The organism is Pseudomonas helleri (genome assembly GCF_001043025.1).
Taxonomy (GTDB): domain Bacteria; phylum Pseudomonadota; class Gammaproteobacteria; order Pseudomonadales; family Pseudomonadaceae; genus Aquipseudomonas; species Aquipseudomonas helleri.
Window position 1 is genome coordinate 230,687 of record NZ_JYLD01000001.1, and the last position, 230,686, is coordinate 461,372.

A 230,686-nucleotide genomic window follows, 5' to 3' on the forward strand; every position below is an offset into this window, starting at 1 on the left:
ATTGTCGGCGCTGGCGTCGCTGGCCTCTGGCTCAATGCCCGCCTGCGTCGTCAGGGTTTTTCCACGGTGCTGGTTGAAAACCATTCGCTGGGTGGCGCACAGACCCTGAAGTCTCAGGGCATTATTCATGGCGGCGCCAAATACGCGCTGCACGGCGCGCTGACCGGCGCTTCCGAAGCCATTGCCGATATGCCGCGCCGCTGGCGCGAGGCCCTTGCCGGTGACGGCGAGTTGGACTTGAGCGGCGTGCGCCTGCTCTCCGAAGCCCATTACCTGTGGTCCCCCGGCACGTTGGCAGGCAACCTGACCAGCTTTTTTGCGAGCAAGGCCGTGCGCGGCCGGGTTGATCAGGTCAAGGGCGATCAATTGCCGCCTGCCCTGCAAAACCCGCGTTTCAAGGGCAAGGTGTATCGCTTGGCCGAGCTGGTGGTGGATGTGCCCAGCCTGGTCGAGCGCCTGGCCGAACTGGCCGGTGACAGCCTGCTGGCAGGGCAAAAGGTCGAGCCGCTGTTTGAGAATGAGCGCCTGATCGGCCTGCGGGTCGACGGCCTGGATATCCTCGCGCAACGCATCGTGCTCAGCGCCGGGCAAGGCAATGCCGAGCTGCTGGCCAGCCTTGAAATCAACGTCCCTGCCCAGCAACTGCGCCCGCTGCACATGGTGATGGTTAAAGGCCCGAGCCTTAAACCGCTGTATGCCCATTGCCTGGGCGGTGGCCCCAAGCCGCGCATCACCGTGACCACTCACCCGGCCGCCAACGGCGAATGGGTCTGGTATGTGGGCGGTGACATTGCCGAAGCCGAGGGCGTGGCCCGCACCCCGGACGAACAAATCGCCGCCGCCAAAAAAGAGCTGACCAGCCTGCTGCCATGGGTCGATCTGAGCCAGGCGCAATGGGCCACCCTGCGGGTCGACCGCGCTGAACCGGCGCAGTCGGGTCTGGTCCGCCCGGATAACGCGTTCCTCGCCGATACGGGCCGTTTGCTGGTGGGCTGGCCGACCAAGCTGGCGCTGGCGCCGGACTTCTCGGACCGGGTCATCCACGCGCTTGAGCAAGACGGGATCAAACCCGGCAATGTGCCTGCGCTGCCTGACTTCCCTCGCCCGCCACTGGGCAAAACCGCTTGGGAGCAACTGCTGCCATGAGCCAGGCGACCCTGCACGATTTTCTGCGCCCGCTGGGCAGCACCGGCCTGCACGTGTCGCCGCTGGGCCTTGGCACCGTCAAGCTGGGCCGCGACCAAGGGGTGAAGTACCCCAACGGTTTTCAGATCCCGGATGACCAGGAAGCCAAGATGCTGCTCAAGCTGAGCCGCGACCTGGGCATCAACCTGATCGACACCGCGCCCGCCTATGGGCGCAGTGAAGAACGCTTGGGCCCGCTGCTGCGCGGCCAGCGCCAGGACTGGGTGATTGTCAGCAAGGTCGGCGAAGAGTTCGACAACGGTGAGTCACGCCACGACTTCAGCGCCAAACACACCCGCCGCTCGGTTGAACGCAGCCTGCAACGTCTGAAAACGGATTTTATCGACCTGGTGCTGGTGCACTCGGACGGCAACGACCTCGCGATCCTCAACGACAGCAAGGTGTACGCCACCCTCGCCGAGCTGAAGCGCGAGGGCAAGATCCGTGGTTTCGGCTTTTCCGGCAAAACCGTCAAAGGCGGCCTCAAGGCCTTGGAAAACGGCGACTGCGCCATGGTCACCTACAACCTCAATGAGCAAGCCGAGAAGCCGGTAATCGACTACGCCGCTGCCCATGGCAAAGCCATTCTGGTGAAAAAGGCCCTGGCCAGCGGCCATGTGTGCCTCAAACCCGGCATCGACCCGGTGCGCGCCAGCTTCGAACTGGTGTTTGGCCATCACGGGGTTACCAGTGCTATTGTCGGCACTATCAATCCGCTGCACTTGGCCCATAACGTGGCAATGGTTGCGCAGGTTCTGCGTAACGCCTAAAGCCGCCGATTCGGCCGACCCCGACGCAAGAAGGAGCCGACATGCCGCGAATGCTCATCCGCAAGAACCCCAGCGACTTCAAAACCCTGCCGTTGCTTGTCGAAGCCACGGCAGAAGGCTTGAGTTACCAAAGTGTCGGCATGCCGCTCAACTTCGCGCAAACCCTGAGCAAACGCCGCCCGGTCAGCGTTGCCGACACCGAACGCTTCACGCTGGAGTTGGCCAACCTCGGCGTGTCGGTGCGTTTGACCTTGCATTGGCAGGGCCGCGATTACTGGGTGCTGGTGCGCCAGCGCCGTCAGGACCGGGGTGACGTAGTGCTCAAGCTGATCTCCGGCTACGTACCGGCCCATGAGGTCAACTTGCCGTTGCACACGGCGGTTCAGGAAGTGGCCGAAGAATGCCTGCTGGAAACCCCAGAAGGCTGGCTCAGCGGGCGTTTCAACGACATCTGGCTGCCAGCGCCCTACGCCAGCGCGCTGCATTACCGTGAAGCGCTGTCGTTTCGTCTGACGCCGTTTTCCGGTGCGGCGCGCCCGGTGCGCTGCGCCAACCAGCCGCTGCTTGAGCGCCCGCGGGCGTATGTGCACTTGCCCACCGCCTCCTTACAACTGATTTACGACCTGCGCCTTGAAGTGCCCAAAGAAGCCAAGTCACTGAGCCTGTTTCATGTTGATGAGCGGCTGGAGGGGGACCAACTGGTCGCCCGCCTCAACCGCAAGCGTCCGGACCTGTACCTGATGCCGCTGACCGACGGCCAGCCGTGCGCCGAGCTGTACACCTTGCACAAGGATCAACTGAAACCGGCCAGCACCCGGGGCGTGTACCTGGCAGAAAGTTTTGCGCCGCAAGAGGGCTGGGTGGTGAGCGAAGAACGCATTCGCTGGAAAGACTGGCTCAAGCAGCAAGGTTTGAGCGCACCTGACAAGGAGTCGCGACTCAAACGCCTGACGGGCAAGGCGCGACAGATGTTCAGGAAGGTCGTAAAGGCCGGATAGCCCAACACGCCTGTAGGAGCGAGCTTGCCTCGCGATCTTTTGATCTTGAAAGATCGCGAGGCAAGCTCGCTCCTACAGAGGATTGCGTTGTTACTGGCCGCGAATTTTCTCGACGATGGCCGTGGTCGAGCTGTTTTCTACCAGCCCCAGCACTTTCACTGTCCCGCCATACGCGCTCACGATGTCAGCACCGACCACTTGGTCGATCCCGTAATCGCCGCCTTTAACCAGTACATCCGGCTTGACTTGGGCCAGCAGGTTTTCCGGAGTGCCTTCAGGGAAGCTGATCACCCAGTCCACCGCGCCCAGACCCGCCAGTACCGCCATGCGCCGGTCAACGCTGTTGATCGGGCGACCCGGGCCTTTGAGGCGGCTCACGGAGGCGTCGTCGTTTACGGCAACGATCAAACGATCACCTTGCGCCCGCGCCTGCTCCAGATAGGTCACATGCCCGGCGTGCAGAATGTCGAAGCACCCATTGGTGAAAACGATTTTCTCGTTGTGCGCCCGCGCATCGTCGATGGCCAGCAGCAGTTGCTCGAGGCTCAGCACGCCACGCTCGGAGCCTTCCGAACGCTGGATGGCGCGACGCAGTTCCGGAGCGCTGATGGCCGCCGTACCCAGCTTGCCCACCACAATACCCGCCGCCAGATTGGCCAGGGCCACGGCGTGGGGCAACTCTTCACCGGCAGCAATGGCAGCCGCCAGGGTCGAGATAACCGTGTCACCGGCACCGGTCACGTCAAACACTTCACGGGCGCGTGCCGGCAAGTGCATGGCGGCAAAGCCCGGACGCAACAAGGTCATGCCGTGCTCGCCACGAGTGACCAGCAAGGCACCCAGCTCCAGATCGGCCATCAGCTTGGCGCCTTTGGCCACCAGGTCGGCCTCGTCGATGCAACCACCGACGATGGTTTCGAACTCGCTGAGGTTCGGCGTGATCAGGCTCGCACCCCGATAAATCGAGAAGTCTTTGCCTTTAGGATCAGCCAGCACCGGGATACCCCGGGCACGGGCGGCCTGGATGAGTACCTGGTGGTTTTTCAACGCGCCTTTGCCGTAGTCAGACAGCACCAGCACTTTAATACCGTCGAGCAGGCGCTCGACTTCAGCGCCCAACGCCAGGGCGTCAGTCGCAAACGGTTCTTCAAAGTCGATACGCAGCAGTTGCTGGTGACGGCTCATGACCCGCAGTTTAACGATGGTCGGCTGGTGCTCAATGCGCTGGAACAAGGCGCGAACGCCTGCGCCTTCAAGGCTGTTGGCCAGGCTGTCGGCAGCTTCATCGTTGCCGGTGACGCCGACCAGCGAGGCCGGTGCGCCCAGGGCAGCAATGTTCAAGGCAACGTTGGCAGCACCACCCGGACGGTCTTCAATTTGCTCGACCTTGACCACCGGCACGGGCGCCTCAGGGGAAATCCGTGAGGTTCCGCCATGCCAGTAACGGTCGAGCATGACATCGCCTACCACCAAGACAGGGGCTTGATCGAATCGCGGCATGGACAACTTCATGGAGGACCCACATACAAAATGAACAGGGGCGCGATATTAACACAGGGTGAACGCAGGTCAGTTCACGGTGTTAATCGCAGGGAAAATGCGCCGACGGGAGCAGGCGTGCCTGCCCCCGTCGGTGTTCAGGTGATGTCGCCAGACGCCAGCGGCGCATCCAGGCCCATCGAGTGCAGACGGGCGTAATAGCCGTTCTGCGCCAACAACTCGCCGTGAGTACCGCGCTCGACGATCTGGCCCTGATCCATCACCAGGATCAAGTCCGCTTTTTCGATGGTCGAAAGGCGGTGCGCAATCACCAGCGTGGTACGCCCTTGCATCACGTGGTCCAGTGCCGCCTGAATATGGCGCTCAGACTCGGTATCGAGTGCTGAGGTGGCCTCATCGAGGATCAACAGTGGCGAATTTTTGAGCAAGGCGCGGGCAATCGCCAGACGCTGACGCTGACCACCCGACAACAGCACGCCGTTCTCACCCACCGGCGTGTCCAGACCTTTGGGCAACTGCTCGATAAAGTCCATCGCGTAGGCATCACGCGCGGCCTTTTCGATGTCGGCCCGTGGCGCACCGGCCAGGTCGCCGTAGGCAATGTTGTTGGCCACGGTGTCGCTGAACAGGGTCACGTTCTGGGTCACTTGCGCGATATGACGGCGCAGGTTGAGCAAGCGATAGTCTTCGACCTCCACGCCATCGAGCAGGATCTCACCCGAGGTGTGGTGATAGAAACGCGGGATCAGGTTGGCCAGCGTTGACTTGCCGCTGCCCGAACGCCCGACCAGTGCCACCATCTGCCCCGGCTCAGCCGTGAACGACACGTCTTTAAGCACCTGGCGCTCTGTGTCGGGGTAGGTGAAGTTGAGGTTGCGCACCTCAAGACGGCCACTGACGTGGTCCAGCTCAACGGTGCCGGTGTCGACTTCCGGTTTTTCGTCCAGTTGCTCAAAGATGCTTTCAGCACCGGCAACACCCTTCTGGATGGTCGAGCTGACTTCAGACAACTGACGGATCGGCTTGGGCAGCAGGCCGGCCAGGGTGATGTAAGCGATCATGTCGCCCGCCGAGGCATCGCCGCGCATGTACAGCACCAGAAACATCAGAACGCCCATGGCGATGTAAATGACCAATTGCAGCATCGGGGTGTAGATCGCCCCGGTGCGGGTCATGCGCAGTTGCTTGTCGGTGTTGCTCTGGCTGGCCTTGAGGAAACGCTCGCGCTCGTACTTTTCGCCGCCAAAGCTGCGAACCACACGGTAACCCTGGATGGTTTCGGACGCCACGTGGGTCACGTCGCCCATCGCCACCTGGATTTTCTTGCTTTGCTTGCGGAATTTTTTGCTGGCCGAACTCACCATGACCGCAATCAGCGGCAGGATCGCCACCATCACCAGCGTCAGACGCCAGTTCATCCACAGCAACGACGCAAACAGGAACACCACGGTCATGCCTTCACGAATCACCACCTTGATTGCATCGGTGGCAGCACCGGTGACCATGGTGACGTTGAAGGTGATGCGCGAGATCAAATGCCCCGAGTTGTGCTTGTCGAAATAGCGGTTAGGCAACACCAGCAGGTTGTTGAACAGCTGCACCCGCAGGTCGTGCACCAAGCCCAGCGAAACCTTGGCCAGGAAGTAGTTACCCAGGAAAGAGCCCAGCCCTTGCCAGGCCGCGATCAATACGATCAACAGCGGCACGGTCTGCAGCAGGCGCATGTCACGCAGGTAAGGCACGTTCGGAAACAGCACGGCATCCGGATTGGACAAGCCGTCAACGAAATACTTGAGGATGTAACCCAGCATGGGTTGAGTCGAAGCGAAGATAAGGAAGCCAACGATACTCAGCAGGAAAAGGCCGATGTAGGGCTTCACATAACTCAAGAGCCGGAAGTAGATTTTCAGGCTTGAACTCTGTCCTTCTTCGGACGGTGAATCACTCATCGTAGAGCTCACTGATTAAGGAAAACGCGAAATTTTATCACAGGCTTCACCCTGCGCCGTCTTGAACGACAAAAGAGTCGCCACGGCAATGGGCAGCCAGGTGATAAACCATTCGGCACGCGGGGTATCGAGCAAACTGGCCGCGTCAAACTGCATGGCCATTGTCGAAAACACCCACATGCCCACCAATCCCTGGCCCAGTAAAGTCGCGCGAGCGCGCCAGCCATATACCACTACCGAAAACCAGGCGATGCTCCACAGCAGCAAGCCCGGCAAGCCCAAACTGATCGTCACGCTGGTGAACAGGTTGTGCGAATGATCAAACATGATCCCCAGCGCCGGCACACCAAACGGCGCCTCAAGGCCAAGGCCTAGCCATGGGTGCGCCTTGATCATCTGCACGCTGGACATAAACAGCTCGGGCCGATAGGACGAGCCACGCGACATCATCTGCGCCTGCATGCACCAAAACACGATCCCGGCGCCAATCAGCCCGGCCACCGAGATGACCACGGTCTGACGGTTACAACGCCAGATCGGCATGGCCAGCACCGTAACCAATAGCGCCACTGCCGCGCCGCGGCTCTGGGTAAACACCACAAAGGCGCCCAACAACGCCAGTGCGACCCACCACAGGGCTTGCATCCCACGCTCGCGCGGCATCCAGTGCAACATCCAGACACCGGCGATCCCCACTGCATAAGCGCCCAAAATAGGGTGAGCCAGCTCGCCCAGACCTTCCAGGCGGTCCATCAAGGGCCGAGCGTCAATAAAATAGAAACGCACCATGGCGGCGGCTGCCATGACTGCCAGCCCCAGCCCGCCCCATTGCAGCAGGCGTACAACGCGTTCAGGGCGGCCATTGGCCAGAATCGGCCATGACATCACAAACAAGGCGATGTAGAGCAATTGCTTGGCCTGGCTCAGGGGCTGGCCACTCCAGCTCAAGCTGAGCGTGGCCCAGGCGGCCAAACCGATCAGTGCCAGGCACAGCGCTCTTTGCGCGTGCCAGACCTGCGCCAACACCGGGCGTGCAGACCAGGCCACCAGCAGTGTCGGCAGCCAGACAAACACCACCAGGCCCTGTTGATAGATTTTGTTCGTGGGGGCAAATGCAATGGCCAACATGAACCACAGCACGCCGCAGGTCATGAGGGTCTGAGCCCAACGACTTTCGTACATCATCCCGCTCCTAAATCATCTACCCGGCCAACCTGGCATGGTTAAAGCGCCACTTTTTCGGCATCATTGCGTGTCTGACTGCTCGCAAGGGTTCTACGATGCAATGTTCACGGCTTCCACAAGCCGCTTTAAATCAAATGATTGAAGGCGCCAAAATTCTTGAGGCGGACAGTTATGGTGCAAAAGTCTACCTGCTGCAAGACGGGAACATAGTGAAACTGTTTCGTCGCAAGCGTCTTCTGTCGTCCGCCTTGCTACGTCCCTATTCCAAACGTTTTATCGATAACGCGGCCCAACTCGAGAAGCTGGGTATTCCCACCCTCAAGGTGCTGGCGTTTTACCGTCTGGATAAACCCGGCATGACCGCGGTGCTGTATCGCCCGCTGCCCGGTGAAACCCTGCGTCAGATCGCTGAAAAAAACGGTTTTGACTGGTCAGAAAATCTGCCGAAGCTTATCGAGCTGATTCGCAGATTGCACGCGGCCGGTATTTACTTCCGCTCTCTGCACTTGGGCAACATTGTGGTGACCCCTGACAACGCGTGGGGTTTGATTGATGTCGCCGACATGAGTTTTGTGAGGGCGCCCCTGTCCAAAAAGCTGGTTCAGCGCAACCTGCAACACTTTTTGCGCTACATCGAGCGCGAGAGTCTGAGCGATAAATTCCCCGCCCAAGCCCTCAAAGACGCCTTTTTAAAGGCCTGACAACACCGTGGTGCATGCCTGCCTGAAGCGCAGCCAGGCATGTTCCGGGTCAAGGCTTGCGTGCTGGCGCGCAGCCACTTCTGTTGTCGACAGCGCGTCGCTGGCTTCAATCGCCCGTGCCCATGCCGACTCATCGCCGACCGCCACGTAGTTCCCCGCCTCGCCCAACTGCTCGTAAAACACGGGAAGGTCACTGGCCAGTATCGGCACGCCAGCAATGACCGCTTCCTGGACGACCAGCCCCAGGCCTTCTGCCCGCGACGGTATCAGCACCCAGTCAAATGCCCGATACAGGCTGGCCACGTTGTCGACGTAGCCCGGCAGCAAGACCTTACCTTGCAGCCCCAGCGCCTTGACCTGCGCCTCCAGCTCGGCGCGCATGGCGCCTTCACCGATGATGATCAGCAGTCGATCCGGGTGGTTAACGAGGGTTTTGGCAAAGGCGCTGAGCAGGGTGTCAAAGCCCTTGGAGTCCACCAGACGGCCTACAGCACCGAACACTTGATGAGTACCCGCAGGAATGCCCAGTTGCTGGCGCGCCTGGTCACGCGGTAACAATTGCTGCTCGAATGTGTGCGGGTTGAGCATGCTGCTCAGGGTGACCACCGGCAACTTGAGATCGGCCGAAATGGAGTCTGCGAGGGTTTGCGAGACAGCACAGAGTGTCAGTTGCTCGCCCGAGAACTGGCGAAGCAGCCTGACATCTTTGCATTGCAGGCGGGTTGAGCCGTGAAACATCACCACCGCCCGTACGTGCGGCAGTTTGCGCAAGGCAGGCAACAGCACCCGAGCCACGCCCAGCCCATCAATCAGCACCTGCCGGGCGTCATTTTTGAGCAGGACCTTGCGAAAAAAACAATTACGCCAAGGGCGTGATAACGCCCAGATGCCTCGCCCTTTTAAAAAGCGCGACGACAACTTCAAAGCCTCAACCTGCCCAAGCTCGCGCAGGCAAGCCGGGGCAGAGTGCTGTAAAAGCCAGGTTTTAACCGATGTACCCGGTGATGCCTGAGAGAGGATTTGCTGGTGAACCTTGTGTACAGACGCATAAGGAGAACCGCCTGACCACATCACATTAATGATGCTCATCACACGCTTCCTCGCCGTTCAATCATCACCATTCAAACCTGTACCTGCTAACTGATAAGGACGCCTATTAACACGCCCACCAACAACGTAACGAACAACTTGATCCGCTCCCGACGGCCGCGTCGCAGCTTGCGCTGACGCTCTTCAGGCACCTCGACATGGTTGCCAAAGCCTGTGTGCAACACCGCGTCAGCTTCAAGGGCCACCGCTTGCAGATTAAGCTCGGCATAGCGCTTGGACAGCGCTTTTTCGCCACCATGACCGCTATAAGGCGCACACAACAAATATTCTTTGTAACGGCGTAATCCAGGATTCAGCGAAAAGCTCTGCCATTCGGGTTTATCCGACAGCACCGGGTAACACGCGACGCCTGCAATTACCTCGCGCTCACCGTAATGTAGGTAAGGGCTGTGAATCCGCAAGTCGTGTGCGTAGCTGCGCAGCCAGACCTGCAAGATCTCTGGTTTGTTCTCCAGAATCGCTCTTGAGTCTTCGACAAAGCCCGGGCGATAAAACTCCCAATCGTCTTCACAATGAAAAATGTACGGTGTGCTGACCTTAGAGTAGGCCAGATCGATCGAAGCCAACTGCCCAAGTTTCGGTTTGTTGACGAAAACAGTGCAGTGCTCACGCCAATTGGGCGGAATAGCCTCGCGCACGGCCTCATCACCGGAGTCTTCGGTAATAAAGACTTCACGAATGGGCGCGGTATTGAACCGGTCAAAGCTTTCGAGCGTCAGCTTGAGCAAGTCAAGACGGCCGCAGCTGGTCACAACCAGGGTGATGTCACTTTCTTGGCAGAACCGCACGGTTCGCCTCCTCTCATTAAATAGTTTCAGTCCCTTGGGTATCACCACGATGGCACCGGGGGATGTCTCAAATCCCCAGTTTCAATCGCACCCGATCGACCCAGGACAAGGGTGGATGCGGACGTAGTGCCGGTTGCAGCTCTTCAACAATGCGCTGGCCAATTCGACCGAAGCTGTACTGCGACACCGCAAGATCACGACCACGAAGAGCGATATCGGCTGCCAGTTGCGGATCATTACGCAGCTGTTGCAGTTTTTTTTGCAGCTCTGGAATGTCGCGATAAAAAACAATGTTGTGCATGTCGACAAAGCCCAACGCACGGTTTTCGGCTTCACCCTGATCAAACGCCAGCAGCACACAACCGCAGGCCATGGCCTCAAAGTTTTTGATCATGTATTCGCCCATGCCCACGTCCGCGCTGACAAAAAAGCGGATGCGGTTAAGGGTGTCACGGTAGTCATCACCGGACTTGGTGCGCGTCACCACCAGTTGCTCGACGCTGGCCAGCTCGTCGAGCAACGCTTTGCGGCCACTGTAAGCCACGCTGTTGGTGCTGCCAACAAACGCCAACTCAATGTCGCGCTCACGGCCCAAGTCATGCAACAGCGTCTGGTCGTAGCCTTTGGGCACAAATACGGCGTCAAAGCCTTCTTCGCGCAGGCGCTCAGTAACCATAAAACCCGAGGTGATCACCCGGGCCCACGGCAGTTGGCGGTAATGGGCGCTGAATTTACCGGTGTATTTGCACTCGATGTAATTCTGATACGCATCGTGCTCAAGGATCACCAGGTTGGGCACGGTACGGATAAAGCCGACCTGGCGGATTTCTTGTTTAAAACGCAAGAAAAACACAATGCGGTCATAACGCGATACGTCCACTTCACGGCGGAAGTAGCTGCGCAAGTTGCGCTGCTCGTCACTGCTCAGCCAGCGCGTATCGCACTCGCAATGCGCTGCAATGCCGTCATACAAGCGATCCAGAATGGCCCGCTGCTCTTTCTGTACTAGAAATAGAACTCTCATGGGTTTCCTTGCGACGCCTTGAGGCGCCAGAACAGCTCATGCCGTCGAACTGCTTTACGAAAATATTCATTCTCGCCATAAGGCGATGGCCGTCTGCCCGCCAGCAGCGCCTGGATTGACCGGCGCACGCGGCGCTTGAGTGCGGCGCGCGGTTGCAGGTCGTGCATCATGCCCAGCGCCATGGCCTTGTCGCGTTGCTGGGCCAGCGTCAGCGGCAGGCTGCACGGATGCAAGCTGAGCGACGCATCGAACACCGGCGGCAGAGCCACCCCATCACCGCTATTGCCCATGGGCCAGCGGTCATTGTCATGCAAATGGTTGGCGTAGCCCAAAATCGTTGTCGGCTGCCACTCAAGCCCTTGCAGCGCCTCGAACACCGCCGCTTGCGCGCAGATGTGGTCGGGGTGCGGGTCGAGCGAGGGATGCGGCAACACAATCACTTCAGGGCGTGCGCGCAGGATCAAGGCACACAAATCCGCCAGCAGGTTATTCCAGGTCGGTGCGCCATCGCCATCGCCGGGCATCAGAAACGGATTGAGCTGACGAAACAGCCGGATGTCACTTATGTCAGCCTCGCGGGACGGCATCGGCTGATCCGGCGCGGCCTGCATCGCAGGCAGTTGCAAGCAGAAGTAACCCAACTGTGCGCAATGCGCCTCAGGCACACCGGCCCAGCGCGGCACGGCCAGGCTGTCCCATGCCCGCAAGCGGCCCTTGAGGCGCGCGGCTTCGGCGCGATCAAGGCCCATGTGCCGATAATGCTCGGCTTCGATTTCACCGGCCGTCAGGGTGACGATCCATGCCTCTTTGGCCTGGCTGTACAGACCAAACGCCGCAAGCTCCGCATCGTCGGCATGGGGCGCAATGACCATGACCCGCTGCTCGCGGTAATCGGCTTGGCGGAACAGCCACAACCGGGGCTGACCAGATACGCGGCAATGCCGGCCTTTGAGGCGCAACTCGCCACGGGCCAATGCGCCAGCGTGCTCGCTCAGGTTCAAATAGCGCAGCCCGTTGACCCCGCGCTCGAAGGTTTGCTGATCGGGCTGTTCGCCACCCAGCAGTTGAATGCTCGGGTCAATAAAACGCCCCAGTCCGCGGCTGCTGACCTTGATGGCCAGAATCAGGGTTTGATTGCCGGTCACGCTCAACGGCTGATCAAGCACCAGGCGTTCGCCCTCAAGGCGCACGTCAAGACACTCGCCGTCCGGATCGAAGGCGTACTTGTAGTCGTCTTGGGGGGAATAGAACAGATGGTCCGCAAACCAGGCCTCATGGGCCACCCAGCCCAGCACCGCCAATACCGGCGGCAGCCACCAGGCCAGCCAGACACCGCTGACAATCAGCACCAGCAAGCCGATCAGCAAGCCAATTCGTTTATTGCGCCGATGGCGCTTGAGGAGTTGCTGTTTGCGGCTCATGTTTTCTCCTGTAGGAGCGAGCTTGCCTCGCGATCTTTTTAAAAGATCACCCGCAAGCTCGCGCCTACAACGGATCATTTACGTTTTAAACACCGGCACCGGGTTGCACCAACGCTCTTTGTATTCGCGGTCGGCGCGGCCGAACGAGAAACGCAAAGGCTTGTTGACGCTGCGCGCCTGCTCCCAGGCCGATTGGGTATTGAGAAAGCTCAATACGCTACCGGGGCTGAAATCTCGGGTTTGCGGGTCAACGCCGCCGTTGACGTACTCAACGCTGATCCATTGCGGGGATTCAACCCGGTACACCAACTGGATGGCAATAGGCGCGTCGTTAAGGAATATGACCGAACCGATCAACAGCTCACGCAACAGCTCGACCACATCGCACATGCGCTCGGCGCCCGTGGCCACAAAACCCCAGCGGCGCAGGAACAGATCGCAGTAAATGGCCGCCAGTTCAGTGCTGGAAAAGTCCGTCACCGGGCGCACAACACCGCCCGCCTCTTCCAGCAAACGCAGTTCGCGGCGTTGGTTGTAACGGAATTTTTTGGAGAGTTCTTCAGGCGTGCGGGCCATCGCCAGCTGTTCGGTTTGCTGGATCAGCGTACTGAAACGGCCTTCATTGAGCTGCGACAGGTAACGCCCACGGTGACGTAAGGGCACGTTGGCCCCGTCGGCAGCCGGCAGAATGATCTCGGCATTACCGAGGTCAAACAGGCCTTTTTTGCCGTGGCGCTTGAGCACGTCCTTGGACAAAGCCAGGTCGCGGCCCCAGGTCGGAATCGCGGCTTTCACTTCACCGTTTTGCTCCCAGGCCAGGTAGCGCACCGGAATACCCGCCAACTGAGCCAAACGCTCAACCACCATCGGGTGCGTGGCCACGCTGCCACCAAAGCGTTGCCAGGCCTCTGCGTAAACAGACGCGTCAACAACGCTCCAGCCGCGCTCACGCCAGCCCTGGAAATAATTGAGCATCAGGCCCCCGCAGTCAGGTCGGTGACTTGCGGCAACTGCCAGAACCGGTCATGAACGGCCTGATCGCTGAAGCGCTCATGCAGGCGCGCCAGCATCAGGTCAGCACAGGCATGACGCTGCTCATCGGTGAGCACCGACAGATGCTTGATACCCTGAGCCAGATGCTCGACATCGCCCAGCGGGAACAAGATCCCGACGCCTTCCACCACTTCCTTGGCGCCGCCACAGGCCGTGGCCAGCAACGGCACGCCAGCGGCCATGGCCTCAAGCAAGACCATGCCAAACGGTTCGTGATCGGAACTGAGGGCAAATACATCAAACGCACGGAAATAACGCCGTGCATCGGGCACTTGGCCCAAAAACTTCACCTGCTCGGTAACACCGAGTTCACGGGCCAGCTCTTTGAGGTCTTGCTCCAGACGGCCTTTGCCCAGAATCACCAGTTGGCTATCTGCGGGCAGGTCTGCCCGTGCCTGGGCGAAACCCTTGATCAGCGTGGCCTGGTCTTTGTCCGGGTGCAGGCGCCCGACGTTGCCGACAATAAAACCATCGACCGACAACCCCAGCGCTTCACGCGCCTGGGTGCCGGGCAGTTGGCTGGCTTGTACGGCGTCGATATCGATGCGGTTGTACAGCGTGCTGATACGCCCGGTCGGCCACTTGGGCAGGCATTGGCGCATGTCGTCACGCACCGCATCAGACACCCCGAGCAGGCTCAGGCGCTTACGAAACAGGTTAGCGAACAGTTTGCGGCTGCCGCGCTGGTAGTCGCCAAACGCATGATGCACGCCGATCACCGGCAAACCGGTGGCCAACAAGGCGATATAAATCGGCTTGAAGCGGTGGGCGATGCAAAAGCTGAATGCCCGCGAGGCGGCGATTTTACGCAGCTTGGCGATGGCGCCCAGCTTGAGGCCACGAATGGCCTTGGAGCTGAACTCCATAAACAGGACTTCGTCCGAGGCGCAGCCTGCGGCGACCTCTGGGTCGGCCGCCCCGGTCAAAAAGACCGTGGTGACCTTGTACCCGCTGCCGGCAAACAGGCTGGCGTACTGGCGCGCGCAGTCCAGAAACGGCCCGTCATAGCCGTGGCAAAACTGCAGCACATGACGCTCAGTCGAGCGATTCATAACGCTCCGCGCCTTCTTTAACGACCAAGATGTCTTCCATGATCAGGTACTGCAGGTCCGAGCCGAAGAACATGTTCAAGGCGTCGGTCGGAGAGCACACCATCGGCTCACCACGGCGGTTGAGCGAGGTGTTCAGCGACACGCCGTTGCCGGTCAGTACTTCAAGGGCCTTCATCATGTCGTAGTAGCGCGGGTTGTATTCGCGCTTGAGCACCTGGGCACGGGAGGTGCCGTCTTCATGGACAACCTCTGGCACACGGGTTTTCCACTCTTCAGCCACTTCAAAGGTGAAGGTCATGAACGGTGCCGGGTGATCGACCTTGATCATCTGCGGGCCCACGGTGTCGAGCATCGACGGGCAGAAAGGCCTCCAGCGCTCACGGAACTTGATCTGTTCGTTGATGCGGTCAGCTACGCCTTCGCTGCTCGGGCAACCGATGATCGAACGACCGCCCAAGGCACGCGGGCCAAACTCCATGCGGCCCTGGAACCAGGCCACCGGGTTGCCATCGACCATGATCTTGGCGATTTTCTCAGGCGTGCCTTCGATTTTGCGCCAGGCAGGCTTGCCCGGGTGACGGGCACACGCCGCGATCACGTCTTCGTTGCTGTACGCAGGGCCGAGGTAGACGTGTTCCATCTTCTCGACCGGCACGCCGCGCGCGTGGGACACATAGGCCGCAGCACCCACCGCCGTACCGGCATCCCCGGACGCAGGCTGGACGAACAGCTCTTTGACTTCCGGGCGGGCAATGATCTTTTGGTTCAGCTTCACGTTCAACGCGCAGCCGCCCGCAAAAGCAATTTTGCCGGTCTCTTTGAGAATGTCGCCCAGGTAGTAGTCGATCATCTGCAGCGCCAGCTTTTCAAACAGCGCTTGCATGCTCGCGGCGTAGTGGATGTACGGCTCGTCGGCGATGTCGCCTTCGCGCTTGGGGCCCAGCCACTCGATCAGTTTTGGCGAGAAGTAGAAGCCTTTGCCCTTCTCTTTGTAGCGGCGCAGGCCGATAACGTTGGCGTATTCGGTGTTGACCACCAGCTCGCCGTTTTCAAACGAGGCCAGGCGCGAGAAGTCGTATTTGCTGGCGTCGCCATACGGCGCCATGCCCATGACCTTGAACTCGCCGTCGAGCATCTCGAAACCGAGGAACTCGGTGATCGCGCCGTACAGGCCGCCCAGGGAGTCTGGATCGAAGAATTCTTTGATCTTGGTGATCTTGCCGTTTTCGCCATAACCAAAGAAGGTCGTGGCGTACTCGCCTTTACCATCGATACCCAGAATCGCGGTTTTCTCTTTGAAACCCGAGCAGTGGTAGGCGCTGGAGGCGTGGGCCAAGTGGTGCTCAACTGGCTCGATCTTGATTTTTTTCGGATCAAAACCCAGTTGCTGCAGGCAGAACACAATTTTGTTGCGATAGCGCTTGTAGCGACGGTTGCCCATCAGGATCGCATCCAGAGCGCGGTCCGGGGCGTACCAGTAGCGCTTGGCGTAGTGCCAGCGGGCCTTGCCGAACAAGCTGACAGGTGCGAACGGGATCGCCACCACATCAACGTCGGAAGGTTTGATACCCGCTTGCTCTAGGCAGAATTTTGCGGACTCGTAAGGCATGCGGTTCTTTGCATGCTTGTCGCGTACAAAGCGTTCTTCCTCAGCCGCTGCAACCAGCTTGCCGTCAATATAGAGGGCTGCGGAGGGATCATGGCTAAGGGCGCCGGACAGGCCAAGGATCGTCAATGCCACTGGATTAGCCTCTTAAAAATGCAGGCAGGCGGCGGGCGCCTGAAAAAAGGGGTGTACTGCGCGCAACGCGCAGAAACAACTAAAGGGCGGGATTATAGCGTAAAGCGCACGGGAATGACCCAGCGCTATTTGCCACGCCCTGACGCCCGCCTGCCTACCTCAACAAGAGACTGCCCTCGTGGCTTTGCTGAAAAATCGTATAGGGCAACGCAACCGTGTCGACCACCGCACAGGCCAGCACGTCAAAAAAGAAAATCGGCACAAACCCGCTGGGCACACCGCTGGTGGTGTTGGGCGGCGCATTCAGCACGCACAAATCAAACGCTACGCCACTGTAGACACGGGTCACCGAGTCACAGTAGCTACGCTGCTTTTTAAGGTCCCGACGGATGCTCTCATCACTGCCGAACAAGGTCTTGACGGACCCACACCCCAACAAAAAGCAAGGCACGACACACAGCAGCACGAATTTGCAGGCCATCGCATTGGCTCCTGAAGAATGGCCTCGCAACCTAGCACCCGGCTGCGGCTAATCGCAGGTGATGGCTTCCTAAGTTTTCGTATGAACCCTCTTACACCGCTAAACTACCCGCCCTCTGCTAGCCTGATACCCGTCGCCCAGACGGGTCGCGTCACACGGAACCCCGATACCGCCCATGAATTTTTTTGCCCCTGCCCGCTTTGCCCTGTTGCTCCCGGGGCTTTGCCTCGCCCCCGCCAGCTTCGCCGAAACCCTGGAACTGGACCCCAGCGTCATTACCGGTTCGCGCAGCGCCAGCCCCAGTTTTGATCTGCCTTACTCGGTCGACAGCATCAACCAGCAACAGATCAGCGACGGCCAATTGGGCATCAATGCCTCAGAAGTGCTGTCCCGCGTGCCGGGGCTGGTGGTGCAAAACCGGCAGAACTACGCACAGGACCTGCAAATCTCGTCCCGTGGTTTTGGCGCACGCTCGGCGTTTGGCGTGCGCGGCATCAAGCTGATTGCCGACGGCATCCCGGCCAGCACACCGGACGGTCAGGGCCAGGCCGCGACCTTTAACCTCGATACCGCCGAACGCATCGAAGTGCTGCGCGGCCCAGCGGCCACGCTGTACGGCAGCAATGCGGGCGGGGTGATTCAAATGTTCTCCCGCGATGGCGAAGGGCCGCCGCGCATCGGCGCCGAAACCCTGGTGGGCAGCGACGGCATGAGCAAAAACCACCTCACGGCCGAAGGCGCGACAGACGACGTAGGCTTTGTGCTCGATGCCTCACGCATGGACACCGACGGCTACCGCGACCACAGCGCCGCCCGCCGCGACCAGACCTTTGCCAAGCTCAACTTAAAGCCTGACGAAGACAGCAAACTGGCGCTGATTTACAGCAGCCTGGAGCAAAACGGCACCCAAGACCCGCTGGGCCAAACCTGGGCAGCCTACAAAGCCGACCCACGTTCGGTGACACCGGCGGCACTGACCTACAACACCCGTAAAAGCATCGACCACCAACAAGTGGGCCTGAACTACGAGCGCTACTTCGGCGATGCCACCTTGCAGGTCAATGCCTACAACGGCACCCGCAGCGTGATCCAGTACCTGGCGATCCCCAAAGGCACGCCCGGCAACAACCAGGGCGGCGGCGTGGTGCAATTCGACCGCAAGTTCTATGGCGGCAGCCTGCGCTGGCTGCAACCGGTGCACAGCGTGCCCGGCGACCTGACCCTGATTGGCGGGCTGGACTACGACCAGAGCCGGGACAGCCGCCACGGCTACCAAAACTTTGTGGGCGACCAACTGGGCGTGAAAGGCGCGCTGGTGCGCGACGAAATCGACACCGCCCGCAGCCTCGACCCGTACGTGCAGGCCAACTGGGCCATCGACAACTGGACCGTCCAGGCCGGGCTGCGCTACAGCACCATGGAACTGGACGTGCATGATCAATTTTTGAGCAACGGCGACGACAGTGGCACCAAGCGCTACGAAAAAGCCACGCCCTCGATGAGTGTGATGTACGCCTTTACCCCAGAGCTGCATGGTTATGTCAGCGCGGGCAAAGGTTTTGAAACACCGACTCAGGCGGAATTGGCCTACTCGCCAAACGGCAATGGCTTCAACTTTGGCCTCAAACCGTCTGAAAGCACGCAGTACGAAATGGGCTTGAAAGCTCAGCTCGCCAACACGCGCATCAATGCCGCCATCTTCCAGATCACCACCTCCGACGAACTGGTGGTGCTGAGCAATACCGGCGGGCGCACCACCTACCAGAACGCGGGCCGCACCCTGCGTCGCGGCTTCGAGCTGGGGGTCGAAAGCCAGCTTGCCGACGACTGGACCACCACCCTGGCCTACACCCGGCTGCAAGCCACCTATGACCGCGACTTCACCAGCCCCAAAGGCCTCATTGATAAAGGCAACGACCTGCCGGGCGTGCCGCAGACCACTTTGTTTGCCGAAGTGAACTGGAAACCTGCCGACTGGGTCAGCACCGCCATCGAGGGCATGTACCGCAGCAAGGTCTACGTCGAAGACACCAACACGCAAAAAGCCGCACCGGCCTACAGCGTGTTCAACTGGCGCGCGAAGTTTGAGCAAAAGGTTGATCACTGGACCTTCCACCAGACCTTGCGCCTGGACAACCTGCTAGACCGCCAATACGTGGGCTCAGTGATCGTTGCCGACGGCAACAACCGCTTCTACGAAGCCGCACCGGGCCGCTCGTGGTACGCCGGCGCCGGGGCGCAATACAGCTTCTGAGTCGCGCCAAACACCTTGTAGGAGCGAGCTTGCCTCGCGATCTTTTAAACGATCAAAAGATCGCGAGACAAGCTCGCTCCTACAGGGTGGGGTTACACCGCTTTGGGCAAACGCTCATCAATCACGTGATGCAACGCGCTGCTCGCCGGCCAGTTGCGCATAAAGCGCGCGCGGTCGCGGGCGTAGGCCGTGGCGAAGCTGCTTTGCGATGAGTGCTGGCACATGGAGTCCAGATCAATCAAGGCCCAGCGCCCGTCTGCCCAGAACACGTTATGGCCTTTAAGGTCGCCGTGGCTGATGCGCTCGCGAATCAGGTCGGCAAACAACTGATCCAGCGCCTGCAACTCGGCTTCCGGGGCGTCGCCGCTGTCTTGATACGGCGCAAAACGCTCGATGATGTCCGGGCCGGGCAGGTACTCGGTGACCAGATACGCTTTGCCACGCAACCACAAAAAGCGGGTTTCCAGCAGCGCCAGCGGCTTGGGCGTGGCGATGCCGAGAAACAGCAGCCGATTGCCTTCCTGCCATGAATGCCATGCCCGGCTCGGGCGCCAGAAGCGCTTAAGCCAATGGGCAAAGCCTTTGATGTTGTAGCGCTTGACCACCAAGGAGCGGCCCGCCACCTCAACCTTGCCCACGCTGGCCGCGCCGCCGGTTTTGTACAGGTGGCCCTGGTCGAGCAGCGCATCGGCCTTGGCCACTACGGGCAACATCGCCGCTTCTTCTTCGCGGGCAAATGCGCGCAAGGCAAACGCCCCGCTCTGCACGCTGAACAAGGTGCAGTCGCGGCCCACTTTGTTCATGAAGTCGTTGAGGCGCCAGGCGCGGACTTTTTCGACCTGCTTGAGCAGCGCCTCCAGTGGCAAGGCGTGTTCGCCGTTGCTCAGCAGGTAATGCACCAGCAGTTCTTCTATAAACGGCTCAAGGCTTTTCGGCAGTTGGGCAAAGAACACCCCAAGGTTTTCCAGCACTTTTTGCCGTGACAGCGGCTTGCCCGCCTCTTCGACGCAAATACCCGCGCCGTCGATCAAATACAGTTTGCCGTTGCAGCGCAGCAGGTTGTCCAGGTGCAGGTCTTCTTGCCACAGGCCCTTGAGGTGCATCTGCCCGATCGCTTCCAGCGCCTCGGCCAGCACCGCCTGTTGCTCGTCGGCCAACACCGGCAACGCCGCAACTGCATTCCAGGCATCGCCCAGACTTTGCGCGTGCTCAAGAAACTCAAACAGCAGCCAGCCGCCCTCGCCTTCTTGCAGACCGTCAGCCAGCAGTTGCGGCGTGGTCAGGCCTTGCTCAGCTAACAGGCGCACGCCGGTCAGCTCACGCTGAAAGTTGCGCGCCGCCTTGCTGCCGACCATTAATTTGGCCAGCACGGTACGCCCGCGCCACACGCCGGCACCCACGTAGCGCTGCCCCGGCAACACCCGCAGCAGGCTCAACAGCTGCAATTGCGCAGGCCCGGCTGCGTCAGCCAGTTCAATGCTCAGCGGCAAAGACGGCGTGCGCCCGGCCTTTTGCAATTCGGATAAGCGCATCAGCGGCTCTCCTTGTGGCTGCGACGAACATTCAAACGCTCAAACCAGGCATCGACCAAACCGCTCTCGACTGGCTGTTCAAGGTACGCCGCAAGCAGCGTACGCACGTCATCGGCGTTCCAGACCTGAGCCCGGCGCAACAACGGTTCGATGTCTTTGACCCGGTCACGCTGGCCCAGCAGCAAGGGGCGGGTCTTTTCCAGGTCGATCAACTGGGCGCGATAGCCCTCGCCGTCTGCCTGCAAAAAGATGTGTTTAGGGTAGAAACAGCCATGCACCTGACGCGCAGCGTGCAGTTGACGCGCCAACTGACCGCAGGTGCGCAAGATCGCTTGCTGCTGCGCGTGGGTCAATTGCGGCCAGTGTTCGAGCAGAGAATCGAGGTCGTTCCAGCCGTCCAGCGCGCGGGTCATCAGAATGGCCCGACGCTCGCCAGCGACTTTACGCTCACCAAAAAACACCGCTTCCAGCGCCGGAATGCCCAACTGCTGGTAACGCTGAATATTGCGAAACTCGCGGGCAAAGCTCGGCTCGCCCAACGGGCTGTGCAAGGTACGGGTCAGGTAATTGCTCTGGCGCTTGAGGTAAAAGCCCTGGCCTTCGAGGTCCATGCGAAACACCGTGCTCCAGCCGCCACGGCTGGTGTTGGGCTCATCGACCGCGTCCAGTTGCAGGTTCCACAGGGCATCGAAATCCGCCAATCCATTGCGTTCCAGCAAACCCCGTTCGGCTCCTGCCAAAAAATCAGTCATTCCCGGCCCTCAAAAAAACGCACGATATGGCGGACCCGCTCTTTGTCCGCCGCGTTGAGTGTGGTGCGCCCGGTGTATTGGAAATAAAAGCGCAAACGCTGGGTGGCTGTCAGGTGGTACTTGGCCACTTTGTCGAGGCACGCCAGGTCTTTGGTGATCCGGTACTTGAGCCAGAAACCGCGCCAGAAGTCGCCGTTGGGGCAGTCGATCAAGTACAGGCGCGCCTGATCGTCGATCAGCAGGTTGCGCCACTTCAAATCGTTATGGGTAAAGCGATGGTCATGCATGGTCTTGGTGTAGCGCGCCAGTTGGCGGCTGACGCCGTCGACCCAGGCACGGTCCTTGAGCAGCGGGTCGTTGTTGTCCGCCAGCTCCGACAAATCGCGGGTGTTGGGCAGTTCGCGGGTAATCATCGCGCCACGGGCGTAGGCAAAGCCTTTACGCTCCAGGCCCCAGGCCACCACTTCGGCGGTCGGGATGCCCCACTTGGCAAAACGCTTGAGGTTCTGCCATTCGGATTTCACTCGCGGGCGGCCCAGATAGCGGCGTAGTCCTTTGCCCGCGCCGGTGTAGCGCTTGACGTAGTAATTGACGCCATCACGCTCGACGCGGATCACTTGCGACAACGGATCGCGGGTCAGGTGCTCGCCTTGCAGGGCAAACACGGCATCGAGACTGCCAAAATCATGTGCCAACGCGCGGTAAGCGGGTTCCAGAGTCCAACCCGCCATTACAGTGCATCTCCATAGCGCACTTTGCGCTCGTAGAGTTTTTGCGCCTTGCCTTCGAGCCAGGCCAGCAAACGCGCTTCTTCGCGCAGGATCTGGCGCAGCGGCATCTGGAAGTAACCGCGCAAAAAGCGCAGCTTGTCGCGTTGGGTCAGGCCAATGTCCAGCGCCGAAAAGTACAGCGCGGCCAGGTCTTTGTTGCGCCAGCGACGGCTGATCACGGCGCGGGTCTGGGCACGGTGCAGGTCGATGAGCGACAGGCGCAGGTTGTCGGCAGTCACCGGTGTGTCGGTGTGCAGCAAGAAGTGGCAGATGTAGCAATCGCGGTGGTTAACGCCCGCACGGTGCATCATGCCGGTCATGCGCGCCACTTCGGCGATCAGCGCACGTTTAAGCTTGGGCTGGGGCGGCTGCTTGAGCCAATTAAGGCTGAAGTCTTCAAGGCTGACGGTCGGCGCCAGCTCTTCGGTGATGATGAACGAGTGCTGCTGGGCCGGGTTGCTGCCCTTTTCGCCATAGGCCACAGCGGTCATGGTCGGCACACCGACTTCGTGCAAACGCTTGATCGCCCGCCATTCCTGGCCGGCACCGAGCACCGGCAGTTTGGCGGTGAGCAGGTTTTTGAACACTTCCCCCCAACCAATGCCACGGTGGATCTTCACAAAGTAACCGCGCCCGTCGACTTCCGTACGCAAGGTACGGCGGCCGTCCAGTTCGCGGTAAACCTCACCGCTCAACTGCTCGACTTCGGTGAACGCATCGCGCCCAGCCCACAAGCGTTTGAAAGGTTCGGCAAGTATCAGTTTCATCAGTGTTGCTCCGCCAGAATCACATCCGCAGCATGCTGCGGCATGCTATAGAGGTCGGCCGTCTGCGCGTAGGCCAGGCCATTTTGGCTCCAGGCCGCGCGCGCAGCATCGTCGGACAACATGTGGGTCAGATAATCATTGAGTTGCGTCTGTTCGAACGGTTCGTCCAGCACCAGGCCCGCATCGGCGTCGCTGATGTAATGGGCATAGCCGCACACCGCGCTGACCAATACCGGCAAACCCGCCACCAAGGCTTCAAGCAGAACGGTGCCGGTGTTTTCGTTGTAGGCCGGATGGATCAGCACATCAGCGCCCAGCAGGAAGCGCGGGATGTCGCTGCGCCCCTTAAGAAACTGCACGTGCTCGCCCAGCCCCAACGTGGCGCTTTGCAATTGAAAGACCTTGGGGTCGTCCTGACCGATCACCAACAGTTTGGTGCGCTTTTTAAGCTCGGACGGCAACGCCGCGAGGGCTTTGAGGCTGCGGTCGACGCCTTTGGTCTTGAACCCCGAGCCGATTTGCACCAGCAGCAGGTCGTCGTCGGCCAGGTTGAATTCGCGGCGGAACTCGGCGCGAATCTCAGCCGCATTCGGCGGCGCACGACGGTCCAGCGCAATGCCCGGCGGCAGCAAATGAAAACGCTGCAACGGGGTGTCGTAATGCTTGATGAACAGCGGCTGCTGGACTTCAGAAATCATCAGGATTTCAGTCTTGGCGTTCTTGTCGAACACCGCGCGCTCGTATTCAGCAAAGTGCTTGTAGCGCTTGAAGAAGCGGTAGAACGAGTGGCGCAAGTTTTGCGCCTTGTCTTCAAAGCAGCCGTCGGCGGCGTAGTACACGTCCAGGCCGGGCATTTTATTGAAGCCAATCAGACGGTCGACCGGGCGTTTGGCCAGATCGGCCTGCATCCAGGCGAGCATTTTTTCGTTACGGGTGTGGTTGTGGAACGCCTTGACCGGCGCCACCAGCACTTCGAAGCCGGGCGGGATATCGCCTTCCCAGATCATCGTGTACACACGGATCTGGTGCCCACGCTTCTGGCACTCCAGCGCAATGCGCATGAAATCGCGTTGCAGCCCGCCAAACGGGAAGTATTTGTACAGCACAAAAGCCAGTTGCATCAGCGCAGTTCCTCAGCCAGTAACAACGTGCTTAATCGACTTGCGACACGCTCAGGGTTCAGACGAGTGAAGCACAACGGCCACTCGTTTTTCAGATCAAACCGCTGCTGGTCCTGTGCAGTCGGCTGGTAAGTGCATTTTTTCTGCAGGCACGGCGCACACGGAAAATCGCTGGCCAAGTGGATCTGCACCTTGCCGTACGCGCCCGTGAGCCCGGGATTGGTGGGGCCAAACAGGGAAATGGTCGGCACATCCAGTGCCGCCGCCAAATGCCCCAGCCCGGTGTCCACCGCCACGCATGCGCTGGCGTTAGCCAGCACTTTGGCCACGCCTGCAAGGTTCAGCTTGGGCAGGACCACGGCGTTTTTCAGACCGCTGGCAATGCGTTCAGCACGGGCCTTTTCAGCCGGGTTGCCCCACGGCAAGCGCACTTCGAGGCCCAAATGACCCATGCGCACCGTCAAATCGCGCCAGTAGGTTTCGGGCCAGTGTTTGGTGTCCCACGTGGTGCCATGCAAGAACACTGCATAAGGTTTGCTGCGCGGTAATTCAACCAGGCGCTCAACATCGAGGCCGTAATCACCCAGCCCTTTGGGCAGGTCATAGCCCAGCGCGACGGCAAACAATTGGCGCAAACGCTCGACCGCATGCTGCCCACGGGCCACGGCCAGGCGGCGCTGATAAAAGTGGCTGGCCAGCGGCTCACGGGCGGAGTGTTTGTCCAGCCCGGCCACCGGCGCCTTGACGTAGCGGGTCAAAAAAGCACTTTTGACCAGCCCTTGGGCGTCAATCACCAGATCATATTTTTCGGCGCGCAGGGCGTGTTTGAAGCGCTTCCACTCGCCGCTCTTGAGGGTTTCCCAGATATTTTTGCGCCAGCGGCGGATCGCCACCGGGATCACCTTGCCCACGGCCGGGTGCCAAGTCGGGATTTCGGCAAAGCCTTCTTCCACCACCCAGTCAAAGGTGATGCCCGGAATGGCCCGGGCCGCATCGGTCAGCGCCGGCAAGGCATGGATCACATCCCCCAGCGATGAGGTTTTCACCAACAGAACACGCACCTAGTTGACCTCGACCGGGGTGACCTGCAGGCGTTGCAAGGCTTCAATCACCGGCGCCGGCATCAGTTCGCGCAAGCAATTGTAGTGGCCGAAACGGCAGGTGCGCTCAAAGCACGGGCTGCATTCCAGGCCCAGGCGCACCACTTCAACCTGGTCGGCCAACGGCGGGGTAAAGCCCGGCGAGGTCGAACCGTACACCGCCACCAGCGGGCGATTGAGCGCCGCGGCCACGTGCATCAGCCCGGAATCATTGGACACCACGGCGTCTGCGCACGACAGAAGGTCAATGGCTTCGGCCAGTGAGGTTTCACCGCTGAGGTTGACGGACTCTTCGCGAAGGCCCGGAATCAACCGGGCGCGGATGTCTTCACCGACGCTGTGATCGTTTTTCGAGCCAAACAGCCACACTTGCCAGCCTTCGCGGATCTTTTGCTCGGCCACTTTGGCGTAATGCTCGGAAGGCCAGCGTTTGGACTCGCCAAACTCGGCGCCGGGGCACAGCGCCAACACCGGACGGTCCAGTTCCAGACCGAACTTGCTCAGGGCGGCCTCGCGGCTTTGCGGCTCGATTTGCAGATCTGGGCGCGGGTACGGCTTGGGCAGGTCGGCGCCCGGTTCATAGGCCAGCGCCATAAAGCGCTCGATCATTAACGGGTAGCGTTCTTTGTCCAGCGTGCGCACATCATTGAGCAGCCCGTAACGGAATTCGCCGCGCCAGCCGGTGCGCTTGGCAATACCGGCGAAAAACGGCACCAGCGCCGACTTCAACGAGTTAGGCAGCAAAATGGCCTGATCGTATTGGCCCTTGAGGGACTTGCCGATCTTGCGTCGCGTGGCCAGTTCAAGCGCGCCATGGCCGAGCGGAAAGCTCAAGGCCTTGCGAACTTCAGGCATGCGCTCAAGGATGGGCCGGCTCCACTCAGGGGCCAGCACATCGATTTCGCACTGTGGGTGGCGCTTTTTCAGGCACTGGAACAGTGTCTGCGCCATCACCATGTCACCGACCCAGCTGGGCCCAACGATCAAAATATTCATAAGTTTCCATAAACAAGCAAGGGAGGCAGTGGCCTGATGCTCGTCAGCCAGAACACTCAACTGTAGGAGCGAGCTTGCCTCGCGATCTTTTAAAGATCAAAAGATCGCGAGGCAAGCTCGCTCCTACAAAGACCGCGTTCACGTTACTGACGGCTTCAGACGCTTGCCTCCCCGCTGTAATTGCTAGCCGTAGCTTAGCTCAAGCCCAGTTGCGCCCATATACGCCGAACATCGCGTCGCGCTTCCACCAATTGGTCGCCGCTGACCACCCCGGCTTCCTTTTGCAAGGCCTGGCGGTGGGCAACGGCGCGGAAGGCTTTGTACGCCTCACGCAACAGGCTGGCATCGCTGGCGGGCATCAGCCCGGCCTGTTCCAGCCCTTCAAGAATGCGGATGTTATCGGTATAGCGCAGCAGTTCCGGGTGTTCCCTGGACCACGCCAGGGCCGCGTATTGCACCATAAATTCAATATCGACGATACCTCCGGCGTCCTGCTTGAGGTCGAACGGCACCGTGGCCTCGAAGGCATTCTCCCCCGTCCCGGCAGCGGTCAGCCGGGTGCCCAGGTTGTCGCGCATTTTGGCGCGCATCTCGCTGACCTCCTGACGCAGCTTCGGCAAGTCACGCTCGCGGCCCAACACCTGCGCCCGAACAGCTTCAAAGGCCGCGCCGACCTGTTGGCAGCCCACCAGCACCCGCGCCCGCACCAGCGCCTGATGTTCCCAGGTCCAGGCTTCGTTCTGTTGATAGCGCTCAAACGCTCCGAGCGAGCTGACCAACAACCCGGAAGCGCCTGACGGACGCAGGCGCATGTCGACTTCATAGAGCTGGCCGGAGTTGGTTTGGGCAGTGAGCAAATGGATGATCCGCTGGCCCAGCCGGGTGAAGAACTGCGCGCTGTCGATGGGCTTGGCACCGTCGGTTTCGGCGTTGGGGTCGCCGTCATGGATAAACACCAGATCCAGGTCCGAGCCGTGCCCCAGCTCGATCCCGCCGACTTTGCCGTAGCCCACAATAATAAAGCCGGGGTCGCACAGGCTGCCGTCCGCCCGCTGCGGCGTGCCGTACTTGGCCACGGTTTGGCGCCAGGCCAGGGCCAGCACTTGCTCCAGAATCGCCTCGGCCAGCCAGGTCAGGTAATCGCTGACCTTCATCAGCGGCAAGCTACCGGCGATTTCTGAGGCCGCCACCCGCAGGCGGTGCGCCAGCTTGAAGTTACGCAGCGCTTCCATCTGCTGTTCAAGGTCGTCCTCGGGGATGCGCGTGAGTCGCTCGCGCAACTCGGCGGCCAACTCGGGCGCCAACGGTGGCTTGAACAGGCGCCCTTCGTTGAGCAACTCATCAAGCAACAGCGGGAAGCGGGTGATTTGCTCGGCAATCCACGGGCTGGCCGCGCACAAGGTCAGCAGGCGGCGCAGCGCGTCCGGGTTTTCGGTCAGCAACACCAGATAGGCCGAACGGCGGGCCACGGCCTCAACCAGCGGCAATACGCGCTCCAGCACCAGGTCCGGGTTGGCATGCTCCACCGCCTGCGCCAGCAAACGCGGGATAAACGCATCCAGACGCTCACGCCCCAAACGCTGCATGGCGCGCAACTGCGGGCTGGAGCGCAGGTTGGCCAATTGTTTCAAGGCTTTGGGCGCATCGACAAACCCGGCTTCTTCTAGTTGCGCACAGGCTGCTGCGTCGTCCTGGACTTCTTCCCACAACGGCAACCACTCGCCGCCGACGATCAGTTCGCCTTCGTCGAGGTCTTCTTCCTCGTCCGGGTCGGCAATCACCTGACGGAAATGCCAGTCGATACGCCCGCGCCACGCCATCAGTTGCTCATGGAACTGCGCCCACGTGTCAAAGCCCATCATAAAGGCGATACGCGCCTGATCTTGCTCGCCGTCCGGGAGCATTTGCGTCTGGCGGTCGGCAATGGCCTGGATCGCGTGCTCGGTGTAACGCAAAAACTCGTAGCCTTCGCGCAACTCATTGACCACCGCAGCCGGCAGGTAGCCTTGCCCCTCAAGGATGCTCAGTACTTTAAGCAGCGGCCGCTGTTGCAGGCTGAGGTCGCGCCCGCCGTGGATCAACTGGAACGCCTGGGCAATAAACTCGACTTCACGAATGCCGCCCGCGCCCAGCTTGATGTTGTCGGCCATGCCTTTGCGCCGTACTTCTTGCTGGATCAACTGCTTCATGGTGCGCAGCGCTTCGATGGCCGAGAAGTCCAGGTAACGCCGATAGACAAATGGGCGCAGCATCTCCAGCAACTGCGCGCCCATCACTTGATCACCGGCCACCACCCGCGCCTTGATCATCGCGTAGCGTTCCCAGTCGCGGCCCTGGTCCTGGTAATACTGCTCCAGCGCGTTAAAGCTCAGCACCAGCGCGCCCGACGAGCCGTACGGGCGCAGGCGCATGTCAACGCGAAACACAAACCCGTCGACGGTCATCGGGTCCAGCGCCTTGATCAAGCGCTGACCCAGGCGAATAAAGAACTCCTGGTTGTCCAGCGGGCGCTTGGCGCCAACGGTTTCGCCGCCCTCGGGGTAGGCGAAAATCAGGTCGATGTCCGAGGACAGGTTAAGCTCGACGGCGCCGAGCTTGCCCATGCCCAAAATCACCATCGGTTGCGGCTCGCCGCTACGGTGCCCGATGGGCGTGCCGAACTGCTGGCAATGGCGCTCATACAGCCAGCGGTAGGCTTGATCGATGCTCGCATCGGCCATGTCCGACAAATCGCGACAGGTTTCTATCAGGTCGGCCTGGCGGGTCAAATCACGCCAGATAATCCGCACTTGCTGGCGCGTGCGTTGGCGGCGCAGGGCACGACCCAGCTCTTCGTCGGTTTGTGCCTGCTGGGCGGCTTCGGCAATCTGCCCGCACAACTCGCCGGGGGCGAAGCTGCGGTCCAGCTCACCCCAGCTCACCAGTTCCAGCAACATCAAAGGGTCACGTAACACCTGTTCAATAAAGAAGTCGCTCGCCGCACTCACCCGGGCAAAGTCTGACCAGCGTTCAGACGACCATTCGTCGAGTCCCTGCTCGCCTTCCAGACCGGCCACGGCACTGCGCCAGGACTGCTCGGCGCGGCTGGCAAGGGGCAATAAAAGGGAGGGGATTGCGGCAAGCGAGGGAAGGCTCATGGTCTATCCTTGATCGGCGATGGTATTGCCGAGTACGGTGACTGGAAGAAACAGCGGTTAAACCCGACTGTCGAACAAAGGTTATAAATAGCTTAAAAACGTGATTCTTTAGCAAAAAAACATTGTCACAACGGCCAAACACCAAACACAGAACCAACAATATCGATTTATCGCACAACCCAACAGGTGACCTTCGAAGGCTTCCCTGTAGTTTTACTACTGAGTCAAACACTCGAAAGGCTGAAATGAGCAACGATTTGTAGTAAAACTACACGACGCCGGAATCAACCTTCCGGTCATCCAAGAATTTATGTCGTCTGCCCACAAGGCCAGTCGCAAACTCAGGCAACCGATTCTGGAAGCCTTTCCGCCCTGGAGCAAGCCATGCAAGACCTCGATCCCGTCGAAACCCAGGAATGGCTGGACGCCCTGGAATCGGTTCTCGACAAAGAAGGCGAAGACCGTGCTCACTATCTGATGACCCGTATGGGTGAGCTCGCTACTCGCACCGGTTCGCAACTCCCGTACGCCATCACGACTCCATACCGCAACACGATTCCTGTTACCCACGAAGCACGCATGCCTGGCGACCTGTTCATGGAACGCCGCATTCGCTCGCTGGTACGCTGGAACGCCATGGCTATGGTTATGCGCACGAACTTGAAAGATTCTGACCTGGGCGGTCATATCTCCAGCTTCGCTTCCAGCGCAACCCTGTATGACATCGGCTTCAACTACTTCTTCCAGGCCCCGACCGAAGAACACGGCGGCGACCTGATCTACTTCCAGGGTCACACCTCGCCAGGCGTTTACGCCCGTGCGTTCATGGAAGGTCGCATCAGCGAAGAACAAATGAACAACTTCCGCCAGGAAGTCGACGGTCAGGGCCTGTCGTCCTACCCGCACCCTTGGCTGATGCCTGATTTCTGGCAGTTCCCGACGGTATCTATGGGCCTTGGCCCGATCCAGGCGATCTACCAGGCGCGCTTCATGAAGTACCTGGAATCGCGTGGCTACATCCCTGCAGGCAAGCAAAAAGTCTGGTGTTTCCTGGGCGACGGCGAGTGTGACGAGCCGGAATCCCTGGGCGCCATCTCCCTGGCTGGCCGCGAAAACCTCGACAACCTGATCTTCGTCATCAACTGCAACCTGCAGCGCCTCGACGGCCCGGTTCGCGGCAACGGCAAGATCATCCAGGAACTCGAAGGCGTGTTCCGCGGTGCTCAGTGGAACGTGACCAAGGTCATCTGGGGCCGTTTCTGGGACCCACTGCTGGCCAAAGACGTCGACGGCATCCTGCAACGTCGCATGGACGAAGTCATCGACGGCGAGTACCAGAACTACAAAGCCAAAGACGGCGCGTTCGTACGTGAACACTTCTTCAACACGCCAGAACTCAAGGCGATGGTTGCTGACTTGTCCGACGACGAGATCTGGAAACTCAACCGTGGCGGCCACGACCCGTACAAGGTCTACGCGGCGTACCACGAAGCGGTCAACCACAAAGACCAGCCAACCGTCATCTTGGCCAAGACCATCAAGGGTTACGGCACTGGCGCTGGCGAAGCGAAAAACACGGCGCACAACACCAAGAAAGTCGATGTCGACAGCCTGAAGTTGTTCCGTGACCGTTTCGACATCCCGGTCAAAGACGAAGACATCGAGTCCCTGCCATTCTTCAAACCGGAAGAAGGCAGCGCCGAAGCCCGCTACCTGAGCGAGCGTCGCACTGCACTGGGCGGTTTCGTGCCTCAGCGTCGTGCCAAGAGCCTGAGCATTCCGACCCCGCCACTGGACACTCTCAAGGCCATCCTTGACGGTTCCGGCGACCGTGAAATTTCCACCACCATGGCGTTCGTGCGCATCCTCGCACAGCTGGTGAAGGACAAGGACATCGGTCAGCGCATCGTACCGATCATCCCGGACGAAGCCCGTACCTTCGGTATGGAAGGCATGTTCCGTCAGTTGGGCATCTACTCCTCCGTCGGCCAGCTCTACGAGCCAGTCGATAAAGACCAGGTGATGTTCTACAAGGAAGACAAAAAGGGCCAGATCCTCGAAGAAGGCATCAACGAAGCAGGCGCCATGAGCTCCTTCATCGCGGCCGGTACTTCGTACTCGAACCACAACCAGCCAATGCTGCCGTTCTACATCTTCTACTCGATGTTCGGCTTCCAGCGTATTGGCGACCTGGCCTGGGCCGCTGGCGACAGCCGCACCCGTGGCTTCCTGATCGGCGGCACCGCCGGGCGTACCACGCTCAACGGTGAAGGCCTGCAACACGAAGACGGTCACAGCCACATCCTGGCCGCGACCATCCCGAACTGCCGCACCTATGACCCAACCTACGGCTATGAGCTGGCGGTGATCATTCAGGACGGCATGAAGAAGATGACCGAAGAGCAACAGGACGTCTTCTACTACATCACCGTGATGAACGAGTCTTACCAGCAACCTGCCATGCCGGCCGGTGTTGAAGAAGGCATCGTCAAAGGGATGTACCTGCTGGAAGAAGACACCAAGGAAGCGGCTCACCACGTACAACTGATGGGCTCCGGCACCATCCTGCGTGAAGTGCGTGAAGCGGCGAAAATCCTGCGTGAAGAGTTCAACGTCGGCGCTGACGTATGGAGCGTTACCAGCTTCAACGAACTGCGTCGCGACGGCCTGGCCGTTGAGCGTCACAACCGTCTGCACCCTGGCCAGAAGCCACAGCGCACCTTCGTTGAAGAGTGCCTGACTGGCCGTAAAGGTCCGGTCATTGCTTCTACCGACTACATGAAGCTGTTCGCTGAGCAGATTCGTCAGTGGGTACCGGTCAAGGAATTCAAAGTGCTGGGCACTGACGGTTTCGGCCGCAGCGACAGCCGCAAAAAACTGCGTCACTTCTTTGAAGTAGACCGTCACTTCGTGGTGTTGGCAGCCCTGGAAGCCCTGGCTGACCGTGGTGAAATCGAACCTAAGGTGATTGCAGACGCTATCGTCAAGTTCGGTATCAACCCGGAAAAACGCAACCCACTGGACTGCTGAGGAGAATTTTTGTGAGCGAACTCATTCGAGTACCTGACATCGGCAGCGGTGACGGTGAAGTCATCGAACTGTTTGTAAAGGTCGGTGACCGTGTCGAAGCTGATCAGAGCATTCTGACGCTGGAATCGGACAAGGCGAGCATGGAAATCCCTGCGCCTAAAGCCGGTATCGTCAAAAGCCTGAAAGTAAAGCTGGGCGACCGCTTGAAAGAAGGCGACGAACTGCTTGAGCTGGAAGCTGAAGGCGGCGCTGCACCTGCCCCTGAAGCGGCCGCACCGGCGCCGGCAGCGGCGGCTGAAAAGCCAGCGGCTGCCCCTGCCGCCGAGGCCCCTGCGGCACCGGCTGCAGCACCGGCAAGCGAGTCGGTTCAAGACATCCACGTGCCGGACATCGGTTCGTCGGGCAAAGCCAAAATCATCGAGATTCTGGTCAAGGCTGGCGACACCGTTGAGGCTGATCAATCGCTGATCACCCTTGAATCCGACAAGGCCAGCATGGAAATCCCGTCGCCTGCCGCAGGCGTGGTGGAAAGCATTGCCGTCAAGCTGGACGACGAAGTGGGCACTGGCGACTTCATCCTCAAGCTGAAAGTGGCGGGCGCTGCTGCGCCAGCCGCGCCTGCACAAGCGGCGCCAGCTCCGGCGGCCAAAGCTGAAGCACCGGCGGCGGCTCCTGCGCCGGCTGCCAAGGCTGAAGCGGCCCCTGCTCCGGCACCGGCGGCTGCCCCTGCGCCAAGCGGTGCCAAAGTTCACGCCGGCCCTGCCGTGCGTCAACTGGCCCGTGAGTTTGGTGTAGAGCTGAACGCGGTGAGCCCAAGTGGCCCACACGGTCGCGTCTTGAAAGAAGACGTACAGGCTTACGTCAAAACCGCTCTGCAGAAGGCCAAGGAAGCTCCGGCTGCCGGCGCTGCAACTGGCGGCGCAGGCATTCCGCCGATCCCGACAGTCGACTTCAGCCGTTTCGGTGAAGTTGAAGAAGTGGCCATGACCCGCCTGATGCAAATCGGCGCGTCGAGCCTGCACCGCAGCTGGCTGAACATCCCGCACGTGACTCAGTTCGACCAGGCTGACATCACCGAGCTGGAAGCTTTCCGCGTTGCGCAAAAAGCCGTCGCAGAAAAAGCCGGTGTGAAACTGACCGTCCTGCCGCTGCTGCTCAAAGCCTGCGCACACCTGCTCAAGGAACTGCCAGACTTCAACAGCTCGCTGGCGCCAAGCGGCAAAGCGATCATCCGCAAGAAGTATGTACACATCGGCTTCGCCGTAGACACCCCGGACGGCTTGCTGGTGCCGGTGATCAAGAACGTTGATCAGAAGAGCCTGCTGCAACTGGCAGGTGAAGCCGCTGCACTGGCTGCCAAAGCCCGTGACAAGAAGCTCACCGCTGACGACATGCAGGGCGCTTGCTTCACCATTTCCAGCTTGGGTCACATTGGCGGCACCGGCTTCACGCCGATCGTCAACGCACCGGAAGTGGCGATCTTGGGCGTGTCCAAGGCAACCATGCAGCCAGTCTGGGACGGCAAAGCCTTCCAGCCGAAGCTGATGCTGCCACTGTCGCTGTCCTACGATCACCGTGTGATCAACGGCGCTGCAGCTGCACGCTTCACCCAGCGTCTGAGCCAGTTGCTGGGCGACATCCGCACCATCTTGCTGTAAGCCACGTCCCGGCCTTCCTCACCGAAGGCCGGGATAGCGCACTGTTTTCCGAGCGCCACGCTCGTACCTCAACCCCGCCCAATAAGCGGGGCTTTTTTTTGCCTGAACACTCACCAATATCCTCGTAGGAGCTGCCGCAGGCTGCGATCTTTTGACGTTGAAGATCAAAAGATCGCAGCCTGCGGCAGCTCCTACACACAAGCAGGTGCGCGCCAGGTTCTTGATTCTGTAACCAGAAAATTCCCTCACCACACAACACCCCGGCACTACGAAGCCCGCTGATGTTGAGAGGCGAAGATCCCTCTGCCCCCCTCTACGGTTAATGAAAGGACTTAACCGCGGCGACAGGGATCGCCACTTATCAAAAAGGATTTCGACATGGACACACCCACCGTTGGCCCCATAGTGGGCTACACCACCTCAGAGCAAGCGCGCATTTTTATCCGTGGCGCTGCCGATGCTGAAAATGCCGTTTTTGCCGCTGTTCGCTACCGTAAAGCGGGCACGCAGCAATGGTCTGCCGGCCTCTATTCGAAGCTCAGTGGCACTTATGACATGTCTGACACCCTGGTCCTGCGCGGGCTGAGCGCAGACACCCCCTACGAATACCAGGCAGGCTGGTTCAGAACCACTTACCTTGACCACACTCCGGACACCGTCAAACACATAGCGCTGGAATGGCCCTCAACGATCTACCGATTTAAATCTGCCTCCCCCAAACGAAACCGCACGCATCGCTACGTTGTAGGCTCATGCCGCTACCTGCGGCTCACACTAAACACCCCTTCGCGGCCAGAACTGGGCGACAAGATCTTCAAGGCTATCAGCAACCTGAACGCCAGCGCCCCGCTTGATGGCGTGCTGATGATCGGGGATCAGGTGTACGTCGATGACATGAACATCTTCGCCCCCGACCGGGAGTACGCAGACATCTCGCGCAAATACCGGGCAGCGTTTTCACAGCCGCACATCCGCCAGCTCATGGCCAGCACCCCGACGTACATGATCCTCGACGACCATGAGATCGAAGATAACTGGCCTGCAAGTCGCAGCCACCAGGACGACGAGCTCTACAGCAATGCCATTCGCGCCTACGAAACCTTCCAGTGCAGCCACGGCCCCGCCCACGACCTGCTCACAGACGGGTGCATCAACCGCAGCGTAGAGAAATACTGGTACACCTTTGCCGATGGCGACACCGACTGGTTTGTCATGGACTGTCGCACCGAGCGCGTGTTAACCGGCACTGACCGCAGGATGATCGGCGTCGAGCAAGAAAACGCCCTTCACAAATGGGTGAAAAACAGCACCGCCAAAGTGAAGTTCATCGTCAGCAGCGTGATGTTCATGCCCGATCAAAAAAGCCATGGCGATGACGGTTGGAAGTCATTTGCCGCACAACGCTTGCGCCTGCTGGAAGTCATCCGCGCCAACGCCGTTAAAAACGTGATGTTTGTCAGCGGCGACATCCACGGTTCTTTGACCTGCTCACTCACCCACAGCGAAGACCCTGACTTTGTGGTGCACGGCATCGTCTCGTCACCGCTGTGCAATAGCAGGCTGTTACCGTACGCGAAGGCCAGTAATCTGCTGCTCAATACCCCGCTGGCCAGTGATGGGCAAGGCTATTATTCCCCCGCATTGACCAGCGCCATGGTCAGCGAAGATAACTTCGCCTGCCTGACCCTCACCGGGCAGCACTTGCAGGTCGACTTTTATAACCCTAAGGGTCGGGTGCTTGAGTCGGTGACGATTGCATTGAAATAACAGTCATAAAACTGAAACCAGCGATCGCCAGCCTGTTGCATCCTGACGTTGCGGCGCTAACCTTCAAGTGGGTGATGTCAATCATGTTCACTTGTCAGCTCAGTACGCATGATGCAACCTTGCCGCAGACCGCAGGAACAGGGGTTGAGCCCTGATGCCATCCGCAAGTGTGAAGCGAGTACCCCAATGAAAAGCCAATCCGATGCTGCCCTGCGAACGGCAGCCGAGGTCGTGACGCAGTTACCCGTGCCCTCGCGGCTCGGGATGCTGCGTTTCGAGCGGCTTAATGAAGCCAGCTGGGCCTTGCTTTACCTCGACCCAGGCTGCGAGCGCTACGTCGGGTTGCCCGCCACTGAGCTGTGTGCACTGGTCGGCTCGCCCTACGCCAGCCTGATGGAGCCCAAAGCGCGCTATCGCTTACATGACGCGATTGCGCTGCAACTGCGCGCCAGCCCCCACTATGTGGTGCATTACACCCTGCACACGCCTCTGGGGGCGCTGAACCTGATGGAAGTGGGCGAGGCCTACAAGCAACACAACCGCCAGCTGTTGCGCGGTTATGTGCTGGTAGTAGAGGGCACGGTCAGCAGCACCGCGCTGGCCCCGGTCGCAGAGCTGGAAACACAAAACAGCCGGTTGCACATCGCTCTGGAACTCAACCAGCGCGCCCAGCAAGAACAACTGCAACACCTTGAACGTGTGCGCGCCCAACAGGACTTGATCCTGCGTCTGGCCCGCCACCGCTACAGCCAGCACAACTCGCTGCAAGAAGCCGCCGAACTGATCACCCGCAGCGCTTGCGACATTTACCAACTGGACGCTGCCAGCCTGTGGACCCTCGACGGCCACCGCATGCTGCCGATTTCGGCGTTTCAGCGCGAAAGCCAGGCGTATGTGGCGCAAGACGCCATCGACATCAGCCTGTTCCCGGACTACCTCGACGCCCTGCACACCAGCCGCTCCATCGACGCGCAAAACGCCAACCGCGACCCGCGCACCCGGGAACTGGCAGCCTGCCTGAACCGCCACGACACCAACGCCATGCTCGATGCCAGCATTCGCATCGACGGCCAGGTGATTGGCGTGTTGTGCCTTGAACAGACCGGCAAGACGCGGGCCTGGCAAGCCGATGAAATCGCCTTTGCCGGCGAGTTGGCCGACCAGTTCGCGCAAGTCATCAACAACCACAACCGGCGCGCTGCCACTAACGCCCTGCACCTGTTTCAGCGGGCCGTCGAGCAAAGTGCCAATGCCTTTTTGCTGGTCAATTGCGACGGCGTGGTCGAGTACGTCAATCCGAGCTTCACCGCCATCACCCAATACAGCGCCGAAGAAGTCCAGGGCCACAAGCTGTCTGAACTGCTGGCGCTGGAGAACCTCAGCGACCTGCTGTTCGATGCGCACTCAAGCTTGAGCAAGGGTAATAGCTGGCAAGGTGAGTTCAAGAGCCGGCGTAAAAACCTGGAGCCCTACTGGGGTCAGATGTCGATCTCGAAGGTCTATGGCGACAACCGCGAACTGACCCACTACATCGGTATTTACGAAGACATCACCGAGGCCAAGCTGGCGCAACAGCGGATCGAACGCCTGGCCTACACCGACAACCTGACCGGCCTTGGCAACCGCCCGGCGTTTATCCGCAACCTCGATCAGCGGTTCACCCATGACAGCGCTACCAAGGTGTGCCTGTTACTGGTGGACATCGACAACTTCAAGCGGATCAACGACAGCCTCGGCCACCAGACCGGCGACAAGCTCTTGATCAGCCTGGCGCGCCGCCTGCGCAACAGCCTGAACCCCGAAGATAATCTGGCCCGCTTTGCCAGTAACGAATTTGCCGTGCTGCTGGACAACGCCACCCTCGAAATCGGCCAGCAAACCGCCAGCCAGTTGCTGATGACCCTCGACAAACCGATGTTCGTCGATAACCAGTTGATCAGCGTCACCGGCTCTGTCGGCGTGGCCTGCGCGCCCCTGCACGGGCTCGACCCACAGACCTTGATGCGTAACGCCGGGCTGGCGCTGCACAAGGCCAAAGCCAACGGCAAGCATCAGGTGCAGGTGTTCACCGAAACCTTGAACGCCGAGGCCAGCTATAAGCTGTTCGTCGAAAACAACCTGCGCCGCGCCCTGACCCAAAACGAGCTGGATGTGTTCTACCAACCCAAGCTGTGTTTACGCACAGGGCGGTTGCTAGGCATGGAAGCCCTGCTGCGCTGGGATCACCCGGAAAAAGGCATGATCCGCCCCGACCAGTTCATCAGCGTCGCGGAAGAAACCGGGCTGATCATCCCCATTGGCAAGTGGGTCGCGCGCCAGGCCTGCCGCATGAGCAAGCAACTGAGTGCGGCCGGGTTTGGCAACTTGCAGGTGGCGATCAACCTGTCGCCCAAGCAGTTTTCGGACCCGGATCTGGTCGCCTCGATTGCCAGCATCCTCAAGGAAGAACACCTGCCCCCGGCGCTGCTTGAACTGGAACTGACCGAAGGCCTGCTGCTGGAAGCCACAGACGACACCCGCCTGCAACTGGATCAGCTCAAGGAACTAGGCCTGACCCTGGCCATGGACGACTTTGGCACCGGGTACTCCTCACTCAGCTACTTGAAGAAATTCCCGATCGACATCATCAAAATCGACCGCAGCTTTATCAAAGACATCCCCGACAACCAAAACGACATGGAAATCACCTCAGCGGTGATTGCCATGGCCCATAACCTTAAGCTTAAAGTGGTGGCCGAAGGCATCGAGACCGCCGCCCAACTGGCCTTCTTGCGCCGCCACCGCTGCGACGTGGGCCAGGGCTACCTGTTCGACCGGCCGATCCCCGGTGCCGAGCTGCAACGCGCACTTAAACGCTACCCGCGCGGACCGCTGACCTGACAGCGACGCAGCACTCGGGCACACTGCTGTTCTAACTTCCTGCAATCTGACTGAGAGGACATGAAACATGGTCTTGCGCTCGGAAATCCTGGTGAATAAAAACGTGCTACCCACTCAAGAACAAGCCCTGCCGGGCCGCGAAACACCGATGCAACTGCCCGAAACCCACTTCGTCAATGGCAACCCGTTGCTGGGCCCGTTTCTGGACGACGTCGGTTTTGCGATCTTTGGTTTGGGTTGCTTCTGGGGCGCAGAACGCAAGTTCTGGCAAGTACCCGGCGTGGTCAGCACGGTGGTGGGTTACGCCGGAGGCTTTACCCCCAACCCGACCTATGAAGAAGTCTGCTCGGGCCTGACCGGCCACACCGAAGTGGTGCTGGTGGTGTACGACCAAGCAAAAGTGAAATACGAAGACCTGCTGAAAATGTTCTGGGAACTGCACAACCCGACCCAGGGCATGCGCCAGGGCAACGACATCGGCACCCAATACCGCTCGGTGATCTACTGCACCACGCCAGAGCAACTGGCAGCGGCCGAGGCCAGCAAAGCGGCCTACCAGGCTGAATTGACCAAAGCAGGCGTGGGCACCATTACTACCGAAATCGCAGAAGCCCCAACGGTCTACTTCGCCGAGGCGTACCACCAGCAATACCTGGCAAAAAACCCGCAAGGCTACTGCGGCATCGGCGGCACAGGCGTGACCTGCCCTATCTGACCCCACACACCTCCTGTAGGAGCGAGCTTGCCTCGCGATCTTTTGATCTTTAAAAGATCGCGAGGCAATCGAGCGTCGACCGGCTGCTCCTACAAGGTGAGGTGATCGTTACTCAGCGATTATCCATTCCATCTGCCAGCCACCCTGGGTTTGGCCCAGTGTTTTGGCCAGCCATGGCAGCAGTTCGCGCAGTTCTTCTTCCAGACCCCAAGGCGGGTTGGCGATCGCCAGGCCCGAGCCGTTCAGGCTGTTGGGGGTGTCCAGCGGGTGCACAAACAACTCGACCTGCAACAACTTCGGAGCGCCGGAGGCGGCCAGGTCCTGATAAAAACGACGCAGTTGGCGCTTGTCCTTGATCGGGTACCAGATCGCTACAACGGTCTGACGCATGCGGCTGATGGCGTCTTTTAACGACTCCACGCAACGCTGCATTTCGTCGAGCTTTTCAAACGGCGGGTCAATCAGCATCACCGCACGTTTTTCGGCCACGGGCAGCAACGCACGCGGTACGTGCCAGCCTTCGCCCAAGTGCACCGCCACACGACGGTCGCCCTTCATGTTGGCCTTGAGCATCACACCGTCTTCAGGGTGTTTTTCGTTGAGCAACACGCGGTCGTGCGCACGGGTGGTGCGACGTGCCAGTTCAGGCGAACCCGGGTAGTAACGCAATTGCCCGTCCGGGTTCATCTTGTGCAACACCTGCATGTAGTCCGCAGTCATCGCGGGCAGGTCTTTTCTGCCCCACAAGCGTGCGACGCCTTCCAGGTACTCGCCCGTGCGCGTGGCCTGATCGCCTTGAAGGTCATACAAACCCAGCCCGGCGTGGGTATCGAGGTAAGCAAAAGGCTGCTCTTTGCGCGACATCAACGCGATGAGGCGGGTCAAGACGATATGTTTAAGAACGTCGGCGTGGTTACCGGCGTGGAAGGCGTGACGATAGTTCATGGTTGCTCCTGCGCAGGGAGCGAAGTTTACCCTGTGCAGCGAATAACGTCAGGGGTTAAGCCACGCTCCACGCCAGACGGTGCCTTGCTCAAATCGCTCGCGGCACCAATACCAGGTTATGCACGCTGACCTCGCTCGCCACCCAGTCAATCGCGAACTGCTCGCTGGCATCTGCAATCAGTTCGTCCTTGTCCAGCACTTGCACGCGGATTTGATGGGCTTCAACGGGCTCCGGCGACTCATCGTCATCGACGTGAAAGGCGAACGTCCAGGGTGCCGGAATGGCGTAATAGCCGTGCGTTTCGAGCAGCAGGCGCTCTACACCACCCGGCTTGCGGGCGTACACCGAAATAATCCAGTGATAGTGGCTTTGAAATGAGAAGGGCAAGTCCCGAGCGGAGATGTGCCCGAGGAAAATCTTTTTACGCATGGTTGTCATCCTTGATTGAGGCACTCATCAGTGAGCGCTTAACCAAGGTTAATACGTCTGGAGCAGGCCATTTACGCTTCAGAAGAACCCGCTTCACAAATGAGAAACCTCCGGGCAGAACACGCTGTTAATCCCACGCGCAATGCCATGTCTTAAGCGAGCCCCAATAAAAACGGCCCGTTCCATGGGAAACGGGCCGTTGTCTGTTACCCACTAGGTGGGTCGCAACTCACTGAACTCAGTGGTGCAGTTTGAAGTCATTCTCAGCCGCTTCGAAGCGCTCGACCATCTTCTTGCTTGGGCCTTGGCCCATGGCGCTGACCACCAAAATGGCGATGCTGGCGAAGATGAAGCCCGGGATGATTTCGTACAGCCCCAGCAAACTGAAGTGTTTCCAGACGATCACCGTGATGGCCCCGACCAAAATACCGGACAGCGCGCCATTGCGGGTCATACCTTTCCACAGTACCGAGATCAGCACCACCGGGCCAAACGCAGCACCGAAGCCTGCCCACGCATAGCTCACCAGGCCCAGCACGCGGTTGTCCGGGTTAGACGCCAGCATGATGGCAACCACGGCCACCAGCAGCACCATGGCGCGACCGACCCACACCAACTCGGTCTGGGAGGCATTTTTACGCAGGAAGGATTTGTAGAAGTCTTCTGTCAGGGCGCTGGAGCACACCAGCAACTGGCAGCTCAAGGTACTCATCACCGCCGCCAGGATGGCCGACAGCAAGACACCGGCAATCCACGGGTTGAACAGCAGCTTGGCCAGCTCGATAAACACCCGCTCAGGGTTTTCGTTGACCGGGCCCGCCACTTCCGGGTGCGCCGAGAAGTAAGCAATACCGAAGAAGCCGACGGCAACGGTGCCGACCAGGCACAGGATCATCCAGGTCATGGAGATGCGACGTGCGTTGGCGATCGACTTCACCGAATCGGCGGCCATGAAGCGCGCCAGAATGTGCGGCTGGCCAAAGTAGCCCAGGCCCCAGCCCATCAGCGAGATGATGCCAATAAAGGAAGTGCCTTTGAGCATGTCAAAGTTGGCCGGGTCCTTGGCTTCGATCGCAAGGAACGTGGTATCAACGCCACCGGTTGCCAGCAATACGATGATCGGCGTGAGGATCAGCGCAAAAATCATCAGGGTGGCTTGCACAGTGTCTGTCCAGCTCACCGCCAAAAAGCCGCCGACGAAGGTGTAGGCAATAGTCGCCGCAGCACCGGCCCACAGGGCTGTTTCGTACGACATGCCAAAGGTGCTTTCGAACAGACGTGCACCGGCCACCACGCCCGACGCGCAGTAAATGGTGAAGAACACCAGAATCACCACCGCCGAGATAATCCGCAGCAGCCCGCTTTTGTCTTCGAAACGGCTGGCAAAGTAGTCCGGCAAGGTCAGCGCATCACCGTTGTGCTCGGTCTGCACCCGCAGGCGTCCGGCCACAAACAGCCAGTTCAAATACGCACCGACCACCAGGCCGATGGCAATCCAGCTTTCGGACAGGCCGGACATGTAAATGGCACCCGGCAAGCCCATCAGCAGCCAGCCGCTCATGTCAGAGGCGCCAGCGGACAACGCGGTGACCACGCTGCCCAGGCTGCGACCGCCGAGAATGTAGTCCGACAGGTTATTGGTGGAGCGATAAGCCATAAAGCCAATCAGCACCATTGCCGCGATATAGATCACGAACGTGATCAGGGTTGGGTTACTTACACTCATTGCATTAAGCCCTGGCATTGTTTTTATCGTTGACGGCCGCCTGGCCGCACATTCACAAACGTTTTGTCTGAGACGGTTAACCAGGCTGCGCATTTATGACGGACGCTTCTCCAGGAAAATCGTCAGCCGTAGAACCTTGTGGGTTCAAAGGGTCACACCTAAGTCGCGAATGCTATGCAACAACGCAAATCAGGTGCAACCAATTTCTGTCTTGTCAGTTGCACCTTGTCGCGCCTTTCGCTTCTTTTTCGACGCAAAAGCGCCCCGTATCAATCGAAAACCCCACATTCCCTGTAGGAGCGAGCTTGCCTCGCGATCTTTTAAAACATCACCCAATTGCGAGGCAAGCTCGCCCCGACAGGTGAGGAAAAAAATTCTGATGAAACCGGGTTGCACCTAGTTGCACCCAATTCAGCGCAGCGCTAATCTTGCCGCCAGCTGCTGCCGCGCCCATGTGGCACCCATGAGGATAAAAAAATGGCTACCACCACCCTTGGGGTCAAACTCGATGACCCAACCCGCGAGCGCCTGAAGGCTGCCGCGGCCTCGATTGATCGCACGCCACACTGGCTGATCAAACAGGCAATTTTCAATTACCTGGAAAAACTCGAGGGTGGTGCAACCCTGGCGGAGTTGAACGGTGTGCCAGCTGGCACCAGCGATGACGCTGATGACACCAACACCGATCACACCCACCAATGCTTCCTGGAATTTGCCGAAAGCATCTTGCCGCAATCAGTCCTGCGCGCAGCCATTACCTCGGCTTACCGCCGCCCGGAACCCGAAGTGGTGCCGATGCTGTTGGAGCAGGCACGTCTGTCTGCACCGATGGCCGAAGCCACCCAGACCCTGGCCGCCTCGATTGCCGAAAAACTGCGCAATCAAAAGAGCGCCGGTGGCCGTGCCGGTATCGTGCAAGGCCTGCTGCAAGAGTTCTCGCTGTCGTCCCAGGAAGGCGTGGCCCTGATGTGCCTGGCCGAAGCGCTGCTACGCATCCCGGACAAAGGCACCCGTGACGCCCTGATCCGCGACAAAATCAGCACCGGCAATTGGCACCCGCACTTGGGCAACAGCCCGTCGCTGTTCGTCAACGCCGCCACCTGGGGCCTGTTGCTGACCGGCAAACTGGTGTCGACGCACAACGAAGCAGGCCTGACCTCCTCCCTGAGCCGCATCATCGGCAAGAGCGGCGAGCCGATGATCCGCAAGGGCGTCGACATGGCCATGCGCCTGATGGGCGAGCAGTTTGTGACCGGCGAAACCATCGCCGAAGCACTGGCCAACGCCACGCGCTTTGAAGCCAAGGGCTTCCGTTATTCCTACGACATGCTCGGCGAAGCCGCACTGACCGAACATGACGCGCAGAAGTACCTCGCCTCGTACGAACAAGCCATCCACTCGATCGGCAAAGCCTCCAACGGCCGTGGCATTTATGAAGGCCCGGGCATTTCGATCAAGTTGTCGGCCCTGCACCCGCGTTACAGCCGTGCCCAATACGAGCGCGTGATGGACGAGCTGTACCCGCGCCTGCTGTCGCTGACCCTGCTGGCCAAGAAATATGACATCGGCCTCAACATCGACGCCGAAGAAGCTGACCGCCTGGAACTGTCCCTCGACCTGCTCGAGCGCCTGTGCTTTGAGCCAGAGCTGAGCGGCTGGAACGGCATCGGTTTCGTCATCCAGGCTTACCAGAAGCGCTGCCCGTACGTGATCGACTACGTGATCGATCTGGCCCGCCGCAGCCGTCACCGCCTGATGATCCGCCTGGTGAAAGGCGCCTACTGGGACAGCGAAATCAAGCGCGCCCAAGTCGAAGGCCTGGAAGGTTATCCGGTGTACACCCGCAAGGTGTACACCGACGTGTCCTACGTTGCCTGCGCGAAAAAACTGCTGGCCGTCCCCGAAGCGATCTACCCGCAGTTCGCCACGCACAACGCCCACACTTTGTCGGCCATTTACCACATCGCCGGTCAGAACTACTACCCGGGCCAGTACGAGTTCCAATGCCTGCACGGCATGGGTGAACCGCTGTACGAACAAGTTGTAGGCAAGATTTCCGAAGGCAAGCTGAACCGTCCGTGCCGTGTGTACGCTCCGGTCGGCACCCACGAAACCTTGCTGGCTTACCTGGTGCGTCGCCTGCTGGAAAACGGCGCGAACACCTCGTTTGTTAACCGCATTGCCGACCATTCGATCTCGATTCACCAGTTGGTGGCCGACCCTGTCAGCCAGATCGAGCAAATGGCCACGGCCGAAGGCAGCTTCGGCTTGCCGCACCCGCGCATTCCGTTGCCGCGTGACTTGTATGGCAGCGAACGCGCCAACTCCAGCGGCATCGACATGGCCAACGAACACCGTCTGGCATCGTTGTCCTGCGCCCTGCTGGCCACGGCTCACAACGACTGGAAAGCCGCGCCGATGCTCGGTTGCACCTCCAGCACCCAAGTCCCGGCCGCGGTACTCAACCCGGCCGACCTGCGCGATGTGGTCGGCTATGTGCAAGAAGCCACGGTTGAAGACGCAGACAACGCGATCCAGTGCGCGCTGAACGTCGCGCCGATCTGGCAGGCCACCCCGCCGACCGAGCGTGCCGCCATCCTGGAACGCGCCGCCGACCAGATGGAAGCCGAGATCCAGCCGCTGATGGGCCTGCTGGCCCGCGAAGCTGGCAAGACCTACGCCAACGCCATTGCCGAAGTCCGCGAAGCGGTCGACTTCCTGCGCTACTACGCCGTGCAGGCGCGCAATGACCTGACCAACGACGCCCACCGCCCGCTGGGCCCTGTGGTGTGCATCAGCCCATGGAACTTCCCGCTGGCGATTTTCAGTGGCCAAGTAGCCGCAGCGCTGGCCGCCGGTAACCCGGTACTGGCCAAACCTGCCGAACAAACACCGCTGGTGGCCGCTCAGGCCGTGCGCATCCTGCTGGAAGCGGGTATTCCAGAAGGCGTGCTGCAACTGCTGCCAGGCCGTGGCGAAACCGTGGGCGCACGTCTGGTCGGTGACGATCGGGTCAAAGGTGTAATGTTTACTGGCTCTACCGAAGTCGCTCGCCTGCTGCAACGCAACATCGCCGGCCGTCTGGACGCTCAAGGCCGCCCGATCCCGCTGATCGCTGAAACCGGCGGCCAGAACGCCATGATCGTCGACTCCTCGGCCCTGACCGAACAAGTGGTCATCGACGTGGTGTCCTCGGCATTCGACAGCGCCGGTCAGCGCTGCTCGGCACTGCGCGTGCTGTGCTTGCAGGAAGATTCGGCAGACCGCGTCATCGAAATGCTCAAAGGTGCCATGGCCGAATCGCGCATGGGCAACCCGGAGCGCTTGAGCGTGGACATTGGCCCGGTGATTGATGCCGAAGCCAAGGCCGGGATCGAGAAACACATCCAGGGCATGCGCGACAAAGGCCGCAACGTGTTCCAGATGGCCATTGCCGACATCGAAGAATCTAAGCGCGGCACCTTCGTGATGCCGACCCTGATCGAGCTGGAAAGCTTCGACGAACTGGAACGCGAAATCTTCGGCCCGGTTCTGCACGTGGTGCGCTACAAGCGCAAAGACATCGACCAGTTGATCGCCCAGATCAACGCATCGGGCTACGGCCTGACCCTGGGCGTGCATACCCGCATCGACGAAACCATTGCCAAAGTGGTCAACAACGTCAACGCCGGTAACGTTTACGTCAACCGCAACATCGTCGGTGCCGTGGTCGGCGTACAGCCGTTCGGTGGCGAAGGTTTGTCGGGTACCGGCCCGAAAGCCGGTGGCCCGCTGTACCTGTTCCGCCTGCTGTCGACTCGCCCAAGCGATGCCATCGAGCAATCGTTCGCCAAAGTCGACGCCATCAGCGCGCCAGACACCCAAGCCCGCGAAGCGCTGAGCAAGCCGCTCAACGCCCTGCAAACCTGGGCACAAAGCAATCAACAAACGGCGCTGGCCGAGCTGTGCAGCGAATTCGCCGCCCACTCGCAAAGCGGCATCACCCGCCTGCTCAACGGCCCGACCGGCGAACGCAACAGCTACGCCATCTTGCCGCGCGAACACGTGCTGTGCCTGGCCGACACTGAAAGCGACCTGCTGACCCAACTGGCTGGCGTACTGGCCGTGGGCAGCTCGGCGGTACTGCCGGACAGCGATCTGGGCAAAGCCCTGTTTGCCCGTCTGCCAAAAGAGGTGCAAGCGCGCATCAAGCGCGTAGCGGACTGGACCAAGGACGACGTTGTTTTCGACGCGGTCCTGCACCACGGCGACAGCGATCAACTGCGCGAGGTGTGCCAGCACGTGGCCAAACGTGCAGGCGCCATTGTCGGCGTGCAAGGGTTGTCTCAAGGCGAAACCAACATCGCCCTGGAACGCCTGGTGATCGAACGCGCACTGAGCGTCAACACCGCTGCTGCGGGCGGTAACGCGAGCTTGATGACCATCGGTTAAACGCCGAGCTACAAAAAACCGGGCACCTGTGAGGGTGCCCGGTTTTTTTGTGCCCCAAAAACGCCAACGTCACGTGTTGAAGCTGAACCAAACAGCTACTGCGTATCGCCACTCAACAAATTGATCGCCCGCTGAGCCCCCATAAACAGATAGCCGCTAATGGCAATCAAAACAGCCTCGGCCACATAGACGCACACCATGCCCAACGGCCGATCAGGGAAGGTAAACAGCAGCACCGAGAGCATCACCAGCAGCATGATCAATAACGCCCGGCTTTCGGGGTACCAGCGATGAGGTTGCTGCGCTCTGTCCAGAGCGTTTTGGACTTTGTCGAACAGCTCCAGGACAAAAAAAGGCCAGAGCAGGCCGCGTATCACCGGTGTAATCGCAGCGCCGGAGTGGGCTTTGTAAAAGGCCCAGTTGCGGTAAGACCAATAGAACAAGTAACAACCGCATGTCAGTACATACAGCAGCAGGAAGTGCGGAATTGCCACGGTGTACAACGCACCGGGCCTGTCATCAGTCGCAATTGTGGGCTTCATGACGTGTCCATGGCTAAACAGAGCCGTGAGTAGACACAATTTGCCTAACATTAAAATGCAGGCCGGCTCCATTTCTCTTGTAAGAAAAAGCCATTTCCTCCGTCACTCAACAGAGACAAGGCGGCAATGGACTACAGAACACTTCGCAGCACGTGTTTCATCCACGGCCAAGCAACCCTGAAAAGCTTTTTGACAGCGCGCCAATAACGCAGGTTAGAATCGCTGGCACGTAGCCTGCATGGGTACGCCCTGTCTTTTCTGTTTTTTATGGAGTACTGCCTTTGAATGCGACGACCATCAACAGCCTGTTCTTGATCGGCGCGTTGCTGGTAGGCGCAAGTATTCTGGTCAGTTCTTTGTCTTCACGCCTGGGCATCCCGATTCTGGTGATTATCCTGGCCGTGGGCATGGCCGCCGGTGTCGATGGCGGCGGTATTATTTTTGACAACTACCCTACCGCCTATCTGGTGGGCAACCTCGCCCTGGCGGTGATTTTGCTCGACGGCGGCTTGCGCACGCGGGTCTCCAGTTTCCGCGTGGCGTTATGGCCTGCCCTCTCGCTGGCCACCGTGGGGGTGATGATCACCACCGGGCTGACCGGTCTGGTGGCGGCCTGGCTGTTTAACCTCAATTTGATTCAGGGCCTGTTGATCGGCGCGATTGTCGGCTCCACCGATGCCGCGGCGGTGTTCTCGCTGCTGGGCGGCAAAGGCTTGAACGAGCGGGTCTCGGCCAGCCTTGAGATCGAATCCGGGAGCAACGACCCGATGGCGGTGTTCCTCACCGTCACCTTGATCGACATGCTTGCCAGCGGCGAAACCACGCTGCATGCCAGCCTGCTCCTGGATTTGCTGCGCGAGTTCGGCATCGGCGCCATTGTCGGCCTGGCCGGTGGCTGGTTGATGCTGCAAATGGTTAACCGTATCCACTTGGCCAACGGCCTGTACCCGATTCTGGTGATCGCTGGTGGGCTGGTGGTGTTTGCCTTGACCAACGCCCTGCACGGCAGCGGCTTTTTGGCGGTGTACCTGTGCGGTCTGGTGCTGGGCAACAGCCCGATCCGCAGCCGCCACGGCATTTTGCACATGCTTGACGGCATGGCCTGGCTGGCGCAGATCGGCATGTTCCTGGTGCTGGGCTTGCTGGTGACACCACACGACCTGCTGCCTATCGCGGTACCCGCGCTGCTTCTGGCCCTGTGGATGATTCTGTTCGCCCGCCCGCTGTCGGTATTCGTCGGCCTGCTGCCGTTCAAGGCCTTCCACGGGCGCGAAAAAGCCTTTATTTCGTGGGTCGGCCTGCGCGGCGCGGTGCCGATCATTCTGGCGGTGTTCCCGCTTATGGCAGGATTGCCGAACGCACAGCTGTATTTCAACCTCGCCTTCTTTATCGTGCTGGTGTCCCTTTTGGTACAGGGCACGAGCCTGCCGTGGGTCGCCAAGCTGCTCAAGGTCACCGTACCGCCAGACCTCGCGCCTATCTCTCGCTCGGCCCTGGAAGTACACGTGACCAGCGAGTGGGAGCTGTTCGTTTATCGGCTGGACGCACAAAACTGGTGCATCGGCGCGGCCCTGCGCGAACTGAAAATGCCCGAAGGCACGCGTATCGCCGCCTTGTTCCGCGACCAGACGCTGCTCCACCCGTCGGGTAGCACCACGCTGGAAATCGGCGATTTGCTCTGTGTGATCGGCCATGAACACAACTTGCCCGCCCTGGGCAAACTGTTCAGCCAGCCGCCAACTCGCGGGCTGGACCTGCGTTTTTTCGGCGACTTTGTACTCGAAGGCGATGCCCAACTGGGCGCCGTCTCGGCACTTTACGGCCTGAAGCTCGATGGCATCAGCCCGGACACTCCGCTCAGCAGCTTTATTGCGCAAAAAGTCGGCGGCGCGCCGGTTGTCGGCGACCAGGTCGAGTGGAACAACACCATCTGGACCGTCGCGGTCATGGACGGGAACAAGATAGGCAAAGTGGGCGTCAGATTCCCCGAAGGAAGTGCCCCGGGACCGGGGTTGTTCCTCTAAACTCCAAATTTCCTACGCTTGCTTGACCGGATTCTATGCCAACTCTGCGCACGTTCTTCGCAACAGTCCTGCTCGGCCTGAGCCTTTCCGTTGGCCCGGTTTACGCGGGTGACCCGCCTTCGGCCGAGGCCGTGCAGCTCAGCCTGGACAAAATAGCCGACCGCAAGCTACCCGACGCCGACCAGAAAGCCTTGCAGACGGTGCTCGAGCAGACCTTGAGCTTTCTGGCCAACAAAAGCGACTACGAGCAGCGCCTGATCGAGGTTAAAGACCAGCTCCACAGTGCCCCGCGCCAAACCATCGATAACCAGCGCGAACTGGCGCGCCTCAAGGCCAGCAAAGTGGTGCCCATCGAGCAGCGCTACGCCACGCTGTCGGTGCAGCAACTGGAACAAATGCTCGCCGACCGCACCACCGAGCAAGGTGAGCTGCAAAAAGCCCTGGCCAGCGCCAACACCCAGAGCATCGCCGCCCAGACCCGCCCCGAGCGCGCTCAGGCCGAAATCAGCAACAGCCAGACCCGCATTCAGCAGATCGGCAACATCCTCAAAGTCGGCCGCGACAACGGCAAAGTGCTCACCACCGATCAACGCAACCAGCTCAGTGCCGAATCGGCAGCGCTCACCGCGTTGATCGCGCTGCGCCGTCAGGAGCTGGCCGGCAACAGCCAACTGCAAGACCTGAGCGGCAGCCAGCACGACCTGCTGCTGGAAAAAACCACGCGCCAGGATCAGGAAATCCAGGACCTGCAGACCCTGATCAACAAGAAGCGTCTGGCCCAGTCGCAACAGACCGTGACCGAACAATCGATTGAGGCGCAAAAATCTGGTAGCAGCAGCTTGCTGGCCACCGAAAGCGCGACCAACCTGCGGCTCTCCGATTACCTGTTACGCAGCACCGACCGGCTCAACGTGGTCACCCAGCAGAACCTTGAAACCAAGCAGCAGCTGGACAACGTCACCCAAAGTGACCAAGCGCTGGATGAGCAAATCAACGTTCTGCGGGGCAGCTTGCTGCTGTCCAAAATCCTCTACCAGCAGAAACAAGCGCTGCCGCGCCTGCAAAAGATGGACAAGAACCTGGCCGATGAAATCGCCGATATCCGCTTGTACCAATTTGAGATCAACCAACAGCGCGAGCTGATCAGCAACCCGATTGCCTATGTTGATAACTTGCTGTCGACCCAGCCCGCCGACCAGGTGACGCCGCAACTGCGCAAAACTCTGCTCGAACTGGTCAACACCCGCAGCGACCTGTTGGACCGTTTGAACCGCGAACTCAGCTCGCTGCTCAGCGAGTCGATCAACCTGCAACTGAACCAGAAGCAACTGCTCAGCACCGCGCAGGGCCTGCGGGCGACGCTGGATGAGCAGATGTTCTGGATCCCCAGCAACAAGCCGCTAGATCTGGACTGGCTGGAATCGGCCCCGCGCCACCTCAAGCAACAACTCGTCACCCTGCCGTGGGGTTCCAGCGTCACCGAACTGGCAGAAGGCCTGATTCAGCGGCCGCTGCTGTTTTTGCCGTTTGTGCTGGTGATGATCGCCCTGCTGTGGAAGCGCCGCTACCTGTACAACAAGCTCAACGATATCCATAAGGACATTGGCCACTTCAAGCGCGACAGCCAGTGGCACACGCCGCTGGCGATCCTCATCAACATCTTGCTGGCGATGCCGGTTTCACTGGCCCTGGCCCTGTGCGGGTACGCCTTGCAAACCGATGCCCGCGGCATGAACGCCAACACTGGCGCAGCCTTGATGCAAATGGCCGAAGCCTGGCTGGTGTTCTACACCGCCTACCGGATTCTGGCGCCGGGCGGCGTGGCCGAACTGCATTTTCGCTGGGAGAAACCGCTGGTTGCCTTCCTGCAAAACTGGATCCGCAGGCTCGGCCTGGTGGTGCTGGCACTGGTGGCCGTGGTCGCCTTTGCCGAACAGCAACCGGCGGCGCTGGCAGACGACGTGCTGGGCATCCTCGTGGTGTTGACGTGCTACGCCACCATGGCGTGGCTGCTGTGCCGCCTGATTCTCAACGACCAGACCGAGAAAAAAGCCTACCGCGTGCGCAAGCTGCTCGGTTTCGCGTTCGCCCTGCTGCCCCTCGCACTGTTTGTGGCAGTGTGTTTTGGCTACTACTACACCGCGCTCAAACTCAGCGACCGACTTATTAACACCCTGTACCTGCTGATGCTCTGGCTGGTGGTTGAAGCCACCTTTGTGCGCGGCCTCTCGGTCGCGGCACGGCGGCTGGCCTACCAGCGGGCTTTGGCCAAGCGCCAGGCGGCCAAAGAAGCCGGGGAAGGCAACGACGCCATCGTTGAAGAGCCGACACTGGACATCGAACAGGTCAACCAGCAATCGCTGCGCCTGATTCGTCTGGCCTTGCTCGCGGCCTTTATCGGGGTGCTGTATTGGGTCTGGGCCGACTTGATTTCGGTCTTTTCCTACCTCGACAACATCACGCTGTACGAATACACCAGCGGTACCGGCGCCAACATGAGCATGGTGCCCATCAGCATTGGTGACGTGTTGGGCGCGCTGATCATCGTCGGCATCAGCATTGCCCTCGCGCGCAACTTGCCCGGCTTGCTGGAAGTGCTGGTGCTGTCACGGCTAGACCTGGCGCAAGGCAGCGCCTACGCCACCACCACGCTGCTGACCTACGTGATCATCGGCGTCGGCTTTGTCGCCACGCTCTCAACCCTGGGCGTGAGCTGGGACAAGCTGCAATGGCTGGTGGCGGCACTCTCGGTGGGCCTGGGCTTCGGGATGCAGGAGATCTTCGCCAACTTTATCTCCGGCATCATGATCCTCTTCGAGCGCCCGGTGCGCATTGGCGACACCATCACCATCGGCAACCTGTCGGGTACCGTGAGCAAGATCCGCATCCGCGCGACCACCATCACCGACTTCGACCGCAAAGACATCATTGTCCCGAACAAAACCTTTATCACCGGGCAATTGATCAACTGGTCGCTGACCGACACCATCACCCGCGTGACCCTCAAGCTGGGCGTTGATTACGGCTCTGACCTGGACCTGGTCAAGAGCCTGCTGCTCAAGGCCGCGCAAGAAAACCCCCGCGTGCTCAAAGAGCCCGAGCCGCATGTGTATTTCTTGAGCTTCGGGCAAAGCACGCTGGACCACGAACTGCGCATGCACGTGCGTGACCTGGGCGACCGCAACCCGGTGATCGACGAAGTGAACCGCTTTATCAACCGCGAGTTCAAGGCACACAACATCAACATCTCGTTCCAGCAGATGGAGGTGTACCTCAAGAACACCAGCAACCAGGAATACAAACTGGTGCCCATGGACCTGCCAACGCCGGAACAAAAGCCCCTGCCGGGTAAGCCCGACTAACAGGACGCCTAAACGTCTGTAGGAGTGAGCTCGCCTCGCGATCTTTTGATATTTAAAAGATCGCGAGGCAAGCTCGCTCCTACACAGGGTGTTTACCCTCACATTTTGCTGGAGACGGCCATTGAAAGCCCTCGACGAACTGACCTTTGACAACCGTTTCGCCCGCCTGGGTGACGCGTTTTCAACCCACGTGCTGCCCGACCCGCTCGACGCACCACGGCTGGTGGTCGCCAGCGATGCGGCAATGGCCTTGCTCGACCTGGACCCGGCCGTGGCCCACGACCCGGTGTTTGCCCAACTGTTTGGCGGGCATACCTTATGGGCCGATGCCGAGCCACGGGCGATGATCTATTCCGGCCACCAGTTCGGCTCGTACAACCCGCAACTGGGCGATGGCCGCGGGCTGTTGCTGGGCGAAGTCTACAACCAGGCGGGCGAGCATTGGGACCTGCACCTCAAAGGCGCCGGCATGACGCCCTACTCGCGCATGGGCGATGGCCGTGCGGTGCTGCGCTCATCGATCCGCGAGTTTCTCGCCAGCGAAGCCCTGCACGCGCTGGGTATTCCCACCAGTCGCGCCCTTTGCGTGATCGGCTCCGACACCCCGGTGTGGCGTGAAAAACAAGAACGCGGCGCCATGGTGCTGCGCCTGGCGCACAGCCATATCCGCTTCGGGCACTTTGAATACTTTTACTACACCAAACGCCCGGAACAGCTAAAGCAACTGGCCGACCACGTGCTGGCCCTGCACTACCCTGAATGCCTGGAGCAGCCGGAGCCCCATCTGGCGATGTTCCGCGAAATCGTCGAGCGCAACGCTGAACTGATCGCCAAATGGCAGGCCTACGGGTTTTGTCACGGCGTGATGAACACCGACAACATGTCGATCCTGGGCATTACCTTCGACTTCGGCCCGTTCGCCTTCCTCGACGACTTCGACGCGCAGTTCATCTGCAACCATTCCGACCACCAGGGGCGCTACTCCTTCAGCAACCAGGTGCCCATTGGCCAGTGGAACCTCAGCGCCCTGGCCCAGGCACTGACACCGTTTATCAGCGTTGACGCCCTGCGTGAAACATTGGGCTTGTTCTTGCCGCTGTACCAGGCGCACTACCTCGACCTGATGCGCCGCCGCCTGGGCCTGACCACCGCCGAAGACGGTGATCAAAAACTGATCGAAGACCTGTTGCAACGCATGCAAGGCAGCGCCATCGACTACACCCTGTTCTTCCGTCGCCTGGGCGACGAACCGGCAGAACACGCGGTTGCCCGCCTGCGCGACGACTTTATCGACCTCAAGGGCTTTGACGAATGGGCCGCGCAATACCTCGCCCGCGTGGCCCGCGACGGCGAGCCAGACCAACAGCAGCGCCGTGAACGCATGCACGCGGTCAACCCGCTGTACATCCTGCGCAACTACCTGGCACAAAAAGCCATCGACGCTGCCGAGGCCGGTGATTACAGCGAAGTACGGCGCTTGCACAGCGTCCTGACCCAACCGTTCACCGAACAACCGGGCATGCAACCCTACGCCGAACGCCCACCCGAGTGGGGCAAGCACCTAGAGATCAGCTGCTCCTCTTAAAACGCCCACAACCGTGTAGGAGCGAGCTTGTCTCGCGATCTTTTGATCTTAAAAAAGTCGCGAGACATGCACGATTTGATCGAATAACCCTGCACAAGGGCAGAATCAATCCCCAGCAGCGAGTTCCAAATTAAAAAACGCAGGCCCGTCCTTACAAAAGTTAATACCAGCAGCAATAACAATACCGGCAAGTGACATCAAACCGGCCTCTTGCGAACCATAAATAATTAACACAAGAAGGTTATTAGCAAACCATAACAAACAGAACACCAGCATACTCTTGCCGTAATTTGCCTGCCTATCCATGTACTTAGTCATATACGTTTGATCACCCACGCTCGCCTCAAGCCGCACATCACAAGCGGCACAATTAACGCACTGACCTTTCGCCAGATCATAAACACGCTGATGATTAAATTTCTGCTCAGCCGCACACCCAACACACTTAAACGTGAACTCCGCACACTCCTGTAACAGCGGGTCACTTCCTCCTTCGACAGCGGCCATTATTTGCCAACCTTTTATTAGTTATTTATGTTAAAAACGCCACAACCTGCGATAGCGACGTTTCATTTCATGCCGACTAAGCTTTTTTAGTGACACATACACTTAATATTTATTTCTCTCATGTACTTTTGTAGAAATAAATATCAGACATCCGTATTACGCAGGCAAGAAAACTGACCCCATTGGTTCACGCAAAGCCCACAACCAAAAAATGAGGATGGGGAGGAAATGCATACTTATTTTATTAATAATTTATAATCGTTCACGAGCGCTCTGTCTTGCACGTTGATTCGACGGGATCAAGCTGTATAGCGACATCAATAGTGACGGGCGTACTTTTATTTAACGTGTATGAAATCAATAGCCCGACACTGGTCATCAAAACAGAAATTTGTGTATTAACAAACAGGGCAACCATCAGAGAAACTGAAAACCACACTGTCGCAAAAGGAACAATAAATCCTCCGCTACCGCTGAGGCTTTTATGAACGTTTCTCAAATCTGCTTGATCATAGGCCCCCGCTTTAACAGACACCTGACAAAAAGGGCACTTTATAGAGTTATCATTCGCCAATAAAAAAGATTCTTCTAGGCTTATGCTGATCTGCCGTTTACACGCACAACATTTGAAGTCCGCATAGCTAAACTTCAGCAGCTCTGTTTCTGGCTCTTGATCTACTTGCCGGGTCATTATTCAGCCCTGCCCAACTGGATTTTCTGGCTCTAAATCAAGCCGCACAAATGAAACATCCTTCAACGCTGGCACGGCAGATACCAACACTAAAAAGGTGAGAAAAGAGCTCAAAAAGGCCAAGCCGCTGCCCCATTGCAACAGGACCCATATATTGAGCAACGGCAAGCCAATGGTTAAACAACCAAACATTAAAATCCGCCGTCTATTTTTGCTTTTTACCGCAACCAACTTGGCCAGGTCATGCTCTTTGAAAACCAAGCCATGCGAGCATCGTGGGCATGCCACCTTACCGGACTCCATAAAAGCATCTACCTGCTCAGTCGTTAGCTCAAAATCGTTCTTACAGTGCACACAGCGAAAATGGGCTTCCTGAGACATTGCCATTAACAACTCCTTTATTTAGACACGCCAAATTAATCACCAGACTGAATACTCAAGTCCGAGCATCTTCTTTCGAACAGTGAAAGAGGCTTAAATCACAGGCGTAGGAGAATAGAGGGATAGTGTGTGAAGTAATGTCGGCCCTAAGATAAACATACGTAAGATTTTTCGTTTATTTATCGAGTTCTTAATAGCGCCACTCATAGGTATGAGCCCAGCCTTGCACATTCTTTTAGCACTGCGAGAGACGTATTCGTCTGAAGTCAGGGAAGCGGACTACCTTCCAGCCGATTGACCCTCTGTGCGCCAGCCCCTATCCTCGCCGACGTCACGACACATTCGTGATCCGGTTTGACGGTCGGGCTCTTCATAGTGGAACGCATAGTCTAGAAATTCGTTCGCGCACTTTTAGTGGAGTTAACCCATGCCCCTGATCACTCATCAAACCCCTTTCGGCCACAGCCTGACCGGCGATTGCCTGTTCAGCGTTAACGCCGGTATCCCCATCAAACTCGCGCTGGAACTGGCAGCCCAGTTACTCAGCAGCGCCACGGTTCTGTGCGCCGAAAGTCAGGTCGCCAGCCCTCAAACCAGCCACAGCCTGACGTTTGCCAGCTTGCAACTGGTGGAAATGAGCAAAGGCCTGGTGGATGCCACGCTGGACAGCGTATTGCAGGCCGACACCCTCAAATAAACATTTCTACCGGCACTTTAAAGTGATCTGCCAGCCAGCGAATTTGCCGCACGTTGAGCTGACGCTTGCCGCTGAGGATTTCGGATACCACCGACTGCGTGCCCACGCCCGGCAGATCACTCTGGTTCAGCCCATGCTCTTGCATCACTGAGCGCAGCACATCTACACCACTGACCTTGGGCATCGGCCGATGCTCAAGGTCATAGGCTTCGACCCAATCACCGATGATGTCTACCAGGCTCATGAGCGGGTGGCTTTCATCGTCGCCAATGCGGTCGGTCAGTTCATCAAGGGCTTCGACCAACTGGTCGTAATCCGCTTCATTTTTAGGTTTTCGCAACAGTGGCGAAACGAACTGCCAATGCTGGGCAGCCTGTTCGATCAGTGCATTCATTGGGTTACTCCTTCCATTTACCTTTGTCATATTCACGATGATCCAGCACATGACGAATGTAGAGGCGCTGCACCCGATACCGCACTACCGCAATCAGACGCAATTTATTGCCGCCAATATTAAATACATGCAAAGAACCGACTTTGTCAGTCGCAGGGAAAAACGACCTCAACGCAGCGAAATCTTCAGGGTTGAGGACCTTGATCTTGCGATACCACTCATCCAGAGCACTGGCGGAATGTGGCCATTGTTCCTTGGCCTCCCAAATACGTTTCGCAGTAATCACTCGCATGCAATGTCCCTATCGCATCTTGCTATGAAGGGTAAGCCCGCTTTCGCCATATCGCAAAGCGCGATATTCGGCATCTGACCGACGGTGTCTCATCAGGCGGGTTTCAACAGCCTAGATTCAAGGGCTCAAGGCGGCGCAGGCACATTGTGAGCAGATACGTCACAGCCAGTGGCGGGCGGGGGCAACATCTGCTGAACTGCACCTCTACGCGACGTGCTCATTTTTGCAGGAGCGCGCCACAGCAATTTCCGGAGTATTTGAAATGACTGACCCGCTGCTTATCCCCTGCCCTTACTGCAACGGCCTTAACCGCATCCCCGCCGCGCGCGTGGGCGAGCACCCCAAGTGTGGGCGCTGTAAGAATGAGGTGCTGATCGCCAAGCCTTTCGATCTGAAACAAACCGATTACGCCAGCCAGATCAAAGGCGACCTGCCACTGCTGGTGGATGTATGGGCGGACTGGTGTGGGCCGTGCAAGGCCTTTGCGCCGGTGTTTGAACAGGCGGCCAGCCAATTGGTGGGTGTGTGCCGGTTGGCCAAGCTCGACAGCGATGCCAACCAGCAACTGTCAGCGCAACTGGGCATTCGCTCGATTCCGAGCCTGATCCTGTACAAAAACGGCCAGGAAGTCGCCCGTCAAAGCGGCGCCTTCCCGTTGCAACAGCTCAAGGCCTGGCTGCAAAGCCACGGCGTGCGGGCTTAAGCGTTTTGGTCCAGGTAATCGTGTAGCTCAACAAATTGCTGGGTCAGCTTGTGCCGTGGTTCGAAATACACCAGCGGCTGGCTGGCCTGATGCGACTCGCGCATTTTGACTGAGCTGTTGAGGTACACCGGCAGCACGGGCAGGCCTTCGGCAATCAACTCATCGAGCATTTGCTGCGGCAGGCTGGCGCGGGCCTGGAACTGGTTGACCACAATGCCTTCAACCAGCAGGTCTTCGTTGTGGTCCTCTTTCAGCTCTTCAATTTCGCTCAGCAGGCCGTACAACGCCTGACGCGAAAAGCTGTCGCAGTCGAAGGGGATCAATACACGATCGCAGGCGATCAATGCCGATACCGCATAAAAGTTCAACGCAGGCGGTGTGTCGATGTAAATGCGGTCGTAGTCTTCAGCCAAGTCATCCAGCAGCTTTTTGAGCTTGTTGATCTTGTGCTTGGCCTCAAGCTTGGGCTGCAAGTCTGCCAGTTCGGGCGTGGCGGTTATGATGTGCAGGTTGTCGAACGGTGTTTCGTAAATATCGACCCGATTCTTCTTCGACCCCACGCCCGCAGACAGGCTTTGCTTGAAGAACTCGGCGATACCCATCGGGATGTCATCACCTGTCAGCCCGGTGAGGTATTGAGTGGAGTTGGCCTGAGCATCCAGATCGACCAACAGAGTGCGATACCCCTCGCTGGCACTGACGGCCGCCAGGTTACAAGCGATGCTGGACTTGCCCACACCACCTTTTTGGTTGAACACCACGCGACGCATTTCAAAACCTCCGTGTATCAATAAGTGCCCGAGTGTAGATGCCCTGAGAACAACTTCGCTACCTCGCAGAGAAAAGAGCTACAACCAAGGCAGATTTATCCCTATATACGCCGGAACAGACCTCTTTTTTCAAAGTCATACAGGCGCCCATAGTTTAGCGATTACAAAAAGATAGCTATTTCGACCGATAAGCCAAAAAAACTGGCACAAAAATGTAAGCGATATTTGCTACGAACCAACAGCACCGGGATAATGCGGCACTTTGTTACTAGTGCCGCATTGACCGCTGCCTACCTTCGCATCAAGGAAGCCCGCAAGGGCGGGATGAACCTCCAGTGATTAACTTCAATATTGCCGCTTGGCGAGCCTGGGCTCCGGGCCTCGACAGCGTGGCCGATTGGCAGGCCTGGAGCCAGCACCCCCACGTTATCGCCGCCAGCGATGCCAGCCCCGACGTGTCGTTTTTACCGGCCATGCAACGCCGCCGCCTCAGTCGCCTGGCACGCATGGCATTCAGTGTCGGCTGGCCCTTGGCTGAAGGTCATGAGGCGCTGCCACTGGTGTTTGTTTCGCGCCACGGCGAAACCCCGCGCACCTTCGACCTGCTGAACGAGCTCGCAGCCAGGCAGCCCTTGTCACCCACCCAGTTCAGCCTCTCGGTGCACAACGCGGTCATTGGCCTGTGGTCGATCATGCGCGGCGAAACCAGCGAAATGACTGCCCTCGCGGCGGCCGGTGATGGCCTCGAACATGGCCTGATCGAAGCCTGTGCGCTGCTTAATGACGGCGCGCCCGCCGTGCTGCTGGTGATCACTGAAGAACAACCGCCCGAGGCTTACCGGCCCTGGGTTGACGACGTGCCCTTTGCCTATGCAGTGGGCCTGCTGCTGACACCCGGTGAGCAGTGGCACCTGTCGTTGTCCACCCGGCCTGCTGATATCGCCCAAGCCCCGTGGCCTCATGCATTGCAATTGTTACAGCACCTGCTCAGCGGCCAGACGTCGTTTCAACACGCCTGGGAAAACCGGCTCTGGCAGTGGCAACGTACGTAGTGAAAACCGCTAATGCTTACTACTGGCGCCTGCTGGCCACGGCCATCAGCTTCGTGCTGTTCGGGTTTGGGTGCCTGTGCCTGCGACTGGTCATTTTCCCGCTGCTCAGTTGCTTGCCAGGCGACGCCCTGCGCCAGCGCGAGCGCGCGCGTTACACCATCAGCCGACTGTTCTGGCTGTTTATCCGCTTTATGGCCCGCCTGGGCATACTGACCTATGACGTGCAAGGTGCCGAGCGCCTCGGGCGCCCCGGCCAAATGATCATTGCCAACCATCCCTCGCTGATTGATGTGGTGTTTCTGATCGGGCTGGTGCGTAACGCCAATTGCGTGGTCAAGCAAAGCCTTTGGCAGAATCCGTTCACCCGCAGCCCCGTACGCGCCGCGCAATACATCAGCAATGACGGCAGCATTGACATGCTCGACAAGGCCGCAGAGGCCCTGCAACAAGGCCAGACGCTTCTTATCTTCCCGGAGGGTACCCGCACCCCGCCAGGCCAGATGCCGGCCTTTCATCGGGGGGCCGCCGCCATCGCCTTGCGCGGTGCGAAAATCCTCACGCCGGTGGTAATCAAGGTCAGCCCCACCACGCTGACCAAAGCCGAGCCGTGGTACCGCATCCCCAAACGCCGTGTGCACTTCAGTTTTTGTGTCGGGGCCGATATAGATCCAAATGCCTTTGCAGCAGCAGGCCCGCCGCCCAAGGCTTCGCGCCTGCTTAACGACTTCGTGCATGACTACTTTATTAAGGAGCTCGCCACAGATGAGCGATCTACACAGTGAAATCAAACAGCTGATCATCGACGCCCTGGGCCTTGAAGACATCAGCATCAGCGACATTGGCGATGAGCAAACCCTGTTTGGCGAAGGCCTGGGGCTGGACTCGGTCGACGCCCTGGAGCTGGGCCTGGCGATCCAAAAAACCTATGGCATCAAAATAGATGCCGACGCCAAAGATACCCGTGACCACTTTTCCAACGTGACCAGCCTTGCGGCTTTTGTCACAGCCAAACAGGCTGCCTGAGACCGAACCATGCAAACCCGTGAAGACATTTTCAACATCCTGCGCGACGCCATGGTCGAACTCTTCGAACTGGAACCCGAACGCGTCACGCTGGAGGCCAATTTGTATCAGGACCTGGAAATCGACAGCATCGACGCGGTCGACCTGATCGATCACATCAAGCGCAAAACCGGCAAAAAAATTGCCGCCGAAGCCTTCAAATCGGTACGCACTGTCAACGATGTGGTTGAGGCGGTTTACCACTTGGTGCAACCGCACGCATGAGCCGATTGATCGGCCTGAGCCTGCTGCTGGCGGGCCTGCTGTACCCCTTTGCGGTGCATTTCGGCATGGCCCACTTTGCTCCGTGGCAGTTTGCGCTGCTGCTCGGCGGCCTGTGGCTGGCACGGGTATTGACCGGCGAACGACGCCCCGGCAGCCTGTGGATCGCCGGGGTCGCGCTGGTGTTTTGTGCGCTGCTGGCGCTGTTTAACAGCCCGGCCCTGCTGCGCTGGTACCCCGTACTGATCAGCAGCCTGATGCTCAGCCTGTTTGGCGTGAGCCTCAAGTTCGGCCCGCCGATGGTCGAGCGTCTGGCCCGGCTGCGTGAGCCGGTACTCCCCGACAGCGCGATTCGTTATACGCGCCAGGTCACCCAGGTCTGGTGCCTGTTTTTTATGCTCAACGGCCTGATCGCGGCCAGCCTCACACTGTGGGCGCCGCTGAGCTGGTGGACGTTGTACAACGGCTTGATCGCCTACGGGCTGATGGGGCTGCTGTTTGCCATTGAATGGCTGATACGACAAAAGGTAAGAGGCCAGGCATGAAGTGGATAAAACTTGAGCATCTGTTGCTTGAGGGCGATGCCCATCGCACCGTCAGCGTTGAACCAACGCTCACCCATCACACCCTCTGCGCGCAGGCCCTGAGCCTGGCGGGCGGGTTGCAGCAACGCGGCGTGCAACGCATGGCCGTGCACCTGGACGACGCGGGTGAATTGGCCATTGCGCTGCTGGGCGCCTGGCGCGCCGGGGTCAGCGTGTTATTGCCCGCAGACCTGCAAGCCCACACCCGTGAGCGCTGGGCCAGCCACGTCGATCTATGGCTGACCGCCAGCACCGAGCTGCACGCCTTGTATGGCGCCCCATTGGCCCCTGCCGAGCTGGATCTGGACGCGTGCCAGCTAAGCCTGTGCACGTCAGGCTCCAGCGGCGAGCCCAAGCGGATCGACAAAAGCCTGCGGCAAATGGCCAATGAGGTAGAAACCCTCGAGCAATTGTGGGGCCATGAACTGGGCGATGCGTGCATCATCGCCAGCGTGGCCGCGCAGCATATCTACGGGCTGTTGTTCCGCGTGTTGTGGCCGCTGTGTGCGGGCCGGGTTTTTACTCGCCAGCAACTGGCGTTCCCCGAAGACATGCAGCGCGCCAGCCGCGAACACGCGGCATTTGCCTGGGTGGCCAGCCCCGCCCTGCTCAAACGCATGGCCGACAACCTCGACTGGCCGGCCTTGAGCCAGGTGCGCCGGGTGTTCTCTTCGGGCGGCGCATTACCTGCCGAGGCGGCTCATGCGCTGGAGCAGCGCTTGGGCCAATGGCCTACCGAGATTTTTGGCAGCTCAGAAACCGGCGGCATTGCATGGCGCCAGGGTCCAACCTTGTGGCAGCCGTTTGCCGGGGTCCATCTAAGCCAGAGTGAGGACGGCGCACTGCGCATCGCCTCGCCGTACCTGATGGCAGGCCATGTCGAGCAAACGGCCGATGCGGCGCGCATTGAAGCCGACGGGCGCTTTGAACTGCTGGGGCGTCTGGACCGCATCGTCAAACTTGAAGAAAAACGCATCTCGCTGCCCCTGCTGGAACAGGCCTTGAGCACCCACCCATGGGTTGCAGAAGCACGCCTGGGCGTGGTCAATGAAAACCGCGCCTCGCTGGGCGCCTTGCTGGTACTCAGCCACAGCGGGCTGTTTGCCCTGCGTGAACACGGCCGCCGAGCCCTGACCCAAGCCCTGCGCCTGCACCTTGGGCCCTATTGCGAAGCGCTGGCATTGCCGCGCCGCTGGCGGTTGCTGCGGCAAATGCCGCTCACCAGCCAAGGCAAACTGCCGCAAGCGCAGGTCGATGCGTTGCTGCTGGCGCCACGGCCAACGCTGCCTGAAGTACTCAGCCAACACCTCGGCGATGACGGTTGGACACTCAACCTGTCGATCCCGCCTGACCTTGCGTACTTCAGCGGGCACTTCCCCAAAACTCCGGTGCTGCCCGGCGTGGTGCAAGTGGACTGGGCCATCAACCTGGGCCAGCAACTGCTCGACCTGCTGCCCCGCTTTGCCGGGATGGAAGTGCTCAAGTTTCAGCAACTGGTGCGCCCCGGCGATGAAATCGAGTTGACCCTGCGCTTTGATCGCGAACGCAGCAAATTGCATTTTGCCTACCGCAACGCCAACGCCGCCTGCTCCAGTGGCCGTATTGTTTTGGAGGCTGCCAGTGGATAAGTTGATCGGTGAAAGCTGTGGGAGCGGGCTTGCTCGCGATTGCATCAACGCGCCGCTTCAGAAAACCCGCAGCGCCTGTATCGCGAGCAAGCCCGCTCCCACAAAGGCCGACCGTCATGCATAACCCCTGCGCCGTGATCCCGGTGTACAACCATGAAACCGCCGTGCCCGCCGTGGTCGCGGCGTTGCAGGCCGCAGGCTTGCCCTGTGTGCTGGTCGACGACGCCAGCAGCCCCGCGTGCAGCGCCGTGCTCACCGAACTGGCCCGGCACGAGCACATCTACCTGGTGCGCCTGGCCGTCAACCAAGGCAAAGGCGGCGCCGTGATGGCCGGTTTGCGCGAGGCCTCACGCCTGGGCTTTACCCATGCGCTGCAAGTCGATGCCGACGGCCAGCACGACCTCAGCGATGTCACGACCTTTATCCAGGCCTCACAGCACAACCCCGAGGCGCTGATCTGCGGTTACCCGCAATACGACGCCAGCGTGCCCAAAGGCCGCTTGTATGCACGCTACTTGACCCATGTGTGGGTGTGGATCAACAGCCTGTCACTGCGTATTCCCGACTCGATGTGCGGCTTTCGGGTGTACCCGCTGGCGCCGACACTGGCGCTGCTGGACTCGGTCAAGCTGGGCAAACGCATGGACTTCGACCCCGAGATCCTCGTGCGCCTGGCGTGGCGCAATCAGCCGATGCAGTGGCTGGCAACCAAGGTGCATTACCCGCAAGACGGCCTGTCGCACTTTCGCCTGTTCCATGACAACGCCTTGATCTCGGCCATGCACACCAAGCTGTTCTTCGGCATGTTGGTGCGTTTGCCGAGCATTCTATGGAGGCGCTGGCGGGCATGAGCGAGACACCACAGCATTGGGCCGAGCATAAAGAGCGGGGCAATTTTTGGCTGATGAAGCTCACGGCCTTCGGGGTCAAAGTACTCGGCCGCCGCCTGCTGGCCCCCGTGTTGTACGCCATCGTGCTGTACTTTTTTGTCTTCGGCCGCAAAGCCCGACGCAGCATCTGGCACTACCAGCAGCACCTGGCCGACTGGAGCGGGCAGCCCGCCTTGCGCCCCACGCCGTGGCGGGTGTTCGGCCAGTTCATGGCGTTTGCCGACGCGCTGCTCGACAAGCTCGACGTGTGGAACGGCCGCCTTAACACGCAAGACATCGAGATCATCGACCCCGCGCGGCTGCGTGAGCAGATGCGCGCTGAGCGCGGGCAAATGCTGGTGGGCGCTCATTTGGGCAACCTTGAGGTGTGCCGGGCCCTCGCTGAGTTGGGCGAGAAAATCACCCTGAACGTGCTGGTGCACACCCGCCATGCCGAGCACTTCAACCGTTTGCTGGGCAAGGCCGGGGCCACGCATGTGCGGCTGATTCAAGTCAGCGAGCTCAACCCCGGCGTCATGCTGCAATTGAGCCAACGCCTGGAAAACGGCGAGTGGCTGGCCATTGCCGGTGACCGCGTGCCGCTGCATGGCGCCCGCACCGCGCAGGTCAACTTTCTCGGCCACCCGGCGCCCTTCCCGCAAGGCCCGTGGTTGCTGGCCGGGTTACTCAAGTGCCCGGTCAATTTATTGTTTTGCCTGAAACACCAAGGCCGCTATCGGGTGGTTATCGAACCCTTCGCCGAGGCCATTGAATGGCGGCGCAGCGACCGCGAACAGGTGATCGCCGAGTGGGCAGCGCGCTATGCCGAACGGCTGGGGCATTACTGCCTTGAGGCGCCGCAACAATGGTTTAACTTTTACCCTTTCTGGAAAACCGATGACGACGCATCAGCATGAGCCAGTAACCTTCGGCCAAACCCCATTGCGCATTGAAGACGTGCTGGCTCTGGCCAATCGTCAGGTGCCGACCCGTTTGCAAGACGACGCCGAGTACCGCGAACGCATCGCCAAAGGCGCGCGTTTTCTCGATTCATTGCTCGACAAAGAGGGCGTGATTTACGGCGTGACCACCGGCTACGGCGACTCGTGCGTGGTGGCGGTGCCGCTGGAGCATGTCGAAGCGCTGCCGCGTCACCTCTACACCTTCCACGGCTGCGGCCTGGGCAAAATGCTTGATGCCCAGGCCACCCGCGCCGTGCTGGCCGCCCGCTTGCAGTCGCTGTGCCACGGGGTGTCCGGGGTGCGGGTTGAACTGCTGGAGCGCCTGCAAGGGTTTATCGCCCACGACATTTTGCCGCTCATCCCCGAAGAGGGCTCGGTAGGCGCCAGCGGTGACCTGACGCCGCTGTCTTATGTGGCGGCCACCTTGTCGGGCGAGCGCGAGGTCATGTTCAACGGCGAACGCCGCCTGGCGGCTGACGTGCACCGCGAACTGGACTGGACGCCGCTGGTGCTGCGGCCCAAGGAAGCGCTGGCGCTGATGAACGGCACGGCCGTAATGACCGGCCTTGCGTGCCTGGCGTACGCCCGCGCCGATTACCTGCTCAAGCTGGCAACCCGCATCACTGCACTCAACGTGGTGGCGTTGCAAGGTAACCCTGAACACTTCGATGAGCGCCTGTTCGCTGCCAAGCCGCATCCGGGGCAGATGCAAGTGGCGGCATGGTTGCGCCAGGACCTCGCCATCGACGCCCCGACCGCGCCGCTGCATCGCCTGCAAGACCGTTACTCGCTGCGCTGCGCGCCCCATGTGTTGGGTGTGCTGGCTGACAGCCTGAGCTGGCTGCGCGGGTTTATCGAAGTCGAACTCAACAGCGCCAACGACAACCCGATCATCGACGCCGAAGAAGAACGCGTGCTGCACGGCGGGCACTTCTATGGCGGGCACATTGCCTTCGCCATGGACAGCCTCAAAACCCTGGTGGCCAACGTGGCCGATCTGCTTGATCGCCAACTCGCGCTGTTGGTAGACGTACGTTACAACCACGGATTGCCAAGCAACCTCTCGGGCGCCAGCGCCGAACGGGCGATGCTCAACCACGGCTTCAAAGCGGTGCAGATCGGCGCCAGCGCCTGGACCGCCGAAGCCCTGAAAAACACGATGCCGGCCAGCGTCTTCTCGCGCTCAACCGAATGCCACAACCAGGACAAAGTGAGCATGGGCACCATCGCCGCCCGTGACGCCATTCGTGTGCTGGAGCTGACCGAGCAAGTGGCCGCCGCGACCTTGCTGGCTGCCCACCAGGGTGTGTGGCTGCGCAGCCGCGACGCAGACGCCCGCCCGCTACCCACCGCACTGGCCGACATGCACGCTGAACTGGCCAAGGATTTCGCCCCTGTCATTGAAGACCGCGCACTGGAAGCCGAACTGCGCCTGTGCCTGGCCCGTATTGCCCAACAACACTGGAGGCTGCATGCGTAGCAAAGGCGTTTTGCACGTCGACACCGAAGTCCTGGTGCCGTTTTTCGATATCGACACGATGCACGTGGTGTGGCACGGGCATTACGTCAAATACCTCGAAGTCGCCCGCTGCGCCTTGCTCGATCACATCGGGCATAACTACACGCAGATGCTCAACGCGGGCTACGCGTGGCCGGTGATCGACCTGCAACTGCGCTATGTGCGCGGTGCCACTTTCGGCCAACGAATCAACGTGCGTGCCAGCCTGGTGGAATGGGAGAACCGTCTGAAGATCAACTACCTGATCACCGATGCAGCCACCGGCGAACGCCTGACCCGCGCCTGCACGGTGCAGATCGCGGTCAGGATTGCCGACCGGGAAATGCAACTGGCGTCGCCCAAATGCTTGATCGATGCGATTGCGAAGGTGCTGGCATGAAGCTGATTGCTGCTCTGTGTAGTCGCTGCCGCAGGCTGCGATCGAGCCCGAAGGGGTCGCGTTTTTCGGATCTTATCGCAGCCTTCGGCAGCGACTACAAGGCGTACGTAGCCGCTTTGCTGCTCGGATTATCACCCTTGGCCCACGCCTTCGACCTGCAACAACTGAGCGATCAACTGGCCAGGCCGCAGGTGATCCACGGTGATTTCATCCAGGAAAAACACCTGCGCGCGCTACCCAAACCGCTGACCAGCACCGGCACCTTTGTGCTGGCCAAAGATCACGGCCTGTTGTGGCAACTCAACACCCCGCTGAAACAGGACTACCGCATCACCGCCCTCGGCATTGCCCGACGCAATGGCAGCGAGTGGCAAATGCTCCCCGGCAAGAGCGCAGGCGCCGAGCAGAACCGCCTGTTCCTCGCCGTGTTGCAAGGCGACAGCAGCGGGCTTGCGCGTGATTTCGAGCTGCGCCTGCAAGGCCAACCGACGCAGTGGACGCTCACCCTGACCCCGCGCTCGCTGTTGCTCAAGCAGGTGTTCACACAAATCAACATCGACGGCGGCGAGCTGGTGCAACGCATCGAGTTGCAGGAAACCCAAGGCGACAGCACCGTGCTGAAGCTGCAAAACAGCATCAGCCACTTACCCTTGAGCGACGCGGAGCAGCACGACTTTGCGCAGTGAACGCTGGTTGCCCCGGGGCTTTTTGATCCTGCTGCTGGCCGTGCTCGCCCTGGCCGGCTGGCAATGGCGGCATGGCCCGCCGCTGTCGGCCAACCTGATGGAACTGGTGCCCGGCCACACTCCGGACGCACTGCTACAGAGCGCCGAGCAGCGCATGCAAGAACCCCTCAACCGAGAGGTGCTGCTGCTGGTGGGCAGCGCTGATCGCCAGCAAGCCATTAACACCGCTCGCCAGTTGGGCGAGCAGTGGCAGGCCAGCGGGCTGTTTGAAAGGGTCCAGTGGAACCTGCAAGCCGACTTGCCCGCCCTGCGCGAGCAACTGCTGCGCGGGCGCCTGGCAATGCTCGCGCAAGCTGACCGCACACAACTGATCGAACACCCTGATGCCTTTATCCAGCAACGGGTGCAAGCACTGTTCGACCCATTCAGCGGCTTTAGCTTGGTGCCCAGCCAGGACGACTGGCTGGGCCTGACCGGGCGCATCCAGAACAGCCAGCCGCAACGCGGCGCGGTGCAACTGGACATCGGCAGCGGCGCCTTGATCGCTGACGCCGACGGCAACAGTTGGGTATTGCTGCGCGCCCGCACGCAGGGCAATGCCTTTGACATGAAGCTGCCCCTGCAAGTGGCCGCACTGGTTGAGCACAGCCGCGAACAGGCTGCCAGCCAGAACGTGCAGCTGCTCGCCGCCAGTGGCCTGCTCTACGCCGCCAGCGGCCAACAACAAGCCACCCGTGAGATCACCTGGGTGGGCGGCGGGGCCACCTTCGGAATTTTGCTCCTGTTGCTGCTCGCATTCCGCCGCTGGCGCGTGCTGCTGGCCTTTGTTCCAGTGCTGGTGGGCATGCTGTTTGGCGCCGTGGCCTGCGTCGGTTTGTTTGGCAGCCTGCACGTGATGACATTAGTGCTGGGCTCCAGCCTGATCGGCGTGGCCGTCGATTACCCGCTGCATTACCTGTCAAAAAGCTGGAGCCTGAAACCATGGCGCAGTTGGCCTGCCGTGCGCCTGACATTGCCCGGCTTGAGCCTGAGCCTGGCCACCAGTTGCATCGGTTATCTGGCCTTGGCGTTTACCCCGTTTCCCGCGTTGACCCAAATCGCCATCTTCTCGGCCGCAGGCTTGGTCGGGGCGTATCTGAGCGCCGTGTGCCTGCTACCCGCGCTGCTCAACGGTATGACGTTACAGCCCGCGCAATGGCCGTTGCACCTCGCGCAACGCCTGCTGGATGCGCGGGCAGCGCTGTTGAAAAAAGTCCCCACGCCCGCGCTATTGGCCTTGTTGCTGGCCTTTTGTGCAGCGGGCGTGTGGCAACTGACCAGCAAAAACGATATTCGCCAATGGGTCGGTGCGCCGCCTCAACTGACGGCACACGCCCAAGCCATTGCGCGCATTACCGGCTACCAACCGACCAGCCAGTTCTTTTTGGTGCGGGCCGACAATGAGCAGCAACTGCTTGAGCGCCAAACCGTGCTGCGCGAGCGGCTGGATCAACTGGTCAGCACCGGCCAGCTACAAGGCTATTTGGCCCTGGGCCAATTGGTCAGCCTGCCGAGCGAGCAACAATACCTGCGCACGGCCTTGAAGCAACTGCCACAGCACTGGCAACCGCTGCTGGAACTGGGCGTGCCCGAGGCCGCGCTGCAACATGAACTCGCACAGTTAGAAGCGTTGCCCGAGCAAACTATCGACGCCGCGCTCACCGGGCCATTGGCCGAACCGTGGCGCGCGTTGTGGTTGGGCAAACAGGGCAACGGCGTGGCTGCCATGGTCAGCTTGCAAGGCTTGAACAACCCCGACCTGTTGCGCGAACAGGCCCAGGGCCTGCCCGGCGTGCAGTGGGTGGACCGCTTGGGCGACTTGAATGGCGTGTTCGCGGCCACCCAGATCAGCGCGGCAGAACTGAAGCTGTTGTCGTGCGTGTTGATCGTCTTGCTGTTGATCGCGCCCTTTGGCTTAAGCGGCGCGCTGCGCATTGTTGCACTGCCGCTGTTAGCCGCGCTGTGCAGCGTGGCCAGCCTCGGCTGGTTGGGGCAGCCGCTGACCCTGTTCAGCCTGTTCGGGTTATTGCTGGTGACGGCGATCAGCGTCGATTACGCGATTTTGATGCGTGAACACATCGGCGGGGCTGCCGTCAGCCTGCTCGGCACCTTGCTCGCCGCGCTGACCACCTGGCTGTCGTTCGGTTTGCTGGCGGTGTCCAGCACGCCAGCGGTCAGCAACTTCGGGCTGTCGGTGAGCCTCGGCCTGGCCTTCAGCTTTATGCTCGCGCCGTGGGCCGGTCAGCAAACGCCGCACACCCCGCGTTATTCTTCATTGCCACGGAGGCCCCATGAAACCCCTTAGCGATACCTACGTAGAAGAAACCCGGTTCGGGTTTTGGTTTTTGCGCAGCCACACCTGGCAGCACCATGTACTGCGAGTGGCGATCAATGACTTGCGCGGCTTGTTCAGCGAGCCGCCGCCGTCTGCGCCGGTCATCCTGGATGCCGGTTGCGGGCAGGGCAAGTCGTTCCAGTACCTGCAGGCAACCTTCGCCCCCAAGCGTTTGATCGGGCTCGATGCCGACCCGCTGAGCCTTGAGCTGAGCCGCGAAGAGGCCCGCCGCCAAGGATTCGACGTTGAGCTGATCGGCAGCGACTGCGCTGAACTGAACGTGCCCGATGCCAGCGTCGACCTGCTGTTCTGTCACCAGACCTTCCACCACCTGGTGCAACAAGACCGGGCGCTGGCCGAGTTCTATCGCGTGCTCAAGCCGGGCGGTTATTTGCTGTTCGCCGAGTCCACCGAAGCCTACATCGACACCTGGGTGATTCGCTGGCTGTTCCGCCACCCCATGCACGTGCAGAAAAGCGCGGCGCAATACCTGGAAATGATCCGCGACCAAGGCTTTGAATTTGATGCGCAGAACGTCTCTTACCCCTACCTGTGGTGGAGCCGTGCGACTGATTTCGGGCTGTTGGAACGCTTTGGCCTGCGCCCTGCCAAGCCGGTGGGTCAACGGGAAGAAACCTTGGTCAACGTGGTGGCCCGCAAACCGTTGCAAGGCAAAGATCAATGACACGCCGTTATAGCCTGTTCGCAGCCCTTGGCATCTTCATGCTCCTGTTGTTAAGTGGCTGCACCAGCCTGCCCTTGCCCAAACACACGCCCAGCCTGACGCTGCCGATGCAGTTGCATGTCCAGCGTCAGCAGGCCGACCAGCGCCAGGACTGGCTGCTGGTGATTCAGCAAGAGGACGCCGGGCTACGCTGGTCATTGATGGACCCGCTGGGGATCCCGCTGGCACGGCAATTACTGCACAACCAGCACTGGCAAGCAGACGGTTTGCTGCCGCCCAACCCCGAGGCCCGGGAGCTGTTCGCCGCGCTGCTGTTTGCACTCACGCCTGCCGACCAGTTGGCCGACAATTACCCGCAGGCAACCTCCAGCGCTGATCGCCGTACGCTCGACCGCCGCTGGCAGGTGCACTATGTACAACCGCAGGTGTTTAGCATCGATCTGGACAAAGGCGTGCACTACACCCTCAGCCCACTCAACACCGAGACGGCCCCATGACTGCGTACCTGAATGCACTGGGCATCGTTTGTTCACTGGGCCGCGGGCCCAAGGACGTCGCGCAGCACCTGTTTGCCGGTGACTGTTCGGGCATGCAGCAAACAGCCGGCTGGATCCCTGAGCGCCCGGTCGCAGTGGCGCAGGTGCAAGGCGAGTTGCCAGTGATCCCGGCACACCTTGCCCGCCACAACAGCCGCAATAATCGGCTATTGCTTGAGGCGGCATTGCAGATTGGCGATGACATTGAGCAAGCGATCCAGACCTATGGCCGTGACCGCATCGCTGTCGTGCTGGGCACCAGCACCTCGGGCATCGACGAAGCCTGCCATGGCATTGCCCACTACGCGCAGCACCAGCATTTCCCCAGCGATTACGACTACCGCCAGCAAGAGCTGAGTGCACCAGCTGAGTTTCTGGCCGCGTGGCTGAACATCAGCGGGCCGACCTATGTTATTTCGACGGCTTGCACCTCCAGCGCCCGCGCCCTGATGAGCGCCCAGCGCCTGCTGCGCATGAACGTGTGCGACGTGGTGCTGTGCGGCGGCGTCGACAGTTTATGCACGCTGACCCTCAATGGCTTTGCAGCCCTTGAAGCCGTAGCCGATGAGCGTTGCAACCCGTTTTCGGTCAACCGTCGCGGCATCAATATTGGTGAAGGCGCGGCCCTGTTTTTAATGAGCAAACAGGCCAGCGGCGCGCAACCGATCGCCTTGCTGGGCGCAGGCGCCAGCTCGGATGCGCACCATATTTCTGCCCCCGAGCCCAGCGGCCGGGGCGCGGTCAACGCCATGTGCCAGGCTTTGCAGCGTGCAGGGTTGCAGGCCAGCCAGATCGGCTACTTGAACCTGCATGGCACGGCAACCCAGCACAACGACGCCATGGAAAGCCAGGCCGTGGCCCAGGTGTTCCCACACGGTGTACCGTGCTCGTCAACCAAACCCATGACCGGCCACACACTGGGTGCAGCCGGGGCGCTGGAGGCCGCGTTTTGCTGGTTGAGCCTGAGCCAAGGTAACGCCTTGCCCCCGCACCTCTGGGATGGCCAGCCCGACCCGCAGTTGCCCGCGCTGAACTGGGTCACCCCAGGCCTTACCCTGGCCCCCGAACACCCACGCTGCCTGATGAGCAACTCGTTTGCCTTCGGCGGTAATAACGTCAGCCTGATTATCGGAGACGCTCCATGATTGATTGGCCGCTCGCCGAATTACTGCCCCACGCTGGCGACATGATCTTGATCGATCACGTGCTGGCATTTGATGAAGAAACCATTCACACCCGGGTAACTGTCCGCTCTGGCGGCCTGTTTAACCGCGCAGACGGCAGCCTGCCGGCCTGGGTCGGCGTCGAGTTGATGGCGCAAAGCGTGGCCGCCTATGCCGGTTGCCGCGCGCGTCAGGCAGGCAACCCCGTGGCGCTGGGCTTTTTGCTCGGCACCCGCAAGTTTGAATGCAACGTTGAGCACTTCCCGCTCGGCGCCGAGTTACAGATCCACGCCGTGCGCTCGCTCGAAGACGACAACGGCATGGGCGTGTTTGAGTGCCACCTGACCGGCCCACAGATCCACGCCACCGCCCGCCTGAACGTGTTCCGTCCGCCTCAGGCTGAAAACTACCTTGCTCAAGCATCTCAGGAGGCTCGCCATGACTGAGTCCATTTTGGTCACTGGCTCTAGCCGTGGCATTGGTCGTGCCATCGCGTTGCGTCTGGCCCAGGCCGGTTTCGATCTTGTGCTGCACTGTCGCAGTGGGCGCAGCGAAGCCGACAGCGTCATGGCGCACGTGCAAGCACTGGGCCGCAACGCCCGCGTGCTGCAGTTCGACGTATCGGACCGCGCCCAGTGCCGGGCAATACTGGAAGCCGATGTTGAAACCCACGGTGCTTATTACGGCGTGGTGCTCAATGCCGGGCTGACCCGTGACGGCGCGTTTCCGGCCCTCAGCGAAGACGATTGGGACGTGGTGATGCGCACCAACCTCGACGGTTTTTACAACGTCCTGCACCCGGTCATGATGCCCATGATCCGCCGTCGTCAAGCCGGGCGCATTGTGTGCATCACCTCGGTGTCGGGCCTGATCGGCAATCGCGGCCAGGTCAATTACAGCGCCTCCAAAGCCGGGCTGATCGGCGCCGCCAAAGCCCTCGCCATTGAACTGGGCAAGCGCAAAATCACGGTTAACTGTGTGGCGCCGGGCCTGATCGACACCGCCATGCTGGACGAGAATGTGCCCGTTGAAGAACTGATGAAAATGATCCCTGCCCAACGCATGGGCACCCCGGAAGAAGTCGCCGGGGCGGTCAACTTTTTGATGTCGGCCGAAGCGGGCTATATCACCCGCCAGGTGCTGGCCGTCAACGGAGGCTTGTGCTGATGAAGCGCGTCGTCGTTACCGGCATGGCCGGCATCACCTCGTTGGGCAGTGACTGGGCCAGCATCGTGGCCCATTTTGAGGCGGGGCGCAGCGGCATTCGGCGCATGGACGAATGGGACCGCTTTACCGAACTCAACACCCGTTTGGCCGGGCCGATTGATGACTTTGCCGTGCCCCCACACTGGACCCGCAAACAACTGCGCAGCATGGGCCGCGTCTCGCGCCTGGCGGTGGGGGCAGCGGAGCAGGCCTTGCAAGACGCGGGCTTGCTGGGCAACCCGATCATTCAGGACGGGCGCATGGGCGTGGCGTGTGGTTCGTCCACCGGCAGCACGGACGAAATCAAAGCCTTCGGCAATATGTTGCTCAACTCAGTGGCCGAAGGTCTTAACGCCAACAGCTACGTGCGCATGATGCCGCACACCACGGCAGCGAATATCAGCATCTTCTTTGGCCTTACCGGGCGGTTGATCCCGACCTCCAGCGCCTGCACCAGCGGCAGCCAGGGCATTGGTTATGCCTACGAAGCCATCAAGTTCGGCCGCCTGCCGTTGATGCTCGCAGGCGGCGCAGAAGAGTTGTGCCCCACCGAAGCCATGGTGTTTGACGCGCTGTACGCCACCAGCCTTAAAAACGACGCCCCGCACACCAGCCCAAGCCCCTATGACAGTGGCCGCGATGGCCTGGTGATCGGCGAAGGGGGCGGCATGCTGGTGCTTGAAGAGCTGGAGCATGCGCTGGCTCGCGGTGCGCACATCCATGCTGAAATCGTCGGTTTTGGCAGCAACGCAGACGGCCAGCACACCACCCGCCCCGAGATCAGCACCATGCGCCGAGCCATGGAACTGGCGCTGGAAGACGCGGGACTTGCCGCTCAGGCCATCGGCTATGTGAACGGTCACGGCACCGCCACCGAACAAGGCGACATCGCCGAAACCCAGGCCACCCATGACGTGTTTGGCAAACACATGCCCATCAGCTCGCAAAAGAGTTTTTTGGGCCACACTTTGGGGGCCTGTGGCGCGCTGGAGTCGTGGTTCAGCATCGAGATGATGAACCGCGACCGCTACGTGCCCACGCTTAACCTGCACAACGTAGACCCACGCTGCGCTGAACTGGACTACCTGCGCGGCGAAAGTCGCGTGATGCACAACGACTATGTGATGAACAACAATTTTGCCTTCGGCGGCGTCAACACCTCGTTGATTTTTCGCCGCTGGTCATGAGGTCAAGGAGACCCCCTATGCACATCAAAACGTTGGCGGCTGCCACCCTTCTGCTGTCCGCCCTGCCTGCCGTGAGCCAGGCCCGCGACACCACCTTGTACTTGCCGTTTGATCAGGTAGTCACCGAAGCCATCAGCACCGGAAAAATCGACGGCAGCGTCAAGTTTTACCTCGCGGGCAACACGCCGAGCGGCAAAGTCAGCGTACTCAGCCCCGGCGCCGTGACCAACAAAAAGACCAACGCCTTCAACAAAACTGACTACCAGGCGTGTTCCTGGGCGCTGCAATCGGCGTTGATCACCCTGCATGACGCGGCCAAAAAGGCCGGTGCCAACGCCGTGACCGACATCACCAGCTACTACAAACGCAACGAACGCAAAGACCCGAAAACTTACGAATGCCACGCAGGCGCGATCATTGCGGGCGTGGCGCTGAAAGGCGATTTGTCGAAGGTGAATTGAGCGTCTGGGGGCTGGCCCCAAAAACGACAAAGGCGCCTCGCGGCGCCTTATTCACAAACAGACGGGCTTGTCATCGCGCTGTGTCTGTCCGGCTCGGTGATGGCTGGTTGCCCAGGATCCTCCGAGTCTCACAAGCCCCTTTCGGGAACGTGGCGAGTATTGCGCTGAAGGAGGCTTAAGGCAACCTTGAGTACGTCCCGTTGGTCGAATCAAACGCGTGTCACAAGCCGAGAGCGCAGCGGACCGCGGCTTTGATTGCAATAAACTCATCTGTTTCAAGTTGTGAAACCACATAACAACGACGGCCCTGACGGTCTCGCGTTTTTATTCGATCCAGTCGGGCGAGGCTAACGGTCGACAGCATGTCGCATTTTGCCCAGCACATAGGGTTCGCTCCCTGCAAATGACTCTGCAACTCAAGGTGATGCCCCAGCATGGATTGGGGCTCAGTTGTGCTAAGAGGAATAACCGTCACCAACTGTTTATTGGTGCGGTGTTTACGAATAACCACAACAGGCCTGATTTTGACCATTTCAGGTACTTCATGGCCCCTGAAGTCACAAATAAGTACGCTGCCTTCTTTTGGCTGATAAAGGAGGGGCATTGGTTGAACCCGAAGTAAAAGAAACGATTCTGAGCAACTTTGCCTTCAAGGGACCAGGCGAGTTTTATGACCGCGCATGTCTCAATCTCCAGCCTCACCCAGTCACTCGCAGGTCTCGTCTCTTTCCTTTGCAGGACTATTCCTAGAGAATCCCTTGGCCTTGCGCCTGCCTCTTTCGATCGCTAGCCTGCGGTTCGTCATCCCTCATGGATGGCCGGACGTGCAAGTTCGAATAGCAAAAGGTAAATCAAGCGTCACCGCCTAATACCCAGGTTTTATGGCGGTTGTGCGTGGGAGATCGTCAGGTCTGCCGGGTTCCTTTTGCCCCGGTCTTGCACACCCGCGTACGGCTGCCACCCTCTTTGTGTGCAAGCAAACGGGTTCAGCTATTCATTAGCAAAAGGATCTGAACCATGACTCACACACCCGAATACGAACAAAACCTCGAACACACTGACGAGCTGTTGCGGTGCGCGCTTGCGACGGCGTATGCGTCGGCCGATAACCTGCAAGGCCTGAACCGCGACGTGGCGTTGGCGGTGGTGCATTTGATCCATCAGGTCAAAGCGTCTGTGGATAAGTTATTGGCCGGGTAAAAAACGTTCACAGGCTGCGGTCTTTTGATCGTGGCCGTTGTGGAGGGTTTTGCGGCCGCTGCGCAGCCGATCGCAGCCTTCGTACCTCGTCAGCTCCTACAAGATTTGTGTGCGCCACACCACCCTGTAGGAGCGAGCTTGTCTCGCGATCTTTTGATCTTGGTCGCTGCGCTGCCGAGCGCAGCCTTCGTACCTCGTCAGCTCCTACAAGGTTTGTGTGCGCCACACCACTCTGTAGGAGCGAGCTTGCTCGCGATCTTTTGATCTTGGCCCTTGTGGACGGTTTTGCGGCCGTTGCGCTGCCGATCGCAGCCTTCGTACCTCGTCAGCTCCTACAAGATTTGTGTGCGCCACACCACCCTCTAGGAGCGAGCTTGTCTCGCGATCTTTTGATCTTGGTCGCTGCGCTGCCGAGCGCAGCCGTCGGCATGAACCGTGATATGGCGCTAACCGAATCAGGAAGGCCCCATCCGTTCACTTGGAGATGTGTAGTTTTAGTCCCAGCGCCTTGGCTACTTTGAGTATGGTTCCAAACTCCGGGTTACCTTCCCCGGACAGCGCTCGGTACAAGCTTTCTCTTGAAAGACCTGCATCCCGCGCGACTTGGCTCATGCCACGCGCTCTCGCAATGGTGCCAAGGGCTTTGGCAATAAAGGCAGGGTCATCGCCAGCCTCCTCCATGCAAGCTTCCAGGTAATAACCTATATCCTCTTCAGTTTTGAGGAATTCGGCGCTGTCCCAGCGGGTGAACTTTTCGGTCAAAGGGTGTACTCCTTCCAGTCTTTGGCTATCAGTCGCGCTTGTTTGTTTAACCCAAGAAACTCACCCAAAGAATCAGCCCCTAACACTCCCTCTCGTCAGGAAGGCCTTTTTGTTATGTCAGCGATATCCGTTCATTCTTAGGGCTTCACCATTTTGCGTGTCACCAGTTCAGCAAACGCTTTGGCCATCGGCGAGGGGTTGCCTTTGCGTTGCACCAGCCACACGGCGGTGCTGGAGTCGGCGTCGAGCAGGGGCCGGTAGACCACGCCCTTGATGCGCATGTGCTGGAACGACGCGGGCAGTACGGACACGCCCAACCCCGCAGAGACCAAGCCAATGATGGTCATGGCTTCGCCCGCTTCTTGGGCGATGTGCGGGCTGAATCCGGCCTGGCGCGCCAGACTCAGCAGTTGCGCATATAACCCGCTGCCATAACTGCGCGGGAAGAAGACGAACGGCTCGTCAGCCAATGCCCCGATGTAGAGGCCGCTTTCGCTGCCTTCGGCCAGCGGATGTTCAGCCTGGATGACCGCCACCAAAGGCTCGCGGAACAGTTCGACGGCCACCAGCGAGTCCGCCAGCGGAAACGGGCGCATGACGCCGATTTCTATCGACTCTTCTACCAATGCCTCGGCTACGTCGCGGCTGCTCATTTCCAGGAGGTTTAAGTGCACCGCCGGGAAGGCCTGACGAAAGGCAAAAATGGCCTGCGGAATGCTTGAATTGAACGGCGCTGAAGAGGTGAAGCCAATTTTCATTTCACCCAGCTCGCCCAGTTGCGCACGGCGGGCGACGTCGGCGGCTTTATCCACCTGCGCCAGCACTTGGCGCGCTTCGTCAAGAAACAATCGCCCGGCTTCGCTGAGGGCGACCCGACGGTTGGTACGTTCAAACAGCCGCGCCCCCAACTCTTCTTCCAGCGCCTGTATTTGCTGGCTCAGCGGCGGTTGAGAGATGCCCAGCACCTGGGCGGCCCGGCCAAAGTGCAGTTCTTCGGCGACGGCGATGAAATAGCGTAAATGGCGCAGTTCCATGCAAGCTCCATTGAGTCGTTAAACCTATCAAACAGGTCGAATAATATATTGGAAAGAATCGTTAGCTGGCTATATTCTTTTGCCATTGCCGTTTGGCTATACGCGTTATGAGGTCCCCGTGAAAACTGCTGTCGCCCCGCTCGCTCACGAAGTCCCGCCCACGGCGCTGGATGATGTTGTCGCTCAACTCAATGACGTATTTATCGAGAAAGGCACGCCGATGTTTATGCGCACGGTGCTGGCGCTGTTCTCGGGGGGCTTTGCGACGTTTGCCTTGCTGTATTGCGTGCAGCCGATGATGCCGATGCTGTCCCATGAATACGAGATCAACGCCGCGCAAAGCAGTCTGATTTTGTCGGTGGCCACCGGGATGCTGGCTATCGGCCTGTTGGTGACGGGGCCTATTTCTGATGCCATCGGGCGTAAGCCGGTGATGGTCTCGGCGCTGTTCAGCGCGGCGGTGTTCACTGTGCTCAGTGCGTGGATGCCGAGCTGGGAAGGCGTGCTGATTACCCGCGCGCTGGTGGGCTTGTCGCTGAGCGGGCTGGCCGCCGTTGCCATGACCTACTTGAGCGAGGAGATCCACCCGCAGCACATTGGCCTGGCGATGGGGTTGTACATCGGCGGCAATGCGATTGGCGGGATGAGCGGGCGTTTGATCACCGGCGTGTTGATCGACTTTGTCAGCTGGCACACGGCGATGCTGGTGATTGGCGGTCTGGCGTTGGTGCTGGCCATGGTGTTTGTGAAGATCTTGCCGGAGTCGCGTAACTTCCGCCCGCAAACCATGAACCCGCGTAGCCTGTTGAACGGCTTCACCATGCACTTTCGTGACGCCGGTTTGCCGTGGCTGTTTCTCGAAGCGTTTTTGCTGATGGGCAGCTTTGTAACGCTGTTCAACTACATCGGTTATCGCTTGCTGGCTGACCCGTACAACATGAACCAGGCCGTGGTGGGCTTGCTCTCGGTGGTGTACCTGTCGGGCATTTACAGCTCGGCGCAGATTGGCGCACTGGCGGACAAACTGGGCCGTCGCAAGGTGCTGTGGGCGGTGATTGTGCTGATGCTGGCGGGCATTGCGCTGACCCTGTTCGAACCCATCGCACTGGTGATTATCGGCATGCTGTTGTTCACCTTCGGCTTCTTTGGCGCGCACTCGGTGGCCAGCAGCTGGATCGGCCGCCGGGCGACCAAAGCCAAAGGCCAGGCCTCGTCGCTGTACCTGTTTTGCTACTACGCCGGGTCGAGTGTGGCCGGGACCGCCGGGGGCTTTTTCTGGCACTACGCGGGCTGGAACGGCATCGGTGCGTTTATCGGCGCTTTGCTGGTGATTGCCTTGCTGGTGGCGTTGCGTCTGGCCAAGCTGCCCGCGTTGCCGGGTAATACCCACAACGCGTGAACGCGCAGCTGTAATAGTGAGAGCGGATTTATAGGTTGCTGATCTGTAGCTGCACCTGCAGCACCTGAGCGCTTTTTTCCAGGCTCAGGCTCTCGAACTCGGCGCCTTCTTGTTCGACACGGTTAAGCCACGCCAGCACCGCCATGGCATTGCCGCTCAGGCTGATGCGTAACCGTTGGGTGTCCACGTCAAACTGCTGCACCTGAAGCCCCGCGCTCGCGGCGCTTTCGCTGAGGCGGCTGCTCAACGGTTGCGTGTATACCCGGATCGCGCGCGTGGGCAGCGCTCGCTGCACCTCCCCCGCTTGGGCGACACGCTGGGCATACAGCGTTTGCGCCGCCGCCAGCCGTTGCTGCGCGGGCTGCCAAAGCCCATAAAAACCAAACACCATCGACAAGAACACCGCGAGTACACCGCACAGTTGGCGGTCACGGCGTGGCAGTTGCCGCCAGCGCTCACGCACACGGGCTTTCATAAAACGTCCTCCAGGGTGAGTAAAGTTTGCACCCGGTTACCCTGTTGGCTGGCGTTGCCCAAGGTGATCGGCAGTGCACTTTGCAGGCCGCGCTCGCGCAGGTGTTCAAGCTCGGCAAAGCTGTTGGCGGTGATGGTTAAGGTCCAGCCGACCGTGGCGCGCCATTCCATGCGTTGCACGTCCACGCTGCTGGCACCGATCACGTGCTGGGTTAGCTGAAGCAAGCGCGCCATGTGCCCGTTTTGCCGGGCCGCGCCTTGTTGTTGCAGGGCGTTGAGTTGCGCAGACAAATCGACGATGCGGGTGTGCTCCGGGTACAGCGCTTTAAAGCGCTGTTCACTCTGGGCGTAGAGGCTCGCCGCTTCACTCTCAAGGAAGCTGCTGCGCAGGTGGCTCGCCCCCACAGCCATGGCAACAATCAGCAAGGCGGCCACACTGACACCCCGCCACGGCAGCCGCTGCGACGTGCGCCGGTACTCGCCTTGCAGCAGGTTGATGGCGCCAGGCGGTGCGCTAGCAGGATCAAACGTGTGTTCAACCGCCGTACCGAGGGGCCCGTCTTTCAGGGCCTCCAGCGCCTGAGGGGTTAACGCAAGGCGCAGATCCAGCGCGCCGCCCGCCAGCCAGCGCCCGTCCCACCACGCGATGCCCGGTTGCTCGCGGGGCAAGAGGTCGGCATCCACGTACACGCTGACGATGTTCAACCCGAGCGCCTGTAACTGCGCCAAGAGGTGTTTGAAGCGCTGACGCTCAATCACCAGCAACGGATAACGCCGTTGCGCATCCAGGGGGCCGACGGCGATGTGCAGTTCATCAATGTCATCCGCCAGTTGATCTTCAACCGCAAAGGCCAAGGCCTGAACGCTGGGGCGGCGCCTGCCCGGCCAGGGCTCGGTCAGCAGCCAGCTGCACATTTCCATCGGCAGAATCAGCTGCACATCGTGCGCGCCCAGTCGCTCGGCGGCCTCGTTCAGTGAGGTTTCGTGGGCGGTTATTTCGTCGTGCCACAGGTAGACCCGCGTATCGCTGTGCGCGGTGAGATAAAGCCGGCTGTTCATCAAGAAGGTTCGCTGTGTTCAGGGGCTAAAAAGCGCCGCTGGAGAAGGTGCCAGCGGCCGGTTTTGAGGTCGCGGGCCATATCGCTTTCAAGGCGTAAACGGCTTTGCCCCACACGCACGTGGGTGGTGATGCGAAACCAGCGGCTGGCGGTGCCCAGCCCCGCTGCCTGAACCCCCAGGCCGATCAGCGCCGGGGTAAAGGTGAAGTCCTCAACACTGGCATACCCCTGCAACGGGCGCTCGCTCACTAAGCGAGGGGCCATGTCCGGTGTCACGCCTTCGAGGGTGGCGAGCAACGTGACGGAGGCGGTGTTGATGTTGAGTGTGGCGTCCTTGCCCAGCAGGGCGATCCAGGGCTGCATGCGCGTGTACCAGTGGGCATCGACACCCGGCACGCTGCGCAATTGGCTGATGTCGCTCAGGTTCAGGCCGTGCAGTGCGCTGGCGTCGACGGGCGGCAGGTCGAGCCGGGTTTGCAGGCGCAACCAACGCTGTTTCAGCACCTCGTCGACAGCACCTTGAGTGAGCAAGGCGCTGACGTTGAAACGGGCGGCCAGGTCTTCGATGTCGACCTCAATGTGGCCATTGTCGATCAGCCATTCGGGCCGGCCTTTGGCCCAGGCCTGGCCTGCTGCAACGGGCAACTTGGGGTCTGCCAGCAGCGTGTATAAACGCTCTCGCCCCCAGGCTTCCCCAGCAAACGCCGACTGGCGCAATTGCAGTTGATGGAGCTGCTGGGCGCTGCTGTGCAGGGCCAGGCGGTGGCTGCGCAACATGCCGGCAGTCACCAGCAGCGCAAGGCTCATCACCAGCAGCACGGTGAGCAGTGCAATGCCTTGCTGACCCTTGCGCATCATTGGCCCTCCGGCAGTAGCATCACGCGACGAAGCTGTTCAAATCGCCCGGCCGAGAACTGCACTTCAAGGGCTCGCGGTGTTCCCTTGGGGGCCGCTTTGCCGGTGGGCCAATCGGTGCGCCAACCCACGGCCGGGTCGTACAGCCGCCAACGCAGATCGCGCACGTTGGTGAGCAGTTTTTGCTTTTGCAGTTCGCCGCCTTCCAGCCCTTGGCTGTAGCGCCAAAGCTCGCCGTTTTCCAATTTGTAGCTGACGTCTTGCAGTTCGCTGCGCGGCTGGCCCAGCGGGTTGCGCCAGTTGGCGCGGCGCAGATTGAGCTGGCTGGGATACAGCGCCAGCCCCGGCGACGTGGCCGAGGTGTGCAGGTGCAATACATCGCGCTCGATCAGCGCCACGGCGCGCTGCAAGCCGCGCAAGGTTTGCTCGTGGGCGCTGCTGCTGCGTTCGGCGCGCAGCACGCCGTCAAACAGCCGCCAGCAGGCCACCCCAAGCAAGGCAAAAATGGCGATGGCGATCACCAGTTCGAGCAAGGTGAAGCCCGCTTGCGGTTTAGTCATGGTTGCGCGCCAGCCAGTGCGTCACGCTGAGCAATGCCTGATCACTGCCCGCCGGGCTGACGCTCAACTCCACCCGTAACAGGCCCGTGTCGGGTTCGCTGGCGATGTGTTGAAACAGGCGCCACTCGCGTTGGGCAAAACGCTGGTTGAGGGTTTTTGAACCCATGGCCAGGGTCGCGCTTTGCAGGTGCAGCTCGCTCAGATGATTGTCGGCCAACCAGCCCGCCAACAGCCGGGTTTGGACCCGGGCGCTTTGCCCCAAGACGTATTGGCTGGCCGACATGACCGCCGCCGCCAGGGTCGCGAAAATGGCCAGGGCGATCATCACTTCCAGCAAGGTAAAGCCTTTTTCAGTGCGCATCCGTGACCTCGGACGCTTCGAGCAACGGGTTGCCAAGGCCATCGCTGTAGAGGCTCTGCCAGCGCAGCGGCGGGCTCTCAAAGTGCAAGGCAAAGGGGGTGTTTTCATCACTGCTGAGCCACAGCAGTTGCGGGGTGTGTTCACCTGCGCCAAGGCGGTGTACACGCCCCTCCAGCACCAGGGTCAATTGCACACCGGGGGGTAACGTCACTGGTGCTTCGACGGCCTGCCAGATCGCCCCTTGCAGGCGCATCTGTTGGTAGGCTTCGGGCTCCAGTCGCAGGCCGTATTCCTGGCCTTCCAGCACGGCCTTTTCGCGCAGGCCCTGCATCAGGGCGAGCATGACCTGCGCTTCTTGCCGCGCATCGCGGGCGCGTTTGTCGCCTTGGCTGATGTGCACCATTGAGACCAGCACGCCAATCATCACGATCACCACCATCAGTTCGATCAGGGTGAAGCCCAGCGATGAATCGCGCATGCTTCAGTTGCTCCAGTTGCCAATGTCCGTGGCAAAGCCTTCGCCGCCCTGCACACCGTCTGCGCCAAAGGAAAACAGGTCATACCCGGCCGAGTGGGTGCCGGGGTTGAGGTATTGGTACGGCGTGCCCCAAGGGTCGACCGGCAGGCTTTTGAGGTAACCCTGGGGGTTCCAGTTTTTCGCCAGCGGCGTGCCCGTCGGGCGTGTCACCAAGGCCTCAAGGCCTTGCTGGGTCGAGGGGTAGTTGAAGGTGTCGAGGCGGTACATTTCCAGGGCGGTGCTGATGGCCTGGATGTCGGTGTGCGCCGCGGTGACTTTGGCCTGGTCAGGGCGGCTCATGAACTGCGGCACGACAATGGCGCCGAGCACGCCGATGATGACCACCACCACCATGATTTCAATCAGGGTAAAGCCACGTTGAGTTGATGCACGAAGGGTTTTCATCGGTCAATTCACCAGTTGATTGAGGCTAAGGATCGGCAACAAGATGGCCATGACGATCAGCAAAACCACGCCGCCCATCAGCACCAACATGATCGGTTCAAACAAACTCACCACCAGCGCGATGCGCGCCGCGAGGGTTTTTTCCTGCTGTTCGGCGGCCCGCGCCAGCATGCTGTCCAGCTCGCCGGCACGTTCGCCGCTGGCAATCAGGTGCAGCATCATGGGCGGGATGTCGCCGCTGCGTTCCAGACCGCTGGCCAGCGTTGCGCCTTCGCGAACGGTTCGGGCGACATCGAGCATGCGGTGGCGAATGGCGAGGTTGGCGATTACCGTGGCCGAGATTTCCAGGGCATCCACCAACGGCACGGCGCTTTTGCCCAGGATCGACAAGGTGCTGGCAAAACGCGCCGCCTCCATGGCGCGCAGCACCCCGCCGACCATGGGCACATTGAGCAGCAGCGCATGCCAGCGCAGCTTCAAGTCCGGTTGCTGCAACGCCCAACGCGCCGCCCCAAGCGCAGCGAGCACCAGCAGCAGCAACAGCCAGCCGTAGTCACGCAACCCTGTACTCAGGGCAATCATCGCCCGGGTCAGCACGGGCAGCGGCTGGCCACTGTTCACGAAAATCTTGACCACATCTGGCACTACATAGCCCAGCAGAAAGCCGACGATGGCGAACGAGGCAATCAACAGAATCAGCGGGTACACCAGCGCCAGCTGGATCTTCTGGCGCGAGGCATGGCGGGCTTCGGTGTAGTCGGCGAGCTGTTCGAGCACATGGCCCAAATGGCCGCTGCGCTCGCCCGCCGCCACGGTGGCACAAAACAGTTCCGGGAAGGCCCGAGGGAACGCTGACAGCGCCGTCGCCAAGGCATGGCCTTCGGTGACGCGGTTACGCACAGCGAGTAATACGCTGCTGACATGGCGCTTGGCACTCTGCGCCGCCACCGCGCCCAGGGCTTCTTCGAGGGGTAAACCGGCATGGATCAAGGTCGACAGTTGCCGCGTAACAAGGGCCAGATCCGTAACGCCCAGCCGCCCCCGCGAATGCGTCGCACGGTGTGTTCGGGCTTCGCTCAACTGGCTCGGGCGCAAACCGCGCTCGCGCAATAACTGCCGCGCATGCCGGGCATTGTCGGCCTCTTGCTGGCCTCGGCAGTTGCGCCCGTTGGCGTCCTGCGCCCGGTAATCAAAGGTCGGCATGCTCAGTCCTCCAGGGTCACGCGCAGCAGTTCGTCAAAGCTGGTCAGGCCTTCAATCACCAGTCGCTGGCCGTCCTGAAACAAACTGGGGGCGTGCTCGCGCGCCACGCGTATGAGGTCCGGCTCACTGGCCCCTTGATGGATCAGTTCGGCCAGTGCCGGGGTGATGCCGACCAGTTCGTAAATCCCGGTGCGCCCGCGATAACCCTGCTGGCACTGGCGGCAACCCTGCGGCTGGTACAAGGTGACGCCAGCCTGTGGATCGAGCCCCAGGCGCTGGCATTGCTGCGGGTCGGCGCGATACGGGGTTTTGCAGTCGGCACACAGGGTGCGCAACAAGCGCTGGGCCAGCACGCCAACCAGCGAAGACGCCAGCAAGTAGGCATCGACGCCCATGTCGACCAGGCGGGTGACCGCGCCCACTGCGCTGTTGGTGTGCAGGGTCGACAGCACCAGGTGCCCGGTGAGCGAGGCTTGTACGGCGATGTCTGCGGTTTCGTGGTCACGGATTTCGCCGACCATGACCACGTCCGGGTCCTGGCGCAAAATCGCCCGCAAACCACGGGCGAACGTCATGTTGGCCTTGCTGTTGACCGGCGTCTGGCCGATGCCGGGCAGGTGGTATTCCACCGGGTCTTCGACGGTCAGGATGTTGCGGGTCGGCGCGTTGAGGTAGCTGAGCGCGGCATACAGGCTGGTGGTTTTGCCCGAGCCGGTGGGCCCGGTGACCAGAAAAATCCCGTGGGGTCGGGCCAGGATGTGTTCAAAGCGGCTCAGGGTGGCTGCGGGCATGCCCAGGCATTGCAGGTCGAGGCGCCCGGCCTGTTTGTCGAGCAGGCGCATCACCACGCGCTCGCCATGGGCTGAAGGCAAAGTAGAAACGCGTACATCGACTTCATGCCCGGCCAATCGCAGGCTGATGCGGCCGTCTTGCGGCACGCGTTTTTCAGCGATGTCGAGGCGCGCCATGACTTTGATGCGCGATACCAGCAAGTTCGCCAGCTCACGTTTGGGCCGCAGCACTTCGCGCAATTGGCCATCGATGCGCATGCGCACCGACAGGTAATGCTCGAAGGTTTCCAGGTGCACATCCGAGGCTTTTTCGCGCATGGCCTCACGCAGCAGCGCGTTGATCAAACGAATGATCGGTGCATCGCCCTCCTGCTCCAGCAGGTCGGCGGTTTGCGGCACTTGCTCGGCCACGCTCATCAGGTCGAGCTCGCTGTCGAGCCCTTGCGCCACTTGCTCGGCCGCGCTTTGCCCGGCGCTGTAGCTGTGGGTAAGACGCTCGTTGAAGTGTGCATCCGGTACCCGTTGCACTTGCACCTCTACGCCCGCCCGGCGCTGCACTTCGGCCAGCACGGTCAGCGGCGTGTCGCTGCGTATCAGCAGGCTTGCAGGCTGGGTCGAGGTGTCCAGCAGCACCCCGAAACGCCGGGCAAAGCTGTAAGGCAAGCGCACCGGCGGCTGGTTCATGGGCGGGCAGCCTCGGGACGGCGCAGGTCGACGGTATTAGGGTCTTGCAGGTTGCCGTCAAACATCTGGTGCGGGTCGCTGGGCAGCAGCAACGAGTTAGTGTCTTTGGACGACGGCTGGCTGAGGTTTCGCAACGCGTTGTAGCGGTCTTCGCTGATCTCACGAATATCATGTTTGCTGCGCACGATGGTCGGACGCAAAAACACCATCAGGTTGGTTTTGGTGTGGGTGTCTTTGTTCCAGCGAAACAACGCCCCCAAATAAGGAATGTCGCGCAGCAACGGCACGCCGCTGACCTGGGTGCGCACGCTGTCTTTGATCAAGCCGCCGATGACGATGATTTCGCCATCTTCGGCGAGGATGGTGCTTTTCAGGAAGCGCTTGTTGGTGATCAGGTCGGATGAATCCACCCCTTGCAGTGAAGGGGCCAATTCGGAGTTTTCTTGTGCAACCTCTAAACGCAACGAGCTGCCGTCGTTGATGTGCGGCTTGATTTTGAGGCTGATGCCGATGTCTTGGCGGGTCACCGTGGTGAACGGGTTTTGCGAGCTATCGCCCGTGCCCGTGTAGGAGCCGGTCTTGAAGGGCACGTTTTGCCCCACCAGAATCTCGGCTTCCTGATTGTCCAGCGTCAGCAAGCTGGGTGTGGACAGCACGTTGTTGTTGGTGTCACTGGCCAACGCCGAGATCAACGCATTGAAGCGGTCACCGCCCAATTGCAGCACGGCCCCTTCGGGCAGCGCAGGAGCGGGCCCCGAGAGCGCGCCGACCTGAATATTGGTGCCCGGAAAGGTGATACCGCCCTGGGCGCTGCCACTGTTCACCCCCCATTGCACGCCCAGGGTGTTCACAATGTCGCCGGATATTTCGACGATGGCGGCATGGATCAACACTTGCGAGCGCGGCTGATCGAGTTGGCGCACGATGCTTTCCAGGCTTCGCACTTTCGCCGGATCAGCCATGATCACCAACGCATTTTGGCTTTCATCGGCGGCTACCATGACCTCGCTGGCGGAGGTCTTTTGTGTGACGCCAGCCAGCGCGGTGTCTTGTTGCATGCCCTGGGCAACGGTATCGAGCACCTCGGCCAATTGCTTGGCATCACTGTGACGAAGACGAATGACCCGCGAGTTTTCGGACTGCCGGGTCGGCTTTGTGTCCAGCGAATGCGCCAGTTTGCTCAAGCGCTCACGCACCGCCTTGTTGCCCAGAATCACCAGCCGGTTGGCCGACGCATCGGCAATGACCTGGCTGCCCGGCCCTTCCGCTTTTTTGCCCAGCGACTGCTGCATGACCTTGGCCACATCACTGGCCTGCGCATGGCGCAACTCGACCACCGAATAGTCATGGCGCGTGCCGCCATCCAGTTGGCGCACCAGCTCGGCAATACGCCGGGCATTGGAGGCCGTGTCGGTAATGATCAACGCATTGGCCGACGCCGAAGGCCCGACGTACCCGTTGGTCGATACCAAGGGCCGCAGCAGGCCCGCCACGTCAGCCGCGACGCTGGCATTAAGCTCGATGACCTGGGTGACAAAGGCCTGCTCGGAGCCATCCGGGTTGCCCGCGCGGGCTTTGGCCTCGGCAGCGGGAATGATCAATAAACGATCACCTTGGTCGACCACGGCAAAACCGTGGGCATCCAGTACTGCGTAAAACAGCTCGCGCACCCCGGCACGGTCCAGCGGCGCTTCAGACATGACGGTGATACGGCCCTGCACCCGAGGGTCGAGCACAATGGTGGCGCCCAGCACCGATGACATTTCCTGCACGATATCGCGCAGCTCGGCGTCTTTCATTGCCAACTGCCAATACGGCTCATCGGCCAGCACATCGCTTTGCAATAGCGCGGTGCTGAGCACAAGGCTACACAGTAAAAGACGGCCGATGCCGAACACGTTGGGCCTGGTCATGATGCTTCTCTAAGGTTGTTCGGCAAGGGGCCGCAGATAAAGGGAGGTGGCCTGGGCCGGTGTGGCGGGCGTTTGGCTGGCAGGTAACACATGACGACCGGGCGGCTTGAGCAGCAGGCGCTCTTCGCGGTTGTTGCGCCATAGCACCACGTACGAGACCTCGACCCGCCGCAACACGCTGCCCCCCGGTAGCCGTTCACCGACGCGGTAAAAGCGTACTTGCTGGCTGCCCGCCAACAACGCCTGCGACGCGCCATGGCTGGACACAAGGCTGGCGCGCAGCTCCAGCGGTTCGGCGCTGTGTGCCAATGCGCCCTCAGGCGCAAGGCCCAACACGCTGGCGATGGCCTCTGGCTGAAAAGGCTCAAGCGCAGGCGCGGGCGCCGGGCGAGCCGGGGCAATAACCGGCGCGGCCAGTGCCTGGCGGTATAACCACTCTTGCCAGGCTAAGTGCCCGCCATATCCAAAACACGCCCCCCACAGCAGCACCTTCAAGATGAGCGGTAAGTGGCGAGTTATGGCACCCGAAAAATTATTCAAAACCTTTTCATCTGCAAGCCATTAATAAATAAAAAACCACTCACTGTTAAAACGAACCGTGTAGGAGCGAGCTTGCTTCGCGATCTTTTGATTGTTTTAAAAGATCGCGAGACAAGCTCGCTCCTACAGTTGTCGGTGGATAACGATTAAATTAAAAACTTTATCCAGACTTGATCACGTGGAGTTACTTCTCAGTCCACGCCATGTTCCAGCTCGCACCAACGCCCGGTTCAAAACCATTGGCATTTGGGTTGTATTGAATGCAGTAGCCCGAATTCGGGAACGGCTGGCACTCATAGACTTTGTCGTTTTTAGGTTGAAGCACCAACGTGCCCGCTTTGTAACCGGCAATGCCTTCAGGGAACACGAAGTCATATTCCTGAGCACCGCCTTCGCCGGTCAGGTTGATCGACTTGAGGTCCTGGAAGTTCTCACGACCATCCTGGCTGGTCGCAATCAGTTTCAAGGAGTGCTCGCCCGGTGCGCTGGTCACCGCAATGCTGACCGGCGACGTGGTAGCGCTGACGGTTTGCTTGGTGTAGCCCACTTGTTTGTGGGTGGCGTTGAACACCGTGGCTTCCAGCGTGACATTTTTGTTGGTCATCACCGTGAAGCCAACAGTGCCCTTGCCTTTGACCAGCACGTACTCCGGCGCCACATCATGCAGGTGCAGGTAAGCACCCGGGTCTGGCACCATCACGGTCTGCATTTCGTAGCGGGTAACGCCGCTCTCGGCTTTCACGTAAAGGGTGTTTGCGCCTTTGATCGGCTCAATGTCACCGTTTTCATTGCGTACGCCTGCACGTACCAAAGGCTTGTTCGCCGCGTTAACGGTTTCTGCCAATTTGTAGGACCAGTTGGCCGGCTGGCCTTCTTCTGGTTTTTCAATGGTGACGCCGAAGCTGTATTCAGCGCTTTCTGAGCTGCCAGTAAAGGCACGTGCCTTGACCGAATCGCCTGGCTGCAATGCCTGGGTTTGCGAGATCGAACCGACGTTTTTCCAGCCATCCGGGTCTGCGCTCTGCGCGGTGATGTTGACATCCACAACGTCATAAAACGAAGCGGCAGTGTCATCAACCGTCCAGACACCCAGAATAATGTGGTGACCGCTGCGGTCTGTCGGGATCGAGCAGCTGTGTTTGTCTTTGGCCGGGCCTGTACCGCCCGCAGCGCCGTCGATAGGCACGCCGCCACCACCTTCAACCTGGCAGAACGGTGTCAGCTCAAAGCTGTCGCGGGAGATCGGCAGGTTGGGGTTCCAGCCACCTTTGGTGATGAAGTACTGCCAGCGTGTACTTTTATGGGCAGCGGTATAGAACCAGCTGAAGTCGATGGTGTGATCCTTGATTTCAGTCAGGTGCCAGCGGTTGGCCGACTGGGCGTCCAATGCCGCGAAGCTGGCATGGCCACCGCTTGCGATCTTGCCGTCGGCCGGGCCGAACTCAGGGAACCCCTTAGGGGCTTCGCCAACGGTCTGCGGTTCATACTGAGCTGCACCGCAGTCAATGTTCAGCCCTTGCTGACATGCATAAGCCCGCGATGGAGGGGAGTTCATGTAACCGTGAGCAGCTGCCTGTTGAGCCGTAAACAGGGTAGCCATCAGCGTTAAGGATGATGCGCACAGCATCAAATTGCGGGACTTTGACAGTGCAATAGCCATATAAGCCTCATTCTATTTTTTATATAAATGATAAAAATTGCGCTCTCTGTTAAACGCACAACGATATAAACAACGCAATATGACAGAGAGAGCCCTACCACGGGCAACTACAACAAACTAAGAAACTTCCTACGTGACAGCCTGAAAGTTTTAAATAATTCATGGCTGCCCGAAATCAGGGTGGGAAATTTTACTTATTCTGATATTTAAATATGTAGGACTCTTCCTAAATATATATAAGGGAAGTCTGAATTATTTTATTTACACGCATAAAAAAACGCCCGGCATTAACCGGGCGTTTTAGCGAGGGTTACTTCCAACAACTGCACTTACTCGTGGTATTGCCCCGAGAACTCATGCACAGCGCTGATAAACGCACCGGCGTGTTCAGGTTTAACTTCCGGGGTAATGCCGTGGCCCAGGTTAAACACATGGCCCGAACCTTTGCCGTAACTGGCGAGAATGCGTTTGACCTCGGTGCGGATGGCCTCGGGGTTCGCGTACAACACGGTCGGGTCCATGTTGCCTTGCAGGGCCACTTTGTTGCCCACGCGGCGGCGGGCTTCGCCCAGATCGCAGGTCCAGTCCAGGCCCAGCGCATCGGCGCCGGCATCAGCAATGCTTTCCAGCCACAGGCCGCCATTTTTGGTGAACAGGATCACCGGCACTTTGCGACCTTCGTGCTCGCGGATCAGGCCGCTGACGATTTTGCGCATGTAGGCCAGGGAGAACTCTTGATACGCCGCGGACGACAAGTTGCCGCCCCAGGTGTCGAAAATCTGCACCGCTTGCGCGCCCGCGAGGATTTGCCCGTTGAGGTACGAAGTGACCGACTGCGCCAACTTGTCGAGCAGCAAGTGCATGGCCTGCGGCGTGTCGTAGAGCATGGCTTTGGTTTTGCGGAAGTCTTTGGACGAACCGCCTTCGACCATGTAAGTGGCCAGCGTCCACGGGCTGCCCGAGAAACCGATCAATGGCACACGGCCGTTGAGTTCGCGGCGGATGGTGCTGACCGCGTTCATCACGTAGCCGAGGTCTTTTTGCGGATCCGGGATCGGCAAGGCTTCGATATCGGCCAGGGTGCTGACGACCTTTTTGAAGCGCGGGCCTTCGCCGGTTTCAAAATACAGGCCTTGGCCCATGGCATCAGGAATGGTCAGGATGTCGGAAAACAGGATGGCCGCGTCCAGCTGAGGGAAGCGGTCCAGAGGCTGCAGCGTGACTTCACAGGCGAATTCAGCATTCTTGCACAGGCTCATGAAGTCACCGGCCTTGGCGCGGCTGGCACGGTATTCCGGCAAGTAGCGGCCGGCCTGACGCATCATCCAGACAGGCGTTACGTCTACGGGTTGCTTGAGCAAAGCGCGAAGGAAACGGTCATTCTTGAGATCAGTCATGTCTGCATCCGGAAAAAAAGTGGGGGCATTTTCTCAGAGACAGACGCAAAAGGCACGGCAAGAGCCGTGCCTTTTATCTATCGGGGCGATTTGACGCGGGGGTGACGCACTGTTTGCTGTAGGAGCGAGCTTGCCTCGCGATCTTTTAAACGATCAAAAGATCGCGAGGCAAGCTCGCTCCTACAGGATTTTGGTTAGACGCCCAGGTAGTCCATGATCCCTTCTGCCGCGGTGCGGCCTTCGAAGATCGCCGTCACCACCAGGTCAGAACCGCGCACCATGTCGCCACCGGCAAAGATCTTCGGGTGGCTGGTCTGGTGCTTGAACTGCGACTGCTCAGGCGCAATCACGCGGCCCTGGCTGTCAGTGGCGATGTCGAACTGCTCAAACCACGGCGCCGGGCTCGGACGGAAGCCGAACGCAATGATCACGGCGTCTGCCGGGATGATCTCTTCGGAACCCGGAATCGGCTCAGGGCTGCGACGGCCACGGGCGTCCGGCTCGCCGAGACGGGTCTCGACCACTTTCACGCCTTCAACCTTGCCGTCACCGACAATCGCAATCGGTTGACGGTTGTAGAGGAATTTCACGCCTTCTTCTTTGGCGTTTTTAACCTCTTTGCGCGAACCGGGCATGTTGGCTTCGTCACGACGGTACGCACAGGTCACCGACTTGGCGCCCTGGCGGATCGAGGTCCGGTTGCAGTCCATGGCGGTGTCACCACCGCCCAGCACCACGACTTTTTTGCCTTTCATGTCGACGAAATCTTCCGGCGACTTTTCAAAGCCCAGGTTGCGGTTGACGTTGGCGATCAGGAAATCCAGCGCGTCGTGCACGCCCGGCAAGTCTTCACCGGCAAAACCACCTTTCATGTAGGTGTAGGTGCCCATGCCCATAAAGACCGCGTCGTACTCGGCCAGCAGTTCTTCCATGCTGATGTCTTTACCGATTTCGGTATTGAGGCGGAACTCGATACCCATGCCGGTGAAGACTTCGCGGCGATTGCTCAGTACGGTTTTCTCCAGCTTGAACTCCGGGATGCCGAAGGTCAGCAGACCGCCGATTTCCGGGTTCTTGTCGAAGACCACCGGGGTCACCCCGCCACGCACCAGCACGTCAGCGCAGCCCAGACCCGCAGGCCCGGCGCCGATAATGGCAACGCGCTTGCCGGTCGGCACCACTTTGGACATGTCCGGGCGCCAGCCCATGGCGAAGGCGGTGTCGGTGATGTACTTCTCGACCGAACCGATGGTCACCGCGCCAAAACCGTCGTTGAGGGTGCAAGCGCCCTCGCACAGACGGTCTTGCGGGCACACCCGGCCACACACTTCGGGCAGGGTGTTAGTTTGGTGCGACAGTTCAGCGGCGGCGAGGATGTTGCCTTCGGCCACCAGCTTGAGCCAGTTGGGAATGAAGTTATGCACAGGGCATTTCCATTCACAGTACGGGTTACCGCACCCCAGGCAGCGGTGGGCCTGATCGGCCGACTGCTGGGGTTTGAAAGGTTCGTAGATTTCCACGAACTCTTTTTTGCGTTGACGTAACAGTTTCTTCTTCGGATCTTTGCGCCCGACATCGATGAACTGGAAGTCGTTACTCAGACGTTCAGCCATTGTTAAAACCTCATCAAACTCTTCAGGCGCATATCACTGCGGGTTGGCACGGATGCTGGAAAGCAACGTTTTCAAGCTGGCAGCCTTAGGCTTGACCATCCAGAAACGACGCAGGTAATCATCGAGGTTTTCCGCGAGATTACGGCCCCACTCGCTGTTGGTTTCCTCAACGTATTCGTCCAGCACGTGTTGCAGGTGGTTGCGATAGGCTTCCATCGCTTCGCCGCTGATACGCTGGATCTCCACCAACTCGTGGTTCACCTTGTCGACAAACGTGTTGTCCTGATCCAGCACGTAGGCGAAACCGCCGGTCATGCCTGAGCCGAAGTTGTAACCGGTTTTGCCCAATACGCAGACAAAGCCGCCCGTCATGTATTCGCAGCAGTGGTCGCCTGTGCCTTCTACCACGGTGTGGGCACCGGAGTTACGCACCGCGAAACGCTCGCCTGCGGTGCCTGCGGCAAACAGCTTGCCGCCAGTGGCGCCGTACAGGCAGGTGTTGCCGACAATGGCGCTGTCCTGGGTTTTGTAGACGCTGCCCGCAGGCGGCACGATCACCAGCTTGCCGCCGGTCATGCCTTTGCCCACGTAGTCGTTGGCGTCGCCTTGCAGGTAGAGGTTCAAACCACCGGCGTTCCACACACCAAAGCTCTGACCGGCAGTGCCTTTGAAGCGGAACGTGATCGGCGCCTTGGCCATGCCCTGGTTGCCGTGAGCGCGGGCGATTTCACCCGAGATCCGTGCACCAATCGAACGGTCGCAGTTGCAGATGTCGAGGTCGAACTCGGCACCGCTCAGGTCGTTGATCGCCGAACGGGCCATGTCGAGCATTTGCTCGGCCAGCAGGCCTTGGTCGAATGGCGGGTTGCGATCAACCTGGCAGAACTGCGGCTTGTCAGCCGGGATGTGGTCGCTGCCCAACAACGGCGTGAGGTCGAGGTTGTGCTGCTTGGCGGTTTCGCCCGGCAGGATGTCCAGCAGGTCGGTACGCCCGATCAGCTCTTCAAGGCTGCGCACGCCCAGCTTGGCCAGCCACTCGCGGGTTTCTTCAGCCACGTAGGTGAAGAAGTTGACCACCATGTCGACGGTGCCGATGTAGTGGTTTTTACGCAGCGATTCGTTCTGTGTGGCCACACCGGTCGCGCAGTTGTTGAGGTGGCAAATACGCAGGTATTTGCAGCCCAGCGCGATCATTGGCGCGGTGCCGAAGCCGAAGCTTTCAGCGCCCAGGATCGCAGCCTTGATCACGTCGAGGCCGGTTTTCAGGCCGCCGTCGGTCTGCACCCGCACTTTGCCACGCAGGTCGTTGCCGCGCAGGGTCTGGTGGGTTTCCGCCAGGCCCAGTTCCCACGGCGCGCCCGCGTATTTGATCGAGGTCAGCGGCGATGCACCGGTACCGCCGTCGTAGCCGGAGATGGTGATCAGGTCGGCATACGCCTTGGCCACGCCAGCGGCGATGGTGCCTACGCCCGCTTCAGCTACCAGCTTCACCGAGACCAGCGCTTTAGGGTTGACCTGCTTGAGGTCAAAGATCAGCTGCGACAAGTCTTCAATGGAGTAGATGTCGTGGTGCGGCGGTGGCGAAATCAGGGTTACGCCGGGCACGGCATAGCGCAGCTTGGCGATCAGGCCGTTGACCTTGCCGCCTGGCAGTTGCCCGCCCTCACCCGGTTTGGCGCCTTGGGCAACCTTGATTTGCAGCACTTCAGCGTTTACCAGGTATTCCGGCGTGACGCCGAAACGGCCGGTGGCCACTTGTTTGATTTTCGAGCTTTTGATGGTGCCGTAACGCGCCGGGTCTTCGCCGCCTTCACCGGAGTTGGAGCGGGCGCCCAAGCGGTTCATGGCTTCAGCCAGGGCTTCGTGCGCTTCTGGCGACAAGGCGCCGAGCGAGATACCGGCCGAGTCGAAGCGCTTGAGGATCGAGTCCAGCGGTTCGATCTCGTCGATGGCCAATGGCGTGTCGAGGGTTTTGACCTGGAACAGGTCGCGGATCATCGACACCGGGCGTTTGTCGACCAGTGCGGTGTATTCCTTGAACTTGCTGTAGTCACCCTGTTGCACAGCCGCTTGCAGGGTGGCGACCACGTCCGGGTTGTAGGCGTGGTACTCGCCACCGTGTACGTACTTGAGCAGACCGCCTTGCTGGATGGCTTTGCGCGGGCTCCAGGCTTCAGCGGCGAGCAGTTTTTGCTCGGTTTCAAGGTCGACAAAACGCGCGCCCTTGATGCGGCTTGGCACACCACGGAAGCTCAGGTTGCAGACTTCTTCGGACAGGCCAATGGCTTCGAACAGTTGCGCACCGCGGTAGGACGCGATGGTCGAGATGCCCATCTTCGAGAGGATTTTGAGCAGGCCTTTGGTGATGCCTTTACGGTAGTTTTTGAACACTTCGTACAGGTCGCCCAGCACTTCGCCAGTACGGATCAAGTCGCCCAGCACTTCGTAGGCCAGGAACGGGTACACCGCCGAGGCGCCGAAGCCGATCAGCACGGCAAAGTGATGCGGGTCGCGAGCGGTCGCGGTTTCGACCAGGATGTTGCTGTCGCAACGCAGGCCTTTTTCGGTCAGGCGGTGGTGCACAGCGCCCACAGCCAGCGAGGCGTGGACCGGCAGCTTGCCCGGCGCGATATGACGGTCGGTCAATACGATCTGGCTATGGCCAGCGCGCGCGGCTTCTTCGGCCTGGTCGGCGATGTTGCGCACGGCAGCTTCAAGGCCAATCGACTGGTCGTAGTTGAGGTCGATGATCTGACGCTCAAAGCCCGGCAGGTCGAGGTTCATCAGCGAACGCCATTTGGCTGGCGAGATCACAGGCGAACTAAGGATGACGCGCGAGGCGTGCTCTGGCGATTCCTGGAAGATGTTGCGCTCGGCACCGAGGCAGATTTCCAGCGACATGACGATGGCTTCACGCAGCGGGTCGATCGGCGGGTTGGTAACCTGCGCGAACTGCTGGCGGAAGTAGTCGTACGGCGTGCGCACACGCTGGGACAGCACGGCCATTGGCGTGTCGTCACCCATCGAGCCCACGGCTTCGTAGCCTTGTTCGCCCAGTGGGCGCAGCACCTGATCGCGCTCTTCGAACGTGACCTGGTACATCTTCATGTATTGCTTGAGCTGATCGACGTCGTAAAACGCAGACCCGTGGTCGTTGTCTTCAATGGTGGCCTGAATGCGCAGGGCATTCTTGCGCAGCCACTGTTTGTAGGGGTGGCGCGACTTCAAGCGGTTGTCGATGGAGTCGGTGTCCAGCACCTGGCCGGTTTCGGTGTCGACCGCAAGGATTTGCCCAGGGCCAACGCGGCCTTTGGCAATCACGTCTTCAGGCTTGTAGTCCCACACGCCGATTTCGGAGGCGATGGTGATGTAGCCGTTGGTGGTCGTGACCCAGCGCGCCGGGCGCAGGCCGTTACGGTCGAGCAGGCAGACCGCGTAACGACCGTCGGTCATTACCACGCCCGCCGGGCCGTCCCACGGCTCCATGTGCATGGAGTTGTACTCATAGAACGCCCGCAGGTCGGGGTCCATGGTTTCAACGTTCTGCCATGCAGGTGGAATCAACATGCGCACGCCACGGAACAGGTCAATGCCGCCGGTGACCATCAACTCAAGCATGTTGTCCATGCTGGAGGAGTCAGAACCCACGCGGTTAACCAGCGGGCCGAGCTCGTCGAGGTCGCCGATCAGGTCATTGGCAAACTTGGTGCGACGGGCCTGCGCCCAGTTGCGGTTGCCGGTGATGGTGTTGATCTCGCCGTTGTGGGCGAGAAAGCGGAATGGCTGAGCCAGCGGCCATTTCGGCAATGTGTTGGTGGAGAAGCGCTGGTGGAACACGCAGATGGCGGTTTGCAGGCGCTCGTCACTCAGGTCTGGATAGAAGGCGGTCAAGTCCGCCGGCATCATCAGGCCTTTATAGATAATGGTCTTGTGAGAAAAGCTGCAGATGTAGTGATCGGTGTCCGCTGCGTTGGCCACCGAAGAACGGCGACGGGCGCTGAACAGCTTGATCGCCATGTCTTGATCGCTGAGGCCGTCGCCTGCGATGAACACTTGCTCGATTTGTGGCAGACGCTCCAGCGCCAGACGACCCAGCACGCTGGTATCAATCGGGACTTTGCGCCAGCCCACCAATTGCAGGCCCGCCGCGAGGATTTCGCGGTTCATGTGGGCGCGGGCCGCTTCGGCCTTGATCGGGTCCTGGTTAAAAAACACCATGCCGACCGCATATTGCTTGGGCAAATCAGTGCCGAACTGTTCTTTGGCGACTGCACGCAAGAACTGATCGGGCTTTTGAATCAGCAGGCCACAACCGTCACCGGTCTTGCCGTCTGCGTTGATCCCACCGCGGTGGGTCATGCAGGTCAGGGCCTCAATGGCGGTTTGCAATAGGGTATGACTGGGTTCGCCCTGCATATGGGCTATCAGGCCGAAACCACAGTTATCCTTGAATTCATCGGGGTGGTACAGACCTGCTTTCATAGACACTTTCTCACCAGGCTGCCCCAAAAAGGGGCAAATTTCTTTTTAATTCAACCACCTGCTTTCCGCGCTGAACGTACGCCAGCTTAGCGGTAGCAAAAGGGTGGCCATTTTACACACCGTCGCAAAGACCCACAAATTAAGCGGCGATTAACCGTAAATTTATGTCGCATTGATGAAGGTTTAAAGCGATTGCTCGTGCTAGTCAAAACATTTTTGATGTTGACCGCCGCACGGCGCAGACACCACAACGCATGCGACTCGATTAAGTCGCATGCTGGGCGAATATTTTGATGGGTAAGGGTCTGTACGAAATGTTTTCGAGCGTAGGTTAGGCAAGGCGAAAACAGGCGAGGAAGCGGAGTTTACGGGTTGTAAATGAGCATTCCGAGCCTGTTTTCAACGCCGCATAACCGAGCGCAGATACATTTCGTGCAGAGCCTAGAACGGCGACCTGGGTAAAGTCGCCGTCTCATCAGCGAGCTGCTGCCAGTTCTTGTTGGACGCTGGCGACAGTGCGAGGCCAAGGTTTACCAGCCTGCGTCTTCGCTGGCAAGTTCTTGATTGCCGCAGTAGCGGCGGCATGGCTTGGGAAATTACCGTAAGTCACGACGTACAGCGGCTTGCCGTTCAAGGATTTCTTGAAATAACGGGCTTCGCCACCCAACTCTTTGGCGACATTTTGCGCCGACGCTTCAGAGCTGGTGCCCACGATCTGCACGACGTAGTTACTGGCCGGTTGGCTGGCGTACCAGCTACCGCCCGGTGCAGCCTTGGCCACAGTCACCGGCTTCTCTGCGGGTTTGGCGGCAGGCTTGGGAGCCGGGGCCGGAGCGGGCTTGGCGGCTGGCGCAGGTGCAGGTTTGCTCGCTGCCACCGCTGGAGCCGGTGTTGGACGCGGCGCAGGCGCAGGCGCCGGGCCAGACGGTACACCCGCAGGTGGCGCGGTGGTGGTGACGGTTGGCGGGTTGGCCACACCGCCGTCGACCGCAGGCGCACCGCCGTCGTCGCCTTCAGTAATGCCACCGGCTGCTTCCGCCAGCGGGCCACGCATGACCGGTTGCGATTGCCCAACCAGCGGCAACGGCATCGGCTGGGAAGAACCGGCGAAATCAATCGACGGGTTGGCGCCATTTTTCGGCGTGGCCTGACCCAGCGGCAATTGCCCCTGTTCAGCGTTTGGCGCGGTCGGCGTTTTGCCCCGGCCAGGAATCAACACAGCTGCGGCAACCGCCACGACCACAACGGCACCAATGGCCAATACGTGCTTCTTCGGCATTTTGAACCCCATACTTGGACGCTTGACCGCTGAACGGCTGGCAATCATGGCTTCGATCATTGCATCGCGGGCGACCTGATTGATGATGCCAGGCCAGCCTCCAGAGCTCTCATGTATATCTGAGATCTGCTGAGCGCTAAAGAGTTCGATTCCGCGCCCTGCACCTTCAAGGCGCTGAGCCAGATACTCGCGGGTTTCTTCTTCGGTGTAGGGCTGCAATTCGATGACGTGGAAGCGCTCTTCATCACCGCTGAGCTGCTCAAGCCCGGCAATCATCGACGGCTCGCCGAACAGGAACACATGCGGACGGCCTTCAGGCGTACCGGCGGCCAGGCCCAGCAAGGCTTCCTGAGCTGAGTCGTCGAGCTGCTCGGCATCATCGACCAGCAAGTAGACTTCTTGACCGGTGAGGGCCAATTGCACCACTTGCTTGAGGATCGCGTCGACTTCAGGCCGGGCCACGTTCAGGGTTTGTGCCACCTGGCGCAAAATACCCGCCGCATCGCCTGCACCGCGCGCCGATACCACCACGCTCTGTACCGACTGCTTGTTGGTGCTGGCCACCAGTGCCTGGCGCAGCAAGGTCTTGCCGCTGCCTTCAGGGCCGGTCACTACCAGCAGTAACTGGCTGTAACGGGCGAGATGGTGCAATTGCCCCAGCACGGGCTTGCGCTGTGCAGGGAAAAACTTGAAACCCGGCACCCGAGGGGCGAACGGGTCATGGTTCAGCTGGAAGTGACCGAGGAACGCCTCGTCGGCATGCAAACTAGTCATCGGGATCTTATTAACCTTTAAGCTGAGCCAGCGCGCGGTAATCCGCACCCAGCGTGGCTTGTAGAACCTCTTGTGGATAATCGTCGGTCACTGTCGCTTCACCGATGCGACGCAACAGCACCAGGCGCATACGACCGTCGATCACTTTTTTATCAACTGCCATGTGCTGCATGAAATCAGCCGGACTCATTTCAGCAGGCGGCACCACCGGCAAGCCGGCGCGCTCGAACAGGCGAATCCCGCGGTCACGCTCGGCGTCAGTGATCCAGCCCAGACGTGCGGACATTTCCAGCGCCATAACGGTGCCAGTTGCCACCGCTTCGCCGTGCAACCACACGCCATAGCCCATGTGGGTTTCGATCGCGTGGCCAAATGTATGGCCCAGGTTAAGCGTAGCGCGTACACCCGACTCGCGTTCATCAGCGCCCACAACGATGGCCTTGGCCTCGCATGAACGGTAAATCGCTGCAGTCAGGGCCTGTTGATCAAGGCCGCGCAGGGCATCCATGTTGTCTTCAAGCCAGGTCAGGAACGGCTCGTCGCAGATCAGCCCGTACTTGATGACTTCTGCCAGGCCTGCCGACAACTCGCGCTCAGGCAAGGTGTTGAGGGTTTGGGTATCGATCAGCACCAGGTTGGGCTGGTAGAACGCGCCCACCATGTTTTTGCCCAGCGGGTGGTTGATGCCGGTTTTACCGCCGACCGACGAATCGACCTGGGACAGCAAGGTGGTCGGCACCTGAATGAAATCGACGCCGCGCTGGTAGCACGCCGCCGCAAAACCGGCCATGTCCCCCACTACGCCGCCGCCCAGGGCGACCACGGTGGTGCGACGGTCATGACGGGCGGTCAGCAGGCCATCAAAGATCAGTTGCAGGGTTTCCCAGTTTTTGTGCGCTTCGCCATCCGGCAGGATGATCGGCACCACAGAATACTGCGCGAGGCTGCGCGTCAGACGCTCGAGGTAGAGTGGCGCAACGGTTTCATTGGTCACAATCGCCACTTGGCGGCCAGCGATGTGCGGGGCCAGCAACTCGGGCTGATCCAACAAACCTTCGCCAATGTGAATTGGGTAACTACGCTCGCCTAGATCAACCTTCAGTGTCTGCATGAAACCCCGTGCCTTGTTTCGCAATTATCAAGTGATGGCATGCCGCTGCGCGGTCATGGTCGGCGCCGAGGATAACGCATTTCGTGGCGCACTTTAACGGGGAGGCAGCTGCCCCAGCCGCTCGAGAATATCCAGAACCACCATTCGTGGCGGCCGCTCATCGGTTTCTACCACCAGGTCGGCGATTTCTCGATAAAGCGGGTCACGCATGGCCAGCAAATCGCGCAGGGTTTTCTCGGGGTTGGCGGTGCGCAGCAAGGGCCGATTGCGATCGCGCGCGGTGCGGGCAACCTGCTGTTCAACCGATGCATGCAAATACACCACGCGCCCGCCCGCCCACAACGCCTTGCGGTTTTCGGGGCGCATCACGGCACCGCCGCCGGTCGCTAACACCACGCCATCGGCCTCGCACAGCTCGGCGATCATGGCCGACTCGCGATCACGAAAGCCTGGCTCGCCTTCTTTATCGAAGATCCACGGGATATTGGCACCGGTGCGCACTTCAATTTCCTTATCGGAATCTTTAAATGGCAGGTGCAGCTCTTTGGCCAGCAAACGTCCGATGGTGCTTTTACCAGCCCCCATGGGCCCAACAAGAATCAAATTTCGCACAGAATCAATGACTCACAGCAATCGCCTGGTTGCTCATAATACGCGGAGTAAGGAACACCAGCAGCTCGGATTTTTTTTCCAGCACAACGTCTTTACGGAAAAGTCGGCCAACATACGGCAGATCGCCTAAAAATGGCACTTTATCTACCACATTGCTTTGAGTATTTGAGAAAACACCGCCGATTACGATGGTTTCGCCATTTTTGACCAGCACCTTGGCGTTGACCTCGTTCTTTTTGATCGGCGGCACGTCATTGACCATGTTCATGTAATCCGGCTCGTCCTTGGTCACCACCACGTCCATGATGACGCTGTTGTCCGGCGTGATTTGCGGGGTCACCTCCAGCGACAGGGAGGCTTCCTTGAACGACACCGAGGTAGCGCCGCTGGCACTGGACTCTTGGTATGGAATTTCGGTGCCTTTAAGGATTTTGGCGGTCTCCTTGTCGGACGTGACCACTTTGGGTTGAGAGATGATTTCGCCATTGCCGGTTTTTTCCATGGCGCTCAATTCAAGATCCAGCAAGACGTTATTGCTGATAAAGGCGATGCCCAAGCCCGAGGTATTGCCCCTGACGCCCATGTCGACAAAGGGCGCACTCATCTCGCCCGCCCCGGCGCCCGTGCCGCCGACACTCCAGTTGCCACCCGCATTCAAGGTGCCACCCCAGCGCACCCCCAGATGGCGTTCAAAATCCACCCCGGCCTCAACAATACGCGCTTCGATCATGACCTGACGAACCGGCACGTCCAGTTGCGCCACGATGCGCCGCAGTTCGGCCAACTGCTCGTCCGATTGCAGCGCGATGATGTTATTGGTGCGCTCATCGACGGTGATTGAACCTCGCGGGCCCATGCCGTCCTGGCCGTGGGTAACGGACTGGAACAGCTTGGCGATGTCACTGGCCTTAGCGTAATTGACCTGCACCAATTCGCGTCGCAACGGCGCCAGCTCAGCCCGGTGGTTGTGCGCCTCCAATTCGTGCCGCTCACGGGCGGCGATTTCTTCAGCAGGGGCTATCAACAGCACATTGCCTTCGAGGCGCTTGCCAAGGTCTTTGCTGGCCAGCACCAGGTCCAGCGCCTGATCCCACGGCACCTCCTGCAAATTGAGGGTAATGCTGCCTTGCACCGCATCACTGACCACCAGATTGAACCGGGTAAATTCGGCCAATAACTGCAACACCGTGCGCACTTCAATGGCCTGAAAATTCAGCGAGACCTTTTCCCCGACATACACCGGGGGCGGTGCCACGACAGGGGGTTTTACTGACAACGGGGGTTGATGCTGGGCGATGGCCAGCGCTGCCTGCGAATTCAGCGCACTCCATAGCGCCAGTGCACAGACCGGGAAAATCCTTTTCATGGTGTTTATCCGTTAAGACTGCTGCTTTAAAGGGATGCTCAGGGACCTTTCCAGCCAACCGCCCTGACCATCTGAAATCACTTCAAACACTTCAACATGTGCGCGATTGATCGAGGCAACCTGCCCGTTATTGCGCCCCAGGTAGTCACCAACCCTTAAACGGTGCACCAACCCATTAGCGCGCAACAGGGCGTTGTCCCCGTGCTCATTGGAAAACGTGCCGACCATCTCGAAGTGCTCAAGGGCCAGCCCCTCCAGAAAATGCCGGGGGCGGTCGTTGTCCAGGTCTTCGGCCACCAGCAAGCTGGGCTGCCAACGCCCTGTTCCGCCGTCAAGTTGCGCCTGAAAAGGGCTGCGCAACCCCGCCGCTGCATACGCCACCACAGCAGGAGGCTCGACACGCGGTACAGCCGCCATAACGGCGACCGGGCCCGCCGGCACTGCCTTTAAAGAGGCTTGCAGTTGCGCAAGGTTGTGCGCGTGATCGCAGCCCGTCAGGCCCGCCAGACAGCAGGCACCGAGTAGCCGAAAGCCAACACTCATAGGATCTATCCTTGATCGTAGGTGCGGTAGGTCTTGGCCAGCAGCGTCATGCGCAACTGGCCGTCGTTTGTCTCATTGAGTGGGGTGAGGGTAAAGTCATGCAGGGTGACAATGCGCGGCAGGCCCGCCAACTGGCTGACGAAATGCCCCAGGTCGTGGTAGCCGCCAATCAGCACCAGCTTTAACGGCAGTTCGGCGTAGAACGGTTGCAACACCTCGGGCGACCACTGAATGTGCTCGATCTGCAAACCGCTGGTCTGGCCGAGACGAGACATGTCGTCCAGCAGGCCGGGCACTTGGGCCTGAGCAGGCAGTTGCTTTAAGACGTCGCTGAACGCCGCTTCCAGCTCATGCATCGACAGCAACTGGGCTTCCAGGCTCGCGACTTGAGCAGCCCTGGCAACAAATTCGCTGTGCAGCGCCGCTTCGGCATCACGCTGCTGGGCAAGCTGTTTAATCGGCGACCGCAGCATCAGCCCGTAGCCCATCACCAGCACTGCACTCACTAACAACAGTGCAACCAAGGCCTTGAGCTTTAGCGGACCATTACTGACACGCTCAACGCTCAGGTCTCGCAAATCAAAATGGCTCAAGCGCGCCAGCCACTGAGCAACCATCAGAACTGGGCGCCGGTATGGGCATGCCGCGTTTGGCGCACACTCATTTGGAACAAGCGCTGCGGCCCTTCGCTTGGACTGGAACCTGCCTGCACGTCGATCAGCACCGGCGCTTCAAGCCAATGCGAGGCGTCCAGATTGCGCATCAGCTCGGCAACGAGGCTGTTGGACTGCGCAACCCCGGTGATCACAAGGGTCTGGTCAGACATTTTTACGTCGGTGAAAAACACGCCCTTGGGCAAGCTGCGCGCCAACTGCTCCAAAATGATCCCGCTGTCAGACCGGTTGCCCTGTAGCGTTTCGATGGTCTGCATGCGCTCAAGCAATTGCTCGCGGCGCACTTTCAACTGGTCGATCTGCTCGGCACGACCATCCAGTTGCACCATCGAGCTTCTGATCAAGTCGTTGCGCGCCAGCTGCCGTTCAACGGCCCGGTCAATAAAGTGGTCGATCACAAACAACCCGCCTACCGCCACCGCTGACAGCGCGATCAGTACGACTACAAAACGCTTACGTCGTTTTTCTCGCAACAGGGTGCGCCACGGCAGTAAGTTGATGCTCGCCATTAATCAAACCCCCTCAAGGCCAGACCGCAGGCAGTCAACAACATCGGGGCATCGCAACGCAAGGCTTGAGGTGTAACCAAAGGGCTAATGGTCATTTGCGAAAACGGGTTGGCAACGTGCACGGGCAGCCCGAGGTGGGCCTCAAACCAGGCACTCAGGGCGCTGCCGGCGCCGATTGGCCCCGCCAACCAAAGCGATTGCACGGCAGGCGCTACAGCTGATTCGGCGTATTGCTCAAGACCACGCTTTACCTGCTCCAGCGCGCCCGGATTAAATGCGCCCTCTTCAAGCGTATCGGCGCCAAACAACAGCTCCCGGGCGTAAAGGACCTGCCCTTGGTGCACGACACTGAGCAGCGTGGTGTGGCCCGCAACGTCAATGACAGCCACGGTGACCGGCAACTGCGCCTCAGCGACCGTCGGTGTTGCGCCTTCAATCGCCCGCGCCAGCGCATGGGCCTGAACCGCGACCACCCGCGCCTTGAGCCCGGCCTGGCTCAGCACCGCCTCGTACCACGCCAAGGTGTGCTGGCGGCACGTCACCAGCAGCACGTGCAGCTGTTCGGGATTGTTCAGTGAAGGCCCCAGCACGTCGAAATCCAGGGCGGCTTCGTCCAGGGCATACGGAATGTATTGCTCGGCCTCTAGCCGCACATAAAGCTCCAGCTCGTCGTCGCTGAGCCCGGCGTCCACCTCAAGGTGTTTACAGATGACGTGCGTGTCCGGCAGCGCCACCACCGCCTCGCTCGCCGACACCGAAGCGGCACCCAGCGCCTTGAGCAGCACCTGGGCGACACTTTTCGGCTCGGCGCTGGTCTGATCGTCCATAAGCGTGGCGGGCAGCGGTTCAACCGCATAGGCCTCCAGCTGGAAGGGGCCGTTTGAACGGCTCAATTCGACAATTTTTATCGTGTGCGAGCCAATGTCGACACCCACATACCGCTGGCGGGCTTTACAAAAATATCCGGGCACTGTGATTTTCCCTAATGCATTCCGTGACTTACGGAGGGTAAAAAATGAGATCCGTTCATAACCCGTTCTGACATGCGGCCCATGACGCTGGCAGCCGAAAAATGCTTATAATGCCGGGCGTTTTTTTCCGCATCGTCGACCCGGCGCAGCATGCGCACTACCCTGACGTGCAAACCCATTTCTTAATCTGGAAATCCAAAAGCCTTGATTCGTCTGCTGAAGTTTTTCGGGTGGTCTTTCGTTGCCGTGGTCTGCGGGCTTTTGCTCGTGCTCAGCGGCGCGTTTCTCTATCTTAGTCCTGGCTTGCCGTCCGTAGAGTCGTTGAGAAGCATCCAGTTGCAGATTCCTTTGCGGGTCTACACCAGCGACGGGAAATTGATTGCAGAGTTTGGCGAAATGCGCCGTTCTCCGATCAAGTTCGCCGACATTCCGCCCAATTTCATCAATGCACTGCTCTCGGCAGAAGATGACAACTTCGCCAATCATTACGGGGTTGATCCGAGCAGCTTGATGCGTGCCGCCAGCCAGCTGGTAAAAAGCGGACACATACAATCGGGTGGCAGCACCATCACGATGCAGGTAGCGAAGAACTATTTCCTCACCAGTGAGCGGAGCTTTTCACGCAAAACCAACGAAATCCTGCTGGCCCTGGAAATCGAACGCGAGCTGACCAAGGACGAGATCCTTGAGCTGTACGTGAACAAGATTTACCTGGGTAACCGCGCTTACGGCATCGAGTCTGCTGCGCAGGTTTACTACGGCAAGTCGATCCGTGACCTGAGCCTGGCGCAGATGGCCATGATTGCCGGTCTGCCAAAAGCCCCTTCGCGCTTCAACCCGCTGGCCAACCCGGTGCGCAGTAAAGAACGCCGCGACTGGATTTTGGGCCGCATGTACAAGCTGGGCAAAATCGACCAGGCCAGTTATGAAGCCGCGATTGCCGAGCCGGTGAACGCCAGCTACCACGTGCCAACGCCAGAAGTGAACGCGCCTTACATCGCTGAAATGGCCCGCGCCGAAATGGTCGGCCGTTATGGCAGCGAGGCCTACACCGAAGGTTATCGCGTCACCACGACCGTCCCGAGCGACCTGCAAGAGCTGGCCAACAAGTCGGTTGAAGACGGCTTGATGGTCTACGACCAGCGCCACGGCTATCGCGGCCCCGAAGCACGCTTTGCCGGCAAATCCCCGTCGGCCTGGGCTCAGGAGCTGACCAAGCAGCGCACTATCAGCGGGCTTGAGCCGGCCATCGTGACCCAGGTCGACAAAGACGGCCTGCAAGTGCTGACCCGTAACGGCGAGGCTCACGTCCCGTGGGACAGCATGAAATGGGCGCGCAAGTTCATTAACACCAACAGCATGGGCCCCATGCCCAAGCAGCCTTCGGATGTGGCGCAAGTTGGCGATTTGATTCGCCTGCAACCGCAAGCCAACGGCACCTACAAGTTCAGCCAGGTCCCTGACGTGCAAGGCGCGCTGGTATCCCTTGACCCGGACAACGGCGCCATTCGTGCACTGGTGGGTGGTTTTGCCTTCGAGCAAAGCAACTATAACCGTGCCACCCAGGCCAAACGCCAACCGGGCTCCAGCTTCAAACCGTTCATTTACAGCGCCGCCCTGGATAACGGCTACACCGCAGCCACCTTGGTAAACGACGCACCGATCGTGTTTGTCGATGAGTACCTGGACAAGGTCTGGCGCCCGAAGAACGACACCAACACCTTCCTCGGCCCGATCCCGCTGCGTGAAGCGCTGTACAAGTCGCGCAACCTTGTGTCGATCCGCACCCTGCAAAGCCTGGGTGTCGACCGCACCATCGACTACATCAGCAAGTTCGGCTTCAACAAGCAGGACCTGCCGCGCAATCTGTCGCTGGCCTTGGGTACTGCTACCCTGACGCCAATGGAAATCGCTACCGGCTGGAGCACCTTTGCCAACGGCGGTTACAAAATCACGCCGTACCTGATCGACAAGATTGAAAGCCGCAACGGCGAAACCCTGTTCGTGGCCAACCCGCCAAGCGTTCCGAAAAACGCCAGCAAAGACGTGCCTGCAGAGGCCGCCGCGCTGACCATTGACACCATCAACGCCGCGCCCGGCCTGCCCACCGCAGAAACCCAGGCCGTCGCTGAGCGTATCGTGGACGGGCGCACCACTTACATCCTCACCAGCATGCTGCAGGACGTGATCAAACGCGGCACTGGCCGCCGCGCCCTGGCGCTGGGCCGTACTGATCTGGCAGGCAAAACCGGTACCACCAACGAGTCCAAAGACGCATGGTTCTCGGGCTACAACGCCGATTACGTGACCACCGTATGGACCGGTTTCGACCAACCCGTGAGCCTTGGCCGTCGCGAGTACGGCGGCACCGTGGCCCTGCCGATCTGGATGAGCTACATGGGCGGCGCGCTCAAAGGCAAGCCTGCTCACACCCAGGCCGAACCGGAAGGCATCCTCAGCCTGCGCATCGACCCGGCCAGCGGCCGCATTGCCTCACCGGGCACACCGGGCGCCTACTTCGAACTGTTTAAAAGCGAAGACACACCGCCGACCAACAGCGAACTGGGCAGCACCCCGGCACCGGGCAGCCCGCTGCCAGCAGAAGACGGGGCGCCAATAGATCTCTTCTGACGAAGAGAGCGCCAAGGGGGTTAGCTGCAAACGGCAAGTTTGAAGCCGCTTGCAGCTAACCCCCTTTTGTTTAGGGCTGCTGAACACAGTCGCCATACACTTCAGCCACACTTGGCACCTTGAACCTCAAGCTGTACAAGCGCTGGCGGGTGATGTGGAGCCGGCTCAGCTCACGCATCAACAGGTTGATCATGCGTTCTTGCTCATGCGGGTTCGCATACACCTCACTCACCACGGCCTGATAACGGCTACGCAGTTGCTGGCCAATATGCTCAAACGCCAGATCAACCGCCCTCACTTCAGTTTCTGTCACTTCGGGCTCACGAGCTTCTAGTGCGGCTTGTGAGCGCTGCAATGCAGCCCAACTGCTCGCCACATAGCTGTCTACGCCCAACGACTCCCCAAGGCCGATCCCAACCATCCCGCCGCACTCGGGCCTGTCACGCACCTTCTCAAACACCAAAAGACTCAGCGCATGCTGGGTCACGATATCGCTTGTGGGTGCCCACATCAGGTGCGCACTCTCCTGCCCGGACGCCAGCGGCATGAAGTGGCACAAGGCTCCGTGATGCTGGTACAGCTCGCCGGTCAGCGCACTGAGACCCGCCACAAACACCCCCAGCTCAGGCGGCGTATGGTTAAAGCTCTGCGCGGCGTGCCCGTGATACGTCGACAGCCGGGTGTTCATCCAGCTGCCCGGCAGGCTGGGCAACGGGTCGTGATGGTGGACCATGCGGTAATGCGTCAGCGACTGTGCCGCTCGAACAAAGGTCGCGTCGCCCGCACGGGGGGCGCCGTAGGTATAAAGCTGCACGTCACGATGGCGCAGCATCTGCCCCAGAATCAGCGCGATGGCGCCACTTACGCCGTGCCCGCACATCAACACTTTATGCCCGTCGAAGCCGTTATCCAGGCACGTACTCACGCGCTCATAGAGGCGCTTGGCAGCATGGTAAAAGCCCCGATGCACGCGGCCTGCCCCTTCTGCAAAGGGCACCGGCTCAAGATCGCCATCCTCCAAAAAGGCCGCCACCGGGCGCGGATCGCGAACGGCGATCAGCAACAGTTCAGGGTTATGGGCCATAAACAGCTGGTCGCAGGCCCCCGGCACCGGCTGAAAACGCTGTGAATACGCTACGTTCTGGTACAGCGGACGATAGCCATGACGCTCAGACGCGGCAGCCTCCAGGATGCCGCCGCCGTGCGCGGCCACCAAGGCCATTTGGTAGCGGTTCAGGGCACATTGCTGGCCTGCGCCCGACAACATGAGGCTTTGAGCACGCAATACTCCGTTGATTGCTCCGCGCCCTGTCGCGTCCAGGCCATCGTGGTGACGCTGGCCCTGTTCATCGGTCAATTGAAGACAGGTATTCAGGAGATCAGGCACTGGTGTCTGCATATCAGAAGGCGTCTTGGGCTGGAGTCAAAAAAGGAGAGCAGACGCTAACGGATAGTGCCGGGGATGGATGTAGGAAAATTCTCGAAATACACAAGAAATACTTGAGAGACAAATAATCGCTTTCAGCCCCCTTAACGCAAAAAGCCCCGACTCTTGCGAGCCGGGGCTTTTGGTTTGACGCTACGCGGGCTTAGCCGTTGAAGACGTCATCCACGCTTTTCAGCGGGTAGTGTTTCGGGTACGGCAGGGTGGCCACACCGGTCTCGATAGCGGCTTTAGCCACGGCATCGGAGATCAGGGTGATCAGGCGCTTATCCATTGGTTTCGGGATGATGTACTCACGACCGAATTCCAGTTTGATGCCGCCGTAGGCGTCGCACACTTCTTGTGGCACTGGCAGTTTGGCCAGTTCACGCAGTGCGTTGGCCGCTGCGATTTTCATTTCTTCGTTGATGCGCTTGGCGCGAACGTCCAGAGCACCACGGAAGATGAACGGGAAGCCCAGCACGTTGTTGACCTGGTTCGGGTAGTCCGAACGGCCAGTGGCCATGATCACGTCGCTACGGGTGGCGTGAGCCAGTTCCGGAGAGATCTCTGGATCCGGGTTGGAGCATGCAAACACGATCGGGTTGGCCGCCATGGACTTCAGGCCTTCAGCGCTCAGCAGGTTCGGGCCGGACAGGCCTACGAACACGTCAGCGCCTTGCAGGGCGTCGTCCAAGGTGCGTTTTTCGGTCGCGTGAGCGAACACCGCTTTGTACTGGTTCAGGTCGTCACGGCCGGAGTGGATCACGCCGGTACGGTCGATCATGTAGATGTTTTCGATCTTGGCGCCCATGCTCACCAGCAACTTCATGCAGGAGATGGCCGCTGCGCCTGCGCCCAGGCACACGATCTTGGCTTCTGGCAGGGTTTTGCCAGCGATTTCCAGGGCGTTGATCATGCCGGCCGCGGTCACGATCGCGGTGCCGTGCTGGTCATCGTGGAAAACCGGAATGTCGCACTGCTCGATCAGAGCGCGCTCAATCTCAAAGCACTCAGGTGCCTTGATGTCTTCGAGGTTGATGCCGCCGAAGGTGATGGAAATACGCTTAACGGTATCGATGAAAGCTTGTGGGCTTTCGGCGTCGACTTCGATGTCGAACACATCCACACCGGCAAAGCGCTTGAACAGCACGCCTTTGCCTTCCATAACCGGCTTGGACGCCAACGGGCCGAGGTTGCCCAAGCCCAGAATTGCGGTGCCATCAGAAATTACGGCGACCAGGTTGCCCTTGCCGGTGTACTTGTAGGCCAGCTCAGGATCGCGGGCGATTTCGCGTACTGGCTCGGCTACACCCGGGCTGTATGCCAGCGCTAGATCGCGGGCAGTCGCAGTAGGCTTGGTGAGCTCGACGCTCAGTTTCCCCGGGCGGGGCTGGGCATGATATTCGAGAGCGGCGGTTTTCAAATCAGACATATAGGCATTCCGCTTTTTTTCTGTTGGACGACGGACCGCCGAGCATACGCGTGTCGTAAAGTCCCGACAAGACTGACCAGTCAGCAGTGTCAAGGGCTTTACCCTACGACTTTGGGCCAAGAGCCGCGACCTAGAAGGGCTGAATGTCCACAATTTAAATATTAAATTGTCTACAACTTTACATTCAAAATGGTTTTTATCATTCCCGGATGCGTCAGTGAGAGCATCCAGCGCGCCTGCCCTGATTTCAAACCACCGCGCCGGGCACGATCCAGCACCCAGCCGCGCACTTCGATTTGCTTGCCCTGCAAGCGGTTGAGCGCTGCCTGATCGAAATTGCTCAAGTACTCAGGGGCAATGCGCACCACCGCCCCGCCTTGCAGATCAATCCACAGGCCACCACGGTTTCGCTGCACCCGGGTGACCTTGGCACTGACCAGCGCAAAGCCCGAACGGTTAATGTGCTGCGGGGCCAGCACCGGCGATTGTCGCCACAACCCGAGCGTGGCCGCACGGGCACGCTGCTCGGCGGCCTGCTGGCACTCGAGCAGTTCAACGTTAGGCGCCAGGGCGACTTGAAACCCCAAGCCATCGGCCAGCAACTGTGCTTCGAAATTGCTGCCATTGGCGCCGAAAACATGGGCCAGAGTACGCCCATAGCGATCTTGCGGCTGCAACCCCGGCAGCAAGCCGACACGCCCGTCACTCTGCGCGACCAGTGCTTGCAGGCGTTTGCGTGCGGCATCGGCAAACGGCTCGTCAGGGCGGCCCTTTTTACCGGTTTCCGGGGCATTGAGGCCAATCAGGCGCACGCTGCGGCCATCTTTAAGCCGCAGCGAGTCGCCATCGACCACGCGTTCCACCTGCGCGTAGGTGAGCGCGCGCGGCGCCGGGCACAGTACCTGCGCCTGAGCGACGGAATACCAAATCGCGGGCACAAAAAAGGCGCCCACAAGGGACGCCTTTTTCATTAACCCGGTCAGACCCAAAAGCCTGGCCAAGGTCATGTGCCTTACTCGGCGACTTTTTTAGCGCCGAAAGCACCAAAACGAGTCTTGAAGCGATCAACACGACCGCCAACGTCCAGAGTTTTTTGCTTACCGGTGTAGAACGGGTGGCACTCGTTGCATACGTCAGTACCCAGTGGCTTGCACAGGTTAGAACGAGTTTCGAACTTGTTGCCGCAGCTGCAAGTTACTTCGATCACTTCGTACGCTGGATGGATATCGGCTTTCATGGGGTATTCCTCAGGCTAGCGTGCCGCCACTCAACACCATTGTTGAATACCGCACGTAAATTTAGGGCGGGAATGATACCAGACCTTTAAACAGACGCAAGCACCGGGGGTCGGCTGTTTCTTGATCTTCATCTACGGGTTTTCAGCCACCCCGAACCTGCTTCCGGGCGCGTTGTCTGCTAGGCTCCCGGCCATATTGAACGCCGACCACTTGAGAGCCCCGCGTGCCCGACGCCATTTTGCGCCTTGCCCTGCCTTCCCCTTTGCGCCGCCTGTTTGACTACCGGGCGCCTGCGGGCGTGCTGCGCAGTCAATTACAGCCTGGCATGCGCTTGCGGGTGCCGTTCGGGCGACGGGAAATGATCGGCATTCTGGTCGAGGTGGTCGATCACAGCGAAGTCCCGGCCGACAAGCTCAAGCCGGCCATCGCCCTGCTCGACACCACGCCACCGCTGCCCGCCTCGCTATTCAAGCTGTGCCTGTGGACGTCGCAGTATTACCAGCACAGCTTGGGCGACACACTGAGCTGGGCCCTGCCCGTGCTGCTGCGCCAGGGCGAACTGGCCGAAGCGCGCCAGGAGCGTTTCTGGCAGATAGCCCCCGGCGCCAAGCTGGATGACCCGCGTATCGCCCGCGCCCCGCGCCAGCGCGAGGCCCTGGCCACTCTCGCCCAGCACCCGCACGGCGTGGCCCATCAGCTGTTGAGCAAATTAAAGCTGAACAAGGACAGCCTCGACCTGTTGCTGGCCAAAGAGCTGGTGACGGTCGAAATTCGCCGCCACGCGCCCAGTGCACGCCATGAACGCTGGCTGGCCCAGCCCGAGCTGCCGCTCAACGATGAGCAACGTGCCGCCTGCGAGGCGATTCGCGCCGGGTTCGACAGCTTCCATGCCTTTTTATTGGCGGGCGTGACCGGCAGCGGCAAAACCGAAGTGTATTTGCAGTTAATCCGCGAAACCCTCGAAGCCGGCAAACAGGCCTTGGTGCTGATCCCGGAAATCAACCTGGGGCCACAAACCCTGGCCCGCTTCGAGCAGCGCTTCAACGCCCGTATCGCACTGGTGCATTCGGCGGTCAATGATCGCGAGCGCCTCGAAAGCTGGCTCGCGGCCCGCGACGGCGAGGCCGACATTATTATTGGCACGCGCTCGGCGCTGTTCACCCCGATGAAAAACCCCGGGCTGATCATCATCGACGAAGAACACGACGGCTCTTATAAACAGCAGGAAGGCCTGCGCTACCACGCCCGCGACCTGGCGCTGGTGCGGGCACGGCAAGAAAACATCCCGATCGTGCTCGGCTCAGCCACTCCTTCGCTGGAGAGCCTGCATAACGCCTACACCGGCCGCTATGGTTTGCTGCGTTTGAATGAACGTGCAGGCGGAGCCAAACAGCCGCGATTCCTGCGCTTGGATGTAAAAAGTCGCCCACTGGACAGCGGTATTTCCGGGCCGATGCAACAAGCCATCGGCCAGACACTGGCGGCGGGCCAGCAAGTGCTGGTGTTTCTCAACCGTCGCGGCTTCGCGCCGACCCTGCTGTGCCATGACTGCGGCTGGATGTCGGAGTGCAAGCGCTGCGACGCGCGCATGACCGTTCATCAGCGCTCAGGCGAATTGCGCTGCCATCACTGCGGTTACGTCGAGCGCGTGCCGCGCAATTGCCCGCAATGCGCCAAGGTTGATTTGCGCCCTGTAGGGGCAGGCACCGAGCGGGCCGAAGAGCGGCTGGCGATTTTGTTCCCGGATTACCCGGTGCTGCGGGTCGACCGCGACAGCACGTCACGCAAAGACGCGATGAACCAGCTGTTTGCCACCATCCAGAAAGGCCAGCCGTGCATTTTGGTGGGCACGCAAATGCTCGCCAAGGGCCACCACTTTCCACGGGTGACGCTGGTGTCGATTCTGGATGCTGACGGCGGGCTGTTCTCGGGCGACTTCCGCGCCAGCGAACGCATGGCGCAATTGATCGTACAGGTCGCAGGCCGTGCGGGCCGGGCCGAAGAGCCCGGCCGGGTGATTATCCAGACCCACCTGGCCGACCACCCGCTGCTGATTCAACTGACCGAGCAAGGCTATTTTGCCTTCGCCGAACAGGCCTTGAGCGAGCGCCGGGCTGCGGGCTTGCCGCCCTTTGCGCACCTGGCGCTGTTGCGCGCCGAAGCGCACAAGCCGGGGCAAGCCGAAGGGTTCCTGGATGAAGCCTGCAGCGAGGCCGAGCGTTTGCTCGGCGAGCTGAACCTGCACGGTATCGAACTGCTGGGCCCCGTGCCTGCGCCAATGGAGCGCAGGGCCGGACGCTACCGCGCTCAACTACTCTTACAAGCCAACGCCCGCGCGCCGCTGCATCGGCTGCTGAGCCACTGGCTGCTGATCCTTGAACAAATGCCCAGCGGCAGACAAGTCCGCTGGTCACTGGATGTGGACCCGGTTGATTTGTATTGATCCAAACCGTGTAGGAGCGAGCTTGTCTCGCGATCTTTTAAACGATCAAAAGATCGCGAGACAAGCTCGCTCCCACAGGCTTGCAGCTTGCCGCTCCGTTAGCGGACAATACCCAGTTTTTCCACCTGCGCACTGAAGCGCTACCGCGCTTGCGGTCGAAAGAGAAGACCATGAAAGACACCATTCGCCAGCTGATTCAACAAGCCCTTGCTCAACTCGTCACAGAAGGTGTGTTGCCTGAAGGCCTGACGCCAGCGATTCAGGTGGAAAACGCCCGTGACAAAACCCACGGCGACTTCGCCAGCAACATCGCCATGATGCTGGCCAAACCTGCCGGTCTGAAGCCACGCGATCTGGCTGAAAAAATCATTGCCGCGCTGCCGGCCGATGAGCAAATCAGCAAGGTCGAAATCGCCGGCCCCGGCTTCCTCAACTTCTTCCAGAACACTCAGGCCCTGGCCTCGCGCCTGGACGCTGCACTGGCAGACCCAAAGCTCGGCGTGCGCAAATCCGGCCCGCATCAGCGCACCGCTGTCGACATGTCCGCGCCTAACCTGGCCAAGGAAATGCACGTAGGCCACCTGCGCTCCACCATCATTGGTGACGGCGTGGCACGGGTGCTGGAGTTTTTGGGCGACGAAGTGATCCGTCAGAACCACGTGGGCGACTGGGGCACCCAGTTCGGCATGCTGATGGCCTACCTGGAAGAAAACCCGATCACCAGCGACGAGCTGTCTGACCTCGAAAACTTCTACCGCGCCGCCAAAAAGCGCTTCGACGAGTCCCCTGAGTTTGCCGACCGCGCCCGTAGCCTGGTGGTCAAGCTGCAAGCCGGTGACCCGGACTGCCTGGCGCTGTGGAGCAAGTTCAAAGACATCTCGCTGTCGCACTGCCAGAAAATTTACGAACTGCTGAACGTTAAATTGACCATGGACGACGTGATGGGCGAAAGCGCCTACAACGACGACCTGATCAACGTGGTCAACGACCTCAAAGCCAAAGGCATGCTGGTAGAAAGCAACGGCGCGCAGTGCGTGTTCCTCGACGAGTTCAAAAACGCCGAAGGCGAGCCGTTGCCGGTGATTATCGTCAAGGCAGACGGCGGCTACCTGTACGCCACCACCGACCTGGCAGCCATCCGCTACCGCAGCGGTGTACTGAAGGCCGACCGCGCCCTGTACTTCGTAGACCAGCGTCAGGCCCTGCACTTCCAGCAAGTGTTTGCCGTGGCACGCAAGGCCGGTTTTGTGACCCACCCGATGGAAATGGAACACATGGGCTTCGGCACCATGAACGGCGCTGATGGCCGCCCTTTCAAGACCCGCGACGGTGGCACGGTCAAACTGATCGACCTGCTCACCGAAGCCCAGGAACGTGCCTACACCCTGGTGAAAGAGAAGAACCCTGAGCTGGCCGAAGAAGAACTGCGCGCCATCGCCAAGGTGGTCGGCATCGACGCGGTGAAATACGCGGACCTCTCCAAGCACCGCGCCAGCGATTACAGCTTCAACTTTGACCTGATGTTGAACTTTGAAGGCAATACCGCACCTTACCTGCTGTATGCCTACACCCGTGTTGCGGGCGTGTTCCGCAAACTGGGCAAGCGTTTCGACGAAGTACCGGGGCACATCGTCCTGGCGGCGCCACAAGAGCAGGAATTGGCCGCAAAACTGGCGCAATTCGGTGAAGTGCTGAACAACGTAGCTGAAAAAGGCACGCCACACACACTGTGCACCTACCTGTACGAAGTGGCCGGTCTGTTCTCCAGCTTCTACGAGAACTGCCCGATCCTGAACGCCGAAGACGAGGCCCAAAAACAAAGCCGTCTGCGCCTGGCAGCCCTGGCCGGCCTGACCCTCAAGCAAGGCCTGGAATTGCTGGGCCTGGAAACTCTGGAGCGCATGTAAGTTGGCCGCCAAGAAAAAACCTGCACCCAAGCGAGGCGCCAGCCGGTATCAGGCGCCAGCCAAAAAGCCGATTCCGGGCTGGTTGTGGCTGGCCATCGGCCTCACCGTCGGCGCGTTTATTGTGTTCCTGATGAAGCTCGAGCCGGGCAAGGGCGACGACGTCAAACGGGTCAAACAAGAGGCGCAAAAAACCTCGCAAGCGGCTGAAGCCAACAAGACGCCGCCGAGCCCGACTCAGCCGGTCAAGCCCAAGTACGACTTCTATACCTTGCTGCCCGAGTCAGAAGTGATCGTGCCGCCAGAAGCCGTGCCGGAGAAGACCCCACCTGCGCAGCCAACGACCCCTCTGGCGCCGGTGACACCGGCTGAAGCGGCAAAAATCGACACCGTGCGGGCTCAAGCTGCCCTGAACGGCCTGACGCCACCGCCTGCTCCACCCGTGGTCAAGGAAGCGCCGTCGACGACCAAGTTCTTCCTGCAAGCGGGCTCGTTCCGCAAACAGGCCGATGCGGACAAAGTGCGCGCCCAAATCATCCTGCTCGGCCAAACCGCTTCGGTTGAGTCGGGCACGGTGAAAGACGAAACCTGGTACCGGGTACTGGTCGGCCCGTTCAGCAACCGCGAACAACTGACCGTGGCCCAGAAGCAATTGGCTGGTGGCGGCTTCAACAACCTGTTGTTGCAGCAGCGCCGCTAACACCTGCGCTCCCGCCGGGGCATGAACCCTGTGGGAGCGGGCTTGCTCGCGATGGCATCATCGCGAGCAAGCCCGCTCCCACAAGGTCGGCGCCAAATCTCTCACTCCATTCATCCGCATTCCCCTCCCGCTGTTGAAATACCCGCTACAACCCCCATATGTATCTCCATCAGGCATTTTCGCCCCGCTGCGTGGAGACTCTCCCTTGACCACCATCGTTTCAGTTCGCCGCCACGGCAAAGTCGTTATGGCTGGCGACGGCCAGGTTTCTCTTGGCAACACCGTGATGAAAGGCAACGCGAAAAAAGTCCGTCGCCTGTACCACGGCCAGGTAATCGCCGGTTTCGCCGGTGCAACTGCCGATGCATTCACCCTGTTCGAACGTTTTGAAGGCCAGCTTGAGAAACATCAGGGCCATCTGGTTCGCGCCGCTGTCGAGTTGGCCAAAGAATGGCGTACCGACCGCTCGCTGAGCCGCCTGGAAGCCATGCTGGCCGTCGCCAACAAAGACGCGTCCTTGATCATCACCGGTAACGGCGACGTGGTTGAGCCCGAAGACGGCTTGATCGCCATGGGTTCTGGCGGTGCTTTTGCCCAGGCGGCAGCCCGCGCCCTGCTGATGAAAACCGACCTGCCGGCCCGCGAAATCGCCGAGACCGCTCTCGGGATTGCTGGCGACATCTGCGTGTTCACCAACCACAACATCACTATTGAGGAGCAGGACCTCGCTGAGTAAGCCCCCTGCCGGGCCAGTGCGCTGGCCCGTGTATGCACCTGACTTCAGCTAGAGGAACGCCAATTATTATGTCCATGACTCCCCGCGAAATCGTCCACGAACTCAACCGCCACATCATCGGCCAGGACGACGCCAAACGCGCCGTTGCAATCGCCTTGCGTAACCGCTGGCGCCGCATGCAGCTCCCTGAAGAGCTGCGCGTTGAAGTCACCCCGAAAAACATCCTGATGATCGGCCCGACCGGTGTCGGTAAAACCGAAATCGCGCGCCGTCTGGCCAAGCTGGCCAACGCACCGTTCATCAAGGTTGAAGCCACCAAATTCACCGAAGTGGGCTATGTAGGCCGCGACGTTGAGTCGATCATCCGTGATCTGGCTGACGCGGCGATCAAACTGCTGCGCGAGCAAGAAATCGTTAAAGTCCGCCACCGCGCTGAAGATGCCGCTGAAGAGCGCATTCTCGACGCACTGCTGCCACCTGCCCGCACGTTTGGCGAAGAGGCGGCGACACCGCAGGACTCCAACACCCGTCAGCTGTTCCGCAAGCGCCTGCGTGAAGGCCAGCTGGACGACAAGGAAATTGAAATCGAAGTGGCCGACGTGGCCGGCGTCGATATTTCCGCGCCGCCCGGTATGGAAGAAATGACCAACCAGTTGCAAAGCCTGTTTGCCAACATGGGCAAAGGCAAGCGCAAGAGCCGCAAGCTGAAAGTCAAAGAAGCCCTGAAAATGGTGCGCGACGAAGAAGCCAGCCGCCTGGTCAACGACGAAGAACTCAAGGCCAAAGCACTGGAAGCCGTTGAACAGCACGGCATCGTGTTCATCGACGAAATCGACAAGGTTGCCAAACGCGGCAACGTCGGCGGCGCCGATGTGTCCCGTGAAGGCGTGCAGCGCGACCTGCTGCCGCTGATCGAAGGCTGCACCGTCAACACCAAGCTGGGCATGGTTAAAACTGACCACATCCTGTTCATCGCCTCCGGTGCGTTCCACCTGAGCAAGCCAAGCGATCTGGTGCCTGAGCTGCAAGGTCGTCTGCCGATCCGTGTCGAACTCAAGGCGCTGACCCCGGAAGACTTCGAGCGCATCCTCAGCGAGCCGCACGCTTCGCTGACCGAGCAATACCGCGAACTGCTGAAAACTGAAGGCCTGAACATTGAGTTCCAGCCTGAAGGCATCAAGCGTCTGGCGGAAATTGCCTGGCAGGTTAACGAGAAAACCGAAAACATCGGTGCTCGTCGCCTGCACACGCTGCTGGAGCGCCTGCTCGAAGAGGTATCGTTCAGTGCCGGTGACATCGCCAGCGCCCAGAACGAAGAGCCGATTCGTATTGACGCCGAGTACGTGAACAGCCACTTGGGCGAACTGGCCAAGAACGAAGACCTCTCGCGCTACATCTTGTAAGCCGGGCACCTGTAGCCGCTGTCGCAGCCTGCGACAGCGGCTTCGTGTTTGTGTGAAGACCAAAAGGTTATGACCATGATCCCCAGCGCCATCAACCTGCACAAAGCCTCAAAAACCCTGACCCTCAAATACCCGTCTGGCGAGGAGTACCACCTGCCGGCCGAACTGCTGCGCGTGCACTCGCCGTCCGCAGAGGTGCAGGGCCACGGCAAGCCCATTCTGCAATTCGGCAAAATCAATGTCGGTTTGCTCAAGATCGAACCCGCAGGCCAATACGCACTGAAGCTGACCTTCGATGACGGCCATGACAGCGGGCTGTTTACCTGGGACTACCTGTACCAACTGGGGAAACGCCAGGATGAGTTGTGGCAGGACTACCTGGCCGAACTCAAAGCAGCCGGTAAGTCGCGCGACCCTTCGGAATCGGTTGTAAAACTGATGCTGTAGCACCCTGGCCAACTGTAGGAGCGAGCTTGTCTCGCGAGCTTTTTAAAGATCAAAAGATCGCGAGGCAAGCTCGCTCCTACAGTCCAGATGTGGGCAACTCAGGATGAGGTGGTTGGCTCCGGGGCCTTCACTTCAGCTGGCTTTTTGACCGCTGCCGGTTTTTTAGCGGCGGGTTTGGCCGCTGCCTTGGCTGCCGGTTTTGCGGCTGGCTTGGCAGGGGCTTTGGTGACAGGTTTTGCGGCTGGTTTTGCAGCTGGCTTGGCCGCAGCGCTGGCTGCCGGTTTAGCCGTTGCAGGCTTGGCGGCTGGTTTGGCGGCCGCTGGCTTGGCAGCAGCAGGTTTGGCTGCAGCAGGCTTGGCGGTCGTCGCTTTGGCTGGCGCGGGCTTGCTTGCAGGCGTGGCTTTGGTAGCGGCGACTTTTGCTGCGGCTGCGGTGAGTTTTTCGATGTGTTTGGTCAACACGTCGACTTGCGCATGCAAGTTTTTGACTTCTTCGCGGCTCGGCACACCCAAACGGGAGATCGCGCTGGTCAGGCGTTTATCGAAAGCCTCTTCGAATTCGCTCCACTTCTCCAGCGCCAGGTCTTTCACATCTTCAACCCGTGAACGCGCGGATGAGGTGGTTGCCTTGGCTTCATCGACAAACTTGTTGCCTGCACTCTTGGCCAGCTTTTCAGCTTTTTCGCCGTCTTTGACCAAACTGTCAAACAGCTTGCTGCCATCGGCATCAATCTTTGAGTACACCCCAAGGCCTGCCAACCAGATCTTGCGCGAGTACTCTTCTATCTTGCCGGTCCATGAGTGACTTTCTTTTGCAGGTGCAGCCGGTTTCTTTGCAGCCATTGTGTTCCCCTCAATGTTCAGTCGCGACGTCTTTGAGTCAAAGCGCCGCGTCATCAAGGTGAACAACATGTTCACCTGTAACAGGTTTAGACCTTAATCCGCCTAGTTTCAAGGCAGGTTTAAAACAGGTTTATGCCAGCGCTTTGTCCAGCGAGCGTTCAATTTCTGACTGGATCATGCCGCTCATCGCCGACATCAACATGCCCAGTTTCACGTCCACTTTGACCCGGCGCTCATCGACTTCCAGTTGGGCCTCGACCCCGGAACGTTTCAGGGTCACCTTGTCGCCCGACCACTCAGGGCTCAGCCCGTACTGAGATTCCAGCTTACCCACCACTTCCCGGGCCTTGACCCGCGCCTGCTCAAGACCCAGGGTGTGGATGCGCTCAACACTGATGTTTGCCATTGCTGCTTTCCTCGTAAAAAAGTCGATCACTATACTTACATTGACCCTCGCCAAGACAAAGCCGGCTACCGGGATTAGAATGGCCAGCATTCTCTTCTGGTGACAGCGATATGACTGATCAGCGCAAAGGCAGCGATGCCGAACCCACCACTCACTTCGGCTTCAAGAACGTGCCGGAAAGCCAAAAGGCCGACAAAGTCGCCGAGGTTTTCCACTCCGTAGCCGGTAAATATGACCTGATGAACGACGTTTTGTCGGGCGGCATGCACCGTCTGTGGAAGCGTTTCACCATCGAGCTGTCGGGTGTACGCCCTGGCAACAAGGTGCTGGACATCGCCGGCGGTACAGGCGATCTGGCGCGCAAGTTCTCGCAACTGGTCGGCCCGACCGGCCACGTGGTACTGGCCGACATCAACGCCTCGATGCTCAAGGTAGGCCGTGATCGCCTGCTGGACAAAGGCGTTGCCGGCAATATCGAGTTCGTTCAGGCCGACGCCGAAAAGCTGCCGTTCCCGGACAACCACTTCGACTGCGTGACCATCGCCTTTGGCCTGCGTAACGTGACCCACAAAGAAGACGCGCTGCGCTCCATGCTGCGTGTGCTCAAGCCGGGCGGCCGCCTGTTGGTGCTGGAGTTCTCCAAGCCGACCAACGCGCTGATGTCCAAGGTTTACGACGCCTACTCGTTCGCCTTTATGCCCATGGTCGGCAAGCTGGTGCTCAACGATGCCGACAGCTACCGCTACCTGGCTGAGTCGATCCGCATGCACCCGAACCAGGAGACGCTGAAGTCGATGATGGTCGAGGCCGGTTTTGACCGCGTGACCTATCACAACATGACCTCAGGTATCGTCGCACTGCACCGCGGCATCAAGCCCTGATGTTGCTGCGCGGCCTTCTCGCCAGCGTCGAAACCGGCGTTAACCGGGTATTGCGCCTGGACAGCACGGCCTTGGCACGCTTGCGCCCGTTGACCGGCAAGGTCATTGCGGTGCGCGGCAGCAGCCCGACGGTTCAGCTGTTTATCCTGCCCAGCGATGAAGGCCTGATGCTGGCCGCTGAGTGGGCCGCCGACGCCGACTGCACCTTGCGTGCCCCGACGTCGACCCTGCTGCGCCTGGCCTTGAGCAAAGACAAAAGCGCGGTGTTGCACAGCCCGCAGGTCGACCTCGAAGGCGACAGCGCCGCGTTGATGGCGCTGGCCGCCGTGCTGCAAGATCTTGAGCTGGACTGGGAGTACGAACTCTCACGCTGGATCGGCCCTGTGCCTACGGCGTTGATCGGCGGCCACCTGCGCAGTCGCGCCAACTGGTACCAGCAAGGTTTCGCCAGCCTCAATCAGAACCTGGCCGAATACCTGAGCGAAGAAGCCCGCACCTTGGTCGGCGAACGTGAAGCGCAAGCGCGCTTTGAGCAAATCGACCGACTTAAACTCGACCTGGACCGCCTGGAGGCACGCTTTGAGCGCCTCAGCCGATCCCTCAAGCCCAGCGATCACGCATGAAGCTGCTTGCCATACGCCGTTTGTTTCGCATCCAGCGCGTCGTCATTCGCTACCGCCTGGATGACCTGCTGTTTGCTCTGCCCTTGCCGTGGTGGCTGTTGTCGCTGCGTTATGCCCTGCCGTGGCGCTGGTTCCCGCGTAAAAAGCTGGAACTGAGCCGAGGCGCAGCCCTACGGTTGGCCTTGCAGGACTTAGGACCGATCTTTATCAAGTTCGGGCAAATTCTGTCGACCCGTCGCGACTTGCTCCCACCGGACATCGCCGATGAGTTGATGCTGTTGCAAGACCGCGTTCCGCCGTTCGACCCGGAACTGGCGGTCAAGCTGATCGAAGAACAGCTTGGCGCCAAAATCAGCGAAGTCTTTAGCCGTTTTGACATTGAACCGCTGGCCTCAGCCTCGGTGGCCCAGGTGCACGCCGCCAAACTCAAAACCGGCGAAGAGGTCGTGGTCAAAGTCGTCCGCCCGGGCCTCAAGCCGATCATCGGCTCTGACCTGGCCTGGCTGTTTATTCTGGCCAAGACCGCCGAGCGCCTGAGCGCGGATGCGCGCCTGCTGCACCCGGTAGACGTGGTCAGCGATTACGAAAAAACCATCTACGACGAACTCGACCTGCTGCGCGAGGCGGCCAACGCCAGCCAGCTCAAGCGCAACTTCGAAGGTTCGCCGCTGCTCTACGTACCGCAGATTTACTGGGACTGGTGCCGCCCCAAGGTGCTGGTCATGGAGCGCATCTACGGGCTGCAAGTCACCGATCTGGCGGCCTTGGCCGACCAGCGCACCGACATGAAGCTGCTGGCCGAGCGCGGGGTCGAGATCTTCTTCACCCAAGTGTTTCGTGACAGTTTTTTCCATGCCGACATGCACCCTGGCAACATCTTCGTCAGCACGGTCAGCCCGTGGAGCCCGCAATACATCGCCATCGACTGTGGCATCGTCGGCAGCCTGACCCCCGAAGACCAGGACTACCTGGCGCGCAACCTGTTTGCCTTCTTCAAGCGTGATTACCGGCGTGTGGCCCAACTGCACATCGACTCGGGCTGGGTGCCTGCGAACACCAAGCTCAACGAGTTTGAGGCGGCGATCCGCACCGTGTGCGAGCCGATTTTCGAGAAGCCGCTCAAAGAAATTTCCTTTGGTCAGGTGCTGATGCGCCTGTTCCAGACCGCTCGGCGCTTCAACATGGAAGTCCAGCCGCAGTTGGTTTTGTTACAAAAAACCCTGCTTAACATCGAAGGCCTGGGCCGCCAGCTATACCCCGACCTTGACCTGTGGAGCACCGCGCAGCCGTTCCTTGAACGCTGGATGCGCGAGCGCGTCAGCCCCAAAACCCTGCTGCGCAACCTGCACAGCCAGGTCGAGCAGATCCCGCATCTGGCGGGCATGACCCGCGACCTGCTGGAACGTATGTCGCAACCTCACGCCAAAAACCAGCCGCTGGCGGTGCGTGAGCCCCGGGACGGCTGGTTCTTGCGCCTGCTGGGCGCCGGGCATGTGGTCGCAGGCGCCTTACTGGCAACTGTCGGACCTTTGGGCAGCATCGGTTACTGGCCGGCGGGTATCCTGCTGGTGGTGGGCCTTTACCTGATCGTGCGCCGATCGTAGGAATTCTGGTCACTCTTGAGAGAGGCTGGCAAACTGTGGGCATCGCGAGTGCGGAGTCAAACATGAAAGACTGGCTGGACGAGATCAAATGGGACAACGATGGCCTGGTGCCTGCAATTGCCCAAGACCATAAAACCGGACGTGTGCTGATGATGGCCTGGATGAACCGCGAGGCCCTGAGCCTGACCGCGGCAGAAAACAGTGCCATCTACTGGTCACGCTCGCGTGGCAAACTGTGGCGCAAAGGCGAAGAATCAGGCCACGTGCAAAAGCTGCATGAAATGCGCCTGGACTGCGACGCTGATGTGATCATCCTGATGGTTGAGCAAATCGGCGACATCGCCTGCCATACCGGCCGTCAAAGCTGCTTCTACCGCGTTTACGAAAACGCCGAATGGAAGACCGTTGATCCGGTACTTAAAGACCCGAACGCCATTTATCACGCAGGCCACTCCCATGACTGACACCCTGAACCGCGTCGCCCAAGTGCTCGAAGCACGCAAAGGCGCCACGCCAGACAGCTCCTATGTCGCCAGCCTGTACCACAAGGGTTTGAACAAGATCCTGGAAAAAGTCGGCGAAGAGTCGGTCGAAACCATCATTGCCGCCAAAGATGCTGCCATCAGCGGTGACTGCAGCGATGTCATCTACGAAACGGCTGATTTATGGTTCCACAGCATGATCATGCTCGCCCAGCTGGGCCAGCATCCTCAGGCGGTACTGGATGAACTGGAGCGCCGCATCGGCACTTCCGGACACGTGGAAAAAGCCTCCCGGCCTTCCGCCTAAACCCTTTTTCAAGGAGCACAGCATGGGCATTTTTGACTGGAAACACTGGATCGTCATTCTGGTAGTCGTGGTCCTGGTCTTCGGCACCAAAAAACTGAAAAATCTGGGCACCGACGTGGGCGAGTCAATCAAAGGCTTTCGCAAAGCCATGAACGACGACGAAAAGCCTGCCGAACCCGTGGTTCCTCCTGCGCAGCCAACTGCCGCACCGACACCGCACACCACTTCGACCCTGAATGAGCCGCACACCATCGACGTGCAGGCACAAAAAGTCGAAGAGCCGACCCGCAAAGACGTGTGAGCCAAAACCCATGTTCGGTATCAGCTTCAGTGAACTGCTGCTCGTCGGCCTTGTAGCCCTCGTGGTGCTGGGCCCCGAGCGCCTGCCGGGTGCTGCACGCACCGCCGGCCTGTGGATCGGACGCTTGAAACGCAGTTTCAATGCGATCAAACAGGAAGTTGAACGTGAAATCGGCGCTGACGAGATCCGTCGCCAGTTGCACAACGAACACATCTTGTCGATGGAAGAGGAAGCCAAGAAGATCTTGGCTCCGCTCCAGCCGACGGTGCCGCCCGTGGTGCCGACAGAGCCTGTGGCAGCCCCCGCAGCCGCGCCTGTGGCCCCGCTGGCTCACCCGGAGCCTGCCAGCCCGGCACCGACCAGCCTGAGCGAGACCGAGGCCGGGCCAGCGCCTCACGCGCCTGCGCCACACGACCCAACCCTGCCACCGCGAGCCCCCTAAGCGCATGAGCGACTCCTCCAAAAACGAGCAGCCCGAACACGACCAGCCAATGCCGCTGGTCTCGCACCTGACCGAGCTGCGTACCCGTTTGTTGCGCTGTATTGCGGCGGTCTTTCTGATCTTCATCGCCTTGTTTGCCTTTACGCAGCAGATCTACACCCTGGTCTCCACGCCGCTGCGTGAATACCTGCCGGTGGGCGCCACGATGATCGCCACCGACGTGGCCTCGCCGTTCCTCACGCCGCTCAAGCTGACCATGATGGTCTCGCTGTTTATTGCCATTCCGGTGATCCTGCACCAGATCTGGGGCTTTATTGCGCCGGGCCTGTACAAGCATGAAAAGCGCATTGCCGTACCGCTGCTGATCTCCAGCATCTTTTTGTTCTATGCCGGTATGGCGTTTGCCTACTTCCTGGTCTTCCCGCTGGTGTTCAAGTTCTTTGCTGCCGCGACCCCTGAAGGCGTGGCCATGATGACCGACATCAGCAGTTACCTTGATTTCGTCATGACCCTGTTTTTTGCCTTTGGCGTGGCCTTTGAAATTCCGGTGGCTGTGGTACTGCTGGTCTGGATCGGCATCGTCGACGTCAAATACCTGCGCAAGATCCGTCCGTACGTGATCATCGGCTGCTTCGTGGTCGGCATGATCCTGACCCCGCCAGACATCTTTTCGCAGACGCTACTGGCCGTGCCGATGTGGATGCTGTTTGAGATAGGCATTCTGTTTGGCAGCCTGATCAGCAAAAACAAGCGCGGCGACGAAGAAGAGCCGGCTGACAGTGACAGCAACGCCCAACCGCCAGCACCGCAGCCGTGAACCTGCTGCTCCTCGAAGAGGCTGACTTCATTGCCGCCGACCGCGTGATCCTGCGCGACCGGCGCCTGACCCACATGCAGGACGTGCACCGTGCAGCGGTGGGCGACACCCTGCGCGTGGGCCGGATTGGCGGTTTGATGGGCAGCGCCGAACTGGTGCGCCTTGAAGCCAAAGAGGCAGAGCTGGTGATCCTCAGTCTCGACCAGCCCCCGCCGCCAAAGCTCCCGCTGACCCTGCTGCTGGCCCTGCCCCGGCCGAAAATGTTGCGCCGGGTACTCCAGACGGTGGCGTCCATGGGCGTGCCCAAGGTCGTGCTGGTCAACAGTTACCGGGTTGAAAAGAGCTTCTGGCAAACCCCGTTTCTGGAGCCCGAGGCCATACGCGAGCAATTGATCCTGGGCCTTGAGCAGTCCCGCGACAGCGTGCTGCCTGAAGTCATCATCGAAAAACGCTTCAAACCGTTTGTCGAAGACCGCCTGCCGGCCATGGCCGACGGCACTTTGGGCCTGGTCGGCCACCCCGGCAATTACCCCGACTGCCCACGCGGCCTGAACGAAGCCGTCACCCTGGCCATCGGCCCGGAAGGTGGCTGGATCCCTTACGAGATCGACCTGCTGGTCAACGCCGGGCTGCAACCGGTACAACTCGGCGCCCGCATCCTGCGGGTCGAAACCGCCGTCACCGCCCTCCTCGCCCGGTTGTTCTAAGCCCACTAATCTCTACGGCCGTTTCGCAGCCTCGTTCCTCGTCAGCGACTACGAGGCTAGCGAGCGGCCTCGCTCCCTATATGGCAATAAGCCACTTCTTGCGACCTGGATCACATATTCGACAGCCGTTCTACAGTTATCTGCCGGGACGCCGATGCGCTGTGAAGTCACGAGCACCGCAAAGCAACGGACAACTTTGCGTCTCTCGATCCAGGTCCTTAAAGGAGCAGCACCATGTACCGTCGATTAGCCCACCTACTCGGCAATATGAGCGTCAATCGTAAACTCAGCCTGGGTTTCGGCCTGGTGCTGGTTCTGACCGTGTTGATCGCCGCCGCCGGCTGGAATGGCCTGGCGTCGGTGATTGAACGGGGCGACAAACTGGCCAGCATCTCCAGGATCATCGGACTGACCAAAGACCTGCGCATTGCGCGGCTCGATTATCAACTCACTCACCAGGCCGATGCCCAGCACCAGGTGGATGAGCGCTTGCGCGAGCTGGACACTATTCTGGTTTCGTCGCGTAAACAGCTGACCATGCCTGAAGACCTGGCGCTGGTCGATCAGCAGATCAGTGCCGCCGCCGAGTACAAACGGGCCTTCGATGACCTGGCGCAAGGTAAAAATACCGATCAGGCGCTGGAGCGCATGCACCTGCAAGGCAATAACCTGATCGACCTGAGCCAAAAGCTCTCGGCACTGCAAACCGCCAAGCGTGACAGAGACAGCCAGCAGGCCAGAACGCTGCTGGTCAGTTGTGCCGTGCTGGCGCTGCTGATCGGGATCATTGCGGCCTGGATCATTACCCGCCAAATCGTGGTACCGCTGCAACGCACGCTTAAGGCTGTTGAGTACATCGCCGCCGGTGACCTGTCCCATGACACTAAAACTGAGCGCCGCGATGAGCTGGGGCAGTTGCAGAAGTCCATCCAGAACATGACCGAAGGCCTGCGTGAGCTGATTGGCGGAATTCGCGATGGCGTCACCCAGATTGCCAGCGCTGCGGAAGAGCTGTCCGCGGTCACTGAGCAAACTAGCGCCGGGGTTAACAGCCAGAAGGTCGAAACCGACCAGGTGGCCACCGCCATGAACGAAATGGCCGCGACGGTGCAAGAAGTAGCCCGTAATGCCGAAGAAGCCAGTGAAGCCGCCGGTGCTGCCGACAAGCAGGCCCACGAAGGCGACACGGTGGTTGCACAAGCCATCGCGCAGATCGAGAAGCTCGCCGTAGAAGTTGCGCACTCCACCGAGGCCATGGATCACCTCAAGCGCGAAAGCGACAAGATTGGCAGCGTGCTGGACGTGATCAAGTCGGTGGCCCAGCAAACCAACCTGCTGGCCCTGAACGCGGCCATTGAGGCGGCACGGGCCGGTGAAGCCGGGCGCGGCTTTGCGGTGGTGGCCGACGAGGTGCGTAGCCTGGCGCAACGTACGCAGCAATCAACCGAGGAAATCGAAGAGCTGATTGCCGGCCTGCAAAGCAGCACACAGCAGGTCTCAAGTCGCCTGGACAGCAGCCGCACCCTCACCGACAGCAGCGTCGAACTGACCCGCAGTGCAGGCCAGTCGCTGGGCAACATCACCCGTACCGTGTCGGCCATTCAGGGCATGAACCAGCAAATTGCGGCTGCCGCCGAGCAGCAGAGTACCGTGGCGGAAGAGATCAACCGCAGCGTGCTGAATGTGCGTGATGTGTCAGATCAGACGGCCGCCGCCAGCGAAGAAACCGCCGCGTCGAGCATTGAGCTGGCGCGTTTGGGCACGCATCTGCAGACGTTGGTGGGGCGATTCAGGGTCTGAACCGGTAGGAGCGAGCTTGTCTCGCGATCTTTTGATTGTTTAAAAGATCGCGAGGCAAGCTCGCTCCTACGGGGATTGGCGTTACAAGACTTGGCGCAAGAACGCTTGGGCGCGCAGGTCTTTTGGCGAGTTGAAGAAGTCTTCCGGGGCGGAGTCTTCCAGCAGTTTGCCATGATCGAAGAACAGCACGCGGTTCGCTACTTCACGGGCAAAGCCCATTTCGTGGGTCACGCAGACCATGGTCATGCCTTCCAGGGCCAGGGTCTTCATCACGTCGAGCACTTCGCCGACCATCTCCGGGTCGAGTGCCGAGGTGGGTTCGTCAAACAACATAACCTTGGGTTCCATCGCCAGCGCACGGGCAATGGCCACACGCTGTTGCTGGCCGCCCGACAGGCGCGACGGGAACTCGTTGGCCTTCTGCCCGATCCCGACTTTCTCCAGCAGCGCACGGGCCTTGGCTTCACGCTCGGCCTTGCCGCGCTTGCGCACGACTTTCTGCGCCAGGCAGAGGTTTTCGAGCACGGTCATGTGCGGGAACAGGTTGAAATGCTGGAACACCATGCCGACTTCGCGCCGGTAGGCGTTGACGTCGGTTTTCGGGTCGGCCAGGTCTACGCCATCAATGCTGACGGAGCCCGAGTCGAACTCTTCCAGGCCATTGAGGCAGCGCAGAAAGGTCGATTTGCCGGAGCCGGACGGGCCGATCACCACCAGCACTTCGCCCTTGTCGACCTTGGTGGTGACGTTGTCGACCGCGCGTACGATGTGCCCGCGGGTGTCGAAGACTTTTACCAGTTCGCGAACTTCAATCACTTTGCGCGAGCCTCCGCTCAAGCCGGCTGGCGAAGTGCGACAGCGGCAGGTTGATCAACAAGTACAGGCCCGCCACGCAGAACAGGATTTCAAACGGCGAGAACGAGGTGGTGATGACTTCGCGACCACTTTTGAGCAGCTCGGTAATCGCAATCACCGACACCAGCGAGGTGTCTTTGACCAGGCTGATAAATTGCCCGGCCAACGGCGGCAACACCCGTTTGAACGCTTGCGGCAGGACCACGTAGCGCATCGACTGACTGGCGTTAAGGCCCAGCGAGCGTGCCGCTTCGTTTTGCCCACGGGCGATGGACTGGACGCCCGCGCGGATGATTTCGGCCACGTACGCGCCCGTGAACAGCGACAGCGCGGCAATGCCGGCAAATTCGCGGGACAGGTTCAGCACGGTGCCAATAAAGAAGTAGAAGATAAAAATCTGCACCAGCAACGGCGTACCGCGTACCAGCTCGACGTACAACGTCGACAGGTCGCGCAGGGTCGGGTTGTTTGACAGCCGGCACAGGCCCGTGGCCAGCCCGATCAGCAAACCCAGCACGCCAGACACCAGCGACAGCCAAACGGTGGTCCACAGGCCCAGCAGCAGCGGCCCGGCAGCCCAATGTCGGTTCACACCGATCACATCGCCTTCAGCGACATCGTCGCCTTCAGCCAGTTGCAGGCTGTTGTCAGCAACGGTCAGACGCTGTTCAGCGCCATCGTCGCCGCGCAGCACGACTTCGGCTTTGCCGCCGTTGTGTATCACTTCGATCACGGTGGAGGTTTCAGCGGCCCGCTGAGCTTCTTCGGCCTGATAGGCGAAGTACTGCGGGACTCGGTTCCAGCGCCACTCGTAGGACATCAGCGAGGTGGCGTAATACAGCGCCCCCGCCAGACCGATGAGGATTAGCACGGTCAAGACGTGCCAGGGCCACTGGGCTTTCTTTTGTTTGATCACTTTCAGGTTCCACGTTTTGTGTCGCTAGGGAGGCCGCCATCGCGAGCAAGCCCGCGCCTACAGGTGGTGTGCAGGCGCGAGCAAGTTGACGAATGGTTTAACAGCCTTATTCCATGTCTTTGAGCCAAGCGGTGTCTTTGAACCACTTGTCATGGATGCGATCGTAGGTGCCGTCTTCGTGGATCTGGTGCAGGAAGTTATTGATGTAGTTGATGCTGTCGTAGTCGCCTTTCTTCAGACCAAACGCCAACGGCTCGTAGGTGAACGGCTTGTCGAGGAACTCCAGCTTGCCGTTGCCGAACTTGTTGACCGCTACAACGTTGTAAGGCGCGTCGTAGATAAACGCGTCAGCCTTGCCGTTAACCACGTCCAGCACCGCTTCTGGCTCGTTGTCGTAACCGTGGTACTGGGCTTTGGACATCAGCTTGCGCGCGACGATTTCACCCGTGGTGCCGATTTTGGAGGTCAGGCGGTACTGTGGATCGTTGAGGTCTTTGTAGGACTTGACCTTGTCTGCCAGTTCCTTGCGGATCAGCAAGGTTTGGCCCACAACAATGAAGGGTTCGCTGAAGTTCAGGCGCAGGTTGCGCTCTTGGGTCAGGGTCATGCCGCTGCCGATCATGTCGAACTTGTTGGTCATGAGGGCCGGGATGATACCGTCGTAGGCCGTGGACACCAGTTCCAGCTTGACGCCCATGGACTTGGCCATGGCTTTGAGCAGGTCAACTTCAAAACCAATGATCTGACCGCGCTTGTTGGTCATTTCAAACGGCATGTACGTTGGGTCCATACCGACTTTCAGCGTGCCGCGCTTGACCGCGTCGTCAATGGCGCCTGCATGGGCTGCGCTGACTGCCAGTAATGCAGTGGCGCCGCACAGCAGTTTCGTCAGAAACTTCTTCATCATCAACCTCCCCTCAACCGACTCAATAAAGGTGTTGGCCTGCGGCGGGTTTGCTTGATAAAGCCAACAAAGCCGGGCACTCACCCATTCGGGGACGGATGCTAACTCACAGAAGGTTTTGAGACGAGTTTTGCGCGTTAAAAGCACGACAGGCGGGGCGTAAAAACCAACCCCGTAGTCGCTGCCGAAGGCTGCGATGAGATGTGTGGGGGTTCAAGGGAACGGGTTGCTCCGCAACCCTTCGCAGCCAAAGGCTGGGACTACAAAAGCACAAACCCCACTTTCGTGGGGTTTGTGCTTTGGATCACGCCGCTGGCTGCAACGCCAGCAACGGTGCGTGGTTATCGGCGGCCACCGAATCACGCCAGGCTTTGAGCCAGTCCTCGTGACCGTCAGTCCACACCAACGCGTGCAGGCGGGCCAACGCCACCGGGTCGCTCAACAACGCCATACGCTCGTTGTTGTTCAAACCGTTCGGGCCGACCTTGATCGCATGACGCACGCGCTCGGCGCGCAGCCATTCGATCGGCTCGGCTTCACGGTGACGCGAGGTCGCCAAGGCGCACGCCAGGGCATTTTGCTGCGGGTCCACCACGGCCCGTACAAAGCCATCGTGAAGCGCGTGGTAGCGGTTCTCGTGGGTGTACTCCTCGGTCGCCGACAACTCACGCGGCGGCGCGTATTCCTCAGGGATCAGGAACAGCTTTTCGTCACGCGACTTGAGGCCCGGCTTAACCCGGCTGGAAAGCACCGACACCGGAATCGACAGCATCAGCGAGCCGACAATCGGCACCAGCCACCACAGGAAGCTCGGGTTCAGCCACAACACCACGCAGGCCCACGCAGCACCCAATAGGGTTTGCGGGCCATGACGGCGTACCGCTTCGCTCCACGGCGTGGAATCGTCGTCACGTTGTGGCGAGTTCCAGGTCGCGGCCCAGCCCAGGAAGGCAGCCAGAACGAAACGGGTGTGGAAGATCATGCGCACCGGCGCCAGCAGCATCGAAAAAAGCATTTCGAGCAGCATCGACACGGTGACCTTGAACTTGCCGCCAAACTCTTTGGCGCCCTTGGCCCAGATCAGGATGATGCTCAGCAGTTTAGGCAGGAACAGCAACACGATGGTGGTCGAGAACAGCGCGACTGCCTTTTCCGGGTGCCATTGTGGCCACAACGGATACAGCTGGCGAGGCTCCATGAAGTACTGCGGTTCCATCAACGTGTTGACCGCCAGCAAGGCCGTCGACAGCAGCAGGAAGAAGAACCACAACGGCGCCGACAAGTAAGACATCACGCCGGTCAGGAACACCGCACGGTGCACCGGGTGCATGCCTTTAACCAGGAACAGGCGGAAGTTCATCAAGTTACCGTGGCACCAGCGGCGGTCACGCTTGAGTTCGTCCAGCAAGTTAGGCGGCAGTTCTTCGTAGCTGCCCGGCAAGTCATAAGCGATCCACACGCCCCAACCGGCACGGCGCATCAGCGCGGCTTCAACGAAGTCGTGGGACAGAATCGCCCCCGCAAACGCGCCCTTGCCCGGCAACGGCGCCAGGGCGCAGTGCTCGATAAACGGCTTCATGCGGATGATCGCGTTGTGGCCCCAGTAGTGGGATTCACCCAACTGCCAGAAGTGCAAACCGGCGGTGAACAGCGGGCCGTATACGCGCGTTGCAAACTGCTGCATACGTGCATACAGGGTGTCCATGCCCGACGCCCGTGGCGCGGTCTGGATAATGCCTGCGTCGGGTGTGGCTTCCATCAAGCGCACCAGGCTGGTCAGGCATTCGCCGCTCATGACGCTGTCGGCGTCGAGCACCACCATGTACTTGTAATCACCGCCCCAACGACGGCAGAAGTCGTCGAGGTTGCCGCTTTTACGCTTCACACGACGGCGACGACGGCGATAGAAAATCCGCCCGAAGCCCTCTGTCTCGCGGCACACATCCAGCCAGGCCTGTTGTTCTGCGACACAAATATCGGGGTCGTTACTGTCGCTCAGGACAAAGAAGTCAAAGCGGTCCAGATCACCTGTGGCAGCCACCGATTCAAACGTTGCCCGCAAGCCCGCAAACACACGGGTGACGTCTTCGTTACAAATCGGCATCACCAGCGCTGTACGCGCTTGCTCAGGGATCGGCTCATCGCCAGCGCTGGCGCCGGAAATACGGTACTTGTCATGCCCTGTCAGCAGTTCAAGGAAGCCCATCAGGGCGGTCCAGAAGCCCGCAGACACCCAGCAAAACAAAATCCCGAAGAGGATCAGGATGCTGGTCTGCAAGGCGTACGGCAGCACTTGTTGTGCGGTTTGCAGCAACGGCTGGTGGAGCACCTCTTCCAAGTCAACAAATGACCAGCCCTGGTACGGCATGATGCCTTTCATGTACCAGCCCGCAACGATGGTCTGACCCAGCATCAGCACCAGCAGGATGTAACGGCGGATCGAACCCACCGTACGCCAGCGAGCCTTGGGCAGCACATTTTCGTCTTTTTTCGGCAACGCAGGGTTGCTGCGCCCGGTCAGGCGGCGCCAGCCACGCACCAGAATATTGGTGCGCCATGGCTCCGGGACCACCTTGGTACGACGAATCGGCGGCGTAGCCTTGAGCATCACCCGGCCACTGGCATCGAGGGCGAGCATTTCTGCGTCCTCAAGCTCTTGGGCCGTGCTCAGGTTCAGACGCGAAGCCACCGAAGCCTGGGCGGCCTCGGCAGTGTCGATGTCCGGGCGCGCCGACAGGCGTTCATGCAACTCGGCGAACGAGGTGCAGCTCGCCAGTTCGGCGCGCTGCTCATCGTTCAGTGGCAGATGGGCCAGATACTCGCCAAGCGAGACTGGCTGAGAGTGAGCATTACTCATCGGCTGGCAACTGATAGCTCCAGGTCTCGGTCAGTACTTTTTCAGTCTTCACCGGCTCTGGGGTGGCAGGGGCAGCTTCGGCGGCAGGCGCCGGGGTGCCCTTGGCATCCTTGGCGTCCTTGGCTTTTGCTTCTTTTGGCTCTTTCTTCTCGTGCACCTTGGCCGCCACTTTCTCAGCCTTGGCCACGGTTGCCGGAGCTTGCTCAACGTCCTGGACCAGTGCCGCACGCAGTTCCGTGGACTTGCTCGGGTCTTTGACTTTCAAGCGCAGGGTCAAGCGCCAGCCTTTGGTTTCCGGGTTGTAACGCAGGTTGTTTTCAACCAGATCAGCGTTGTCACCCACACTCACCTGGCTGCGCACAGGCGCATCGGCAGGCAGTTTGGCCAGCGCCGGGCCTTCGAAGTCCACCAGGTAAGCCACGCTGCCGTCAGGCTGACGGATCAGGTTGGATTGCTTGACGTCACCGGTCGAACGCATGGTTTGTTTAACCCAGGCGCTGTCAGCCGGGTGCAGTGCTGCTTCGTCCAGGGTCCAGTGCAGGCGGTAAGCGTAGTCAAACGGCTTGCCTGGCTCTGGCAGAGTGCCCGGGCTCCAGAACGCAACGATGTTGTCGTTGGTTTCGTCAGCCGTCGGGATTTCTACCAGGTCAACCGACCCCTTGCCCCAGTCACCTTGTGGCTCGATCCAGGCGCTTGGACGCTTGTCGTAGCGGTCATCGAGGTCTTCGAACTGGCTGAAGTCACGGCCACGTTGCAGCAAACCAAAGCCGCGCGGGTTCTCAACGGCGAAGTTGCTCACCGACAGGTGTTTCGGGTTGTTCAGCGGACGCCAGATCCACTCACCGTTGCCGGCATGGATCGCCAGGCCCGACGAGTCGTGCAGCTCGTGGCGGTAGTTGAGGACTTTGGACGGCTGGTTCGCACCAAACAGGTACATGCTGGTCAGCGGAGCGATGCCCAGCTTGCCCACTTTGTCACGCAGGTACATTTGCGCCTTCACGTCCACCACTGTGTCTACGCCAGGGCGCAGGATGAAGCGGTAGGCACCGGTCGCCCGTGGCGAATCCAGCAAGGCGAAGATCACCAGGTGTTTGTCGTTGGGTTTTGGGCGTTCAACCCAGAACTCGGTAAAGCGCGGGAACTCTTCGCCCGATGGCAGCGCGGTATCAATCGCCATGCCACGTGCCGACAAGCCGTAAGTCTGACCTTTGCCGATCACGCGGAAGTAGCTCGCGCCCAGCATGGTCATGATTTCGTCTTGTTTGTCGGCCTTGTTGATCGGGTACAACACGCGGAAACCGGCCCAGCCGAGGTTCTCGGTGGCTTTAGGGTCGAATTTGACGTCGCCGAAATCAAAACGGCTCGGGTCGTACTTGATCTCTTCAACCTTGTCGGCGGTCACTTCGTTGATTTTCACCGGCGTGTCGAAATGCATGCCCTGGTGATAGAAGGACAGCTTGAACGGGGTCTTGTCGCCCGCCCACTGGGATTTCTCGCGCTTGAACTGAATCTTTTGATAGTCCGCGAATTTCATGTCACGGAATTCGTTTGGCAGATTGCTGCGCGGCGCTTGGTATTTCTGTTCGGCCAGGGCTTTAGCCTGAACCGCTACGTCATCCAGACTGAAGGCCCACAGTTGACCCGCACCGAGCAAGCAAAAGAGCGCAGAGCCCGTCACCAGTGCGTTGCGTAACCGCTTGGCAGACCTTTTTGGTGCATTTAATGGACTAACAATCACGAGCAACCTCGCCGAAAACAGATGATGAAACCAACGGCCAGCGATCTAAATGCCGGGTTGGCGAGCACTGTTCCGACCGTCAAAGGGAAGAATGATTCCCCTGACGTGTCGGATTAGTCTCTATGGTAGTCGGGGATTATCTAGTAGCCCGCGTTACAACGCATCTATTGTCGCCAAGTATTTCTAACTAAAACTTAATGTTTTCTGACGAAAACACAGATTTTCAAGGTTTTAGATCTGTAACAGAAATGTCACAGGGCCATCATTGACCAAATGCACCTGCATATCGGCGCCAAAACGGCCTGATTCAACCGTCGGATGCTGGTGTTTGGCTTCGGCCACGACGTGCTCAAACATCGCCTTGGCCATTGCCGGAGGGGCCGCGGTGGAGAAGCTGGGGCGCAAGCCGCTTTTGGTGTCGGCGGCCAGGGTAAATTGCGACACCAGCAGCAAGCCGCCGCCGATATCCTTCAGCGACAGGTTCATTTTGCCCTCGACATCGCTGAACACCCGGTAATTGAGCAGCTTGTGCAGCATTTTGGCCGCATGGGCCTCGGTGTCCTCGGGTTCGACGGCCAACAGCACCAGCAAACCCTGATCAATCGAACCGACAATCTCCCCGCCCACCTCTACCCGCGCGCCTTTGACGCGTTGCAGCAGACCCTTCATGCTTCGTCCGGCTGCAAGTTGAGCAGGCTGCGAGCCATTTGCTCGGCAGCCCGCACCAAGGCATCGGTAATACCGGGCTCAGACGCTGCGTGGCCGGCTTCGCGGATCACTTGCAGCTCGCTGCCCGGCCAGTTCTGGTGAAGCTCCCAGGCGTTGTCCAGCGGGCAAATCACGTCGTAGCGGCCATGCACGATCACGCCCGGCAAATGGGCGATTTTGTGCATGTCGCGGATCAGTTGATCCGGCTCAAGGAACGCGCTGTTGGTGAAGTAGTGGCATTCGATGCGGGCAATCGACAGCGCCCGGTGCGGGTCGCAGAAGCGCTCAACCACTTGCGGGTTGGGGCGCAGCGTCGCGGTGCGGCCCTCCCAGGTCGACCAGGCCTTGGCCGCGTGCATTTGCGCGATCTGGTCATTGCCTGTCAGGCGCTTGTGGAAGGCGCCGAGCAAGTCGCCGCGTTCCTCCGGCGGAATCGGCGCGATGTAGTCCTGCCAGTAATCCGGGAACAGACGGCTGGCACCGGCCTGGTAGAACCATTCAATTTCTTGCGGGCGGGCCAAAAAGATACCGCGCAGGATCAGGCCATGAACCCGATCCGGATGGCTTTGCGCGTAGGCCAGCGACAGGGTCGAGCCCCAGGAGCCGCCAAACAGCACCCACTTGTCGATGCCCAGAAACAGACGAATCCGCTCCATGTCAGCGACCAGATCCCACGTGGTGTTGTTGTCCAGGCTGGCATGCGGAGTCGAACGCCCGCAGCCGCGCTGATCGAAGGTAATGATGCGGTACACGCCCGGATCGAAATAACAGCGGCTGTTGGCGTCACATCCCGACCCCGGCCCGCCGTGCACAAAGACCACCGGCAGGCCGTCGGGCGTACCGCTTTCGTCGACATACAAGACATGCGGCCCATCAACAGCAAGATCGTGCCGGGCGTAGGGTTTGATCTGCGGGAACAAGGTCTGCATTACACACTCCGCGGGAGGGTTGAGGTCATCCCTGGTGGGGACATCAAAAAATAGTGCCGTTTGGCATCATAAACCCGATTGGCGGAATGAGCATGGGGTTATAAAAATCCTGTTGAAGACCCCACAGAATCCTGTGGGAGCGGGCTTGCTCGCGAAAGGATCAACGCGGCCTGCCTGCCGGACCGCGTTGCCTGGATCGCGAGCAAGCCCGCTCCCACCTCACAGGTTTCAGACCATCAGTCCTTCACGTAGCGCTCCTGGCCCCACTCGATCATCCGCGTCAGCAATTGCTTGAGCACCCCCTGCGTCGGCGCCGCCAGGTCTTCGCGGTAGTTGAAGGGTTCGAACTCTTCCATGTAGGTGCTTTGGGCCAATTCCAGTTGCACGGCATGGATGTTGTCCGCCGGGCTGCCGTAATGCCGGGTGATGTGGCCACCCTTGAAGCGCCCGTTGAGCACATAACGATAAGCCGGGTGTTCGGCACAGATCGCTTCAAGATCACCCGCAAGTTGCGGCGCACAGCTCGCCCCATTGAACGTCCCCAGGTTGAAATCCGGCAAGCGCCCCTCAAACAAGTGCGGGATATGCGAGCGGATGGAGTGCGCGTCAAACAGCAACGCGTAACCAAACTGGTCTTTGAGGCGTTTGAGTTCTTGCTGCAAGGTTTGGTGATACGGCTGCCAGATGCGCTCCAGGTAAGTCGCCCGCTCTTGCTCGGATGGCGTTTGCCCTTCGCGAAACAACGGCACGCCGTCAAACAGCGTGGCCGGGAACAACCCGGTGGTCGCGCCCACGTACATGGGCGCGTCGTCTTCGGGGCGGTTGAGGTCGATCACAAACCGCGAATACTCGGCCGCCAAGGTGCTGGCCCCCAGTTCTGCGGCAAATTCGTACAACTTGGGGATGTGCCAGTCCGTGTCCGGCAGGCTTTGCGCTTCGGGGATCAAGCCCGCCTGCACCGCCGGGGTCAGTTTTATGCCCGCGTGGGGCATGCTGATCAGCAACGGCACGCGGCCTTGTTTGAATGTCAGAACCTTATCCACAGCCTGTTCTCCTAAAGCTCGACGCCGTTGCGAACGACGCGTTTGTCCAGATCCCCGCCCAACCAATACGCAAGGTCTGCCGGGCGATCAATGTTCCAGGCGACAAAGTCGGCCACTTTGCCGGGCTCCAGCGAGCCGTGGCTCTCGCCCAGGCCCAAGGCCGTGGCGGCGTGCTGAGTCACGCCTGCCAGCGCCTCTTCGGGGGTCATGCGAAACAGGGTGCAGGCCATGTTCAGCATCAAGCGCAACGACAAGCCCGGCGACGTACCGGGGTTGAGGTCGCTGGCGATGGCGATTTTTACCCCGTGTTCGCGCAGGGCCTCCATGGGTGGCAACTGGGTTTCGCGCAAAAAGTAGAACGCCCCCGGCAACAGCACGGCGACTGTCCCGGATTGAGCCATGGCAACAGCGTCTTCTTCGGTCATGAACTCCAGATGGTCCGCCGACAACGCCTGATAACGCGCCGCCAGGCTTGAGCCATGCAGCGACGACAGTTGCTCGGCATGCAGTTTGACCGGCAAGCCCAGTTGCTGCGCCACCTTGAACACCCGCTCGACTTGCTCTGGCGAGAACGCCAGGTACTCGCAGAACGCATCCACCGCATCTACCAGCCCTTCGGCGGCCAGTGCGGGGAGCATGTGCGTGCAAATATGCTCTATGTAATCGTCTGCCCGGTCTTTGTACTCGGGCGGCAAGGCGTGCGCTGCCAAACAGGTGCTGCGCACCGTCACTGGCAGTTCTTGGCCCAAACGGCGAATCACCCGCAAAATTTTGCGCTCGCTCTCCAGGCTCAGGCCATAACCGGACTTGATCTCGACCGTGGTCACGCCGTCGCGCAGCAAATTCAGCAAACGCTGACGCGCACTGGCGAACAATTCATCTTCGCTGGCGGCACGGGTCGCACGCACGGTGCTGGCTATGCCGCCGCCGGCAGCGGCGATTTCGGCATAGCTCACGCCTTGCAGGCGCTGCTCAAACTCGCCACTGCGGTTGCCGCCAAACACCGTGTGGGTGTGGCAGTCGATGAGCCCCGGCGTGACCCACGCGCCGTCCAGGCCGATGGTGTGGCCGTATTCACCGGCGGGGACCTGCTGGCGCGGGCCGATCCACTCAATGAAGCCCTCGCGGGTCACGATGGCGGCGTCTTCGATGATCGAATACGTGCCATTGGCCATGGTCGCGGCATTGCAGTGTTGCCAAAGCGTTTTCATTGCATCACTCCCTTGATGACTCACGCCAGGTATGCGGCCAGTGGCTGCAACGCGTGCGGGTCTTTGAGGATCGCCGCGCTCTTGGCAATGTCAGGGGCCAGCCAGCGGTCTTGATCGTAAGGCGCAACGTGTTCACGCAGTAACCGCCAGGCCACTTGGGTACCGGCACCGAAGTGCTTGGGCTGATGGAACTCAAACGCCTGCGCAGCCAGCAAGTACTCGATGGCCAGCACCTGGGTAGCGTTCTCCAGCACTTGCAACAGCTTGAGCGCAGCATTGGTGCCCAGGCTCAAGTGGTCTTCCTGCAGGGCCGAGGTCACGTAGTTGTCGAGCACGGCGGGTTGCGCCAACTGGCGGTTTTGCGCACACAACGAGGCGGCGACGTACTGGGTGATCATCATTCCCGAGTTGACGCCCGGCTGGCTGACCAAAAACGCCGGCAGGTCGCTGACATGCGGGTTGATCAGACGGTCGAGCCGGCGCTCGGCAATCGAGCCGATTTCGGCCATGGCGATGGCCAGCCCGTCGGCGGCCAGCGCAACGGACTGCCCGTGCGGGTTGGCCTGGCTGACCACCCGGTAGGCGTCGGGCGTGCCCAGCACCATCGGGTTGTCATTGACCGAGTTGAGCTCGGTCTCGATCTGCACCACCGAGTGATTGAACTGGTCCCGTGCGGCGCCATGCACCTGCGGGATTGAGCGCAGGCTCAGGGCGTCCTGGGTGCGCACGCCTTTGCTGCTGGCGATGACCTCGCTGTCAGCCAGCAAGCGGCGCAAGTGGCGGCCAACCTGCTGCATGCCCGCGTGGGGCTTGAGTGCGAGGATCTCAGGGTCGAAGGCGTCGATCTGGCCGCGCAGCGCTTCAAAACTCATGGCGCCGGTCACATCAGCCCACTGCAACACCTGCGCGGCATCGGCCAGCGCCAGGCAGCTCAGGCCGGTCATGCACGGTGTGCCATTGACCAGGCACAGGCCGTCTTTGGCGCCCAGTTGCACCGGGCTCAAGCCTTCGGCGGCCAACGCTTGCTGCGCGGGGACGATCTGCCCACGGTAGCTGACATCGCCCACGCCCAGCAGGCCGACGCCGATGTGCGCCATGTGGGTCAAATAGCCGACCGAACCCTGGGACGGTACTTGCGGGGTGATCTGGTGGTTGAGCAGCGCCAGCAGCGCTTCGACCACCTGGCGGTGCAGGCCGGATTTGCCCTGGCTGTATTGAATGACCGCCGCGCAGATGATCGCGCGGGTCTGTTCATTGCTCAGCGCCGGGCCGACGCCGCAGGCATGGCTGAGCAAGGTGTTGCGCGACAGCGCGCTGAGTTGCTCGTGCTGCAACGAAACGTTGCTCAAACCGCCCAGGCCGGTGTTGATGCCGTAAGCACGTTCGCCGCTCTGGACAATGCGCTGCACGATGGCCTGCGCGTTGTCGATGCGCGCCCAGGCCTGCGCCGACAGCTCCAGCCGCGCGCCATGCCGGGCAACCGCGACCACGTCTTGCCAGCGCAGGCGGGCGTTGTCGATGATCACCGCAGCGATCACGGGTGCTTCATTCTGTACGTTACTCATCGCTCACCTTTCTAACGCTAAACGGCCACGGCACGGCGTTGAACAAAACGGTCCACATAATCATCGGCCGGGGAATGAAGAATGTCCTTGGGCGTGCCCACCTGAATCAGCCGCCCGTCCTTGAGAATCGCAATCCGGTTGCCGATACGCACCGCTTCATCGAGGTCATGGGTGATGAACACGATGGTTTTGTGCAGGGTCTTTTGCAGCTCCAGCAGTTGGTCCTGCATTTCGGCGCGGATCAACGGGTCGAGGGCACTGAACGCCTCGTCCATCAAGATGATGTCGGTGTCGGCGGCCAAGGCCCGGGCCAGCCCCACACGCTGGCGCATGCCGCCCGACAGTTGGTGCGGGTATTTACTTTCGTAGCCCTTGAGGCCCACGGTATTGATCCAGTGCAAGGCGCGCTCGGCGCACAGGGCTTTGCTTTCGCCGCGCACTTTGAGGCCGTAGGCCACGTTGTCGAGCACGCTCTTGTGCGGCAATAAACCGAAGCTCTGGAACACCATGCTGATTTTGTGGCGGCGAAATTGGCGCAGGGCTTCCATGTCGTATTGCAGGATGTCCTGGCCGTCCACCAGGATTGCCCCGCTGGTGGGGTCGATCAGGCGGTTGAAGTGGCGCACCAAGGTCGATTTGCCCGAGCCCGACAGGCCCATGATGACGAAGATCTCGCCGGTGCCGATGCTCAGCGACAGGTCATTGACCCCCACCACGCAGCCGGTCTGGGCCAGCACCTGGTCTTTGGTTTTGTGCTGCTGGATCAAGGCCAGCGCTTCTTTAGAGCGGCTGCCAAAAATCTTGAACACGTTTTTGACTTCAATTTTGGAAGGCGTGGTCATGTTCATTTGCTCATCTCATGCCGTGGGCGGCCATACGCCTGGGTAATGCGGTCGATCACCACCGCCAGAATCACGATTGCCAGCCCGGCCTCCAGCCCTTTGCCGACGTTGAGCGTTTGAATGCCCACCAGCACGTCCTCGCCCAAGCCACGGGCGCCAATCATCGACGCGATGACCACCATCGACAGCGCCATCATCGTGGTCTGATTGATACCGGCCATGATGCTCGGCATGGCCAGCGGCAGTTGCACGCCGAACAGTTGCTGCCAGCGGTTGGCGCCAAAGGCGTTGATGGCTTCCATGACTTCACCGTCGACCTGGCGAATGCCCAAGTCGGTCAGGCGAATCAGCGGCGGCGCGGCGTAGATCACAGTGGCGAAAATCGCCGGCACCTTGCCCAGGCCAAACAGCATCAGCACCGGGATCAAATACACGAAGCTCGGCATGGTCTGCATGATGTCGAGCACCGGCATCAGCACTGCGCGCAAGCGATTGCTGCGCGCCGCCAGAATGCCCAGCGGGATGCCGATCAATACCGAAATCAAGGTGGCCACCAGCATCAATGCCAGGGTTTGCATCAGCTTGTCCCACAAGCCCACGGCACCCACCAAAAACAGCAACCCGACAATCACCGCCGTGGTGGTTGCCTTGCGTGTTGCGTGCCAGGTAATGCCCGCAACGACGGCCAGCACCAGCCACCACGGCGCCATGCGCAGCACGGTTTCGAGGTTGACGATGGCCCACAGCAAGGTGTCGGAAATATGCCGGAACACATCGCCATAGTTGGCCACCAGCGCGTCAACCCAGCCGTTGACCCAGTCCGCTACAGAGAATGTAAAACGTTCGGGAAACATAAAGACTCTCGATCAAATGAAAGGGACGTTATCCACAGCTACAGCGTCCGCTCTCATAGCGCCGCTTCGATTTTTTTGGCAGCGTCTTCATCGACCCAGGCGTGCCAGACTTCCGGATGTTCCTTGAGGAACAGCTTGGCCAGTTTTGCCGAGTCGATGCGTTCTTTGCTCATGCGGGCCAGATTCTGGTTGAGCAGATCAATCGGCAGGTTGACCTTCTCCAGCACCGCGACCAGTTCAGGCGCTTGCTCGCTGAAGGTTTTGGAGACGCCCACCTTGATGTCTACGTGCTTGTCGACACCGGGTTTCTCGTCCAGCTTGACCAAGTCAACGCTGCCCAACAGCGGGGTTGGTGACCAGTAGTAAAACAGGATCGGCTCGCCACGGCGGTAGCTCGACAGCACGGCCGCATCGAGGGCCGGGCCGGTGCCCGGGCGGAAGTTGGTGTAGCTGTTTTCCAGGCCGTAATCCTTGAGCATGGCGCTGTTGTCCAGCTCACAGGTCCAGCCCGCCGGGCAGTTGTAGAAGCGGCCCTTGGTCGGTTCTTCCTGGTCTTTGAACACCGAGGCGTACTGCGCCAAATCAGCGATCGACTTCAAGTTAGGCGCGCTGGCTTTGATCTTGCGGCTCTCATCGCCTTCGATCACGTAGCGCGGCACGTACCAGCCTTCAACGGCGCCCACCACCGGAGCGCCGACGCCCACCACTTTGCCGGCCTTCTCGGCCTTGACCCAGACGTTGCTGCGGCCCACCCACTCTTCGGCAAACACTTGAATGTCGTTGCTGCTCAGGGCGTTTTCCATGGCGATGGAGTTGCCCGGCAAGCTGTCGGTTTTACAGCCGTAGCCTTTTTCCAGCACGAACTGCATCAGGTCGGTGAAGAGCATGCCGCTCTCCCAGTTGAGCCCGGCAAATTTCACCGGTTTGCCGGATTCACACCAGGTGGCCGCCTGGGCGGTGCCTGCAGCAACCAACACGCTGAGGGAAAGTAATGGAGTCAGCAGAGTCTTGTAGATTTTCATTGTGTGACACTCCTAATCATTAATGGCCAATGGGGGTAATCGACGCCTACAAGCTGGGCAGGGTCTGGCGCACGATCAGTTCATTGAGGCACCGCGACGCCAGTAATTGCTGGGCGGCGTCGATGTCGGGCGCGAAGAAGCGGTCTTTTTCATAAAACGCCACTTTGCTGCGCAGGGTGGTGCGGGCGATTTCGAGTTTGGGGGAGGTTTTGAGGCCAGTGCGCAGGTCCAGGCCCTGGCAGGCGGCCAGCCATTCCACGGCGAGCACGCCGCGAACGTTTTCGGCCATGTCCCACAAGCGCTTACCCGCCGCCGGAGCCATCGATACGTGGTCTTCCTGGTTGGCCGAGGTGGGAATGCTGTCGACGCTGTGCGGGTGCGCCAGCGCCTTGTTCTCGCTGGCCAATGCGGCCGCGGTCACTTGGGCAATCATGAAGCCCGAATTGACGCCGCCGTTGGCCACCAGAAACGGTGGCAATTGCGACATGTGTTTGTCCATCATCAACGAGATGCGTCGCTCGCTCAGGGCACCGATTTCAGCAATGGCCAAGGCCATGTTATCGGCGGCCATGGCGACCGGCTCGGCGTGGAAGTTGCCGCCAGAGATCACATCGCCCTGTTCGGCAAACACCAGCGGATTATCCGACACAGCGTTGGCTTCAATGCCCAGCACCTCGGCCGCCTGACGCAACTGTGTCAGGCAGGCGCCCATCACTTGTGGCTGGCAACGCAGGGAATACGGGTCTTGAACCTTGTCGCAATTTTTGTGCGATTCGGACACTTCGCTGCTCGCCCCCAGCAGGTCGCGGTACAGCGCGGCGGCATCGATTTGCCCACGTTGACCACGCGCGGCATGGATGCGCGCATCAAAAGGTGAGCGCGAGCCCAGCACCGCTTCAACCGTGAGGCTGCCGCAGGCGATGGCGGCGGCAAACAGATCTTCGCCTTCAAACAGCCCGCGCAGGGCAAAGGCTGTCGACACCTGCGTGCCATTGAGCAAGGCCAGGCCTTCTTTGGCCGCCAGCGTCAGAGGCTTAAGACCCGCCTGCTTCAGCGCGGCACCAGCCTCCAGCCATTCACCGTTGTAACGCGCCTTGCCCTCCCCCAACAGCACCAGCGACATGTGCGCCAACGGCGCCAAATCGCCCGAAGCGCCAACCGAGCCCTTGAGCGGAATATGCGGGTACACCTGGGCATTGATCAGCGCGATCAGGGCATCGATCACCACCCGGCGGATCCCCGAAAAGCCACGGCTCAGGCTGTTGACCTTGAGCACCATGATCAGGCGCACCAGGTCATCGCTGAGCGGCTCACCGACACCCGCAGCATGGGACAGCACCAGGGAACGCTGGAGGTTTTCCAGGTCTTCGCTGGCAATTTTTGTCGACGCCAGCAAACCAAAACCGGTGTTGATGCCGTAAATGGTGCGGTGCTCGGCAAGGATCTGCTCCACACACGCCACGCTGGCATCAATCTGCGCGCTAGCGCTGTCGTCCAGGCTGAGGCTTACCGGCTGCTGATAAATGTCACGCAGTTGGGCAAGGCTCAGTTGGCCGGGGATCAGGTTTAAACGGTTCACATTGATGCTCCTTGGAAAAGGGTCCGGGCCGTTAATCGCTGCGTTGAGTGTATGCACTCCGTGGGAGCGGGCTTGCTCGCGAATGCATCACAACCTGCATCGCGAGCAAGCCCGCTCCCACAAGGGATATGCACCCTCTGGGCTTAGCCGTTGACCATCGGCAGATTCAGGCCCTGTTCGTTGGCGCAGTCGATGGCGATCTGGTAACCCGCATCCGCATGGCGCATCACACCGGTCGCCGGGTCGTTGTGCAGCACACGGGCGATGCGCTCGGCCGCTTCGTCGGTGCCGTCACACACAATCACCATGCCCGAATGCTGCGAGAAGCCCATGCCAACGCCCCCACCGTGGTGCAGCGATACCCAGGTCGCGCCGCTCGCGGTGTTGAGCAAAGCGTTGAGCAGTGGCCAGTCAGAGACGGCATCCGAACCGTCCTGCATCGATTCGGTTTCACGGTTCGGGCTGGACACCGAACCTGAGTCCAGGTGGTCACGACCAATCACGATCGGCGCTTTCAGCTCACCGCTGCGCACCATTTCGTTGAACGCCAGGCCCAATTTGGCGCGCTGACCCAGGCCAACCCAGCAAATACGTGCTGGCAAACCCTGGAAGCTGATGCGCTCGCGGGCCATGTCCAGCCAGTTGTGCAGGTGGTCGTCGTCAGGGATCAGCTCTTTGACCTTGGCGTCGGTTTTGTAGATGTCTTCTGCATCGCCCGACAGTGCAACCCAACGGAACGGGCCAATGCCACGGCAGAACAGTGGGCGGATGTACGCCGGAACAAAACCCGGGAAGTCGAACGCAGCTTCAACGCCCACTTCTTTGGCCATCTGGCGGATGTTGTTGCCGTAGTCGAAGGTCGGAATGCCGGCTTTCTGGAACGCCAGCATGGCTTCTACGTGTTCACCCATCGAGGCTTTGGCGGCTTTGACCACGCCCGCCGGATCGGTCACGGCGCGGTCGCGGTACTGCTCCCAGGTCCAGCCTTTTGGCAGGTAGCCATTGAGCGGGTCGTGGGCGCTGGTCTGGTCGGTGACCATGTCCGGGCGAATGCCACGGCGCACCATTTCTGGCAGCAGTTCAGCGGCGTTACCGCACAGCGCGATGGAGATCGCCTTGCCTTCGGCGGTGTATTTGGCGATGCGGGCCAGGGCGTCATCCAGGTCAGCGGCTTGTTCGTCGACGTAGCGCGTGGCCAAGCGGAAGTCGATGCGGCTTTGCTGGCATTCGATGTTCAGTGAGCACGCGCCCGCCAGGGTCGCAGCCAGCGGTTGTGCGCCGCCCATGCCGCCCAAACCTGCGGTGAGTACCCATTTGCCGACCAGGCTGCCGTTGTAATGCTGGCGACCAGCCTCAACGAAGGTTTCGTAAGTGCCCTGGACGATGCCCTGGCTGCCGATGTAGATCCAGCTGCCGGCGGTCATCTGGCCGTACATGGCCAGGCCTTTGGCGTCGAGTTCGTTGAAGTGTTCCCACGTTGCCCAATGCGGCACCAGGTTGGAGTTGGCGATCAGTACCCGTGGTGCGTTGCTGTGGGTTTTGAACACGCCGACCGGCTTGCCCGATTGCACCAGCAGGGTTTCGTCGTCGTTGAGGTTGGTCAGGCTTTCGACGATTTTGTCGTAGCACTCCCAGTTACGCGCCGCACGACCAATACCGCCATACACCACCAGCTCGGTCGGGTTTTCTGCCACCTGTGGATCAAGGTTGTTCATCAGCATCCGCAGGGGTGCTTCAGTCATCCAGCTTTTAGCCGTGAGCTGAGTGCCACGGGCGGCGCGGATCTCACCTTCGCGGTGACGGTTGAACGCGACAGGCGATTTAGGGGTAGTTGAAGTCACGGGTAACTCCTCAGTGCTGGGCAGGTGAACACTTATGTACTTGTACATACAAGAATATGCAAGTAAGCGGCCAACGTGACTTTGCTGTCAATTAAAACATCGCGACATGGGTTGAAAGGCCCGAAAACAAGGGCGTTGAGGCACGCACAAGGTTTGCTTAAACATGCAGGAGGGAGAGTAAGGGGATGTTACTTGAAGGGCGTTTTGCGTCTTTTTGGGGCGTTAGGTAACAAGATGGGGCGTGGCTTAACTCGACTTGTGGGAGCGGGCTTGCTCGCGATGCAAACAACGCCGTGTATCAGGCACATCGCAGTGATGCTATCGCGAGCAAGCCCGCTCCCACATTTTCAGACCCTATTCAACTCAATCACGCAGCTACGGCCGGTGATGGCGATCTCAAGCAGCTCGCGATTACCGTTCAGTTGCAGGCAATCGTAGCGGCCAAGTTGTTCGTGACGCGTGTCACCCACGCGTACGTCAACGTGCTCATCAGCAGCAAACACCAGCACGGTCTGCGCCGGGGTGAACAAGCGGCTACCGCCTTGCAGCCATTGCAGGCGGGCGCTGTAACGCTGCGGGGCGTAGATCAGGTTGAAGTCGCGGATCGGCCCGTCGATCAAGCGGCAACTGACCTCGCTGTCACCTTTAAAAGCAAAGGCATCGAACGGTAACAACGCCCGGCTCTGCTCGCCGTCCACCTGCAGGTGCATGCCCGCGCCTTGCAGCACGGTGATGACTCGCTGGTAGCCGTCGAAACGCGAAAAGCCGCCCGACTCGCCAATGTCGGCAATCGACAAGCGCCAGCCGAAGCCATCAAGGCCTTCACCGACATCGCGGGTGATTTCTTCAGTACTGCCGCCGCCGTTTTTCCACGGCATGCGCGGGTAATCGGCGGCGCGTAAAACGCTGAGTTCACTCATTTGCTGAAACGTCCTTCCAGGCGATGACGGGAACCGGGGTGGATCAGACGAGCGGCAGTCACTGGCTGACGGCCCGACCACGTGCGACGGCGGATCAGCAGGCACGGCTCGCTGGCTTCAATTTGCAGCAGCTTGCACTCTTTGGGGTCAGCCAAAATCGCTTCGACCACGTGCTCACCTTCGGTCAGCGGTGCGACCTGCGACAGATAGGCGTAAGGCGTTTGCCGAGTGAAGTCTTGCTTGAGGTAGTCCGGAGCGACGAGCGCGTTGACGAAACGGTCCTCAATTTGCACGGGAATACCGTTTTCGTAATGCACGATCAACGAATGAAACACTTTCTGCCCTTCACGCATGTCGAGGACGGCGGCGCGCTCGGAACCGGCCAGTTCTTCGGCCAGGCTGATCACTTTGCAGGTGTGCTTATGGCCACGGGCGGCGATTTCGTCGGCAATGTTGTTGACTTCAAACAGCGCGGATTGCGTTTTTGGCTCGGCCACGAAGGTGCCAACACCCTGCATGCGCACCAGCAGGCCGTCTGCGGTCATTTCGCGCAGCGCCCGGTTGATGGTCATGCGGCTGAAGCCCAGTTGGCTGACCAGCTCGCTTTCAGACGGCACGCGGTAATGCGGCGGCCAGTTACCGCTCTCGATTTGCTGAGTGATCATCTGTTTTACGCGAGCGTAAAGCGGGGCTGGACTGTCGCCCATGTGGGCGGCCAGCGGGGGCACGACAGGCGGAGTCGACACAGGCAATCCTTGTTCATGAGTTAAGGGGCGTAGCTTGCCGGAGTTTACCGGGCAGGCAAACGTCTGTATATGTATATACAAATTTCCACGATGGGGTGCTCAACCGATGTCCGTCTTCTTCGCCGAACGTGCGCTGTTACCCACAGGCTGGGCTACTCATGTCCGCATTGAGGTCGGGGCCGACGGCTTTCTGACCCGTATTCAAGCCAATGCCGACGACCAAGGCGCACAACGCTTGAACGGCCCGGTGTTACCGGGCATGCCGAATCTGCACTCCCATGCGTTTCAGCGGGCCATGGCCGGTTTGGCCGAAGTGGCGGGCAACCCCAACGACAGCTTCTGGACCTGGCGCGACCTGATGTACCGGCTGGTCGGCAAAATCAGCCCTGAGCAATTGGGCGTCATCGCCCGCCAGTTGTACATCGAAATGCTCAAGGCCGGGTACACCTCGGTGGCGGAATTCCATTACGTGCACCACGACCTGTCGGGCCAGCCTTACGCCAACCCGGCCGAGCTGGCGCTGCGCATCAGTGAAGCGGCGCGCTCCACCGGCATAGGCCTGACGTTGCTGCCGGTTCTGTACAGCCATTCCGGTTTTGGCGGCCAGGCGCCTAACGATGGCCAGCGCCGTTTTATCAACAGCACCGAGCAATACCTGACCTTGCAGCAGCAGTTAAAACCCCTGCTGGCGCAACAACCGGCGCAACAACTGGGCCTGTGTTTCCACTCGCTGCGAGCGGTCACCCCCGAACAACTACACGACGTGCTGCGCGCCAGCGACACGGCGTGCCCGGTGCATATCCACATTGCCGAGCAGCAAAAGGAAGTCGATGACTGCCTGGGCTGGAGCGGCAAACGCCCGATCCAGTGGCTGTATGACAACGTTGAAGTCGACGCGCGCTGGTGCCTGGTGCATGCCACCCACGCGACACCCGACGAAGTGCGCCTTATGGCGCACAGCCAGGCCGTGGCCGGGCTGTGCCTGACCACAGAAGCCAACCTGGGCGACGGAATTTTCCCGGCGGTGGACTACCTCGCGCAAAACGGCCGCATGGGCATTGGCTCAGACAGCCACGTGTCGTTGAGCGTGGTTGAAGAGTTGCGCTGGCTGGAATACGGCCAGCGTTTACGCGACCAACGGCGCAACCGCCTGTACCGCAGTGACCAGCCGATGGTCGGGCGTACCCTGTACGACGCCGCCGTGGCGGGCGGTGCACAAGCAATGGGCCAGCCGGTAGCCGGATTGGCCGTGGGCCAGCGGGCCGACTGGCTGGTACTCGACGGCAACGACCCGTATCTGGCGACGGCGCAGGAAGACGGGATTCTCAACCGCTGGTTGTTTGCCGGCGGCGATCGTCAGGTCCGTGACGTGATGGTGAACGGCCAATGGGTGGTGCGTGACAGGCGCCATGCAGATGAAGACGTGAGCAGCCGGGACTTCACTCGCGTGTTGAAAGAACTTCTGGGGGAATAAAGTGTGGGAGCGGGCTTGCTCGCGATTCAGACGACTCGATGTATCAGGTACACCGCGTCGATGCTATCGCGAGCAAGCCCGCTCCCACCGGTTCAAATCCACTCATCTGCCAGGTGGTGTTCGGCCCAGTGGCGTACGTCGGCGTAGGGGTAGTTTTCCAGGGCGGCAAAACCTGCAATCGAACGCGCTTTGATCTTGGTGAATAACGGCACGCTAATGCCGCACAAAAAACGGGTCACGCGTTCCGCCGGTGGATAACTGCCTGTGTACTCCTGATGCCTGTGGATAAAAGCACCGCACAGCGCGTCAAAGTTTTTATCCACAAGCGGCGCCAGCGCGGGCGGGTCGGGCAAGCGCGCAATCTGCCCCGCACACACAGAGCAATGCCCGCACTGCTGCGGCGCCTGCTCATCGCCAAAGTACTGCGCCAGCCGATAACTCAGGCAGGTATCACTGGAGAACAGCGCCAGCATTGCGTGAATACGCGCAATTTCGCTGCGCTCATGGGCGGTGAAGTACTGATGCAACTCAAGGCTCAGCGCCTGTGCATCTACCTCAGTCACCAGCACGTTATAGACCTCGGTCATCTGCTTGCTTTCAAGCTCGATCCAACCCTTCTCCTGAAAGTAGTCCAGCGCCTTGACCACTCGATTGCGGTCCGCCTGATGCTGCTCGTACAGGGTGTCAAAGTTCACCGTGGCCCAGGTCCGGGCACGGCTGGAGGTCTGGATAATCGCCGCTACAAACTGTTGGCGCTCGCCTTCAAACTTGGCCAGCAAGGTGTCGGGCTCGATCAAGAACTTGAAGCGGTACTCGGCAAAATAGGCGTAACGCGGGGCGATCAGGCCGCGCAACTCCAACTGCACCAACAGGGTTTTGAGGGGTAACTGGCGGATGTTGCTCTGGTCCGACAGTGGCGTCAGCATGAACTCCCACTGCCCTTCGGCAATCGCTGCACTCAGTTCTTCCAGCACACAGCGGATGCCTTGCAGCTCTGGCGTGTCGCCATACACAAAGTTTTCCAGGACATTGAGGCTGTCGCGATTGGCCAGGACCAGACACTCGGACGTTGCGCCATCGCGACCGGCGCGGCCGATTTCCTGGCTGTAGTTTTCAATCGACTTGGGCAGGTCAAAATGCACCACGTTGCGAATGTCGCTTTTGTCGATACCCATGCCGAAGGCAATAGTCGCAACGATGCAATTGAGTTGGCCCGCCATGAACTGGCGCTGGATGCTTTCCCGTTGCTCGTGGGGTAAGCCTGCGTGGTAAGCGTTGGCGTTGATCCCGTGTTGGCTCAGGTGTTGGGCGATCTGTTCGGCAGTTTTTTGCAAAGTGACGTACACAATGCTCGGCTGGCCGAGACGCTCGCCCATCCACTGCACCAGACGCTGACGCTTGGCCGCGCCGGTGACGGGCTCGACCCACAGATCCAGGTTGGCGCGATAAAAACCGGTGGTGACGACATCCGACTCGGCAATCGCAAATTTGCGCTGCATGTCAGCGATCACAGCGGGCGTGGCCGTGGCCGTCAGCAGCAAGGCTTGCGGGATATTGAACTGGTGCTGGTAGTCCGGCAGCTTCAAGTAATCCGGGCGAAAGTTATGCCCCCACTCAGAAATACAGTGCGCCTCGTCCACCACCAGTAATGAAATTGGCACCTGCTGCAAAAAGTGACGAAAGCGCTCGTTCTTCAGGCGCTCAACCGACACCATCAGAATCTTCAACTCACCCGCCTTGGCCCGCGCCATGACAGCGCTGGCCTCATCGCGGCTTTGCACCGAGTCGATACTGGCGGCAGCAATGCCATGACGCTGCAAAAACGCCAGTTGATCCTGCATCAGCGCCAGCAGCGGCGATACCACCAGCGTCAGATGCGGCAGCAACAATGCAGGCAACTGGTAACACAACGACTTGCCCGACCCCGTCGGAAAAATCGCCGCCGCCGAACGCCCGGCCAGCACCGCACTGATCGCCGCCTCTTGGCCTGCGCGAAACTGTGGATAACCGAAAACCTGTTCCAGGGTGTTGTACATCGCTGTCACTCCATTGACCGCCGCAGAGTCCTGAACCGTAGCGCAGGGTTTGCGGCGAATCGAGAAAAGGTCGGGGGCAAATTGAGAGGGGATGATACAGGGTCAAGCGCTTGTCGCTGTCCAGAGCCTTGAATGGCAACCTCACGAACCCACCTGAAGCACGGAGCATCGATTTTTAATTTGGTTTATGGTGCTGACGATTCGCCTGAAGACCTGTCTTTGATTACCACATGGATTTCTGATCATGAAACTCGCCAGCACCCTCCCCGACACACCGGCCCTGCGCGAGCTGATGCAGTTGCTGCATGAAGAAATCGGCCTGCCCGAGCACAAGACCATCAGCCTCAAGACCTCGATCAACCTCGACCTGGGTTGCAATGGCAGCGATGCCCAGCATTTGATGGAAAGCTTGGAGGAGCGCTTCGGGCTGGAACTGGCCGATTACGATGCGTATCGCTATTTCCACCCGGCGGGCAACGACCCGCATTTCAAGCGCAACGCCAAAGGCCGGGGCAACAAGGTGCCGCTGACCATTGGCATGCTGTATGAAGCCATCAGACTCGGGCATTGGGACACACAAGCCCTGGAAGCCTGAACGGGACCTGTAGGAGCGAGCTTGTCTCGCGATCTTTAAAGGGCTAAAAAAATCGCTCTCAGTAAATCAGTGAAGGCGCTTTTTAGCGGCTATATAAGCCGCATTATCATCACGCCTGCCAACCCCCAGCACTAACACCACCAAGCGGTTATCAATGACTTCATACACCAGCCTTACACCGCTGGCGCGCAGTTTAATTTTGTAGCAATCAACCATATTGCTGAGTTTTGCTGCCGGCACCCTGGGTGCTAACAGGCGTGATTTGAGCTTTTTCAACAGTTGGACCTGGAGCACTGGATCCAGCTTTGACAGTTCTTTTTTGGCTTCCATTACAAATTCAAGGGTATAGCGCTTGATCACATCTGCCTGAGGTTCAGTTTTTTTCGGCAGTGGCGATGAGCTCATCAATATCGACCTTGATAGTAGGATTGCCCCGCCGCTCATTGACCAGCTTTTCCAGCTCAGCGTCGTCAATCATCTCGAGCAGCAGCTCATAGCGCTCTGGCGAGAGGATGTAAAAAGCGGGTTCATTACGATTGAGAATAACCATCGGGTCGCCGCCGCTTTCGCGAAAGGTGCCCATAGGGTCCTTTTTCAAATCGGTTACAGAAGCTGCAACTTTAGCGAGTACGGTGAACGTCATATACGACCTCATGTCTTTGAATAAGGGATGACTTATCCGTTATCGCTGTAAGTCATCAGAGCCAAAATTCATTTTTTAGTCTGCGCGATAAGCCAAATCGAAACACTTGAACGACTGGCCGCTGATCGCATGATAAGGGCCGAAAATAGCACGCTTAAAGAGTTTATCAAAAGCACTTTTAAAAGCGCTTCAAAAGTAATAAAAGCCCACTCATCACTTCAGGCGAGCCCGGTTATTGGATATATACCGATGCAGAAGCTGCCTAAGGCTGCGAGCCTTTAATCTTCAGGCACAAAAAAACCGCCCTTTCAGGCGGTTTTTTTGTAGATCAATGCGCTAACCGATGCTTATAGCTTCGGGCCAGCAGCTTTGATCGCGTCGCTGACGTCGAACTTTTTGAAGTTCTCAACGAACAGGCCAGCCAGGGCTTTGGCCGCTTCGTCGTAGGCCGCTTTGTCAGCCCAGGTGTTACGTGGGTTCAGCAGGGCAGTGTCAACACCCGGTACGGCCAATGGCACGTCGAGGTTGATGGTGTCCAGGTGCTCGGTTTCTGCGCCGATCAGAGCACCGCTCTGGATCGCTGCAATCACGCCACGGGTGGTCGGGATGTTGAAGCGCTTGCCAACGCCGTAGCCGCCGCCAGTCCAACCGGTGTTAACCAGGTAAACCTTGGAGCCGAAACCGCGGATGCGCTTGATCAGCAGCTCTGCGTATTCGCCAGCAGGACGCGGGAAGAATGGCGCGCCGAAGCACGTCGAGAAGGTCGACTTGATGCCGCTGCCCGAACCCATTTCAGTCGAACCTACCAGTGCGGTGTAACCCGACAGGAAGTGGTAAGCCGCTTGTTCTTCGCTGAGGATCGACACCGGTGGCAGTACGCCGGTCAGGTCGCAGGTCAGGAAGATCACAGCGTTTGGCTCGCCACCGAGGTTTTTCGGTGCGCGTTTTTCGATCAGTTCACGCGGGTAAGCAGCACGGCTGTTTTGCGTCAGGCTGTCGTCTGCGTAGTCCGCTTTTTTGGTGACTGGATCAATAACAACGTTTTCCAGTACCGCGCCGTGCTGGATGGCTTTCCAGATCACCGGCTCGTTTTTCTCGGACAGGTCGATGCACTTGGCATAGCAACCGCCTTCGATGTTGAACACCACGCCCACGCCCCAGCCGTGTTCGTCGTCACCGATCAGGTAACGGCTTTCGTCAGCCGACAGGGTGGTTTTACCGGTGCCCGACAGGCCGAAGAACAGGGTCACGTCGCCCTCTTCGCCCATGTTGGCCGCACAGTGCATCGGCAGAACGTCGACTGCTGGCAGCAGGAAGTTTTGAACCGAGAACAGGGCTTTTTTCATTTCGCCGGCGTAACGCATGCCTGCGATCAGCACTTTTTTGGCTGCAAAGTTGATGATCACGCAACCGTCGGAGTTGGTGCCATCACGCTCTGGCTCGCACACGAAGTTCGGTGCGTTGATGATTTGCCACTCGTCTTTGCCCGCCGGGTTGTACTGTTCCGGGTTGATGAACAGGCAACGGCCAAACAGGTTGTGCCACGCGGTTTCGGTGGTCATTTTGACGGGCAGGTAGTGCGCCGGATCAGAGCCTACATGAACGTGAGAAACGAAACGCTCACGCTCAGCCACGTAAGCCGAAACACGGTCCCACAGCGCGTCGAACTTGTCGGCCGGGAACTTGCGGTTGATCGGGCCCCAGGCGATTGCGTCCTGAGTGGTCGGTTCTTCAACAATGAAGCGGTCAGCAGGTGAACGACCCGTGCGATGGCCGGTACGAACAACCAGTGCACCGCTGTCGGCAAGCTCGCCTTCACCACGGTTCAGGGCTTCTTTTACCAGTTCGTCGATGCTCAGATCGATGTGCACGGCGTTATTAGCTTGCGTCATGAGGTTCCCCGTCGGCCATTGGCCGAGTGCGCCAAACGTTTTGTAGTAGAAATAGTTGCACTACTACCGCGAAAAAAGTGGGCCGGATTATGCCAGAAATGGCCAAAAAGAGTAGGGCCCACCTGTCAGAACCGCGCAAGAACGGTAATTGACAGGTGTTTCACCTGCGCTGAAACGTTTTAGTGATGAGTATTGGAAGGCGACTGAACACCCGCGCCGGAGAATAATTGATCCACATCGGCCGCATCGAACAGGTATTGGGCGTTGCAAAACTGGCAATCGATCTCGATATGACCACCGTGTTCGGCCACCAGATTGAGCGCATCTTCATGGCCCAGGCTGGTCAATGCATTGCCTGAACGCTCACGCGAGCAGCTGCATTTGAACTCAAGTGCTTCTGAGTCGAACACGCGCACGGTTTCTTCGTGGTACAGACGGTGCAGGATGGTTTCGTTGTCCAGCCCCATCAGCTCTTCAGCCTTGAGCGTATCGCCCAGCATCAGCAGTTCTTTCCACTTATCGGCACGCTCCTCTTCGTCATCGATCACGTCGACCGGCAGTTGCTGCAAGAACATGCCACGTGCACGCAGACCGTCCGCTTTCAGCCAGAAGCGCGTAGGCACTTGCTGAGACATGACGAAGTAATTGGTGAAGCAATCCGCCAGCGTTTCGCCATCCAGGTCCACAAAACCCTGGGAGCGTTCGCCCACTTTTGGCACAACGGTAATGGCCAGCAGGCCGTCTGGCAGCAGGTCGGCCAAGGTGGCATCCGGGGCAATCTGCTCAGGATCAAAACGGGCCAAACCACGGATTTCGCGCTCGCTGGTGCACTCGATGGTCAACAGTGGCACCGGGCCTTCGGAACGCGCTTGCAGGCTCAGCAAACCGTCGTTTTTCTGGTTGCCCACCAGCAACGCCGCTGCCGCCATCAGCTCGCCCAGCAATTGCTGGACCGGTTCTGGGTAGTTATGTTTGGCCAACACTTCTGCGTAGCTGTGCTCAAGCGAAACCAGCTCGCCACGGGCATCGCAGGTGTCAAACATAAAGCGTTGGGTGGCGTCTTTTGGGAGGTCGTTTTTAAGTAGATCGGACATAAGAATAGAGTTCTGAATGGGTTACTTAATGTAGGTGGGGCTTTAACAGGCCGCTGGCTAATAACCCTATATGGCGTTTCACCTGCGCAGTTACAAGTCATGTCTGCACAGACACGACGCACGGCAAAGCAATGGCAGCCCACAACGTATCCGCCGCTGCTGTTGTTACAAATCGCTCACGTCATGCAACTGGTGCAGTTGGCGACGTTGTTTTTTGGTCGGCTTGCCGTCGGTAGTGATCCCCATCGCCCCGGCCTTGCGCAGCGCAGCCGCGTTTTCGCGCTTGGCGATGCTTTGCTCGGTTTCGGCATACAGCGTTTGCGCCTCCGGGGCGCCACGACGTACCACCGACAAGGCTTTGACTTCGACGGTGCGCTCTTCAAGCCCTACCCGGATCTGCAACTCATCACCCACACGCGGCTCTTTGCCGGGCTTGCAACGCTCGCCACGGCAGTGAACCTTGCCACTTTCAATGGCCGCCTTGGCCAACGCCCGGGTTTTATAGAAGCGTGCCGCCCACAGCCATTTGTCCAACCGGACTTTGTCGTCCTCTTCCTGTTTCTGCGCCATTGGAAGCCCCTTCATTTAAATTCACAGAACTGTACTACTACTTTTGATGAACCAAGGAAGGAATACGCCCGATAGAATGCTCATCGGCCAACACTGCAGCTCAATCACTGCATTGCATCCCCCCGTAGGAAAACTGTCGCCATTTGCCAGCTATTCTGCGTGAATACCGCCTGTTGGCTTTCATGTGTGACCTGCAGGGCCTTTCCTGCAACCTGAATACGTTAATCGCTGGTTACTTATATTGAAGACATTTGATCATTTGACCGTTGTCGGTCTGCGCGAGTGGGTGGCGCTGCCCGATTTGGGCGTCGCCGGCTTGCGCGCGAAAATCGACACCGGCGCCAGTACCTCCAGTTTGCATGCCACCGAGATCGAGCCTTTTGAGCGCGACGGTGTCGAGTGGGTACGTTTCAATGCCCATTTGGGCACATTGGTACAACTGCGCCACCGTCGCTGCGAAGCGCCGTTAGTGGCGATTAAAACCATTAAGAGCTCAAACGGTCACACACAGGTGCGCTATGTCATACGCACCGACCTGGCCCTGGGGGATCATGTGTGGCAAGTCGAATTCACCCTCGCTTGCCGCAAATCGATGCGCTACCGCCTGTTGCTGGGCTCAAAAGCGCTGGTCGACGGCCAATTGGTCGTTAACCCGGGGCAAAAATACGTTCAAGACAAGCCGGTGTTTCCGGTGACTACTACCTCCTCCAAAGGTGCTGCATGAAGATCGCTGTGCTGTCGCGCAACCCGCGTCTGTATTCCACTCGTCGCCTGGTTGAGGCCGGGACCGAACGAGGCCATCAGATGGTGGTGATCGATACCTTGCGCGCCTATATGAACATTGCCAGTCATAAGCCGCAGATCCATTACCGTGGCAAGCCGCTGGAAGGCTTTGATGCAGTAATCCCGCGCATTGGTGCATCCGTGACGTTTTACGGCTGTGCGGTGTTGCGCCAGTTCGAAATGATGGGCGTGTTTCCGCTCAATGAGTCGGTGGCCATTGCCCGTTCACGTGACAAATTGCGCTCGCTGCAATTGCTCTCGCGTCGTGGCCTGGGCTTGCCGGTGACAGGTTTTGCCCACTCGCCGGATGACATCCCGGACTTGATCGAAATGGTTAACGGCGCACCGCTGGTGATCAAGGTATTGGAAGGCACGCAAGGCATTGGCGTGGTGCTGTGTGAAACCGCGACGGCGGCCGAGTCGGTGATCGAAGCCTTTATGGGCCTCAAGCAGAACATCATGGTGCAGGAATACATCAAGGAAGCGGGCGGTGCCGATATCCGTTGCTTCGTGGTGGGCGACAAGGTGATTGCCGCCATGAAGCGCCAGGCCAAGCCGGGCGAGTTCCGCTCCAACCTGCACCGTGGCGGCAGCGCCAGCCTGATCAAAATCACCCCCGAAGAACGTATGACGGCTATTCGTGCAGCCAAGGTCATGGGGTTGAGCGTGGCCGGGGTCGATATTCTGCGCTCCAACCACGGCCCGCTGGTGCTGGAGGTCAACTCATCGCCGGGGCTTGAAGGGATCGAAACCACCACGGGCAAAAATGTGGCGGGGATCATCATTGAGCATCTGGAAAAAAACAGCGGCCCGAACATGACGCGGACTAAAGGCAAGGGTTAACGCACCCAAAACGTGTAGGAGCGAGCTTGCCTCGCGATCTTTTAACAGATCAAAAGATCGCGAGACGAGCTCGCTCCTACAGGGTGTGTGTTTAAACGGCGCCGCGCGGCAACATCAAACCCAGCGGCAGCCGGACTCTGGCTTCCAGGCCACCGCCAGCACGGTTACGCAACTCAACGTTGCCGCCGTGCATGGAGGCGATACGTTTAACAATCGCCAGGCCCAAGCCAGTGCCTTTGCCGCCTCGGGCACGATCACCGCGAATAAACGGGTTGAAGATGTCTTCAAGCTCGGACGGGTCAATGCCTGCACCGCGGTCCATCACACTCAGCACCACGTAAGGCGCGCTGGTATCGCCAGACACATAGGCGGCCACTTCAACGTCATCCCCCGCATGGTGCAAGGCGTTGCCGATCAAGTTATTGAGCAGGCGCTTCATCGATACCCGACGCAACGCAAACGGCTGAATGGGCTGCAAACGCAAGCGCACCTGTTCGTCATTCTGGTTATACGGCGCAACGACTTCGCGGATCAGTTCGCACAGGTCAACTTCTTCAACCGGCTCATCGCGACCGTCGCGGATAAACGCCAAAAATTGATCCAAAATGGCGTCCATGTCTTCAATGTCGCGCACCATGTCGTCGGTCAGGTCGTTGTGGTTGCCCATCAACTCCAGCGACAAACGCAAACGCGTCAACGGCGTGCGCAAGTCATGGGACACACCCGCCAGCATCAGTTCGCGCTCGCGGCCTGCCTGTTCCACATCTTCAGCCATCTGGTTGAAGGCGCTGTACACCTCGGTCATTTCGCTCGGTGTATCACTGATCGGCAGGCGCACACTGCGCCCCTGCCCCAACTGCCTGGCCGCATAAACCAGCCGCTTAAGTGGCTGATTGAGCTGGCTGACGAAAATCCACGCCGAAGCGGTGGATAACAACCCGATGGCCAGGAACCAGCCCAGTACGCTCCAGATTTTTTGCCCACGCAGCGGGTGCGGGTACAACGGTACCTTTAGCCAGCCATCGCCCAGGCTCGGCGCTCGTACCCACAGCGCCGGAGGCGAGTGCATGCGCAAACGCACTTCGGTGTCGGCACCCAGTTCGGCCTGCATCTGACGCTCGTAAATCTCGCTGTAAGGCCAGTGTTGCTCGCCTTCTGGTACCCCGCCGCCCACCACACGCGTCAGCGTTGCGGCATCGGCGATCTTGGCGCGGTTCTCTTCATCAGCTGCCCAATAGGCGCGCAGCACCAGGCCCACGCCGTGGCTGTATTGGCGGTCGACCAACATATCTTCGTTCATCAACAGATAAACCAGGGTCAATGCCTTGGAGAACAGGACGACGATGAGCACCAGCCAGAGGGTGCGGGAGAAAAAACTTTGGGGGAACCACAGAGGGGTTTTCATAGATGGCGCTTTACACGTTGCAGGGACGAGTACCAAGACCCGCAATAGAATGAAGTGCGAGCCACCCGGCGCCCTAAGGCCACTGGGTGACTCGCGCCTGCACAGGCGACATCACTTGGTTGCGTTGCCATCCGGCACGAACACATAACCGACACCCCAGACCGTCTGGATGTAGCGCGGTTTGGAAGGGTCCGGCTCGATCATGCGGCGCAGGCGGGAGATTTGAACGTCGATTGAACGCTCCAGTGCATCCCACTCACGGCCACGGGCCAGGTTCATCAGCTTGTCGCGGGTCAACGGCTCGCGCGCATGCATGACCAACGCCTTGAGTACGGCAAACTCACCGGTGGTGAGCATGTGTACTTCATCGCCACGCTTGAGCTCGCGCGTGGCCAGGGATAACTCGTAATCACCAAAGGTGACGCTTTCGTCTTCGCTGCCCGGAGCCCCCGGTACAGGCGAGGCCTGGCGGCGCAGAACTGCCTTTACCCGAGCCATCAGTTCGTCAGGGTTGAAGGGTTTGGACAGATAATCGTCGGCCCCCAGTTCAAGCCCTTTGATACGGCTCAGTTCGTCGCCTTTGGCCGTCAGCATGATGATCGGTATCTGGTTGTTGCCTGCACGCAGTCGACGGCACGCAGACAGCCCGTCTTCGCCGGGCAGCATCAGGTCCAGTACTACCAGGTTAAATACCTCACGAGCCAGCAAACGGTCCATTTGCTCGACGTTCGGCACAGCGCGGGCGCGGTAGCCCTTGCTGACGAAGAAACGCTCCAGCAGGCTGCTCAGCCCTGGATCGTCATCAACGATAAGAATTTTTTCGCCTTCAGCCGTTTGTGCAGTGCTGCTCATTAGATGCTCCTGTGATCTCGGCGCGCATTATGGCTTAGCTGCTGTTATACGCATCGTGTGCATTGTTAGCAGATTTTTCCTTCACGGCCAGTGCGCCGAGTATAGCGGGTGAAGTGCGCAATCCCCTGAATCCGGGAACGCTGGTTATAATGCGCCGCCTTTTGTGTCAGGCAATCTCGGTTTTTCAAACATTGCGCCAGGATTTATTTTTTCAATGCCTGCCGTAATTTGCTGATTTCACGGGTCAACAGGCTGCCCTTTTGGCCCAGGTAGCGGCGCCCTTCGGGCCGCTCAACCAGTCTCGCAAGCCTTACAGCCCGGGCCTGCGAGCCTGCATCACAATTTGTCAGGTGGTTTTATGGACAGCATCAACAGCCGCATCGCCGAAGAACTTGGCGTGCGCCCGCAGCAGGTCGAAGCGGCCGTCGCTCTTCTGGATGAAGGCTCCACCGTACCCTTCATCTCTCGCTACCGTAAGGAAGTGACAGGCAGCCTGGATGACACCCAGTTACGTCATCTGGAAGAACGCTTGCGCTACCTGCGTGAACTCGACGAACGGCGTATCAGCATCCTCGCCAGCATCGAAGAACAAGGCAAATTGACGCCTGAGCTGGCCCGCGACATCAAGCTGGCCGACACCAAGACCCGCCTCGAAGACTTGTATCTGCCTTACAAGCAAAAGCGCCGCACCAAGGGCCAGATCGCCCTGGAAGCCGGTCTCGGCGAACTGGCTGACGGCCTGTTCAACGACCCCAACCTCAGCCCGGACACCGAAGCCGCACGTTTTGTTGACGCCGAAAAAGGCGTGGCAGACGTCAAGGCTGCCCTCGATGGCGCCAAGTACATCCTCATGGAGCGCTTCGCCGAAGACGCCAGCCTGCTGGATAAACTGCGCAGCTTCTTGAAGCAGGAAGCCACCCTCAGCGCCCGCGTTATCGCTGGCAAAGAGGAAGAAGGCGCCAAGTTCCGCGATTACTTCGAACACGACGAACCGCTCAAAAGCATGCCGTCACACCGCGCGCTGGCGATTTTCCGGGGCCGCAACGAAGGCATCCTCAGCTCGTCGCTCAAGGTCGGTGAAGAACTGCCCGGCACCATGCACCCTGGCGAAATGATGATTGCCCAGCGCTTCGGCCTGGAAAACCAAAACCGCCCGGCAGACAAATGGCTGAGCGAAGTGGTGCGCTGGACCTGGAAGGTCAAGCTCTACACTCACCTCGAAACCGACCTGCTGGGTGAACTGCGCGACGCCGCAGAAACCGAAGCGATCAACGTGTTTGCCCACAACCTGCACGACCTGTTGCTGGCCGCCCCTGCTGGCCCGCGTGCCACGCTGGGCCTGGACCCGGGCCTGCGCACCGGCTGCAAGATCGCCGTGGTCGATGCCACCGGCAAACTGCTTGAGCACGCCACGGTGTACCCGCACGTGCCGCACAACAAGTGGGATCAGACCATCGCGATCATGGCCGCCCTGTGCGCCAAGCATTCGGTTGAGCTGATCGCCATCGGCAACGGCACCGCCAGCCGCGAAAGCGACAAGTTGGCCCTTGAGCTGATCAAAAAATACCCGGCCCTGAAAGTCACCAAAGTGATGGTGTCCGAAGCCGGTGCATCGGTGTACTCGGCCTCTGAACTGGCCGCCAAGGAATTCCCGGACCTCGACGTGTCGATCCGTGGCGCCGTGTCGATCGCCCGCCGCCTGCAAGATCCGCTGGCCGAGCTGGTGAAAATCGACCCTAAATCCATTGGTGTCGGCCAATACCAGCACGACGTGTCCCAGCTCAAACTGGCACGCGGCCTGGACGCCGTGGTCGAGGACTGCGTAAACGCCGTGGGCGTGGACGTGAACACCGCCTCGGTCGCGCTGCTGGCGCGTATTTCCGGCCTTAACGCCACCCTGGCGCAAAACATCGTGGCCCACCGCGATGAAAACGGCGCCTTCAAAACCCGTGCGGCGCTGAAAAAAGTCAGCCGTCTGGGCGAAAAAACCTTCGAACAGGCCGCCGGTTTCTTGCGCGTCATGAACGGTGACAACCCGCTCGACGCCTCAGCCGTTCACCCGGAAGCCTACCCGCTGGTCAAGCGCATCGCCTCGGACACCGAGCGTGACATTCGCTCGCTGATCGGCGACGCCGGCTTCCTCAAGCGTCTGGACCCGAAGAAATTCACCGACGAAACCTTCGGCCTGCCGACCGTCACCGACATCCTGCAAGAGCTGGAAAAGCCCGGCCGCGACCCGCGTCCCGAGTTCAAGACGGCAGAGTTCCAGGAAGGGGTTGAAGACCTTAAAGACCTGGAGCTGGGGATGATCCTCGAAGGCGTGGTCACCAACGTGACCAACTTCGGTGCGTTCGTCGATATCGGCGTGCATCAGGACGGTTTGGTGCACATCTCGGCCTTGTCCGAGAAGTTCATCAAAGACCCGCGTGAAGCCGTTAAAGCCGGTGACGTGGTCAAGGTCAAGGTCATGGAAGTCGACATCCCGCGCAAACGCGTTGGCCTGTCGATGCGCATGAGCGATACCCCCGGCGAGAAAATCGACGGCGCGCGCGGTGCCCGCCCAGGTTCGGCGCCTCGTCAGCAACACTCGGCCCCACGCAAGGAAACAGTCGCCGCTGCCCCGGCCAACAACGCAATGGCTTCGCTGTTCGCCAATGCCAAACAGCTGAAGAAACGCTAATGACGCTGCCTGAGGGTTTGACCCAAAGCGCGTTCAGCGAGTTGATCGGCTGCCGCGTCGAGTCGGTGGAAGATGGCATTGCGCACGTCGCGCTTAGCCTTGAGCCGCAGTTGCGCAACCGTGGCGGCAAAATGCACGGTGGGGTGATTTTCAGCCTGGTCGACATCACCATGGGGCTGGCCTGTTCCGGCGCCCATGGTTTTGACCGCCAAAGCGTGACGATCGAGTGCAAGATCAACTACTTGCGCTCCGTTTCCGATGGCGATGTGCTGTGCATCGCCAAGGTCATCCACCCCGGCCGACGGACGTTTGTCGTCGAAGCGGACGTCATGCAAGGCGACAAACTGGTCGCTAAAGCACAAGGCACGTTCGCTGTCCTGTAGCGGTCATCAGGTCATTTGAGTTAATTTCGGCACTGTGAAAGCAGTGCCGAAATGCGCTCGGAGCGCCGTAATACCGAAACAGGGACGGGGCTGAGCATCACCCCTACAAAGCCAGGCGACCACGCCGGTATAACTTCACCCTTGTAGACCGTCCTGACCACCCCCATATTGGGGCGACTGACGCGTGAAGGAATCTAACTTGAGCGAACTTCTCAACCGCCGCCTGAACTTACTTGGCGAGCGCACACACCTCTCTTTGCTCGAGCAGTGCCTGCATGGTATCGAGCGCGAATGCCTGCGCGTAACGGCCGATGCACGACTGGCGCAGACCCCGCATCCTGAAGAACTGGGGTCGGCGCTGACCAACGACCAAATCACCACAGACTATTCCGAGTCGCTGCTGGAGTTCATTACCCCGGCCCTGCCCGACCCTGCGGACACGCTGGCCAGCCTCGACAAGATTCACCGTTTTGCCTACAGCAAACTTGGTAACGAGTTCCTGTGGAGCCCTTCGATGCCGTGCCCGTTGCCGGCTGAAGAAGACATCCCGATTGCCTACTACGGCACGTCCAACATCGGTCAGCTCAAGTACGTGTACCGCAAAGGCCTGGCTCTGCGTTACGGCAAGACCATGCAGTGCATCGCCGGGATCCACTACAACTTCAGCCTGCCTGAAGCCCTGTGGCCGGTGCTCAAGCAAGCAGAGGGCTTTGTCGGTACCGACCGTGATTACCAGTCGGACGCCTACATCGCGCTGATTCGTAACTTCCGCCGTTACAGCTGGTTGCTGATGTACTTGTTTGGCGCCTCACCTGCGCTGGATGCCGGCTTCTTGCGCGGCCGTTCGCACCAGTTGGAGCAACTGGATGCCGACACGCTGTACCTGCCGTTCGCCACCAGCCTGCGCATGAGCGACCTGGGTTACCAGAGCAACGCCCAGGCGGGCCTCACGCCTTGCTACAACAACCTCGACAGCTACATCGACAGCCTGCGCAAGGCCGTGGCGACGCCGTACCCGCCGTATGTCGAGATCGGTACGCACAAAGATGGCGAATGGGTGCAACTGAACACCAACATTCTGCAAATCGAAAACGAGTACTACTCCAACATTCGCCCCAAGCGCGTGACCTACACCGGCGAGCGCCCGATCCAGGCCCTGGTGGCCCGTGGCGTGCAGTACGTTGAAGTGCGCCTGCTGGACATCAACCCGTTCCTGCCGGTGGGCATCGACCTGCCGCAAGCGCGCTTCCTGGACGCCTTCCTGCTGTATTGCGCACTGCAAGAGAGCCCGCAGTTCGAGAGCAGCGAATGCGGCAACTGCACTTCCAACTTCTTGAGCGTGGTCAAAGAAGGTCGCCGTCCGGGCCTGCAATTGCAGCGTCAGGGCCAAGCGGTCGAACTGAAAGAGTGGGCGGCAGAACTGCTGGAAAAAATCGCCCCGGTAGCGGCGTTACTGGACCAAGTGCATGGCGGCGACGCCCACAGCAAGGCGCTGGACGATCAGTTTGCCAAGGTTAAGGACGTGTCCCTGACCCCGTCGGCCAAAGTGTTGGCCAGCATGACTGAACACAAAGAAAGCTTCGCCCAGTTTTCGATGCGCCAGAGCCAGGCCCACGCGGAGTACTTCCGCGACACCCCGCTGAGCCAGGAAGACCAGGCAGCCTTCGAAGCCAAAGCCAAGCAATCGCTACTCGAACAAGCCGAGACCGAGAAAATCGAAGAAGGTGATTTCGACCTGTTCGTGGCCTCGTACCAGGCGAGTATTTTGGCGATCAGTAACTAAGGCGACACAGCGACACAGCGACACAGCGACTCTGTAGTCGCTGTCGAGGCACGAAGGCTGCGATGCGGGCCGCAGGACCGCCGTCCAGGGTCGCTTCGCAACCCATCGCAGCCTTCGTGCCTCGTCAGCGGCTACAGGCCTTGTATGTTTTACAGCGCCTTTTCAAAGATCTTGGAGTTGCGCTGGAAGTTGTACAGCGACGCCCGCGCTGCTGGCAGGCGTTCGACGCTGCTGGGTTCAAAGCCGCGCTCGCGGAACCAGTGAGCCGTGCGTGTCGTGAGGACGAACAGGGTTTTCAGCCCCTGCGCCCGTGCACGGCTTTCGATGCGCTCCAGCAACTCATCACCCCGACGGCCATGACGGTACTCCGGGTTGACCGCCAAGCACGCCAGTTCACCGGCATCCGAATCCGCAATCTGATACAGCGCCGCGCAGGCGATGATCATGCCTTCACGCTCAACCACGCTGAATTGCTCGATTTCACGCTCCAGCACTTCCCGTGAACGGCGCACCAAGATGCCCTGCTCTTCCAGCGGGCTGATCAGGTCCAGCAAACCGCCCACGTCTTCAATCGCCGCTTCGCGGGTGACTTCGAATTGTTCCTGGGCAACCAGGGTGCCGCCGCCGTGGCGGGTAAACAGTTCGGTCAGCAGCGCACCGTCTTCGGCATAGCTGACGATGTGGCTGCGGGCCACACCACCGCTGCACGCCTCGGCAGCCGCTTCAAGCAATTCCGCCTGGTAATCGCTGCCCAGTCGCTTCATGTGCGCCGGGATTTGCTGTGGCCGCAACTCACGCACCAACCGCCCTTGTTCATCGAGCAACCCGGACTCAGCGCCAAACAGCAGCAGTTTGTCAGCGCCCAGGTCAATGGCGGCGCGGGTGGCGACGTCTTCGCAGGCCAGATTGAAGGTTTCGCCGGTGGGCGAGTAGCCCAAGGGCGACAGCAGCACGATGGAGCGCTCGTCCAGCAGGCGGTTGATGCCCTTGCGGTCGACCCGGCGCACTTCGCCGGTGTGGTGGTAGTCCACGCCATCGAGCACGCCAATCGGCCGTGCGGTCACCAGGTTGCCGCTGGCCACGCGCAAACGCGAGCCCTGCATGGGCGATGAGGCCATGTCCATGGACAAGCGCGCTTCAATTGCGATGCGCAATTGGCCCACGGCGTCCATCACGCACTCCAGCGTCGCAGCATCGGTGATGCGCATGCCTTTGTGGTAATGCGGTTGCAAACCACGGGCTTCAAGGCGGCTTTCGATTTGCGGGCGCGAGCCATGAACCAGCACCAGCCGCACGCCGAGGCTGTGCAGCAGCACCAGGTCGTGGACGATGTTGCCAAAGTTGGGGTGCGCTACACCGTCGCCAGGGAGCATGACGACAAAGGTGCAGTCGCGGTGAGCATTGATGTAAGGGGAAGCATGACGCAGCCAGTTAACGTAATCGTGCATAACCAAAGCCTGTAAAAAATGAGCCGCCTAAAAAGGGCAAAAACAGCAAACGCACAGCAGGCTGGTAGTTATCGTCGAAACAAACTTGGCAACACGCGTGCTCTCCTTGTGTATACGGGTCGGGCCTGCGGCCATTTACTGGGCCGGGGTCAGGCAATAATGTTCGATCAGTTGGCTTAATAGACGCACTGTCGGCTGCAAACGTGACATTTCGAGGTGTTCACCGGGCTGATGCGCGCAGGTGATGTCACCTGGGCCCAACACGATGGTCTCGCAGCCAAGTTGCTGAAGATAAGGTGCTTCGGTGCCAAACGCTACTGCTTCGGCGCGATGCCCGGTGAGCCGCTCGGCCACGCGCACCAGTTCGCTGTCAGCCGCCTGCTCGAACGGCGCCACACCCGCCGCAATCGGGGCAAAGTCGATTTTGACCTGATGGCGCTCGGCCAACGGATCGAGTTTGCTGCGAATGATTGAACGCAACAGCGCCGGGTCCATGCCTGGCAAAGGCCGCAGGTCGAATTCCAGCGAACATTGGCCACAAATCCGGTTCGGGTTGTCGCCACCATGGATGCAGCCAAAGTTGAGGGTCGGTTGCGGCACACTGAACTGCGGGTTGCGGTACTCGTTCAGCCATTGCTGGCGCAGCCCTTTAAGCTCGGTGATCGCGTCGTGCATGGCGTCCAGCGCGCTGTGGCCCAGGCTTGGGTCCGATGAGTGGCCGCTGCGCCCCAAAATATCGATGCGCTCCATCATCACGCCTTTGTGCATGCGGATGGGTTTGAGCCCGGTCGGTTCACCAATCACCGCGGCACGCCCCAGCGGCCGCCCGGCCTCGACCAGCGCACGCGCACCGGCCATGGAGGTTTCTTCGTCGCAGGTGGCCAGAATCAGCAGCGGCTGCTTGAACGGTTGGTCCAGCAGCGGGCGCACGGCTTCGATGATCAAGGCGAAAAAGCCCTTCATGTCGCAACTGCCCAGGCCTACCCAGCGATTGTCCACTTCGGTCAACTTGAGCGGATCGGTCTGCCACAGGGCTTCGTCATACGGCACCGTGTCGCTGTGGCCGGCCAGTACCAGACCGCCGGGGCCGCTGCCGAAACTGGCAAGCAAGTTGAACTTGCCAGGGCTGACCTGCTGGATATCGCAACTGAAACCCAACTCACCCAGCCACGTGGCCAGCAAATCGATCACGGCGCGGTTGGACTGATCCAGATGGGGCTGAGTACAACTGACCGACGGCGTGCCGATCAACGCAGCGAATTGCTCTTTGAGGGACGGTAAGGGCATGCGCTGGCTTCCTGTTGGCTGGGCGAGGCCCATCATAGAGCCATCTGCGCCACAGAATAAACCCGCGCGACGCGCCGGGGCGGTGAGTCCTGTACACTGCACGGCCTTGGCAGCCACACTTTCCCCGGCTGCGCACCGTTCCTGGATTTTCCGGCCATGCAAAAAGAAACCGAAATCAAGCTCCGCGTCAGCCGAGAAACCCTCGCCGCCTTGCGCGAGCACCCTTTGCTGAAAAAACGCAACAAAAGTGGCTGGGAAAGCCGTGAGTTGTTAAACCAGTACTTCGACACGCCTGAGCGCGATCTGGCCAAGGCCAAGGTTGCCCTGCGCCTGCGCCGCGATGGCGAAGAGGTGATTCAAACCCTCAAGACCCGCGGCCAAAGCATTGCCGGGCTGTCGGAGCGCAACGAATACGACTGGCACTTGCCCAAAGCCAAGCTCGACATCAAAAAGCTCGAAGGCGAATGCTGGCCTGACGAACTGGCCGAGCTGGACAAAAAAACCCTGAAGCCGATCTTCACCACCGATTTCGTTCGCGAGCGCGCTGAAATCTCGTGGGGCCGTGGCAAAGCCAAGGTCGTGATCGAAGCCGCGCTGGACCTGGGCCACGTGATTGCCGGCAAGCAGAAAGAAGAAATCTGCGAGCTGGAACTCGAACTGCGCGAAGGCGAGCCGGCCGCCTTGTTGGAGCTGGCCGCCGAACTGGCTGAAAAACTGCCACTGATGCCATGCGACATCAGCAAGGCTGAGCGCGGCTACCGCCTGTTCGAAGCCAACAGCTACACCGTCACCCTGCCTGCCCCTGAGTTGACCCCGGAAACGCCGCTGGACGACGCCTTTGCCGCGTTGGCCTGGCACCTGCTGGGCAACAGCCAGCGCTTGGCTGAGCAATACCGCTTCAATGGCCACTGGCGCTTGCTGCAAGACTGGCTGCACCAGTTGATTGACCTGCGTGCACTGGTCAGCAGCCTCGGCCAGGCCGCCCCGCGCCAATCGACCCACACCCTGCGGGCCGAGCTGGATGCCCTGCTTGAAGACTGGCGCCCGATTGTACAAATCGGCCAGGACGATGAAGACGTGCGTAAAGCTGCCCCTGAGCAGTTCCTCGAAGAACTGGAAGACCCGCGCTGGGGCCAGTTCTCGCTGAACACCTCACGCTGGCTGCTGGCCCGCAGTTGGACCATCGACCGTGGCACCACCCGTGGCAACCGCCAGGGCGCTGCACAATTGGCCAGCTGGCTGCCACGCCTGCTGTCGGACGAGGCCATTGCGCTGCGTCTGAACCGCTACCAGCAGCAGCCAGAAGACTTGGCCGAGCAACTGCCACGCATTGAGCGTATTCAGGCCTGGTTGCGCCTGGCGCGTGGCGTGCTGGAGATCCCGGAAGTGGATCGCTTGTACGGCGAGATGAACAAGTTGCAAGAATTGGCGAACTTGCCAATCACTGACGACGCCGAGAGCAATGACCTGCTGCTCAACGCGCGCAAGCAACAAGCCATTGCCGTGTACCAGAACCGCGCCTGGAAAACCCTGCTGCGCGCCTAAGCCTTAGACCCTGTAGGAGCGAGCTTGCCTCGCGATCTTTTAGAAGATCAAAAGATCGCGAGGCAAGCTCGCTCCTACAGAAGGTTTTACTCTTTTGGCATGTCCGCGTCGGGTGTTCGCCAGATCAGGCGGGTGGTGTCATAACCCTGCTGCTGAGCCTTGCCGAGCAGTTCGTCGCGGGTTTGCTGGTCGATCTGCGGCTTGCGCGACAGCAGCCACAGGTAGCGCCGGTCCGGGTTGCCGACCAGCGCAGTGCTGTAGCCATCCCCCAAGTACAACACCCAGTAATCGCCCTTGGTCGCGCCCGGTAACAGCCTGGACATCCAGTTATCGAACTCGACCCACAGCTTGTCGGTTTTGCCCGGCACTTGCGGGCTGGCGGTGCCCTTGGCCTCTTCCCACTTGCCTTCTGCCGTTCGGCAACGGTTCAACACCGCGACATTGCCGTCAGGTTTGAGCGTGTACTGAGCCTCGGATTGCGCGCAGTTACGCTGGAAGAACATCGGCAATCGCGCCTGCTCATACCACGTGCCCTGATAGCGCTGTAAGTCGACGCTACCCACCGTGTTCGGTGCCAGCGCGTCGTTGTTAGATGTCGAGCACCCGGCCAATAACCAGGCAGCCCCGAGGCAAACTAAAAGACGTTTCATCGCAAACGCTCCCTGCGCTTTATTTAAGGCCCTGCCCCGAGAACATCAGCACTTTGTCACCGGCGTATTGCACGCTGATAAAGCTGTTCTTATCGCCCCAGGTGCAGCTCGACATACCCAACGCACCCGAGCAATCGGTAGGGCCACCCAGCAGTTGTTCCACCTCGGCCTTGGTCATGCCCGCCGACAGTTTGGAGTAGTTTTCTTGATTGACCTTGCTGCAAGCCGCCAGCAACACACAGAACGACAACAACGCCAATGAACGCAACTTCATGGAAAAGCTCCTGAATAAAAGAATCGGCATCGCTGCCTGCTGCAAGCTTAGAAGAGAAAAGCGCGGGGTGGTTCCCGTGAGTAAAAACGACTGTGGGAGCGGGCTTGCTCGCGATGCATACAACTCGGTCTAACGAATAGACCGTGTCGATGTCATCGCGAGCAAGCCCGCTCCCACAGGGATTGTCGGGTGCAGCCAGGGTTTTACGCTTTGTGGTACGAGGTCACGCGCGCTACTTCTTCTTTCGAGCCCAGGAACACCGCTACGCGCTGGTGCAGGCCTTCTGGCTGGATGTCGAGGATGCGCTGATGGCCGTCAGTCGACGCGCCGCCCGCCTGCTCCACGAGGAACGACATAGGGTTAGCTTCATACATCAAGCGCAGTTTGCCCGGCTTGGAAGGCTCACGGCTGTCGCGCGGGTACATGAACAGACCACCGCGGGTCAGGATGCGGTGCACGTCAGCGACCATCGCGGCCACCCAACGCATGTTGTAGTTCTTGTTCAGCGGGCCTTCTTCGCCAGCCAGCAATTCGTCTACGTAGCGCTGTACCGGGGCTTCCCAGTGACGCTGGTTGGACATGTTGATGGCGAATTCCTGAGTGGTTTCAGGAATGCTGATGTTTTCGTGGGTCAGCACGAAGCTGCCCATTTCGCGGTCCAGGGTGAAGCCTTTTACGCCGTCGCCCAGGGTCAGAACCAGCATGGTCTGTGGGCCGTAGATGGCATAACCGGCAGCAACTTGTTGAGTGCCTGGCTGCAAGAAGGCCTTTTCATTCAACGGCTCGTTCTGGCTCAGGTATTCGTTCGGGCAACGCAGTACCGAGAAGATCGTGCCGACCGGCGCGTTGATGTCGATGTTCGACGAACCGTCCAGCGGGTCGAATACCAGCAGGTAGGCGCCTTTCGGGTATTTGCCCGGGATCTGGTAGGCATTGTCCATTTCTTCGGACGCCATGCCGGCCAGGTGACCGCCCCATTCGTTGGCTTCGAGCAGGATTTCGTTAGAAATCACGTCGAGTTTCTTCTGCACTTCACCTTGCACGTTTTCAGTGCCCATGCTGCCCAGAACACCGCCCAGGGCGCCTTTGGACACGGCGTGGCTGATCTCTTTGCAAGCACGCGCCACCACTTCGATGAGGAAACGCAAATCAGCAGGGGTGTTGTTGCTACGGGTCTGCTCGATCAAATAGCGACTCAGGGTAACGCGGGACATGTAAGGCTCCGAACAATGGGGAGGGGGCGAAAAAACCCGCGCAGTTTAACGCGTGTTGCCGTGCAAATCTTCTAAACAGACTCACAACCGACGGAGAGGCCGGTGCTGAACCCTTAAATCAACTTAAAACAGTAGCCGCTGCCGCAGGCTGCGATAAGGCCCGAAGGGGCTTCGTTGTTAAAAACGCGAGCCCTGCGGACTCGATCGCAGCCTTCGGCAGCGACTACAGGGGTATTACAACGCCTTCCAGATGTCGGTCGCGTATTCTCGAATGGTCCGGTCCGATGAGAACCAGCCCGCCCGTGCGGTATTCAACACGGCTTTACGCCACCATTCGTCCGGGTTGTGCCACAGGTGTTCAACGCGCATCTGCGCATCCCAGTAGGCATCAAAGTCGGCACACACCAAAAAGCGGTCGTACTCGATCAGGGAGTCGACAAAACCGGTGTAACGCGCCGGGTCGTCGTGGGAAAAAACCCCGCCGCGTATGGCTTGCAGCACATCATTGAGCCGATGCGACGCCGCAACGTCCGCCGAGGCGTGGAACTCACCATTGAGCTTGCGGGCTTCGACCTGCTCGGAGGTCAGGCCAAAAATAAACATGTTTTCAGCGCCGATGCGCTCACTCATCTCCACGTTGGCACCGTCCATGGTGCCGATGGTCAACGCACCGTTGAGGGCGAACTTCATGTTGCTGGTGCCCGACGCCTCGTAGCCGGCAGTAGAGATTTGCTCGGACAAGTCCGCTGCCGGAATGATGTTCTCGGCCAGGCTGACGTTGTAGTTGGGGATAAACACCACTTTGAGCAGGCCGCGCACCGTGGGGTCGCTGTTAACCGTGCGGGCGATGTCGTTGGCCAGCTTAATAATCAGTTTGGCCTGTGTATAACTGGCCGCCGCCTTGCCCGCGAAGATCTTCACCCGGGGCACCCAGTTATTACTCGGCTCGGCCCGAATGGCCTGATACAGCGCCACGGTGTGCAGCAGGTTAAGCAACTGGCGCTTGTACTCATGGATCCGTTTGATCTGCACGTCGAACATCGCTTCAGGGCTGACCACAACACCCAGCCGCTCGTAGATCAGCGCCGCCAGGGTGCATTTGCTCTGCAGGCGCTGTTCGGCAAACTGTTTGCGGAAGTCAGCGCGCTCGGCAAACGGTTCGAGCTTGATCAATTTATGTTCAGTTTCATCCAGCACATCTTCGCCCAGCGCGTTTTTGAGCATCGCGGTCAACGGCGGGTTGGCCTGGAACAGCCAGCGGCGGAAGGTCACGCCGTTGGTTTTGTTGTTGATACGGTCGGGGTACAGCTTGTGCAGATCGGCAAACACCGTGCTGCGCATCAGTTGGGTGTGCAAGCCCGACACGCCGTTAACGCTGTGCGAGCCGAGAAACGCCAGATTGCCCATGCGCACCCGGCGGCCGTTGTCTTCTTCAATCAGCGACACGGCCCGCAGCACGCCAAAGTCGTGAATGCCTTTTTCACGCAGTTGGTCGATGTGGTAGCCGTTGATCAGGTAGATGATCTGCATGTGGCGCGGCAGCAGGCGCTCCATCAAGCCCACCGGCCAGGTCTCCAGCGCCTCGGGCAGCAAGGTGTGGTTGGTGTACGACAGCGTGTCGACGGTGACCTGCCAGGCGGTGTGCCACTCGATGCCGTGCTCATCGACCAGAATGCGCATCAACTCGGCGACAGCGATGGAAGGGTGCGTGTCGTTGAGCTGGATCGAGACATGCTCGGCCAGGTTGAGCAAGGTGTCATGGACGTTCAGGTGGCGACGCAGCAAGTCTTGCAGCGAGGCCGAAACAAAGAAGAACTCCTGACGCAAGCGCAGCTCTTGGCCAGCCTCGTTGCTGTCAGCCGGGTACAACACGCGCGAGATGCTCTCGGCCCGCACCACTTCGGCCACCGCACCCAAGTGGTCGCCGGCGTTAAAGCGCCCCAGGTTCAAGTCATGCAGCGCCCTTGCCCGCCACAACCGCAAGGTATTGACGCTCGCCCCGCGCCAGCCGACCACCGGCGTGTCGTAGGCGATGGCGCGCACGGTTTCGTTGGGCCACCAGATTTGCCGTGACAGGCCTTGCTCGTCCTGTTTGGTTTCAACCGAGCCGCCAAAACCTACTGAGTACAGCACCTCGGCGCGCTCAAACTCCCAGGGGTTACCGAAGTCGAGCCAGTTTTCGGTTTGCTCTTGCTGCCAGCCGTCGACGATGCTCTGGCGGAACAACCCGTGCTCGTAGCGAATGCCATAACCGTGCGCGGCGACGCCCAAGGTCGACATGCTTTCCATAAAGCACGCAGCCAGTCGGCCCAGGCCGCCGTTGCCCAAGGCCGCATCGGGCTCCAGCAGGCGGATGCGCTCCAGGTCCACACCCAGCTCGGTCAACGCCTCACGTGCGACGTCGAGCAGGCCTAGATTGCTCAGGCTGTCGTAGAGCAAACGGCCGATCAAAAACTCCAGAGACAGGTAGTACACCCGCTTCTGATCTTTGCGATAAATCTGCCGGGTATGGTCCATCCAGTGCTCGACCATATGGTCGCGGGCGGCCAGAGCAATGGCTTCAAACCAGTCATGGTCAAACGCGTGATCCGGGTCTTTACCCACCGCGTAAGTCAGTTTGGCCAGTACAGCGTCACGAAAAGCCGTTACCTGCGCGTCACGAACAAGCGGTTCCTGGGGCATCGATACAACCTCTGGCGGGATGGAGCGATTAGAAGGACGAGTGGTGTCAGCCTAGACCGTTCGACAGGAACAACGCGCGTTGATTCGGGCTTTTTTTTATTAAAAACAGACGAAATGAACAGCGCCCCAAAACGATGCACCCCGCCTGCTAAACGCTTCAACGCACACTTTGTACAAAAAACCGGCAAATGGTGATTCACTCTGCGATCAACCCCGGTATGATCGCGCGCCCTGATGCACGCTGGAATACACCCCTGATGAAGTCCAACCTGATTGCTGCCGCGGAAATCGACCGTCTCGATACCTGGGCTAAATACTCCGCACCCATGTGCGGCTCCTGCATTTCCAGCTGCTGCACCCTGCCGGTTGAGGTCAAGGTCAAAGACTTGATCCGCATTGGCCTGGTGGACGAATTCGAGCTGGGCGACCCGCCGAAGAACATCGCCAAGCGCCTGCAAAAAGAAGGGATCGTTGAGCGTTTCAACCAGAAGTCAGGGATTTTCACCCTGCAGCGCATGAGCAATAACGATTGCCTGTACCTGGATCGCAAGTCGCGCATGTGCACCATCTACGACAAACGCCCCGACACCTGCCGCAATCACCCGCGTGTAGGCCCGCGCCCAGGCTATTGCGCGTACGTGCCCAAAGCCGTCGAGCGTAAAAACAGCAGCGAACGGCTGATGAATTTTTAAAGCACCTTACTCAAGCCATTTTGTGGGAGCGGGCTTGCTCGCGATGCAGGCAACGCAGACTTTGCTCAATCAACGCGGTGATGCCATCGCGAGCAAGCCCGCTCCCACATTAGATGTCAGCCGTTACACAAAACCCGGACATAAAAAAACGCCCCCGACCGCAAGGTCGGGGGCGTTTTTGTAACCGCTAACTAATTAACTTAGTTTTTGGCCTTTTTAGCAGCGCGGGTACGCTCGCCTTCGTCCAGGATCTTCTTACGAAGACGGATGGACTTAGGCGTCACTTCGCACAGCTCGTCGTCCTGGATGAATTCCAGTGCTTGTTCCAGAGTGAAGCGAACAGGCGGAACCAGAGCGATGGTTTCGTCTTTACCCGAAGCACGCATGTTGTCGAGCTTCTTGCCCTTGGTAGGGTTAACGCCCATGTCGGTGTCACGGCTGTTCAGACCAACGATTTGACCGTTGTAGATCTCTTGACCGTGCTCAACAAACAGCTTGCCGCGTGCTTGCAGAGTTTCCAGGGAGTAGGTCAGTGCCTTGCCAGTTTCAACCGAAACCAGAACGCCGTTCTGACGGCCAGACATTTGGCCCGACTTCATCACGTCGTAACGGTCGAAGATCGAGGTCAGGATGCCAGCACCGTTGGTCAGGGTCAGGAACTGGTTACGGAAACCGATCAGACCACGAGCAGGGATGTTGTATTCCAGACGAACACGGCCTTTACCATCCGGCACCATGTTGGTCAGGTCGCCTTTACGCAGACCCATCTCTTCCATCACCTTGCCCTGAGATTCTTCTGGCAGGTCGATGGTGACGTTTTCGAACGGTTCGTGCTTCACGCCGTCAACCAGACGGATGATCACTTCTGGACGACCAACGCCCATTTCGAAGCCTTCACGACGCATGGTTTCGATCAGTACCGACAGGTGCAGCTCACCACGGCCAGAAACCTTGAACTTGTCAGCCGAGTCGCCTTCTTCAACGCGCAGAGCAACGTTGTACAGCAGCTCTTTGTCCAGACGTTCCTTGATGTTACGGGAAGTCACGAACTTGCCTTCTTTACCGCAGAATGGCGAGTCGTTTACCTGGAAGGTCATGGAAACGGTTGGCTCGTCAACGGTCAACGGCTTCATCGCTTCAACGTTCAGCGGGTCGCACAGGGTGTCAGAGATGAACAGCGAGTCCATACCGCTGATGCAAACGATGTCGCCTGCTGCAGCTTCTTCAACGTCTACACGGTGCAGACCGTGGTGACCCATCAGCTTCAGGATACGACCGTTGCGGCGCTTGCCGTCAGCGTCGATCGCTACAACCGGAGTGTTCGGCTTGACGCGACCACGAGCGATACGGCCAACACCGATAATGCCCAGGAAGCTGTTGTAGTCCAGTGCCGAGATTTGCATCTGGAACGGACCGTCACGGTCTACAGCTGGCGCAGGTACGTTGTCGACGATCGACTGGTACAGCGGGGTCATGTCTTCAGCCATGTCGGTGTGGTCAAGACCAGCAATACCGTTCAGGGCAGAGGCGTAAACCACTTTGAAGTCCAGCTGTTCTTCGGTAGCACCCAGGTTGTCGAACAGATCGAAGATCTGGTCCAGAACCCAATCAGGACGCGCGCCCGGACGGTCAACCTTGTTGATAACCACGATTGGACGCAGGCCGGCTTCGAAAGCCTTCTTGGTCACGAAACGGGTTTGCGGCATAGGGCCGTCTTGAGCGTCAACCAGCAGCAGAACGGAGTCAACCATCGACATTACGCGTTCTACTTCACCGCCGAAGTCGGCGTGGCCCGGGGTGTCCACGATGTTGATGTGGTAGCCGTTCCAGTTGATGGCGGTGTTTTTCGCCAGAATGGTAATACCGCGCTCTTTCTCCTGGTCGTTGGAGTCCATCACGCGCTCGTCGTTGAGCTCGCCGCGCTCCAGAGTGCCGGATTGGCGCAAGAGTTTGTCTACCAGGGTGGTTTTACCATGGTCAACGTGGGCGATGATGGCGATGTTACGTAGATTTTCGATCACTTGTGTATCTCGATCAGAGGATTCGGTGTGCTGACAGGTCGTGGCAGCGATTAACAGTAGAGTCAGGCCTTGCCGTTACAACTTGACGGTGGCGTCGGGGGGCCGGTGACGCAGGCCACAGGCAAACAGCCCCGGGCTCTTAGCTCGGTCGATAAACGCGCACATTGGCATGTCCCTCACTGAGCAAATGGTGAGCATGCAGGCGACTCATCACGCCTTTGTCGCAATACAACAGGTACTGACGTGTTTCATCCAGTTCCTTGAAGCGGCTGTTCAATGCATAGAACGGCAACGCTTGTACTTCGATGCCAGCCAGTTCCAGCGGTTGATCCTCTTGGGCATCCGGGTGACGGATGTCGATGACGATCTGGCCCGCCAGCACTTCGCTGACCTCTTCGACTTGCAAGTCCTGGCCCAATTCGTCGATCACTCGATCGATCGGCACCAGTTTGGCCCGCTCAAGCGCACGCTCAAGCACGGCCATATCAAACTGTTGTTCTTCGTACTCCACACGCGGACGCTTGGCGTGGGTCTTGGGGTTGACCGAAATCACCCCGCAATATTCAGGCATGTGCTTGGCAAAATCGGCGGTGCCGATCTCGTTCGCCTGATCAATGATGTCTTGCTTGTGGCTGGCGATCAGCGGGCGCAAAACCAGCTTGTCAGTCACGCAGTCGATCACCGACAGGTTAGGCAAGGTCTGGCTGGACACCTGGGAAATCGCTTCACCGGTGACCAGTGCATCAATTTCGAGGCGGTCCGCAATACGGGACGCAGCGCGCAACATCATACGCTTCAAAATGACGCCCATATGACTGTTGTCGACTTTGCCGAGAATTTCACCCAGCACTTCTTCAAACGGAACGCTCACAAACAGCACGCGCTGCGAGCTGCCGTACTTCTTCCAGATATAGTGCGCGACTTCCATCACGCCCAATTCGTGAGCACGCCCGCCGAGGTTGAAAAAGCAGAAGTGGCTCATCAGGCCGCGACGCATGATCTGGTAAGCCGCCACGGTGGAGTCGAAACCACCGGACATCAACACCAGGGTCTGCTCCAGCGATCCCAGCGGGAAGCCGCCAATGCTGTCGTGCTGGCTGTGAATCACAAACAACCGTTGGTCGCGAATTTCGAAACGGACTTCGATTTCCGGATTTTTCAGGTCAATACCGGCCGCGCCGCATTCACGTCGCAGCTTGCTGCCGACGTATTTCTCGACTTCCATCGAGGTAAATGGGTGCTTGCCGCCGCGCTTGCAACGCACTGAAAAGATTTTGCCGGCCAGTACATCGCCGTAGTGCAGTTTGCACTTTTCAACGATGTCATCGAAGTCGCCCAGCGGGTACTCGTCGACTTGCAGGAAGTGCGCGATGCCCGGCATGCAGCTCAGGCGCTCGGTCATCTCCTTCAAGGCTTTGGGGTCGCTCACACGGGTTTGCAACTCAATGTTGTCCCACACGCCTGTCACTACCACGGCCGGGTCCAGATCGCGGAGCACAGCACGGATATTTTTAGCCAATTGACGGACGAAACGCATCCGAACCGGGCGGCTCTTGATAGTGATCTCGGGGAAGACTTTAACAATTAGTTTCATGAAAACAGCGCGCGAGCAGCCTGCCAAAAAAGGGGGGCGCGGATTATAGCGGAAATTGCTCAAGGTTTAACCAGTTATCGTACAAACGGTTTTCATCGCACCAAAATGGTTCATAAAGCACTTATTTCGCTTCATTTGAGTGCGATTAGGGCCGTGAATCCGTAGTCTTGTGGGCTGCCCTGCTTGAGATTGGGGCAAGTCGGGGCACTGGCATGCAATTTGCTCCCTTGTGAGGCAGGTTGCCTTGGCCGAGTATTCGCGCCGGCATCAACCACATTTAAAGGGCTACTCCACTACCAGCCCTAAGCCACCCCGGAGGACACTATGTCGAAGTCGGTTCAACTCATCAAAGATCATGACGTTAAATGGATTGATCTGCGCTTCACTGACACCAAGGGCACACAACATCACGTGACCATGCCGGCCCGTGATGCGTTGGACGAAGACTTCTTCACCGACGGCAAAATGTTCGACGGTTCCTCCATTGCTGGCTGGAAAGGCATCGAAGCGTCCGACATGATCCTGCTGCCAGACGACAGCACGGCTGTTCTGGACCCGTTCACCGAGCAGCCTACGCTGATCCTGGTGTGCGACATCATCGAACCTTCGAGCATGCAGGGTTACGACCGTGACCCACGTGCAATCGCCAAGCGCGCTGAAGAGCACCTGAAAGCGACCGGCATCGGCGACACCGTATTCGCTGGCCCGGAGCCAGAGTTCTTCATCTTTGACTCGGTTAAATTCAAGTCGGACATTTCCGGCTCGATGTTCAAAATCTACTCCGAGCAAGGTTCTTGGATGTCCGACCAGGACATCGAAGGCGGCAACAAAGGTCACCGTCCAGGCGTTAAAGGCGGCTACTTCCCGGTGCCACCGTTCGACCACGACCACGAAATCCGTACCTCCATGTGCAGCGCATTGGAAGAAATGGGCCTGACCGTTGAAGTTCACCACCACGAAGTGGCGACTGCCGGCCAGAACGAAATCGGCGTCAAGTTCAACACCCTGGTGAAGAAAGCCGACGAAACCCAGACCCTGAAATACGTCGTGCACAACGTTGCCGATGCATACGGCCGCACCGCGACCTTCATGCCTAAGCCTCTGTATGGCGATAACGGCTCGGGCATGCACGTTCACATGTCCATCTGGAAAGATGGCAAGAACACCTTCGCAGGCGAAGGCTATGCCGGCCTGTCCGACACCGCTCTGTACTTCATCGGCGGCATCATCAAGCACGGTAAGGCCCTGAACGGCTTCACCAACCCGGCAACCAACTCCTACAAGCGTCTGGTTCCAGGCTTCGAAGCCCCAGTAATGCTGGCTTACTCGGCGCGTAACCGCTCCGCTTCGATCCGTATTCCTTACGTGTCCAGCCCTAAGGCTCGCCGTATCGAAGCACGTTTCCCGGACCCGGCTGCCAACCCGTACCTGTGCTTCGCTGCACTGCTGATGGCTGGCCTGGACGGCATCCAGAACAAGATCCACCCTGGCGATGCTGCTGACAAAAACCTGTATGACCTGCCGCCAGAAGAGGCCAAGCAGATCCCACAAGTGTGCGGCAGCCTGAAAGAAGCCCTGGAAGAGCTGGACAAAGGTCGTGCGTTCCTGACCAAAGGCGGCGTTTTCAGCGACGACTTCATCGACGCTTACATCGCCCTGAAAAGCGAAGAAGAAATCAAAGTACGTACCTTCGTACACCCACTGGAATACGAGCTGTACTACAGCTGCTAATCCAGACTCACCCGCGCTAGCGGCGTGATGTGAAAGGCCTCCTTCGGGAGGCCTTTTTTATGCGAAACGTCTTACGGCAATACGCGCAAACTCGCAGAACATATCTCCTGCGCCTGACAGCCACTTTAGAGCGCGATCTGTAGTTTGAGGCAACTCACCCTACGGACGCCGACATGACGCTCACTCTTAAAATAAAAGCCCTGCTGCTATCACTGGCCTGCCTGACGTTGTTGGGATGCACCAGCAAAACGCCTGGCGTCACAGTCGAGCAATTGATCAAAACCAGTGAATCCTGGGATGGTGCACCTTACGCCCCCTATCCTCTTGGCCCGCCTGAAATCACCGTTCTCAAAATCATCATCCCGGCCAACACTGCACTCGGTTGGCACACGCACCCCATGCCCAACGTGGCTTACGTGCTGTCGGGCGAACTATTTGTAGAAACCCGGGACGGCAAACACAAATTGTTGCTCAAGCCCGGCCAGGTGTTGCCCGAAGTGGTGCAAACAGAACATCGCGGAACCAGCGGTAACCAGCCCGTTGAGCTGATCGTGTTCTATGCGGGCGGTAAGGGCATGCCACTGTCGCAGTAATCGGCTGGTGCGCTACTTTTTTATAAGCCTCTGCGTGCTCGCGCTGCCCGCGAGCGCGCAGGTGTACAAACACCTCGACGATCACGGCACGACTCACTACAGCAACACTCCTCATGAGCCGTCCAACAACACGCCGATGACACTGGCACCCCTTAACCGCCAGCCTGCTGTGGCAATTATCCCCGTCAACAATCCACAACACCTGCTGCCCGAGCAAGAGCCCGCTGGTAGTTTTCCAACTGCCACACCCCCGCCTCCTCCCCCCCCGCAAACCCGAACATCGGCGCTTTTGAGAGAAACTGAATCTATTCAGCCAAGTTGCACTATATTGGTGCAATAGCTGCGCGATGACGCCGTTACCAGCCCACTTTGGTTCAAAAAGCCTCATTGACCGAGCCGGTACGCGATCCAGACGGCCTCCAAGTCCTTATTTCAGGCAATTAGCGCTTCTTTTCGGAGCCTTGGTTTGTTTTTTGCATTTTCCTTGCACCAGCGCCTCACCCGCGCACGCAATCCGGGATCGGCCCATGACCATCAGTGATGCCCTGCACCGACTGTTACTCGACAACCTGACCACCGCCACGTTGTTACTCAATGACGCTCTGCGTCTTGAGTACATGAACCCGGCGGCGGAAATGCTGCTGGCCATCAGTGGGCAGCGCAGCCATGGGCAATTCATCAGCGAACTGTTCACCGAGACCACCGAGGCCCTGCAATCGCTGCGTCTGGCGGTTGAGCAAGCGCACCCGTTTACCAAACGAGAAGCGCTGCTGACCTCTGCCACCGGCCAGACCCTGACCGTCGATTACGCGGTCACGCCAATCTTGAGCACGGCGGGCACCATGCTGCTGCTCGAAGTGCACCCACGCGACCGGCTGCTGCGCATCACCAAAGAGGAAGCGCAGTTGTCCAAGCAAGAAACCAGCAAGATGCTGGTGCGCGGTCTGGCTCACGAAATCAAAAACCCGCTGGGCGGCATTCGCGGCGCGGCGCAATTGTTGGCGCGCCAGCTGCCCGATGAAAACCTGCGCGACTACACCAACGTCATCATCGAAGAAGCCGACCGCCTGCGTAACCTGGTGGACCGCATGCTGGGCTCCAACAAGCTACCGTCGCTGGCCATGACCAACGTGCACGAAGTGCTCGAACGCGTGTGCAATCTGGTCGAAGCCGAGACCCAGGGCGACATCACGCTGGTGCGCGATTACGACCCGAGCCTGCCTGACCTGCTAATCGACCGTGAACAGATGATCCAGGCCGTGCTCAATATTGTGCGCAACGCGATGCAGGCCATCAGCGCTCAAAACGAGCTGCGCCTGGGCCGCATCACCTTGCGGACCCGGGCCATGCGCCAGTTCACCATCGGCCATGTACGCCACCGGCTGGTGACCAAAATTGAAATCATCGACAACGGCCCGGGCATCCCGCCTGAGCTGCACGACACCCTCTTCTTTCCGATGGTCAGCGGACGCCCGGATGGCACCGGGCTGGGCCTTGCCATCACCCAGAACATCATTAGTCAGCACCAGGGATTGATCGAGTGTGAAAGCCAGCCTGGCCACACACTCTTCTCGATCTTTCTACCACTGGAACAAGGAGCCGCATCGACATGAGCCGAAGTGAAACCGTGTGGATCGTCGACGACGACCGTTCAATCCGTTGGGTCCTGGAAAAAGCCTTGCAACAGGAAGGCATGACCACGCAGAGCTTCGACAGCGCCGATGGGGTGATGAGCCGTCTGGCTCGTCAGCAGCCGGACGTGATCATTTCTGACATCCGCATGCCGGGCGCCAGTGGCCTCGACCTGCTGGCCAAGATCCGCGCACAGCATCCGCGCCTGCCCGTGATCATCATGACCGCGCATTCCGACCTGGACAGCGCTGTCGCCTCTTATCAGGGCGGCGCGTTTGAATACCTGCCCAAGCCGTTTGACGTTGACGAGGCCGTGTCGCTGGTCAAGCGTGCCAATCAGCACGCCCAGGAGCAACAAGGCCTGGCCGTAGCGCCCGCAGCGGCCCCCACCCCCGAGATCATTGGCGAAGCGCCGGCGATGCAGGAGGTGTTTCGCGCCATTGGTCGCCTCAGTCACTCCAACATCACCGTGCTGATAAACGGCGAATCCGGCACCGGTAAAGAGCTGGTCGCCCACGCCCTGCATCGCCACAGCCCGCGGGCGGCTTCGCCCTTTATTGCGTTGAACATGGCGGCGATCCCCAAGGACCTGATGGAGTCCGAGCTGTTCGGCCACGAAAAAGGCGCCTTCACCGGTGCGGCCAACCTGCGTCGCGGGCGCTTTGAACAAGCCGACGGCGGTACGTTGTTCCTCGACGAAATCGGCGACATGCCAGCCGACACTCAGACGCGCCTGCTGCGCGTGCTGGCCGATGGCGAGTTCTACCGGGTGGGCGGGCATATTCCGGTCAAGGTCGACGTGCGCATCATTGCCGCGACCCATCAGAACCTCGAAACCCTGGTGCAGGCCGGCAAGTTCCGTGAAGACTTGTTCCACCGCCTGAACGTCATCCGCATCCATATTCCGCGTTTGTCAGATCGTCGCGAAGACATCCCGACGCTGGCGCGGCACTTTCTCAGCAGCGCGGCGCAAGAGCTGTCGGTCGAGCCAAAACTGCTGAAAGCCGAAACCGAGCAATACCTGCGCAACCTCCCGTGGCCAGGCAACGTGCGCCAGCTCGAAAACACCTGCCGCTGGATCACGGTAATGGCTTCGGGCCGCGAAGTGCACATCAGCGACTTGCCCCCCGAGTTGCTGAACCTGCATCAAGACGCGTCGCCGGTGACCAACTGGGAGCAAGCGTTGCGTCAATGGGCCGATCAGGCGCTGGGCCGTGGCCAGTCGAGCCTGCTCGACAGCGCGGTGCCGACCTTTGAGCGCATCATGATCGAGACAGCCCTCAAACACACCGCTGGCCGCCGCCGCGATGCCGCCGTGTTGCTGGGCTGGGGCCGCAACACCCTGACCCGTAAGATCAAAGAGCTGGGCATGAAAATCGACGGCGACGAGGATGACGGCGACGACGCTTAAACGCCGTTAACTGTAGGAGCGAGCTTGCCTCGCGATCTTTTGATCTTTTAAAAGATCGCGAGACAAGCTCGCTCCTACATGTTTATGAACACCGCACCACTCGTATGCATCTCGCCCCACTTCTGTGCACTGCATACCCCAAAGCCTCTAACCTGCTGCACACATCACACCCGCCCCACACACAAAAGCCCCGGATTCCGGGGATTTTGCGTCTATGCAAAGAAAATAACAGCCAAAAAACAAAACTGGCACGCGCCCTGCAATAACCCTGTTACCTAAGCAACACCGGTTTAGGGGACCTTGGTACAGGCAGGCCAGGACTCCCCACTTTTACACCGCAGCCTTGATGCCATCTGCATCAACGCGCACAACGCTTTTAGGGAACCCGGTACAGGCAGGCCGGGACTCCCTTCTTTTACACCACAGCCTTGATGCCACCCGCATCAACGCGCTCAACGCTTTTGGGGAGCCTGGTACAGGCAGGCCGGGACTCCCTCTTTTATTACTCTTGCAGGTTCACCTGCAGCCGCCAGCGCCCATCCTGCGGCGCACCGGCCCAGTCGCCCTTCAAGGCGCGGGCCGCCACCAGGGTCAACATCACGCCCGCATCGGTGCGACTCACCCGCCAGTTCACATCCCTACCGTTCACCTTAAGCTGGCCGTTTTGCGGCTGGCCCTTGGCCGCGAATAACAGCCCGAGGGTGCCATCCACCCATTCGCCGTGCAGCTTGGGCTCGTGGTTAAACCACACCACCAACCCCTGCGGCTGGACCTCTATCTGCTGCAGCTCAGTCGGCTCAGGCATCGTCAAACGGCCGATCATCATCCCGATCATCACACCGACTATCGCCAAAGAACCTAAAACCCGTGGCCATAGTTTCGGCCTTGGGTCCTCTTCAGGCGTAGAATGCTGCCCATCTTTATATTCGGAGCCGTGCATGTTTCACGTCATCCTTTTTCAACCAGAAATTCCGCCGAATACCGGCAACATTATCAGGCTCTGCGCCAACAGCGGCTGCCACCTGCACTTGATCGAGCCTATCGGTTTTGAGCTGGACGACAAGCGCTTGCGCCGGGCAGGTCTGGATTATCACGAATACGCGCCGCTCAAGCGCCATGCCGACCTGGCCAGTTGCCTGGAAAGCCTGGGCCATCCACGCCTGTTCGCTTTTACCACCAAAGGCTCGCGGCCGTTCCACGATGTGCAGTTTGCTGAAGGCGACGCCTTTATCTTCGGCCCTGAAAGCCGTGGCCTGCCGCCTGAGGTGCTCGACGCACAAGACAGCGATCACCGCCTGCGCCTGCCCATGCGCGAAGGCTGCCGCAGCCTGAACCTGTCCAACACCGTGGCTGTGGCCGTTTACGAAGCCTGGCGCCAGTTGGGGTTTAAGTAGCCGCGGATACAACGTTACCCATAAAAAAAGCGCCATTCAGGCGCTTTTTTTATGGGCGGGGCGCTGTTTACTGAACAGTCGCGCTGCCTTCTTCTTGCATGCGCTGCAGCTCTTGGGCGTACAGAGCATCGAAGTTCACCGGAGCCAGCATCAACGCCGGGAACGAACCACGAACAACCAGGCTGTCCAGAGTTTCGCGGGCATACGGGAACAGCAGGTTCGGGCAGAACGCGCCCAGGGTGTGGCTCATCGAAGCTTGATCAAGGTTTTTGATCAGGAAGATGCCAGCCTGCTGAACTTCAGCAATAAACGCCACTTCTTCAGCGTTTTTCACGGTGACCGACAAGGTCAGAACCACTTCAAAGAAGTCGCCTTCCAGTGGCTTTTGGCGGGTGTTGAGGTCCAAAGCAACGCTCGGCTCCCACTGCTGACGGAAGATGGCCGGGCTTTTCGGCGCTTCAAACGACAGGTCACGTACGTAAATACGCTGCAGGGAGAATTGTGGAGCAGTGTCTTCGTCGCTAACAGCAGCGGTGTTCTGTTGGTCAGTCATCACAGATCCTTGATCATCTTGGGGCTTTAGAGAATGAGAGTCAGACGTTCAGCAGCGCATCCAATTTACCTGCGCGTTCGAGCGCAAACAGGTCATCGCATCCACCCACATGCCGCTCGCCGATCCAGATTTGCGGAACGGAGGTACGACCTGCCTTTTGGGTCATTTCTGCACGAACTTGAGGCTTGCCGTCGACTTTGATTTCTTCGAAGGCAACACCCTTTTTCTCCAGCAAAGCCTTGGCTCGCATGCAGTAAGGGCAATAGTCGCTGGAATATACGATGACCTTGGACATAGTTACTTCACCACTGGGAGGTTATCTGCACGCCAGGTCGCAATACCACCGGACAGCTTGGCGGCATTGTAGCCAGCCTTGAGCAGTTCGCGTGCGTGCGTGCCGGAGTGCTGGCCAGCTGCATCCACCAGGATCAGGGTCTTGCCCTTGTGCTTGTCCAGTTCGGCAATGCGCGCCATCAGTTTGTCTTGCGGAATGTTCAGCGCACCCACAATGTGGCCGGCAGCAAAGTCTTTGGCCGGGCGAATATCAATCACCACGCCTTCGTCGCGATTGACCAGGCCGGTCAGTTCGCCGGTGCTGACGCTGCGGCCGCCGCGGCTCACCTCATGGGCGATCAACAACGCCAACAAGATGACAAACGCGCCTACAAGCAGGTAGTGAGAAGTGGCAAATGCAATCAGGTGATCAACCATCAGAAGGTTCCAGGGCGTGAAAATGTGGGCCAGTATACACAGGCACCATGGCCCGCCAAACCCCGCCCGGCGGTGACGCCACATGAACTTCGCTTTAAACTGCGCATCTTCTTGATACTTCTATTAACCACGCCACGAGTGGGATCTATGACTACCACGCCTAAACCTCTGATCCTGATCATCCTGGATGGCTTCGGTCACAGTGAAAGTCACGATTACAACGCCGTCTATTCAGCCAAAAAACCTGTGCTTGATCGCCTTACCGCCAGCATGCCAAACGGCCTGATCTCAGGTTCGGGCATGGATGTGGGGCTGCCGGACGGCCAAATGGGTAACTCCGAGGTCGGCCACATGAACCTCGGCGCCGGGCGCGTGGTTTATCAGGATTTCACCCGCGTCACCAAGTCGATCCGCGATGGCGAGTTCTTCGAGAACCCGACCATTTGCGCGGCGGTAGACAAAGCCGTTGGCGCGGGCAAAGCCGTGCACATCATGGGCCTGCTGTCGGATGGCGGTGTTCACAGCCACCAGGACCACCTGGTCGCGATGGCCGAGCTGGCCGTTAAACGCGGCGCTGAAAAAATCTACCTGCACGCCTTCCTGGATGGCCGCGACACGCCGCCTAAAAGCGCTGCATCGTCGATTGAGCTGCTGGACGAGGCCTTCAAAACCCTCGGCAAAGGCCGTATCGCCAGCCTGATTGGCCGTTACTTCGCCATGGACCGCGACAACCGTTGGGACCGTGTGGCGCAAGCCTACAACCTGATCGTCGACGGCAAAGGCGAGTTCAACGCTGCCACCGCGCAACAAGGCCTTGAAGCCGCGTATGCCCGTGGCGAAAGCGATGAGTTCGTCAAAGCCACCACCATTGGTGAGCCAGTGACTGTTGAAGACGGCGACGCCGTGGTCTTCATGAACTTCCGTGCCGACCGCGCCCGTGAGCTGACCCGCGTGTTTGTGGAAGACGGCTTCAAGGAATTCGAACGTGCACGCCAGCCGAAACTGGCCGGCTTCGTCATGCTGACCCAGTACGCGGCCAGCATCCCGGCCCCGAGCGCTTTCGCACCGGGCAGCCTGGAAAACGTGCTCGGCGATTACCTGGCAAAAAACGGCAAGACCCAGTTGCGCATTGCCGAAACCGAAAAATACGCCCACGTGACGTTCTTTTTCTCGGGTGGCCGCGAAGAGCCGTTCCCGGGTGAAGAGCGCATTTTGGTGCCGTCGCCGAAAGTTGCGACCTACGACCTGCAGCCAGAAATGAGCGCGCCTGAAGTCACCGACAAAATCGTCGATGCCATCGAGCACCAGCGTTACGACGTGATCGTGGTCAACTACGCCAACGGCGACATGGTCGGCCACAGCGGTGTGTTCGATGCCGCCGTCAAAGCCGTTGAATGCCTGGACGCCTGCGTGGGCCGTATCGTTGAAGCGCTGGACAAGGTGGGCGGCGAAGCGCTGATCACCGCTGACCACGGCAACGTTGAACAGATGGAAGACGAGTCTACTGGTCAGGCGCACACCGCCCACACCTGCGAACCCGTACCGTTCATCTACGTTGGCAAGCGTGCGCTTAAAGTCCGCGAAGGCGGTGTATTGGCTGACGTCGCACCGACCATGCTCAAGCTGCTGGGCCTGCCACAGCCCAAAGAAATGACCGGCACCAGCATCCTGGTCGACGCGTAAACGCCTTGTAGTCGCTGCCGCAGGCTGCGATGGGGCGCACAGCGGCCCTGCTTTATTGAAGGGCCTTCGGCCCTTATCGCAGCCTGCGGCAGCGACTACAACGTTCTGAGCACACCGGATTCAGGCCACAATTTCACCTTCATCCATTCCTTATAGACAACGTTGGCGGGCATACTAGGCCGTCCCGTTCCTCCAGGTGTCGCCCGCCCCATGCTTCGCGCCCTTATAGCTCTGACCCTCACATGCTTGCTCCAACCGGCGTTTGCCGACGAGCGCGCGCAAACTCAACAGCAGCTGGAAGCCACGCGTCAGGACATTGGCGAGCTGAAAAAGCTCCTCGGCAAGCTCCAGGAAGAAAAATCCGGAGCGCAAAAAGACCTGCGCAGCACCGAAACTGAAATCGGCAAGCTGGAAAAGCAGGTGGAGGCCCTGCAACAAGAACTAAAAAAGAGTGAAGGCGAGTTGCTGCGCCTTGATAGTGAGAAGAAAAAACTCAACAGCGCAAAAGTTGAACAGCAACGTCTGATCGCCATTCAAGCCCGGGCCGCGTATCAAGGTGGCCGTCAGGAATACCTCAAGCTGCTGCTCAACCAGCAGAACCCCGAGAAGTTCGCCCGAACCCTCACCTATTACGATTACCTGAGCCAGGCCCGTCTGGCCCAGCTCAAAGGGTTTAACGAAACCCTGCGCCAGTTGGCCAATGTCGAATCCGACATCAACACGCAACAGGCACAACTGCTGACACAAAAAAGCAGCCTGGACAGCCAGCGCGCCGAACTCGACAAAGTCCGCGCTGACCGCCAGCAAGTGCTGGCCAAGATCAACGCCGACGTCAAAAACCGCGATCAAAAGTTACAAGCTCGCGAGCAGGATCAGGCAGATCTGGCTAAAGTCCTCAAGACCATTGAAGAAACCCTCGCCCGTCAGGCCCGCGAAGCCGAAGAGGCGCGGCAAAAAGCCCTGATCGCGCAACAGGAAGCCGAAAAGAAACGCCAGCGTGAGGCTGAATCGGTGGCTACCGACGCCCCGCGCAAAGTGGTCAAGTCCACCCCAGGTGCCTTGGTTTCAAGTGCGGGCGTCTCTTATGGCGGACCTTTTTCTCAGGCACGGGGCAAACTTCCTTGGCCGGTTGATGGTCGATTGCTTGCCCGCTTCGGTGAAAGCCGTGGCGATGACGCCCGTGCCAAGTGGGACGGGGTGATGATCAGCGCCAATGCGGGCACCCAGGTGCACGCGGTGCACGGCGGTCGGGTGGTGTTTGCCGACTGGCTGCGCGGCGCCGGGCAACTGGTCATTCTGGACCACGGTAACGGTTACTTAAGCTTGTATGGCCACAATCAGACCCTGCTTAAGTCTGCTGGAGACATTGTAAAAGCTGGCGATGTGATCTCCACCGTGGGCAACAGCGGTGGGCAAGCCACACCAGCGCTGTACTTTGCTATTCGTCAGCAGGGCCGCCCCAGCGACCCTGCACAATGGTGCCGCACTCAAGGATGAGTGCCATCACCTTTAATACGTAGGAGTTCGTTCAACATGCCGCACTTGTCCCGCCTCAACTCGCTGGCCCTGACGATCGCTCTGGTGATTGGATCACCCCTGGTGTTTGCTGCCCAGCCAGTCGCTCAGCCAGCGGCCGCTGCCAGCGCCAAGGCACCGCTGCCGCTGGAAGAGCTGCGTACATTTGCCGAGGTCATGGACCGCATCAAGGCCGCGTATGTTGAACCGGTAGACGACAAGACCCTGCTGGAGAACGCCATCAAGGGCATGCTCAGCAACCTTGACCCGCACTCTGCGTATCTGGGCCCCGAAGACTTCGCCGAGCTGCAAGAAAGCACCAGCGGCGAGTTCGGCGGCCTGGGCATCGAAGTCGGCTCGGAAGACGGCAATATCAAAATCGTCTCGCCAATCGATGACACCCCCGCCAGCAAAGCCGGCATCCAGGCGGGCGACTTTATCGTCAAGATCAATGGCCAGCCTACCAACGGCCTGACCATGACCGAAGCTGTGGACAAAATGCGCGGCAAGGTCGGCCAAAAAATCACCCTGACCCTGGTTCGCGGTGGCGGTGCACCGTTCGACGTGACGCTGACCCGCGCCAATATCCAGGTCAAGAGCGTCAAGGCACAACTGCTCGAAGACGGTTACGGCTACATCCGCATTACTCAGTTCCAGGTCAAGACCGGCGAAGAAGTCGCCGCGGCGCTGGCCAAACTTCGCAAAGAAAACGGCAACAAGAAGCTCAAGGGCATCATCCTTGACCTGCGTAACAACCCGGGCGGCGTGCTGCAATCGGCCGTTGAAGTGGTCGACCACTTCATCAAGAAAGGCCTGATCGTGTACACCAAAGGCCGCCTGCCAAATTCCGAACTGCGCTTCTCGGCCACCGGCAAAGACTTGAGCGAAGCCGTGCCGCTGGTGGTGCTGATCAACGGCGGCAGCGCCTCGGCATCCGAAATCGTCGCCGGCGCCCTGCAGGATCAAAAGCGTGGCGTGGTCATGGGCACGCCAAGCTTCGGCAAAGGCTCGGTGCAGACCGTCTTGCCGCTGAACAACGACCGCGCACTGAAGATCACCACTGCGCTGTACTACACCCCGAACGGGCGCTCGATTCAGGCCCAGGGCATCGTGCCGGACATCGAAGTCAACCGCGCCAAGATCACCCGCGAGCAAGACAACGAGTACTACAAAGAGGCCGACCTGCAAGGTCACCTCGGCAACGGCAACGGCGGTGCAGACAAACCGACCGGCTCCGGCACCAAAGCCAAACCCATGCCGCAAGACGATGACTACCAGTTGAGCCAGGCCTTGAGCCTGCTCAAAGGCTTGAGCATCACGCGCGGCAATTAAGGGTGCGCTTCTGGTCTGTCATCGCCCTGCTCTGCTGCCTGAGCGGCGCCGCCCACGCGGCGCCTGCCAACGCCCCCGAGGCACCGCGCAAGGCGTACCTGACCCTGATCATCGACGACCTGGGGCAAAACCTGCCCCGTGATCGGCGTGTACTGGCCTTTCCGGGGCCGGTGACCACGGCAATCATGCCCGACACCCCGCACGCCGCTGAATTTGCCCGCGAGGCGCACAAGGCGGGCAAAATCGTCATTCTGCATATGCCAATGGACCCGGCCACGGGGCCGTTTGCCTGGCACCCTGACCTGCCGCTGGAGGAACTGGCCAAACGCCTCGATGCGGCATTCAAGGCCGTGCCCTACACCAGCGGCATCAACAACCATGAAGGCAGCCGCATGACCGCTCAGCCGCGGGCGATGGCCTGGTTGATGGGCGAGTTGCAACAGCGGCACAAATTCTTCGTCGACAGCCGCACCAGCGCCAAAACGGTTGCCGCGGCCGAGGCGCAAAAAATCGGCCTGGCCAGCGTGTCGCGGGACGTGTTCCTGGACAACGTACGCACCGAAGACGCCATCACCCAGCAGCTCAACACCGCGATCAAACACGCACGCAGCCACGGCTCCGTGGTCATGATCGGCCACCCCTACCCGCAAACCCTCGCCGTGCTCGAACGCGAACTGCCCACGCTCAAAGCCCAGGGCATCGACTGGATCGACATCAAACAAATGATCGGCGTGCGCAGCAATCAGGCGATGGACGCGCATGGCAAGAATGGGATTTATCGCTAAAACACCTCTGTAGGAGCGAGCTTGCCTCGCGATCTTTTAAACAATCAAAAGATCGCGAAGCCGGGGTTGAGTTAGAGGTAGCGGGCGCGGATTTTGTCCAGTTCGCCTTCGGCCTTGAGCTCATCCAGCGCGGCTTGCAATTTGCTCACCACGGCATCGGGCACTTGCTTGTTCAACGCCAGAAACAGCTCAGCCTGATTAAACCGCAGCACCGTCTTGAACCCTGAAATACCCACTTGCCGGGCCAAAAACTGCCCCGCCGGATCACCCGTGGCCCACAGGTCGATGTGACCGGCCTGCAGCTTTCTGGCGTTGTCCTGGTCGCGTAACACAATCACCGGCGCGTAGCCCTGCTTCTCCAGGAACATGGCGATCACATCGTCCTTGTAAGCGCCTATTCGATAGGCCCGCGCTTGCTCAAGCGTGGTCAGCTGAATGGGGCTATTGGCCCGCGCCAGCAGCACCCAGTCGTCCGGGCCAAGCGGGCCGACCCACTTGAACAGGTGTTCACGCTCAGGCACCCGCGCCGTCACAAACACGCCGTAATTGGGATTATCCATCGCCAGGTTGTAGATACGCTGCCAAGGGAAGCGCAAGGTCATGCTGTAGTCGACGCCTGCACGCTCGAACGTTTCACGCAGAATATCGACGGCAATGCCTTCAAGATTCTGGTTCTGTGCAAAGTTCTTGCCGTTTTTGGCCATGTTGTAAGGCGGGAAATTTTCAGTCAGCAGCACCAGCGTTGGACGCTCGGCCGGGGCCGCAAACACGCTACTCACCAGCAACATCGTGCAACTGGCAAGCAAGAGACAAAGACGCTTAAACATAACGTTTACCCAAATCCATGGTGTGCAAAGAGTGCCGTGGGCTTGCCATGCTGTCCAGTAGCCTTTGGACGTGTGGCCGGATTGGGTCAAACGATGAAACATCAGCGCCCATTGCGGGCGCTGAAGGGCCAGGCTATTAGCGCACCACAATCCCGCGCTCGGCCATATAGGCCTTGGCTTCTGGCACGGTGTATTCGCCGAAGTGGAAAATACTCGCGGCCAGCACGGCACTGGCGTGGCCTTCCAGGATGCCATCGGCCAAATGCTGCAGGTTGCCGACGCCTCCGGAGGCGATGACCGGAATGCCCAGCGCGTCGCTGATGGCACGGGTCACGCCCAGGTCAAAGCCGCTTTTCATGCCGTCCTGATCCATGCTGGTCAGCAGGATCTCACCGGCGCCCAAGCCTTCCATCTTCATCGCCCACTCGACCGCGTCGAGCCCGGTCGGCTTGCGCCCGCCGTGGGTGAAGATTTCCCAACGCGGGGTTTCACCCGGCTGCGAGACTTTTTTCGCATCAATAGCGACCACGATGCACTGCGAGCCGAAATGCTGCGCGGCTTCGCCCACAAACTCCGGGTTGAACACCGCCGCCGTGTTGATCGACACCTTGTCGGCACCGGCATTGAGCAGGTTGCGAATGTCTTGAATGCAGCGCACGCCGCCGCCCACGGTCAGCGGGATGAACACCTGGCTGGCCATGCGCTCGACGGTATGCAGCGTGGTGTCGCGACAATCGACGCTGGCGGTGATGTCGAGAAAGGTAATCTCGTCAGCCCCTTGCTCGTCATAGCGGCGGGCGATCTCGACCGGGTCACCCGCATCGCGGATGTTCTCAAATTTAACGCCCTTCACAACCCGGCCGTTATCCACGTCCAGGCAAGGGATGATGCGTTTGGCCAGCGCCATGCGGTTCTCCTCAGCCCTTGTAGCTGTCGCAGAAGGCTTGCGCTTCGGCGACATCCAGGGTGCCTTCATAGATGGCGCGGCCAGTGATGGCGCCCACGATGCCCGGCGCCTTGGCGTCCAGCAGGGCTTTGATATCGCCCAGGTTGTGGATACCGCCCGACGCGATCACCGGGATGCTCGTGGCTGCGGCCAAGGCTGCGGTGAATTCCACGTTGCAGCCCTGCATCATGCCGTCTTTGGCGATGTCGGTATAAACGATGGCCGACACGCCGTCGGCTTCAAAGCGCTTGGCCAGGTCGATGACCTGCACGGTGCTGACTTCAGCCCAGCCATCAGTGGCCACGAAGCCATCTTGTGCATCCATGCCGACAATGATTTTGCCGGGGAAGGCACGGCAGGCTTCAGCCACGAACTCCGGGTTCTTGACCGCTTTGGTGCCCAGGATCACATAGCTCACGCCCGCCTTGACGTAGTGCTCGATGGTTTCCAGCGAGCGAATGCCGCCGCCAATCTGGATCGGCAGGTGCGGGTAACGCTTGGCGATGGCAGTCACCACCTCACCGTTGACCGGCTGGCCTTCAAAGGCGCCGTTCAGGTCAACCAGATGCAGACGACGGCAACCGCCCTCTACCCATTTGGCGGCCATGCTCACCGGGTCATCGGAGAACACCGTGGAATCTTCCATACGGCCTTGGCGCAGACGTACACAGGCACCGTCTTTAAGATCGATAGCGGGGATAATCAGCATCTGGCAAACCTTCAAATTCGGGAGTCAGTGACTCGAAAATCAATTCTTTTCAAGTGCCCACAGGTCGCTTTCGATGCTCTCGAACCTCTCTTTGAGGTGCGTCTGCACATCGAAAATCGCGCGATTGTAGTAATGCGGCGCGATTTCGCGAGTGAACAGCTCAAGGATTTCGGCCGCTTCAAACGAACCCAGGTCCAGTTCGAAGCGGTCTTCCATAAAGCGTTTAATTTTGCTGGTGGCTTCGCTCTCTTGCTCTGGGGTGAGCGTGAGAATCGGCAGCTTCGGCTTGCGCGGCGCCATTACCAGCGACCGTCCCAGGCCGCAAAGTTTTGCAGCAACTGCAAGCCGTGGGTGTGGCTCTTCTCGGGGTGGAACTGCACCGCGAAACGCGAGCCTTCGGCCAGTGCAGCCGCGAAGTCGACGCCGTAATGCCCGCCACCCACCACCTGGCGAGGGTTGCCCGCCGCGATGTAGTAGCTGTGCACAAAGTAGAAGCGCGCCAGGTCTGGAATGTTATGCCACAGCGGGTGATCGACCTTCTGCTGCACTTCGTTCCAGCCCATGTGCGGCACCTTGAGGTGCTCGCCCTCTTCATGCAGGTCTTTGCCGAAGAACTTCACCTGGCCCGGGAACAGGCCGATGCAGTCCACGCCGCCGTTCTCTTCGCTGCTGTCGAGCAGGGCTTGCATGCCCACGCAAATACCCAGAAAAGGACGGTCCTGACTGACTTCACGCACCAGCGAGTCGAAACCCAAACGGCGGATCTCAGCCATGCAGTCGCGAATCGCGCCCACCCCCGGAAACACCACGCGGTCGGCTTCGCGAATCACGTTGGCATCGCTGGTGATCAACACCCGGCCGGCGCCCACGTGCTCCAGCGCCTTGGCCACCGAGTGCAAGTTACCCATGCCGTAATCGATAACCGCCACTGTCTGCATCAGAGTACGCCCTTGGTCGAGGGCATTTGCCCGGCCATACGCTCATCGAGCGTGATCGCCATGCGCAGTGCGCGGCCAAAAGCCTTGAACACGGTTTCGATCTGGTGGTGGGTGTTGGTGCCGCGCAGGTTGTCGATGTGCAGTGTCACGTTGGCGTGGTTCACAAAGCCCTGGAAGAACTCTTGAAACAGGTCAACGTCGAAACCGCCGACGGTGGCACGGGTGTACGGAACATGCATTTGCAGGCCAGGACGGCCCGAAAAGTCGATGACCACGCGCGACAGCGCTTCATCCAGCGGGACATAAGCGTGACCGTAGCGGGTCATGCCTTTTTTGTCGCCGACCGCTTGGTTGAAGGCTTTACCCAGGGTAATGCCAACGTCCTCGACGGTATGGTGATCGTCGATATGCAGGTCGCCTTTGCACTCGATGTCCAGGTCGATCAGCCCATGCCGGGCGATCTGGTCGAGCATGTGCTCAAGAAAAGGCACACCGATATCGAATCGGGCCTTACCGGTACCATCCAAGTTGATCGAGGCTTTGATCTGGGTTTCCAGAGTATCGCGCTCGACTGACGCCTTACGTTCGGCCATCACCAGCTCCGCAAAATCATTGGGCGAAAAAGGTGGCCATTATAGGCACGGGTCAGGCAAACAGAAACATGGAAGGGGATGAGCGTACGCAAAACACTGTAGGAGCGAGCTTGCCTCGCGATCTTTTGATCTTTAAAGATCGCGAGGCAAGCTCGCTCCTACAGATTAACCACGGATTTTAGTGAAACAGCACCGCTGTTTTCTGCACCGTGACCCACACGCCCCACAACAGGGGAATGCCCACCGCCAACCACGCGGCAATGGTCAAGGGACGGCTGCCCGGCGCGGCTTTCCATTCCAGCGAGGTCGTCGTATCGGCGCCTTTGTCATGCCCCAGCGCTTGTTCAGCCGCCAGTTGCGCGTCGGTCATGAAGTACTTGTCAGCCACCGGGCGCACCAGCAGGTTGCAGATAAAGCCCAGCACCAGCAGGCCTGCCAAGATGTACAAGGTGATGTCATAGGCCGCCGCGCGTGGCACACCGATGCTCAACTGGTACTCGCGCAGGTAGTTGACCAATACCGGCCCCAACACACCCGCCGCCGCCCAGGCGGTCAGCAAGCGACCGTGAATGGCCCCGACCATTTGCGTGCCGAACAAGTCCGCCAAGTAAGCCGGCACCGTGGCAAAACCACCGCCGTACATGGACAAGATGATGCAGAACGCCGCCACAAACAGCGACACGTTGCCCAGATGCCCCAGGTTGGGAACCATCGCGTACAGCGCAAAGCCCAGCGCGAAGAACACAAAGTAGGTGTTTTTACGCCCCAGGTAGTCCGAGAACGACGCCCAAAAGAATCGCCCGCCAATGTTGAACAAGCTCAACAAGCCGGTGAACCCGGCCGCGATGGCTGCGATCTGGCCCAGTTGCGCAGCGTCCAGCTGGCTGAACGACAGGTCGTTGCCCAGCAACTTGCCGGCGAACACCTCCTGCAACAACGGCGAGGCCATGCCCAGAATGCCGATACCGGCCGACACGTTCAGGCACAACACCAGCCACACCAAAGCAAACTGCGGTGTTTTCCAGGCCACACTCACGTGCACATGGCGCTTGGTGATCATCGAGTTGGCCACCTTGTTAGGCGAAGGCGTCCAGCCTGCGGGCTTCCAGCCGGTCGGCGGCACGCGGTACGACAAGGCACCACCGATCATGAACACGAAGTAAATCGCCGCCATCGCCACAAAGCTCTGCCACACGCCCACGCCATCCGGACCGGCAAAATGCCCCATCAGCGCTGTCGCCAACGGCGCGCCTACCATGGCCCCGCCGCCGAAGCCCATGATCGCCATGCCGGTGGCCATGCCGCGTTTGTCCGGGAACCACTTGATCAGCGTCGACACGGGCGAGATGTAACCCAGGCCCAGACCGATACCGCCGATTACCCCCGAACCCAGCCACATCAGCCAGATCTGGTGGGTATAAATGCCCAGCGCCGAAATGAGCAGGCCGCCGCACCAGCACAGCGCCGATACCACACCCGCCTTGCGTGGCCCGGCATGTTCCAGCCAGCCGCCCCACACCGCTGCCGAGCAGCCCAGAAAAATGAAGAACAAGGTGTAAATCCAGCCGAGCATCGAGATCGGCCAGTCGCATTGCGATGAGAACACCTGCGCGATAAAACTCATGTCCGGTGCGCAAGCAACCGCTTGGGTGATGCCGACCGCTTTGGACAATGGCAGCCAAAACACGGAAAAACCGTAAGCCATGCCGATGCACAAGTGAATGGCCAACGCGGCGGGCGGTACCAGCCAGCGGTTGAAGCCGGGTTTTGCGATGATGCGTTCTTTGGACAAAAACGCAGGCTGCGAGGCAGGGCTGCCCGCGACAGTACTGGTTGTCATTGTTATCTCCCCCATGGATGGAATGTTCCCCAGGTACGCTCAACCCCCGACTTTGGCGCCTTATAGCGCACAGCCATTTTGTAGGATTCAGATCAAGGCGAGACACTACGCCCTGGAAGCCCTGGAAAACGGACGGAGATTACCATTTGAGCGTAGGCCAAAGCCTGCGCTGATGCGGTCTTTCATCGGCAAACTGTTCTGACACTATCCGCGCCCCAGTCCGTCATCGCGTGGCGCTATACTCAGCGGCTAAATTTGAAACTCACCTCCCAACAGACTTACAAGGACTCGCCCATGAAAGCGTTCGGCAAAATCCTGGGTCTGGTGCTTCTCGGGTTGTTGCTGATCATCGTGGCGCTGGGCTTTGCCCTCAGCCACCTGTTCGATCCCAACGATTACAAAGACGAGATCCGCCAGATAGCCCGTGACAAAGCCCACATTGAGCTGACCCTCAATGGCGACATCGGTTGGAGCCTCTTCCCGTGGCTTGGCCTGGAACTGCACGACGCCAGCGTGGCGACCCTGACAGCCCCCGACCAGCCTTTTGCCGACTTGCAAATGCTCGGCCTGTCAGTGCGGGTGCTGCCACTGCTGCGCAAAGAAGTGCAAATGAGCGACGTTCGGGTCGAAGGCCTGAACCTGCACCTGACCCGCGACAAAGACGGTCGCGGCAACTGGGAAGACATTGGCAAGCCTGCACCCGCTGCGCCCGGCACTGAAACAGCCGCCACCGACAGCACCAAGCCTGCTGCCGCAGACACCGCCAGCCAGCCGATCAAGCTCGACATCGACAGCCTGACCGTGAACAACGCCCGCGTTGAATACAGCGACGAGCTGACCGGCAAGCAGTTCAGCGCCGAGAGCATCCAGCTGAGCACCGGCCCGGTTCATGAGGCCACCAGCATCCCGGTCAAACTGACCGCCTTTTTGGGCACCAACCAGCCAGTGATGCGGGTCAAGACCGAGCTCGATGGCAAGCTGCGCTTTGACCGCGTGCTAAAGCGCTATCAGCTTGAAGACATGAAGATCGTGGGCGAAGCCTCGGGCGAGCCGCTGCAAGGCAAAACCATGAACTTCTCGGCTTCAGGCCAGCTTTTGGTTGATATGGCAGCGAACGTCGCCGAATGGAGCAGCTTGAAGATTTCTGCCAACCAGCTGCGCGCCCTCGGTGAACTCAAGGCCAACAGCCTCGACAAAACCCCGCAAATCAGCGGCGGTCTGTCGATTGCCCAGCTCGACCTGGCCAAGTTCCTCGACAGCATCGGCCAGCCCCTGCCCACTATGGCGCCGGGCAGCCTGAGCAAGTTCGAGCTGGTCACCCAGCTCTCCGCTACGCCGACTAGCGTGAGCTTTGATGACCTCAAGCTGAACCTCGATGACAGCACCTTCAATGGCCGCATTGCCGTCGAAGACTTCGCCAAGCAAGCCCTGCGTATTCAGCTTAAAGGCGACACGTTCGACGCTGATCGCTACCTGCCGCCTAAATCAGCCGAATCCAATGGCGCCAAGGCTGCGCGTCAGGCCGAAGTGCAAGGCAGCGAAGCCAGCGCACTGACCGCCTCGGGTGACAGCCCGCTGCCGGATGCACCGACCAAGAGCGGCTGGAGCACCACCAAGATCATCCCCGTCGAGCGCCTGAAAACCCTGGACCTGAACGCCGACATCAGCTTTGGCCAACTGACCCTGAGCAAACTGCCCATCCAGAATGCTGCGCTCAAAGCCAACAGCAAAGACGGTGTGCTGACCCTCGAAAACCTCAGCGGCAGCCTCTACAAAGGCACGTTTGCCGCCAACGGCAGCCTGAATGTGCAGCCGGTGTTGCCGGTGGTCAAACTGCAAACCCGCATCACCAGTGTGCCGGTTGAGAAGATCCTCCAGAGCCAGGGGCAAACATCGCCCGTCACCGGCTTGTTGACCCTCAACAGCAACGTGACCGGCAGCGGCAACAGCCAGAGCGCGCTGATCCAGAGCCTCAACGGCACCGCCAGCTTCGCCCTCAACAACGGCGCGCTGCTCAATGCCAACATTGAACAGCAACTGTGCAAAGCCATCTCCACGCTCAACCGCAAAACCCTGAGCGGCGCCCCGCTGGGCAAAGACACGCCCTTCAACGAACTCAAGGGCAGCCTGGTATTCCGTAACGGCGTAGCCAGCAACCAGGACTTGGTGGTGCGCATTCCCGGCCTGAGCGTCAAAGGCGATGGCGACATCGACCTGCGCGTATTGGGCATGGACTACCGCATTGGCATCACCATCGAAGGCGACACCCGCCCCATGCCCGACCCGGCGTGCCAGGTGGGCAAAAACTTCGTCGGCATCGAGCTGCCCTTGCGCTGCCGTGGACCGCTTGAACTGGGCGCCAAGGCCTGCCGCCTGGACAAAGAAGGCTTGGGCAAAGTCGCCGTTAAAGCCGCCGGCAACAAACTGAGCGAGAAACTTGAAGAAAAACTCGGAGACAAAGTCAGCCCCGAACTCAAAGACGCGCTCAAAGGGCTGTTTAAACGATGAGGGATGAGCAGTTCGCAAGTGCCGTGCTCGATTGGTATGACCGCCACGGCCGCCACGACTTGCCCTGGCAACAGGGCATCACCCCTTATCGGGTGTGGGTCTCGGAAATCATGTTGCAGCAGACTCAAGTCAGCACCGTGCTCAACTACTTCGACCGCTTTATGGCGTCATTGCCAACGGTCGAAGCCTTGGCCGCAGCCCCCGAAGACGAAGTGCTGCACCTGTGGACCGGCCTGGGTTACTACACCCGCGCCCGCAATTTGCAAAAGACCGCGAAGATCGTCGTCGAGCAATACGGCGGCGAATTCCCGCGTGACGTTGAAAAACTGGTCGAACTGCCCGGCATTGGCCTGTCTACCGCCGGAGCAATTGCCAGCCTGAGCATGGGCCTGCGCGCGCCGATCCTCGACGGCAACGTCAAACGGGTGCTGGCCCGCTTTACCGCGCAAGAAGGCTACCCGGGCGAACCCAAGGTCGCCAAACAGCTGTGGGCCACCGCAGAACGCTTCACGCCCTATGACCGGGTCAACGCCTACACCCAGGCGATGATGGACATGGGCGCCACGCTCTGCACCCGCAGCAAGCCCAGTTGCCTGCTGTGCCCGCTGGAAACCCACTGCGAAGCGCACATGCTCGGCCTCGAAACACGCTACCCGATCCCCAAGCCGCGCAAAACCATCCCGCAAAAGCGCACGCTGATGCCGATGCTGGCCAACGCCGACGGCGAGATTCTGCTTTACCGCCGCCCGTCGACCGGTTTGTGGGGCGGCCTGTGGAGCCTGCCCGAGCTGGACGACTTCAATGACATCGAGTCGCTGGCCCAGCAACACGCGCTGGCCCTGGGCGAACATCACGAACTGCCCGGCCTGACCCACACCTTTAGCCACTTCCAACTGGCCATTGAGCCCTGGTTGATCCAGGTCCAGGAAGCTGGCCATCACGTGGCCGAGGCCGACTGGCTCTGGTATAACCTCGCCACCCCGCCGCGCCTGGGCCTTGCTGCCCCGGTGAAGAAGCTGCTCAAACGCGCAGCCGACCTAATCCACGCAGGAGAGACCTCATGACCCGCACCCTCATGTGCCGCAAATACAAAGAAGAACTGCCCGCCCTCGAGCGCGCCCCATTCCCGGGCGCCAAAGGTCAGGACATTTTCGACCACGTCTCGGCAAAAGCCTGGGCTGACTGGCAAAAACACCAAACCTTGCTGATCAACGAGAAGCGTTTGAACATGATGAACGCCGAAGATCGAAAATATTTGCAGGGCGAGATGGATAAGTTCTTCAGCGGTGAAGAATATGCCAAAGCAGAAGGCTACGTTCCGCCGAGCGAGTAAACCCCGGTTTTAAAGGGTTTGGTCCGTAAGCGACGGTAATAATTAAAATTTTTTGAAAAAAGTGTTTGACGGATCCTCGGAAAAAGCTTCTAATGCGCCCCGTTGCCCAGATAGCTCAGTCGGTAGAGCAGGGGATTGAAAATCCCCGTGTCGGCGGTTCGATTCCGTCTCTGGGCACCAAAATACCGAGAAACCCCAAGGAACAATGTGTCCTTGGGGTTTTTTATTGCCTGCGATTTAATGGCGTCTGGACCATTTCTGGACCAAAACGCTTCGGCAGTGTGATTGAAAGCCATCCAACGGACTTTCGGTACCGGACCCAAAACCGAATAGTTTTAATCTCATTTAAATTGTCAGTCTGAGAGACTCCCTCAGACACGCTGAGACACTGGCAATACAGTCCGCCCCAGCACAGCCCTTTTGTTCCCCCAGGCACACTACAGAGCCTCTGAGCACTCTCTGCTACCTCGCACTGCGAACACTAACTAGTCACGCGGTATGCGCAGCACGGAAGCAGCGGCGTACCCCAAGATCGAATAGCAGGCTACCGAACGGCTACCTACCTCCTTGCAACGCTCTGTCACACTGATTTTCCGTTCAGCTGCCTGCGGCTGAGTTTTTCAGTTCGCGGAGCAGCGACGAGCGCTGATCGTGAGGAAACGGCAGGCTGAATCGTCCCAGCTTTAATAAGGACCCGATAACTGCTGTTTGCCGCTCTTTACCGGCCGTTTCGGATCAACTGGCGACCCCGATGACGGACGCAAGTCGACCCATTGCGGACAGTCAGATTCATTTAGAATGCTAGGGCGATTTAAACGCTCAACTCAGGAAGCTTATATCGTGCGCGAGTCAAAGCGCACAGCTCAACACAAGAAGATGAAAAAGGTTAAAGGGAAGGTCTTTCGAAAAGGTGATTAGCGCGGAACAACAAAGTGAATCGCCCCGGTTTCATAGGTAACTCTGACTGGAAGCTTTTGGCCAATTCTGTTGAAAAAGTCGGTTCTTCCAGACTGCCCGTATACTAACCGCTGAAAGCGCCTTTTTTACGTGCCGCTATGCGAAATCTGAATCGCCCCAGACTTTCGGTACCAGGCCCAAAACTGAATAGCTTTAATGTGATTTAAATCGTCAGGCTGAGAACCTCACTCAGACTAGCTGAGACGTCGGCAACACAGTCCGCCCCAGCGCAGCCCTTTCGCTCCCCCTGGCACGCCACAGGGCCTCTGGGCACTTTCTACCACCTCGCACTCCAGACGCTTACAAGTCACGCGGTATGCGCGGCAGCAGTGAAACCTATATTCCTAGTGATCGACGCGATAGCCTGACGTTTGCACTACCTTTGGCCCGCGAGGGAGATAGGCCATGTACTTCGCATTCCAAGAGACAGTGCAGGCGCTCGAAAAGGACATGATCACGATTGTTGGTTCCTCAATTTCCCCCTATTCTCTCAAGCTCAAAATAGGGGCCGGTGAAATGCCTGAAGACATAATGACCCTGAAGGAAGTTGCTGAGTACCTGAAGCTTGCGGAGAAGACAGCATACCGTCTTGCCGCTGACGGGAAGATCCCCGGCTTCAAGGTAGGGGGTAGTTGGCGGTTCCGAAAAGCCGTTATAGAAGACTGGATCGACCAGCAAACGACCAAAAATCGCACTTGAGTTGGGGTGAACAAGCTTTGTTACTGGACAACAGAAATAACGGCCATGTAGGGAACACGTTGCGCGATCACCTCGCCGCAGGATCGAAACTTTCCGTGCTTTCAGGTCTGTTCACCATCTATGGCTTCTCGGCGCTCAGGAAGGAGCTCTCCCTCATTGACGGTGCAAGGCTCCTGCTGTCCGGCTGGGAAGGCTCATCTCTCCAAGCACTCATCGGGTCGGATGCCGACCTGCGCCTCGTGAACCAGCTCGATCAAAAGCGCATCGCCAGGGAATGCGCCAAATGGCTCGCCAGCAAAGCCCAGGTTCGGTCAGCCAACGCTGCCCAAAATATGTTCCTTGTCGAAGACGGTAGCCAGGGCAGTTTTGCCGTTCACGGCAGCTCTGCTTTCACCCCCGCCGGGCTGGGAGAGGTACAGTCCGATACCCCGCTGATGAATACCGGCATCAACGAGCCAGAAACGACAAAGCAGCTGCTGTCCTGGTTTAACTCTGTCTGGGCAGATTCCCCTAAAGGCCGCGACATCAAGGACGAACTCCTTGAGAAGCTGGAGTTCATCGCCGCCGATCAGCCGGGCGACTTCATTTATTTCCTGACGCTCTACAATATTTTTAAAGACTTCCTCGATGATATCGACGAAGACAGCATCATTAAGACAAAGACCGGGTTCAAGGACACCCTTGTCTGGAACAAGCTTTACAAGTTCCAGAAGGACGGTGTGCTGGGTGCTATCGACAAGCTGGAGAAGCACAACGGCTGCATCATCGCCGACAGCGTCGGCTTGGGTAAGACCTTTGAAGCGTTGGCCGTTATCAAATACTACGAGCTGCGCAATGATCGCGTGCTGGTGCTATGCCCTAAGAAGCTCCGGGATAACTGGACGATCTACACCGTCAACGACAAGCGCAACCTGCTTGCGCAAGACCGCTTCAATTATGACGTCCTGAACCATACCGACCTGTCACGCACGAAAGGCAGCTCCGGCGAGATCAATCTCGAAACCCTAAACTGGGGAAACTACGACCTCATCGTCATCGATGAGTCGCACAACTTTCGCAACAACAACCCCACCAAAGGCACCAAAAACCGCTATACCCGCCTTATGGAGGACATCATCCAGTCAGGCGTGAAAACCAGGGTGCTGATGCTCTCCGCCACGCCAGTGAACAACCGCATGAACGACCTGAAAAATCAGGTCGCCTTCATTACTGAGGGACGTGACGACGCCTTCAGCGATGTCGGCATCAAGAATGTGGAAAGCACGCTACGCCTGGCGCAGAAGCAGTTCAACCAGTGGGTCAAGCAACCGCCTGAAAGCCGCAGTGTGGCTTCCTTGCTGGATACGATGAGCTTCGACTATTTCAAGCTGCTGGATATCGTCACCATTGCGCGCTCCCGTAAGCACATCCAGAAATATTACGGCACGGCAGATATCGGCGAGTTCCCTGTGCGACTGCCACCACAGAACATCTATGCCGATCTCGATTCCACGCACGAATTTCCGCCGCTGAAGGACGTGAACAAGACGATCCGCAGGCTCTCACTGGCGGGCTACTCGCCTATGAAATTCGTCCGGACTGACAAGAAGGATGAGTATGCCCGTCGCTATGACAACGCTGTCGGCGACGGTAGAAGCGTTTTCAAGCAGGTTGATCGGGAGGAGAGCCTGATCCACCTGATGCGGGTGAACCTGCTCAAGCGCATGGAAAGCTCGATCAACTCCTTCACGCTCACTTCGCAAAAGCTTCTGTCGCAGGTCGAAGTGTTGTTACAGAAGATTGACGCCCACGAAAGCGGCGACATCGAAGCTCTGAATATCGAGGATATTCAGGATTTTGAAATGGACTCTCCCGAGCTTGAACCCTTCATGATCGGCAACAAAACACGCGTCTTGCTCCAGGATATGGATCTCATCCGGTTCAGGCAGGAGCTTGAGGCTGATCGAGTCTTCCTGACCTCTATCGTCGAGTCCGCGCAATCAGTGGACGAACACCGCGATGCCAAACTGGAAAAGCTAAAAGAGGTCATTTCCAAAAAAGTCCGGGAACCGCTAAACCCCGGAAACAAGAAGGTCATCGTGTTCACCGCCTTCGCCGATACCGCGAAGTATCTCTATGCCCATCTTGTCGATTGGGCGCGGGACGAGCTGGGAATTCATAGCGCACTTATTACTGGCGGTGGAACCAACAAAACGACTCTGGCCGGGGCGGGCTCGGATCTGAACAATCTCCTGACGGCTTTCTCCCCTGTGTCGAAAGAACGCGGAAAGATCGATCCCGACGCCAAGGCTGAGATCGATCTGCTGATTGCTACCGACTGCATCAGCGAGGGCCAGAACCTTCAAGATTGCGACACGCTCGTCAACTACGACATTCACTGGAACCCGGTCAGGATCATCCAGCGGTTTGGCCGCGTTGACCGTTTGGGCTCGAAAAACACGAAAATCCAGCTCATTAACTTCTGGCCGAACATGGAGCTGGACGAGTACATCAACCTCGAAGCCAGGGTGGCTGGCCGCATGATGCTTCTGGACGTCTCGGCCACGGGCGAGGAAAACGTCATCGACGCCAACGCTCAGGAAATGAACGACCTAGAGTATCGCCGCACGCAGCTTCAGCAGCTCAAAGATGCCGTGGTCGATTTGGAAGACATGGCGGGCGGCGTCTCCATCACGGACTTAACCCTGAACGACTTCCGCATGGATCTTTCAGGCTACATGAAAAAAGGCTTGCACAAGCTGGCACTGGCTCCGCACGGCCTTTACGCCGCCGTCACCATTGATGCAGACCTCAAAGCCGATGGCCTCAAGCCCGGCGTCATCTTCTGCTTGAAGAGCATCAGGGATGGTCATAGGGCCGTCCAGGTGGATGATAACTATCCGCTTGCCCCGTACTTCCTGGTCTATGTCTCCGACGAAGCCGTCGTCGAGCTCAATTTCACGCAAAGTAAGAAGGTGCTCGACCTGCTGAAGAAACACGGCCTCTCGGCAACTTCCGTCGATAGTGAGGCTGCCGGGCAGATAAACGACCGTACAAGGAATGGTTCCGACATGGCGCAGTACCAGCAATTGCTGGCTGTCGCGGTGGATAGCATTGCAGGCAAGAGCGAGGAGAAAGGTGTGCAAAGCCTCTTCGCCAGAGGAGGCACAGTGCTGACCGCGACAAGCAGCCAGGGCATTGAGGATTTCGCCGTTGTAACCTACCTCATCATCACGGACGCTCCGTAAGGCAAGGAAACGCTATGACGCCGGTTACACTGGAAGCCTTCATTGATCATCTTTCAATTCCCAAATCCTGTGAATTGAACAAACCCGTTTTCAAGAAACTCTTTCTTGAAAACGGAGTGCTGGATATTGCCGATAAAACGGCCCTGAAGGACGATGTTGACAAGATACGTTGGCTGTACACCCTGAAGCCCGCCACGATCAACGTCGCTGCCTATGTTGACAGCGAGCGCGACTTCTCTGAAATCGCGGTTCTCCAGGTAGAACTCACTTCGGCTAAACGGCTAAAGCGCATCGCGACCTTTATACAGCGGTCGATTCCATATCCACTGATCCTGCTGTTTACCCAGGAAAACCAGGTTTGTCTAAGCGTGTCCGACAAGCGCATCAACCAGGCGGACAAGGAAAAATGGGTCGTCGAAGACCCCCTTTACACGGATTGGATAGACCTGGCCACACAAACAGCGGCGCAGGCAGCTTTCCTGGAAGATTGCACTATCAACAGCTTTTCCTTTGTCAATTTCCTTAGTTTCTATAAAAGCCTAAGCGAGCGTGTCATAGCTATTAATTGCGCTGTCCATAGCGGACGCTATGAGCGAGCCATGGCCGACAATATAGAAAATAAACCCAGTGAGAGCCGTCTTGAGCGGCTCCGTGAGCTTGAAAAGCTCAACATGCAAAAGACAGAGATCGCCAATAAGCTGAAAAAAGAGCGGCAGGTTGGGCGGCAGGTTGAGTTGAATACCAAGATCAAACAGATTAATGACGTAATTGAAAAAATTAGAGAGACCATTTAATGAATAAGACCGCTATGGATTTAGTTACGCTACAGGACGGTGAAAGCGCGAACATCGTCAACGAAAATATTCAACAGCTTAAAAGTATATTCCCTGAAGCCTTCGAAGAAGGTGGGGTAAATTTCGACACGCTGCGACAACTTCTTGGTGATGCCGGGGCTATTGACGAAGGTGAAGAGAAATACGGTCTGAGTTGGCACGGAAAGAAGAAGGCTCGCCAGATTGCACTAACGCCATCGACTGGCACGTTATTGCCTTGTCCGGAGGAAAGTGTCAATTGGGATACAACTAAAAACCTAATTATCGAAGGCGATAATCTTGAGGTGTTGAAACTCCTGCAAAAGAGCTATGCGGGCAAGGTCAAGATGATATTTATTGATCCGCCATATAATACTGGAAATGAATTTATATATCCAGATAACTTCCAGGATAACCTGGATACGTATTTACAATATACAGGGCAGAAAGACAGCGATGGAGTGAAAGTGTCCAGCAACACCGAGAGCTCTGGTCGGTTTCACACCAACTGGCTCAACATGATGTATCCAAGGCTAAAACTATCAAAGTCGTTGCTGCAAAACAATGGTGCAATATTTATATCCATTGATGATAGTGAAGCACCGAGATTGAGAATGTTGTGCGATGAAGTATTCGGCGAAGAAAATTTCATCACCAACATAATATGGCAGCATAGTGTTCAGCCAAAAGGCTACTCCGGAATATTTTCTGTGCACCATAATCATATTTTGATGTATAGAAAGTCGGAGGACTTTGAGCTAATGTCCCTTGAGAGAACGGACGAGGACAATAAAGCCTACTCAAACCAAGACAATGATCCAAAGGGTGATTGGCGAACAGGTGACGTAAGAAACGCTCTGTATAGGAAAAATCTGAAGTATCCAATTACAACTCCATCAGGAAAGATAATCAATCCTCCTGATAACGGATGGCGATGGAGCAAGGAGACTCTTAGTGGCAAAATCGCTACAGGAGAGATATTCTTCAGTGAAGACGAAACAAGAATTATTAGAAAAATCTACCTTGCTGACCTTGATGGGCGTACACCAGAAACAATTTGGTTTGCAAAAGACTCTGGAACCACCAGATCTGGCGTCAAAGAGCTAAAAGCCACCTTTGATGGTGAGGTTCCTTTTGATACGGTAAAGCCCACAGAGCTGATAAAGCGAATGATGAAAGTATCTGGCGTTAACGCAGAAGATATCGTTCTTGATTTTTTCGCAGGCTCTGGAACTACCGGCGCAGCTGTTTTTGACACCGAACAGTCTAGGTTTATATTAGTGCAGTTGCCAGAAGAAATCGATGAGAGCAAGCCCCATGGCATTACCGCTAGAAAGCTTGGCCTATCAAAAATTTCGGATGTTACAAAAGAGAGACTAAAACGCTGCTCGGTTAATAAGTCCCCCTTGAATGCAGGATTTAAAGTTTTCAAACTTTCAAATTCCAATATCCGTGCATGGAACCCGGATCGTACCGATCTCGAACAAACGTTACTTTCTCATCAGGAACATTTGATTGAGGGGCGTACCGAACAAGATGTTCTTTATGAGCTACTAATCAAGCGCGGCATCGATCTGTCTGTACCAATTGAAAGCAGGAATGTATCAGGCAAAGAAGTCTACAGCATTGGTTACGGTGTATTGTTTGCGTGCCTTGATGAATCTATCGCCCAGGCCGATGTTGAGAATGTTGCCCAGGGAATTCTCGCATGGTACGGCGAGCTGAGCCCGTCTTCAGATACGCATGTCTTTTTCCGTGATAGTGCATTCAGTGATGACATAGCGAAGACTAACATGGCCGCCATTCTGGAACAGAACGGCATAACCCATGTTCGCAGCTTGTAAGGAGTGTCACTGATGAAGCTGCATTTTCAAGACAATCTTGACTATCAGATGGCGGCAATAGAGTCTGTCGTCAGCCTATTTAAAGGGCAGGAAATCTCGCGCTCGGAATTCACGGTCACCTACCGCCCTGAATCTGGGCCGCAGGCTTCGCTTGGTCTGGAGGAAAATGAACTCGGCGTTGGCAACCGCCTGCAACTGGTTGATGAAGAATTACTCGATAATTTGCATGCTATCCAGCTCGACAATGGCCTGCGTCCTGCTGGCAATCTCGCAAGCGGCGACTTTACGGTTGAAATGGAAACGGGCACGGGTAAAACTTACGTCTATCTCCGCACGATATTTGAACTAAATAAAAATTACGGCTTTACAAAATTCGTAATTGTCGTACCTTCTGTTGCCATTAAAGAAGGTACGAAGAAAACGCTTGAAATTACGCGCGACCATTTTGAGAATTTGTATCCCAAGGCCAAGGGTTACGAATATTTTCTTTACGACTCTTCCAAGCCTGGGCAAGTGCGTAGTTTCGCCACGAGTTCCAATATCCAAATTATGGTGACGACTGTTGGTGCTATCAACAAAAAAGACGTCAACAATCTCTATAAAGAGCATGAAAATACAGGCGGTGAGAAGCCTATCGACCTGATCAAGGCTACTAGCCCGATCATTATTGTGGACGAACCACAAAGCGTGGACGGTGGCCTGCAAGGACAGGGGAAGAAGGCTTTGGATGCCATGAGCCCGCTCTGCACCCTGCGCTATTCAGCGACGCACGTCGATAAGCACCACATGGTTTATCGTCTCGACGCAGTTGATGCCTATGACCAGGGCTTGGTCAAACAGATCGAGGTTGCCTCCCTCCAAATCGAGGGCGGAAACAACAAACCTTATATAAAGCTCGAATCCACCCATAACCGTAAAGGTTCGATCACTGCAAAAATAGAAATCGATGTGCAGCGTGGGAAAAAAATCAGCCGCGAAACACTGACGGTTGAAGATGGTGATGATCTAGAGCAGATTGCTAATCGTGCCATTTATGAAAACATGCAGATTGGCACGATCACTTGCGGCAAGAACAACGAGTCCATTCAAGTCAAGGGGCCGGGTATCGACAGAACCTTGACCCCCGGTGACGCCATTGGCGGCGTCAGCCCTGATGAGATTAAGCGCCTGATGATCCGCCGCACGATCAAAGAGCATCTCGATAAAGAGCTGACCTTTGCTGCCAACAAGCAGCCTATCAAGGTCTTAAGCCTGTTCTTCATCGATAGCGTTGAGCATTATCGTCAGTACGACGAAGATGGAAGCGTGGTCAAAGGCAAATATGCCTCGATGTTTGAAGAGGAATATACCAAACTCGCAAAATCCAGCGACTATCAAAGTCTCTTCAATGAAATTGACCTGGAGACAAACGCCGCTGAAGTCCATAACGGCTATTTCTCCATCGACAAGAAGGAAAAACTTGTCGATACAGCGGAAAATACTCAAGCTGGTCGCGACAACTCCGAGCGCGCCTATAACCTGATTATGCAGGAGAAGGAAAAGCTGCTGAGCTTTAGCACCAAGCTCAAATTCATCTTTTCCCACTCTGCTCTCAAGGAAGGTTGGGACAACCCGAACGTATTCCAGATTTGTGCATTGCGCGATATGGGCTCGGAGCGGGAGCGTCGCCAGACAATCGGGCGGGGCTTGCGCCTCTGCGTCAATCAGGACGGGCAGCGCCTGCGCGGGTCTGACATCAACACGTTGACTGTCATTGCTACCGAGAGCTATGAAGAGTTTGCCGAAAACCTTCAGAAGGAAATTGAAGAAGATACCGGCATTCGCTTTGGTATCGTTGAATCGCATCAGTTCGCGACAGTACTGATAATCGACGACAAGGGCGAGGCGGCACCGCTCGGAGTAGACCAATCTGAAAAGATTTGGAAATTCCTAAAAGCTGAGGGCTTTGTTGACGCCAAAGGCAAGGTTCAGGATTCGCTTCGCACAAGCTTGAAAGACGGCAGCTTTAAGCTGCCAGACGATATCAAAGCTGAGCTTGGTAGCAAGGCGGATGTCGCTGAAGAAGATATCCAGGGCATTCTTAAGAAACTCGCAGGAAAACTTGATATCAAGAATGCGGATGATCGACGGATCATCCGCACCCGCGAAGCGGTTCTCCAAAGCGAAGAGTTCAAGGCGCTCTGGGAGCGTATCAAGTACAAGACCACGTACAGGGTTGATTTCAATAACAATAAGCTCATTACCGATTGTGCAAAGGCTATTCTGGACTGCCCGCCCATCACCAAAACCAGGGCGCAATTCCGGAAGGCTGACATCGCGATAGGTAAGGGCGGCGTTACGGCGGAAGAGACTGACGTCTCCCGTTTCACGACGATCCATGAGGATGACATCGAGCTTCCCGACATCATCACGGATTTGCAGGACAAGACTCAGCTGACCCGCAGCAGTATCGTCAAGATTCTTACGCAAAGCCATCGCCTGCAGGACTTTGCCCGCAACCCGCAACAGTTCATTGACTATGCGTCAGAAGCCATAAATCGCACTAAGCGATTGGCACTAGTCGATGGTATTAAGTACAGCAAAATCGGCGACGAGCACTTCTACGCGCAAGAGCTGTTCCAACAGGAAGAGCTGAAGGGTTACTTGAAAAACACCCTAGAAACGCAGAAGTCCGTCTATACGCATGTTGTCTATGACTCGGCGGGCGTAGAGAAGACCTTCGCCGAAGACCTTGAAAAGAACGAAGCTGTAAAGGTGTACGCGAAACTGCCGTCCTGGTTCAAAATTCCTACACCGCTTGGCACCTATAACCCCGACTGGGCTGTGGTCGTCGATGATGAAGGTAGGGAAAAACTGTACTTCGTCGTTGAAACCAAAGGTAGCACTTGGTGGGGCGATCTGCGGCATGTCGAGGGCGCTAAAATAAAATGCGGTGAAAGGCACTTTGAGGAGGTCGCCAATGACGACAACCCGGCACGGTACGTACGTGCGGTTGATGTCAATGGCATGATGTCGCATATCAATCAGGACTAACATTCAACCAAATCTGCTGAAAGCGCTCATGGGCATCTCAGTCGAAGAATTTCGATTGAGGTGCCTCCCGCAGCTAAAAGTTAATGATGGTTTTGCACTTTAGTGTCAGCCTTCGCCAAATATTTACATCAAATATGCCGGCCTCAATGCCATGTATGAATCGCCTTTTCAGACACAGGCTGATTTATTGATCAACGGTTGGAATGCTTCTGCGCGGTATCTGCAATCATTCTTCCTGTCCATGCATAACGGCGATAAGTACAAATTTTCTGCCGATGAATTGTCCAGCCTCACCGAAGATCACTTTTCTATTTTTATTGAGTTAGCAGAATATTTCAGGTCTGAAGGGGGGGGCTCCCCTTCAGAGACGTTTGCGCAAAGATGATTGAGCGTCGACCCGACTATCGGGAGCTACCTGTCGGTTTGTATCCGTTTCCAGATCCGGAATTCATTTTTGTTCCCGATCAGTCCGATCTTGCCAAACATCTTTTCGACCAAAACGGGTGAGCGCGGAGGGCGGACCTAGGACAAGAGTCGCTAGTGAGCGCGTCTAACCGAATGCTGATGGTTGCAACACTGCTGGTGTGCGTTTTGGCGACTATCGCCATTGCATCGAATACCGGTTGACGTGGGCCAATGACGTGATTGACAAGTACCAAGCTTGTACCGGCATAATGATATCAACTAGTGTTCGTCATGTCGCTAATACTTTACAAAGAAGTTTGAGTCCAGCGGTGGCACCGCGACGTCCGGCAAGCTAGGAAAGGTCAACAGGTGCATAGCATTTAAGCAGAACTAACTCGGCGTAAGCATCGCAGCTATGCTTGAGCAATAGGGGGAACCCTCCTCCTCAATACAGCACTAACAGCATAGAAAATCAATCGACAACGTTATAAGGCGCTGCAAGTATGACGATGATAAAAATAGACTTGAATAATAGAACCTTTACGCTTGATGACGTGCGCCAACTGATCGCATCGAAGGACGACTCTGTTGACCGTCAACTCCGGGTAACGGACGATGGCATCGCGTATATTTCAGACATCACTGGCGCGGAACATAAAGATGGCCTTAGCTTCAGGCTAAATACGTGGGATGCTGGAGATAAATACACAGGACAAAAGGCTTCTTTGGATAACGCCTGGGTCAAGAAAATACACGAGATACTGATGAAAAACTGGCCGACGCCAAGCTCACCCTATATCGAAATCTACTAATCAATACCCGAAAAACTACAAGTTATTTTTTCCTACTCGTAAAGCAACACGTATGTGATTTGCTTTACGAGCCTTAATCGACCAAAAAAATAATTATAAATAGACTATACCGATATTTCGTATGAAATCACGCAATTTAAAACATTAGCTGATACTCGTGAACATGAATTTGAATATCTAACCTGGCGTTCAGCACGTCTTAATTTTAGCGAAGATGGGACATATTAAAGCTGTTTGATTCAGTCACGCAATACTAGGCAAGTCCTGAGTAAACCGTATTTACGCAAATTTCATGCAGATATATTTCTATGATCCCAACACTCTGTCGGGTGAGTTTCAGGAGATATCTATGTGCACATGCAAAAATCCTTGGATTTCCAGCGCCGTTGACGCAGGCCGAAACATTCCTGACCCGCGCGTTCAGGTTGCCATCAGTATCTACGATCTGCTCTGCACTTTTTGCCGCGAAAAGTAAGCGTTTAAACCGAATTCACACTCAAGCCCACGTTGCATAGGCTTCATAGCTTTTGCCTCATTAATACCTACTTCTAAACGATTGGAGGGTATTCATATCAAGTTATTCAACGTGACCACGGCATCAGCTTGTCTTAGCGGACACTAGTCCGTCACGCCAGCACACTTCGGAAATAATATGAGCAGAACCAAAGCCGTCGAACCCAGCTTCATGGATCTCATCGCGGTAAAAGAAGCCCAAGCATCAAAACTGAGCTCCGGTGCCGAAGGAAAGATCACCTATCAACTCGCCCTTTCAACCGACAGAAAACAGGTGTTCATTGCGTTGGTCGACAGCGGCAGCCAGGGCTACTTCAGCCGCGAATGGGTCAACACCGATGCCATCCTCGAAATACTGGAAAGCCTAGGTCAACGGGCAGAAGCGTTCCCCAGCAAAGTACTTCTCCCCGTGTTTGTCGGACGCTCCAGCAATAATGCGCCATTCCTTGCTGCCGCCCTACTGGCTGAAAAGCTACTGGGAAGAGATGGAAAGCTTGAATCCAAATTGCGCGTGATTGGCGATGCTAGCACCTGGAAAAAAACTGTGCTGGCACTCAAAGGTAAGCCCATGCGGGTTCGGCTCGATGGTAAACCGATTCTATCGACATCGCAGGCGAGCAACTCATCGTCGGAGCCAAACACAGAGCAAGAGAAACCCCAGGAGACAGAGCATGCTGCTAATTCGTCAGAGTGAAGCTGCTGCCCAGATCCTCGACACTGATATGCGCCAATGGGTGGAGAACCAGTTCCGGGTTCTACAAGGTTACGGCACACAGTGGCAACCCGATGAACTCGGCTGGTTTGCCGTTTGGGGCGAAGGCGATGATCCCTATGACAAGGGGCTATTCCTTGGCGTTAGAAGCCTCCTGCACAGTCCCTATGATCCGGTAGCCTCATTTGAAATCGTCGAGGACCACGGTCACTTCTATACCGCCGTCATCCTCCTGTCTGACCTGCTCTCGGTAGAGGTACTGATTCCGAAAGGACTCAATCTTCAATCAGAGATGAGCACGCGACTCGCGCAATGGAGTTCGCATTGACCGGCAGCACCACCGTAAGTACCGGAAATGAACCGGAGCGGCGGACGCAATCAACAGCGCCAAGTTAACCACCCCATTCACCCAACCCTACCGACCACTGATGACGTCCCTGGCTCAGCTTTCTGGGCTGACTCAGGGATAGTCCAAACTCGTGCCACAAAAGGTACCTTATGAGCAAACTAATCCGCTTTTCCAAGCGTGTTATCGACTCACTACCACCGCAACCGACAGAGGCCAAAGCAAGAGAAAGTGAATATTCTGATACCGAAGTTTCCGGCTTGAAATTACTGATCAACAAGCAGGGGCGAAAGTTCTTCTATCTGCGTTACCGGCACGCTGGGCGTCAGCGAAGCATGAAGCTGGGGAATTATGGTGAGTTGGATGTTGCAGAAGCCAGATTGCTTGCCCTGAAGCATCGAGCCCAGCTGTCGAATGGCATTGATCCGCAAGCAGCCGTTACAGAGTTAGGCATGACGTTTCGACGCTTCATTGATGACCACTATCTACCGCATGCCTATGCCAGTAAGCGCAGTGCGAACAGCGATGATTCAAAGTTCAAGACGCACCTGTTTGAGAAGTTTGGTGCAAGACTTCTAGCCACCATCACCCGACAGGAGATCCAACGCTACCATGACGAATTAATCAGCCGACGAGCTCCCGCCACCGCAAATCGACATTTAGCCCTTCTAAAGCGTTGTTTCAACCTCGCAATCCTTTGGGGCTACATAGATAGTAATCCGGCAACCGGAATTCGTATGCACACAGAGAATAATCAGTCTCAACGCTTCCTAAGCATCGAAGAGGCTAAACGACTATGGTCTGCACTAGATATTGACCAAAACCCAATCGCCGCCAAAGCCATCAAGCTGATGCTGGTGACCGGCGTTAGACGTGAAGAGGCCCTTCAGGCCAGATGGGAACACATTGATCATGATAGACAGCTATGGCATTTGCCGATAACCAAAAGTGGTCGTCAGCGCTTCGTGATGCTCAGCGAGACGGCACTTGCCGTATTAAACGAGCTTCCAAATCAGGGCGGTAGAAACTACCTGTTCCCTGGGAGTAAACTGGATAAGCCGTTGAATAACGCTCGAAAATGCTTACAGCGAGCACTCAAAGCGGCTGGCCTTACTCATCTTAGAATTCATGATTTACGCCATACCTTTGCCTCGTTAGCAATCAATAACGGTGCAACACTGTATGAGGTGCAGCATTTGTTAGGGCATGCTAGTAATACCACAACCCAACGATATGCACACTTAGCATCTGACAACCTGAGAATAGCATCAGCACGGGTTGGTGCACTTGTTGTTCCAACTAATTAAACTGCACCATACCGCGACTTACGTTTAAACTAGCAAACCAACTAAATAATAAGAAATTAAAGCAATGTGACAACAGAGTAAAATAATAGTCCTGCGCCTATTTCTACAGCTTAAAAACCCAAGCCGCGACGGGTTTTTTTTGCACATATGCACAATCCAACTCGACCACCAGAGCAGTCTACAATACCTGTGTACTTCCTATACCTCAGTCTTCATCCGATACGGTTTCGACAAATCGTTCCAGACTCTCTGACCATTCAATACTATGATCTTTCAGCCACTCCATCCGCAGGTGGTAATGGGGACTTTTTCCAACAGTATTACGACCCGCGTCGGCCCGCACAAGCAATCCATCATCTTTAAATCGCTTGCCGATAATCTCCACCTCCTTAGCCCCCGAAAAGATCTTCTCAAGAAATTCTTTGGAGATCATGAGCGTAGGCATACCTCCACTGGCTTCTTGATGACGGTACAGCGGTAAACCAAATCTCGGTGCACCTTCAGGTATTTTTTTCTGAAGAATTAACGCCGCAGATAATATTTCCAAGTAATGCCAACGTGTTCTGATCCAAAGCTCAATACAAATCAACATTCCGTTTAGCAAAGTAGTCTCATCGACAAGCTCCGAACTGAACACCTTATTTCGAAGTGCTATCCTGCCCGCCAACACCGCTAACGCGAACCTAGTTAATACTCGGTCGGGCCCAACATTACTTACATAGTTTGGACAAACATCGACAAGATATTGCCTTACTTCATCAAGTTCCGCTTTCCAGTTTTGACGGTCCATCTCAGACAAAAGAGCTTTGATGAAGGCTGGAGCCACAGTACCGTACTGACAAGGAATTCCCGCGGAGAGCGCTTTTTTTACATCTTCAGGCAGGAATGCGTACTCTTCAGCGCCTTGACCCTCAAAGCTTACCGTCCCGCCGCCGATATTGATGTCTACTCCACGATCCAAAATACCTTGTTGCGCATTACGACTCAACATTGAAGTAATCGGAACCTCGCCAGTAGTCATAGAGAATAAGACCCTCGGCGGCGATTCTTGGACATCACCATTACTGCTTAGTCGAGTACGACTGTTGCCATTACCGGTTCTGTAGATGAAGTTATCTAGCGTACCGTAATTGCTACTGCCGATTTCATCAATCAGCATCGGGCCTATCGAGGTTGCCTGGCCCTTGGCTTGAAGCGCGAATTCGGTCGAGCCAAAGGTCTCAATAAGAGATGTCCCATTACGACCGGCACTGCCATGACCGGGCGCGGTGGTGTTCCCGAATAGACTAGCCACCGTAGATAGCAGTAATGTTTTGCCTCGGCCCGCCCCTCCAAAGAAGTTGAACGTGCAAGAGGAAACACCGGGCAGCACATCGAGCATTGTTGACGCTAAGCCAATTTGCAGCGCACCAGTCAGGATATTATTCTTACTGACCGGATCGAGCACCTGTATATTCCAGTCCTTAAGCGTGCCCGATTGAGCAAGCCTCGGTGCTCCAATATCAATATAAAATTTCTCCGCGTCGACACCTGGGGCGAGTATCAATTCCTGGCCGCAAACGCAGCCCTCAATTTTGAAATCATGACCTCGAAACCACCCCTCATGCTTTATCCAAGCCTGACGGTCGATTGTATTGAACGCGTGTCTCAGCAGCTCTTTTACCAGCTCCCCAAAGCTTTTAGCATTAACTACACAGGGCACCTTTGAAACTATCCACTCCGTCAGTTTCTTGGTGTCCTGCATAGTAACATTATCAATGACATGAGATATTACCTGGTACTTATGTCTCGTACGACTCAGAATATTAATGCGTGTCGAGTACTCACTACTTTTTGGGTCTTGCAGGACTTTATCGATCCAGAGAGCCGGTGCAATTTCTTCAGTCTTATCATTCTTCCGGCGTCGTACCCTCTCCAGCGAAAACTCAAAGCCTCCCAAAGTACTGAATCCATACATCGCTTCAATCAAGCCAATTTCACGTGTTTCAATCACATGCAGTAGCTCGAATGGATGCGATTTAGGCTGCTCCCCACTTGCGGGAATCAACCACTGGCCATGTGCCGCAGGTTGAGAGGCAACACCCACGTCTAGATCTATCCTTACTGCAGCCAAGGATCGCTTCAAGAACGCTAACAACTTGCCGTCTTGAACATCAAGTTTTGACATCGGCACGAACAGCTCTGTACTTGTCTGAAAAGCTAGGAAATTCTTTAACAAAACTGGGCGAAGACTGTTGTAGTCTGAGTGAATTTTCGCTATTGAGAAGATCACTGTCTGATTATCAAACTGCAAGCTGTGGACACCCAACAGGGAGTCGCTGTCCCCATCAACGGCCTTCGCACCCACTAGTAGAGCTGCATCCATAACCTCAGTTGATACTGCATCGTTTGAGTGGAATCGTTTCATTGCGCCGCCCTCATTCCAGAACCAAGGGTAATGGACAGACGACAGCTGGCCTTTAGTAAGTCTTCGGAAGCGAGTGCACAATAGCGCTCACTCATTCTGATGGAGGAATGGCCTAACAACCCTTGGACGGTGAAGAGCGGGATTCCCTCTTTCACGCATAGCGAAGCAAATATATGACGAAGGTCATGAAAACGTAAGGACGTAGGAAGCCCGACTGTCTTGCACGCTTTCTTCCAGGGTCGAACCGGCCTTGTCATGTGCAAATTGCCACGCGACGAAGGGAACAGCCAACCCTGTAGGCAGCCGCCTGTCATCTCTAGCCGCCGAGCCAGTAGCGCCAGACAATCATCACTGATAGGTACATGCCTGGCTTTTCCGCTTTTGGTCAACCTGAGAGTGATTTGCCGCGTCGAAAAATCAACATCGTTCCACTGCAAGGGCAGCGCCTCACCTATTCGCATGCCCGTGTACAGCAGTAACTCGACGAGACTCGCGGTACTTGGATCGCTCATTTTTAACCAGCGCACGGCCTTGCCCAGACGCCCGATGAACTCATGAGTGACTTCGTACAGTTTGACCGGCACCTCCCTACGCATCTTAATGCTACGACTGGGGTCGTGGTCACTAAAACCCTGAGCGACGGAGAACCGGAAAATTGCCCGTAACATAGCGAGGTATCGATTCCGGGTCGCATCACTCAATGATGAGTCCAAGGCAGCCAAGACCGTTTGCACGTCCGTGACGTCAATGGCTCTGATACTTTTGCTGCCCAGTAGAGGCTCAACAAATGCCTCAAAGCGCTTGCATTCCCTGCCTATCGAGCGTTTTCCACTGTACTCTCCAGACTTCGCATACACATCGAATACTTGACTCAATGTTAACGAACTTGGACGGTACTCGGCGCTTAGTACCTCTGCCGCTTTTATCCGAGCCTGCTTTATCGTCAAGTCGCTGGAAGTTCCCAACTTAATACGCCGGCGGCTTTTCGTTGCCTCACGAATATAAAAAGCTGAATTCCCTGTCGAAGGGTAGTTGACGATAATAAGACCCTTAATAACAGAATCTCGAATTTCAACTTGCTTTAAAAGCATAGAACTAGACATGAACTTTTCTCGCCTAATGATTGTTTTTTTATTCTCGCATACGATCCAAATCAAGTTCCCGAGCACCAAAACGCAATAAACTACTTATCACGCAAATACTATCTCGAGTGCCCAGCGCTACTCGACATATAGAAACATACCGAGACCATTTAAAAAATAAGCCAAATTTTTAAAGAGCGGTCGCCTTACTGAATTCAAGCTGCAAACTTCCCTGACCTTTCAGCCATAAGCTATAGCAACTAAGAATTCATGTAGACACTTACAATAAGAATATTACGGCAGACAGATTACAACAGGTACCTGACCGCTTGAGATGAATATTATCAAGCCGATTAATTTTTACAAGAGGGGCTGAATTTTCAGCAAGAACAGCAGGCATTAACTTCCAGAAGTTTTTTTATAGAAGCAAAACTGGTTCTCTCCAGGACTTTCAGGCTAAAAACCTTTTCTCTAGTAAAATCCCCTATAACTCTAGGGCAAAACGAGTCGACCCCGTTTCCCCCTAGAGATCCAAGGGAAACCGGAAATTAATATCAGAAAATACATAGTAAAAAAACATTAGAAAACCTCATGCGATTATAAAAAACAATCAAAAACCATGGATTTGATACGAACATCTGGTCCAAACCTGTAATTTCAATACACGACTCACACCTACGACCTGCAGAAACGTCCGACATGCTCGAAACCAGCGCTTGACGCCATCCATTAGCGACTCGGTAAAAAGCGTGAATTTTATCTGGGCTGGCACCTTGATATCTAGCAATGATATCATTTTGACATCAAATCCAAAGAGCCTACATCACAGGATAGATATGGACCTCATATGTTAAACGCTAAAGATTAGCTAATTTTTCGAGGAATAATTTCTGAGAGCAAAAAATTACTGCCACTAAGAATTCAATCTACTCTGATACGCATGAAAGAAACTACTAGTAAATTTAAACCTCTAAAAACCACAAGAAAGACTTGCCTACCAGTCTATGCAGAGATCAAAAACATGAAGACACTAGATATAATTCTCAACTTAGCGTTTCCGCATCGAGCATTAATAAGAACCTATAAAAAAGATAAGAAAATATCACGGAGCGCTATAAATACTATATATGAAGAACTCAGTGGAACTCAGTGCATTTTGCGACCAGGTTCGATTGTGGCCTGCGATCTTGCTATGGGAACTCTGGATCATACAGGTATCTATATAGGCAGAAACCGAATTGTTGAGCGAAATGGGTGTGGCCGTATTAGAAAGGTTTCAATAAAAGAGTTTACCAATTCCTCAACACTGAGATCTGGCGTGACTCTTTACGCCGCATGCGTGAAAGGCAAAGTCATTGCTAGCCCTGAAATTGCAAAGCGCGCTAGGGAGGCTGTCGAGACAGACTACGGCTATCACCTAATAAGTAATAACTGCCACAAACTTACAGCATACCTAGCGACCGGCAGACGCCATAACATCACCACTTTTACAAAACTGGCCTCAATACTTGACACAAAATATCCTGGATTAGAGTGGAAGTCTGCAATAGCTAAGTAGCACAAAAGTATCATCTGCACGCCCACTCGTAATTCGGGTGGCATGAGTAGGATGATAGTTTTTTTGTTTGCACAAATATCACGCGGTGCGCGCGGTGCGTTGAGAAAAACAGAAGCAATCAGCCCACATCTCTCCGGTGCTCCTCCGGAACTTTCGGAAGGTTTTGACACCATCTGGCCGGTTTCTGGCCGAAAAAATCGCGAGATATTTCAGATTAGGCCAGGAAGTCCAGTCGTTTTTCGAATGCGCCAGAGCTTTCACAGGTTTTGAAAATCCCCGTGTCGGCGGTTCGATTCCGTCTCTGGGCACCACATTCAGCTTTGATGTGGTGTTCACGCCACGCCAAAGCACACAAAAAACCCGCCTAGTGCGGGTTTTTTGCTTTCTGTGGTTTGGTCATAATTTTTGGTTTGTCTTCCCTCCCAAAAGCTTCATTACCGAAAAGAGGTCACCACCATCCTTTAGCGCGGCGAATACCTACAAGCTCTTGGTATTTATCAGGCACGCTCATCCCTAAGCCAACCACACAAATCCCTCTCAACTCCAAGCCGAGTCTTACAAATACTGGCCCGGAAATTTCCTTGGGAAGATTCAGCCGACCGTTTATCTGAGAACGGCGAGCACTGCCCTTTTTTACTCAGCAAAACGTGGCGCAAACCCGATATTCAATTGAGAGTTATAGGGTCGCGACGATAATCGTCCGTCCGATACCTTCAGGTTGCGCAATTCAGTGCAACCGCACATTCAAGGAGAGGTGATGCACAGCTGCTTTGATGTAGCCAAGTATTTCCTTGCTCAATCCAGCGAGGATGCTGGCGATCTCATTTCAAATCTCAAGCTGCAAAAGCTGGTTTATTACGCTCAGGGCTTCAGCCTTGCGCTCAGTGGGCGTCCACTTTTCGATGAACACATTGAAGCGTGGCTGCATGGTCCCGTCGTCCCGGCGCTTTACCACCACTACAAAGACTTCGGGTCTGGCCACATTCCTCACCCGGTAGCGTTTGACCTTGACATTTTTACCGCACAAGAGCGCGAACTGCTGGATGAGGTCTATGAGTTCTATGGGCAGTATTCGGCTTGGCGGCTTCGCCAATTGACGCATGACGAATCCCCTTGGCGTGAAAGCTATCGGGAGGGGAGCAATCAGGTCATTCATCGAGACTCAATGACCCGTTTTTTTCAAACCCAAGTTGTACATTGAGTGAGCCATGACCAAACGGATTCGGTCTACACCTGCCAAACACAGCACGCTACTCAGGCCCAAGGATGTGCCCACAGCGCGAAGCCCTGAACAGCTTCCACCGATATTTTCACTTGAGCATTTACAGAAAAGCCATTGTGTATCGGTGATCGCCGACCGCTCGGACCGTGGTCTGTTCATGGACGCGCTGTATACCCTGAGCCGAATGTCCTGGTCTCAAATCAATTCGGCACCCCGGCATGGGCTAGGCACTGAGCGTATGCCGTGCACTCAAATCAAGGCGAAAATCCCCCCTTGCGTCACAGAGGACGTGAACCTTCTGGTTTTCAGGTGGAAAGGGAAATTACCTTTTGTTGGGTTTCGAGACGGCAGGGTTCTGCATATCCTCTGGATAGAACAAAACTTCGGCGATCTTTATAACCACAGCTGACCTGCTCGTGAGCAGCGCCAGATCCGCCCTCTTATCCGCCAAAATCAACCCTTTGTACGATCCGTGCTTGGTGATCCCCAAGACCTGAGGTTCAATAACCGCCTTAGCCGCAAAGGACACCCCTTTCCAATGTCATCGCCTAAAAAACAGCAAAAGAATGCGCAGCGGGCCAAATCCAAGGCCAAGCAGAACCGCATCGGCAAGCCGGCCAAAACGTCGGCCAGCAGCTTGATGGATCATCCGTTCGATGACGTCAAAATCGATCTGAGCACGTTTAACTTCCAGGACATCCTCGACAACGGTTTTGACCCGGCCGATTACGATGATCTGTTCCAGGTCATGAAGGCCGCCGAGGCCATTAACCTGCAAGCGATGTGCACGGTGTTCCTGCAGTACCCGGTGCTGGAGCTGGTGATTTCCGAAGAGGAAGAAGACAGCGCCACGGACTTCCTGATGGGCTTGTTGATCGAGTACCGCATTGCCATTCACGGCGATGACGAAGACAGCGCCGTGGCCTGGATCGAAACACCGGCCTTCCAGAAAGCCTATGTCGAGGCCTCGCGCTTGCTGCAAGAGCGCAACACCCGGAGCGCGCACTGACCGCAGCGCTGACCCCACCTGTCAGCCGGGCGTTTACCGAGCCCGCCGCTGACGGTTATGTGCTGGGCGGTGTTGAGTGGCGCCATGGCACTGGCGACCCGACGCGGGCAGTGGTGATCATCAACGCAGCGACGTCGGTGCGCTGCACGTATTACTCGCGCTTTGCCGAATACCTGTTTAGCCATGGGCTGGACGTGATGCTGTTTGATTACCGGGGCATAGGGGTTTCACGTGCCGGGTCGCTGCGCGGGTTTCAAGCGTCATGGTCAGATTGGGGCGCGCTCGACTTTGAAGCCCTGCTCCAGCGCGCACAGCGCGACTACCCCGGCCAACCTGTCGATGTGGTCGGTCACAGCTTTGGCGGCTGTGCAGCGGGCCTGGGGGCGTCCGGGGCGGTGATCCGCAATCTGGTGACGGTGGGCGCGCAGTTTGCCCACTGGCGCGACTATGCGGCTGATCAGCGCTGGCCCATGCTCGCCAAATGGCATGGGGTGATGCCGCTGCTGACGCGGGTGTGCGGCTACTTCCCGGGCAAACGCCTGGGCTGGCTCGAAGACACCCCGGCAGGCGTGGTTGGCGACTGGTGCGGCCTGGGCACGCGCTACGAGCAGCTGCCCAGCGCACGTAAGCGGGCTGCCCTGCCCTTTTCATCGGTCACGGCCAACACCCTCGCCATCAGCCTTAGCGACGACCCCTTTGGCACAGTGGCAGCCACTGAGCGCCTGCTGAGCCATTTCAGCGCCAGCCCGCGTACGCACTTGCGCATAGACCCACAAGAAATCGGCGAAGCGGCCATTGGGCATTTCGCGTTTTTTCATAGCCGTTTTCAAGGCAGCTTGTGGCCGATTGCGTTGCAGTGGTTACGACAAGGGGAATTGGCGGCGGGGATGCCGGGGCGGGTGTGTTCCTTTAAAGCGCCCTCACCCTAGCCCTCTCCCGGAGGGAGAGGGGACTGATTGGGGGATGCTGAAGGCTTTCTGCACGCTGACCGTGCTGCGCTGAATCTGAAAACACCGCGGTAAAGCTCCTTCTCCCTCCGGGAGAGGGTTGGGGTGAGGGGCTTTTGGGCCTATTGCCAATAGCGGGTGTGAACGTTAGAGTCCGCTGCGTCGCGGTCAATCCCGTGGCCGGGCTTGGAAACCCGAATCGTAAACGGTGCTACAGCGCCAAAGTCAGTATTTCAGGCGTTTTTTTATGCCTGAAATATCACTTTATGGCGGCTGTGCGCGGGAGGCTTCGTGCCTGCCGGGTTCCGTTTACCCCGGTTTTCCAACCTGCGTACAGCTGCCACCCATTCGCTTGGAAACGAACGTGGTAGCTCCAACCCGTAAACGGAGCTTCACTCATGACCCAATCCCACACCACCGCCCTCGCTTTCCATGAAACCGGTCGCGACCATTTGCTGTTCAGCGTCAGGCCCGACATCCCCGCTGCCGATGCGTTGCACAGCGCCTCGGAACTACTGTCTGCCGCCGCTCACTCACTGGACGCCGTAGCCACCGGCACCGCCCTGATCGACGCCCATCAAGCCTTCCTGCTGTGCCACGCCCTGCGCGCGGCCAAAGCGACGGTCGACTCGCTGATACCTGACGCGTAAACACCTGCCTTGCCTCTGCGAGCGAATCCCAAGATCAAAAGATCGCGAGACAAGCTCGCTCCTACAGAGTGTCGCCAATCCAATATTTTCACCGTCAAATCAAGGAGATATCCCACAAAAAACCAGCAGCTAATACGAATTGGCAGTGACATCCTCATTGGCTCTTTAGGTCAATGCACGGCAATAACAATGAATCCTCCGCTACCTGTCCCTTGCGACTCCGATTTAGCGCCCCTGCTGGGTTCTTTGGGTGAACTGATTCGCCAGGCACGGCAAAAGGCCCTGCGCGTAGTCGATACGCTGCACGTGCACACCTGCTGGCACATGGGCCGACATATCATCGAATACGAACAAGCCGGGGCTGCCCGCGCCGCCTATGGCAAGCAACTGCTACCAACGCTGGCCAAAGCCCTGACACTCGAGTTTGGAAAAGGCTTTGACGAACGCAACTTGCGTCACATGCGCGGCTTCTATCAAGGATTTCCAATTTGGAACGCAGTGCGTACCGAATTGAGCTGGACCCATTACCGCACCCTGTTACGCGTTGAAAACGACAGTGCACGCCAGTGGTACATGAACGAGTGCGCCGCGCTGAACTGGTCGACCCGCGCGCTTGAGCGCCAGATCGGCACGCTTTACTACGAACGACTGTTGGTCAGCCAGGACCGCACAACAGTCAAGCAAGAAGCCGCAACCAACGTGGCTCCGCTGAATAAAAGCCCACGCGAATTTGTACGCGACCCGGTACTGCTGGAGTTTTGGGGCATGCCCACCGTTACCGGGCTTTTTGAGACAGGGCTGGAGCAAGCCTTGATCGATCACCTGCAAGGCTTTTTGCTGGAGCTTGGTAAAGGCTTTGCTTTCGTTGCCCGCCAGCAGCGCATCAGCACCGAGAGCAAAGATTTTTACGTCGACCTGGTGTTCTACAACTACTTGCTCAAATGCTTTGTGATCTTTGATTTGAAACGCGGCGAGTTGACCCATCAGGACATTGGCCAGATGGATATGTACGTGCGCCTGTATGACGACCTCAAGCGCGGTCCCGAAGATTGCCCGACAGTGGGCATCATTCTGTGCGCACAAAAAGATGCCTCGGTGGTGCGCTACTCGGTACTCAATGGCAATGAGCAACTGTTTGCCAGCAAGTACACGCTTATTTTGCCGACCGAGGACGAGCTTCGCGCCGAGCTCGACCGCGAGCAAGCGCTGATCGAGGCCTCTAGCGCTTAAACCTCACCGGGCAAAACACCCGTCGGGCTTGTATACCCGAGCTGTCGACGGCGGGTTGTTTGCGAGTTTGCTCGCGGGGCGTCGCGGGCGGGGCAACAGTTCGCCTTCACAGTTAGGGCAGATGCCGCCCAGTTTCTGTTCAACGCACGCCGCACAAAACGTGCATTCGAACGAGCAAATCCGTGCTTGAGCGGAGTCTGGCGGCAGGTCCAAATCACAACATTCGCAACTGGGGCGTAGTTCGAGCATGAGTACCTCTCTGTCGACAAAAAAAACGTTCCTGTGTGCAGTTAAGACGTTTCCTACAAAAAACCAACTGCTAACCTGCTAGCAAAATAATTGCACTTTTTACACACGGCGCATTCAAACAGACATGAGCGCCTATTCATAAGCGCACACAGAGAGCCCCGTAACACCGCATGCCACATGACACGCTTACCCCATCACTGCCTTCGGTTTTGACCGAGTTACGTTCTGGTACTCACACCCTGCATGTCGCCCTGGAGAAGCGCTTGCCGTTTTTCTCGGACAGCCTTGATACGGGGCTCTACACACGTTTACTGGCAGCCTATTACGGGTTTTATCAGGCGATAGAAGACGCACTCTCACACAGTGCATGGATCCCGCCGGGCTTTGATCTGCACGCCAGGCTCAAGACCCCCGCTCTGGAGCAAGACCTCCAGGCCTTGAACATCAACCCCGGCACCCTGGCACAGTGCCCTACCCTGCCGGCCATGAACAGCCAAGGCAGCGTACTCGGGGTGTTGTATGTGCTTGAAGGGGCTACTTTGGGCGGCAATGTGCTGCGTAAACGAATCGCTGAACACCTGGGCCTGGACGCCCACAACGGGTGCGCTTTTCTTTACGTGTATGGCGAAGCCACTGGCCGCCAGTGGAAGTCGTTTCTGGAATTTCTGAGCGACGTTCCGCTGGACGCCCAAGGATGCGATGAAGCCGTCAAAGCTGCCTGTTCCACTTTTAGCTGTTTCGAGCGCTGGCTCGAACGCCAGGAGGTGTTGTTATGACCCCACTAGATACGCAAACCTTTGAAACCCTGTTGGCCAATTGCGCCGACGAGCCGATTCGCTTTCCGGGCGCCATTCAGCCCCACGGCCTGCTGCTGACCTTGTCCGAGCCGGACCTGCACATCCAGCAGATCAGCGCCAACGTCGAAAACTTGTTCGGCCTGGCACCGGCTGCGCTGTTGGATCAGCCGCTGGCGACCCTGACCGGCCCGCACGCGTCGACCATCGTCGAGCAAGCGGCGCAGTTCGCCGGGCAGGTCGATGTGCCGCCCCTGGAGCTGACCCTGCAAGGCATTGCCTATGAAGGTCTGCTGCACAGAGACAATGGCCTGCTGATTCTGGAGCTTGAACTTAAGCCCGATCAGGCTGCGCTGGTGGGCACCATGGCCAAGATCCGCAACCTGAGCCGCGTGCTGCAAAGCCTGCAAGCGGCCAAGACGCTGCCTGCGCTGTACGACATTTGCGTCAAGGAGATCCAGGCGCTGACCGGGTATGACCGGGTGCTGATTTATCGCTTCCAGGAAGAGGGCCACGGCCAGGTGATCGCCGAGGCCTCGTCGCCGTCGATGGAGCTGTTCAAGGGCATGTTCTTTCCGGCCTCGGACATTCCGGAGCAGGCGCGCGAGCTGTACCGCACGCACTGGTTGCGCATTATCCCGAATGCCGACTACACACCGGTTGAGCTGGTGCCCCGGCTGCGCCCCGACACGCAGCAACCGCTGGACCTCAGCGGGGCGACATTGCGCAGTGTGTCGCCGATTCACTGCCAGTACATGAAGAACATGGGCGTGCTGTCGTCCATGAGCATCTCACTCATGGATGGCGACCGCTTGTGGGGCCTGATCAGTTGCGGCCACCGCACGCCGCTGCATGTGCCGCACGAGCTGCGCATGGCCTGCCAGACCATCGGCCAGGTGCTGTCGCTGCAAATCAGCGCTTTGCAAACCCTGGAGATCAGCCGCCAGCGTGAAGCCAAAATGGACGCCTTGGTGCGCCTCAACAGCGCGATGGTGCAAGGCCCGGAAAACGTCTTCGACGGCTTGGCACAAGAACACGCCTTGCTCATGGACCTGA

Annotated in this window: 202 protein-coding genes and 1 tRNA gene (2 of these 203 cut by a window edge); 95 read left to right on the forward strand and 108 right to left on the reverse strand. The window is 58.7% G+C overall.

The window, feature by feature from the left end:
• The 3 genes in view from TU84_RS00985 to TU84_RS00995 are tightly spaced (at most 41 nt apart) and all read left to right on the forward strand, a layout consistent with a single transcriptional unit that may run on beyond the window.
• A protein-coding gene (locus TU84_RS00985) for an NAD(P)/FAD-dependent oxidoreductase (RefSeq protein ID WP_048366631.1) crosses the window boundary here: on the forward strand, nt 1-1,146 show its 3' portion. 30 nt of this gene lie to the left of the window's left edge; only the last 1,146 of its 1,176 coding nucleotides appear in the window; its start codon lies beyond the left edge, outside the window; its stop codon occupies nt 1,144-1,146.
• Entirely contained in the window at nt 1,143-1,955 is an 813-nt protein-coding gene (locus TU84_RS00990) for an aldo/keto reductase (protein ID WP_048366632.1), read from the forward strand. Before TU84_RS00985 ends, TU84_RS00990 begins: the two co-directional genes overlap by 4 nt.
• A 41-nt stretch (nt 1,956-1,996) precedes the next feature.
• On the forward strand, nt 1,997-2,953 hold the full coding sequence (locus TU84_RS00995) for a hypothetical protein (protein ID WP_048366633.1): 957 nt from the start codon (nt 1,997-1,999) through the stop codon (nt 2,951-2,953).
• Between the two features lie 90 nt (nt 2,954-3,043).
• Here TU84_RS00995 and hldE read toward each other — a convergent pair whose 3' ends face one another.
• The 3 genes from hldE to TU84_RS01010 all read right to left on the reverse strand — a co-directional run bounded on the left by hldE (nt 3,044) and on the right by TU84_RS01010 (nt 7,584).
• Nucleotides 3,044-4,465, reverse strand: coding sequence for a bifunctional D-glycero-beta-D-manno-heptose-7-phosphate kinase/D-glycero-beta-D-manno-heptose 1-phosphate adenylyltransferase HldE (gene hldE, locus TU84_RS01000; protein WP_048366634.1), 1,422 nt, complete (start codon nt 4,463-4,465; stop codon nt 3,044-3,046).
• 125 nt (nt 4,466-4,590) lie between these two features.
• Nucleotides 4,591-6,402 (reverse strand): lipid A export permease/ATP-binding protein MsbA, encoded by a 1,812-nt coding sequence (gene msbA / locus TU84_RS01005; RefSeq protein WP_048366635.1) that lies wholly within the window; start codon nt 6,400-6,402, stop codon nt 4,591-4,593.
• A 15-nt stretch (nt 6,403-6,417) separates the two neighbouring features.
• The gene (locus TU84_RS01010) at nt 6,418-7,584 is read right to left on the reverse strand and encodes an O-antigen ligase family protein (protein WP_048366636.1); all 1,167 of its coding nucleotides are present in this window, start codon (nt 7,582-7,584) and stop codon (nt 6,418-6,420) included.
• Between the two features lie 98 nt (nt 7,585-7,682).
• Here TU84_RS01010 and TU84_RS01015 point away from each other — a divergent pair, with 98 nt between their 5' ends.
• Nucleotides 7,683-8,288 (forward strand): BUD32 family EKC/KEOPS complex subunit, encoded by a 606-nt coding sequence (locus TU84_RS01015; RefSeq protein WP_048366637.1) that lies wholly within the window; start codon nt 7,683-7,685, stop codon nt 8,286-8,288.
• On the opposite strand, the gene TU84_RS01020 is transcribed toward TU84_RS01015, so the two are convergent.
• The 8 genes from TU84_RS01020 to TU84_RS01055 all read right to left on the reverse strand — a co-directional run bounded on the left by TU84_RS01020 (nt 8,277) and on the right by TU84_RS01055 (nt 16,958).
• Complete coding sequence (locus tag TU84_RS01020) at nt 8,277-9,377, reverse strand: glycosyltransferase (RefSeq protein ID WP_048366638.1); 1,101 nt, start codon at nt 9,375-9,377, stop codon at nt 8,277-8,279. The two genes, TU84_RS01015 and TU84_RS01020, sit on opposite strands and share 12 nt — an antisense overlap.
• Nucleotides 9,378-9,424: 47 nt before the next feature.
• Nucleotides 9,425-10,186 (reverse strand): glycosyltransferase family 2 protein, encoded by a 762-nt coding sequence (locus tag TU84_RS01025; RefSeq protein ID WP_048366639.1) that lies wholly within the window; start codon nt 10,184-10,186, stop codon nt 9,425-9,427.
• 67 nt (nt 10,187-10,253) lie between these two features.
• Nucleotides 10,254-11,210, reverse strand: a complete 957-nt coding sequence (locus TU84_RS01030) for a glycosyltransferase family protein (protein WP_048366640.1) — start codon at nt 11,208-11,210, stop codon at nt 10,254-10,256.
• A complete protein-coding gene (locus TU84_RS01035) occupies nt 11,207-12,631 on the reverse strand; it encodes a PIG-L deacetylase family protein (RefSeq protein WP_048366641.1) in 1,425 nt (474 codons plus the stop codon). Before TU84_RS01035 ends, TU84_RS01030 begins: the two co-directional genes overlap by 4 nt.
• A gap of 78 nt (nt 12,632-12,709) precedes the next feature.
• Complete coding sequence (locus TU84_RS01040) at nt 12,710-13,606, reverse strand: antimicrobial resistance protein Mig-14 (protein WP_048366642.1); 897 nt, start codon at nt 13,604-13,606, stop codon at nt 12,710-12,712.
• On the reverse strand, nt 13,606-14,736 hold the full coding sequence (locus TU84_RS01045; protein WP_048366643.1) for a glycosyltransferase: 1,131 nt from the start codon (nt 14,734-14,736) through the stop codon (nt 13,606-13,608). Before TU84_RS01045 ends, TU84_RS01040 begins: the two co-directional genes overlap by 1 nt.
• Entirely contained in the window at nt 14,720-16,477 is a 1,758-nt protein-coding gene (locus TU84_RS01050) for a carbamoyltransferase family protein (RefSeq protein ID WP_048366644.1), read from the reverse strand. Before TU84_RS01050 ends, TU84_RS01045 begins: the two co-directional genes overlap by 17 nt.
• A gap of 154 nt (nt 16,478-16,631) precedes the next feature.
• Nucleotides 16,632-16,958 (reverse strand): YceK/YidQ family lipoprotein, encoded by a 327-nt coding sequence (locus TU84_RS01055; RefSeq protein WP_048366645.1) that lies wholly within the window; start codon nt 16,956-16,958, stop codon nt 16,632-16,634.
• 175 nt (nt 16,959-17,133) lie between these two features.
• Between TU84_RS01055 and TU84_RS01060 the strand changes: the two genes are divergently transcribed.
• On the forward strand, nt 17,134-19,212 hold the full coding sequence (locus TU84_RS01060) for a TonB-dependent receptor family protein (RefSeq protein WP_048366646.1): 2,079 nt from the start codon (nt 17,134-17,136) through the stop codon (nt 19,210-19,212).
• Nucleotides 19,213-19,304: 92 nt separating this feature from the next.
• On the opposite strand, the gene TU84_RS01065 is transcribed toward TU84_RS01060, so the two are convergent.
• From TU84_RS01065 to glnE, 8 genes are all read right to left on the reverse strand, one after another.
• Complete coding sequence (locus TU84_RS01065) at nt 19,305-20,744, reverse strand: lipopolysaccharide kinase InaA family protein (protein ID WP_048366647.1); 1,440 nt, start codon at nt 20,742-20,744, stop codon at nt 19,305-19,307.
• A complete protein-coding gene (locus TU84_RS01070; protein WP_048366648.1) occupies nt 20,744-21,496 on the reverse strand; it encodes a lipopolysaccharide kinase InaA family protein in 753 nt (250 codons plus the stop codon). Before TU84_RS01070 ends, TU84_RS01065 begins: the two co-directional genes overlap by 1 nt.
• Nucleotides 21,493-22,227: a lipopolysaccharide kinase InaA family protein gene (locus tag TU84_RS01075; RefSeq protein WP_048366649.1), complete on the reverse strand. Its 735-nt coding sequence runs from the start codon at nt 22,225-22,227 to the stop codon at nt 21,493-21,495. Before TU84_RS01075 ends, TU84_RS01070 begins: the two co-directional genes overlap by 4 nt.
• Nucleotides 22,227-23,033 carry a lipopolysaccharide core heptose(I) kinase RfaP gene (gene rfaP, locus TU84_RS01080; RefSeq protein WP_048366650.1) on the reverse strand — a complete coding sequence of 269 codons (807 nt, stop codon included), beginning with the start codon at nt 23,031-23,033 and terminating at the stop codon, nt 22,227-22,229. The genes TU84_RS01075 and rfaP overlap by 1 nt, the downstream gene beginning before the upstream one ends.
• Nucleotides 23,033-24,154: a glycosyltransferase family 4 protein gene (locus TU84_RS01085; protein WP_048366651.1), complete on the reverse strand. Its 1,122-nt coding sequence runs from the start codon at nt 24,152-24,154 to the stop codon at nt 23,033-23,035. The genes rfaP and TU84_RS01085 overlap by 1 nt, the downstream gene beginning before the upstream one ends.
• Nucleotides 24,154-25,215, reverse strand: a complete 1,062-nt coding sequence (waaC, locus tag TU84_RS01090) for a lipopolysaccharide heptosyltransferase I (RefSeq protein WP_048366652.1) — start codon at nt 25,213-25,215, stop codon at nt 24,154-24,156. The genes TU84_RS01085 and waaC overlap by 1 nt, the downstream gene beginning before the upstream one ends.
• Nucleotides 25,216-26,250 carry a lipopolysaccharide heptosyltransferase II gene (waaF, locus tag TU84_RS01095; protein ID WP_048366653.1) on the reverse strand — a complete coding sequence of 345 codons (1,035 nt, stop codon included), beginning with the start codon at nt 26,248-26,250 and terminating at the stop codon, nt 25,216-25,218.
• 194 nt (nt 26,251-26,444) lie between these two features.
• Nucleotides 26,445-29,387 carry a bifunctional [glutamate--ammonia ligase]-adenylyl-L-tyrosine phosphorylase/[glutamate--ammonia-ligase] adenylyltransferase gene (gene glnE / locus TU84_RS01100; RefSeq protein WP_048366654.1) on the reverse strand — a complete coding sequence of 981 codons (2,943 nt, stop codon included), beginning with the start codon at nt 29,385-29,387 and terminating at the stop codon, nt 26,445-26,447.
• Between the two features lie 384 nt (nt 29,388-29,771).
• Here glnE and aceE point away from each other — a divergent pair, with 384 nt between their 5' ends.
• The 5 genes from aceE to msrA all read left to right on the forward strand — a co-directional run bounded on the left by aceE (nt 29,772) and on the right by msrA (nt 39,437).
• Complete coding sequence (gene aceE, locus TU84_RS01105; protein ID WP_048366655.1) at nt 29,772-32,417, forward strand: pyruvate dehydrogenase (acetyl-transferring), homodimeric type; 2,646 nt, start codon at nt 29,772-29,774, stop codon at nt 32,415-32,417.
• Between the two features lie 11 nt (nt 32,418-32,428).
• A complete protein-coding gene (gene aceF / locus TU84_RS01110) occupies nt 32,429-34,075 on the forward strand; it encodes a dihydrolipoyllysine-residue acetyltransferase (protein WP_048366656.1) in 1,647 nt (548 codons plus the stop codon).
• Nucleotides 34,076-34,453: 378 nt separating this feature from the next.
• Nucleotides 34,454-35,842 carry an alkaline phosphatase D family protein gene (locus TU84_RS01115; RefSeq protein WP_048366657.1) on the forward strand — a complete coding sequence of 463 codons (1,389 nt, stop codon included), beginning with the start codon at nt 34,454-34,456 and terminating at the stop codon, nt 35,840-35,842.
• 186 nt (nt 35,843-36,028) lie between these two features.
• Nucleotides 36,029-38,722, forward strand: a complete 2,694-nt coding sequence (locus tag TU84_RS01120; RefSeq protein WP_048366658.1) for a sensor domain-containing phosphodiesterase — start codon at nt 36,029-36,031, stop codon at nt 38,720-38,722.
• 67 nt (nt 38,723-38,789) lie between these two features.
• Entirely contained in the window at nt 38,790-39,437 is a 648-nt protein-coding gene (gene msrA, locus TU84_RS01125; protein WP_048366659.1) for a peptide-methionine (S)-S-oxide reductase MsrA, read from the forward strand.
• A 108-nt stretch (nt 39,438-39,545) separates the two neighbouring features.
• Here the strand turns inward: msrA and TU84_RS01130 are convergent, their stop codons facing one another.
• The 3 genes from TU84_RS01130 to putP all read right to left on the reverse strand — a co-directional run bounded on the left by TU84_RS01130 (nt 39,546) and on the right by putP (nt 42,538).
• The gene (locus TU84_RS01130) at nt 39,546-40,382 is read right to left on the reverse strand and encodes a 23S rRNA (adenine(2030)-N(6))-methyltransferase RlmJ (RefSeq protein ID WP_048366660.1); all 837 of its coding nucleotides are present in this window, start codon (nt 40,380-40,382) and stop codon (nt 39,546-39,548) included.
• An 88-nt stretch (nt 40,383-40,470) separates the two neighbouring features.
• Complete coding sequence (locus TU84_RS01135) at nt 40,471-40,812, reverse strand: hypothetical protein (RefSeq protein WP_048366661.1); 342 nt, start codon at nt 40,810-40,812, stop codon at nt 40,471-40,473.
• Between the two features lie 238 nt (nt 40,813-41,050).
• Nucleotides 41,051-42,538 (reverse strand): sodium/proline symporter PutP, encoded by a 1,488-nt coding sequence (putP, locus tag TU84_RS01140; protein ID WP_048366662.1) that lies wholly within the window; start codon nt 42,536-42,538, stop codon nt 41,051-41,053.
• A 477-nt stretch (nt 42,539-43,015) separates the two neighbouring features.
• Between putP and putA the strand changes: the two genes are divergently transcribed.
• Nucleotides 43,016-46,969, forward strand: a complete 3,954-nt coding sequence (gene putA / locus TU84_RS01145; protein ID WP_048366663.1) for a trifunctional transcriptional regulator/proline dehydrogenase/L-glutamate gamma-semialdehyde dehydrogenase — start codon at nt 43,016-43,018, stop codon at nt 46,967-46,969.
• Nucleotides 46,970-47,064: 95 nt separating this feature from the next.
• On the opposite strand, the gene TU84_RS01150 is transcribed toward putA, so the two are convergent.
• Entirely contained in the window at nt 47,065-47,511 is a 447-nt protein-coding gene (locus TU84_RS01150) for a hypothetical protein (RefSeq protein ID WP_048366957.1), read from the reverse strand.
• A 281-nt stretch (nt 47,512-47,792) separates the two neighbouring features.
• Between TU84_RS01150 and TU84_RS01155 the strand changes: the two genes are divergently transcribed.
• From TU84_RS01155 to selO, 3 genes are all read left to right on the forward strand, one after another.
• Nucleotides 47,793-49,535, forward strand: coding sequence for a potassium/proton antiporter (locus TU84_RS01155; protein WP_048366664.1), 1,743 nt, complete (start codon nt 47,793-47,795; stop codon nt 49,533-49,535).
• A gap of 35 nt (nt 49,536-49,570) precedes the next feature.
• Nucleotides 49,571-52,897 carry a mechanosensitive channel MscK gene (gene mscK / locus TU84_RS01160; RefSeq protein WP_048366665.1) on the forward strand — a complete coding sequence of 1,109 codons (3,327 nt, stop codon included), beginning with the start codon at nt 49,571-49,573 and terminating at the stop codon, nt 52,895-52,897.
• Between the two features lie 121 nt (nt 52,898-53,018).
• A complete protein-coding gene (gene selO / locus TU84_RS01165) occupies nt 53,019-54,482 on the forward strand; it encodes a protein adenylyltransferase SelO (RefSeq protein WP_048366666.1) in 1,464 nt (487 codons plus the stop codon).
• 105 nt (nt 54,483-54,587) lie between these two features.
• Here the strand turns inward: selO and TU84_RS01170 are convergent, their stop codons facing one another.
• The 3 genes from TU84_RS01170 to TU84_RS01175 form a co-directional block, all read right to left on the reverse strand.
• Nucleotides 54,588-54,989: a hypothetical protein gene (locus TU84_RS01170; RefSeq protein ID WP_048366667.1), complete on the reverse strand. Its 402-nt coding sequence runs from the start codon at nt 54,987-54,989 to the stop codon at nt 54,588-54,590.
• Between the two features lie 262 nt (nt 54,990-55,251).
• A complete protein-coding gene (locus TU84_RS25975; RefSeq protein ID WP_148070715.1) occupies nt 55,252-55,680 on the reverse strand; it encodes a hypothetical protein in 429 nt (142 codons plus the stop codon).
• Between the two features lie 3 nt (nt 55,681-55,683).
• A complete protein-coding gene (locus TU84_RS01175) occupies nt 55,684-56,067 on the reverse strand; it encodes an Rpo12/RPC10 RNA polymerase subunit family protein (protein WP_048366668.1) in 384 nt (127 codons plus the stop codon).
• Nucleotides 56,068-56,488: 421 nt separating this feature from the next.
• Between TU84_RS01175 and TU84_RS01180 the strand changes: the two genes are divergently transcribed.
• On the forward strand, nt 56,489-56,758 hold the full coding sequence (locus TU84_RS01180; protein ID WP_048366669.1) for a DUF3077 domain-containing protein: 270 nt from the start codon (nt 56,489-56,491) through the stop codon (nt 56,756-56,758).
• Here TU84_RS01180 and TU84_RS01185 read toward each other — a convergent pair.
• Together TU84_RS01185 and TU84_RS01190 are read right to left on the reverse strand one after the other, a co-directional pair.
• Nucleotides 56,751-57,152, reverse strand: a complete 402-nt coding sequence (locus TU84_RS01185; RefSeq protein WP_048366670.1) for a helix-turn-helix domain-containing protein — start codon at nt 57,150-57,152, stop codon at nt 56,751-56,753. The genes TU84_RS01180 and TU84_RS01185 overlap by 8 nt on opposite strands.
• A 4-nt stretch (nt 57,153-57,156) precedes the next feature.
• On the reverse strand, nt 57,157-57,444 hold the full coding sequence (locus TU84_RS01190; protein WP_048366671.1) for a type II toxin-antitoxin system HigB family toxin: 288 nt from the start codon (nt 57,442-57,444) through the stop codon (nt 57,157-57,159).
• A gap of 262 nt (nt 57,445-57,706) precedes the next feature.
• On the opposite strand from TU84_RS01190, the gene trxC reads away from it, so the two are divergent.
• Nucleotides 57,707-58,147, forward strand: coding sequence for a thioredoxin TrxC (gene trxC, locus TU84_RS01195; RefSeq protein WP_048366672.1), 441 nt, complete (start codon nt 57,707-57,709; stop codon nt 58,145-58,147).
• Here the strand turns inward: trxC and TU84_RS01200 are convergent.
• Nucleotides 58,144-58,917, reverse strand: a complete 774-nt coding sequence (locus TU84_RS01200; protein WP_048366673.1) for a ParA family protein — start codon at nt 58,915-58,917, stop codon at nt 58,144-58,146. The two genes, trxC and TU84_RS01200, sit on opposite strands and share 4 nt — an antisense overlap.
• 335 nt (nt 58,918-59,252) lie before the next feature.
• Between TU84_RS01200 and TU84_RS01205 the strand changes: the two genes are divergently transcribed.
• The 19 genes from TU84_RS01205 to TU84_RS01295 all read left to right on the forward strand — a co-directional run bounded on the left by TU84_RS01205 (nt 59,253) and on the right by TU84_RS01295 (nt 75,492).
• A complete protein-coding gene (locus tag TU84_RS01205; RefSeq protein WP_048366674.1) occupies nt 59,253-59,969 on the forward strand; it encodes a beta-ketoacyl synthase chain length factor in 717 nt (238 codons plus the stop codon).
• Complete coding sequence (locus TU84_RS01210; RefSeq protein WP_409348639.1) at nt 59,969-60,751, forward strand: lysophospholipid acyltransferase family protein; 783 nt, start codon at nt 59,969-59,971, stop codon at nt 60,749-60,751. The genes TU84_RS01205 and TU84_RS01210 overlap by 1 nt, the downstream gene beginning before the upstream one ends.
• Nucleotides 60,732-60,992 (forward strand): phosphopantetheine-binding protein, encoded by a 261-nt coding sequence (locus TU84_RS01215; RefSeq protein WP_048366675.1) that lies wholly within the window; start codon nt 60,732-60,734, stop codon nt 60,990-60,992. Before TU84_RS01210 ends, TU84_RS01215 begins: the two co-directional genes overlap by 20 nt.
• Before the next feature lie 9 nt (nt 60,993-61,001).
• A complete protein-coding gene (locus tag TU84_RS01220) occupies nt 61,002-61,256 on the forward strand; it encodes an acyl carrier protein (protein ID WP_048366676.1) in 255 nt (84 codons plus the stop codon).
• Nucleotides 61,253-61,798, forward strand: coding sequence for a COG4648 family protein (locus TU84_RS01225; RefSeq protein WP_048366677.1), 546 nt, complete (start codon nt 61,253-61,255; stop codon nt 61,796-61,798). Before TU84_RS01220 ends, TU84_RS01225 begins: the two co-directional genes overlap by 4 nt.
• Nucleotides 61,795-63,465: an AMP-binding protein gene (locus TU84_RS01230; RefSeq protein WP_048366678.1), complete on the forward strand. Its 1,671-nt coding sequence runs from the start codon at nt 61,795-61,797 to the stop codon at nt 63,463-63,465. Before TU84_RS01225 ends, TU84_RS01230 begins: the two co-directional genes overlap by 4 nt.
• Nucleotides 63,466-63,581: 116 nt before the next feature.
• Complete coding sequence (locus TU84_RS01235; protein WP_048366679.1) at nt 63,582-64,316, forward strand: glycosyltransferase family 2 protein; 735 nt, start codon at nt 63,582-63,584, stop codon at nt 64,314-64,316.
• Nucleotides 64,313-65,251: an LpxL/LpxP family acyltransferase gene (locus TU84_RS01240; protein WP_048366680.1), complete on the forward strand. Its 939-nt coding sequence runs from the start codon at nt 64,313-64,315 to the stop codon at nt 65,249-65,251. The genes TU84_RS01235 and TU84_RS01240 overlap by 4 nt, the downstream gene beginning before the upstream one ends.
• On the forward strand, nt 65,232-66,776 hold the full coding sequence (locus TU84_RS01245; protein WP_048366681.1) for an HAL/PAL/TAL family ammonia-lyase: 1,545 nt from the start codon (nt 65,232-65,234) through the stop codon (nt 66,774-66,776). The genes TU84_RS01240 and TU84_RS01245 overlap by 20 nt, the downstream gene beginning before the upstream one ends.
• Entirely contained in the window at nt 66,769-67,194 is a 426-nt protein-coding gene (locus tag TU84_RS01250; RefSeq protein ID WP_048366682.1) for an acyl-CoA thioesterase, read from the forward strand. Before TU84_RS01245 ends, TU84_RS01250 begins: the two co-directional genes overlap by 8 nt.
• Nucleotides 67,191-67,880, forward strand: a complete 690-nt coding sequence (locus TU84_RS01255; protein ID WP_082148600.1) for an outer membrane lipoprotein carrier protein LolA — start codon at nt 67,191-67,193, stop codon at nt 67,878-67,880. Before TU84_RS01250 ends, TU84_RS01255 begins: the two co-directional genes overlap by 4 nt.
• Nucleotides 67,870-70,224: an MMPL family transporter gene (locus TU84_RS01260; RefSeq protein WP_048366683.1), complete on the forward strand. Its 2,355-nt coding sequence runs from the start codon at nt 67,870-67,872 to the stop codon at nt 70,222-70,224. The genes TU84_RS01255 and TU84_RS01260 overlap by 11 nt, the downstream gene beginning before the upstream one ends.
• Nucleotides 70,211-70,939, forward strand: coding sequence for a class I SAM-dependent methyltransferase (locus TU84_RS01265; protein WP_048366684.1), 729 nt, complete (start codon nt 70,211-70,213; stop codon nt 70,937-70,939). The genes TU84_RS01260 and TU84_RS01265 overlap by 14 nt, the downstream gene beginning before the upstream one ends.
• Complete coding sequence (locus TU84_RS01270) at nt 70,936-71,436, forward strand: DUF3261 domain-containing protein (protein ID WP_048366685.1); 501 nt, start codon at nt 70,936-70,938, stop codon at nt 71,434-71,436. The genes TU84_RS01265 and TU84_RS01270 overlap by 4 nt, the downstream gene beginning before the upstream one ends.
• Nucleotides 71,433-72,620, forward strand: a complete 1,188-nt coding sequence (locus TU84_RS01275) for a beta-ketoacyl-[acyl-carrier-protein] synthase family protein (RefSeq protein ID WP_048366686.1) — start codon at nt 71,433-71,435, stop codon at nt 72,618-72,620. Before TU84_RS01270 ends, TU84_RS01275 begins: the two co-directional genes overlap by 4 nt.
• A complete protein-coding gene (locus TU84_RS01280; protein ID WP_048366687.1) occupies nt 72,617-73,084 on the forward strand; it encodes an ApeP family dehydratase in 468 nt (155 codons plus the stop codon). The genes TU84_RS01275 and TU84_RS01280 overlap by 4 nt, the downstream gene beginning before the upstream one ends.
• Entirely contained in the window at nt 73,077-73,805 is a 729-nt protein-coding gene (locus tag TU84_RS01285) for a 3-ketoacyl-ACP reductase FabG2 (RefSeq protein WP_048366688.1), read from the forward strand. Before TU84_RS01280 ends, TU84_RS01285 begins: the two co-directional genes overlap by 8 nt.
• The gene (locus tag TU84_RS01290; protein WP_048366689.1) at nt 73,805-75,031 is read left to right on the forward strand and encodes a beta-ketoacyl-ACP synthase; all 1,227 of its coding nucleotides are present in this window, start codon (nt 73,805-73,807) and stop codon (nt 75,029-75,031) included. The genes TU84_RS01285 and TU84_RS01290 overlap by 1 nt, the downstream gene beginning before the upstream one ends.
• Nucleotides 75,032-75,048: 17 nt before the next feature.
• A complete protein-coding gene (locus TU84_RS01295) occupies nt 75,049-75,492 on the forward strand; it encodes a hypothetical protein (protein ID WP_048366690.1) in 444 nt (147 codons plus the stop codon).
• A gap of 220 nt (nt 75,493-75,712) precedes the next feature.
• Here TU84_RS01295 and TU84_RS25355 read toward each other — a convergent pair whose 3' ends face one another.
• Nucleotides 75,713-76,096, reverse strand: coding sequence for a type II toxin-antitoxin system PemK/MazF family toxin (locus TU84_RS25355; protein WP_082148601.1), 384 nt, complete (start codon nt 76,094-76,096; stop codon nt 75,713-75,715).
• Between the two features lie 413 nt (nt 76,097-76,509).
• Here TU84_RS25355 and TU84_RS01305 point away from each other — a divergent pair, with 413 nt between their 5' ends.
• On the forward strand, nt 76,510-76,692 hold the full coding sequence (locus TU84_RS01305; protein WP_048366692.1) for a DUF6124 family protein: 183 nt from the start codon (nt 76,510-76,512) through the stop codon (nt 76,690-76,692).
• A gap of 474 nt (nt 76,693-77,166) precedes the next feature.
• Here the strand turns inward: TU84_RS01305 and TU84_RS01310 are convergent, their stop codons facing one another.
• Together TU84_RS01310 and TU84_RS01315 are read right to left on the reverse strand one after the other, a co-directional pair.
• Nucleotides 77,167-77,454, reverse strand: coding sequence for an addiction module antidote protein (locus TU84_RS01310; protein WP_048366693.1), 288 nt, complete (start codon nt 77,452-77,454; stop codon nt 77,167-77,169).
• 137 nt (nt 77,455-77,591) lie between these two features.
• Complete coding sequence (locus TU84_RS01315; protein WP_048366694.1) at nt 77,592-78,488, reverse strand: LysR family transcriptional regulator; 897 nt, start codon at nt 78,486-78,488, stop codon at nt 77,592-77,594.
• 166 nt (nt 78,489-78,654) lie between these two features.
• On the opposite strand from TU84_RS01315, the gene TU84_RS01320 reads away from it, so the two are divergent.
• Complete coding sequence (locus TU84_RS01320) at nt 78,655-79,887, forward strand: MFS transporter (RefSeq protein ID WP_256678847.1); 1,233 nt, start codon at nt 78,655-78,657, stop codon at nt 79,885-79,887.
• A gap of 28 nt (nt 79,888-79,915) precedes the next feature.
• Here TU84_RS01320 and gspM read toward each other — a convergent pair whose 3' ends face one another.
• From gspM to pilM, 23 genes are all read right to left on the reverse strand, one after another.
• Nucleotides 79,916-80,362, reverse strand: a complete 447-nt coding sequence (gene gspM, locus TU84_RS01325) for a type II secretion system protein GspM (protein ID WP_048366696.1) — start codon at nt 80,360-80,362, stop codon at nt 79,916-79,918.
• On the reverse strand, nt 80,359-81,420 hold the full coding sequence (gene gspL / locus TU84_RS01330) for a type II secretion system protein GspL (protein ID WP_048366697.1): 1,062 nt from the start codon (nt 81,418-81,420) through the stop codon (nt 80,359-80,361). The genes gspM and gspL overlap by 4 nt, the downstream gene beginning before the upstream one ends.
• The gene (locus tag TU84_RS01335; protein WP_241486367.1) at nt 81,420-82,277 is read right to left on the reverse strand and encodes a type II secretion system protein GspK; all 858 of its coding nucleotides are present in this window, start codon (nt 82,275-82,277) and stop codon (nt 81,420-81,422) included. The genes gspL and TU84_RS01335 overlap by 1 nt, the downstream gene beginning before the upstream one ends.
• Nucleotides 82,274-82,834, reverse strand: coding sequence for a type II secretion system protein GspJ (locus TU84_RS01340; RefSeq protein WP_048366698.1), 561 nt, complete (start codon nt 82,832-82,834; stop codon nt 82,274-82,276). The genes TU84_RS01335 and TU84_RS01340 overlap by 4 nt, the downstream gene beginning before the upstream one ends.
• Nucleotides 82,827-83,195 (reverse strand): type II secretion system minor pseudopilin GspI, encoded by a 369-nt coding sequence (gene gspI / locus TU84_RS01345; RefSeq protein WP_048366699.1) that lies wholly within the window; start codon nt 83,193-83,195, stop codon nt 82,827-82,829. The genes TU84_RS01340 and gspI overlap by 8 nt, the downstream gene beginning before the upstream one ends.
• The gene (gene gspH / locus TU84_RS01350) at nt 83,185-83,673 is read right to left on the reverse strand and encodes a type II secretion system minor pseudopilin GspH (protein ID WP_048366700.1); all 489 of its coding nucleotides are present in this window, start codon (nt 83,671-83,673) and stop codon (nt 83,185-83,187) included. The genes gspI and gspH overlap by 11 nt, the downstream gene beginning before the upstream one ends.
• A 3-nt stretch (nt 83,674-83,676) precedes the next feature.
• A complete protein-coding gene (gene gspG, locus TU84_RS01355) occupies nt 83,677-84,117 on the reverse strand; it encodes a type II secretion system major pseudopilin GspG (protein WP_048366701.1) in 441 nt (146 codons plus the stop codon).
• 3 nt (nt 84,118-84,120) lie between these two features.
• Nucleotides 84,121-85,320 (reverse strand): type II secretion system inner membrane protein GspF, encoded by a 1,200-nt coding sequence (gene gspF, locus TU84_RS01360; RefSeq protein WP_048366702.1) that lies wholly within the window; start codon nt 85,318-85,320, stop codon nt 84,121-84,123.
• 2 nt (nt 85,321-85,322) lie between these two features.
• Nucleotides 85,323-86,795 carry a type II secretion system ATPase GspE gene (gene gspE, locus TU84_RS01365; protein WP_048366703.1) on the reverse strand — a complete coding sequence of 491 codons (1,473 nt, stop codon included), beginning with the start codon at nt 86,793-86,795 and terminating at the stop codon, nt 85,323-85,325.
• Nucleotides 86,792-88,708: a type II secretion system secretin GspD gene (gene gspD / locus TU84_RS01370; protein ID WP_048366704.1), complete on the reverse strand. Its 1,917-nt coding sequence runs from the start codon at nt 88,706-88,708 to the stop codon at nt 86,792-86,794. The genes gspE and gspD overlap by 4 nt, the downstream gene beginning before the upstream one ends.
• A gap of 9 nt (nt 88,709-88,717) precedes the next feature.
• Nucleotides 88,718-89,248, reverse strand: coding sequence for a type II secretion system protein N (locus TU84_RS01375; RefSeq protein WP_241486368.1), 531 nt, complete (start codon nt 89,246-89,248; stop codon nt 88,718-88,720).
• 184 nt (nt 89,249-89,432) lie between these two features.
• Nucleotides 89,433-90,908 carry an N-acetylglucosamine-binding protein GbpA gene (gene gbpA, locus TU84_RS01380; protein ID WP_048366705.1) on the reverse strand — a complete coding sequence of 492 codons (1,476 nt, stop codon included), beginning with the start codon at nt 90,906-90,908 and terminating at the stop codon, nt 89,433-89,435.
• Nucleotides 90,909-91,237: 329 nt separating this feature from the next.
• Nucleotides 91,238-92,305, reverse strand: coding sequence for a uroporphyrinogen decarboxylase (gene hemE, locus TU84_RS01385; protein WP_048366706.1), 1,068 nt, complete (start codon nt 92,303-92,305; stop codon nt 91,238-91,240).
• 194 nt (nt 92,306-92,499) lie between these two features.
• Entirely contained in the window at nt 92,500-93,918 is a 1,419-nt protein-coding gene (locus TU84_RS01390; RefSeq protein WP_048366707.1) for an FAD-dependent oxidoreductase, read from the reverse strand.
• Between the two features lie 33 nt (nt 93,919-93,951).
• Nucleotides 93,952-98,400, reverse strand: a complete 4,449-nt coding sequence (gene gltB / locus TU84_RS01395) for a glutamate synthase large subunit (protein WP_048366708.1) — start codon at nt 98,398-98,400, stop codon at nt 93,952-93,954.
• A gap of 475 nt (nt 98,401-98,875) precedes the next feature.
• The gene (locus tag TU84_RS01400) at nt 98,876-100,453 is read right to left on the reverse strand and encodes an AAA family ATPase (RefSeq protein ID WP_048366709.1); all 1,578 of its coding nucleotides are present in this window, start codon (nt 100,451-100,453) and stop codon (nt 98,876-98,878) included.
• Nucleotides 100,454-100,463: 10 nt separating this feature from the next.
• A complete protein-coding gene (aroB, locus tag TU84_RS01405) occupies nt 100,464-101,564 on the reverse strand; it encodes a 3-dehydroquinate synthase (protein ID WP_048366710.1) in 1,101 nt (366 codons plus the stop codon).
• A gap of 93 nt (nt 101,565-101,657) precedes the next feature.
• Complete coding sequence (aroK, locus tag TU84_RS01410; protein WP_048366711.1) at nt 101,658-102,176, reverse strand: shikimate kinase AroK; 519 nt, start codon at nt 102,174-102,176, stop codon at nt 101,658-101,660.
• A 4-nt stretch (nt 102,177-102,180) separates the two neighbouring features.
• Complete coding sequence (locus tag TU84_RS01415) at nt 102,181-103,542, reverse strand: type IV pilus secretin PilQ (RefSeq protein WP_048366712.1); 1,362 nt, start codon at nt 103,540-103,542, stop codon at nt 102,181-102,183.
• A 12-nt stretch (nt 103,543-103,554) separates the two neighbouring features.
• Complete coding sequence (locus TU84_RS01420) at nt 103,555-104,085, reverse strand: pilus assembly protein PilP (protein WP_048366713.1); 531 nt, start codon at nt 104,083-104,085, stop codon at nt 103,555-103,557.
• A 5-nt stretch (nt 104,086-104,090) separates the two neighbouring features.
• On the reverse strand, nt 104,091-104,702 hold the full coding sequence (locus TU84_RS01425; protein WP_048366714.1) for a type IV pilus inner membrane component PilO: 612 nt from the start codon (nt 104,700-104,702) through the stop codon (nt 104,091-104,093).
• A complete protein-coding gene (locus tag TU84_RS01430; RefSeq protein ID WP_048366715.1) occupies nt 104,702-105,268 on the reverse strand; it encodes a PilN domain-containing protein in 567 nt (188 codons plus the stop codon). Before TU84_RS01430 ends, TU84_RS01425 begins: the two co-directional genes overlap by 1 nt.
• On the reverse strand, nt 105,268-106,239 hold the full coding sequence (pilM, locus tag TU84_RS01435) for a type IV pilus biogenesis protein PilM (RefSeq protein WP_048366716.1): 972 nt from the start codon (nt 106,237-106,239) through the stop codon (nt 105,268-105,270). Before pilM ends, TU84_RS01430 begins: the two co-directional genes overlap by 1 nt.
• Nucleotides 106,240-106,446: 207 nt before the next feature.
• Here pilM and TU84_RS01440 point away from each other — a divergent pair, with 207 nt between their 5' ends.
• Nucleotides 106,447-108,870, forward strand: a complete 2,424-nt coding sequence (locus tag TU84_RS01440) for a penicillin-binding protein 1A (RefSeq protein ID WP_409348651.1) — start codon at nt 106,447-106,449, stop codon at nt 108,868-108,870.
• Nucleotides 108,871-108,940: 70 nt separating this feature from the next.
• Here TU84_RS01440 and TU84_RS01445 read toward each other — a convergent pair whose 3' ends face one another.
• The 4 genes from TU84_RS01445 to rpmE form a co-directional block, all read right to left on the reverse strand.
• Nucleotides 108,941-110,257, reverse strand: coding sequence for a lipase family protein (locus TU84_RS01445; protein ID WP_157403778.1), 1,317 nt, complete (start codon nt 110,255-110,257; stop codon nt 108,941-108,943).
• Between the two features lie 202 nt (nt 110,258-110,459).
• Entirely contained in the window at nt 110,460-111,728 is a 1,269-nt protein-coding gene (locus TU84_RS01450; RefSeq protein WP_048366718.1) for a malic enzyme-like NAD(P)-binding protein, read from the reverse strand.
• A gap of 170 nt (nt 111,729-111,898) precedes the next feature.
• On the reverse strand, nt 111,899-112,735 hold the full coding sequence (locus TU84_RS01455; protein ID WP_048366719.1) for a thermonuclease family protein: 837 nt from the start codon (nt 112,733-112,735) through the stop codon (nt 111,899-111,901).
• A 5-nt stretch (nt 112,736-112,740) separates the two neighbouring features.
• Nucleotides 112,741-112,965 carry a 50S ribosomal protein L31 gene (rpmE, locus tag TU84_RS01460; RefSeq protein ID WP_048366720.1) on the reverse strand — a complete coding sequence of 75 codons (225 nt, stop codon included), beginning with the start codon at nt 112,963-112,965 and terminating at the stop codon, nt 112,741-112,743.
• A gap of 224 nt (nt 112,966-113,189) precedes the next feature.
• On the opposite strand from rpmE, the gene TU84_RS01465 reads away from it, so the two are divergent.
• The 6 genes from TU84_RS01465 to TU84_RS01490 all read left to right on the forward strand — a co-directional run bounded on the left by TU84_RS01465 (nt 113,190) and on the right by TU84_RS01490 (nt 120,599).
• The gene (locus TU84_RS01465; protein WP_048366721.1) at nt 113,190-115,409 is read left to right on the forward strand and encodes a primosomal protein N'; all 2,220 of its coding nucleotides are present in this window, start codon (nt 113,190-113,192) and stop codon (nt 115,407-115,409) included.
• Between the two features lie 170 nt (nt 115,410-115,579).
• Nucleotides 115,580-117,316, forward strand: a complete 1,737-nt coding sequence (argS, locus tag TU84_RS01470; RefSeq protein WP_048366722.1) for an arginine--tRNA ligase — start codon at nt 115,580-115,582, stop codon at nt 117,314-117,316.
• Nucleotide 117,317: 1 nt separating this feature from the next.
• A complete protein-coding gene (locus tag TU84_RS01475) occupies nt 117,318-118,013 on the forward strand; it encodes an SPOR domain-containing protein (protein ID WP_048366723.1) in 696 nt (231 codons plus the stop codon).
• A gap of 205 nt (nt 118,014-118,218) precedes the next feature.
• A complete protein-coding gene (gene hslV, locus TU84_RS01480; protein ID WP_048366724.1) occupies nt 118,219-118,749 on the forward strand; it encodes an ATP-dependent protease subunit HslV in 531 nt (176 codons plus the stop codon).
• A 68-nt stretch (nt 118,750-118,817) separates the two neighbouring features.
• Nucleotides 118,818-120,152 carry an ATP-dependent protease ATPase subunit HslU gene (gene hslU, locus TU84_RS01485; protein WP_048366725.1) on the forward strand — a complete coding sequence of 445 codons (1,335 nt, stop codon included), beginning with the start codon at nt 118,818-118,820 and terminating at the stop codon, nt 120,150-120,152.
• Nucleotides 120,153-120,227: 75 nt separating this feature from the next.
• Complete coding sequence (locus TU84_RS01490; RefSeq protein ID WP_409348652.1) at nt 120,228-120,599, forward strand: gamma-butyrobetaine hydroxylase-like domain-containing protein; 372 nt, start codon at nt 120,228-120,230, stop codon at nt 120,597-120,599.
• A gap of 98 nt (nt 120,600-120,697) precedes the next feature.
• Here TU84_RS01490 and TU84_RS01495 read toward each other — a convergent pair whose 3' ends face one another.
• Together TU84_RS01495 and TU84_RS01500 are read right to left on the reverse strand one after the other, a co-directional pair.
• A complete protein-coding gene (locus TU84_RS01495) occupies nt 120,698-121,441 on the reverse strand; it encodes a phasin family protein (protein ID WP_048366727.1) in 744 nt (247 codons plus the stop codon).
• 130 nt (nt 121,442-121,571) lie between these two features.
• Nucleotides 121,572-121,847, reverse strand: a complete 276-nt coding sequence (locus TU84_RS01500; RefSeq protein ID WP_048366728.1) for a polyhydroxyalkanoic acid system family protein — start codon at nt 121,845-121,847, stop codon at nt 121,572-121,574.
• A gap of 110 nt (nt 121,848-121,957) precedes the next feature.
• Between TU84_RS01500 and ubiE the strand changes: the two genes are divergently transcribed.
• The 10 genes from ubiE (at nt 121,958) to TU84_RS01550 (ending at nt 129,811) form a co-directional block, all read left to right on the forward strand.
• Complete coding sequence (ubiE, locus tag TU84_RS01505; RefSeq protein WP_048366729.1) at nt 121,958-122,728, forward strand: bifunctional demethylmenaquinone methyltransferase/2-methoxy-6-polyprenyl-1,4-benzoquinol methylase UbiE; 771 nt, start codon at nt 121,958-121,960, stop codon at nt 122,726-122,728.
• Complete coding sequence (locus TU84_RS01510; RefSeq protein ID WP_048366730.1) at nt 122,728-123,351, forward strand: ubiquinone biosynthesis accessory factor UbiJ; 624 nt, start codon at nt 122,728-122,730, stop codon at nt 123,349-123,351. Before ubiE ends, TU84_RS01510 begins: the two co-directional genes overlap by 1 nt.
• On the forward strand, nt 123,348-124,955 hold the full coding sequence (gene ubiB, locus TU84_RS01515; RefSeq protein ID WP_048366731.1) for a ubiquinone biosynthesis regulatory protein kinase UbiB: 1,608 nt from the start codon (nt 123,348-123,350) through the stop codon (nt 124,953-124,955). The genes TU84_RS01510 and ubiB overlap by 4 nt, the downstream gene beginning before the upstream one ends.
• A 62-nt stretch (nt 124,956-125,017) precedes the next feature.
• Nucleotides 125,018-125,419 carry a phosphoribosyl-AMP cyclohydrolase gene (hisI, locus tag TU84_RS01520; protein ID WP_048366732.1) on the forward strand — a complete coding sequence of 134 codons (402 nt, stop codon included), beginning with the start codon at nt 125,018-125,020 and terminating at the stop codon, nt 125,417-125,419.
• Nucleotides 125,412-125,744: a phosphoribosyl-ATP diphosphatase gene (locus tag TU84_RS01525; RefSeq protein WP_048366733.1), complete on the forward strand. Its 333-nt coding sequence runs from the start codon at nt 125,412-125,414 to the stop codon at nt 125,742-125,744. The genes hisI and TU84_RS01525 overlap by 8 nt, the downstream gene beginning before the upstream one ends.
• A gap of 22 nt (nt 125,745-125,766) precedes the next feature.
• Nucleotides 125,767-126,045, forward strand: a complete 279-nt coding sequence (locus TU84_RS01530; RefSeq protein WP_048366734.1) for a twin-arginine translocase TatA/TatE family subunit — start codon at nt 125,767-125,769, stop codon at nt 126,043-126,045.
• Nucleotides 126,046-126,055: 10 nt separating this feature from the next.
• Nucleotides 126,056-126,487, forward strand: a complete 432-nt coding sequence (tatB, locus tag TU84_RS01535) for a Sec-independent protein translocase protein TatB (RefSeq protein ID WP_048366735.1) — start codon at nt 126,056-126,058, stop codon at nt 126,485-126,487.
• 4 nt (nt 126,488-126,491) lie between these two features.
• On the forward strand, nt 126,492-127,304 hold the full coding sequence (tatC, locus tag TU84_RS01540; protein WP_048366736.1) for a twin-arginine translocase subunit TatC: 813 nt from the start codon (nt 126,492-126,494) through the stop codon (nt 127,302-127,304).
• A complete protein-coding gene (locus tag TU84_RS01545) occupies nt 127,301-128,011 on the forward strand; it encodes a 16S rRNA (uracil(1498)-N(3))-methyltransferase (protein WP_048366737.1) in 711 nt (236 codons plus the stop codon). Before tatC ends, TU84_RS01545 begins: the two co-directional genes overlap by 4 nt.
• A 234-nt stretch (nt 128,012-128,245) precedes the next feature.
• Nucleotides 128,246-129,811 carry a methyl-accepting chemotaxis protein gene (locus tag TU84_RS01550; protein WP_048366738.1) on the forward strand — a complete coding sequence of 522 codons (1,566 nt, stop codon included), beginning with the start codon at nt 128,246-128,248 and terminating at the stop codon, nt 129,809-129,811.
• Between the two features lie 81 nt (nt 129,812-129,892).
• Here the strand turns inward: TU84_RS01550 and TU84_RS01555 are convergent, their stop codons facing one another.
• From TU84_RS01555 to hutC, 17 genes are all read right to left on the reverse strand, one after another.
• The gene (locus tag TU84_RS01555) at nt 129,893-130,627 is read right to left on the reverse strand and encodes an amino acid ABC transporter ATP-binding protein (RefSeq protein WP_048366739.1); all 735 of its coding nucleotides are present in this window, start codon (nt 130,625-130,627) and stop codon (nt 129,893-129,895) included.
• On the reverse strand, nt 130,620-131,579 hold the full coding sequence (locus TU84_RS01560; RefSeq protein WP_371924553.1) for an amino acid ABC transporter permease: 960 nt from the start codon (nt 131,577-131,579) through the stop codon (nt 130,620-130,622). Before TU84_RS01560 ends, TU84_RS01555 begins: the two co-directional genes overlap by 8 nt.
• A gap of 109 nt (nt 131,580-131,688) precedes the next feature.
• Nucleotides 131,689-132,486: a transporter substrate-binding domain-containing protein gene (locus tag TU84_RS01565; protein ID WP_048366741.1), complete on the reverse strand. Its 798-nt coding sequence runs from the start codon at nt 132,484-132,486 to the stop codon at nt 131,689-131,691.
• A 304-nt stretch (nt 132,487-132,790) separates the two neighbouring features.
• Nucleotides 132,791-135,343, reverse strand: coding sequence for a glucans biosynthesis glucosyltransferase MdoH (gene mdoH, locus TU84_RS01570; protein ID WP_048366742.1), 2,553 nt, complete (start codon nt 135,341-135,343; stop codon nt 132,791-132,793).
• Complete coding sequence (locus tag TU84_RS01575; RefSeq protein WP_153330846.1) at nt 135,336-137,024, reverse strand: glucan biosynthesis protein G; 1,689 nt, start codon at nt 137,022-137,024, stop codon at nt 135,336-135,338. The genes mdoH and TU84_RS01575 overlap by 8 nt, the downstream gene beginning before the upstream one ends.
• Nucleotides 137,025-137,312: 288 nt before the next feature.
• Nucleotides 137,313-137,750: a D-aminoacyl-tRNA deacylase gene (dtd, locus tag TU84_RS01580; protein WP_048366744.1), complete on the reverse strand. Its 438-nt coding sequence runs from the start codon at nt 137,748-137,750 to the stop codon at nt 137,313-137,315.
• A complete protein-coding gene (gene pip / locus TU84_RS01585) occupies nt 137,747-138,718 on the reverse strand; it encodes a prolyl aminopeptidase (RefSeq protein WP_048366745.1) in 972 nt (323 codons plus the stop codon). Before pip ends, dtd begins: the two co-directional genes overlap by 4 nt.
• 236 nt (nt 138,719-138,954) lie before the next feature.
• On the reverse strand, nt 138,955-139,761 hold the full coding sequence (gene hutG / locus TU84_RS01590; protein WP_048366746.1) for an N-formylglutamate deformylase: 807 nt from the start codon (nt 139,759-139,761) through the stop codon (nt 138,955-138,957).
• Between the two features lie 11 nt (nt 139,762-139,772).
• Nucleotides 139,773-140,972, reverse strand: a complete 1,200-nt coding sequence (gene hutI, locus TU84_RS01595; protein WP_048366747.1) for an imidazolonepropionase — start codon at nt 140,970-140,972, stop codon at nt 139,773-139,775.
• Nucleotides 140,973-140,992: 20 nt separating this feature from the next.
• On the reverse strand, nt 140,993-142,537 hold the full coding sequence (gene hutH / locus TU84_RS01600; protein WP_048366748.1) for a histidine ammonia-lyase: 1,545 nt from the start codon (nt 142,535-142,537) through the stop codon (nt 140,993-140,995).
• A gap of 17 nt (nt 142,538-142,554) precedes the next feature.
• Nucleotides 142,555-143,385: a quaternary amine ABC transporter ATP-binding protein gene (locus TU84_RS01605; protein WP_053225176.1), complete on the reverse strand. Its 831-nt coding sequence runs from the start codon at nt 143,383-143,385 to the stop codon at nt 142,555-142,557.
• Nucleotides 143,382-144,233, reverse strand: a complete 852-nt coding sequence (locus TU84_RS01610) for an ABC transporter permease (protein WP_048366749.1) — start codon at nt 144,231-144,233, stop codon at nt 143,382-143,384. Before TU84_RS01610 ends, TU84_RS01605 begins: the two co-directional genes overlap by 4 nt.
• Before the next feature lie 53 nt (nt 144,234-144,286).
• Nucleotides 144,287-145,255, reverse strand: coding sequence for an ABC transporter substrate-binding protein (locus TU84_RS01615; RefSeq protein WP_048366750.1), 969 nt, complete (start codon nt 145,253-145,255; stop codon nt 144,287-144,289).
• 46 nt (nt 145,256-145,301) lie between these two features.
• Entirely contained in the window at nt 145,302-146,834 is a 1,533-nt protein-coding gene (gene hutH / locus TU84_RS01620; protein WP_088500358.1) for a histidine ammonia-lyase, read from the reverse strand.
• Nucleotides 146,835-146,977: 143 nt separating this feature from the next.
• Nucleotides 146,978-148,675 (reverse strand): urocanate hydratase, encoded by a 1,698-nt coding sequence (gene hutU, locus TU84_RS01625; protein WP_048366751.1) that lies wholly within the window; start codon nt 148,673-148,675, stop codon nt 146,978-146,980.
• Between the two features lie 347 nt (nt 148,676-149,022).
• Nucleotides 149,023-149,595, reverse strand: coding sequence for a HutD/Ves family protein (locus TU84_RS01630; RefSeq protein ID WP_048366752.1), 573 nt, complete (start codon nt 149,593-149,595; stop codon nt 149,023-149,025).
• Entirely contained in the window at nt 149,592-150,302 is a 711-nt protein-coding gene (hutC, locus tag TU84_RS01635) for a histidine utilization repressor (RefSeq protein ID WP_153328128.1), read from the reverse strand. The genes TU84_RS01630 and hutC overlap by 4 nt, the downstream gene beginning before the upstream one ends.
• Nucleotides 150,303-150,447: 145 nt before the next feature.
• Here hutC and TU84_RS01640 point away from each other — a divergent pair, with 145 nt between their 5' ends.
• Nucleotides 150,448-151,815 carry a formimidoylglutamate deiminase gene (locus TU84_RS01640; RefSeq protein WP_048366754.1) on the forward strand — a complete coding sequence of 456 codons (1,368 nt, stop codon included), beginning with the start codon at nt 150,448-150,450 and terminating at the stop codon, nt 151,813-151,815.
• A 92-nt stretch (nt 151,816-151,907) separates the two neighbouring features.
• On the opposite strand, the gene TU84_RS01645 is transcribed toward TU84_RS01640, so the two are convergent.
• Nucleotides 151,908-153,851: a RecQ family ATP-dependent DNA helicase gene (locus TU84_RS01645; RefSeq protein ID WP_048366755.1), complete on the reverse strand. Its 1,944-nt coding sequence runs from the start codon at nt 153,849-153,851 to the stop codon at nt 151,908-151,910.
• Nucleotides 153,852-154,095: 244 nt separating this feature from the next.
• On the opposite strand from TU84_RS01645, the gene TU84_RS01650 reads away from it, so the two are divergent.
• Nucleotides 154,096-154,446, forward strand: coding sequence for a DUF1493 family protein (locus TU84_RS01650; RefSeq protein ID WP_048366756.1), 351 nt, complete (start codon nt 154,096-154,098; stop codon nt 154,444-154,446).
• A 66-nt stretch (nt 154,447-154,512) separates the two neighbouring features.
• On the opposite strand, the gene TU84_RS01655 is transcribed toward TU84_RS01650, so the two are convergent.
• The 5 genes from TU84_RS01655 to TU84_RS01675 all read right to left on the reverse strand — a co-directional run bounded on the left by TU84_RS01655 (nt 154,513) and on the right by TU84_RS01675 (nt 158,645).
• Nucleotides 154,513-154,851, reverse strand: coding sequence for a type II toxin-antitoxin system RelE family toxin (locus tag TU84_RS01655; protein WP_048366757.1), 339 nt, complete (start codon nt 154,849-154,851; stop codon nt 154,513-154,515).
• Complete coding sequence (locus tag TU84_RS01660) at nt 154,820-155,089, reverse strand: type II toxin-antitoxin system Phd/YefM family antitoxin (protein WP_082148603.1); 270 nt, start codon at nt 155,087-155,089, stop codon at nt 154,820-154,822. Before TU84_RS01660 ends, TU84_RS01655 begins: the two co-directional genes overlap by 32 nt.
• Nucleotides 155,090-155,436: 347 nt before the next feature.
• On the reverse strand, nt 155,437-156,981 hold the full coding sequence (locus TU84_RS01665) for a phosphoenolpyruvate carboxykinase (protein ID WP_048366758.1): 1,545 nt from the start codon (nt 156,979-156,981) through the stop codon (nt 155,437-155,439).
• A 179-nt stretch (nt 156,982-157,160) separates the two neighbouring features.
• A complete protein-coding gene (gene hslO / locus TU84_RS01670) occupies nt 157,161-158,075 on the reverse strand; it encodes an Hsp33 family molecular chaperone HslO (RefSeq protein ID WP_048366759.1) in 915 nt (304 codons plus the stop codon).
• A gap of 165 nt (nt 158,076-158,240) precedes the next feature.
• Nucleotides 158,241-158,645, reverse strand: coding sequence for an RNA-binding S4 domain-containing protein (locus TU84_RS01675; RefSeq protein WP_048366760.1), 405 nt, complete (start codon nt 158,643-158,645; stop codon nt 158,241-158,243).
• A gap of 241 nt (nt 158,646-158,886) precedes the next feature.
• Between TU84_RS01675 and rimB the strand changes: the two genes are divergently transcribed.
• Complete coding sequence (rimB, locus tag TU84_RS01680; RefSeq protein ID WP_048366761.1) at nt 158,887-159,369, forward strand: retropepsin-like aspartic endopeptidase RimB; 483 nt, start codon at nt 158,887-158,889, stop codon at nt 159,367-159,369.
• Nucleotides 159,366-160,271 carry a 30S ribosomal protein S6--L-glutamate ligase gene (rimK, locus tag TU84_RS01685; RefSeq protein WP_048366762.1) on the forward strand — a complete coding sequence of 302 codons (906 nt, stop codon included), beginning with the start codon at nt 159,366-159,368 and terminating at the stop codon, nt 160,269-160,271. Before rimB ends, rimK begins: the two co-directional genes overlap by 4 nt.
• 91 nt (nt 160,272-160,362) lie before the next feature.
• Here the strand turns inward: rimK and TU84_RS01690 are convergent, their stop codons facing one another.
• Nucleotides 160,363-161,676 carry an ATP-binding protein gene (locus TU84_RS01690; RefSeq protein WP_048366763.1) on the reverse strand — a complete coding sequence of 438 codons (1,314 nt, stop codon included), beginning with the start codon at nt 161,674-161,676 and terminating at the stop codon, nt 160,363-160,365.
• 111 nt (nt 161,677-161,787) lie between these two features.
• Complete coding sequence (ompR, locus tag TU84_RS01695; protein ID WP_048366764.1) at nt 161,788-162,528, reverse strand: osmolarity response regulator transcription factor OmpR; 741 nt, start codon at nt 162,526-162,528, stop codon at nt 161,788-161,790.
• Between the two features lie 358 nt (nt 162,529-162,886).
• Between ompR and TU84_RS01700 the strand changes: the two genes are divergently transcribed.
• The 3 genes from TU84_RS01700 (at nt 162,887) to gshA (ending at nt 167,374) form a co-directional block, all read left to right on the forward strand.
• Nucleotides 162,887-165,208: a Tex family protein gene (locus TU84_RS01700; RefSeq protein WP_048366765.1), complete on the forward strand. Its 2,322-nt coding sequence runs from the start codon at nt 162,887-162,889 to the stop codon at nt 165,206-165,208.
• Nucleotides 165,208-165,591: a PaaI family thioesterase gene (locus TU84_RS01705; protein WP_048366766.1), complete on the forward strand. Its 384-nt coding sequence runs from the start codon at nt 165,208-165,210 to the stop codon at nt 165,589-165,591. The genes TU84_RS01700 and TU84_RS01705 overlap by 1 nt, the downstream gene beginning before the upstream one ends.
• Before the next feature lie 199 nt (nt 165,592-165,790).
• Nucleotides 165,791-167,374: a glutamate--cysteine ligase gene (gshA, locus tag TU84_RS01710; RefSeq protein WP_048366767.1), complete on the forward strand. Its 1,584-nt coding sequence runs from the start codon at nt 165,791-165,793 to the stop codon at nt 167,372-167,374.
• Between the two features lie 149 nt (nt 167,375-167,523).
• Here the strand turns inward: gshA and argA are convergent, their stop codons facing one another.
• Together argA and argE are read right to left on the reverse strand one after the other, a co-directional pair.
• Nucleotides 167,524-168,822 (reverse strand): amino-acid N-acetyltransferase, encoded by a 1,299-nt coding sequence (gene argA, locus TU84_RS01715; protein WP_048366768.1) that lies wholly within the window; start codon nt 168,820-168,822, stop codon nt 167,524-167,526.
• A gap of 135 nt (nt 168,823-168,957) precedes the next feature.
• Nucleotides 168,958-170,109, reverse strand: coding sequence for an acetylornithine deacetylase (gene argE / locus TU84_RS01720; protein ID WP_048366769.1), 1,152 nt, complete (start codon nt 170,107-170,109; stop codon nt 168,958-168,960).
• 156 nt (nt 170,110-170,265) lie between these two features.
• Between argE and TU84_RS01725 the strand changes: the two genes are divergently transcribed.
• Nucleotides 170,266-171,654 (forward strand): CYTH domain-containing protein, encoded by a 1,389-nt coding sequence (locus TU84_RS01725; protein WP_048366770.1) that lies wholly within the window; start codon nt 170,266-170,268, stop codon nt 171,652-171,654.
• An 86-nt stretch (nt 171,655-171,740) separates the two neighbouring features.
• Here the strand turns inward: TU84_RS01725 and TU84_RS01730 are convergent, their stop codons facing one another.
• From TU84_RS01730 to TU84_RS01745, 4 genes are all read right to left on the reverse strand, one after another.
• Nucleotides 171,741-172,304, reverse strand: coding sequence for a lipocalin family protein (locus TU84_RS01730; RefSeq protein ID WP_048366771.1), 564 nt, complete (start codon nt 172,302-172,304; stop codon nt 171,741-171,743).
• Between the two features lie 19 nt (nt 172,305-172,323).
• A complete protein-coding gene (bamE, locus tag TU84_RS01735) occupies nt 172,324-172,578 on the reverse strand; it encodes an outer membrane protein assembly factor BamE domain-containing protein (RefSeq protein ID WP_048366772.1) in 255 nt (84 codons plus the stop codon).
• A 203-nt stretch (nt 172,579-172,781) separates the two neighbouring features.
• Nucleotides 172,782-173,792: a class 1 fructose-bisphosphatase gene (locus TU84_RS01740; protein ID WP_048366773.1), complete on the reverse strand. Its 1,011-nt coding sequence runs from the start codon at nt 173,790-173,792 to the stop codon at nt 172,782-172,784.
• Nucleotides 173,793-174,026: 234 nt separating this feature from the next.
• On the reverse strand, nt 174,027-176,474 hold the full coding sequence (locus TU84_RS01745) for a glycogen/starch/alpha-glucan phosphorylase (RefSeq protein WP_048366774.1): 2,448 nt from the start codon (nt 176,472-176,474) through the stop codon (nt 174,027-174,029).
• 254 nt (nt 176,475-176,728) lie between these two features.
• Between TU84_RS01745 and TU84_RS01750 the strand changes: the two genes are divergently transcribed.
• Nucleotides 176,729-177,166: a YkgJ family cysteine cluster protein gene (locus TU84_RS01750; protein ID WP_048366966.1), complete on the forward strand. Its 438-nt coding sequence runs from the start codon at nt 176,729-176,731 to the stop codon at nt 177,164-177,166.
• A gap of 200 nt (nt 177,167-177,366) precedes the next feature.
• Here TU84_RS01750 and typA read toward each other — a convergent pair whose 3' ends face one another.
• Both typA and thiI read right to left on the reverse strand, forming a co-directional pair.
• Entirely contained in the window at nt 177,367-179,187 is a 1,821-nt protein-coding gene (gene typA / locus TU84_RS01755; protein WP_048366775.1) for a translational GTPase TypA, read from the reverse strand.
• Between the two features lie 139 nt (nt 179,188-179,326).
• Nucleotides 179,327-180,781 (reverse strand): tRNA uracil 4-sulfurtransferase ThiI, encoded by a 1,455-nt coding sequence (gene thiI / locus TU84_RS01760; RefSeq protein ID WP_048366776.1) that lies wholly within the window; start codon nt 180,779-180,781, stop codon nt 179,327-179,329.
• A gap of 324 nt (nt 180,782-181,105) precedes the next feature.
• Here thiI and glnA point away from each other — a divergent pair, with 324 nt between their 5' ends.
• The 5 genes from glnA (at nt 181,106) to ntrC (ending at nt 186,148) form a co-directional block, all read left to right on the forward strand.
• Nucleotides 181,106-182,512 carry a type I glutamate--ammonia ligase gene (gene glnA / locus TU84_RS01765; RefSeq protein ID WP_048366777.1) on the forward strand — a complete coding sequence of 469 codons (1,407 nt, stop codon included), beginning with the start codon at nt 181,106-181,108 and terminating at the stop codon, nt 182,510-182,512.
• 173 nt (nt 182,513-182,685) lie between these two features.
• On the forward strand, nt 182,686-183,105 hold the full coding sequence (locus TU84_RS01770) for a cupin domain-containing protein (protein WP_048366778.1): 420 nt from the start codon (nt 182,686-182,688) through the stop codon (nt 183,103-183,105).
• A complete protein-coding gene (locus TU84_RS25370) occupies nt 183,071-183,445 on the forward strand; it encodes a DUF4124 domain-containing protein (protein WP_082148604.1) in 375 nt (124 codons plus the stop codon). Before TU84_RS01770 ends, TU84_RS25370 begins: the two co-directional genes overlap by 35 nt.
• A gap of 187 nt (nt 183,446-183,632) precedes the next feature.
• Complete coding sequence (gene glnL, locus TU84_RS01775) at nt 183,633-184,718, forward strand: nitrogen regulation protein NR(II) (protein WP_048366779.1); 1,086 nt, start codon at nt 183,633-183,635, stop codon at nt 184,716-184,718.
• Nucleotides 184,715-186,148, forward strand: a complete 1,434-nt coding sequence (ntrC, locus tag TU84_RS01780; RefSeq protein WP_048366780.1) for a nitrogen regulation protein NR(I) — start codon at nt 184,715-184,717, stop codon at nt 186,146-186,148. The genes glnL and ntrC overlap by 4 nt, the downstream gene beginning before the upstream one ends.
• Before the next feature lie 502 nt (nt 186,149-186,650).
• On the opposite strand, the gene TU84_RS01785 is transcribed toward ntrC, so the two are convergent.
• Nucleotides 186,651-187,088 carry a hypothetical protein gene (locus tag TU84_RS01785; protein WP_048366781.1) on the reverse strand — a complete coding sequence of 146 codons (438 nt, stop codon included), beginning with the start codon at nt 187,086-187,088 and terminating at the stop codon, nt 186,651-186,653.
• Here TU84_RS01785 and trmL point away from each other — a divergent pair.
• On the forward strand, nt 187,087-187,542 hold the full coding sequence (trmL, locus tag TU84_RS01790; protein ID WP_048366782.1) for a tRNA (uridine(34)/cytosine(34)/5-carboxymethylaminomethyluridine(34)-2'-O)-methyltransferase TrmL: 456 nt from the start codon (nt 187,087-187,089) through the stop codon (nt 187,540-187,542). The genes TU84_RS01785 and trmL overlap by 2 nt on opposite strands.
• A gap of 67 nt (nt 187,543-187,609) precedes the next feature.
• Here trmL and secB read toward each other — a convergent pair whose 3' ends face one another.
• From secB to TU84_RS01805, 3 genes are read right to left on the reverse strand one after another with little or no spacing between them, the layout of a single operon-like run.
• Nucleotides 187,610-188,095: a protein-export chaperone SecB gene (gene secB / locus TU84_RS01795; RefSeq protein WP_048366783.1), complete on the reverse strand. Its 486-nt coding sequence runs from the start codon at nt 188,093-188,095 to the stop codon at nt 187,610-187,612.
• Nucleotides 188,096-188,135: 40 nt separating this feature from the next.
• Complete coding sequence (gene grxC, locus TU84_RS01800) at nt 188,136-188,390, reverse strand: glutaredoxin 3 (protein WP_048366784.1); 255 nt, start codon at nt 188,388-188,390, stop codon at nt 188,136-188,138.
• 2 nt (nt 188,391-188,392) lie between these two features.
• Nucleotides 188,393-188,806, reverse strand: coding sequence for a rhodanese-like domain-containing protein (locus TU84_RS01805; protein ID WP_048366785.1), 414 nt, complete (start codon nt 188,804-188,806; stop codon nt 188,393-188,395).
• Between the two features lie 147 nt (nt 188,807-188,953).
• Between TU84_RS01805 and gpmI the strand changes: the two genes are divergently transcribed.
• From gpmI to TU84_RS01825, 4 genes are all read left to right on the forward strand, one after another.
• Nucleotides 188,954-190,489: a 2,3-bisphosphoglycerate-independent phosphoglycerate mutase gene (gpmI, locus tag TU84_RS01810; protein WP_048366786.1), complete on the forward strand. Its 1,536-nt coding sequence runs from the start codon at nt 188,954-188,956 to the stop codon at nt 190,487-190,489.
• A 210-nt stretch (nt 190,490-190,699) separates the two neighbouring features.
• A complete protein-coding gene (locus tag TU84_RS01815; RefSeq protein WP_048366787.1) occupies nt 190,700-191,986 on the forward strand; it encodes a murein hydrolase activator EnvC family protein in 1,287 nt (428 codons plus the stop codon).
• 36 nt (nt 191,987-192,022) lie between these two features.
• A complete protein-coding gene (locus TU84_RS01820; protein ID WP_048366788.1) occupies nt 192,023-193,336 on the forward strand; it encodes a S41 family peptidase in 1,314 nt (437 codons plus the stop codon).
• A 2-nt stretch (nt 193,337-193,338) separates the two neighbouring features.
• A complete protein-coding gene (locus TU84_RS01825) occupies nt 193,339-194,121 on the forward strand; it encodes a divergent polysaccharide deacetylase family protein (RefSeq protein WP_048366789.1) in 783 nt (260 codons plus the stop codon).
• A gap of 71 nt (nt 194,122-194,192) precedes the next feature.
• On the opposite strand, the gene TU84_RS01830 is transcribed toward TU84_RS01825, so the two are convergent.
• The 7 genes from TU84_RS01830 to TU84_RS01860 form a co-directional block, all read right to left on the reverse strand.
• The gene (locus TU84_RS01830; protein WP_048366790.1) at nt 194,193-194,948 is read right to left on the reverse strand and encodes a substrate-binding periplasmic protein; all 756 of its coding nucleotides are present in this window, start codon (nt 194,946-194,948) and stop codon (nt 194,193-194,195) included.
• Between the two features lie 136 nt (nt 194,949-195,084).
• A complete protein-coding gene (hisF, locus tag TU84_RS01835; protein ID WP_048366791.1) occupies nt 195,085-195,855 on the reverse strand; it encodes an imidazole glycerol phosphate synthase subunit HisF in 771 nt (256 codons plus the stop codon).
• Nucleotides 195,856-195,865: 10 nt separating this feature from the next.
• Nucleotides 195,866-196,603, reverse strand: coding sequence for a 1-(5-phosphoribosyl)-5-[(5-phosphoribosylamino)methylideneamino]imidazole-4-carboxamide isomerase (gene hisA / locus TU84_RS01840; protein ID WP_048366792.1), 738 nt, complete (start codon nt 196,601-196,603; stop codon nt 195,866-195,868).
• Nucleotides 196,604-196,642: 39 nt separating this feature from the next.
• On the reverse strand, nt 196,643-196,903 hold the full coding sequence (locus TU84_RS01845) for a DUF2164 domain-containing protein (protein WP_048366793.1): 261 nt from the start codon (nt 196,901-196,903) through the stop codon (nt 196,643-196,645).
• Nucleotides 196,903-197,541, reverse strand: a complete 639-nt coding sequence (gene hisH / locus TU84_RS01850; RefSeq protein ID WP_048366794.1) for an imidazole glycerol phosphate synthase subunit HisH — start codon at nt 197,539-197,541, stop codon at nt 196,903-196,905. The genes TU84_RS01845 and hisH overlap by 1 nt, the downstream gene beginning before the upstream one ends.
• A complete protein-coding gene (gene hisB, locus TU84_RS01855; RefSeq protein ID WP_048366795.1) occupies nt 197,541-198,134 on the reverse strand; it encodes an imidazoleglycerol-phosphate dehydratase HisB in 594 nt (197 codons plus the stop codon). Before hisB ends, hisH begins: the two co-directional genes overlap by 1 nt.
• Before the next feature lie 178 nt (nt 198,135-198,312).
• Complete coding sequence (locus TU84_RS01860; protein ID WP_048366796.1) at nt 198,313-199,974, reverse strand: OFA family MFS transporter; 1,662 nt, start codon at nt 199,972-199,974, stop codon at nt 198,313-198,315.
• Nucleotides 199,975-200,268: 294 nt separating this feature from the next.
• Here TU84_RS01860 and TU84_RS01865 point away from each other — a divergent pair, with 294 nt between their 5' ends.
• The 14 genes from TU84_RS01865 (at nt 200,269) to TU84_RS01925 (ending at nt 218,482) form a co-directional block, all read left to right on the forward strand.
• A complete protein-coding gene (locus TU84_RS01865) occupies nt 200,269-202,482 on the forward strand; it encodes an AsmA family protein (RefSeq protein WP_048366797.1) in 2,214 nt (737 codons plus the stop codon).
• Entirely contained in the window at nt 202,479-203,546 is a 1,068-nt protein-coding gene (gene mutY, locus TU84_RS01870) for an A/G-specific adenine glycosylase (protein ID WP_048366798.1), read from the forward strand. The genes TU84_RS01865 and mutY overlap by 4 nt, the downstream gene beginning before the upstream one ends.
• A complete protein-coding gene (locus TU84_RS01875; RefSeq protein ID WP_048366799.1) occupies nt 203,543-203,815 on the forward strand; it encodes an oxidative damage protection protein in 273 nt (90 codons plus the stop codon). Before mutY ends, TU84_RS01875 begins: the two co-directional genes overlap by 4 nt.
• A 104-nt stretch (nt 203,816-203,919) precedes the next feature.
• Nucleotides 203,920-203,995 (forward strand) — tRNA-Phe (locus TU84_RS01880).
• A gap of 1,182 nt (nt 203,996-205,177) precedes the next feature.
• The gene (locus TU84_RS26645) at nt 205,178-205,471 is read left to right on the forward strand and encodes a helix-turn-helix domain-containing protein (protein WP_338152542.1); all 294 of its coding nucleotides are present in this window, start codon (nt 205,178-205,180) and stop codon (nt 205,469-205,471) included.
• On the forward strand, nt 205,468-208,698 hold the full coding sequence (locus TU84_RS01890) for a helicase-related protein (protein WP_241486369.1): 3,231 nt from the start codon (nt 205,468-205,470) through the stop codon (nt 208,696-208,698). Before TU84_RS26645 ends, TU84_RS01890 begins: the two co-directional genes overlap by 4 nt.
• A 14-nt stretch (nt 208,699-208,712) precedes the next feature.
• Nucleotides 208,713-209,492, forward strand: coding sequence for a DUF4391 domain-containing protein (locus TU84_RS01895; protein ID WP_048366800.1), 780 nt, complete (start codon nt 208,713-208,715; stop codon nt 209,490-209,492).
• Complete coding sequence (locus tag TU84_RS01900) at nt 209,492-211,354, forward strand: site-specific DNA-methyltransferase (RefSeq protein ID WP_206541188.1); 1,863 nt, start codon at nt 209,492-209,494, stop codon at nt 211,352-211,354. The genes TU84_RS01895 and TU84_RS01900 overlap by 1 nt, the downstream gene beginning before the upstream one ends.
• Before the next feature lie 12 nt (nt 211,355-211,366).
• Complete coding sequence (locus TU84_RS01905; protein WP_048366801.1) at nt 211,367-214,387, forward strand: type III restriction-modification system endonuclease; 3,021 nt, start codon at nt 211,367-211,369, stop codon at nt 214,385-214,387.
• 151 nt (nt 214,388-214,538) lie between these two features.
• Nucleotides 214,539-214,772, forward strand: a complete 234-nt coding sequence (locus TU84_RS25980) for a hypothetical protein (RefSeq protein ID WP_157403779.1) — start codon at nt 214,539-214,541, stop codon at nt 214,770-214,772.
• A gap of 532 nt (nt 214,773-215,304) precedes the next feature.
• Entirely contained in the window at nt 215,305-215,604 is a 300-nt protein-coding gene (locus tag TU84_RS01910; RefSeq protein WP_048366971.1) for a hypothetical protein, read from the forward strand.
• Between the two features lie 652 nt (nt 215,605-216,256).
• On the forward strand, nt 216,257-216,811 hold the full coding sequence (locus tag TU84_RS25190; protein WP_053225177.1) for a hypothetical protein: 555 nt from the start codon (nt 216,257-216,259) through the stop codon (nt 216,809-216,811).
• The gene (locus TU84_RS01920; protein WP_048366802.1) at nt 216,789-217,157 is read left to right on the forward strand and encodes a hypothetical protein; all 369 of its coding nucleotides are present in this window, start codon (nt 216,789-216,791) and stop codon (nt 217,155-217,157) included. The genes TU84_RS25190 and TU84_RS01920 overlap by 23 nt, the downstream gene beginning before the upstream one ends.
• A gap of 170 nt (nt 217,158-217,327) precedes the next feature.
• Complete coding sequence (locus TU84_RS01925; RefSeq protein WP_048366803.1) at nt 217,328-218,482, forward strand: tyrosine-type recombinase/integrase; 1,155 nt, start codon at nt 217,328-217,330, stop codon at nt 218,480-218,482.
• 205 nt (nt 218,483-218,687) lie between these two features.
• Here the strand turns inward: TU84_RS01925 and TU84_RS01930 are convergent, their stop codons facing one another.
• Nucleotides 218,688-220,889 carry a DUF927 domain-containing protein gene (locus TU84_RS01930; RefSeq protein WP_048366804.1) on the reverse strand — a complete coding sequence of 734 codons (2,202 nt, stop codon included), beginning with the start codon at nt 220,887-220,889 and terminating at the stop codon, nt 218,688-218,690.
• Complete coding sequence (locus tag TU84_RS01935) at nt 220,886-221,992, reverse strand: tyrosine-type recombinase/integrase (protein ID WP_157403780.1); 1,107 nt, start codon at nt 221,990-221,992, stop codon at nt 220,886-220,888. The genes TU84_RS01930 and TU84_RS01935 overlap by 4 nt, the downstream gene beginning before the upstream one ends.
• Nucleotides 221,993-222,992: 1,000 nt before the next feature.
• Here TU84_RS01935 and TU84_RS25985 point away from each other — a divergent pair.
• From TU84_RS25985 to TU84_RS01965, 6 genes are all read left to right on the forward strand, one after another.
• Nucleotides 222,993-223,529, forward strand: a complete 537-nt coding sequence (locus TU84_RS25985; RefSeq protein ID WP_157403781.1) for a C40 family peptidase — start codon at nt 222,993-222,995, stop codon at nt 223,527-223,529.
• A gap of 757 nt (nt 223,530-224,286) precedes the next feature.
• The gene (locus TU84_RS01940) at nt 224,287-224,730 is read left to right on the forward strand and encodes a Panacea domain-containing protein (RefSeq protein ID WP_048366806.1); all 444 of its coding nucleotides are present in this window, start codon (nt 224,287-224,289) and stop codon (nt 224,728-224,730) included.
• Between the two features lie 559 nt (nt 224,731-225,289).
• Nucleotides 225,290-225,760 (forward strand): hypothetical protein, encoded by a 471-nt coding sequence (locus tag TU84_RS01950; protein ID WP_048366808.1) that lies wholly within the window; start codon nt 225,290-225,292, stop codon nt 225,758-225,760.
• A 59-nt stretch (nt 225,761-225,819) separates the two neighbouring features.
• A complete protein-coding gene (locus tag TU84_RS01955; protein WP_048366809.1) occupies nt 225,820-226,689 on the forward strand; it encodes an alpha/beta hydrolase family protein in 870 nt (289 codons plus the stop codon).
• A 416-nt stretch (nt 226,690-227,105) separates the two neighbouring features.
• The gene (locus TU84_RS01960) at nt 227,106-227,357 is read left to right on the forward strand and encodes a DUF3077 domain-containing protein (protein ID WP_048366810.1); all 252 of its coding nucleotides are present in this window, start codon (nt 227,106-227,108) and stop codon (nt 227,355-227,357) included.
• Nucleotides 227,358-227,546: 189 nt separating this feature from the next.
• Nucleotides 227,547-228,587: a PDDEXK nuclease domain-containing protein gene (locus TU84_RS01965; RefSeq protein ID WP_048366811.1), complete on the forward strand. Its 1,041-nt coding sequence runs from the start codon at nt 227,547-227,549 to the stop codon at nt 228,585-228,587.
• Nucleotides 228,588-228,590: 3 nt separating this feature from the next.
• Here the strand turns inward: TU84_RS01965 and TU84_RS25380 are convergent, their stop codons facing one another.
• Complete coding sequence (locus tag TU84_RS25380) at nt 228,591-228,836, reverse strand: DUF1272 domain-containing protein (RefSeq protein WP_082148605.1); 246 nt, start codon at nt 228,834-228,836, stop codon at nt 228,591-228,593.
• 170 nt (nt 228,837-229,006) lie between these two features.
• Between TU84_RS25380 and TU84_RS01970 the strand changes: the two genes are divergently transcribed.
• Both TU84_RS01970 and TU84_RS01975 read left to right on the forward strand, forming a co-directional pair.
• Nucleotides 229,007-229,612: a biliverdin-producing heme oxygenase gene (locus TU84_RS01970; protein WP_048366812.1), complete on the forward strand. Its 606-nt coding sequence runs from the start codon at nt 229,007-229,009 to the stop codon at nt 229,610-229,612.
• Nucleotides 229,609-230,686 carry the beginning of an ATP-binding protein gene (locus tag TU84_RS01975; protein WP_048366813.1) on the forward strand. The gene runs 1,160 nt beyond the window's last position, so 1,078 of the gene's 2,238 nt are visible here — the first part of the coding sequence; its start codon is at nt 229,609-229,611; its stop codon lies off the right edge, out of view. The genes TU84_RS01970 and TU84_RS01975 overlap by 4 nt, the downstream gene beginning before the upstream one ends.

What these genes read in the sequence shown, in the direction of transcription:
- TU84_RS00990 (WP_048366632.1), top strand. Translation starts at nt 1,143, where the DNA reads ATGAGCCAGGCGACCCTGCACGATTTTCTGCGCCCGCTGGGCAGCACC.
- TU84_RS00995 (WP_048366633.1), top strand. Translation starts at nt 1,997, where the DNA reads ATGCCGCGAATGCTCATCCGCAAGAACCCCAGCGACTTCAAAACCCTG.
- hldE (WP_048366634.1), bottom strand. Translation starts at nt 4,465, where the DNA reads ATGAAGTTGTCCATGCCGCGATTCGATCAAGCCCCTGTCTTGGTGGTA.
- msbA (WP_048366635.1), bottom strand. Translation starts at nt 6,402, where the DNA reads ATGAGTGATTCACCGTCCGAAGAAGGACAGAGTTCAAGCCTGAAAATC.
- TU84_RS01010 (WP_048366636.1), bottom strand. Translation starts at nt 7,584, where the DNA reads ATGTACGAAAGTCGTTGGGCTCAGACCCTCATGACCTGCGGCGTGCTG.
- TU84_RS01015 (WP_048366637.1), top strand. Translation starts at nt 7,683, where the DNA reads ATGCAATGTTCACGGCTTCCACAAGCCGCTTTAAATCAAATGATTGAA.
- TU84_RS01020 (WP_048366638.1), bottom strand. Translation starts at nt 9,377, where the DNA reads ATGAGCATCATTAATGTGATGTGGTCAGGCGGTTCTCCTTATGCGTCT.
- TU84_RS01030 (WP_048366640.1), bottom strand. Translation starts at nt 11,210, where the DNA reads ATGAGAGTTCTATTTCTAGTACAGAAAGAGCAGCGGGCCATTCTGGAT.
- TU84_RS01035 (WP_048366641.1), bottom strand. Translation starts at nt 12,631, where the DNA reads ATGAGCCGCAAACAGCAACTCCTCAAGCGCCATCGGCGCAATAAACGA.
- TU84_RS01040 (WP_048366642.1), bottom strand. Translation starts at nt 13,606, where the DNA reads ATGCTCAATTATTTCCAGGGCTGGCGTGAGCGCGGCTGGAGCGTTGTT.
- TU84_RS01045 (WP_048366643.1), bottom strand. Translation starts at nt 14,736, where the DNA reads ATGAATCGCTCGACTGAGCGTCATGTGCTGCAGTTTTGCCACGGCTAT.
- TU84_RS01055 (WP_048366645.1), bottom strand. Translation starts at nt 16,958, where the DNA reads ATGGCCTGCAAATTCGTGCTGCTGTGTGTCGTGCCTTGCTTTTTGTTG.
- TU84_RS01060 (WP_048366646.1), top strand. Translation starts at nt 17,134, where the DNA reads ATGAATTTTTTTGCCCCTGCCCGCTTTGCCCTGTTGCTCCCGGGGCTT.
- TU84_RS01065 (WP_048366647.1), bottom strand. Translation starts at nt 20,744, where the DNA reads ATGCGCTTATCCGAATTGCAAAAGGCCGGGCGCACGCCGTCTTTGCCG.
- TU84_RS01070 (WP_048366648.1), bottom strand. Translation starts at nt 21,496, where the DNA reads ATGACTGATTTTTTGGCAGGAGCCGAACGGGGTTTGCTGGAACGCAAT.
- TU84_RS01075 (WP_048366649.1), bottom strand. Translation starts at nt 22,227, where the DNA reads ATGGCGGGTTGGACTCTGGAACCCGCTTACCGCGCGTTGGCACATGAT.
- rfaP (WP_048366650.1), bottom strand. Translation starts at nt 23,033, where the DNA reads ATGAAACTGATACTTGCCGAACCTTTCAAACGCTTGTGGGCTGGGCGC.
- TU84_RS01085 (WP_048366651.1), bottom strand. Translation starts at nt 24,154, where the DNA reads ATGCAACTGGCTTTTGTGCTGTACAAATACTTCCCGTTTGGCGGGCTG.
- waaF (WP_048366653.1), bottom strand. Translation starts at nt 26,250, where the DNA reads ATGAATATTTTGATCGTTGGGCCCAGCTGGGTCGGTGACATGGTGATG.
- glnE (WP_048366654.1), bottom strand. Translation starts at nt 29,387, where the DNA reads ATGAGCCTTCCCTCGCTTGCCGCAATCCCCTCCCTTTTATTGCCCCTT.
- aceE (WP_048366655.1), top strand. Translation starts at nt 29,772, where the DNA reads ATGCAAGACCTCGATCCCGTCGAAACCCAGGAATGGCTGGACGCCCTG.
- TU84_RS01115 (WP_048366657.1), top strand. Translation starts at nt 34,454, where the DNA reads ATGGACACACCCACCGTTGGCCCCATAGTGGGCTACACCACCTCAGAG.
- TU84_RS01120 (WP_048366658.1), top strand. Translation starts at nt 36,029, where the DNA reads ATGAAAAGCCAATCCGATGCTGCCCTGCGAACGGCAGCCGAGGTCGTG.
- msrA (WP_048366659.1), top strand. Translation starts at nt 38,790, where the DNA reads ATGGTCTTGCGCTCGGAAATCCTGGTGAATAAAAACGTGCTACCCACT.
- TU84_RS01130 (WP_048366660.1), bottom strand. Translation starts at nt 40,382, where the DNA reads ATGAACTATCGTCACGCCTTCCACGCCGGTAACCACGCCGACGTTCTT.
- TU84_RS01135 (WP_048366661.1), bottom strand. Translation starts at nt 40,812, where the DNA reads ATGCGTAAAAAGATTTTCCTCGGGCACATCTCCGCTCGGGACTTGCCC.
- putP (WP_048366662.1), bottom strand. Translation starts at nt 42,538, where the DNA reads ATGAGTGTAAGTAACCCAACCCTGATCACGTTCGTGATCTATATCGCG.
- putA (WP_048366663.1), top strand. Translation starts at nt 43,016, where the DNA reads ATGGCTACCACCACCCTTGGGGTCAAACTCGATGACCCAACCCGCGAG.
- TU84_RS01150 (WP_048366957.1), bottom strand. Translation starts at nt 47,511, where the DNA reads ATGAAGCCCACAATTGCGACTGATGACAGGCCCGGTGCGTTGTACACC.
- mscK (WP_048366665.1), top strand. Translation starts at nt 49,571, where the DNA reads ATGCCAACTCTGCGCACGTTCTTCGCAACAGTCCTGCTCGGCCTGAGC.
- TU84_RS01170 (WP_048366667.1), bottom strand. Translation starts at nt 54,989, where the DNA reads ATGGCCGCTGTCGAAGGAGGAAGTGACCCGCTGTTACAGGAGTGTGCG.
- TU84_RS25975 (WP_148070715.1), bottom strand. Translation starts at nt 55,680, where the DNA reads ATGACCCGGCAAGTAGATCAAGAGCCAGAAACAGAGCTGCTGAAGTTT.
- TU84_RS01175 (WP_048366668.1), bottom strand. Translation starts at nt 56,067, where the DNA reads ATGGCAATGTCTCAGGAAGCCCATTTTCGCTGTGTGCACTGTAAGAAC.
- TU84_RS01180 (WP_048366669.1), top strand. Translation starts at nt 56,489, where the DNA reads ATGCCCCTGATCACTCATCAAACCCCTTTCGGCCACAGCCTGACCGGC.
- TU84_RS01185 (WP_048366670.1), bottom strand. Translation starts at nt 57,152, where the DNA reads ATGAATGCACTGATCGAACAGGCTGCCCAGCATTGGCAGTTCGTTTCG.
- TU84_RS01190 (WP_048366671.1), bottom strand. Translation starts at nt 57,444, where the DNA reads ATGCGAGTGATTACTGCGAAACGTATTTGGGAGGCCAAGGAACAATGG.
- trxC (WP_048366672.1), top strand. Translation starts at nt 57,707, where the DNA reads ATGACTGACCCGCTGCTTATCCCCTGCCCTTACTGCAACGGCCTTAAC.
- TU84_RS01200 (WP_048366673.1), bottom strand. Translation starts at nt 58,917, where the DNA reads ATGCGTCGCGTGGTGTTCAACCAAAAAGGTGGTGTGGGCAAGTCCAGC.
- TU84_RS01215 (WP_048366675.1), top strand. Translation starts at nt 60,732, where the DNA reads ATGAGCGATCTACACAGTGAAATCAAACAGCTGATCATCGACGCCCTG.
- TU84_RS01220 (WP_048366676.1), top strand. Translation starts at nt 61,002, where the DNA reads ATGCAAACCCGTGAAGACATTTTCAACATCCTGCGCGACGCCATGGTC.
- TU84_RS01225 (WP_048366677.1), top strand. Translation starts at nt 61,253, where the DNA reads ATGAGCCGATTGATCGGCCTGAGCCTGCTGCTGGCGGGCCTGCTGTAC.
- TU84_RS01230 (WP_048366678.1), top strand. Translation starts at nt 61,795, where the DNA reads ATGAAGTGGATAAAACTTGAGCATCTGTTGCTTGAGGGCGATGCCCAT.
- TU84_RS01235 (WP_048366679.1), top strand. Translation starts at nt 63,582, where the DNA reads ATGCATAACCCCTGCGCCGTGATCCCGGTGTACAACCATGAAACCGCC.
- TU84_RS01240 (WP_048366680.1), top strand. Translation starts at nt 64,313, where the DNA reads ATGAGCGAGACACCACAGCATTGGGCCGAGCATAAAGAGCGGGGCAAT.
- TU84_RS01245 (WP_048366681.1), top strand. Translation starts at nt 65,232, where the DNA reads ATGACGACGCATCAGCATGAGCCAGTAACCTTCGGCCAAACCCCATTG.
- TU84_RS01250 (WP_048366682.1), top strand. Translation starts at nt 66,769, where the DNA reads ATGCGTAGCAAAGGCGTTTTGCACGTCGACACCGAAGTCCTGGTGCCG.
- TU84_RS01255 (WP_082148600.1), top strand. Translation starts at nt 67,191, where the DNA reads ATGAAGCTGATTGCTGCTCTGTGTAGTCGCTGCCGCAGGCTGCGATCG.
- TU84_RS01265 (WP_048366684.1), top strand. Translation starts at nt 70,211, where the DNA reads ATGAAACCCCTTAGCGATACCTACGTAGAAGAAACCCGGTTCGGGTTT.
- TU84_RS01270 (WP_048366685.1), top strand. Translation starts at nt 70,936, where the DNA reads ATGACACGCCGTTATAGCCTGTTCGCAGCCCTTGGCATCTTCATGCTC.
- TU84_RS01275 (WP_048366686.1), top strand. Translation starts at nt 71,433, where the DNA reads ATGACTGCGTACCTGAATGCACTGGGCATCGTTTGTTCACTGGGCCGC.
- TU84_RS01280 (WP_048366687.1), top strand. Translation starts at nt 72,617, where the DNA reads ATGATTGATTGGCCGCTCGCCGAATTACTGCCCCACGCTGGCGACATG.
- TU84_RS01285 (WP_048366688.1), top strand. Translation starts at nt 73,077, where the DNA reads ATGACTGAGTCCATTTTGGTCACTGGCTCTAGCCGTGGCATTGGTCGT.
- TU84_RS01290 (WP_048366689.1), top strand. Translation starts at nt 73,805, where the DNA reads ATGAAGCGCGTCGTCGTTACCGGCATGGCCGGCATCACCTCGTTGGGC.
- TU84_RS01295 (WP_048366690.1), top strand. Translation starts at nt 75,049, where the DNA reads ATGCACATCAAAACGTTGGCGGCTGCCACCCTTCTGCTGTCCGCCCTG.
- TU84_RS25355 (WP_082148601.1), bottom strand. Translation starts at nt 76,096, where the DNA reads ATGCCCCTCCTTTATCAGCCAAAAGAAGGCAGCGTACTTATTTGTGAC.
- TU84_RS01305 (WP_048366692.1), top strand. Translation starts at nt 76,510, where the DNA reads ATGACTCACACACCCGAATACGAACAAAACCTCGAACACACTGACGAG.
- TU84_RS01315 (WP_048366694.1), bottom strand. Translation starts at nt 78,488, where the DNA reads ATGGAACTGCGCCATTTACGCTATTTCATCGCCGTCGCCGAAGAACTG.
- gspM (WP_048366696.1), bottom strand. Translation starts at nt 80,362, where the DNA reads ATGAAAGCCCGTGTGCGTGAGCGCTGGCGGCAACTGCCACGCCGTGAC.
- gspL (WP_048366697.1), bottom strand. Translation starts at nt 81,420, where the DNA reads ATGAACAGCCGGCTTTATCTCACCGCGCACAGCGATACGCGGGTCTAC.
- TU84_RS01335 (WP_241486367.1), bottom strand. Translation starts at nt 82,277, where the DNA reads ATGATGCGCAAGGGTCAGCAAGGCATTGCACTGCTCACCGTGCTGCTG.
- TU84_RS01340 (WP_048366698.1), bottom strand. Translation starts at nt 82,834, where the DNA reads ATGACTAAACCGCAAGCGGGCTTCACCTTGCTCGAACTGGTGATCGCC.
- gspI (WP_048366699.1), bottom strand. Translation starts at nt 83,195, where the DNA reads ATGCGCACTGAAAAAGGCTTTACCTTGCTGGAAGTGATGATCGCCCTG.
- gspH (WP_048366700.1), bottom strand. Translation starts at nt 83,673, where the DNA reads ATGCGCGATTCATCGCTGGGCTTCACCCTGATCGAACTGATGGTGGTG.
- gspG (WP_048366701.1), bottom strand. Translation starts at nt 84,117, where the DNA reads ATGAAAACCCTTCGTGCATCAACTCAACGTGGCTTTACCCTGATTGAA.
- gspF (WP_048366702.1), bottom strand. Translation starts at nt 85,320, where the DNA reads ATGCCGACCTTTGATTACCGGGCGCAGGACGCCAACGGGCGCAACTGC.
- gspE (WP_048366703.1), bottom strand. Translation starts at nt 86,795, where the DNA reads ATGAACCAGCCGCCGGTGCGCTTGCCTTACAGCTTTGCCCGGCGTTTC.
- gspD (WP_048366704.1), bottom strand. Translation starts at nt 88,708, where the DNA reads ATGACCAGGCCCAACGTGTTCGGCATCGGCCGTCTTTTACTGTGTAGC.
- gbpA (WP_048366705.1), bottom strand. Translation starts at nt 90,908, where the DNA reads ATGGCTATTGCACTGTCAAAGTCCCGCAATTTGATGCTGTGCGCATCA.
- hemE (WP_048366706.1), bottom strand. Translation starts at nt 92,305, where the DNA reads ATGACTGATCTCAAGAATGACCGTTTCCTTCGCGCTTTGCTCAAGCAA.
- TU84_RS01390 (WP_048366707.1), bottom strand. Translation starts at nt 93,918, where the DNA reads ATGGCTGAACGTCTGAGTAACGACTTCCAGTTCATCGATGTCGGGCGC.
- gltB (WP_048366708.1), bottom strand. Translation starts at nt 98,400, where the DNA reads ATGAAAGCAGGTCTGTACCACCCCGATGAATTCAAGGATAACTGTGGT.
- TU84_RS01400 (WP_048366709.1), bottom strand. Translation starts at nt 100,453, where the DNA reads ATGACTAGTTTGCATGCCGACGAGGCGTTCCTCGGTCACTTCCAGCTG.
- aroB (WP_048366710.1), bottom strand. Translation starts at nt 101,564, where the DNA reads ATGCAGACACTGAAGGTTGATCTAGGCGAGCGTAGTTACCCAATTCAC.
- TU84_RS01415 (WP_048366712.1), bottom strand. Translation starts at nt 103,542, where the DNA reads ATGAAAAGGATTTTCCCGGTCTGTGCACTGGCGCTATGGAGTGCGCTG.
- TU84_RS01420 (WP_048366713.1), bottom strand. Translation starts at nt 104,085, where the DNA reads ATGAGTGTTGGCTTTCGGCTACTCGGTGCCTGCTGTCTGGCGGGCCTG.
- TU84_RS01425 (WP_048366714.1), bottom strand. Translation starts at nt 104,702, where the DNA reads ATGGTTGCTCAGTGGCTGGCGCGCTTGAGCCATTTTGATTTGCGAGAC.
- TU84_RS01430 (WP_048366715.1), bottom strand. Translation starts at nt 105,268, where the DNA reads ATGGCGAGCATCAACTTACTGCCGTGGCGCACCCTGTTGCGAGAAAAA.
- TU84_RS01450 (WP_048366718.1), bottom strand. Translation starts at nt 111,728, where the DNA reads ATGTCTGATTTGAAAACCGCCGCTCTCGAATATCATGCCCAGCCCCGC.
- TU84_RS01455 (WP_048366719.1), bottom strand. Translation starts at nt 112,735, where the DNA reads ATGACCTTGGCCAGGCTTTTGGGTCTGACCGGGTTAATGAAAAAGGCG.
- rpmE (WP_048366720.1), bottom strand. Translation starts at nt 112,965, where the DNA reads ATGAAAGCCGATATCCATCCAGCGTACGAAGTGATCGAAGTAACTTGC.
- argS (WP_048366722.1), top strand. Translation starts at nt 115,580, where the DNA reads ATGAAAGACACCATTCGCCAGCTGATTCAACAAGCCCTTGCTCAACTC.
- hslU (WP_048366725.1), top strand. Translation starts at nt 118,818, where the DNA reads ATGTCCATGACTCCCCGCGAAATCGTCCACGAACTCAACCGCCACATC.
- TU84_RS01490 (WP_409348652.1), top strand. Translation starts at nt 120,228, where the DNA reads ATGATCCCCAGCGCCATCAACCTGCACAAAGCCTCAAAAACCCTGACC.
- TU84_RS01495 (WP_048366727.1), bottom strand. Translation starts at nt 121,441, where the DNA reads ATGGCTGCAAAGAAACCGGCTGCACCTGCAAAAGAAAGTCACTCATGG.
- TU84_RS01500 (WP_048366728.1), bottom strand. Translation starts at nt 121,847, where the DNA reads ATGGCAAACATCAGTGTTGAGCGCATCCACACCCTGGGTCTTGAGCAG.
- ubiE (WP_048366729.1), top strand. Translation starts at nt 121,958, where the DNA reads ATGACTGATCAGCGCAAAGGCAGCGATGCCGAACCCACCACTCACTTC.
- TU84_RS01510 (WP_048366730.1), top strand. Translation starts at nt 122,728, where the DNA reads ATGTTGCTGCGCGGCCTTCTCGCCAGCGTCGAAACCGGCGTTAACCGG.
- ubiB (WP_048366731.1), top strand. Translation starts at nt 123,348, where the DNA reads ATGAAGCTGCTTGCCATACGCCGTTTGTTTCGCATCCAGCGCGTCGTC.
- hisI (WP_048366732.1), top strand. Translation starts at nt 125,018, where the DNA reads ATGAAAGACTGGCTGGACGAGATCAAATGGGACAACGATGGCCTGGTG.
- TU84_RS01525 (WP_048366733.1), top strand. Translation starts at nt 125,412, where the DNA reads ATGACTGACACCCTGAACCGCGTCGCCCAAGTGCTCGAAGCACGCAAA.
- TU84_RS01530 (WP_048366734.1), top strand. Translation starts at nt 125,767, where the DNA reads ATGGGCATTTTTGACTGGAAACACTGGATCGTCATTCTGGTAGTCGTG.
- tatB (WP_048366735.1), top strand. Translation starts at nt 126,056, where the DNA reads ATGTTCGGTATCAGCTTCAGTGAACTGCTGCTCGTCGGCCTTGTAGCC.
- tatC (WP_048366736.1), top strand. Translation starts at nt 126,492, where the DNA reads ATGAGCGACTCCTCCAAAAACGAGCAGCCCGAACACGACCAGCCAATG.
- TU84_RS01550 (WP_048366738.1), top strand. Translation starts at nt 128,246, where the DNA reads ATGTACCGTCGATTAGCCCACCTACTCGGCAATATGAGCGTCAATCGT.
- TU84_RS01565 (WP_048366741.1), bottom strand. Translation starts at nt 132,486, where the DNA reads ATGAAGAAGTTTCTGACGAAACTGCTGTGCGGCGCCACTGCATTACTG.
- mdoH (WP_048366742.1), bottom strand. Translation starts at nt 135,343, where the DNA reads ATGAGTAATGCTCACTCTCAGCCAGTCTCGCTTGGCGAGTATCTGGCC.
- dtd (WP_048366744.1), bottom strand. Translation starts at nt 137,750, where the DNA reads ATGAAGGGTCTGCTGCAACGCGTCAAAGGCGCGCGGGTAGAGGTGGGC.
- pip (WP_048366745.1), bottom strand. Translation starts at nt 138,718, where the DNA reads ATGCAGACCTTGTTCCCGCAGATCAAACCCTACGCCCGGCACGATCTT.
- hutI (WP_048366747.1), bottom strand. Translation starts at nt 140,972, where the DNA reads ATGAAAACGCTTTGGCAACACTGCAATGCCGCGACCATGGCCAATGGC.
- hutH (WP_048366748.1), bottom strand. Translation starts at nt 142,537, where the DNA reads ATGAGTAACGTACAGAATGAAGCACCCGTGATCGCTGCGGTGATCATC.
- TU84_RS01605 (WP_053225176.1), bottom strand. Translation starts at nt 143,385, where the DNA reads ATGAACATGACCACGCCTTCCAAAATTGAAGTCAAAAACGTGTTCAAG.
- TU84_RS01610 (WP_048366749.1), bottom strand. Translation starts at nt 144,233, where the DNA reads ATGTTTCCCGAACGTTTTACATTCTCTGTAGCGGACTGGGTCAACGGC.
- TU84_RS01615 (WP_048366750.1), bottom strand. Translation starts at nt 145,255, where the DNA reads ATGAAAATCTACAAGACTCTGCTGACTCCATTACTTTCCCTCAGCGTG.
- TU84_RS01630 (WP_048366752.1), bottom strand. Translation starts at nt 149,595, where the DNA reads ATGAGTGAACTCAGCGTTTTACGCGCCGCCGATTACCCGCGCATGCCG.
- hutC (WP_153328128.1), bottom strand. Translation starts at nt 150,302, where the DNA reads ATGGGCGACAGTCCAGCCCCGCTTTACGCTCGCGTAAAACAGATGATC.
- TU84_RS01640 (WP_048366754.1), top strand. Translation starts at nt 150,448, where the DNA reads ATGTCCGTCTTCTTCGCCGAACGTGCGCTGTTACCCACAGGCTGGGCT.
- TU84_RS01645 (WP_048366755.1), bottom strand. Translation starts at nt 153,851, where the DNA reads ATGTACAACACCCTGGAACAGGTTTTCGGTTATCCACAGTTTCGCGCA.
- TU84_RS01650 (WP_048366756.1), top strand. Translation starts at nt 154,096, where the DNA reads ATGAAACTCGCCAGCACCCTCCCCGACACACCGGCCCTGCGCGAGCTG.
- TU84_RS01655 (WP_048366757.1), bottom strand. Translation starts at nt 154,851, where the DNA reads ATGAGCTCATCGCCACTGCCGAAAAAAACTGAACCTCAGGCAGATGTG.
- TU84_RS01660 (WP_082148603.1), bottom strand. Translation starts at nt 155,089, where the DNA reads ATGACGTTCACCGTACTCGCTAAAGTTGCAGCTTCTGTAACCGATTTG.
- TU84_RS01665 (WP_048366758.1), bottom strand. Translation starts at nt 156,981, where the DNA reads ATGACGCAAGCTAATAACGCCGTGCACATCGATCTGAGCATCGACGAA.
- hslO (WP_048366759.1), bottom strand. Translation starts at nt 158,075, where the DNA reads ATGTCCGATCTACTTAAAAACGACCTCCCAAAAGACGCCACCCAACGC.
- TU84_RS01675 (WP_048366760.1), bottom strand. Translation starts at nt 158,645, where the DNA reads ATGGCGCAGAAACAGGAAGAGGACGACAAAGTCCGGTTGGACAAATGG.
- rimK (WP_048366762.1), top strand. Translation starts at nt 159,366, where the DNA reads ATGAAGATCGCTGTGCTGTCGCGCAACCCGCGTCTGTATTCCACTCGT.
- TU84_RS01690 (WP_048366763.1), bottom strand. Translation starts at nt 161,676, where the DNA reads ATGAAAACCCCTCTGTGGTTCCCCCAAAGTTTTTTCTCCCGCACCCTC.
- ompR (WP_048366764.1), bottom strand. Translation starts at nt 162,528, where the DNA reads ATGAGCAGCACTGCACAAACGGCTGAAGGCGAAAAAATTCTTATCGTT.
- TU84_RS01700 (WP_048366765.1), top strand. Translation starts at nt 162,887, where the DNA reads ATGGACAGCATCAACAGCCGCATCGCCGAAGAACTTGGCGTGCGCCCG.
- TU84_RS01705 (WP_048366766.1), top strand. Translation starts at nt 165,208, where the DNA reads ATGACGCTGCCTGAGGGTTTGACCCAAAGCGCGTTCAGCGAGTTGATC.
- argA (WP_048366768.1), bottom strand. Translation starts at nt 168,822, where the DNA reads ATGCACGATTACGTTAACTGGCTGCGTCATGCTTCCCCTTACATCAAT.
- argE (WP_048366769.1), bottom strand. Translation starts at nt 170,109, where the DNA reads ATGCCCTTACCGTCCCTCAAAGAGCAATTCGCTGCGTTGATCGGCACG.
- TU84_RS01725 (WP_048366770.1), top strand. Translation starts at nt 170,266, where the DNA reads ATGCAAAAAGAAACCGAAATCAAGCTCCGCGTCAGCCGAGAAACCCTC.
- TU84_RS01730 (WP_048366771.1), bottom strand. Translation starts at nt 172,304, where the DNA reads ATGAAACGTCTTTTAGTTTGCCTCGGGGCTGCCTGGTTATTGGCCGGG.
- bamE (WP_048366772.1), bottom strand. Translation starts at nt 172,578, where the DNA reads ATGAAGTTGCGTTCATTGGCGTTGTTGTCGTTCTGTGTGTTGCTGGCG.
- TU84_RS01740 (WP_048366773.1), bottom strand. Translation starts at nt 173,792, where the DNA reads ATGTCCCGCGTTACCCTGAGTCGCTATTTGATCGAGCAGACCCGTAGC.
- TU84_RS01745 (WP_048366774.1), bottom strand. Translation starts at nt 176,474, where the DNA reads ATGCCCCAGGAACCGCTTGTTCGTGACGCGCAGGTAACGGCTTTTCGT.
- thiI (WP_048366776.1), bottom strand. Translation starts at nt 180,781, where the DNA reads ATGAAACTAATTGTTAAAGTCTTCCCCGAGATCACTATCAAGAGCCGC.
- glnA (WP_048366777.1), top strand. Translation starts at nt 181,106, where the DNA reads ATGTCGAAGTCGGTTCAACTCATCAAAGATCATGACGTTAAATGGATT.
- TU84_RS01770 (WP_048366778.1), top strand. Translation starts at nt 182,686, where the DNA reads ATGACGCTCACTCTTAAAATAAAAGCCCTGCTGCTATCACTGGCCTGC.
- TU84_RS25370 (WP_082148604.1), top strand. Translation starts at nt 183,071, where the DNA reads ATGCGGGCGGTAAGGGCATGCCACTGTCGCAGTAATCGGCTGGTGCGC.
- glnL (WP_048366779.1), top strand. Translation starts at nt 183,633, where the DNA reads ATGACCATCAGTGATGCCCTGCACCGACTGTTACTCGACAACCTGACC.
- ntrC (WP_048366780.1), top strand. Translation starts at nt 184,715, where the DNA reads ATGAGCCGAAGTGAAACCGTGTGGATCGTCGACGACGACCGTTCAATC.
- trmL (WP_048366782.1), top strand. Translation starts at nt 187,087, where the DNA reads ATGTTTCACGTCATCCTTTTTCAACCAGAAATTCCGCCGAATACCGGC.
- TU84_RS01785 (WP_048366781.1), bottom strand. Translation starts at nt 187,088, where the DNA reads ATGCACGGCTCCGAATATAAAGATGGGCAGCATTCTACGCCTGAAGAG.
- secB (WP_048366783.1), bottom strand. Translation starts at nt 188,095, where the DNA reads ATGACTGACCAACAGAACACCGCTGCTGTTAGCGACGAAGACACTGCT.
- grxC (WP_048366784.1), bottom strand. Translation starts at nt 188,390, where the DNA reads ATGTCCAAGGTCATCGTATATTCCAGCGACTATTGCCCTTACTGCATG.
- TU84_RS01805 (WP_048366785.1), bottom strand. Translation starts at nt 188,806, where the DNA reads ATGGTTGATCACCTGATTGCATTTGCCACTTCTCACTACCTGCTTGTA.
- gpmI (WP_048366786.1), top strand. Translation starts at nt 188,954, where the DNA reads ATGACTACCACGCCTAAACCTCTGATCCTGATCATCCTGGATGGCTTC.
- TU84_RS01815 (WP_048366787.1), top strand. Translation starts at nt 190,700, where the DNA reads ATGCTTCGCGCCCTTATAGCTCTGACCCTCACATGCTTGCTCCAACCG.
- TU84_RS01820 (WP_048366788.1), top strand. Translation starts at nt 192,023, where the DNA reads ATGCCGCACTTGTCCCGCCTCAACTCGCTGGCCCTGACGATCGCTCTG.
- TU84_RS01830 (WP_048366790.1), bottom strand. Translation starts at nt 194,948, where the DNA reads ATGTTTAAGCGTCTTTGTCTCTTGCTTGCCAGTTGCACGATGTTGCTG.
- hisF (WP_048366791.1), bottom strand. Translation starts at nt 195,855, where the DNA reads ATGGCGCTGGCCAAACGCATCATCCCTTGCCTGGACGTGGATAACGGC.
- hisA (WP_048366792.1), bottom strand. Translation starts at nt 196,603, where the DNA reads ATGCTGATTATCCCCGCTATCGATCTTAAAGACGGTGCCTGTGTACGT.
- TU84_RS01845 (WP_048366793.1), bottom strand. Translation starts at nt 196,903, where the DNA reads ATGGCGCCGCGCAAGCCGAAGCTGCCGATTCTCACGCTCACCCCAGAG.
- hisH (WP_048366794.1), bottom strand. Translation starts at nt 197,541, where the DNA reads ATGCAGACAGTGGCGGTTATCGATTACGGCATGGGTAACTTGCACTCG.
- hisB (WP_048366795.1), bottom strand. Translation starts at nt 198,134, where the DNA reads ATGGCCGAACGTAAGGCGTCAGTCGAGCGCGATACTCTGGAAACCCAG.
- TU84_RS01860 (WP_048366796.1), bottom strand. Translation starts at nt 199,974, where the DNA reads ATGACAACCAGTACTGTCGCGGGCAGCCCTGCCTCGCAGCCTGCGTTT.
- TU84_RS01865 (WP_048366797.1), top strand. Translation starts at nt 200,269, where the DNA reads ATGAAAGCGTTCGGCAAAATCCTGGGTCTGGTGCTTCTCGGGTTGTTG.
- mutY (WP_048366798.1), top strand. Translation starts at nt 202,479, where the DNA reads ATGAGGGATGAGCAGTTCGCAAGTGCCGTGCTCGATTGGTATGACCGC.
- TU84_RS01875 (WP_048366799.1), top strand. Translation starts at nt 203,543, where the DNA reads ATGACCCGCACCCTCATGTGCCGCAAATACAAAGAAGAACTGCCCGCC.
- TU84_RS26645 (WP_338152542.1), top strand. Translation starts at nt 205,178, where the DNA reads ATGTACTTCGCATTCCAAGAGACAGTGCAGGCGCTCGAAAAGGACATG.
- TU84_RS01895 (WP_048366800.1), top strand. Translation starts at nt 208,713, where the DNA reads ATGACGCCGGTTACACTGGAAGCCTTCATTGATCATCTTTCAATTCCC.
- TU84_RS01900 (WP_206541188.1), top strand. Translation starts at nt 209,492, where the DNA reads ATGAATAAGACCGCTATGGATTTAGTTACGCTACAGGACGGTGAAAGC.
- TU84_RS01905 (WP_048366801.1), top strand. Translation starts at nt 211,367, where the DNA reads ATGAAGCTGCATTTTCAAGACAATCTTGACTATCAGATGGCGGCAATA.
- TU84_RS25980 (WP_157403779.1), top strand. Translation starts at nt 214,539, where the DNA reads ATGTATGAATCGCCTTTTCAGACACAGGCTGATTTATTGATCAACGGT.
- TU84_RS25190 (WP_053225177.1), top strand. Translation starts at nt 216,257, where the DNA reads ATGAGCAGAACCAAAGCCGTCGAACCCAGCTTCATGGATCTCATCGCG.
- TU84_RS01920 (WP_048366802.1), top strand. Translation starts at nt 216,789, where the DNA reads ATGCTGCTAATTCGTCAGAGTGAAGCTGCTGCCCAGATCCTCGACACT.
- TU84_RS01925 (WP_048366803.1), top strand. Translation starts at nt 217,328, where the DNA reads ATGAGCAAACTAATCCGCTTTTCCAAGCGTGTTATCGACTCACTACCA.
- TU84_RS01930 (WP_048366804.1), bottom strand. Translation starts at nt 220,889, where the DNA reads ATGAAACGATTCCACTCAAACGATGCAGTATCAACTGAGGTTATGGAT.
- TU84_RS01935 (WP_157403780.1), bottom strand. Translation starts at nt 221,992, where the DNA reads ATGTCTAGTTCTATGCTTTTAAAGCAAGTTGAAATTCGAGATTCTGTT.
- TU84_RS25985 (WP_157403781.1), top strand. Translation starts at nt 222,993, where the DNA reads ATGAAGACACTAGATATAATTCTCAACTTAGCGTTTCCGCATCGAGCA.
- TU84_RS01940 (WP_048366806.1), top strand. Translation starts at nt 224,287, where the DNA reads ATGCACAGCTGCTTTGATGTAGCCAAGTATTTCCTTGCTCAATCCAGC.
- TU84_RS01950 (WP_048366808.1), top strand. Translation starts at nt 225,290, where the DNA reads ATGTCATCGCCTAAAAAACAGCAAAAGAATGCGCAGCGGGCCAAATCC.
- TU84_RS01960 (WP_048366810.1), top strand. Translation starts at nt 227,106, where the DNA reads ATGACCCAATCCCACACCACCGCCCTCGCTTTCCATGAAACCGGTCGC.
- TU84_RS01965 (WP_048366811.1), top strand. Translation starts at nt 227,547, where the DNA reads ATGAATCCTCCGCTACCTGTCCCTTGCGACTCCGATTTAGCGCCCCTG.
- TU84_RS25380 (WP_082148605.1), bottom strand. Translation starts at nt 228,836, where the DNA reads ATGCTCGAACTACGCCCCAGTTGCGAATGTTGTGATTTGGACCTGCCG.
- TU84_RS01970 (WP_048366812.1), top strand. Translation starts at nt 229,007, where the DNA reads ATGCCACATGACACGCTTACCCCATCACTGCCTTCGGTTTTGACCGAG.